The 226830-nt window shown below is 64.0% G+C and carries 219 protein-coding genes and 4 pseudogenes (2 of these 223 running past the window's edge); 116 read left to right on the plus strand and 107 right to left on the minus strand.

Going from position 1 to position 226830, the window contains the following annotated elements:
- The 11 genes from tagH to GV035_RS07300 all read right to left on the minus strand — a co-directional run.
- A protein-coding gene (gene tagH, locus GV035_RS07250) for a type VI secretion system-associated FHA domain protein TagH (RefSeq protein WP_159834283.1) crosses the window boundary here: on the minus strand, positions 1-2367 show its 5' portion. 42 nt of this gene lie to the left of the window's left edge; only the first 2367 of its 2409 coding nucleotides appear in the window; the start codon lies at positions 2365-2367; its stop codon lies off the left edge, out of view.
- Between the two features lie 36 nt (positions 2368-2403).
- Complete coding sequence (locus tag GV035_RS07255) at positions 2404-4410, minus strand: type VI secretion system Vgr family protein (RefSeq protein WP_159834284.1); 2007 nt, start codon at positions 4408-4410, stop codon at positions 2404-2406.
- 21 nt (positions 4411-4431) lie between these two features.
- Positions 4432-4821 (minus strand): DUF4280 domain-containing protein, encoded by a 390-nt coding sequence (locus tag GV035_RS07260; protein ID WP_159834285.1) that lies wholly within the window; start codon positions 4819-4821, stop codon positions 4432-4434.
- A gap of 18 nt (positions 4822-4839) precedes the next feature.
- Complete coding sequence (tssH, locus tag GV035_RS07265; protein WP_159834286.1) at positions 4840-7485, minus strand: type VI secretion system ATPase TssH; 2646 nt, start codon at positions 7483-7485, stop codon at positions 4840-4842.
- Positions 7478-8512: a type VI secretion system baseplate subunit TssG gene (gene tssG / locus GV035_RS07270; protein ID WP_159834287.1), complete on the minus strand. Its 1035-nt coding sequence runs from the start codon at positions 8510-8512 to the stop codon at positions 7478-7480. The genes tssH and tssG overlap by 8 nt, the downstream gene beginning before the upstream one ends.
- Positions 8497-10377 carry a type VI secretion system baseplate subunit TssF gene (gene tssF / locus GV035_RS07275; protein WP_159834288.1) on the minus strand — a complete coding sequence of 627 codons (1881 nt, stop codon included), beginning with the start codon at positions 10375-10377 and terminating at the stop codon, positions 8497-8499. The genes tssG and tssF overlap by 16 nt, the downstream gene beginning before the upstream one ends.
- Complete coding sequence (tssE, locus tag GV035_RS07280) at positions 10374-10922, minus strand: type VI secretion system baseplate subunit TssE (RefSeq protein WP_159834289.1); 549 nt, start codon at positions 10920-10922, stop codon at positions 10374-10376. The genes tssF and tssE overlap by 4 nt, the downstream gene beginning before the upstream one ends.
- A gap of 50 nt (positions 10923-10972) precedes the next feature.
- Positions 10973-12481, minus strand: a complete 1509-nt coding sequence (gene tssC, locus GV035_RS07285; protein WP_201303927.1) for a type VI secretion system contractile sheath large subunit — start codon at positions 12479-12481, stop codon at positions 10973-10975.
- A 4-nt stretch (positions 12482-12485) separates the two neighbouring features.
- Positions 12486-13028: a type VI secretion system contractile sheath small subunit gene (tssB, locus tag GV035_RS07290; RefSeq protein WP_159834290.1), complete on the minus strand. Its 543-nt coding sequence runs from the start codon at positions 13026-13028 to the stop codon at positions 12486-12488.
- A 42-nt stretch (positions 13029-13070) separates the two neighbouring features.
- On the minus strand, positions 13071-14123 hold the full coding sequence (tssA, locus tag GV035_RS07295) for a type VI secretion system protein TssA (protein ID WP_159834291.1): 1053 nt from the start codon (positions 14121-14123) through the stop codon (positions 13071-13073).
- Positions 14124-14186: 63 nt separating this feature from the next.
- Positions 14187-14672, minus strand: coding sequence for an Hcp family type VI secretion system effector (locus GV035_RS07300; RefSeq protein WP_159834292.1), 486 nt, complete (start codon positions 14670-14672; stop codon positions 14187-14189).
- Between the two features lie 480 nt (positions 14673-15152).
- Here GV035_RS07300 and GV035_RS07305 point away from each other — a divergent pair, with 480 nt between their 5' ends.
- Both GV035_RS07305 and GV035_RS07310 read left to right on the plus strand, forming a co-directional pair.
- Positions 15153-15695 carry an RNA polymerase sigma factor gene (locus GV035_RS07305; RefSeq protein WP_159834293.1) on the plus strand — a complete coding sequence of 181 codons (543 nt, stop codon included), beginning with the start codon at positions 15153-15155 and terminating at the stop codon, positions 15693-15695.
- A complete protein-coding gene (locus GV035_RS07310; RefSeq protein ID WP_236572477.1) occupies positions 15692-16576 on the plus strand; it encodes an anti-sigma factor family protein in 885 nt (294 codons plus the stop codon). Before GV035_RS07305 ends, GV035_RS07310 begins: the two co-directional genes overlap by 4 nt.
- A gap of 22 nt (positions 16577-16598) precedes the next feature.
- Here the strand turns inward: GV035_RS07310 and GV035_RS07315 are convergent, their stop codons facing one another.
- The 4 genes from GV035_RS07315 to GV035_RS07330 form a co-directional block, all read right to left on the minus strand.
- Positions 16599-17201 (minus strand): ankyrin repeat domain-containing protein, encoded by a 603-nt coding sequence (locus tag GV035_RS07315; protein ID WP_236572478.1) that lies wholly within the window; start codon positions 17199-17201, stop codon positions 16599-16601.
- A gap of 50 nt (positions 17202-17251) precedes the next feature.
- Positions 17252-17854, minus strand: coding sequence for a c-type cytochrome (locus tag GV035_RS07320; RefSeq protein WP_159835020.1), 603 nt, complete (start codon positions 17852-17854; stop codon positions 17252-17254).
- A gap of 2 nt (positions 17855-17856) precedes the next feature.
- Entirely contained in the window at positions 17857-19560 is a 1704-nt protein-coding gene (locus GV035_RS07325) for a pyrroloquinoline quinone-dependent dehydrogenase (RefSeq protein WP_159835021.1), read from the minus strand.
- Positions 19561-19784: 224 nt separating this feature from the next.
- A complete protein-coding gene (locus tag GV035_RS07330) occupies positions 19785-20105 on the minus strand; it encodes a hypothetical protein (protein ID WP_159834295.1) in 321 nt (106 codons plus the stop codon).
- A gap of 1087 nt (positions 20106-21192) precedes the next feature.
- Between GV035_RS07330 and GV035_RS07335 the strand changes: the two genes are divergently transcribed.
- The 6 genes and pseudogenes from GV035_RS07335 (at position 21193) to GV035_RS29060 (ending at position 26795) form a co-directional block, all read left to right on the plus strand.
- A complete protein-coding gene (locus GV035_RS07335) occupies positions 21193-22992 on the plus strand; it encodes a thiamine pyrophosphate-requiring protein (protein WP_159834296.1) in 1800 nt (599 codons plus the stop codon).
- Between the two features lie 13 nt (positions 22993-23005).
- Positions 23006-23575 (plus strand): annotated as a pseudogene (locus tag GV035_RS07340) (enolase C-terminal domain-like protein); the annotation flags it as partial.
- Positions 23576-23651: 76 nt separating this feature from the next.
- A complete protein-coding gene (locus GV035_RS07345) occupies positions 23652-24161 on the plus strand; it encodes an Hpt domain-containing protein (protein ID WP_236572479.1) in 510 nt (169 codons plus the stop codon).
- 111 nt (positions 24162-24272) lie between these two features.
- Complete coding sequence (locus tag GV035_RS07350) at positions 24273-24800, plus strand: hypothetical protein (protein ID WP_236572480.1); 528 nt, start codon at positions 24273-24275, stop codon at positions 24798-24800.
- Positions 24801-25090: 290 nt separating this feature from the next.
- Positions 25091-25339 (plus strand): hypothetical protein, encoded by a 249-nt coding sequence (locus tag GV035_RS07355; protein WP_159834298.1) that lies wholly within the window; start codon positions 25091-25093, stop codon positions 25337-25339.
- 244 nt (positions 25340-25583) lie between these two features.
- A complete protein-coding gene (locus tag GV035_RS29060; protein ID WP_201303928.1) occupies positions 25584-26795 on the plus strand; it encodes a L,D-transpeptidase in 1212 nt (403 codons plus the stop codon).
- Between the two features lie 27 nt (positions 26796-26822).
- Here the strand turns inward: GV035_RS29060 and GV035_RS07370 are convergent, their stop codons facing one another.
- Positions 26823-27704 (minus strand): DMT family transporter, encoded by an 882-nt coding sequence (locus GV035_RS07370; RefSeq protein WP_159834300.1) that lies wholly within the window; start codon positions 27702-27704, stop codon positions 26823-26825.
- Between the two features lie 264 nt (positions 27705-27968).
- Here GV035_RS07370 and GV035_RS07375 point away from each other — a divergent pair, with 264 nt between their 5' ends.
- The 4 genes and pseudogenes from GV035_RS07375 (at position 27969) to GV035_RS07390 (ending at position 31818) form a co-directional block, all read left to right on the plus strand.
- A complete protein-coding gene (locus GV035_RS07375) occupies positions 27969-28118 on the plus strand; it encodes a hypothetical protein (protein ID WP_159834301.1) in 150 nt (49 codons plus the stop codon).
- Positions 28119-28339 (plus strand): annotated as a pseudogene (locus tag GV035_RS07380) (2-aminoethylphosphonate ABC transporter substrate-binding protein); the annotation flags it as partial.
- Positions 28340-28423: 84 nt separating this feature from the next.
- Entirely contained in the window at positions 28424-29116 is a 693-nt protein-coding gene (locus GV035_RS07385) for an ABC transporter permease subunit (protein ID WP_442859530.1), read from the plus strand.
- Positions 29117-29364: 248 nt separating this feature from the next.
- Positions 29365-31818, plus strand: coding sequence for a glycogen/starch/alpha-glucan phosphorylase (locus GV035_RS07390; protein ID WP_159834302.1), 2454 nt, complete (start codon positions 29365-29367; stop codon positions 31816-31818).
- Between the two features lie 45 nt (positions 31819-31863).
- Here GV035_RS07390 and GV035_RS07395 read toward each other — a convergent pair whose 3' ends face one another.
- On the minus strand, positions 31864-32256 hold the full coding sequence (locus GV035_RS07395) for a DUF6232 family protein (RefSeq protein WP_159834303.1): 393 nt from the start codon (positions 32254-32256) through the stop codon (positions 31864-31866).
- A gap of 416 nt (positions 32257-32672) precedes the next feature.
- On the opposite strand from GV035_RS07395, the gene GV035_RS07400 reads away from it, so the two are divergent.
- The gene (locus GV035_RS07400; RefSeq protein ID WP_236572561.1) at positions 32673-33137 is read left to right on the plus strand and encodes a glycine zipper family protein; all 465 of its coding nucleotides are present in this window, start codon (positions 32673-32675) and stop codon (positions 33135-33137) included.
- A gap of 221 nt (positions 33138-33358) precedes the next feature.
- On the opposite strand, the gene GV035_RS07405 is transcribed toward GV035_RS07400, so the two are convergent.
- The 6 genes from GV035_RS07405 to GV035_RS07430 are packed head-to-tail and all read right to left on the minus strand — an operon-like array spanning position 33359 to position 42895.
- Positions 33359-33943 carry a PqiC family protein gene (locus tag GV035_RS07405; RefSeq protein ID WP_159834305.1) on the minus strand — a complete coding sequence of 195 codons (585 nt, stop codon included), beginning with the start codon at positions 33941-33943 and terminating at the stop codon, positions 33359-33361.
- A complete protein-coding gene (locus tag GV035_RS07410) occupies positions 33943-35544 on the minus strand; it encodes a PqiB family protein (RefSeq protein ID WP_159834306.1) in 1602 nt (533 codons plus the stop codon). The genes GV035_RS07405 and GV035_RS07410 overlap by 1 nt, the downstream gene beginning before the upstream one ends.
- Positions 35541-36836: a paraquat-inducible protein A gene (locus GV035_RS07415; RefSeq protein ID WP_159834307.1), complete on the minus strand. Its 1296-nt coding sequence runs from the start codon at positions 36834-36836 to the stop codon at positions 35541-35543. The genes GV035_RS07410 and GV035_RS07415 overlap by 4 nt, the downstream gene beginning before the upstream one ends.
- Positions 36833-38326: an efflux transporter outer membrane subunit gene (locus tag GV035_RS07420; protein ID WP_159834308.1), complete on the minus strand. Its 1494-nt coding sequence runs from the start codon at positions 38324-38326 to the stop codon at positions 36833-36835. Before GV035_RS07420 ends, GV035_RS07415 begins: the two co-directional genes overlap by 4 nt.
- A gap of 1 nt (position 38327) precedes the next feature.
- Positions 38328-41567 carry an efflux RND transporter permease subunit gene (locus tag GV035_RS07425; RefSeq protein WP_159834309.1) on the minus strand — a complete coding sequence of 1080 codons (3240 nt, stop codon included), beginning with the start codon at positions 41565-41567 and terminating at the stop codon, positions 38328-38330.
- A 44-nt stretch (positions 41568-41611) separates the two neighbouring features.
- Complete coding sequence (locus GV035_RS07430) at positions 41612-42895, minus strand: efflux RND transporter periplasmic adaptor subunit (protein WP_159834310.1); 1284 nt, start codon at positions 42893-42895, stop codon at positions 41612-41614.
- 607 nt (positions 42896-43502) lie between these two features.
- On the opposite strand from GV035_RS07430, the gene GV035_RS07435 reads away from it, so the two are divergent.
- The 4 genes from GV035_RS07435 (at position 43503) to GV035_RS07450 (ending at position 48691) form a co-directional block, all read left to right on the plus strand.
- The gene (locus tag GV035_RS07435) at positions 43503-43796 is read left to right on the plus strand and encodes an ArsR/SmtB family transcription factor (protein WP_159834311.1); all 294 of its coding nucleotides are present in this window, start codon (positions 43503-43505) and stop codon (positions 43794-43796) included.
- A gap of 61 nt (positions 43797-43857) precedes the next feature.
- Positions 43858-44919 (plus strand): alkene reductase, encoded by a 1062-nt coding sequence (locus tag GV035_RS07440; protein ID WP_159834312.1) that lies wholly within the window; start codon positions 43858-43860, stop codon positions 44917-44919.
- A 375-nt stretch (positions 44920-45294) separates the two neighbouring features.
- On the plus strand, positions 45295-46986 hold the full coding sequence (gene aspT / locus GV035_RS07445) for an aspartate-alanine antiporter (RefSeq protein ID WP_159834313.1): 1692 nt from the start codon (positions 45295-45297) through the stop codon (positions 46984-46986).
- A 64-nt stretch (positions 46987-47050) separates the two neighbouring features.
- A complete protein-coding gene (locus GV035_RS07450) occupies positions 47051-48691 on the plus strand; it encodes a bifunctional aspartate transaminase/aspartate 4-decarboxylase (protein WP_159834314.1) in 1641 nt (546 codons plus the stop codon).
- A 55-nt stretch (positions 48692-48746) separates the two neighbouring features.
- Here GV035_RS07450 and GV035_RS07455 read toward each other — a convergent pair whose 3' ends face one another.
- A complete protein-coding gene (locus GV035_RS07455; RefSeq protein ID WP_159834315.1) occupies positions 48747-49940 on the minus strand; it encodes a porin in 1194 nt (397 codons plus the stop codon).
- Positions 49941-50217: 277 nt separating this feature from the next.
- Here GV035_RS07455 and GV035_RS07460 point away from each other — a divergent pair, with 277 nt between their 5' ends.
- Positions 50218-50586, plus strand: a complete 369-nt coding sequence (locus tag GV035_RS07460) for a nuclear transport factor 2 family protein (RefSeq protein WP_159834316.1) — start codon at positions 50218-50220, stop codon at positions 50584-50586.
- A 9-nt stretch (positions 50587-50595) separates the two neighbouring features.
- Here the strand turns inward: GV035_RS07460 and GV035_RS07465 are convergent, their stop codons facing one another.
- From GV035_RS07465 to GV035_RS07475, 3 genes are all read right to left on the minus strand, one after another.
- A complete protein-coding gene (locus GV035_RS07465) occupies positions 50596-51711 on the minus strand; it encodes a succinylglutamate desuccinylase/aspartoacylase family protein (protein WP_159834317.1) in 1116 nt (371 codons plus the stop codon).
- A 240-nt stretch (positions 51712-51951) separates the two neighbouring features.
- Positions 51952-52743 (minus strand): ABC transporter substrate-binding protein, encoded by a 792-nt coding sequence (locus GV035_RS07470; protein WP_159834318.1) that lies wholly within the window; start codon positions 52741-52743, stop codon positions 51952-51954.
- A gap of 4 nt (positions 52744-52747) precedes the next feature.
- Positions 52748-53122, minus strand: a complete 375-nt coding sequence (locus GV035_RS07475; RefSeq protein WP_159834319.1) for a hypothetical protein — start codon at positions 53120-53122, stop codon at positions 52748-52750.
- Positions 53123-53162: 40 nt separating this feature from the next.
- Between GV035_RS07475 and GV035_RS07480 the strand changes: the two genes are divergently transcribed.
- The 7 genes and pseudogenes from GV035_RS07480 (at position 53163) to GV035_RS07510 (ending at position 59521) form a co-directional block, all read left to right on the plus strand.
- Positions 53163-54608 (plus strand): MFS transporter, encoded by a 1446-nt coding sequence (locus tag GV035_RS07480; RefSeq protein WP_159834320.1) that lies wholly within the window; start codon positions 53163-53165, stop codon positions 54606-54608.
- An 87-nt stretch (positions 54609-54695) separates the two neighbouring features.
- Positions 54696-55584 (plus strand): annotated as a pseudogene (locus GV035_RS07485) (ferritin-like domain-containing protein).
- Between the two features lie 776 nt (positions 55585-56360).
- Positions 56361-57761 (plus strand): annotated as a pseudogene (locus GV035_RS07490) (type VI secretion system Vgr family protein); the annotation flags it as partial.
- Positions 57762-58008: 247 nt separating this feature from the next.
- The gene (locus tag GV035_RS29710) at positions 58009-58728 is read left to right on the plus strand and encodes an RHS repeat domain-containing protein (protein WP_159834322.1); all 720 of its coding nucleotides are present in this window, start codon (positions 58009-58011) and stop codon (positions 58726-58728) included.
- Positions 58704-59075, plus strand: coding sequence for an ankyrin repeat domain-containing protein (locus tag GV035_RS07500; RefSeq protein ID WP_159834323.1), 372 nt, complete (start codon positions 58704-58706; stop codon positions 59073-59075). Before GV035_RS29710 ends, GV035_RS07500 begins: the two co-directional genes overlap by 25 nt.
- Before the next feature lie 18 nt (positions 59076-59093).
- A complete protein-coding gene (locus GV035_RS07505) occupies positions 59094-59345 on the plus strand; it encodes a PAAR domain-containing protein (RefSeq protein WP_159834324.1) in 252 nt (83 codons plus the stop codon).
- Positions 59346-59353: 8 nt separating this feature from the next.
- Positions 59354-59521 (plus strand): hypothetical protein, encoded by a 168-nt coding sequence (locus GV035_RS07510; protein ID WP_159834325.1) that lies wholly within the window; start codon positions 59354-59356, stop codon positions 59519-59521.
- Positions 59522-59532: 11 nt separating this feature from the next.
- Here the strand turns inward: GV035_RS07510 and GV035_RS07515 are convergent, their stop codons facing one another.
- Positions 59533-60252, minus strand: a complete 720-nt coding sequence (locus GV035_RS07515; RefSeq protein WP_159834326.1) for a TetR/AcrR family transcriptional regulator — start codon at positions 60250-60252, stop codon at positions 59533-59535.
- 162 nt (positions 60253-60414) lie between these two features.
- Here GV035_RS07515 and GV035_RS07520 point away from each other — a divergent pair, with 162 nt between their 5' ends.
- Genes GV035_RS07520 through GV035_RS07530 form a run of 3 tightly spaced genes read left to right on the plus strand, consistent with a single transcriptional unit; the run spans position 60415 to position 65228 of the window.
- Positions 60415-61596, plus strand: a complete 1182-nt coding sequence (locus GV035_RS07520) for an isovaleryl-CoA dehydrogenase (protein ID WP_159834327.1) — start codon at positions 60415-60417, stop codon at positions 61594-61596.
- An 11-nt stretch (positions 61597-61607) separates the two neighbouring features.
- Positions 61608-63215 (plus strand): carboxyl transferase domain-containing protein, encoded by a 1608-nt coding sequence (locus GV035_RS07525; protein WP_159834328.1) that lies wholly within the window; start codon positions 61608-61610, stop codon positions 63213-63215.
- A gap of 18 nt (positions 63216-63233) precedes the next feature.
- The gene (locus GV035_RS07530; RefSeq protein ID WP_159834329.1) at positions 63234-65228 is read left to right on the plus strand and encodes an acetyl/propionyl/methylcrotonyl-CoA carboxylase subunit alpha; all 1995 of its coding nucleotides are present in this window, start codon (positions 63234-63236) and stop codon (positions 65226-65228) included.
- On the opposite strand, the gene GV035_RS07535 is transcribed toward GV035_RS07530, so the two are convergent.
- A complete protein-coding gene (locus GV035_RS07535) occupies positions 65225-65749 on the minus strand; it encodes an OmpA family protein (protein ID WP_159834330.1) in 525 nt (174 codons plus the stop codon). The two genes, GV035_RS07530 and GV035_RS07535, sit on opposite strands and share 4 nt — an antisense overlap.
- 169 nt (positions 65750-65918) lie before the next feature.
- On the opposite strand from GV035_RS07535, the gene GV035_RS07540 reads away from it, so the two are divergent.
- A complete protein-coding gene (locus GV035_RS07540) occupies positions 65919-67010 on the plus strand; it encodes an AI-2E family transporter (protein WP_159834331.1) in 1092 nt (363 codons plus the stop codon).
- Positions 67011-67026: 16 nt separating this feature from the next.
- Here the strand turns inward: GV035_RS07540 and GV035_RS07545 are convergent, their stop codons facing one another.
- The 3 genes from GV035_RS07545 to pcaH form a co-directional block, all read right to left on the minus strand.
- Positions 67027-67335: a DUF2288 domain-containing protein gene (locus tag GV035_RS07545; protein ID WP_159834332.1), complete on the minus strand. Its 309-nt coding sequence runs from the start codon at positions 67333-67335 to the stop codon at positions 67027-67029.
- 87 nt (positions 67336-67422) lie between these two features.
- Complete coding sequence (gene pcaG / locus GV035_RS07550; protein WP_159834333.1) at positions 67423-68013, minus strand: protocatechuate 3,4-dioxygenase subunit alpha; 591 nt, start codon at positions 68011-68013, stop codon at positions 67423-67425.
- A gap of 2 nt (positions 68014-68015) precedes the next feature.
- Positions 68016-68717, minus strand: a complete 702-nt coding sequence (pcaH, locus tag GV035_RS07555; RefSeq protein ID WP_159834334.1) for a protocatechuate 3,4-dioxygenase subunit beta — start codon at positions 68715-68717, stop codon at positions 68016-68018.
- 112 nt (positions 68718-68829) lie between these two features.
- On the opposite strand from pcaH, the gene pcaQ reads away from it, so the two are divergent.
- Positions 68830-69768, plus strand: a complete 939-nt coding sequence (pcaQ, locus tag GV035_RS07560; RefSeq protein WP_159834335.1) for a pca operon transcription factor PcaQ — start codon at positions 68830-68832, stop codon at positions 69766-69768.
- 189 nt (positions 69769-69957) lie between these two features.
- Entirely contained in the window at positions 69958-70326 is a 369-nt protein-coding gene (locus GV035_RS07565; RefSeq protein WP_159834336.1) for a response regulator, read from the plus strand.
- On the opposite strand, the gene GV035_RS07570 is transcribed toward GV035_RS07565, so the two are convergent.
- Positions 70320-71036, minus strand: coding sequence for a lysophospholipid acyltransferase family protein (locus tag GV035_RS07570; RefSeq protein ID WP_159834337.1), 717 nt, complete (start codon positions 71034-71036; stop codon positions 70320-70322). The two genes, GV035_RS07565 and GV035_RS07570, sit on opposite strands and share 7 nt — an antisense overlap.
- 135 nt (positions 71037-71171) lie before the next feature.
- Between GV035_RS07570 and GV035_RS07575 the strand changes: the two genes are divergently transcribed.
- Entirely contained in the window at positions 71172-72143 is a 972-nt protein-coding gene (locus GV035_RS07575) for an alpha/beta fold hydrolase (protein WP_159834338.1), read from the plus strand.
- 19 nt (positions 72144-72162) lie between these two features.
- On the opposite strand, the gene GV035_RS07580 is transcribed toward GV035_RS07575, so the two are convergent.
- Positions 72163-73416 carry an EAL domain-containing protein gene (locus GV035_RS07580; protein WP_159834339.1) on the minus strand — a complete coding sequence of 418 codons (1254 nt, stop codon included), beginning with the start codon at positions 73414-73416 and terminating at the stop codon, positions 72163-72165.
- A 302-nt stretch (positions 73417-73718) separates the two neighbouring features.
- On the opposite strand from GV035_RS07580, the gene GV035_RS07585 reads away from it, so the two are divergent.
- The 3 genes from GV035_RS07585 to GV035_RS07595 all read left to right on the plus strand — a co-directional run bounded on the left by GV035_RS07585 (position 73719) and on the right by GV035_RS07595 (position 78534).
- A complete protein-coding gene (locus GV035_RS07585; protein WP_159834340.1) occupies positions 73719-74141 on the plus strand; it encodes a hypothetical protein in 423 nt (140 codons plus the stop codon).
- Positions 74142-74615: 474 nt separating this feature from the next.
- Positions 74616-75401 (plus strand): N-acyl amino acid synthase FeeM domain-containing protein, encoded by a 786-nt coding sequence (locus GV035_RS07590; protein WP_159834341.1) that lies wholly within the window; start codon positions 74616-74618, stop codon positions 75399-75401.
- Between the two features lie 163 nt (positions 75402-75564).
- A complete protein-coding gene (locus tag GV035_RS07595; protein ID WP_159834342.1) occupies positions 75565-78534 on the plus strand; it encodes an EAL domain-containing protein in 2970 nt (989 codons plus the stop codon).
- Positions 78535-78560: 26 nt separating this feature from the next.
- On the opposite strand, the gene GV035_RS07600 is transcribed toward GV035_RS07595, so the two are convergent.
- Positions 78561-78770, minus strand: a complete 210-nt coding sequence (locus GV035_RS07600; protein ID WP_159835024.1) for a hypothetical protein — start codon at positions 78768-78770, stop codon at positions 78561-78563.
- 301 nt (positions 78771-79071) lie between these two features.
- On the opposite strand from GV035_RS07600, the gene hutU reads away from it, so the two are divergent.
- Complete coding sequence (gene hutU, locus GV035_RS07605; RefSeq protein WP_159834343.1) at positions 79072-80745, plus strand: urocanate hydratase; 1674 nt, start codon at positions 79072-79074, stop codon at positions 80743-80745.
- The gene (gene hutI, locus GV035_RS07610; protein WP_159834344.1) at positions 80742-81962 is read left to right on the plus strand and encodes an imidazolonepropionase; all 1221 of its coding nucleotides are present in this window, start codon (positions 80742-80744) and stop codon (positions 81960-81962) included. Before hutU ends, hutI begins: the two co-directional genes overlap by 4 nt.
- A gap of 56 nt (positions 81963-82018) precedes the next feature.
- Here the strand turns inward: hutI and GV035_RS07615 are convergent, their stop codons facing one another.
- Positions 82019-82273, minus strand: coding sequence for a GlsB/YeaQ/YmgE family stress response membrane protein (locus GV035_RS07615; RefSeq protein WP_159834345.1), 255 nt, complete (start codon positions 82271-82273; stop codon positions 82019-82021).
- Between the two features lie 217 nt (positions 82274-82490).
- Between GV035_RS07615 and GV035_RS07620 the strand changes: the two genes are divergently transcribed.
- Positions 82491-82979: a hypothetical protein gene (locus tag GV035_RS07620; RefSeq protein ID WP_159834346.1), complete on the plus strand. Its 489-nt coding sequence runs from the start codon at positions 82491-82493 to the stop codon at positions 82977-82979.
- 92 nt (positions 82980-83071) lie between these two features.
- On the opposite strand, the gene GV035_RS07625 is transcribed toward GV035_RS07620, so the two are convergent.
- Positions 83072-84886, minus strand: a complete 1815-nt coding sequence (locus GV035_RS07625; RefSeq protein WP_159834347.1) for an OmpA family protein — start codon at positions 84884-84886, stop codon at positions 83072-83074.
- A 565-nt stretch (positions 84887-85451) separates the two neighbouring features.
- Here GV035_RS07625 and GV035_RS07630 point away from each other — a divergent pair.
- Entirely contained in the window at positions 85452-85748 is a 297-nt protein-coding gene (locus GV035_RS07630; RefSeq protein ID WP_159834348.1) for a YciI-like protein, read from the plus strand.
- Positions 85749-85765: 17 nt separating this feature from the next.
- Here the strand turns inward: GV035_RS07630 and GV035_RS07635 are convergent, their stop codons facing one another.
- Both GV035_RS07635 and GV035_RS07640 read right to left on the minus strand, forming a co-directional pair.
- A complete protein-coding gene (locus GV035_RS07635; protein ID WP_159834349.1) occupies positions 85766-86734 on the minus strand; it encodes a LysR family transcriptional regulator in 969 nt (322 codons plus the stop codon).
- Positions 86735-86892: 158 nt separating this feature from the next.
- Entirely contained in the window at positions 86893-88158 is a 1266-nt protein-coding gene (locus GV035_RS07640; protein WP_159835025.1) for a mechanosensitive ion channel family protein, read from the minus strand.
- Positions 88159-88334: 176 nt separating this feature from the next.
- Between GV035_RS07640 and GV035_RS07645 the strand changes: the two genes are divergently transcribed.
- The 18 genes from GV035_RS07645 to GV035_RS07730 all read left to right on the plus strand — a co-directional run bounded on the left by GV035_RS07645 (position 88335) and on the right by GV035_RS07730 (position 105497).
- Positions 88335-89327: a MurR/RpiR family transcriptional regulator gene (locus tag GV035_RS07645; protein ID WP_159834350.1), complete on the plus strand. Its 993-nt coding sequence runs from the start codon at positions 88335-88337 to the stop codon at positions 89325-89327.
- Entirely contained in the window at positions 89324-90301 is a 978-nt protein-coding gene (locus GV035_RS07650) for an isoaspartyl peptidase/L-asparaginase family protein (RefSeq protein WP_159834351.1), read from the plus strand. The genes GV035_RS07645 and GV035_RS07650 overlap by 4 nt, the downstream gene beginning before the upstream one ends.
- Positions 90298-92199, plus strand: a complete 1902-nt coding sequence (locus GV035_RS07655) for a dipeptide ABC transporter ATP-binding protein (RefSeq protein ID WP_159834352.1) — start codon at positions 90298-90300, stop codon at positions 92197-92199. Before GV035_RS07650 ends, GV035_RS07655 begins: the two co-directional genes overlap by 4 nt.
- Positions 92200-92267: 68 nt before the next feature.
- Positions 92268-93833, plus strand: a complete 1566-nt coding sequence (gene gsiB, locus GV035_RS07660; protein WP_159834353.1) for a glutathione ABC transporter substrate-binding protein GsiB — start codon at positions 92268-92270, stop codon at positions 93831-93833.
- 8 nt (positions 93834-93841) lie between these two features.
- Entirely contained in the window at positions 93842-94762 is a 921-nt protein-coding gene (gene gsiC / locus GV035_RS07665; RefSeq protein ID WP_159834354.1) for a glutathione ABC transporter permease GsiC, read from the plus strand.
- Positions 94763-94769: 7 nt separating this feature from the next.
- A complete protein-coding gene (gene gsiD / locus GV035_RS07670) occupies positions 94770-95660 on the plus strand; it encodes a glutathione ABC transporter permease GsiD (protein WP_159834355.1) in 891 nt (296 codons plus the stop codon).
- Positions 95660-96682 carry a DmpA family aminopeptidase gene (locus GV035_RS07675; RefSeq protein ID WP_159834356.1) on the plus strand — a complete coding sequence of 341 codons (1023 nt, stop codon included), beginning with the start codon at positions 95660-95662 and terminating at the stop codon, positions 96680-96682. Before gsiD ends, GV035_RS07675 begins: the two co-directional genes overlap by 1 nt.
- Positions 96679-97503, plus strand: a complete 825-nt coding sequence (locus GV035_RS07680) for a M55 family metallopeptidase (RefSeq protein ID WP_159834357.1) — start codon at positions 96679-96681, stop codon at positions 97501-97503. The genes GV035_RS07675 and GV035_RS07680 overlap by 4 nt, the downstream gene beginning before the upstream one ends.
- 72 nt (positions 97504-97575) lie before the next feature.
- A complete protein-coding gene (locus tag GV035_RS07685) occupies positions 97576-97794 on the plus strand; it encodes a hypothetical protein (protein ID WP_159834358.1) in 219 nt (72 codons plus the stop codon).
- A gap of 42 nt (positions 97795-97836) precedes the next feature.
- Complete coding sequence (gene crcB / locus GV035_RS07690) at positions 97837-98214, plus strand: fluoride efflux transporter CrcB (RefSeq protein ID WP_159834359.1); 378 nt, start codon at positions 97837-97839, stop codon at positions 98212-98214.
- A gap of 125 nt (positions 98215-98339) precedes the next feature.
- On the plus strand, positions 98340-98813 hold the full coding sequence (locus GV035_RS07695) for a GNAT family N-acetyltransferase (RefSeq protein WP_159834360.1): 474 nt from the start codon (positions 98340-98342) through the stop codon (positions 98811-98813).
- 131 nt (positions 98814-98944) lie between these two features.
- The gene (gene hutH / locus GV035_RS07700) at positions 98945-100501 is read left to right on the plus strand and encodes a histidine ammonia-lyase (RefSeq protein WP_159834361.1); all 1557 of its coding nucleotides are present in this window, start codon (positions 98945-98947) and stop codon (positions 100499-100501) included.
- Positions 100498-101193 carry a histidine utilization repressor gene (gene hutC, locus GV035_RS07705; RefSeq protein WP_159834362.1) on the plus strand — a complete coding sequence of 232 codons (696 nt, stop codon included), beginning with the start codon at positions 100498-100500 and terminating at the stop codon, positions 101191-101193. Before hutH ends, hutC begins: the two co-directional genes overlap by 4 nt.
- Before the next feature lies 1 nt (position 101194).
- Positions 101195-101770, plus strand: a complete 576-nt coding sequence (locus GV035_RS07710) for a HutD/Ves family protein (protein ID WP_159834363.1) — start codon at positions 101195-101197, stop codon at positions 101768-101770.
- A complete protein-coding gene (locus GV035_RS07715; RefSeq protein WP_159834364.1) occupies positions 101767-103146 on the plus strand; it encodes a formimidoylglutamate deiminase in 1380 nt (459 codons plus the stop codon). The genes GV035_RS07710 and GV035_RS07715 overlap by 4 nt, the downstream gene beginning before the upstream one ends.
- Before the next feature lie 24 nt (positions 103147-103170).
- A complete protein-coding gene (hutG, locus tag GV035_RS07720) occupies positions 103171-103983 on the plus strand; it encodes an N-formylglutamate deformylase (RefSeq protein ID WP_159834365.1) in 813 nt (270 codons plus the stop codon).
- A 221-nt stretch (positions 103984-104204) separates the two neighbouring features.
- The gene (locus tag GV035_RS07725; protein WP_201303957.1) at positions 104205-104522 is read left to right on the plus strand and encodes a DUF4148 domain-containing protein; all 318 of its coding nucleotides are present in this window, start codon (positions 104205-104207) and stop codon (positions 104520-104522) included.
- A 207-nt stretch (positions 104523-104729) separates the two neighbouring features.
- The gene (locus GV035_RS07730) at positions 104730-105497 is read left to right on the plus strand and encodes a CDP-diacylglycerol diphosphatase (RefSeq protein WP_236572481.1); all 768 of its coding nucleotides are present in this window, start codon (positions 104730-104732) and stop codon (positions 105495-105497) included.
- A 149-nt stretch (positions 105498-105646) separates the two neighbouring features.
- On the opposite strand, the gene GV035_RS07735 is transcribed toward GV035_RS07730, so the two are convergent.
- Positions 105647-106066: a secondary thiamine-phosphate synthase enzyme YjbQ gene (locus GV035_RS07735; protein ID WP_159834368.1), complete on the minus strand. Its 420-nt coding sequence runs from the start codon at positions 106064-106066 to the stop codon at positions 105647-105649.
- A gap of 101 nt (positions 106067-106167) precedes the next feature.
- Between GV035_RS07735 and GV035_RS07740 the strand changes: the two genes are divergently transcribed.
- From GV035_RS07740 to GV035_RS07750, 3 genes are read left to right on the plus strand one after another with little or no spacing between them, the layout of a single operon-like run.
- Positions 106168-106698: a BON domain-containing protein gene (locus tag GV035_RS07740; protein ID WP_236572482.1), complete on the plus strand. Its 531-nt coding sequence runs from the start codon at positions 106168-106170 to the stop codon at positions 106696-106698.
- Entirely contained in the window at positions 106695-108071 is a 1377-nt protein-coding gene (locus GV035_RS07745) for an NfeD family protein (protein WP_159834369.1), read from the plus strand. Before GV035_RS07740 ends, GV035_RS07745 begins: the two co-directional genes overlap by 4 nt.
- A 14-nt stretch (positions 108072-108085) precedes the next feature.
- A complete protein-coding gene (locus GV035_RS07750; RefSeq protein ID WP_159834370.1) occupies positions 108086-108847 on the plus strand; it encodes a slipin family protein in 762 nt (253 codons plus the stop codon).
- A gap of 4 nt (positions 108848-108851) precedes the next feature.
- Here the strand turns inward: GV035_RS07750 and GV035_RS07755 are convergent, their stop codons facing one another.
- Both GV035_RS07755 and GV035_RS07760 read right to left on the minus strand, forming a co-directional pair.
- Positions 108852-109388, minus strand: a complete 537-nt coding sequence (locus GV035_RS07755) for a carboxymuconolactone decarboxylase family protein (RefSeq protein WP_159834371.1) — start codon at positions 109386-109388, stop codon at positions 108852-108854.
- 116 nt (positions 109389-109504) lie between these two features.
- Entirely contained in the window at positions 109505-110833 is a 1329-nt protein-coding gene (locus GV035_RS07760; protein ID WP_159834372.1) for an aspartate aminotransferase family protein, read from the minus strand.
- A gap of 136 nt (positions 110834-110969) precedes the next feature.
- Here GV035_RS07760 and GV035_RS07765 point away from each other — a divergent pair, with 136 nt between their 5' ends.
- Entirely contained in the window at positions 110970-112376 is a 1407-nt protein-coding gene (locus tag GV035_RS07765; RefSeq protein ID WP_159834373.1) for an aminotransferase-like domain-containing protein, read from the plus strand.
- Here GV035_RS07765 and GV035_RS07770 read toward each other — a convergent pair.
- From GV035_RS07770 to GV035_RS07785, 4 genes are all read right to left on the minus strand, one after another.
- On the minus strand, positions 112373-112690 hold the full coding sequence (locus GV035_RS07770) for a hypothetical protein (RefSeq protein ID WP_159834374.1): 318 nt from the start codon (positions 112688-112690) through the stop codon (positions 112373-112375). The two genes, GV035_RS07765 and GV035_RS07770, sit on opposite strands and share 4 nt — an antisense overlap.
- A 197-nt stretch (positions 112691-112887) precedes the next feature.
- Entirely contained in the window at positions 112888-113667 is a 780-nt protein-coding gene (locus GV035_RS07775) for an ABC transporter substrate-binding protein (protein WP_159834375.1), read from the minus strand.
- Positions 113668-113806: 139 nt separating this feature from the next.
- Positions 113807-114211 carry an Hsp20/alpha crystallin family protein gene (locus tag GV035_RS07780; RefSeq protein ID WP_159834376.1) on the minus strand — a complete coding sequence of 135 codons (405 nt, stop codon included), beginning with the start codon at positions 114209-114211 and terminating at the stop codon, positions 113807-113809.
- 21 nt (positions 114212-114232) lie between these two features.
- Positions 114233-114667: an Hsp20/alpha crystallin family protein gene (locus GV035_RS07785; RefSeq protein WP_159834377.1), complete on the minus strand. Its 435-nt coding sequence runs from the start codon at positions 114665-114667 to the stop codon at positions 114233-114235.
- A gap of 277 nt (positions 114668-114944) precedes the next feature.
- Here GV035_RS07785 and GV035_RS07790 point away from each other — a divergent pair, with 277 nt between their 5' ends.
- From GV035_RS07790 to GV035_RS07800, 3 genes are read left to right on the plus strand one after another with little or no spacing between them, the layout of a single operon-like run.
- Positions 114945-115928 (plus strand): 2-dehydropantoate 2-reductase, encoded by a 984-nt coding sequence (locus tag GV035_RS07790; protein WP_159834378.1) that lies wholly within the window; start codon positions 114945-114947, stop codon positions 115926-115928.
- 19 nt (positions 115929-115947) lie between these two features.
- Entirely contained in the window at positions 115948-116313 is a 366-nt protein-coding gene (locus GV035_RS07795) for a nucleotide pyrophosphohydrolase (RefSeq protein WP_159834379.1), read from the plus strand.
- Between the two features lie 56 nt (positions 116314-116369).
- Positions 116370-117542: an acyl-CoA dehydrogenase family protein gene (locus GV035_RS07800; RefSeq protein ID WP_159834380.1), complete on the plus strand. Its 1173-nt coding sequence runs from the start codon at positions 116370-116372 to the stop codon at positions 117540-117542.
- Positions 117543-117549: 7 nt separating this feature from the next.
- On the opposite strand, the gene GV035_RS07805 is transcribed toward GV035_RS07800, so the two are convergent.
- A complete protein-coding gene (locus GV035_RS07805) occupies positions 117550-117792 on the minus strand; it encodes a DUF4148 domain-containing protein (RefSeq protein WP_159834381.1) in 243 nt (80 codons plus the stop codon).
- 413 nt (positions 117793-118205) lie between these two features.
- Between GV035_RS07805 and GV035_RS07810 the strand changes: the two genes are divergently transcribed.
- Entirely contained in the window at positions 118206-118445 is a 240-nt protein-coding gene (locus GV035_RS07810; protein WP_159834382.1) for a hypothetical protein, read from the plus strand.
- Positions 118446-118564: 119 nt separating this feature from the next.
- Here the strand turns inward: GV035_RS07810 and GV035_RS07815 are convergent, their stop codons facing one another.
- On the minus strand, positions 118565-118774 hold the full coding sequence (locus GV035_RS07815; protein ID WP_159834383.1) for a DUF1059 domain-containing protein: 210 nt from the start codon (positions 118772-118774) through the stop codon (positions 118565-118567).
- A gap of 80 nt (positions 118775-118854) precedes the next feature.
- Between GV035_RS07815 and GV035_RS07820 the strand changes: the two genes are divergently transcribed.
- The gene (locus GV035_RS07820; RefSeq protein WP_236572483.1) at positions 118855-119289 is read left to right on the plus strand and encodes a DUF3293 domain-containing protein; all 435 of its coding nucleotides are present in this window, start codon (positions 118855-118857) and stop codon (positions 119287-119289) included.
- Positions 119290-119309: 20 nt separating this feature from the next.
- A complete protein-coding gene (locus GV035_RS07825) occupies positions 119310-119696 on the plus strand; it encodes a tautomerase family protein (RefSeq protein ID WP_159834385.1) in 387 nt (128 codons plus the stop codon).
- A 221-nt stretch (positions 119697-119917) separates the two neighbouring features.
- Here GV035_RS07825 and GV035_RS07830 read toward each other — a convergent pair whose 3' ends face one another.
- Positions 119918-120424: a M48 metallopeptidase family protein gene (locus tag GV035_RS07830; RefSeq protein WP_159834386.1), complete on the minus strand. Its 507-nt coding sequence runs from the start codon at positions 120422-120424 to the stop codon at positions 119918-119920.
- 231 nt (positions 120425-120655) lie between these two features.
- On the opposite strand from GV035_RS07830, the gene GV035_RS07835 reads away from it, so the two are divergent.
- From GV035_RS07835 to GV035_RS07850, 4 genes are all read left to right on the plus strand, one after another.
- Positions 120656-121162: a metal-dependent hydrolase gene (locus GV035_RS07835; RefSeq protein WP_159834387.1), complete on the plus strand. Its 507-nt coding sequence runs from the start codon at positions 120656-120658 to the stop codon at positions 121160-121162.
- 34 nt (positions 121163-121196) lie between these two features.
- Positions 121197-121691 (plus strand): LEA type 2 family protein, encoded by a 495-nt coding sequence (locus GV035_RS07840; protein WP_236572484.1) that lies wholly within the window; start codon positions 121197-121199, stop codon positions 121689-121691.
- Between the two features lie 84 nt (positions 121692-121775).
- Positions 121776-121991, plus strand: a complete 216-nt coding sequence (locus GV035_RS07845; protein WP_159834388.1) for a hypothetical protein — start codon at positions 121776-121778, stop codon at positions 121989-121991.
- Between the two features lie 519 nt (positions 121992-122510).
- Positions 122511-123896, plus strand: coding sequence for an FAD-binding oxidoreductase (locus tag GV035_RS07850; protein WP_159834389.1), 1386 nt, complete (start codon positions 122511-122513; stop codon positions 123894-123896).
- A 44-nt stretch (positions 123897-123940) separates the two neighbouring features.
- Here the strand turns inward: GV035_RS07850 and GV035_RS07855 are convergent, their stop codons facing one another.
- The 4 genes from GV035_RS07855 to GV035_RS07870 form a co-directional block, all read right to left on the minus strand.
- Positions 123941-124273: a host attachment protein gene (locus GV035_RS07855; RefSeq protein WP_159834390.1), complete on the minus strand. Its 333-nt coding sequence runs from the start codon at positions 124271-124273 to the stop codon at positions 123941-123943.
- A 65-nt stretch (positions 124274-124338) separates the two neighbouring features.
- A complete protein-coding gene (locus GV035_RS07860) occupies positions 124339-125856 on the minus strand; it encodes a succinate CoA transferase (protein WP_159834391.1) in 1518 nt (505 codons plus the stop codon).
- Between the two features lie 336 nt (positions 125857-126192).
- The gene (locus tag GV035_RS07865; protein ID WP_159834392.1) at positions 126193-126375 is read right to left on the minus strand and encodes a hypothetical protein; all 183 of its coding nucleotides are present in this window, start codon (positions 126373-126375) and stop codon (positions 126193-126195) included.
- Positions 126376-126500: 125 nt separating this feature from the next.
- Positions 126501-128597: an FUSC family protein gene (locus tag GV035_RS07870; RefSeq protein WP_236572485.1), complete on the minus strand. Its 2097-nt coding sequence runs from the start codon at positions 128595-128597 to the stop codon at positions 126501-126503.
- 155 nt (positions 128598-128752) lie between these two features.
- On the opposite strand from GV035_RS07870, the gene GV035_RS07875 reads away from it, so the two are divergent.
- Positions 128753-129748 carry a LysR family transcriptional regulator gene (locus GV035_RS07875; RefSeq protein ID WP_159834393.1) on the plus strand — a complete coding sequence of 332 codons (996 nt, stop codon included), beginning with the start codon at positions 128753-128755 and terminating at the stop codon, positions 129746-129748.
- 12 nt (positions 129749-129760) lie between these two features.
- Here GV035_RS07875 and GV035_RS07880 read toward each other — a convergent pair whose 3' ends face one another.
- The gene (locus tag GV035_RS07880) at positions 129761-130447 is read right to left on the minus strand and encodes a Fe2+-dependent dioxygenase (protein ID WP_159834394.1); all 687 of its coding nucleotides are present in this window, start codon (positions 130445-130447) and stop codon (positions 129761-129763) included.
- Positions 130448-130514: 67 nt separating this feature from the next.
- Positions 130515-132758, minus strand: a complete 2244-nt coding sequence (locus GV035_RS07885) for a TonB-dependent receptor (protein ID WP_159834395.1) — start codon at positions 132756-132758, stop codon at positions 130515-130517.
- 370 nt (positions 132759-133128) lie between these two features.
- Here GV035_RS07885 and GV035_RS07890 point away from each other — a divergent pair, with 370 nt between their 5' ends.
- Together GV035_RS07890 and GV035_RS07895 are read left to right on the plus strand one after the other, a co-directional pair.
- The gene (locus GV035_RS07890) at positions 133129-134331 is read left to right on the plus strand and encodes an ammonium transporter (RefSeq protein WP_159834396.1); all 1203 of its coding nucleotides are present in this window, start codon (positions 133129-133131) and stop codon (positions 134329-134331) included.
- Between the two features lie 321 nt (positions 134332-134652).
- Positions 134653-136842, plus strand: a complete 2190-nt coding sequence (locus GV035_RS07895; protein WP_159834397.1) for a hybrid sensor histidine kinase/response regulator — start codon at positions 134653-134655, stop codon at positions 136840-136842.
- A gap of 6 nt (positions 136843-136848) precedes the next feature.
- On the opposite strand, the gene GV035_RS07900 is transcribed toward GV035_RS07895, so the two are convergent.
- The 5 genes from GV035_RS07900 to GV035_RS07915 form a co-directional block, all read right to left on the minus strand.
- Positions 136849-137370, minus strand: a complete 522-nt coding sequence (locus tag GV035_RS07900; protein WP_159834398.1) for a hypothetical protein — start codon at positions 137368-137370, stop codon at positions 136849-136851.
- Positions 137371-138648 carry a PQQ-dependent sugar dehydrogenase gene (locus tag GV035_RS07905; protein ID WP_236572562.1) on the minus strand — a complete coding sequence of 426 codons (1278 nt, stop codon included), beginning with the start codon at positions 138646-138648 and terminating at the stop codon, positions 137371-137373. It lies immediately after the preceding gene.
- Between the two features lie 51 nt (positions 138649-138699).
- Positions 138700-138867, minus strand: coding sequence for a hypothetical protein (locus GV035_RS29065; protein ID WP_201303930.1), 168 nt, complete (start codon positions 138865-138867; stop codon positions 138700-138702).
- Positions 138868-138946: 79 nt separating this feature from the next.
- Positions 138947-139363 carry a DUF3175 domain-containing protein gene (locus GV035_RS07910; protein ID WP_159834399.1) on the minus strand — a complete coding sequence of 139 codons (417 nt, stop codon included), beginning with the start codon at positions 139361-139363 and terminating at the stop codon, positions 138947-138949.
- Between the two features lie 13 nt (positions 139364-139376).
- A complete protein-coding gene (locus tag GV035_RS07915) occupies positions 139377-139994 on the minus strand; it encodes a UdgX family uracil-DNA binding protein (protein WP_159834400.1) in 618 nt (205 codons plus the stop codon).
- Between the two features lie 207 nt (positions 139995-140201).
- On the opposite strand from GV035_RS07915, the gene GV035_RS07920 reads away from it, so the two are divergent.
- On the plus strand, positions 140202-140522 hold the full coding sequence (locus tag GV035_RS07920) for a hypothetical protein (RefSeq protein WP_159834401.1): 321 nt from the start codon (positions 140202-140204) through the stop codon (positions 140520-140522).
- A gap of 81 nt (positions 140523-140603) precedes the next feature.
- Here GV035_RS07920 and pqqA read toward each other — a convergent pair whose 3' ends face one another.
- Entirely contained in the window at positions 140604-140678 is a 75-nt protein-coding gene (gene pqqA, locus GV035_RS29715; RefSeq protein ID WP_008353049.1) for a pyrroloquinoline quinone precursor peptide PqqA, read from the minus strand.
- A 391-nt stretch (positions 140679-141069) separates the two neighbouring features.
- Positions 141070-141303 carry a DUF2795 domain-containing protein gene (locus GV035_RS07930; protein WP_159834402.1) on the minus strand — a complete coding sequence of 78 codons (234 nt, stop codon included), beginning with the start codon at positions 141301-141303 and terminating at the stop codon, positions 141070-141072.
- Positions 141304-141429: 126 nt separating this feature from the next.
- Here GV035_RS07930 and GV035_RS07935 point away from each other — a divergent pair, with 126 nt between their 5' ends.
- On the plus strand, positions 141430-141666 hold the full coding sequence (locus tag GV035_RS07935) for a hypothetical protein (RefSeq protein WP_159834403.1): 237 nt from the start codon (positions 141430-141432) through the stop codon (positions 141664-141666).
- A gap of 14 nt (positions 141667-141680) precedes the next feature.
- Here the strand turns inward: GV035_RS07935 and GV035_RS07940 are convergent, their stop codons facing one another.
- Both GV035_RS07940 and GV035_RS07945 read right to left on the minus strand, forming a co-directional pair.
- A complete protein-coding gene (locus tag GV035_RS07940; protein WP_442859547.1) occupies positions 141681-144449 on the minus strand; it encodes a bifunctional diguanylate cyclase/phosphodiesterase in 2769 nt (922 codons plus the stop codon).
- A 262-nt stretch (positions 144450-144711) separates the two neighbouring features.
- Entirely contained in the window at positions 144712-145710 is a 999-nt protein-coding gene (locus GV035_RS07945; RefSeq protein ID WP_159834405.1) for a GlxA family transcriptional regulator, read from the minus strand.
- A gap of 91 nt (positions 145711-145801) precedes the next feature.
- Between GV035_RS07945 and GV035_RS07950 the strand changes: the two genes are divergently transcribed.
- On the plus strand, positions 145802-146491 hold the full coding sequence (locus GV035_RS07950; RefSeq protein ID WP_159834406.1) for a DJ-1/PfpI family protein: 690 nt from the start codon (positions 145802-145804) through the stop codon (positions 146489-146491).
- A 1-nt stretch (position 146492) separates the two neighbouring features.
- Here the strand turns inward: GV035_RS07950 and GV035_RS07955 are convergent, their stop codons facing one another.
- Complete coding sequence (locus GV035_RS07955; protein WP_159834407.1) at positions 146493-146912, minus strand: GNAT family N-acetyltransferase; 420 nt, start codon at positions 146910-146912, stop codon at positions 146493-146495.
- Position 146913: 1 nt separating this feature from the next.
- Positions 146914-147651: an ABC transporter substrate-binding protein gene (locus GV035_RS07960; RefSeq protein WP_159834408.1), complete on the minus strand. Its 738-nt coding sequence runs from the start codon at positions 147649-147651 to the stop codon at positions 146914-146916.
- Between the two features lie 74 nt (positions 147652-147725).
- Between GV035_RS07960 and GV035_RS07965 the strand changes: the two genes are divergently transcribed.
- On the plus strand, positions 147726-148223 hold the full coding sequence (locus GV035_RS07965) for a cupin domain-containing protein (RefSeq protein ID WP_159834409.1): 498 nt from the start codon (positions 147726-147728) through the stop codon (positions 148221-148223).
- Here GV035_RS07965 and mobB read toward each other — a convergent pair.
- Entirely contained in the window at positions 148220-148744 is a 525-nt protein-coding gene (gene mobB, locus GV035_RS07970) for a molybdopterin-guanine dinucleotide biosynthesis protein B (protein WP_159834410.1), read from the minus strand. The genes GV035_RS07965 and mobB overlap by 4 nt on opposite strands.
- Before the next feature lie 175 nt (positions 148745-148919).
- Between mobB and GV035_RS07975 the strand changes: the two genes are divergently transcribed.
- From GV035_RS07975 to GV035_RS08000, 6 genes are all read left to right on the plus strand, one after another.
- Positions 148920-151445: an adenosylcobalamin-dependent ribonucleoside-diphosphate reductase gene (locus GV035_RS07975; protein WP_159834411.1), complete on the plus strand. Its 2526-nt coding sequence runs from the start codon at positions 148920-148922 to the stop codon at positions 151443-151445.
- A gap of 424 nt (positions 151446-151869) precedes the next feature.
- Positions 151870-152415 carry a fimbrial protein gene (locus tag GV035_RS07980; protein ID WP_159834412.1) on the plus strand — a complete coding sequence of 182 codons (546 nt, stop codon included), beginning with the start codon at positions 151870-151872 and terminating at the stop codon, positions 152413-152415.
- 116 nt (positions 152416-152531) lie between these two features.
- The gene (locus tag GV035_RS07985) at positions 152532-153275 is read left to right on the plus strand and encodes a fimbria/pilus periplasmic chaperone (protein ID WP_159834413.1); all 744 of its coding nucleotides are present in this window, start codon (positions 152532-152534) and stop codon (positions 153273-153275) included.
- A gap of 143 nt (positions 153276-153418) precedes the next feature.
- Complete coding sequence (locus GV035_RS07990) at positions 153419-156010, plus strand: fimbria/pilus outer membrane usher protein (protein ID WP_159834414.1); 2592 nt, start codon at positions 153419-153421, stop codon at positions 156008-156010.
- A gap of 34 nt (positions 156011-156044) precedes the next feature.
- Positions 156045-157127, plus strand: a complete 1083-nt coding sequence (locus tag GV035_RS07995) for a fimbrial protein (RefSeq protein WP_159834415.1) — start codon at positions 156045-156047, stop codon at positions 157125-157127.
- 77 nt (positions 157128-157204) lie between these two features.
- A complete protein-coding gene (locus GV035_RS08000; protein WP_159834416.1) occupies positions 157205-157723 on the plus strand; it encodes a fimbrial protein in 519 nt (172 codons plus the stop codon).
- 179 nt (positions 157724-157902) lie between these two features.
- Here GV035_RS08000 and GV035_RS08005 read toward each other — a convergent pair whose 3' ends face one another.
- On the minus strand, positions 157903-158040 hold the full coding sequence (locus tag GV035_RS08005) for a hypothetical protein (RefSeq protein WP_159834417.1): 138 nt from the start codon (positions 158038-158040) through the stop codon (positions 157903-157905).
- A 653-nt stretch (positions 158041-158693) separates the two neighbouring features.
- Between GV035_RS08005 and GV035_RS08010 the strand changes: the two genes are divergently transcribed.
- The 4 genes from GV035_RS08010 to GV035_RS08025 all read left to right on the plus strand — a co-directional run bounded on the left by GV035_RS08010 (position 158694) and on the right by GV035_RS08025 (position 164383).
- Complete coding sequence (locus GV035_RS08010; RefSeq protein ID WP_201303931.1) at positions 158694-159629, plus strand: hypothetical protein; 936 nt, start codon at positions 158694-158696, stop codon at positions 159627-159629.
- 78 nt (positions 159630-159707) lie between these two features.
- Positions 159708-160937, plus strand: a complete 1230-nt coding sequence (locus tag GV035_RS08015) for an HlyD family secretion protein (RefSeq protein ID WP_159834418.1) — start codon at positions 159708-159710, stop codon at positions 160935-160937.
- Between the two features lies 1 nt (position 160938).
- Positions 160939-163059: a peptidase domain-containing ABC transporter gene (locus tag GV035_RS08020; protein WP_159834419.1), complete on the plus strand. Its 2121-nt coding sequence runs from the start codon at positions 160939-160941 to the stop codon at positions 163057-163059.
- Positions 163052-164383, plus strand: coding sequence for a TolC family outer membrane protein (locus GV035_RS08025; RefSeq protein WP_159834420.1), 1332 nt, complete (start codon positions 163052-163054; stop codon positions 164381-164383). The genes GV035_RS08020 and GV035_RS08025 overlap by 8 nt, the downstream gene beginning before the upstream one ends.
- Before the next feature lie 10 nt (positions 164384-164393).
- Here GV035_RS08025 and GV035_RS08030 read toward each other — a convergent pair whose 3' ends face one another.
- Positions 164394-164978, minus strand: coding sequence for a TetR/AcrR family transcriptional regulator (locus tag GV035_RS08030; RefSeq protein ID WP_159835030.1), 585 nt, complete (start codon positions 164976-164978; stop codon positions 164394-164396).
- Positions 164979-165074: 96 nt separating this feature from the next.
- On the opposite strand from GV035_RS08030, the gene GV035_RS08035 reads away from it, so the two are divergent.
- Entirely contained in the window at positions 165075-165542 is a 468-nt protein-coding gene (locus tag GV035_RS08035; RefSeq protein ID WP_159834421.1) for a nuclear transport factor 2 family protein, read from the plus strand.
- Between the two features lie 21 nt (positions 165543-165563).
- Here GV035_RS08035 and GV035_RS08040 read toward each other — a convergent pair whose 3' ends face one another.
- On the minus strand, positions 165564-166586 hold the full coding sequence (locus tag GV035_RS08040) for a transporter (RefSeq protein WP_159834422.1): 1023 nt from the start codon (positions 166584-166586) through the stop codon (positions 165564-165566).
- 153 nt (positions 166587-166739) lie between these two features.
- Between GV035_RS08040 and GV035_RS08045 the strand changes: the two genes are divergently transcribed.
- The 3 genes from GV035_RS08045 to GV035_RS08055 all read left to right on the plus strand — a co-directional run bounded on the left by GV035_RS08045 (position 166740) and on the right by GV035_RS08055 (position 168247).
- Complete coding sequence (locus GV035_RS08045; RefSeq protein ID WP_236572486.1) at positions 166740-167168, plus strand: hypothetical protein; 429 nt, start codon at positions 166740-166742, stop codon at positions 167166-167168.
- Positions 167169-167242: 74 nt separating this feature from the next.
- The gene (locus tag GV035_RS08050) at positions 167243-167674 is read left to right on the plus strand and encodes a response regulator (protein ID WP_159834423.1); all 432 of its coding nucleotides are present in this window, start codon (positions 167243-167245) and stop codon (positions 167672-167674) included.
- 297 nt (positions 167675-167971) lie between these two features.
- On the plus strand, positions 167972-168247 hold the full coding sequence (locus GV035_RS08055) for a hypothetical protein (RefSeq protein WP_159835032.1): 276 nt from the start codon (positions 167972-167974) through the stop codon (positions 168245-168247).
- Positions 168248-168368: 121 nt separating this feature from the next.
- Here the strand turns inward: GV035_RS08055 and GV035_RS08060 are convergent, their stop codons facing one another.
- Positions 168369-169325: a chemotaxis protein gene (locus GV035_RS08060; protein ID WP_159834424.1), complete on the minus strand. Its 957-nt coding sequence runs from the start codon at positions 169323-169325 to the stop codon at positions 168369-168371.
- Positions 169326-169617: 292 nt separating this feature from the next.
- Here GV035_RS08060 and GV035_RS08065 point away from each other — a divergent pair, with 292 nt between their 5' ends.
- The 5 genes from GV035_RS08065 (at position 169618) to GV035_RS08085 (ending at position 173167) form a co-directional block, all read left to right on the plus strand.
- The gene (locus GV035_RS08065) at positions 169618-170058 is read left to right on the plus strand and encodes a CBS domain-containing protein (RefSeq protein ID WP_159834425.1); all 441 of its coding nucleotides are present in this window, start codon (positions 169618-169620) and stop codon (positions 170056-170058) included.
- Positions 170059-170176: 118 nt separating this feature from the next.
- The gene (locus GV035_RS08070) at positions 170177-171187 is read left to right on the plus strand and encodes a diacylglycerol/lipid kinase family protein (RefSeq protein ID WP_159834426.1); all 1011 of its coding nucleotides are present in this window, start codon (positions 170177-170179) and stop codon (positions 171185-171187) included.
- Complete coding sequence (locus GV035_RS08075) at positions 171184-172026, plus strand: metallophosphoesterase family protein (RefSeq protein ID WP_159834427.1); 843 nt, start codon at positions 171184-171186, stop codon at positions 172024-172026. The genes GV035_RS08070 and GV035_RS08075 overlap by 4 nt, the downstream gene beginning before the upstream one ends.
- A gap of 61 nt (positions 172027-172087) precedes the next feature.
- Positions 172088-172477 carry an MAPEG family protein gene (locus GV035_RS08080; RefSeq protein WP_159834428.1) on the plus strand — a complete coding sequence of 130 codons (390 nt, stop codon included), beginning with the start codon at positions 172088-172090 and terminating at the stop codon, positions 172475-172477.
- 12 nt (positions 172478-172489) lie between these two features.
- Entirely contained in the window at positions 172490-173167 is a 678-nt protein-coding gene (locus tag GV035_RS08085; protein WP_159834429.1) for an alpha/beta hydrolase, read from the plus strand.
- Here the strand turns inward: GV035_RS08085 and GV035_RS08090 are convergent.
- The 8 genes from GV035_RS08090 to cobA form a co-directional block, all read right to left on the minus strand.
- The gene (locus GV035_RS08090; protein ID WP_159834430.1) at positions 173154-175163 is read right to left on the minus strand and encodes an ATP-binding response regulator; all 2010 of its coding nucleotides are present in this window, start codon (positions 175161-175163) and stop codon (positions 173154-173156) included. The two genes, GV035_RS08085 and GV035_RS08090, sit on opposite strands and share 14 nt — an antisense overlap.
- 256 nt (positions 175164-175419) lie before the next feature.
- Positions 175420-175578, minus strand: coding sequence for a hypothetical protein (locus tag GV035_RS08095; RefSeq protein ID WP_159834431.1), 159 nt, complete (start codon positions 175576-175578; stop codon positions 175420-175422).
- 139 nt (positions 175579-175717) lie between these two features.
- Positions 175718-178546 (minus strand): Hsp70 family protein, encoded by a 2829-nt coding sequence (locus GV035_RS08100; RefSeq protein WP_159834432.1) that lies wholly within the window; start codon positions 178544-178546, stop codon positions 175718-175720.
- On the minus strand, positions 178547-180430 hold the full coding sequence (locus GV035_RS08105; RefSeq protein ID WP_159834433.1) for an Hsp70 family protein: 1884 nt from the start codon (positions 180428-180430) through the stop codon (positions 178547-178549).
- Complete coding sequence (locus GV035_RS08110; RefSeq protein WP_159834434.1) at positions 180427-181011, minus strand: DUF2760 domain-containing protein; 585 nt, start codon at positions 181009-181011, stop codon at positions 180427-180429. The genes GV035_RS08105 and GV035_RS08110 overlap by 4 nt, the downstream gene beginning before the upstream one ends.
- Positions 181012-181919: 908 nt before the next feature.
- A complete protein-coding gene (locus tag GV035_RS08115; protein ID WP_159834435.1) occupies positions 181920-183056 on the minus strand; it encodes a CmpA/NrtA family ABC transporter substrate-binding protein in 1137 nt (378 codons plus the stop codon).
- Positions 183057-183075: 19 nt separating this feature from the next.
- A complete protein-coding gene (locus tag GV035_RS08120; RefSeq protein WP_159834436.1) occupies positions 183076-183651 on the minus strand; it encodes an ANTAR domain-containing response regulator in 576 nt (191 codons plus the stop codon).
- Between the two features lie 108 nt (positions 183652-183759).
- A complete protein-coding gene (gene cobA / locus GV035_RS08125; protein ID WP_159834437.1) occupies positions 183760-184530 on the minus strand; it encodes a uroporphyrinogen-III C-methyltransferase in 771 nt (256 codons plus the stop codon).
- A gap of 561 nt (positions 184531-185091) precedes the next feature.
- Here cobA and GV035_RS08130 point away from each other — a divergent pair.
- Genes GV035_RS08130 through GV035_RS08150 form a run of 5 tightly spaced genes read left to right on the plus strand, consistent with a single transcriptional unit; the run spans position 185092 to position 193335 of the window.
- Positions 185092-186417 carry an MFS transporter gene (locus GV035_RS08130; RefSeq protein ID WP_159834438.1) on the plus strand — a complete coding sequence of 442 codons (1326 nt, stop codon included), beginning with the start codon at positions 185092-185094 and terminating at the stop codon, positions 186415-186417.
- A gap of 14 nt (positions 186418-186431) precedes the next feature.
- A complete protein-coding gene (gene nirB, locus GV035_RS08135) occupies positions 186432-188972 on the plus strand; it encodes a nitrite reductase large subunit NirB (protein ID WP_159834439.1) in 2541 nt (846 codons plus the stop codon).
- A gap of 15 nt (positions 188973-188987) precedes the next feature.
- Positions 188988-189332 carry a nitrite reductase small subunit NirD gene (gene nirD / locus GV035_RS08140; protein WP_159834440.1) on the plus strand — a complete coding sequence of 115 codons (345 nt, stop codon included), beginning with the start codon at positions 188988-188990 and terminating at the stop codon, positions 189330-189332.
- Positions 189329-190591, plus strand: a complete 1263-nt coding sequence (locus GV035_RS08145; protein WP_159834441.1) for an NAD(P)/FAD-dependent oxidoreductase — start codon at positions 189329-189331, stop codon at positions 190589-190591. Before nirD ends, GV035_RS08145 begins: the two co-directional genes overlap by 4 nt.
- Positions 190588-193335, plus strand: coding sequence for a nitrate reductase (locus GV035_RS08150; RefSeq protein ID WP_159834442.1), 2748 nt, complete (start codon positions 190588-190590; stop codon positions 193333-193335). The genes GV035_RS08145 and GV035_RS08150 overlap by 4 nt, the downstream gene beginning before the upstream one ends.
- Positions 193336-193348: 13 nt before the next feature.
- Here GV035_RS08150 and GV035_RS08155 read toward each other — a convergent pair whose 3' ends face one another.
- The 7 genes from GV035_RS08155 to GV035_RS08185 form a co-directional block, all read right to left on the minus strand.
- Complete coding sequence (locus GV035_RS08155; RefSeq protein ID WP_236572563.1) at positions 193349-194800, minus strand: heavy metal sensor histidine kinase; 1452 nt, start codon at positions 194798-194800, stop codon at positions 193349-193351.
- 86 nt (positions 194801-194886) lie between these two features.
- Positions 194887-195600: a heavy metal response regulator transcription factor gene (locus GV035_RS08160; RefSeq protein ID WP_159834444.1), complete on the minus strand. Its 714-nt coding sequence runs from the start codon at positions 195598-195600 to the stop codon at positions 194887-194889.
- A gap of 69 nt (positions 195601-195669) precedes the next feature.
- Positions 195670-197121, minus strand: coding sequence for an efflux transporter outer membrane subunit (locus GV035_RS08165; RefSeq protein ID WP_159834445.1), 1452 nt, complete (start codon positions 197119-197121; stop codon positions 195670-195672).
- Complete coding sequence (locus GV035_RS08170) at positions 197118-198383, minus strand: efflux RND transporter periplasmic adaptor subunit (protein WP_159834446.1); 1266 nt, start codon at positions 198381-198383, stop codon at positions 197118-197120. The genes GV035_RS08165 and GV035_RS08170 overlap by 4 nt, the downstream gene beginning before the upstream one ends.
- A gap of 24 nt (positions 198384-198407) precedes the next feature.
- Positions 198408-201584 carry an efflux RND transporter permease subunit gene (locus tag GV035_RS08175; RefSeq protein WP_159834447.1) on the minus strand — a complete coding sequence of 1059 codons (3177 nt, stop codon included), beginning with the start codon at positions 201582-201584 and terminating at the stop codon, positions 198408-198410.
- Positions 201585-201807: 223 nt separating this feature from the next.
- A complete protein-coding gene (locus GV035_RS08180; RefSeq protein WP_159834448.1) occupies positions 201808-202065 on the minus strand; it encodes a DUF4148 domain-containing protein in 258 nt (85 codons plus the stop codon).
- Between the two features lie 149 nt (positions 202066-202214).
- Positions 202215-202505, minus strand: a complete 291-nt coding sequence (locus tag GV035_RS08185; protein ID WP_159834449.1) for a DUF4148 domain-containing protein — start codon at positions 202503-202505, stop codon at positions 202215-202217.
- 257 nt (positions 202506-202762) lie between these two features.
- On the opposite strand from GV035_RS08185, the gene GV035_RS08190 reads away from it, so the two are divergent.
- Positions 202763-204094 carry an Nramp family divalent metal transporter gene (locus GV035_RS08190; protein ID WP_159835033.1) on the plus strand — a complete coding sequence of 444 codons (1332 nt, stop codon included), beginning with the start codon at positions 202763-202765 and terminating at the stop codon, positions 204092-204094.
- Positions 204095-204117: 23 nt separating this feature from the next.
- On the opposite strand, the gene motB is transcribed toward GV035_RS08190, so the two are convergent.
- Entirely contained in the window at positions 204118-205101 is a 984-nt protein-coding gene (gene motB / locus GV035_RS08195; RefSeq protein ID WP_159834450.1) for a flagellar motor protein MotB, read from the minus strand.
- 33 nt (positions 205102-205134) lie between these two features.
- Positions 205135-206004, minus strand: a complete 870-nt coding sequence (motA, locus tag GV035_RS08200; RefSeq protein ID WP_159834451.1) for a flagellar motor stator protein MotA — start codon at positions 206002-206004, stop codon at positions 205135-205137.
- A gap of 235 nt (positions 206005-206239) precedes the next feature.
- On the opposite strand from motA, the gene GV035_RS08205 reads away from it, so the two are divergent.
- Together GV035_RS08205 and GV035_RS08210 are read left to right on the plus strand one after the other, a co-directional pair.
- A complete protein-coding gene (locus GV035_RS08205) occupies positions 206240-207076 on the plus strand; it encodes a helix-turn-helix domain-containing protein (RefSeq protein ID WP_159834452.1) in 837 nt (278 codons plus the stop codon).
- Positions 207077-207200: 124 nt separating this feature from the next.
- Entirely contained in the window at positions 207201-207473 is a 273-nt protein-coding gene (locus tag GV035_RS08210) for a hypothetical protein (RefSeq protein WP_159834453.1), read from the plus strand.
- A gap of 73 nt (positions 207474-207546) precedes the next feature.
- Here the strand turns inward: GV035_RS08210 and GV035_RS08215 are convergent, their stop codons facing one another.
- The 3 genes from GV035_RS08215 to GV035_RS08225 all read right to left on the minus strand — a co-directional run bounded on the left by GV035_RS08215 (position 207547) and on the right by GV035_RS08225 (position 210627).
- Entirely contained in the window at positions 207547-207714 is a 168-nt protein-coding gene (locus GV035_RS08215; RefSeq protein WP_159834454.1) for a hypothetical protein, read from the minus strand.
- A 73-nt stretch (positions 207715-207787) separates the two neighbouring features.
- Complete coding sequence (locus GV035_RS08220) at positions 207788-209221, minus strand: MFS transporter (protein ID WP_159834455.1); 1434 nt, start codon at positions 209219-209221, stop codon at positions 207788-207790.
- Between the two features lie 113 nt (positions 209222-209334).
- Positions 209335-210627, minus strand: a complete 1293-nt coding sequence (locus GV035_RS08225; protein WP_159835034.1) for an MFS transporter — start codon at positions 210625-210627, stop codon at positions 209335-209337.
- Positions 210628-211115: 488 nt separating this feature from the next.
- On the opposite strand from GV035_RS08225, the gene GV035_RS08230 reads away from it, so the two are divergent.
- Complete coding sequence (locus tag GV035_RS08230) at positions 211116-211559, plus strand: response regulator transcription factor (protein ID WP_236572487.1); 444 nt, start codon at positions 211116-211118, stop codon at positions 211557-211559.
- A 35-nt stretch (positions 211560-211594) separates the two neighbouring features.
- Here the strand turns inward: GV035_RS08230 and GV035_RS08235 are convergent, their stop codons facing one another.
- Complete coding sequence (locus GV035_RS08235) at positions 211595-212680, minus strand: tyrosine-type recombinase/integrase (RefSeq protein ID WP_159834456.1); 1086 nt, start codon at positions 212678-212680, stop codon at positions 211595-211597.
- Positions 212681-212686: 6 nt separating this feature from the next.
- On the minus strand, positions 212687-212884 hold the full coding sequence (locus GV035_RS08240) for an excisionase (protein WP_159834457.1): 198 nt from the start codon (positions 212882-212884) through the stop codon (positions 212687-212689).
- Positions 212885-212989: 105 nt separating this feature from the next.
- Between GV035_RS08240 and GV035_RS08245 the strand changes: the two genes are divergently transcribed.
- Positions 212990-213187, plus strand: coding sequence for a hypothetical protein (locus GV035_RS08245; RefSeq protein WP_159834458.1), 198 nt, complete (start codon positions 212990-212992; stop codon positions 213185-213187).
- A 33-nt stretch (positions 213188-213220) separates the two neighbouring features.
- On the opposite strand, the gene GV035_RS08250 is transcribed toward GV035_RS08245, so the two are convergent.
- From GV035_RS08250 to GV035_RS08275, 6 genes are all read right to left on the minus strand, one after another.
- Positions 213221-213520, minus strand: coding sequence for a hypothetical protein (locus tag GV035_RS08250; protein WP_159834459.1), 300 nt, complete (start codon positions 213518-213520; stop codon positions 213221-213223).
- Entirely contained in the window at positions 213517-213780 is a 264-nt protein-coding gene (locus GV035_RS08255; protein ID WP_159834460.1) for a hypothetical protein, read from the minus strand. Before GV035_RS08255 ends, GV035_RS08250 begins: the two co-directional genes overlap by 4 nt.
- Before the next feature lie 254 nt (positions 213781-214034).
- A complete protein-coding gene (locus GV035_RS08260; RefSeq protein WP_159834461.1) occupies positions 214035-214673 on the minus strand; it encodes a hypothetical protein in 639 nt (212 codons plus the stop codon).
- Positions 214630-214854, minus strand: a complete 225-nt coding sequence (locus tag GV035_RS08265) for a hypothetical protein (protein WP_159834462.1) — start codon at positions 214852-214854, stop codon at positions 214630-214632. Before GV035_RS08265 ends, GV035_RS08260 begins: the two co-directional genes overlap by 44 nt.
- A 6-nt stretch (positions 214855-214860) precedes the next feature.
- Positions 214861-215994: a DNA cytosine methyltransferase gene (locus GV035_RS08270; protein WP_442859532.1), complete on the minus strand. Its 1134-nt coding sequence runs from the start codon at positions 215992-215994 to the stop codon at positions 214861-214863.
- The gene (locus tag GV035_RS08275; RefSeq protein WP_159834464.1) at positions 215886-216113 is read right to left on the minus strand and encodes a DUF7446 family protein; all 228 of its coding nucleotides are present in this window, start codon (positions 216111-216113) and stop codon (positions 215886-215888) included. Before GV035_RS08275 ends, GV035_RS08270 begins: the two co-directional genes overlap by 109 nt.
- Positions 216114-216888: 775 nt before the next feature.
- Between GV035_RS08275 and GV035_RS08285 the strand changes: the two genes are divergently transcribed.
- Positions 216889-217179: a hypothetical protein gene (locus GV035_RS08285; RefSeq protein WP_159834466.1), complete on the plus strand. Its 291-nt coding sequence runs from the start codon at positions 216889-216891 to the stop codon at positions 217177-217179.
- A gap of 46 nt (positions 217180-217225) precedes the next feature.
- Here GV035_RS08285 and GV035_RS08290 read toward each other — a convergent pair whose 3' ends face one another.
- The 7 genes from GV035_RS08290 to GV035_RS08320 all read right to left on the minus strand — a co-directional run bounded on the left by GV035_RS08290 (position 217226) and on the right by GV035_RS08320 (position 221188).
- A complete protein-coding gene (locus tag GV035_RS08290; protein ID WP_159834467.1) occupies positions 217226-217408 on the minus strand; it encodes a hypothetical protein in 183 nt (60 codons plus the stop codon).
- Between the two features lie 83 nt (positions 217409-217491).
- A complete protein-coding gene (locus GV035_RS08295) occupies positions 217492-217692 on the minus strand; it encodes a hypothetical protein (protein WP_159834468.1) in 201 nt (66 codons plus the stop codon).
- A 109-nt stretch (positions 217693-217801) separates the two neighbouring features.
- On the minus strand, positions 217802-218011 hold the full coding sequence (locus GV035_RS08300; protein ID WP_159834469.1) for a hypothetical protein: 210 nt from the start codon (positions 218009-218011) through the stop codon (positions 217802-217804).
- A gap of 7 nt (positions 218012-218018) precedes the next feature.
- Positions 218019-218648, minus strand: coding sequence for a lambda exonuclease family protein (locus GV035_RS08305; protein WP_159834470.1), 630 nt, complete (start codon positions 218646-218648; stop codon positions 218019-218021).
- A complete protein-coding gene (locus GV035_RS08310; protein ID WP_201303932.1) occupies positions 218641-219591 on the minus strand; it encodes a RecT family recombinase in 951 nt (316 codons plus the stop codon). The genes GV035_RS08305 and GV035_RS08310 overlap by 8 nt, the downstream gene beginning before the upstream one ends.
- Positions 219592-219630: 39 nt before the next feature.
- Positions 219631-220731 carry a hypothetical protein gene (locus GV035_RS08315; protein ID WP_159834471.1) on the minus strand — a complete coding sequence of 367 codons (1101 nt, stop codon included), beginning with the start codon at positions 220729-220731 and terminating at the stop codon, positions 219631-219633.
- Between the two features lie 115 nt (positions 220732-220846).
- On the minus strand, positions 220847-221188 hold the full coding sequence (locus GV035_RS08320; RefSeq protein ID WP_159834472.1) for a hypothetical protein: 342 nt from the start codon (positions 221186-221188) through the stop codon (positions 220847-220849).
- A gap of 409 nt (positions 221189-221597) precedes the next feature.
- On the opposite strand from GV035_RS08320, the gene GV035_RS08325 reads away from it, so the two are divergent.
- Entirely contained in the window at positions 221598-221798 is a 201-nt protein-coding gene (locus GV035_RS08325) for a hypothetical protein (protein ID WP_159834473.1), read from the plus strand.
- Positions 221799-221846: 48 nt separating this feature from the next.
- On the opposite strand, the gene GV035_RS29400 is transcribed toward GV035_RS08325, so the two are convergent.
- Complete coding sequence (locus GV035_RS29400) at positions 221847-222884, minus strand: S24 family peptidase (protein WP_236572489.1); 1038 nt, start codon at positions 222882-222884, stop codon at positions 221847-221849.
- A gap of 384 nt (positions 222885-223268) precedes the next feature.
- Between GV035_RS29400 and GV035_RS08335 the strand changes: the two genes are divergently transcribed.
- The 7 genes from GV035_RS08335 to GV035_RS08365 form a co-directional block, all read left to right on the plus strand.
- A complete protein-coding gene (locus tag GV035_RS08335; RefSeq protein ID WP_159834474.1) occupies positions 223269-223652 on the plus strand; it encodes an XRE family transcriptional regulator in 384 nt (127 codons plus the stop codon).
- Between the two features lies 1 nt (position 223653).
- Positions 223654-223836 (plus strand): hypothetical protein, encoded by a 183-nt coding sequence (locus tag GV035_RS08340; RefSeq protein WP_159834475.1) that lies wholly within the window; start codon positions 223654-223656, stop codon positions 223834-223836.
- Positions 223837-223948: 112 nt separating this feature from the next.
- Entirely contained in the window at positions 223949-224251 is a 303-nt protein-coding gene (locus GV035_RS08345) for a hypothetical protein (RefSeq protein ID WP_159834476.1), read from the plus strand.
- 2 nt (positions 224252-224253) lie between these two features.
- Entirely contained in the window at positions 224254-224439 is a 186-nt protein-coding gene (locus tag GV035_RS08350; protein ID WP_159834477.1) for a hypothetical protein, read from the plus strand.
- 1 nt (position 224440) lies between these two features.
- Positions 224441-225289 carry a hypothetical protein gene (locus GV035_RS29405; RefSeq protein ID WP_236572490.1) on the plus strand — a complete coding sequence of 283 codons (849 nt, stop codon included), beginning with the start codon at positions 224441-224443 and terminating at the stop codon, positions 225287-225289.
- On the plus strand, positions 225286-226656 hold the full coding sequence (gene dnaB, locus GV035_RS08360) for a replicative DNA helicase (RefSeq protein WP_159834478.1): 1371 nt from the start codon (positions 225286-225288) through the stop codon (positions 226654-226656). The genes GV035_RS29405 and dnaB overlap by 4 nt, the downstream gene beginning before the upstream one ends.
- Before the next feature lie 14 nt (positions 226657-226670).
- A protein-coding gene (locus tag GV035_RS08365; RefSeq protein WP_201303933.1) for a hypothetical protein crosses the window boundary here: on the plus strand, positions 226671-226830 show its 5' portion. It continues 125 nt past the right edge of the window; only the first 160 of its 285 coding nucleotides appear in the window; its start codon is at positions 226671-226673; the stop codon falls past the right edge of the window.

The following is a 226830-nucleotide window of genomic DNA, read 5'->3' on the forward strand; positions in this document are numbered from 1 at the left end:
GCCCGCCTGCCGCTCGTAGGCGTCGTTGAAGGCGTTGCCGCAGAGCGCGTCGAGGTCGTCGGCGCTCGCGCGCACGAGTTCGCGATGCAGCGCGACGAGACGGTCCCACTGCTTCGCCTTGCGGCGGCCGGGGAGCCAGTCGAGCCAGCCGCGCGGCGCGGCGTTTCTCGCGATGGCATCGGGATCGAAGCGGCGCAGCAGATGCTGCATCGCGGCGCGCATCCCTGCGAGAACGGCGAGTTCGTGGCGGCGGATGTCGTCGAAAGCGCCTTCGAGCGCGACTTCGCCCGTGAGATAGCCCGCGCTCGGCCCGCGCAGCATGTGTGACAACGCGCTGTCGCCGTCGGGGAAGAACTTGAGCGGGTTGTTGCCGCGCGGCGCGAGCAGCGTCGTATCGACGCTCATGCCGCGCTTCATCACCGAGCGGGAGAGCATCACATCCACCGTGCCGCGTATGGCGGCGCGCAGCATCGATCCGGCAAAGTGAGCGAATTCGGGCGCGGCGCGCCCGCGCAGGACGCTGGCGTCGGCGCCGAGGCCGTCGAGGAGGGCGGTGAGGGTGAGGTCGGTCGCTGGGTTCGCTGACGTGTTGACGGGAGCGTGAGGTGCGGCGTTTGAGCCGGCGGTGTGGCCTGCGTCGGAGAAAGGCTTTGTGGCGTCCCTGGCCGATGCGCGAGTGAGCGCATTGTTTGCCGCCCTTGTGTTCGCAGTTGCGTCGGCGTGATGAGCGGCAGCAACAGCGAAATGCACCGACGCGTCGGTTGCCGCGTTTTCGCGGGCGCGCGATACGGCGCTCGGCGCGGCGCTGTCCGCCTCGCCGATGAAAGGCTTTGTGGCGAAGCGAGCCGCTGCATTTCCGATGGCGCGCGATGCGGCATTTGAGTCGGCGCTGTCGCCTGCGTTGAAGACAGGCTTCGCGGCGTTCGTGGGCGCTGCGCGAGTTAGCGCATTGTTTGCCACCCATGTGTCCGCGCTTGCGTTGGCGTGATGAGCGCCGTCGAAAGCGAAATGCACCGACGCGCTGGTCCCCGCTTTGTCGCTGGCGCCCGATACGGCGTTTGATTCGGAGCCGCCGCCCGCTTGGAAGACAGGCTTCGCATCGACGCAAGCCGCTGCGTTAGTTGCAGCCCACGTGTTCGCGCTCGGGTTGGCGTGACGAGCGGCGTCGAGAGGAAAGTGCGCTGCGGCGCTTTCCGCCTCGCCAACCGACAGCCTCGCTGCGTCGTCGGCGTTTGCCGGACTTGCCGCGCGAACAGCCGCGTCGCTGGCCCTGACATCCACGACGGCTGCGCCTCCGAACGCGCCTGCCGCGAAGGCCCCATCGCCGAGCGGATCATAGTCGTGCGGGATGCCGCCGCTCGCCGCGACGTCAGGCGCGGATTCCGGCTTGTAAGCAAACTGCTCGGGCGAGACGTGATCGCTGGCCGAACCGGCGAACGGCGCGCGGCCATCGGTCCGTGGCGGCGTGTGTTGATCCGGAAGCGGGCCGCCGAGCGGATCGAAATGCGCGCCCGGCAGCGGTGCTGCGAACAGCACGGCCGCCCGCGCGAGCGGATCGTGAGCGAAGGCAATGCGGCTGTCCCCGAACGCATGCGCCGAAGTCGCGCCGTTCGCGTGTTCGTGCGTAGGCGCAATGCGATTGGCCGCAAGCGGATCGTCCGCGAAGGCGTGCGCCGGACCCGCATCGAAGCCAAGACGCGCATCATCAGCAAGCGGATAAAGAGGCGCCACGTCGCCGCGAGTAAGCGGATCGCGCGACGCAGTCGTGCTTTCTACAATCGCCTCCCCGTTGAAAGTCCGCATCGCCGCGCGACCGTTGCCAGCCAGCGGATCACTCATCGGCGCAAAAAGCGGCTTTTTGGCGAGCGCATAACCGGCCGCAACACCGCGATTAACGTGGCTCTCCGCGGCCCCATCCTCGGCAGGCGCACGCTGCACGAACGCCCGCTCAGACTCAAGCCCGTCTTCCTTCACCCGATACCCGCCCTCGCCCGTCCCCGCATCATGCGCGCGATCCAGCACGCCCAAAGGCGCATCGAACGCGCGGCCGTCATCCAGCGCCGACACTTCGAGCCGATACGCCCCCGCTTCGACGCAATCGCCCCGCGCAAGACGCGCCGTCTGACCGCTCGCGAGCAAGCGGCCATTGAGCCGGCTCGGGTTGCTGCCGAGATCCGCGAAGCGCCAGCCCTCGCCCGTCCAGTCGATGCGCGCCTGCACGCGCGACACCGTCTTCGCCGCGTCAGGCAGCACCATCGTGTTGCCGGGACCGCGCCCGATGGTTCCGCCCGCCGCGTCGAACCGGCAGACGAGCGGCGTATCCGGCGGCTCGCCCCGGACCGTCCTGACTGCGAGCGTGATGTGCATGGCGTCTCCTGCCTGTGCGTGTTGAAGCGGCTGCGCTCATCGGGAACCGTCGTCGGCCTCGCGCGGGTCGGCAGGCGCATCGGGCGATGCGCTCGCCGCGCCCGCCGCCGCGCCCGCGCCGCCGCAGTTGATCTGCACCGTCGCGCCGTCGATCGTGATCGGCCCCGCCGCATTGATCGCGATGCCGGAGGGCCCGAGCACGATCGTGCTGCCGCCCGCCTTGAGCGTGAGCGTCGCGCCCGCTTCGATAGTCACGTTCGCACCGCCCTTGATGTCGACGTTAACACCCACCCCCAACGCAAAATTCCCTGCCGTTTTCATTTGTGTATCGCCGCCGACATCCAGCGAGCACTTGCCGCCGATACGCCCGCTGTGACTGCCCTTCACCGCATCGCTGCGATTGCCGCCGCAGCGCGCGAAGTCGTGGCTTTCGACAATCACATGCCGCTCATTGCCGATGCGCGCGAGCGCGTCGTGCCCGACCCACGTCTCCATGTCGCGCTCGGCGTGAAAGAACATTTGTTCGTTATCCTTCGTATCGTCGAAGCGCATTTCGTTGAAGCCGTTGCCGCCCTTGGTCGAATTGCTTTTGATGGTGGTGCGCGCCATTTTCGACGGAAGCGCGTAGGGCGTCGTCTGCGCGGCGTTGTAGACGCTGCCGATGACGAGCGGCTGATCCGGGTCGCCCTCGATGAAATGCACGAGCACTTCCTGACCGATGCGCGGCAGAAAAAACGCGCCATAGCTCTTGCCGGCCCACGGCTGCGCCACGCGCACCCAGCAGCGTTGCAGCGAATCGCGCGACGCCTCGGTGCCGAACTGCTCCCAGTGAAACTGCACCTTGATGCGGCCGTACTTGTCCGTATGAATTTCTTCCCCGGCCGGACCGACGACGCGTGCCGTTTGCGGTCCCGCGACCGTCGCGCGGCGCGTGATGCGCTCGGGCCGAAAACCCGCATCGCGCGGCAACGCACGGAACGCGCAGTCGAAAACGTCGGCGGCAGCCGCGTTGTCCAGCGTAGAAATATAGTCGTCCGAATTAATCGCGTAATCCGCCGCGACGATCAGATGCTCGCCATTGTGCTGCGCAAGCGGATGGTCGGCCAGCCGGATGAGCCCGCCCGGCCAGATGCCTCGCACCGTGGCGCGGCCACTCACGCAGACATTGGCTGCCTGATGCGCTTCCGCGTGCACGCGGGCATGGCGCTCGGCGTCCTCGGCGCGCGTGTAGCCGACGGCGTGCTCCTGCATCGTGTAGCGCGCGGCATCGAACGGTTCGCTGCGTCTCGCGCGCGCAAAGAGCCCTTGCTGCTCGCTCTGCGACGGCTTCTCGAAGTCGTAGTCGTTCACTTCGGCGATACCCGTCTGCACTTGCGCGCCTGCATGCCACGCGTAAATCCATTCGTGCTCGCGCGGCGCGGTCTTCGCCGGACGAAACGGCAGCGCGCCGTAGTGCGGAATCGCATCGTGGACATGCGGCGAGTCCGTGAGAATCAGCGTGTGCTTGCCGCCGCGATGCTGCACGTAGTAATAGATGCCCTCGCGCTCCGCCAGCCGGCTCACGAAATCGAAGTCTGTTTCGCGGTACTGCGCGCAATGTTCGAGGCTCGGATACGAGGCCGAACACCGGTTCTCGAAGTCGATGTGATAGTCCGACAGCACCTGCGCGATGATGTCCGGTGGCGTCATCTTATGAAAGAAGCGGCAGTGCGATGCGCGCGTGAGGAGCCACAGGCGCGGGCGCACCGTCGCCCGAAAAAGCGCGGGACGGTTGGGCTTTGTGCCCGCGGGCCGCGCCAGTTCGAACGCGGTGACGATGCCATTGAATTCGCGCGTGCCGCCGCCGGGAATCTCGATGGACAACGAGAAGTCCTGGCCGAGCACTTTCGCGATATCGGCATTGGAGTCCTCCGCGAGCAGTTCGACGTCCCATTGCGCGAGGCGGCCGAGGGCTTCATGGCCGCGCATGCGGTAGAACACGAGCGCGTCGGCGCCGAGCGCGGTGGTTACACGGGCAATGCGGTGAGTGTCGGTGAGCGTCATCGGGGGTCTCGTCGAAAGGAGTCAGGGAAGCTCGGTCTTGCGCGTGGCGGGATCGGCCACCTTGACGACGCCGCCCCAGTTGCACGGGCACACCGACACGTTGTCGAGCGATGGCGCATTGCCGATCTGCACGGTGAGCGCGCCCGGCGTCCACGGTTGCGCGGTGGCGGGCACGCACGGCGCGGGCGTCGGCGTGCCGAACGCGGCGGCGGTCGCGGCCTGCACCGCCGGATTCGCGGGCGCGCTGCACATGCCGAACGGCATGATGTTCACAAGCGGAATGTGATCCATGATGGTCGCGGCGGGCGGCCCTTCGCACAGCACGCGGTTGGTCGGCAACACGACGAGCGTCGACGGCGCCATGCCGAACGAACACTGAAGCGTCGCGCCCATGCTGACTTGTTGCGGCATCGCAGGCTCCTTTTGGATTCAGTCGAACGCGTAGGTCAGTTCGCCGTCGCACACGCCGATTTCTACTTTCGCGACGCTGCGGCCATCGGCGAGACGGCTCAGGAACTCGCTGCTCACGCGCGGCAGGACCGTGTTCGTCAGAATGGCGTCGATCATGCGCCCGCCGCTCTGGAGCTCGGTGCAACGGCGCGCGATCTCGCGCGTGACCGCATCGTCATACACGAAGCCGACGCGATACCGCGCCTCGACACGCCGCCCGATGCGCGCGAGTTGCAGACCGATGATCGCGTCGAGCATCGCGTCGTCGAGCGGGTAGTAGGGAATCACCGTGACGCGGCCAAGCAGCGCGGGCGGGAACACGTCGACGAGCGGCGCGCGCAGCGCCTGTGCGATCTCGTCGGGCGGCGGCGCGTCCTGCCGTCCGACGCAAAGCTGCGTGATGATTTCGGTGCCCACGTTCGTGGTGAGCAGGATCAGCGTGTTGCTGAAGTCGATTTCGCGGCCCTCGCCGTCTTCCATGCGGCCCTTGTCGAAGACCTGAAAGAAGAGTTTGTGCACATCCGGATGCGCTTTTTCGAACTCGTCGAGCAAGACGACGCTGTACGGACGCCGCCGCACCGCCTCGGTGAGCACGCCGCCCTCGCCGTATCCGACATAGCCGGGCGGCGAACCCTTGAGCAGCGAAACGGTGTGCGCTTCCTGATACTCGCTCATGTTCACGGTGATGACGTTCTGCTCGCCGCCATAAAGCGATTCCGCGAGCGCGAGCGCCGTTTCCGTCTTGCCGACGCCCGACGTGCCCGCGAGCATGAACACGCCGACCGGCTTCCCCGGATTGTCGAGTCCGGCGCGGGACGTCTGCACACGGCGCGCGATCATCTGCATCGCGTGTTGCTGGCCGACGATGCGCCGATTCAGCGCGGACGCGAGATCGAGCACGCTTCTGACTTCGTCGCGCACCATGCGGCCAACGGGGATGCCGGTCCAGTCCTGCACGACCGACGCGATGGCGTTCGCATCGACGGCGGGCAGCACGAGCGGCGCTTCGCCCTGCTCCGCGACGAGCTGGCTCGTGAGTTCACGCAGACCCGCAAGCGCGTGCGCCGACGAATCGCCGCTTTCGCCGCATTCGCCAATTTCGGCACGCGCCGCGAGAATCCGCGAAACGAGCGCGCGTTCCGCTTCCCAGCGCGCGGTCAGCGTACACAGGCGCGCTTCTTCGCTTGCGAGCCGCGCGGCGACATCGGCGCTGCGTTCCTGCGACTGTTCGGCCGACGTGATGCCGAGCGCCGCCTCGCGCGCCGCGATTTCGCTTTCCAGCCGCCACGCTTCGATGCGGCGCTTCGCATCGTCGATGGCGGGCGGCAGCGCCTGCTGACTCACCGCGACGCGCGCGCAGGCGGTATCGAGCAGGCTCACGGCCTTGTCGGGCAACTGCCGCGCGGGAATGTAGCGATGCGACAGCTTCACGGCCGCCTCCAGCGCCTCGTCGAGCACCTGCACGCCGTGATGCTGCTCCATCTTGCGCGCGAGGCCGCGCATCATCGCGATCGCGTTGGCCTCCGACGGCTCCGGCACCTTCACCGCCTGAAAGCGCCGCGTGAGCGCCGGGTCTTTCTCGATGTGCTTCTTGTATTCCACCCACGTCGTCGCGGCGATCGTGCGCAGTGTGCCGCGAGCGAGCGCGGGCTTGAGCAGATTCGCCGCGTCGCCGGTGCCGGCCGCGCCGCCCGCGCCCACGAGCGTATGCGCTTCGTCGATGAAAAGAATCACGGGCACAGCCGACGCCTGAACTTCGTCGATCACTTGCCGCAGCCGGCTCTCGAACTCGCCCTTGACGCTCGCGCCCGCTTGCAGCAGGCCGATATCGAGCGTGCGCACGACGGCGTTGCCAAGCGCGGGCGGCACCTCCCCCGCGACGATGCGTTGCGCGAAGCCTTCCACGACCGCCGTTTTGCCGACGCCCGCTTCGCCGGTCAGGATCGGGTTGTTCTGCCGACGGCGCATCAAAATATCGATGACCTGTCGGATTTCCGCGTCGCGTCCGACGATCGGGTCGAGCTTGCCTTCGCGCGCCTGCGCGGTCAGATCGACGGTGTAGCGGTCGAGCGCCTCGTGCGCGGTGAGCGGCGCGGCGGTATCGGCTGTATCGGCGGCATGGACGTGCGCCGCCTTTTCGATGCCCGCTTCGGGCGAACCGTCGAGCAGCGTGTGAAAGCGCGCGGAAAGCGCGTCGAAGCCGATCTTCTCGAACTCGCGGGAGAGCGCGAAGAGCGCGTTGCGCAGGTTCGGCGTGCGCAACATGCCGATGACGAGGTGCCCGGTCCGCACGGTCGTCGCGCCGAACATCAGCGAGCCGAACACCCAGCCGCGCTCGACGGCTTCATCGACCTGCGCGGAAATATCTGACACCGAGCTCGCGCCGCGCGGCAGACGGTCGAGCGCGGCGGTCAGGTCGCGGGCCACGCGCGTTTCATCCAGTTCGAACGCGCGCACGAGCCGTTGCAGGTCGGAATCGGGCGCGAGCAGGATCTGATGAACCCAGTGCGCCAGTTCGACATACGGATTGCCGCGCAGCTTGCAGAACGCGGTGCCGTTTTCGATTGCGCGATAGGCGACCGGATGCAGTTTGCCGAACAGGGCTTGACGGCTGATTTCAGTCATGGAGCGTCTCCTCGATGTGGCTCGTGCGCGCATCCCGTGCGATCACGACCCGATGGTTGTCATGGACCGGCGTGCCGCTCGTGAGCCACGTCGTCCAGCCCAGGCGCGCGCCGCCCTTCGGCTGGCTCGCGAGGCGAAGCGCGGGCACGTCGTCGCGTTTCAGATGCAGCGCGAGCTCCCAGTCGAGCGGATCGCGCACGTAGCTGCGCACCCAGTCGCGCAGCTTGCGAAGGCTCGCGCCGCCCGGCAGGAAGCGCACGAAATCGGCGTAGCCGAGCGGCCCGATCACGATGCGGAACTTGTGCTGGCAGTCCCATACGCGCGTGCCGGCCACTGCCGAGACGCCGAGCCGCGCGTCGCCGAGCCGCGTAAGCGAATCGGCGGGCAGCGCGATCCAGTTCCCGCGCCACGGCTCGATGGCGACCGGCACGCCGAAGAAGCGCGCGAGAATCAGCCTCAGCCCGCCCGCGTGACGCGTCGGCGCGGCGAGCACGCCCGCGAAATGGCGGCGCGCGTGGTCCGGCACGGCGTCGCGGTTGTGCATGCCCGGCGCGCCGAAACCGAAGAAACTGCCGACGTAATCCGCGATTCGGTCTTCCTGCGGACGGTCCGCGCTCACGACCGGCTGCGCATCGGCCCAGGCGCGGTAGAAGAGCGAGAGCATCCGGTGATGGAAGACATCGAGAAAGCGCGCGAGCGTCGGGTCGTTCGCGTTGCGCGCGCGTTCGCGGACATACGCGGTGAGATGCGTCGGCAGCGGTCCGTTCGGGCCGAGCAGTCCGAGGAAATTCACCGCGAGGCGCCCAGGCTTGTCGCCTTCGCCTGCCGTGTAGCCGCCGAGCGTCGTCGGATGAAAGATCAGCTCCGGCTCCTGCGAGAGACGCACGGCGTCGTCGCCAGGGCTCGCCGAACGGCCGAGGCGCGCTCGCTCGGCGTGCATCTGTTCGATGAGACGCAGCGCCTGAAAGAAGTCGAAGCGGCGGGCGTCGCGCGTGAGCACGGCGTCGAGATTCAGAGTGCCGGGCATCGTCCGCTCCTGTGCGGCCAGCGCATGATGGAACCGCGTGCAAGCGTCGCGACGGCGGTTTCCGCGAACGAATTGATCGACACGTACTGCGCCATGAACTGCGCGAGCACCGCGCCGAGCAGGAACGCGCTCGCGCCTTCGAACGCGGCGTCGTCGAAATGGAGCGTGACGGCGAGGCCGCGGCCAAACACGATCGGCCCCGGCGACGGCAGGCGGCGCACGACCGGCTCCGACGACACCGAACGCAATCCCTCGATTTGCCGCCGCGCCGCCGCGTCGTCGGCCGGGCAGTAGAGCGCCAGCATCTCGCGCAGCGCCCGCGCGCCCTGCTCGGCGTCGTGATCGACCAGCGACGCATAGTTGAGCGACAGATGATCGAGCAGCCGCCACGCCGCCGGGCCATGCGCGAAGGACGGCAATGGCCGGCTGGGACCGGCGACGCACCGCACCGCCGTCACGGGCGCTTCGGCGTCGAGCGTGAAGTCGGTCGTGCCCGCGCCGAGCGGCATCGACAGCGGCAGGTCGCGGTTCGTGCACCACGCGGTGATGCCGAGCTGGCGCAAGTCGCCGTCGAGCGGCGCGCTCGCTGCATCGACGAGCGCGATGAACGCCTCGCTGCCGAGATAACCGCTGCGCGCGCCGTCGCGCTGCTGGCGCACCGACGTGCGCCGTGCCTCGCGGCGCAGCTGATAGAACGCGCCGCCCTCGCCCGGCGCGTCCAGATCCTTCGCGCAGTAGAACGGTCTGAACTGCCGTTGCGCGTCTGCGCCCGAGCCGTAGCCGGTCACGGTGTCGATCTGGTGAATCTCGTAGTCCATTGGCCGCGTGCGATCGACGACAACGTGATATTCGAAGTCCGTATGCGTGAGCGCGATGCGGTCGGTACGGCGGCGGAACAGGTTGATCGCGGGCGTGCAGTTGAGCGCGAAATGCGAGGCATCGACCGCGCGTTCCAGCGACGCATCGGTTTGATCGAGCAGCACGACGATCTCGACTTCCCGCTCGCGGCAATGGCGCAACGCGTCGCGCAAACCGGCTATCTCGACGAACAGAAAGCGCGGCGCGAAGGCGAAATACTCCTGGAGCAGCCGGTAGCCATCGAACGATTGCTGGCTGACGGGCAGAAGCGCCTCGTCTTCCGCGAACCCGAGCGGGCAGAGCGCGGTCTTCGGCAGGACGGCGAGCGTCGTATCGGCTGCGCCGTTCTTGCCCGGCTGCACGACGGCGACGCCCGCGCAACTCGCAAGCAGCCGCTCGTGGATGCGCAGCGCGAGGCCGTCCGCGCCACGCACGTGCAGCGCGAGACGGTCGAGCGCGAGACGGTCGAAGCCGAGCGCGCCGGTCGCGCGCAGCCGCAGACGCAGCGCGGCTTTGGCGGCGGTCTTCGCGCCCGCCGAACCGCCCTGCGTCACGAACTTCGCCTGCGCGAGTTCGACCGGCCAGAGCGTGACCGCGTGCGCGGTGCGGAACTCGCAGCGCGTCGAGGCCGACGCGTCGAGCATGCTTCGCAGCACGGTATGACGCGGCACCACGACGCCATCGGCACTTGCGGCGAGCTGCGGGTTCGCGTGATCCGCCATCAACTGGACGACGGCCATCGAAGGCGTCGGCGCCAGATAGTGCGGATACGTCATCTCCAGCAGATGCTGCGTGAAGCGCGGAAACTCGGCATCGAGCTTCATCTGCACGCGCGCCGCGAGGAAGCTGAAGCCTTCGAGCAGCCGCTCGACATACGGGTCCGCGCATTCGAGACCGTCGAGCGCGAGCCGCCCCGCGACCTTCGGAAACGCGGCGGCAAACTCGCCGCCCATCTCGCGCAGATGCCGCAACTCCTGGCTGTAGTACTTGAGAAACGCCGGGTTCATGCCTGATTCTCCATGCTCTGTCCGCTTTCGACGTTGCGCGTGGGCGCGGCGTCCGCGATACGCACTTCGCCCGCTTCGAGGTCCAGCTCGGTGCGCAGATGCAGCCGTTCGGGGTACGGCCGCGACCACATCTGCGCTTCGATCTCGAAGCAGATCACATGGCCGCGCGCCGTGTTCTTCGCGTCCTCGATAACGCTCACGCGCACCGATTCGCGTGCGAGCCTCGGCTCGAAGGCCCACAGCGCATCGCGAATCAGGCGCTCGACCGCGCCCGGCGTGAGCGCCGCGACGTTGCATCCCGCGAGGTCCGGCAGCCCGTAGTTGAGCACCGATGTCGCCACGTGCGGAAAACCCGCCGTGTCGATGCAAGCCGGGAGACCGCTCGCATTCAGCAGCCAGCCGATGTCGCGCCGCACGCTCTCGCGCAGCGCCCGCGACGACATCACGCGACGCTCGCGCGGTTCGGTCCGCGCGTGCGGGTCGTGATCGGTGAGGCGGTCGAGCAGCGATGGTTGCAGGCGGTCGCGTGTGGTCGGATCGGACATGTGCGGGTTCCTCTCGGTGCGTTTCGCGGATTGCGCGGTCTTTCCCGGTCTTACGCGGTCTTCGCCGTCGGCAGCTTGGAAACGAGCCGCAGCGAGACCGTCAACCCTTCGAGCTGGTAATGCGGGCGCAGGAAGAACTTCGACGTGTAGTAGCCCGGATTGCCCTCCACTTCCTCGACGACGACCTGCGCATCCGCCAGCGGCTTGCGCGCCTTCGTATCGTCGGAGGAGTGCGCGGGATCGCCATCGACGTATTGCAGAATCCAGTTCTGCAGCCAACGCTCCATGTCGTCGCGTTCGCGGAACGAGCCGAGCTTGTCGCGCACGATGCACTTCAGGTAATGCGCAAAGCGCGAGCACGCGAAGAGATACGGCAGGCGCGCGGCGAGATTGGCGTTCGCAGTGGCGTCGGCGTCTTCGTATTCAGCGGGCTTGTGCAGCGATTGCGCGCCGATGAACGCCGCGAAGTCCGAGTTCTTCTTATGCACGAGCGGCATGAAACCGCTTTTCGCGAGTTCCGCCTCGCGCCGGTCGCTGATCGCGATCTCGGTGGGGCACTTCATGTCGACGCCGCCATCGTCGGTGGGGAACGCATGGACCGGCAGCCCTTCCACCGCGCCGCCCGATTCCACGCCGCGAATGCGCGAGCACCAGCCGTACATCTTGAACGAGCGCGTGATGTTGGCGGCCATCGCATACGATGCGTTCGCCCACACGTAATGGCTGCTGTTCGCGCCAGCGGTGTCTTCCTCGAAGTCGAACGCTTCGACCGGGTCCGTCTTCGCGCCATACGGCGCACGCGCGAGAAAGCGCGGCATGGCAAGACCGATATAGCGCGAATCTTCGGAATCGCGCAGCGAGCGCCACGCGGCATGCTCGGGCGTCTGGAAAATCTTGGTCAGGTCACGCGGATTGGCAAGCTCCTGCCACGAATCCATGAGCAGCGCGGCCGGGTCCGCACCCGCGATGAACGGCGCGTGCGCCGCCGCCGCGATCTTCGCCATCTGCGTGAGCAGGTCCACGTCCGGGCCGCTATGGTCGAAGTAGTAGTCCGCGACCAGCGCGCCATACGGCTCGCCGCCAAACTGGCCGTACTCTTCCTCGTAGAGTTTCTTGAAGAGAGGGCTCTGATCCCACGCGACGCCGCGATACTTCTTAAGCGTCTTGTGCAGCTCGGGCTTCGACATGTTCAGCACGCGAATCTTGAGCGATTCGTCCGTTTCCGTGCTGTTCACGAGGTAATGCAGGCCGCGCCATGCGCTCTCCACTTTCTGGAACGGCTCGCTATGCAGGATCAAATTGATCTGCGCTGTGAGCGCCTGATCGATCTGCGCGATGAGTGCCTCGATGGTCGCGAGCACGTCGCCGGAGATGACTTGCGTATCGCGCAATGCCTGTTCCGCGAGCGTGCGAACCGCGTTCTCGACGGCTTCGCGCGCCCGGTCGGACTTCGGCTTGAACTCCTTTTGCAGAAGCGCCGAGAAGTCGCTGATTTCGGGCGCGGCCTCTGCGTATGCAACATTCGTGGCGGACTGCGGGTGGATGCTGAGATCGTTCATCGCGTCATGCTCCGTGGTTGGGGGCTTCGGTCTGGGATGCAATGTTTTGCGCACCCGGGCGCGGCTCGGCGGACAACGCGCGCATCAGTCCGGGTTCTTCCAGCAGACGCGCGATGAGTGCTTCGGCGCCGGTCTTGCCGTCCATGTATGTGAGCAGGTTCGCCAACTGCGTGCGGGCCTCCAGCAACTGACGCAGCGGCTCGACCTTGCGCGCGATGGCGGCGGGCGTGAAGTCGTCCATCGACTCGAAAGTCAGATCGACGGCCACATTGCCCTCGCCCGTCAGCGTGTTGGGCACCTGAACCGCCACGCGCGGCTTGACCGATCTCAGGCGTTCGTCGAAGTTGTCCACGTCGATTTCCAGGAACTTGCGATCCGCGACGCTTGGCAGCGCCTCGGCCGGCTGGCCGGAGAGATCCGCGAGCACGCCCATGACGAAGGGCAGGTTCACTTTCTTCTCTGAGCCATAGACTTCGACGTCGTATTCGATCTGCACACGCGGCGCACGATTGCGCGCGATGAACTTCTGACTGCTTTCCTTAGCCATGACTCTATTTCCTTCGGATGTCTAATTAGATGGGATGATGACTCATTCGACGCCGCCCAGATGCCGGAACTGATGCGCGCCGTCCGGGGCCACGTCCTCGATGATTTCGATGAAACTTTTGCCGACGAGCCGCCGCGCACGCTGCAACAGCACCGGCAGCGGGCTCGATGGCTCGTACTCCGCGTAGTAGGCGCAGATGGCATCGAGCGTGTCGATCACATCGCTCGCGTTCGCAATGCGCGGGGCCATCGCGATTCCGGGCATGGCAGGCTCACGCGCCGCCGATCCGGAATGGCCGCCCTCTTCACTGCTCACGGTCTCCATCGCACCGCCCCGTTGCATCATCTGTGGATCGAGCGCCTCGACGCGGGCCGCGACGAACTCGTCGATGCGAGCGAGGGGCCTTGCCAGCGCGCCGAAATCCAGCGCCCGCGCCGGCCCCACGCGCTCGGTCAGCAGCGACTCGATCCTCGCGAGCGACGACCTCGCCGACGCCAGCGCATCGCATGTGGCCCGCGCTGCTTCGACGCCGGTCAGCGCGAACGCTGCATCGATGGTCGCCATGCTCGGCATCTCGCTGCCGTCCGCGAGCGGCAACTCGCCTGCCATCACTTCGAGATCGCGCAGCGCGAACCCACGATGACCACGGGGCGCGACGAACGGCACGTCGCGCAATGCGCTCGCGAGCCCCGCGCCATCGAGGAGTCCCGAGAGCGCATTGACTCGCGCGGTCGGGTCGCCATCGGCATCGTCGAGTTGCGGGTGGACGCTCGGCCAGTGCAATTCGAGCAGCCCGTCGATCAGCGCGAGGCCGCGCGCCAGTCCTTCGAAACCCTCACGTGCGGCGCTCGCCCGCGTGTAGTGCACCGCCACCCGCACGTCACGCGTGCGCTGCAAGAGCGCCGTCGAGAGCGAGCGCGCGAGCGCCCAGTCGGGCGGCGTCGCAGCAATCACGACGCCGCCGTACTGCGCATCCGGCTTACCCGCCACCGCCTCTTCGAGCGCACGGAAGTCGGCGCTGTACTCCTCGTCGTCGCCGCTCGGCGCGTGCGGCGTGATGTCGGTCAGCCAGCCGGCGATATCGGCGCGATTCATGTTGATGTCCCGAGGCGTTGAGGGTTACGCGGAGCGCATTGACCGGGCGGCGGCACGGGCGCATCACTCCGACTTGTTTTCGGGGACGTTCCACTTGCCGGTCACGACCCCGCCCTTCTTCGCGCCGTTGTTGTCCTGCGGCTGATATTCGACCTTGAACTTGGCGAAGTTCAGCGAGACGTTGTCCATCGCCTGATCGCCGCCGCCCATGCTGACGGAGTAATTGCTGATCAGCACTTCGTTGAGCGTGACCTTCATGTACTCGACAGGCGCTTTTCCGCCCGCCTTGCGCATGGTCAGCACGACCTCGGGCATGTGCTTGCCTTGACAGCACGCTTGCGCGATCGTCGGCGAGCTCTTGTCGAGATACTTGCTGAACGTGAGGTCCTGCACCGCTGCGGTTCCGGTACCGCCGCCCGTGCCGCTATGCGTGGACCCGTACTGCGCGCAGCCCCACGACCAGCTCATGACTTCGATTTCTTCCGCATGAGCCGAATCCTGCGATTCGCCCTTGATGTCGCCCAGCTTGATGAAAATGTCTGCTGCCATGTCAGTCTCCAGGTGATGAATGTGCGTGTTACGGCACGGTGAATTCGCGTCGTGTGAGCGCGAGATTGGGTCGATTTGAATCTTGCTTCATTCGGATGCCTAACTATGCGACCTGGTTCTCGCCGCACGGCAGAGCACACAATCCGCTCAATCGGCGCGCGGGCGAATGGCGGCGGCCTCGCCGATGACTTGCATGAAGAGTCCCTGCATCGTTGCGCGACAGACTATGCTAGGAAAACGTGCGCGTGCGACACACGCGTTTCGCATGACCGTTCTGTCCGCTTGCCGGGCCTGGTCGAGGAGGGTCGCCATGATCTGTCTCCTATTCGTTCTTTCGAGTGCGCTTCGTTGCGCGAGCAGTGACCCGAAAACAGCCGGACTCGACGGCTTATTCCGCACAAAAAATCGAAAAAAGCGCGGAATAAGCCGGCCGCTCGGGTGTTATCAATCATGAGCGCGCCGATACCAGGAGCTGCCCCGATGAACGACGACGACTTGCCCGCCGTCCTGCCGACACTGCTGCCACGGCTCTGGCGCTTCGCGCTGCGGCTGACGCAGAACCAGCACGACGCCGAAGATCTCGTCCAGCGCGCGTGCGTGCGGGCACTGGAGCGGCGCAATCAGTTGCAGCCGGGCACGTCGACGCTGAGCTGGCTTTTTTCGATCGTCCATTCGACGTGGATGAACGAACTGCGCTCTCGCTCCATCCGCAGCCGAGGCAGCATGGACTGGCAGGACGAAGAAATCGAGTCGCTTGCCGATCCCGGCGGGCGTAACCCGGAAGTCGATCTGATGCATCGGCAGGTATTCAACGCCGTCGAAGCCTTGCCGGAAGCGCAGCGCGTCGTGATGGTGCTGGTGGCGATCGAAGGCTTGAGTTATCGCGAGGCCGCCGACGTGCTGGATGTCCCGATCGGCACGGTCATGAGCCGGCTCTCGCGCGCACGGCTCACGATCGGGCAGCAGTTCGGCGTGCAGGCTCCGGCATCGGCGCAGAAAGGACAAAAGGGAGAATCCTTATGATGAATGTCGACGACACACTGCTGATGGCCTATGTCGACGGGGAACTGGCGCCCGAGCAACGCGCGGAAGTGGAAGCGGCTATCGCGCATTCCGACGATCTCGCAGGCCGGGTGGCTGCGCTTCAGGCGTCGGTGCTTCCGTATCGCGCGGCCTATGAACGCCGTCCGGTGCCGCCGGTGCCGGAGAGCCTCACGCGGCGCATCGACGAACTCGTCAGCGTGACGACCGCGCAAAAGCGCCGCCCCGCGCGGGCGAGCGGCCGTTTTCCGATGCAATGGGCAGCCGCCGCGTTCGTCGCGGGCGCGATCTGCTCGGGCGTGCTGACGGGTTATCTCGGCGGCATGAACCCGCTCAAGCCGGGCGTCGATCCGTGGGTGCGCAGCGTCGCGGACTATCAGGTGCTGTATGGGCGCGATACCGTTGCGAACATTCGCGAAGACAAGGTCAGCACGGAGCAGGTTCTCTCCGACATCCATCAGCGCGATGGCATGCCGGTCAATGTGCCGGACTTGCGGCAGGCGGGCCTGAAGTTCAAGCGCGTGCAGCGGCTGAATTATCACGACCGCCCGCTCATTCAGATGGTCTATCTGCCTGAACGCGGCGATCCTGTCGCGCTTTGCGTGATCGAAGATGCGAAAGGCGATGCGCCGGTGAGCACGCAGCAGGTCGGCGAAATGAAGACCGTGACGTGGCGCGCGAACCGGCTCGCGTATGTGCTGCTCGCGAGGGACACGTCGCTCGATTTGCAGAAGCTCGGGCAAGGCATCGCGAGCGGCAAGGTGGCGGAGTTGTACGGTCAGTCTGCGGAGGAAGCGCCGCGTGCGAGCCGCGCGGCGCCGTGCAACGATGCTGCGCAGAGCTGTCGCGGCACGACCACATGATGCACACGGCGCATGGCGCGTTCTATTGCGCCCTGAGCAACGCCGACACATGCACCGAATGCGTCTCTTCTGCGATATCCAGCGCGTTCTTGCCGCGATCGTCCCGCAGATCGCGATTCGCGCCGCGCGCCAAAAGCATCGACGCGGTCTGCGCCTGATCGTAGCCCGCGGCCCACATGAGCGCCGTCAGATGGTTGTGATAGGCGGCGTTCACATCGACACCCGAATCGAGCAGACGTTGCACGATGGCCGTCTGCCCGCGTCCCGCCGCGTATTCCATCGCCGTCTTGCCGACGCGATCCGTCGCCGCCGTATCGGCATGATGCGCGATGAGAAGCGCCGCGATTTCATCGTTGCCGTCGAAGGCGACGGCCATCATCGGCGTGATGCCTTGCACGTCCGCCTGGCTCACGTTCGCGCCGCGCTCGATCAACATGCGCGCAAGCGGCGTCATTCCGCGCTTGCACGCGCTGATGAGCGGTGTATCGCCGATGCGGTTGCGTGAATCGATGCTCGCGCCCTGATCGAGCGTCTGCGCGACGGCACGCGCATCGCCGTTGCGCATCGCAATGAGCAGACGTTCGTTGAGCGCGTAGGCGTCGTCATCGGCGTGAGCGGACGGCATGAACGCGAGCGCCGCGCACGCCAAAAGAAAGGCTCTTGTCGGTCGCATCATCATTGCAGATTGGCGATGTAATTCGCGAGGTTCTCGATATCCGCGTCGCTCAGGTTCTTTGTCACGCTCGTCATGTTGCCCGCATCGTTCGTGCGTTTTCTCGCGCGGAAATCCTGCAACTGCTTCACGATATACGCATACTGCTGACCAGCCACGCGCGGTATCTCGTTCTGCCCTTTGAAGCCGCCGAGATGACACATGGTGCAGAGCACTTCGTCGGACTTCTTCTTGCCTGCTTCCACTTTCACCGGGTCAGCCTTGAAGTCGGTCGGCGTGAGCGTCTGCGCGGAGAAGTAATCGGCAAGATCGTGCATGTCTTCCGACGATAGATTCGCGGCCATCGGCGACATGCGCGGGTCGCTGCGCCGGCCCGCCTTGAAGTCACGCAATTCGAGGAAGAGGTAGCGCGACGACTGTCCCGCGAGCGATGGATAGTCGCCGCTCGTCGAATTGCCGTTTTGACCATGACACGCCGCGCACACGGCGGCTTTCGCCGCGCCCGCCTGTGCATCGGCATGCGCGAGACAAGGCAGCGAAAACGCCACGCACGCGACGATCGCGGCCGTCATGCGTATCCGCAGAAGCATCATCATCTTGAACATGCTCAAGGCAACGCGAACACGAGCAGACTGTTGCCGCGCTTGAAGTCGAGCTGCGTGTTGCCGCCTGCCGCGACCGCGATGTACTGCTTGCCGTTCACCATGTACGACACTGCCGGCGCGTTCACGCCTGCGCCGCACTGAAACTCCCACAGCTTGCGGCCAGTCGAGGCATCGAACGCGCGGAAGAGACCGTTGCCCTCGCCATTGAAGACGAGTCCGCCCGCCGTTGCGAGCACGCCGCCGATCAATGGCTGATCCGTTTTATATCCCCACGCGATCTTCCCTGTATCGACATTCACCGCCACGAGCCTGCCCCACTGCTGCTCGCCCGGAATGGTCTTGAACGCGCCGCCGAGCCACAGCTTGCCGCCGGGATACGCTGCGTCTTCGACCTGATACGTCATCGGCTGATGCAGGTTGGCCGCATACGCCATGCGCGTTTGCGGATTGAACGCCATGGGCGACCATTCGACACCGCCGTTCGCGCCGGGCAACATGCGCGCACCCGTCGGCGTCGGCAGCGTCCATACGCCCTCTTGCGGAATCATCGCTTCTGAGATGCGGATGATGTGCCCGTCGCGACGATCATGCACGTACACGAAGCCCGTCTTGCCGCCGTGAATGATGGCGGGAATCATCTGCCCGTTCTTGTCCTTCACGTCGATGAGAATGGGCGGGCTGACGGCATCCAGGTCCCACACGTCATGCGCGATGTACTGATAGTGCCACTTGTATTTGCCCGTATCGAGATCGATGGCGACGAGCGAATCGGTATAGAGATTGTCGCCGGGACGAATCGCGCCATAGAGGTCCGGCGAGGGATTGCCCACGACGAAATACACGGTGTGCGTCGCGCGGTCCACCGCGGGCGCCATCCACACGCCGCCGCCGAGCGTCTTCTCGAAGTCACGGCCTTTGTCCGCGAGCGTCTTCTTCTCCGCCGCGATATCGCGCTTCATGTTGCGGCCCACGGCGTCGCTTTCCGCCCAGACGCCTTCGCTGCCGGAATCGGGAATCGTGTAGAAGGTCCACAGCAGTTGGCCGGAATTTGCGTCGAAGGCTTTGACGAAGCCGCGAATGCCGTACTCACCGCCGTTCGTGCCGATCAGCACCTTGCCATCGACGACGACGGGCGCCATCGTTTCCGAATAGCCGTCCTCCGGGTCCGCGATCTGCGATGACCACACGACGTTGCCCGTCTTCGCATCGAGCGCGACGAGCTTGGCGTCGAGCGTGCCCATGTAGAGCCGGTCGCCCGATATCGCGACACCGCGATTATTTGGCCCGCAGCAGAAGGTCGTCACCGGCCCCATCTTGTGCTTGTAATGCCAGAATTCTTTGCCCGTGACGGCGTCGATGGCATAGACGTGGTTATAGGAGGTCGTCAGGAACATGACGCCATTGGACACGATCGGCGCGGTTTCCATCGACTCCATGACGGCTGTCTGGAAGATGAACGCGGGCCTGAGCTTCGCCACGTTGGACCGATTGATCTGACTGGCCGGCGCATAGCGTGTTTCGGAATACGACCCGTTCGAATGCAGCCACGACGCGCTGTCGTTCGCGGCGGCATCGAGTTGCGTCTGCGATACGGGTCGCAAGGCAGCGGGAATGGGCGCAGATTCAGTCGTGTTGGCGTTCTGTATCTCGTCGGCGGCACGCGCCGGAGGCACGGTGAGTGTCCCGCAGCCGATGACCACTGCCATCGAACCAAGCACAACGCGGGAATAGCCTTTCATGACGTCTCCCTATTCGTTTTCGTTCTTCGCGTGTGGGTCGCGTGCGAAATACGTCGTGAACGCCCGAAACCCGGAGAAAGCATAGGCAATTTAACGAGCTACTTCCAGAACGCGATGAAGCGGTTTTTGGTTCAAGCGAATGCCGCGCTTTCGGCTACGCGTTCAAGGCGGTAGATCACTGCAAAGACTTCCTAGTCGGTTCCGGCCTTGGCCTTTCCGCTGGCGCTGCCTTGACTGGTGCCGGGCGTGACGGGCTGTCTGCCGCCCGACGAGCCTTGTGCAGCAGGCCGTGCGCTACCCGATGAAGTGTCGGCGTTGCCGCCCGGCGTGGCCGGCTGCATGCCTCCCGCCGATCCCTGTCCGCTGACGCGACCGCTCGCTTTACCCGTATCCACAGAGGTATTGGCGCCCGGCGCCGAAGACGACGCGTCGCCGGTTCCTGCCGCGTGCGCGAGCCCGAATAGACCGAGCGCGAGCGTGCATAGGCACGCCTTTACCAAGAGCGGTTTCATTGCAGTCTCCCAGCGTGAGTCGGGGCACGCTTTCATTGGCCGAGGCCGTCGATGAGTCGGGTCAAGTATGCATCATTGGCAGCGATGCGAGCTTGGTGTTTCCCCGACTCTTGCAGTCGTCGGCACGGCGTTGCGGCCGTCTATGATCACGCGTCTGAAGAAAACGATGCGCGGTCTTTCTTTTCTCGACAACCGGTGCATACGTAAAGAGCGTCACGTCGTACACTAATCGAATACTCCATACGAAGAGGACATCATGAGTAAAGCACAGGACGCCAAGAAGGCCCAGAAGAAAGCGGCTACCAAAACGCCCAAAGAGAAGAAAGAAGCGAAAAAGCTCAAGAAGGAGGCGTCGAAGCGGCAGTGACGATGTTGTGGGTGCCAGCGGCGTGCGCAGCGACGCTGGTCTACTTTCGCGGCAACGCGACTCCGCATTTCTGAACGACCGTTTCTTAATGTCTGGCGCTGCCCGCTCGGGCTGCGCGAGGGACAGCCATCGCCGCTTTTCGACAGCACGCCTCGCGCTTGAAGTTCGCCTCCTCCGATCGACGCGTCGATTCATGCTTGATCTCGACGCCACGCTCGATACCTAAGACGCACACCTCGGCGGTACGTCATGCACTGACACCCGCTCTGCCTGCCTTAGCCAACCATCAACTTGATGCAACGCTCTGCCCGCCGCGAGAAGCCCCTTGCGCGCTGGCCCGCCTGCTTCTTTGAATCAAAGCATTCACAACTCTTTCATCAACCTTTTGGACCTCTCGGCACAACGGCCCCGCGCCCAATATGTCACGATGTGCCAAATTTTCAACGTTTTGAAAAAGCGCACAACGGCGCGCTTTAACGTTGGCCATCCCCTTCGCGTCATAGACGGAATGACCCGTTCTCATACGCGTCTGACACGCCGCATTGACAGCCGCGTGCGCCTCGCAACCTCGACAAGAGCCAAATAAACCCGCCTTTCAAATGCCTCGCGCCCGACGGCACGTTCGTTGCGTCCTCCTCGACACCAACCCTGTCACTGCGATTTCGCACCGACGAGCTCGGCCAAACGTGACACCGACTGCATCTCTACCCGGAGAATCAAATGACGAGCCCGACGGTGGGTGACTTCCTTGTCGACCGCCTTTACGCCTGGGGCGTGCGCCGAATCTATGGCTATCCCGGCGATGGCATCAACGGTGTGTTCGGCGCGCTCAATCGCGCGAACGGAAAGATCGAATTCATTCAGACGCGTCACGAGGAGATGGCCGCCTTCATGGCCTCCGCGCACGCGAAGTTCACCGGCGAACTGGGCGTGTGCATCGCCACGTCGGGACCGGGCGCGGCGCACTTGCTCACCGGTCTCTACGATGCCCGCATGGATCACATGCCGGTGCTCGCGATCACCGGGCAGCAGGCGCGCGCTTCGCTCGGCGGCCACTATCAACAGGAACTCGACCTCTGTTCGATGTTCAAGGACGTTGCAGGCGCTTTCGTGCAGCAGGCGAGCGTGCCTTCGCAGATTCGTCATCTGGTCGATCGCGCGATCCGCACGGCGCTCGGCGAACGCAAGGTGGCCGCCCTTGTGCTGCCCAATGATTTGCAGGACTTGAAGTACGAGGCGCCGCCGCGCAAACATGGCACAGTGCATTCGGGCGTCGGATACCGCGCGCCGAAGACGGTGCCCTATTCCGACGATCTGCAACGCGCCGCCGATGTCCTCAACGCGGGCAAGAAAGTCGCGATACTCGTCGGCGCGGGCGCGCTGCAAGCCACCGACGAAGTGATCGCTGTCGCGGAAAAACTCGGCGCGGGCGTCGCGAAGGCCCTGCTCGGCAAAGCCGCGCTGCCCGACGATCTGCCTTACGTGACCGGCTCCATCGGTCTGCTCGGCACGGAGCCGAGCTACAAGATGATGATGGAATGCGACACGCTGCTCATGATCGGCTCGGGCTTTCCGTACTCCGAGTTCCTGCCGAAGGAAGGCGCGGCGCGCGGCGTGCAGATCGACATCAAGCCGGACATGCTCTCCATCCGCTATCCGATGGAAGTCAATCTCGTCGGCGATAGCGCCGAAACGCTGCGTGCGCTTCTGCCCTTGCTGCAACAGAACGCCGATCGCGGCTGGCGCGAAGATATCGAAGGCTGGATGGCCGACTGGTGGAAGAAGCTCGAAAAGCGTGCGCTGGAGCCCGCAACCAAGGGCGTGAATCCGCAACGCACGGTGTGGGAACTGTCGCCGCGCGTGCCGGCCAACGCCATCGTGACAAGTGATTCGGGCTCCTGTGCAAATTGGTACGCACGCGACTTGAAGGTCAAGCGCGGCATGATGTGCTCGCTTTCCGGTGGCCTCGCTTCGATGGGCGCCGCGGTTCCGTATGCGATCGCTGCGAAATTCGCGCATCCGGAGCGGCCCGTGATCGCGCTCGTCGGCGATGGCGCCATGCAGATGAACAACATGGCCGAACTCATCACGGTCGCGAAGTACTGGAAAAAGTGGTCCGATCCGCGCTGGATCTGCATGGTGCTGAACAACGAAGACCTGAACCAGGTCACGTGGGAACAGCGCGTGATGAACGGCGACCCGAAGTTCGAAGCATCGCAGGATATTCCGTCGGTGCCGTATCACCGCTTCGCGGAGTTGATCGGCTTGCGCGGCTTATATGTTGACGACGCCGAGCGCATGGCGGCCGTATGGGACGAAGCGTTGGCATCGGACCGGCCTGTCGTGATCGAGGTGAAGGCGGACCCGAACGTGCCGCCGCTGCCGCCGCACATCACGCTGCATCAGGCGAAGGCTTTCGCGACGACGCTTTTCGAAGGCGATCCGAACGAGCGCAGCATCATCGTCGATACGGCGAAGCAGGTGCTGGGCGCCGTGCTTCCGGGGCATAAGGACGAGTAGACGGGGCCGCGCCATGCATCTCACGAAACGCGAAGCGCCGATCGAAGCCGTTCGAGCACGCGCCTACACCATCCCGACCGATCGCCCTGAAGCCGACGGCACGTATGCGTGGAAGTCGACTACGCTCGTCGTCGCCGAGGTCAGCGCCGCGGGCAAGACGGGCATCGGCTACACGTATAACGATGCGAGCGCCGCGCAGCTCGTCGAGGCGACGCTCGCGCCCACGCTCATCGGCGAGGACGCGTGGAACGTCGACGCGCTCTGGCTGCGCATGCAGCAGCGCGTGCGTAACATCGGCCGTTCGGGGCTCGCCGCCACCGCGATTTCCGCGCTGGATTGCGCGTTGTGGGACGTGAAGGCGCGCCTGCTCGACATGCCGCTGGCGCGTTTGCTGGGCGCGATGCGCAGCCACGTTCCGCTATACGGCAGCGGCGGCTTCACAACGTACACCGATGACGAAATCCGCGCGCAACTCGGCGGCTGGGTGCATGAAGACGGATGCCGCTGGGTGAAGATCAAGATCGGCACGGAGCCTTCACGCGATCCGCATCGCGTGGCGGTCGCCCGTGAAGCAATCGGCGATGCAGGATGCGTTGGGGGGTGGGCGGGGGGGGGCGGGTGGGGTGTGCGCGGAGGCGGTTGGAGGAGGGACGGCGGAATTGCCGGGACGTTCTGCGCGGAGTGACGACGGCGCGGGAGTCGTTGAAGCGGCACATGTTGCAGACGTCGAGCAAGCCGGAAACGGCGCGGAACATGCGCGGGCGGAGCAAGCCGGGCAATCGGGGAGCGTCGAAGATTCCGCCGATCGCACCCCCGCCTTCGATCCCGCGACGCTGCTCACATTCGGAGATCAGGCGACGACGCTCATCGAAACGCTGAAGTCCGCCAACGCGCACGATCTCGAAGAGGCGCATGCCGCGATGGACGCCTGCGATCACGATCGCCTGCGCGAGATCGCGCACCGGATGAAGGGCGCGGCGGCGGTCATCGGCGCGGCGCGGTTTACCGAGACGTGCGTCGCACTTCAGCGCGACTGCCAGCGCGCCATCGACGAAGACCGCAATGGCGAGGACGATGCATCCATCGCCGCATCGTTCGCCGCCTTCGAGCATGCTGCCGTGACGCTGGATGCCGCGCTGGACACCGCCGTCGCGCGGCCCGCCGTGTGACGGATGCGCTTCGCGCGCCGCTCGGCGATCGTGTGGTCTAATTGAACCTCCGTTTATCTCAAAAATAGGCGGCCACGCGTTGGCCGCGCGATCAGCTTGCGCCAACGAGGCATGAATCGAAGGGACACACACGCAATCCATGGTCGTTCGCGCCGCCTTGTACGCGCGGTGCTGCGCGTGCTGTTCGCGCTCATCGGAATGGCCGCGATGCTCGCCGCCGACGCCGCCCGCGCGCAGCAACCAGACTGGCTCGATCCGCACGTCACGCAGGCCACCATCGTCGATACGATTTGCGTGCCGGGCTATGTCGATCGCGTGTTGCCGTCCTTCCAGACGCAGATGCGCCAGAAGGAGCGCCTCCTGAAGCAGCGGAGCATCGACGCCTCGTTCGCGTCGGAGTACGCGCTGGATCACCGCATGCCGGTGCTGCTCGGCGGCTCGCCGAATGCGCCCGCGAACCTCGATGTGCGCCGCTGGGAAGGGCGCAACGGACAGCGCCGCAAGGAGCGGCTGGCGGTGTATCTCAAGCGTTGCGTCTGCACCGGCGACATGACGCTCAGGGCCGCGCAGTCGGCCATGGCGGGCGACTGGCCGAATCTTTATCCGAATTTGTCGAGTATGTCGTGTCAGGGGTACTGAGCGTGATGCTGGTCGGGCGGTGCAGCTTCCATCGATGTAATGCGGCGGCGTGGTGTAGGTAAGCGAGGTCCTTGGTCGCGTCGGGGACGGTGGAGCGCGGGTTGCAGATTGGGGCCGCACGGGTCTGATCGCAGACCGTAGACCGCAGCGGATTGCACGCTGCGGACCGCAATAGGGGACGCAAAAGGCAGCACGCAAACCGCAAAACGCAGAACGCAGAACGCAGAACGCAGTACGCGAAACGGCAAATGCAAAACTGCGAATGCAGAACGCCGAATGCAGAACGCCGAATGCAGAACGCCGAATGCAAACGCCGAATGCAGAACGCCGAATGCAAAACGCCGAATGCAAAACGCCGAATGCAAAACGCCGAATGCAAACGCCGTATGCAAACGCCGAATGCAGAACGCCGAATGCAAAACGCCGACGGGCCGCGCGGCATGCTGCCAACCGGGAACGCGGAACCGAAGCGCGAACGGCGAACGACGAAGGCCACACGCCGCGAACGAAAACTAAAAGAGGCGAACCGTGGAGCGTGAACGGCAATCCGCGAAGCGTGAATAGCCACCCGCCACCTGAAGTCCGCCGTTTGCATATCGCGACCCTACCGAATCCGAGTCGCAACCCAACCGGAACAAACCTTGCTGCGCCCATCACAAGGAAGCGAACCTCGCAGCGAAGCCGGTGTCATCATAGGCACCGGCTTTTTTTGTCGTTGCGTGCATGACCTGGAGCGGACGGTGCTGTAAGCCGTCCGTAGTTGAAGCTCAAGCGGATCAATCAATGCAGCAGGAAGGCAACAACGAGACGCCGATCGGCGCACGGATCATCGGCATCGCGGCACTTGCCGCAGCCTTGACTTACACGGCGCAGGCATGTGCAGAACCGGCGTCGTCGGCGTCCTCGGGGACGGTGGTGCAAGGGCGCGTCGCGCCTGCGCCCGTGCCGCCGGCGCCGCCTCTCGCGCGCAGCGCCAGCGCGCCGCAGACCGCGAGCGCGCCCGCCCGCGCACTGCCCGCGATGCCGGTGCCGATGACACCGCAACCGGCGTCGGACGCATCGGCGGTATCGGCGGCATCGGCTGCGAGCGAAGCATCCGCCGCATCCGCCGCATCCGCCGCATCCGCTGCCTCCGCAACCGAAGCAGCCTCCGAAGCCGCCGCCCCCGAGATACCGCTGCCGCCCGAACCACCCGAGCCCAACGTCGCGCAACGCACCGGCCTGCCCGCTGCGGGCGCGTACGCCATGCGTCAGACCTTCGCGAAGGAAGTCGACCGGCGGCTCAACGTGCCGCTCGCCGATCAGCAGGCGTATAGCCGCCTGCTCCAGCATGCGCTCGACGATAGCGGCCACGGCGACCTCGCGAACGAGTTCGTCGTGCTCGTCGACCGCAGCGAGAACGTGCAGGCGCTGTTCGTCTACTTCCGCGCCAAACCGGGCGATGCCTGGTCGATGATCGGTGCATCGCCCGTAGCGACCGGACGCCCCGGCACGTACGACCACTTCCTGACGCCGCTCGGCGTGTTCCAGCACGTGCCGGGCAACATGGATTTTCGCGCGGAAGGCACGGAAAACGAATTCAAAATTCGCGGTTACGGTGCGCGCGACATGCGTATCTACGATTTCGGCTGGGCCGATGGCGAACGCGGCTGGGGCAAGGGCGGCGTCTCACCGATGCGCTTCCAGATGCACGCGACCGACCCCGAGAAACTCGAACCGCTTCTCGGTATGCGGCATTCAAAGGGTTGCGTGCGCATTCCATCGACGCTCAACACGTTCTTCGATCACCACGGCATTCTCGATGCGCAGTACGAAGCGCGCGCGGCCGAAGGCGAATCGATGTGGGTGCTGAAGTCCACGCGGCAGACGACGCCGTGGGCGGGGCATTACCTCGTCGTCGTCGATAGCGGGCGCAAGGCGCGGCCCGCGTGGTCGCCGGGGCCGGGCAAGGCGGCGCGCGCGCGCACGCCAGTGGGCGCGAATTCGGTGGACTAGCCGCGAAATAGCCGTGAACTAGCCGCGCTACTTCGACCGCGCGAGCACCACGCCCGCCAGCGCCACGACGAAGCCCGCGATTTGCACCGCGCCGAGCGTCTCGCCGAACGCGACGTAGCTCATCAGCGCGGCGAGCGGCGGCGCGAGGAAGAGGAGAGCCGTCGCGCGGGACGCATCGCCGCGCCGGACCATCCACACGAGCAGCGTCGTCGCGACGCCCGAGAGCATGACGACGCCCCACGCGATGCACGCCCACGTCGTCATCGACGGAATAAAGCGGTGTTCGCCGAGGGACAGGGCGAGCACCGCCGCCACGATCGCCGCGCCCGCGTTTTGCAGCGCGCTCGCACTGCGGATATCGGCGTTGGCAAGCGACGTCTTCTGATACAGCGTGCCCGCGGTGATCGCGAAAACCGAAACCACCGCGACCGTCACCACGAGCCATTGCGGGGCGGCGTTTGCCGAATGCGGGGCGGACGCGCCGCTCCCCGCGAGCTTCGGCGCCAGCACGAGTGCGACGCCAGCAAGACCCACGAGCAAGCCGCTCCACGATCGCGCCGAGAGCCGCTCGCCGAACACGCGCGCCGCGATGGCCGCCGTCAGGAGCGGCTGAAGCGCGCCCAGGAGCGCCATCACGCCAACGCCGAGACCTTGCGCCACCGCCCAGTAGCCCGCGCCGAGATAGACGCCTTGCAGCAGCGCGCCCGCGAAGAGATGCCGCGCGGCATCGCGTGCATTCGGCCAGCGCACTCGCGCGGCAAGCGCCAGTACGACGAACAGCAGCGCCGTGCCGCAGAAGCGCGCGAGCAGATACAGATTCGGATCGACGTAAGGCGTGATCGCCCGCGCGACGATGAAACCCGTCGACCATAGAAACACGAACACCGGCGCGGTGAGCAAGGAGAGCATGAGGGCGTGCCGTTAATCGAGAACGCAGCAGTATCGGCCCGATTGCGCGTGTAGTCTTGTTCAACCGTGCACTTGGGCGCGCGGCGTCCGTTCAATGGAGCGCCGGACGGAACGCGTTTGGCATCGGCATCCGCACGTGTCCCCCGAAGAACACGGAACCCTCGGCGACGCACACATGACTGCGCCGCGCATTCACGCCGATGTCATGGAGTTCTGCGATGCTTCCGGTCTACCGTTCTTCGTCTTCCAGCCACGAGACCGCCCATGACCCGCGATTCATCCTTCGCGCGCCGGCTGCTGCCCGGCGCGCGCGCATCGATTGCATTCGCTGCACTGGCTTCATTCACGGCGACGCCCGCACTGGCCGCCGACGCGGTTGTCCTCTACACCGCCGACGGCCTCGAAAATCTGTAGAAGGCGAAGGTGCCGGACATCTACGGCATCCCGGCGCGCACCGACGTGCCGCTCGCGGGCAAGAACGGCGAAACGGTCAAGCAGGCCATCTCGGGCGTCAAGCTGACTCCGGTGGACTGGAATCAGGTGATGCCGAAGAAGGCCGGCTAAATCGAGCGATGGAAAAAAAGATCATCGGTAATTCGGGCAAGCAGACCGAAGTCGTGAAGCCGAAGTCGTGAGCACGGTCGCACTGTCGCCGGCGGCGCGGGAAGAAAGCGCGCTCGCGTCCACATCCGGCGTACGCGTCGAGCCTGAGCGTGCGCGTGGCGTCGCACTCGTCGGGCACGATCCTTCCTGACGGCTTCAGCGCGCGCTGGTTTTCGCGGCTCGGATCGAGCGAATTCGACGCGCTCACGACGAGCCTCACGACCGGCTTTGCCGTCGCCGTCCTCGGCACCGCGCTCGGCCTGTGGCTTGCGCTCGCGCTGGAAGGACGCGACCGACGCGGGCTCGGCGCGCTCGTCGATGCAGTCGCGATGGCGGGCAGCGGCGTGCCGAGCGTCGTGCTGGGGCTCGCGGTGCTGATCGCGTATCACAAGCGGCCGGTCGATCTGTCCGGGTCGGCGGCGATCGTCATTCTCGTGCAGCTCGCGCTCGTGCTGCCGTTTTGCTACCGATGCGCGGCGGCTGCGTTGCGTCCGGAGTTGACCACGCTGCGCGAAGCCGCCGCGAGTCTCGGCGCGCCGCCGCGCATGGTGCTGGCCCGCGTCGTGCTGCCGCAACTGCTGCCCGCCGTGCGCGTGAGTCTCGCGCTCGGCTTCGCGCTGTCGCTCGGCGAGCTCGGCGCGACGCTCACCGTGTATCCGCCGGGCTTCGCGACCGTGCCTATCGTCGTGGTCGGGCAGGTCAATCGCGGCTACTATTTGCCTGCATCGGCGCTTTCGCTGATTCTGCTGGCCGTTTCGCTCGCCGCGCTCTTCATGATCGCGGGGCGTGCGCCGCGCCGCGCCGCCTGAATCGTCGTCGAATTCAAAATCATTCGGCATCCAAAATAAATATTACCGAATGCTCTCCGCGAAAACCGGCGGGGAACCTTCGCGCGGCTTGTCATACCAAAAAAAATAAAACTGGCGTAACCTGCTTTTTTCGGGCGACCGCGTCCGCGTGCCTCGCGCGCGGAAATCAGTCGGCCACGCGCAATCGGGCCGAACTCGCGGCGCGCTTTGCGGTCGTTGCATAAGTTGCAAAAACACCGGAGGGTTAGATGACATCCGTCGACCTGGAATTCGACCAGCTCAACAGCACCGTCGACGCGCTGCGGCGCTCCATCTCGAACCGCCTGATGTACGGCGTGGGCAAGGACGCGGCGACCGCCCAGCCGCGCGACTGGCTGCACGCGGCGGAACTCGCCGTGCGCGACCGGCTCGTCGCGCGCTGGATGCGCACGACGCGCCAGCAGTATGAGCAGGACGTGAAACGCGTCTATTACCTGTCGATGGAGTTCCTCATCGGCCGGACCTTCACTAACGCGCTGCTCGCGCTCGGCATTCACGACGAAGTGCGCGACGCGCTCGCGAGTCTCGGCGTCGATCTCGCGACGCTGGAGGATCTGGAACCGGACGCCGCGCTCGGCAACGGCGGTCTCGGGCGGCTCGCGGCGTGTTTCCTGGATTCGATGGCGACCGTGGGCGTGCCGGGCTTCGGCTACGGCATCCGCTATGAATACGGCATGTTCCGGCAGACCATCGTCGATGGCAATCAGGTGGAAATGCCCGATTACTGGCTGCGCGCGGGCAATCCGTGGGAGTTTCCGCGCCCCGAAGTGGTGTACACCGTGCATTTCGGCGGACGGACAGTGCAGCACGACGACCGCATCGACTGGATCGACACCGAGCACGTCAATGCGATGGCGTACGACACGGTGATTCCCGGCTTCGCGACGACCGCGACGAACACGCTGCGCCTGTGGTCCGCGCGCGCGACCGACGAATTCGACCTGTCCGCGTTCAATCAGGGCGACTACCGCCGCGCGGTGGAAGCGAAGAACACGTCCGAGCACGTATCGCGTCTCTTGTATCCCGACGATTCGACGCAGGCCGGCCGCGAGTTGCGCTTGCGGCAGGAATACTTCTTCGTGTCCGCGACGATGCAGGATCTGATTCGCCGCTATCAGCGCACGCACACGCATTTCGGCCGGCTCGCGGAAAAGGTCGCGGTGCATCTGAACGATACGCATCCGGTGCTCGCCATTCCCGAATTGATGCGCCTGCTCGTCGATACGCATCGCGTGCCGTGGGACAAGGCGTGGAAGCTCGTGCAGCAGATGTTCTCCTACACGAATCACACCTTGATGCCCGAGGCGCTCGAAACGTGGGACGTGGAGATGCTCGCGCGGCTGTTGCCGCGGCATCTCGAGATCATCTTCGAGATCAACGCGCAGTTCCTGAAACAGGTTACGGAGAAGTTCGGACGCGACGTCGAACTGATTCGCCGCATCTCGCTCGTGGATGAATTCGGTCAGCGCCGCGTGCGCATGGCGCATCTCGCGATTGTCGCGAGCCAGAAGGTGAACGGCGTCTCGAAGCTGCATTCGCAACTGATGGTGCAGAACATCTTCTCCGACTTCGCGCGCATGTATCCGGACCGCTTCACCAACGTGACGAACGGCATCACGCCGCGACGCTGGCTCGCGCAGGCGAGTCCGTCGCTGTCATCGCTGATCGACCAGCGCATCGGACCGCGCTGGCGCACCGATCTCTTCGAACTCGGACGCCTGCGCGAATGGCGCGACGATCCCGAGTTCCGCAAGGCGTTTCACGATGCCAAGTTCGCCAACAAGCTGCGTCTCGTGGAACGCGCGCGGCGCGAAGCCAACGCGATCATCAATCCCGAGGCGCTCTTCGACTTGCAGGTGAAGCGCATCCACGAATACAAGCGGCAATTGCTGAACATTCTCTATGTGATCGTGCGCTACAACCGCATCCGCGAGAATCCGGAACGCGACTGGACGCCGCGCGTGGTGATGTTCGCGGGCAAGGCGGCGTCGGCCTACAAGATGGCGAAGAACATCATCAAGCTCATCAACGAGGTCGCGCGCAAGGTCAATTCGGACCCGCTCGTGGGCGACCGGCTGAAGATCGGCTTCATTCCGAACTATGGCGTGAGCGTCGCGGAGTTGATCATCCCGGCAGCGGACCTGTCGCAGCAGATTTCGATGGCGGGCACCGAAGCGTCGGGCACGGGCAACATGAAACTGGCGCTCAATGGCGCGCTGACCATCGGCACGCTGGACGGTGCGAACATCGAAATATGCGAAGCCGTCGGGCGCGAGAACATCTTCATCTTCGGCAACACGACGGATGAAATCGAATCGCTGCGCGCGGCGGGGTATCGCCCGCGGCTGATCTATGAGGAGAACGCGGAACTGAAGCTCGCGCTCGACCAGATTCGGCTCGGGCACTTTTCGCCGGACGAGCCGCATCGCTTCTACGACATTTTCCACACGCTCGTGGACTGGGGCGATCACTACATGGTGCTCGCCGACTTCGACAGCTTCGACAAGACGCAGACCGAAGTCGATCTCAAGTTCCGCGACAAGGACGCGTGGACGAGAAGCGCCATCGAGAATGTGGCGGGCATGGGCATCTTTTCATCGGACCGCACGATTGCCGAGTACGCGCGGGAGATCTGGCATGTGGAGCCTTTGAGCTTTACCTAACGCTGGCGATGCGCTGGCCGCGCAAGACGTGCGGCCAGCGTTGCGTCATGCCTGCGGCCGTGCGGCGTGTTTCGTGACCGCCTCACCCACGAGCGCCGCCACGCGGTCCGCGAATTCCTCGTCTTTGGTGATCAGCACTTCGCGCTCGCCATCCGAAGTCGTGACCATGAGCTGGTAAATCACGTCCTGCGTGATCCACGACAAATAACCGACCACGACGATCATCACGCCGAGCACGAGCGCCGCGCCCGAGCCGGTCACGATGCCCGCGCCGAGCGCCACCAGCCCGATCAACGCGATAATGACAGGTAGCGGCTTCTTGCGCTCGATCTTCACGACCCGCGCCGCGCGCAAGTCACGCAGCGGAATCATCTGTCCGGAAGCCGAGAGGCCGGCGCGCGAAAGCGTGACGCCGCGTTCGTTGAAGGGTGTATCCATAGGCTGTTCGATTTTAAATTGACGGCGAAGGAACCGGGCAGATTACCAGACGCCCGTCTTGTGCGATGAAGTCTGAAACGACAGCGATTGTAAGTGGGCGCCGGACTTCGGGCTGTTGAAATCTGTATGGTCCATGAGTTTGCTGTGACGCGATGGCGCTCCCGAAGCTTTGCCGCTTCCAATTATTTCGGGCAACGAAACAAAACGGGTAGAATGGCGCGCGCGTTGTTGGCGCTTCATTCATGCCAGATACGCGCAGGCCGTGCTGCACAAACACCGCTGGACTGCATGGCGCGAAGCGCCTTTAATGGTCGTGTGTCCGCGCGGACGCTGCGGATCATCGAAGCGGGGTTCACTGCATCGCCTATGCAGTGATTAAACGTTAATAAACAGGATAAGGAGTCACCATGAATACAATGAGATGGCGTGCGGTGAGTGCCGTCGTGATCGCCGCGCTGGCACAGCAAGTCGCGGCGCAAAGCAAGCCGATCGCCTATCCGTCGAAGGGGCAAAGCGCGCAGCAACAGCAGCAGGACGACGGCGCGTGCTACAGCTGGGCCAAGAGCAACACGGGCATCGATCCCGCGACGGCGTCCACCGCGCCGTCGCCGCAGTCCGGTCCCGCGGTGGGCGGCGGCGAGCGCGTGGGCGGCGCGGCGCGCGGCGCAGCAGGAGGCGCGGTGATCGGCGCCATCACGGGCGATGCGGGCAAGGGCGCGGCCATCGGCGCGGCGGCCGGCACCATGGCAGGCGGCGCGCGAGCCCGGCAGAACAAGCGCGCGCAGCAAGCGAATGCGCAAGCCCAAAGCCAGGGCGCCGTGGACACTTACTACCGGGCGTGGGCCGCGTGCATGCAGGGTCGCGGCTATTCCATCCAGTAACGTCGGCGGGCCATGGGCGGCATTCCACCATTCGTGGCTGCTGTAGGACGCGAAACTTGAGTTCCGCTATGCAATGCTGGCGCTCGCGCCCGGCATCGTGATCTTCGTGAGCGCGCTCAATTCAATGGCGCAGCGCAGGTCGAAGAAGCGGGACGAATCGAAGCGCGGCACGTGAGCGTTGGACGGAAGAGGGCGGCGCTCATGCGTCGCCCTCTGCCGCATCACGGCCCCGCGTTACGTTCGATCGCCGCCGCGATGTCCCGGCTCACGCTCGCGAGCGCGCGGCTATGCGCGGCTACGAGCGCATCGAAGTCCGGTCCCTTCACCGGTTCGCGCACGACCGAGCGGCCGCTCAGCGCCGTATCGCCGCCGAAGCTGCGCACAGCCCAGCGCGCATCGATCGTCACTGTTTCGCCGGGCATCGATTCAAATTGCTGGATATCGACGCGCACGCGCCAGGCGTTCGGGTCCGCCACCGCACGCGACGCGACCGCGACGCGGTCCGAGCCGAGCAGCAGCGTGAGATCGCCCGCGATGGCATCCGCGATGCTGCTTTTGAGCGGCTCGCCCCAGCGCGCATATTCGTTGAGCGCCACTTCGTTAGCCGAATCGCGCGTGACGATCTGCGGACGATCGACGAGATCCGGCACCGTGACCGGACCCACGATCAGCGGCCGGCTCGGTGCGCCGCTCGTGGCCGCGGTCAGCGACGGCTCCGCGCTCAGCCGGTAAAAGCTCGCACGCGGCGAACTGCAACTGGCGCAGACCGCGACCGAGAAAACGACGCACACGAGAGCTGGCCGCATCACTTCTTGTCCTCCGGCTTGCCGCGCAGCAGGGCTTCGGGATGCTGCTGGAGATAGTCGGCGAGACTGCGGAACGACGCCGCGGTGCGCGCCAGTTCGCGCACCGCTTCGGCCGTGTCCTGCTGCAAACCGGAATCGGGCATGAGTGTCGAATGCGCGGCATCGAGCGCGGCGCGGGCGGCGGCGAGCGTCGTCGCCGCTTGCGGAACGATCTGCGTGTTGAGGTTGCTCATCAGCAAACTCGTGTTGTCGAGCGTGTGCTTCGCGCTTGCCGTGAGCTCCTCGATCGGCAGCTTGTCGATGCGCGTCATGATCCGGTTGATCGAATCCTGCAGCGTGGCGAGGCCGCTTGGCGTGGTGGGCAAAAGCGGCGGCGTGTGGCTCCAGTCGATGCTGGCCTTCGGCGCAGTGGGGAAGAAGTCGAGCGCGACGTACAACTGCCCGGTAAGCAGGCTGCCCGTTCGCAACTGCCCGCGCAGTCCGCGAGCGACGAGCAGTTCAGCCAGCGCCCGCGGGTCGCTCACCATCCGGCCGCCCTTCGTGCCGGTCGCGAAACGCGACGTGAATCGTTCCGGGTAGAGCCTGATTTCGACAGGAATGCTGATTTGCCGCGTTTGCGGATTGAAGCTCGTGTAGATGGCCGATACCTCGCCAATGGTGATGCCGCGGAAATCCACCGGCGCGCCGACCGCGAGCCCGCGCACCGAGCCGTGGAAATCGAACGCGTACGTCTCGACGATGCGCTCCTGTATGCGCAGTGCATCGGCGCGGGTCGCGAACAACGAGAACGTCGTGTTCGCGGGCGCTTCCGCCCAGGAGAGCGATGCGGCGGGCGTCTCGAACGCGAGACCGCCGATCAGCAGCGAGACGAGAGACTGCGTGTTGACCTTGAGCCCGTCGGTGCTGAGCGTCAGGTCGACGCCGCTTGCCTGCCAGAAGCGGGAATCCGCGTTCACGTAGTGGTCGTAGGGCGCGTTCACGAACACGTGCAGCGTGACGCCGCTGCCATCCGGATTCAGTTCGAACGACGTCACCTGGCCCACTTGCAGGCGGCGGAAGTAGACGGGCGCGCCGACATCGATGGAGCCGAGATCCGCGGCTTTCAGGATGAACTGCCGTCCCGGCACGTCGTTCGAGAACACGGGCGGCGTTTCGAGGCCGACGAAATCGCGCCGCTCGCGCTGCGTGCGGCCGATGTCCATGCCGATATACGCCCCGGAAAGCAGCGTGCTGATGCCCGAGACCGAGCCGCCCGCCACGCGCGGCCGCACGACCCAGAAGCGCGTGTCGTCGACGAGCATCTTGCCGGCATCGCGCGTCAGTTCCGCCGTCGCGACCACGCGCGAATAGTCGTTCGACAGGACCACCGACTTCACGAGCCCGATTTCCACGTCCTTGAACTTGATCTTGGTCTTTCCCGCCTCGAGCCCCTCGCCGGTCTTGAAGCTGATGGTGACGGTCGGCCCTTGCGCGAGCACGGCCTGCGCCGCGAGCCAGATGCCGACCGCCACCGCGATCGCCGGCACGATCCACACCCACGGAATGCGCCAGCGCCTTCTGGGCACCACCTCGGCGTCGGGCGTGTCGTCGGGCGTGCTCATCGTGGCTCCTTGCGCGGCGTCGCGGTATCCCAGATCAGGCGCGGATCGAATGACATCGCGGCGAGCATGGTGAGCACGACGACCGCGCCGAATGCAATCGACGCAGGCCCGGCCTCGATGGTCGCGACCGCGCTGAACTGCACGAGCGCGACGAGCACCGCGATGACATAGATATCGAGCATCGACCAGCGGCCGACCAGTTCGACGATCCGGTAGATGCGGGCGCGCTGTTCGTTGCGCCGCGTCATGCGCAGGTTGGCGCTCGCGGCGAGATAGCCGATGGCGAGGATCTTGAGCATCGGCACCGCGATGCTCGCAATGAACACGATGATCGCGAGCGGCCACGATCCCGAGTGCCACAGATAGGCGACGCCGCTCAGGATGGTGTCCTTCTGCGCGCCGAAGAGCGAACTGGTGTTCATGACCGGCAGCGTGTTGGCGGGAATGTAGAGGATCGCCGCCGCGCTCAGATACGCCCACGTGCGCGAGAGGCTCGCAGGCTTGCGCAAATGCACGTGGGCGCCGCAGCGCGGACAGCACAGATGCGCGTGCCGGCGCGCCCCGCGCGTGCAGAGGCCGCACTCGTGGCAGACACAGATGCCGTTCACGGCGGCCGTCGCGCCGTGCAGCGGCGTGTCGGGCGGCATGCCGGGCGGCCCGCCTTCGATGCGCGCCCACATGGCTCGTTCGTCGAACGCGGACGATGCCGCGACCAGCAGCAGCATGAGCGCCGCGAGCGACCACAGCGCCGGGCCCGTCACCACCGAGGCGATGTGCGCGAGCTTCACGACCGCGACCAGGAGGCCCAGCATCAGCACTTCGGTCATGCCCCACTCGCGTGCGACGCGCAGCACGCGGAAGACGGCATCCGCGCGCCAGGGCTTGCGGTTCAGATGCAGCGGCAGCAGCAGCCAGACCATGCCGAGCGCCTGTAGCCCGGGCATGAGAAGCGTCGTGATGAAAACGAGCCCGGCGAGCGGCCACATGCCGTCGCGATACAGCACGCGCGCCGCGCCCATCAGCGTGGTCTGCACGAGCGCGCCGCTCACCGACAGGCCCACGATGGGAAACGCGTTCGAGATGACCCACAGCACGCACGCGGTCAGCGCATACGCGAGCGCGCGGTCGAATCCTGTTCTGCGCCGCCGGTAGAGCACGGCGCCGCATCGGCAGCAGGAGAGGGCACCGCCGGGCGGCACCGCCGCTTCCCGCTGCACGAGATCGCATTCGTGACAGGCGATCAGCGGGCGGGCGTCGCCCGGCGCGGCCAGCTCCGATGACAGCGTGCTCATTGCAGCGCCTGCGCGGCTGTCGCGGCCGGTTTCGGCGTCGCGGCGGATTGGTTTTCGCCCGCCGTCTGCGTGGTCATCTTGTCGGCCTCGACGACCCAGCCGCCGCCCATCACCTTGTACAGCGTGACGAAGCACGTGAGCGCGGCCGCCTGCGTCTGCGTCTGCGCGAGTTGCGCGTCGAAGAGGCTGCGCTCGGCATCGAGCACTTCGATGTAGCTGGTATAGCCGCCCTCGTAGCGCGCCCGCGCAAGCCGCGCGTAGGTGGCGAGCGCCGTGACCTGACGGCCTTGCACTTCGAGTTGCGTATGCAGCTTCTCCGAGGCGATGAGCGCGTCGTCGACTTCCTGGAAAGCCACCTGTATCGCCTTCTGATACGACAGCAGCGCAGCGCGCTGTTGCGCTTCGGCCGTCTGCACCTGACCGGTGATGTTGCCCGCGGTGAAGATGGGCTGCGTCACCGCGCCCGCGAACGACCAGACGCGCGCAGGGCCGGTAAAGAGCGACGAGAACTGGCCGCTCGCGGTGCCGAGCAGGCCGGTGATCGAAATCTGCGGGAAGTACAGCGCACGCGCCGCGCCGATGAGCGCGTTCGCCGCGATCAGATCCTGTTCCGCCTGAAGCAGATCGGGCCTTCGCTCCAGCAAGTCCGAAGGCAGGCCCGCCGGAATCACCGGCGTGGCGAGCGAGCCGAGATCGCGGCCGCGCACGATGGACCGCGGGTTGTCGCCGAGCAGGACCGACAGCGCGTCTTCCTGCTGCGCGATCTGCGTTTCGAGCTGCGGGATCGTCGCGAGCGATGCCTCGTATTCGGACTGGCTCTGCGCCAGTTCCAGCTGCGAGACTTCGCCGCCCTCGAAGCGCAAGGTGAAGACGTGGACCGATTCCGCGCGGCTTTCCGTCGTGGCTTTGGCGATGGCAAGCTGCTGATCGAGGCTGCGCAGATTCAGATACGACGACGCCACCGACGCCACGAGCGACAGGATCGTCGCCCGGCGGGCTTCCTCGCTCGACAGCAGGTTCGCGCGCGCCGCCTCCGTCAGCCTGCGGATGCGGCCGAAAAGATCGATCTCCCACGCCGCCGATACCGAAAGCTCGTAGTCGTTATAAACCGCTCCGACGCCCGGCAGCGTCGGCTGTGGTCCCGCCTGTGAAATGCGCTGCCGTCCCGCCGTCGCGCCCGCCGACACTTGCGGAAAGAGCGCCGAGCGCGTCGTGACGAACTGGCCCATGAACTGTTCGACGCGCGCCGCCGCTATCTTCACGTCCTTGTTGTTCGCGAGCGCGGTCGCGATCAGGTCGTCGAGCACGGGGTCCTGGAACTGCTTCCACCATTCGGTGTTCACGGTATCGGCGACTTCGGCTGCGGGGAAGCGGTACGTCGCGGGCGTTGGCACGGGCTCGCGCGAATAGTTCGGCCCGAGCAGGCAGCCGTTCAGCGACACGACGCCAGCGAGAGCCACGAGCGAAAGAAAGAGCCGGGCGCGCCGCATGTCAGTTCCCCTCGTTCGGAGCGGAGGGCCTCGCGTCGGCGCTGCCGCCGGACGCGCCGTGGGCTTGCGCCACATCGGCGGCGGGCGCCGGCGCGGCCGAAGCCGGCGGGACATGGCCGCTTTTCTTGCTGGAGCGCGAGGACATCGTTTCGAGCACGTAGAAGAACATCGGAATGAAGAACACGGCGATGACCGTCGCGCCCAGCATCCCGCCGATCACGCCCGTGCCGATGGAATGCCGGCTGTTCGCCGATGCGCCCGTCGCGATGGCGAGCGGCACGCAGCCGAGAATGAACGCGAGCGATGTCATGACGATCGGGCGCAGGCGTTCTTCAGCGGCGGTCATCGTGGCATCGAACACGGATTTGCCCGACTCGCGGTTGATCACGGCGAACTCGAAGATGAGAATCGCGTTCTTGGCCGCGAGCGCGACGAGCATCGTGAGGCCGATCTGAAAGTAGACGTCGTTGTTGAGCCCGCGCAGCAAAATGGCGAGCAGCGCGCCGAAGATGGCGAACGGCACGGCCATCAACACGCCGAACGGCAGGCTCCACTTCTCGTATTGCGCGGCGAGGATCAGAAACACCATGACGAGCCCGAACACGAAGACGAGCGTCGACGAACTGCCCGACTGCTTCGCTTCGAACGCCTCGCCGCTCCACGCGATGCCGTATTCGGACGGCAGCGTCGCGGCCACCTCTTCCAGCGCCTGAATCACTTGCCCGGACGCGTAGCCCGGCGCGGCATTGGCCGTGATCTTCACTGCCGGGAAGTTGTTGAACCGCGTGATGAGGTCGGGGCCGGTCACGTAATGCGTGTTGACCACCGCCTTGAGCGGCACCATGTTGCCGTTCTTGCTCCGCACGAAAATCTGCGTGAGGTCTTGAGGCCGCAGACGGTACGAAGGCTCCGCCTGCAGAATCACTTGCCACAGGCGGCTCGAGCGGTTGAACTGCGAGACGTAGAGCGAGCCGAACATTGTCTGCATCGCGCTATAGACGTCTTCGACGGGCACGCCGAGCGTTTCCGCCTTGTCGCGGTCCACGTCGGCGAGCAGTTGTTGCGACGCGGCGTTGAAGGTCGACGTGACGCCGGTGAGCTCGGGCCGGCGCTTGGCCTTGGCCACGAAGTCGTCGACGATTCCGGCGAACTGCGAGATGGGCGCGTCGCCCTTGCTCTGGATCCACATTTCGGTGCCGCCCGTCGTGCCGAGGCCCGGAATGGACGGCGGATTCAGCGGCACGACAATGCCCTCCCTGATCTGCGACAGCGCCTTGTAGGCGTCGACCAGCACGGAGCGCGCGTTCTGCGTGCGGATGTTCGCGGACTTGTACCGCTCATCGAAACTCTTGAAGCCGACAAAGAACGTCGACGCGTTGTTCTTGTTCTGGCTGTCGAGCAGGCTGAAGCCGTCCACCGTCGTGATGCTGCCGACGGCCGGCTGCTTCATGAAGTACTCCGTGACGCGGTCGGAGACTTGCCCCGTCCGATCCAGCGACGCCGCATCCGGCATGATGACCGCGCCCAGCAGATAACCCTGATCTTCCGGCGGCAGGAATGCGGTGGGAATGTCGCGCATCATCACGACAGCCAGCGCGATCATTCCGGCAAAGAGCAGCAAGGCGATGATGAAGCGTTTGATGATGAGCCGCACGACGTGCGTATAGCCCGCCGTCATGCGCACGAATTGCCGGTCGAACCAGCGGAAGAACCCTTTCTTCTCGTGATGCCCGGGCTTCAGCAGCAACGAGGCGAGGGCGGGCGACAAGGTCAGCGCGACAATGCCCGAAATGATGACCGAGATCGCGATGGTGATGGCGAACTGCTTGTACATCTGCCCCGTGATGCCGCCGAGAAACGCCACGGGCACGAACACCGCGCAGAGCACGAGCACGATGGCGACGACGGGACCGGCCACTTCGTCCATCGCGAGTTTCGAAGCCGCTTTCGGATCGAGCTTGTGCACCGTCATGTTGCGCTCGACGTTTTCGATCACGACGATCGCATCGTCCACGACGATACCGATGGCGAGCACCATGCCGAACAAGGTCAGCATGTTGATGGAAAAGCCGAGCGCCGACATGCCCATGAACGTGCCGACGATCGACACCGGCACCGCCAGCACCGGAATGAGCGTAGCGCGCAGGCTTTGCAGGAACACGAACACGACGATCACCACCAGCACGACCGCTTCGAAGAACGTATGGATCACGTCGGAAATCGACGCACGCGTGAACTCGGTCGTGTCCATCGCGATTTCATAGTCGATGCCTTCCGGGAACGACTTCTTCATTTCGGCGAGGCGCGCGCGCACCTGTTTCGACACGTCGAGCGCGTTCGCGCCCGGCTGCTGATACACCGCGAGCACGGTCGCGGATTTGCCCTGAAAGCGGCTGCGAATCGAATAGTCCTTCTGCCCGAGTTCCGCGCGGCCCACGTCCTTCAGCCGCACGATGGCGGCGCCCCCCGACTCCGCGCGAATGATGATGTTCTCGAACTGCGACGGTTCGGTGAGCCGCCCCGAGGTCGTCACCGCGAACGACTGCTCGACGGGCGCACCCGTCGGCGATTGCCCGAGACGCCCCACCGCGAACTGCTGATTCTGGTTCGCGACGGCTGTCTGCACGTCGGCGGCCGTGACCCCGAGTTGCGCCATGCGGTCCGGCTTGAGCCAGATCCGCATGGCGTAGTCCGGCGTGCCGAAGATGCTCGACTGGTTCGCGCCGGAAATGCGCTTCAACGCATCGAGCACGTAGACGTTCGCGTAGTTGGCGATATACGTGGCGTCGTATCGCTCGTCGGGCGAGTAGATCGCGATCACCATCATGAATGCCTGCGACTTCTTCTGCACCTGCACGCCTTGCGCCGTGACCGACTGCGGCAATTGCGGCAGCGCGAGGTTGACGCGGTTCTGCACGTCCACCTGAGCCAGTTCCGGATTCGTGCCGATCTCGAAGTACGCGTTGATGGTGAGGTTGCCCGTCGACGAACTGGACGAGCTCATGTAGATCATCCGGTCGGCGCCGTTGACCTGCTGCTCGATCGGCGCGGCCACGTTGTTCGCGACCACATCGGCGCTCGCGCCCGGATACGTCGCCGAGATGGTGATTTGGGGCGGCGTGATGTCCGGATACTGCGCCGTCGGCAGCGCGAGCATGGCCAGCGCGCCACCCAGCGTGATGACGATGGAAATGACCGAGGCAAAGATCGGGCGGTCAATGCAGAAATGTGAGATGTTCATTGGCCTCTTCCGCGCGACATGCTTCCGATAGTCGGCTGATCACATCACTTCTCGGCGCCGCCGCCTTCGTTCTTCGTCTGGCTGAGCGACGCCTGTGCGCCGGGAGCGGACGTCGCGGCCGGCGCGGTTGCCGGCGCCTGATCCGGCGCCGGTGCGCTCACGACGCGCACTTGCGAATCGGCTCCGACACGCACCGCGCCGTCCACGATGACGCGCTCGCCTGCCTTCAGGCCGCTCGTCACGAACCAGTCGTCGCCATGCCATTCGCCGACTTCGACCACGCGCTGACGCGGCTTGGATTGCCCGTCCAGCACCCAGACGAAATGACTCTTCGCGCCCTGCAATACCGCGCGCTGGGGAACCAGAATGGCGTTGGGCCGCACCGCGCCCGCCACGCGCGCCTTCACGAACTGCCCCGGACGCAGCGTGCCGCGCGGATTCCCGAACACCGCGCGCACGAGGAACGTGCCCGTCTCCGTGCTGAACGCGGGATTCGTGAAGTCGATATGGCCCGTTTGCGGGTAGACAGATCCGTCTGCCTGAATGACGGTCACGTCGAACTTGTTTCCGGCCGGAAAATGCAGTTCGTCCTTGCGTATTTCCTCTCGCCATCTCAGCAACTCGTTCTCCGAGATGCTGAAGTTCACCCACATCGGATCGAGTTGATAGACGTACGTGAGCAGGCCGGACTGCGTCGGTGTCACGTAGCTGCCCTCCTGCACGCGCGCAAAACTCGACAAGCCTTTGAGCGGCGAGCGGATCGTCGTATAGCTCAGGTTGAGTTGCGCGGTCTGCACTTCGCCTTGCGCGGCGATGACGGCGGCCTCGGCCTGCTTCTCGTTGCCGGTGGCATCGTCGAGATCCTTCTTGCTCAACGCGTTCATGGCGGCGAGCGGCACTACGCGCGCGAGATTCTGCTTCGTCACGAAGAGCCGTGCCTGCTGCTGCGAGAGCGCGCCCTTGGCGGTTTGCAGCGCGGCCTCGAAGGGGCGCTTGTCCATGATGAACATCACCTGTCCCGCTTCCACCAGCGCGCCTTCGGTGTACATGCGCTTCTCGAGAAAGCCGTCGACGCGTGCGCGGATTTCGACTTCGCGCGAACTCTGCGTCTGCGCGGTGAACTCGAAATCGACCGGAGTGGACTTCGACGTGACAGTGACGACGGTGACATCGACGGCCGGCCGCGGCGCTTCCGGAGGCGGCTTGTTGCACGCGGCGAGCGAGAGGGCCACGATCGAGACGGAACAATAAGAGCGCAGTGCGAGCATCCCGCGCGGCCATTCGGCGAACCGCCTGCAGTCGAGCATCTGTTTGCACATGAACGCCATGGGCGCCTCCCCCCTGGGATGGCCGATAGTCGGAGAGCGAACGCGCTAACGCGTGCTCGCCACGGCATGCTCGCGCGATGCAATTGGCGACTGCGTGCTGAGCGATGGCGTGCGTCGGAAGCCTTAGCTTTCGAGCGACGTCATCGCTTACAACTAAACGGCCAAGCGACGTCGATGAGCGCGAGCCTGATACTTGTGATGGGTTAGCGGACTCCGATCGTAACGGCGGCGACAGCCGGAAACACCGGCGTTCCTCCGTCATGCGTGACGTTTTCGATGAATCCAGTAATAACCGAAGACGATCCAAAACGCTATAAAAAATTTGGACGAGAATCGCGGGGAAGGGGTGCATCAGCTTGCCCGGCCCTGACGCGCTCTGATGCGTGATTGAATGTAGGGATTACTTATTATCATGCGTCGCGTGTGTGCCGGTTCATGCAACGTCGACGGCGACTGTTTGCATAAATAGCTCCTCGCGTAACTCGAAAGCGCAGTTGAGCCGGCCACTTGCATATCGGGAATCTACGATATATACTTCGCCTCAAGACGATTCGGAACGCACGCTTCTTTGCCGCGTGCGCCGGCCGTCAGACGCACGAGCTACGAAATGGACATCGACGCAATCCACAAGGCCCTCGCCAACCCCCTTCGCCGCGAGATTCTCGAATGGCTGAAGGAGCCAGAGCTGCATTTCCGTGATCAGGAACTGCCGCTGTCGCATGGCGTCTGCGCGGGCCAGATCGATGGGCGCTGCGGCATGTCGCAGTCCACCGTTTCCGCGCATCTTGCAACCCTGCATAAAGCCGGGCTCGTCACGACCAAGCGCGTGGGACAGTGGGTGTTCTTCAAGCGCGACGAAGCGGTGATTCAGGCGTTCCGCGATTCCATCGGGAATCTCTGAACTTCCGGAATCCCTTCGAAGTGACAGTCTCATTTCAATTCAATTAGGATACCTTTCCGTTATGCCGACTCTTTTCGATCCGCTCAAGGTAGGCGCAATCACGCTCAAAAACCGCATCGTCATGGCGCCGCTCACGCGTCAGCGCGCAGGCGTCGAACGCGTGCCGAATGCGCTGATGGCGCAGTATTACGCCGATCGCGCATCGGCCGGTCTCATCCTCAGCGAGGCGACTTCCGTGACGCCGCAGGGCGTCGGTTATGCCGATACGCCGGGCATCTGGTCGGACGAGCAAGTCGAAGGATGGAAGGTCGTCACGCGTGCTGTTCACGAAGCGGGCGGCAAGATTTTCCTCCAGCTGTGGCACGTGGGCCGCATCTCGGACCCCATCTTCCTGAACGGCGAACTGCCGGTTGCGCCGAGCGCAATCGCCGCGAGCGGCCACGTGAGCCTCGTGCGTCCGCAGCGGCCCTACGTTACGCCGCGCGCGCTGGAACTCGATGAAATCGCGGGCGTCCTCGCGGCCTATCGAAGGGGCGCGGAGAACGCGAAGCGCGCGGGCTTCGACGGCGTGGAAGTCCACGGCGCGAACGGTTATCTGCTCGACCAGTTCCTGCAGGACAGCACCAACAAGCGCACCGACGAATACGGCGGCCCGATCGAGAATCGCGCGCGCCTGATGCTCGAAGTGGTCGACGAGTGCATCGCCGTATGGGGCGCGGATCGCGTGGGCGTGCATCTCGCACCGCGTGCCGATTCGCATACCATGGGCGACAGCGACCGCGCGGCCACCTTCGGCTACGTCGCGCGTGAGTTGGGCAAGCGCAAGATCGCGTTCATCGCGGCGCGCGAGGCGGAAGGTGCGGATAGCCTGGGACCGCAATTGAAGAAGGCGTTCGGCGGCGTCTATATCGCTAACGAGAACTTCACCAAGCAGAGCGCCGAGGCAATCATCGGACGTGGCGATGCCGATGCTGTCGCGTGGGGCAAGCCGTTCATCGCGAATCCGGACCTCGTGCGCCGCTTCGAAGTGGACGCGCCGCTCAATCAGCCGGATAGCGCAACGTTCTATGCGCCCGGTCCGAAGGGCTACATCGACTATCCGTTGCTTGAAACGGCGGAGTAAATTTTTTCGCGCTTATACAGAGCGTTATGCATCACACAAACAGCGGCTTCGGCCGCTGTTTTGCTTTTGCACGGTCAATACCGTGCCGACTCACGAAGCTCTGCGTTGCTGCACGCATCGCAATGAAATCGCTTACTCGAACGCACTGCGAAATTATCGATTTAGCGCTCAACCGCTCAGCAAAAATAGTGTATTGGTGCGTTTGACTCTTTGCTGTCCGTGCGCGCTTCACGAAGCGCACGAGCGCCAAACAACGCGACCCGTGCATGCCGCGATTCGTTTCATGAACGATTCAAGACGCCGCTCATTCCATACGTTTGTCCCGTGCCCGTCGGGCATCTCACGGCTGCGGGTCGATCCCGCCAAGGAGCGCATATGTCGTGGCTTACGCAAACGCTGCGCAGTTACCCTGAAATCGCGATCTTTCTTTCGCTAGGCGTCGGGTACTGGGTCGGCGGCAAGTCGTTCAAGGGATTCAGCCTCGGTGCCGTGACTGCGACGCTGCTCGCCGCCATCGCCATCGGGCAACTCGGCATCACAATTTCGTCGAATGTGAAAGCCGTCTTCTTTCTGATGTTTTTGTTCGCGGTCGGCTATGGCGTGGGCCCGCAATTCGTGCGCGGCATCGCGAAAGACGGCTTGCCGCAGGCGCTTTTCTCGGTCATCCAGTGCGTCCTCTGTCTTGCCGCGCCCTATGCAGCGGCGAAAATCGCGGGCTATGACATCGGTTCGGCGGCGGGGCTCTTCGCGGGATCGCAGACCATTTCAGCGTCGATGGGACTCGCCACGGACGCGATCAACCGTCTCGGCCTTCCCGCCACCGAGACCAAAGCGTTGCTCGACGCGATGCCAACGGCCTACGCCGTCACCTACATCTACGGCACGATTGGCTCGGCGCTGATTCTCGCGATGCTTGGACCGAAACTGCTCAACATCGATCTCGTCGCGGCGTGCAAGGAGTACGAGGAGCAGGTCGGGGGGGCGGCCGAACTCGGCGGGCCGGGCACCGGATGGCATCAGTTCGCGCTGCGTGCGTACCGCGTCGCTAACGAGGGACGCGCCGCCGGCATGAGCGTGGCCCAGGCGGAGGCGCTCAGGCCCGCGGGGGCGCGGCTTTTCATCGAACGAATCCGGCGTGACGGCAAGATTCAGGAAGCGAAAGTCGACGACGTGCTCCAGCCGGGCGATATCGTCGCGGTCGTCGGGCGGCGCGAGCATCTCGTCGATCTGCTCGGCGGCACCGCGACCGAAGTCGACGACGCCGAACTGCTGGCCGTGCCCGTGGAAGGCGTCGATGTCTATATCACCAGCAAGAACGTCGAAGGACGCACGCTGGCCGAACTGGGGCAAACGCCGGGCGCGCGCGGCGTGTTCATCCGGCGCATCAAGCGCGGCGCGACCGAAACGCTGATTCCCGTGCTGGCGAGCACCAAGCTCTATCGCGGCGACACGGTGACGCTCGTCGGCCGCACGCAGGATACGACGGCGGTGGCCAACGCAGTCGGCGTCATCGACCGGCCGAGCGACGTGGCGGACATGGCCTTCGTCGGCCTTGCCATCACGCTCGGCGCGCTCATCGGCGCAATCGTGATCCGCTTCGGCGCGATTCCCATCACGTTGTCCACGGCGGGCGGCGCGCTGATCGCGGGCATCGTGTTCGGCTGGCTGCGCGCGATTCATCCGACGTTCGGCCGCATTCCGTCGCCGACCATCTGGTTCATGAATTCAGTAGGACTGAATGTCTTCATCGCCGTGGTCGGCATCTCGGCGGGGCCGGGCTTCGTCGCGGGCTTGCAAAAGCTCGGCGTTAGCCTGTTTTTATGGGGTATTTTCGCATCGTCGGTGCCGCTCATCATCGGCATGTATATCGCGAAGTACGTCTTCAGGTTCCATCCCGCGCTTCTGCTCGGCATCTGCGCGGGCGCGCGCACCACGACAGCGGCGCTCGGCATGATCTGCGATGCAGCCAAGAGCCAGGTGCCGGGTCTCGGCTACACGGTCACGTATGCGGTCGGCAATACGCTGCTCACCATCTGGGGGATGGTCATGGTGATGCTCATGACGTGAAGGCGGACGCTGCGTGTCTCATTGTTTTTTCCCGAACTGATTGCTCATTTCCTGGGGGTGTTGGATGTCAAAGTCCTCGAAGTCCGGTTCCGACGATCGCGCAGCGATGGCCTCGCTCAGCCCGTTCGAGCTCAAGGACGAACTCATCAAGGCAGCGGGCGGCGGCGTGGTGGAGCGTCCCGCGAACGTCGCGATGCTCAACGCCGGCCGCGGCAATCCGAATTTCCTCGCGACTATTCCGCGCCACGGCTTCTGGCAGCTCGGTCTCTTTGCGATGCGCGAATCCGAGCGTTCATTCGCCTACATGCCCGAAGGCATCGGCGGCTTTCCGAAGCACCACGGCCTCGAAGAACGCTTCGAGATTTTCGCGCGTGAGAACAAGGGCACGCCCGGCATCGGCTTTCTGACCGGCGCGGTATCGTACGTGCGGGATCAACTCGGCCTCAACGCGGGCGACTTCCTCTACGAGATGTGCGAAGGCATTCTCGCTTCGAACTATCCGGTGCCGGACCGCATGCTCAAGCTGTCGGAAATCATCGTCGGTCAATACCTGCGGCGCGAGATGATCGGCAAGCATCCTTTCGTCGGCGAGTTCGACATCTTCGCGGTCGAAGGCGGCACGGCCGCGATGACGTACATCTTCAACACGATGCGCGAGAACTTCCTCATCAAGCAAGGGGATACCATCGCGCTCGGCATGCCGATCTTCACGCCGTACATCGAGATTCCGAAGCTCAACGACTACAAGCTCGAAGTCGTGAATCTCAATGCGGACGTGGCGCAAGGCTGGCAGTATTCGAAAGAAGAACTGGACAAGCTGCGCGATCCCAAGATCAAGGCGTTTTTCCTCGTGAATCCGAGCAATCCGCCTTCGGTGAAGATGGACGACGAGAGTCTCGAATACATCGCGGAGATCGTCAAGGAGCGGCCCGATCTGATTCTCCTGACCGACGACGTGTACGGCACCTTCGCCGACGACTTCGTCTCGCTCTTCGCGCTCTGTCCGAAGAACACGATTCTTGTGTACTCCTATTCGAAATACTTCGGCGCGACGGGCTGGCGGCTCGGGACCATTGCCACGCATCACGAGAACGTTTTCGATGAGCAGCTCGCCGCGCTGTCGAAGGAGCAGAAGGCGATCCTGCACGAGCGTTACGAATCGATCACGACGGAGCCCGACAAGCTCAAGTTCATCGACCGGCTGGTGGCCGATAGCCGCACGGTCGCGCTGAATCATACGGCGGGCCTTTCCACGCCGCAGCAGGTGCAGATGGTGCTGTTCTCGCTGTTCTCGCTGATGGACACGCCCGACGCGTACAAGAACGCGCTCAAGCGGCTGATTCGCAATCGCAAGCAGGCGCTTTATCGCGAGATTGGTATTCCGCTGGAGGACGACGACGAGAATCTCGTCGATTACTACACCATTCTCGACATGGAATATCTCGGCGAGCGCATGTATGGGCGCGAGTACGTCGACTGGCTCCTGAAGAACACGAAGCCGACCGAACTGCTCTTCAGGCTTGCGCAGGACGCGCGCGTCGTGCTGCTGCCGGGGCGCGGTTTTGGCACGCAGCATCCGTCAGGACGCGTGTCGCTCGCGAATCTGAACGAAAGCGACTACATGCAGATTGGCCGCGCGATTCGCAAGATGATGGACGAGCACGTCGCGCAGTTCAACGCTCAGAACGGAAAGAAGGGCAAATGAACGACGATCGGGCCGCGCAAGGCGGCCCGATTGTCTACCCGATGAAGCGAGACGCTCAGAACTTGTGACGCATGCCGATGCGAAACGCCAGCTGGTTGTTCTCGCCAAGACCCGACGTGCCGAAGTAGCTCGACGACGAAGAACCGATCGACGCCTGATTCTGCACGCCGTTGTTCGAACCCGACGCCTTCTGATAAACCGCGAGCGCGTACACGTCGGTGCGCTTGCTCAATACGTAGTCGAAGCTCGCGTCGATCTGGTGCCAGTGACCCTTGAGATTGTCGTACAGGTCCATGTAGGTGTAGCCGAGACCCGCCGTCATCGCGGACGTGATCGCGTACTTGCCGCCGATGTCGAACGCGTTGATGCGCGAGCTGGAACCGACGATCGGCTCGAAGCGCGTGTTCGTCCACAGGCCGAAGACCGTCGCCGCGCCGAACGCGTAGTTCGCGCCGACGCCCAACGAACGCAGATCCTTCGCGTTGTTGGTCGTGCCGGTCGTGTTGATGTTGGCGACCGTCGAGCTGAATGCCGGCGTCGCAGCGGTCGGATAGTGGATGTCCGTGTACGCCGCACCGATGCCGAGCGGGCCGGCCTTGTAGTTCAGGCCAAAGCTGTAGGCGCGCGAGGAACCCTGAGTGGTCGTGGTGCCGACCGTGGTGTTGGGCGTGCCCGCGAACGCGCCGGCCGTGTTCGAGAAGCCGTACATCGCGCCGAACGTGAAGCCGTAGAAGCTCGCGCTCGAGAACTTGACCGCGTTGTTGATACGGCTCGACGTCAGCTGGTCGAAGTCGTTCATGTGGTACGCGTAGTTGCCCGCGACGGTCTGGCCGCCGATCGAATAGGCCGAGCCGAGGTAGTCGGTGCTGAAGCTGTACTGGCGGCCGAAGGTCAGCGAGCCGACGTCGTTCTTCGCGATACCCACATACGCCTGACGGCCGAATTCAGCGCCGCCCTGACCGAGCGCGCCCGTGCCGCTGTTGAAGCCGTTTTCCAACGTGAAGATCGCCTTCAGGCCGCCGCCGAGGTCTTCGGCGCCACGCAGGCCGCAACGGCTGGCTTGGGCGACGCCGTCGTCGTACTTGACGAGCGAATTGCCGGCGCGCGTCGTGCTGGTCGAGCTGTTGTTCACATAGCTGATGCCGGCGTCGATGATGCCGTACAACGTCACGCTGCTCTGCGCATGGGCAGACGTGGCGAGGGTGGCGAAAGCGGCGAGGGCGGCGGTTGCCAAGAGATTCTTCTTCAAGACTTGCTCCGTGAGTGGTTCGCGGTGTGTGGTGCGCTGCGAGGGCAGCGCCTGTCTGCGGCGCTCGCGCTCTGCTGGCGCGTGGCGGCGACGGGCGCAAATGTAGCGGCGGCTGAAGAAACAAATGTGACAGGGTTTACCTTGAGCTTGCGTGTCTCGCGCCCGCAACGGGACTAGCGGATAACGCCGATGTATGCCAACGCGCGCACGCGCGGCGCGAGGACAGCCCGCGCGCGGCCGCGCTATGCTGGCGGTTCATCACCGCGAGCGAATGGACATGGACGAACAGGGAATCCGCGCACTGGAGGAACGGCTGAGACAGGCGATGATCGCCTCAGACGTGAATGCGCTCGATGCGCTTCTCGCCGACGATCTCAGCTTCGTCGACGCAACCGGCAAGGTCTGGACGAAGGCCGACGATCTGAACGGGCATCGCTACGGCATGCAGCGTATCGACACGCTGAAGGTCGAAGAGCAGAGCATCCGCGTCTATGGCGCGTTCGCGGTCACGGTGACGCGCGTGGCGATTTCCGGCACGTTCGCCGGCGCGCCCTTCACAGGCAGCCTGCGCTATACGCGAACGTGGGGCGAGACCGCAGGCGCCTGGCGCGTGGTCGCGGCGCAGTGCGGTCTCATGGCTTTCTAGAGCGAACGCTCAGGCCGACAGCAGCGAGCCCGTGCGATACGCCTTCGCGCCCGCGATGCGCGCGACTTCGAGACCCGCCGTCGCGAAACGCGTGATATGCCGCGCGTACATGACGCCCGACGTGCTGCATTTGAGCGTGGTCACGGTGTCGGTCAGCGGATCGACGATATCGGCGATCGCTTCGCCCGCGTCGATGAACGCGCCCACTTGCGCACGAAACACGAGCACGCCCGATGCGGGCGCGACGATCGGCTCGGCGCCCGCGAGCGGCGTCGCGGGGAAAGCGAGCTCGGGCAGCGACGCTTGCGGCGCATCGATCACGCCGCGATGAATCAGGTAGTTGACGATCGCCTGCGCGTCCTTGTCGGCGAGCTCATGCGACACGTCGTGCTGGCTGCGCAATTCCACCGTCACCGAAATGCCGCCGTTCGGAATCGGGAAGCGGTCGCCGTAACGGGCGCGCAAGTCCGACCAGCAGAAGCTGTGAATTTCGTCGAACGGATTGCCGACCGAATTCAGCGCGAGCAGCGACGCCTTCGAGTCCAGATAACGCGCGAGCGGCTCGACTTCCGTCCAGATGTCCGGGTTCGTGTAGAGATGCAGCGCGGCGTCAAGATCGCAGTGCAGATCGAGCACCACGTCCGCGTCGTAAGACAGCTTTTGCAGCGCGAGGCGTTGCGATTCGAGTTCCGTGCGCGGGGTCTGCTCGTCGAGCGCCTCTTTCATCGCGGCGCGCACGGCTGCGCGGTTGGCCTCGGCGTCATTCGACAGACGCGCTTCGATGCGCGGCGCGATCAGCGCGGCGAGATCGTGGAAATTGCGGTTGAAGTTGTGGCCGCTGTTCGTATCGAAACGGCCCAGCAGATTGCCGTGCAGGAACTGGTTCAGGCCGATGGGATTCGGCACCGGCACGATCACCACTTCGCCGCGCAGCTTGCCGGCGGCTTCGAAAGCGGCGAGCAGGCGGCGCAGCTTCCACGCGACCAGCATGCCCGGCAGTTCGTCCGCATGCAGCGACGACTGTATGTAGATTTTCTGTCCGCCATCGGGACCGTAATGAAAACTGGCGATGCTGCGTGAGGTGCCGAGCGTCGGCGAGATGAGCTGGTGAGTTCTGGTCTGCATAGTGTTCGCGCGCACGCGAGTGCGCGAGGTCTTGCCTCGTTGGTTGCTGGACGGCTGAGGCGCCCCGATACGGGGCCTGTGATGCGTGGCGGTGTCTCCGTCCGCCGGCGCGGCCTCAGACGTTCGATCTTAGCCGAAATCGGCGGGACGGGCGGCTGGCCTGTCAACGCGAGCAGGACGGCGCGCAATGAAAAACGGGCTCCGCGGAGCCCGTTCGTTGACTAGCCGATCCCGAAGAAATCAGCCGCCGTACACGTCGAAGTCGAAGTACTTCTTCTCGAGCTTCTTGTACGTGCCGTCCTTGATGATATCGGCGATCGCCTTGTCGATCTTCGCCTTCAGGTCGGTGTCTTCCTTGCGCAGACCGATACCGGCGCCATTGCCGAGGATCTTCGCGTCGACGATATCCTTGCCCGCGAAGTCGAAGCCCGCGCCGCGCGGCGTCTTCAGAAAGCCGATGTCGGCCTGCACCGCGTCTTGCAGCGCGGCGTCCAGACGGCCGGAGGTCAGGTCGGCGTAGACCTGGTCCTGGTTCTGGTACGGCGTGACGGTCACGCCCTTCGGCGCCCAGTACGTCTTGGCGTAGGTTTCCTGAATCGTGCCCTGCTCGACGCCCACGTTCTTGCCCTTCAGGCTCTCGGCCGTCGGCTGAATGCCGCTGCCTTTCTTCGCGACGAGGCGCGTCGGCGTGTTGAAGAGCTTGCTCGAAAACGCGATCTGCTCGGCGCGTTGCGGCGTCATCGACATCGACGAGAGCACGCCGTCGAACTTCTTCGCCTTCAGCGCGGGGATCATGCCGTCGAAATCGTTCTCCACCCACGCGCATTTCGCCTTCAGGCGCGCGCAGATTTCGTTGCCCAGATCGATGTCGAAACCGACCAGCTTGCCATCCGAACCCTTCGATTCGAACGGCGGATAACTTGCATCGACGCCGAAGCGGATCGTCGAATAGTCCTTGGCATGGGCCGTGACGGCGGTGAACGACGTGACGGCGAGAAGGGACATCGACAAGGCGGCAAGCAGTTTCTTCACTGTTTTAACTCCAGAAGGTGGTCAGTTCGGCCCGGAAGGTCTCGTTCCGGTGCCGTCCGGCGCGGCGGGCGGTTGCCCTGAAACAGGCCGGACAGCGGGCATTCCGCGGATCGTGTCGATGCAGAATCGGCAGAAGGTTACCAAGCCAAAATAGTTCGGAACCTAGTGAAACCCCGGATAGCGGTGGATTAGAGCATTTCTTCCTCACGGCGCGCAGGATTATTTCGGCATCGATACGCCAGCGATGGATGCGGCACACGCATTTGCGGCCGCCGAACAGCGGTTTTGCGCCGAAAAGGCGACGCTCGGCACGAATGATCCATCCGGTTAAGATGCGGCCTTTGCGTCGCGCAATCGCCCGGTAAAGCACCGCGCGCATGGCCGGATGCGAGCCACACATGAATCAGGAGACGACACCGATGGCAACCTCACCCGCGGCGCAATCGCGCCGCGCATCCGCCGATACGGCGCCGCCCGCGCTGTCCGCCGGCCTCATTTCCGCGCGCCTCGACCGGCTGCCGGCCACGCGGACGGTGTGGACGCTCGTCGTGCTGCTGAGCCTCGGCTTTTTCTTCGAGCTCTACGATTTGCTGTATTCCGGCTATGTCGCGCCGGGCCTCGTGAGAAGCGGCATCCTGACGCCCGCGACGAACGGCTTTTTCGGCATGACGGGCGTCGCGAGCTTCATCGCTTCGCTGTTCGCGGGGCTCTTTATCGGCACGGTCGCGTGCGGCTGGCTCGCCGACCGCTTCGGCCGTCGCGCGGTGTTCACGTATTCGCTGCTGTGGTACACGGCGGCCAACGTCGTGATGGCGTTCCAGGAGACCGCGACGGGCCTGAACTGCTGGCGCTTCATGGCGGGCGTGGGGATTGGCGTCGAACTCGTGACTATCGGCACGTATATTTCGGAACTCGCGCCGAAGCATATTCGCGGCCGCGCGTTCGCGTGCGAGCAGGCGGTGGGCTTCATGGCGGTCCCGGTCGTCGCGTTTCTCGCGTATCTGCTCGTGCCGCGCGCGCCGTTCGGCATCGACGGCTGGCGCTGGGTCGTCGTGATCGGCGCGCATGGGGCGCTCTTCGTCTGGTGGATTCGCCGCCGTTTGCCCGAAAGCCCGCGCTGGCTCGCGCAGAAAGGCCGTCTGGACGAAGCGGACCGCGTGATGTCCGCGCTCGAAGCGCAGGTCGAGCGCGAATACGGCAAGCCGTTGCCGCCGCCCGCCGAGCCGGAGCCTGTGCGCGACGTGGAGGACACGCAAGGCGGCGCGTTCGCCCGCATGTGGCAGCCGCCATACGGAAAGCGCGCCACGATGATGATCATCTTCAACGTGTTCCAGACCGTCGGTTTCTACGGCTTCGCGAACTGGGTGCCGACGCTCCTCGTCAAGCAGGGCATCACGGTGACGTCGAGCCTGATGTATTCCAGCATCATCGCGATTGCCGCGCCCATCGGGCCGATGATCGGCCTCGCCATTGCCGACAAGATCGAGCGCAAGACCGCGATCGTCGCGATGGCGGCGGCCAATATCGTGTGCGGGCTGCTTTTCAGTCAGTCGTCGAATGCTGCGTTTCTGATTGCGATGGGCGTCGGTCTCACGCTGTCGTCCAACATCATGTCGTACAGCTTCCACGCGTATCAGGCCGAACTATTCCCGACGAGCATCCGGGCGCGCGCCGTCGGTTTTGTCTACTCGTGGAGCCGGTTCTCCGCGATCTTCACGTCGTTCATCATCGCGGGCGTGCTGAAGGGCTTTGGCACGACGGGCGTGTTCGTGTTCATCGCGCTCGCCATGCTGATCGTGATGGCGGCCATCGGACTGATGGGACCGCGCACGCGCGACATGGCGCTGGAGAAGATTTCGCATTGACGCGGAGCGGCGCGCCGATCGCTGCATGTGCGCGTTCTGTATGCCAGAATCCGCAGATCGTTCCGGACAGCCGCCCACTTTTCGAATATGTCCGACACGCTCACACCAGTCGAAGCAGATCATGCGATGCGCAACTGGGTCTATCGAAGGCCGGATCCGGATCGGCTCCGAGATGCACAAGCGCATGTTCTGCGAGATGCTGCTGACGACGCACAATCCGTACAAGCCTGCCGTCATCGAGTGGCCGAAGCTGGACCCGGCGGCGCTCAGGCGCGTCACGTCGCTGCCGATCTGGGATATCGCGGTGCAGACCGAAGGGCGCGCGTCGATTCGCGTGGCGACCTATGCGGCGAGCGTGGCCGACCCGCAACTCGACGAAGCCCTGCGCATGAACGGCGGCGAGGAAGCGCGGCACAAGCTGGTGTTGTCGAAGCTCGTCGCGGCGTATGGCATCGAACTCGCGCCCGAGCCGCCGTATCCCGCGCCCGACGATGCCTTGCGCGCGTGGGTGCTCACAGGCTACAGCGAGTGCATCGCCAGTTTCTTCGCGTTCGGTCTTTTCGTGGCGGCGCGGCAGTCAGGCTATTTCCCCGAGGCGCTCGTCGAGACCTTCGAGCCGGTGATTCAGGAGGAAGCGCGGCACATTCTGTTTTTCGCGAACTGGGTGGCGTGGTATCGGCGCAGCTTGCCGTGGTATCGCAAGCCGGGCTTTCTGCTGAAGACGGCGGGCGTGTGGCTTTCGCTGATCCGCGATCGCATCTCGCTCGCGCGCGGTTTCGACACGAGCGGCGCCGCGCAGGACGCGAATTTCCCCGCGAATGTCGGGGATTCGGTGGCCGGCGATGTGTCGGTGGGCGCGTTGATCGACATGTGTCTCGCGGAAAACGAGCGCCGCATGGCGGGCTACGACGGGCGGCTTCTGCGGCCGACGACCGTGCCGATGCTCGCGCGGCTGGCGCGGCGGTTCGTTAAGTAGGGGAGTGTGCTTGCGACGCGAGCCCGTCCCTGCGTGTCCCGGTGCTTGGTACAGCACGCGAGAATTGCTGCGGCGCCCGCAGCCGGCCTAGATGGAGTCCACGGTCTCCATGCCGTCAGCCGCGCTTTGCATCTGGTAAGCATAACCAATAAATAACTGCCGTTCGACTTCGCTTCTGACGTCGATCAAATATGACGCGCGCGACGAATTTTTGAGAAGAATCACTGGTTACACTTCGGCATCCGTTGACTCATCGGCGTCACGTTTTGTTTAGGCACCGAAGGGATCCGCGGCCGTTCGATGCGTGCAGGCAGCAACTAGTCTGCATAAGCGAGAAGATGTCTGCGTTCGCGCAGCTTCGTCTTTGGATCGCCCGTCGGTTAGGAATCCAAGTAGGCCGGGTGGCGGAGCCTGCGTCAAACGCCTGATCGCGTCGTTTTGCTTGACGGCTGCCCTCATGCAGTTGGACTTCGAAGGCGATTTTCCGCGCCTCACAGGCGCCTAGCCATTGCGGGATTTCGCCTACAGCGCGGCAAGGTCTTCAGCCTCGCGCCGAATGGCGAGCGAACCGCCTGCCAGTTTGCTACCGGCTCGCCGCTGAGGACCTATTCGATCGATGTCCGAAGGCACGGCTCAGCTGCACGTAGCGATTCCCTCGTTGCTCGCTACCTGCTGGCGGATGGTCAGGTGCGGGGCGCTTTGCGGCTCACGCTCCTGCCCGCCAGACGAAATGGCCATTTGAAGAGAAACACCCAGCTTAAGCAAGACAACAAGAAATGTTCAAGTTCGATACCAACCGCACGCTCACCGCGAGCGGCCCGGCGTTGCCGACGCTGCCCACGGGCGAGGATGCGCTGCACCTCGTCGCCATCGAAGGCAACGAGCATCTGTCGAAGATTTATACGTACACGCTCGATTTTTTAACGCCCGCCAATCTGCCGATGCTCAGCGAAGAGGCCGCCAACTTCGATCTGAACGAAATGGTCGGTCAGGAGTTGACCGTCACCGTGCAGCTCGATGGCATGGGCACGGCGAGTCTCGGGTTGGGCAACATCGGCGCGGGCACGCGCGAGATCAGCGGCATCGTGACCGAAGCGCGGTTCGTGGGGCAGCGTAACGGGCAAAGCCGCTATCAAGTCATTGTGCGGCCGTGGGTTCACCTGGCAGATCAGCAGTCCAATTACCGGATTTTCCAGGCGAAGACAGTTGTCGAGATCATCGATGAGGTGCTCTCGGCGTACCTGTACTCGTGGGACAAGCGCCTGAGCGCGCGCTATTCGCCGCTGGAATATCAAGTCCAATATGGTGAAACCGACTTCGCGTTCATTCAGCGCCTGATGCAGGAACACGGCATTTACTGGTTCTTCGAGCACTCGAAGAAGGTGCATCGGATGGTGCTGGTCGATCAACTGGGCGCGCACAAGCCGGTCGACAGCGAGGCGTATCAGACGCTCTCGTACTACCCGCCGGGGCACAAGATCGACCGCGAATATATCGACACGTTCCAGGCCGCCGCGAGCATCCAGTCGGGCAAGTGGACCACCAACGATTTCAACTTCAAGACGCCCAAGGCGAAACTCGCGGCCGACAATGCGCTGCCGCAGGACACGGTACATAACGCGCTCGAACGTTATGAGTGGCCGGGCGATTATCAGGACGTGAGCACCGGCGAGAACGTCGCGCGTTTGCGCATGCAGCAAGTGCGTGCGCAGGGCGAGCGCATGCGCGGCAGCGGCCCGCTGCGGGATGTGGTGTGCGGCACGACCTTCCACCTGCAGGGCTATCCGCAGACCAGGGCGAACCGCGAGTACCTGGTGATCGAGGCGTCGTTCACGGCCAAGGAGCTCGACGAGGCAAGCGGCTCGGGGCAGTTCGACATCCACACATCCTTTCTCGTGCAGCCGGCGACGATCGTCTATCGCCCGGAGCGCGATGTGCCCAAGCCGCGGACCACGGGTCCGCAGACGGCGATCGTGACCGGTCCCGAAGGACACGAGATCTGGACCGACCAGTACGGCCGCGTGAAGCTCAAGTTCCACTGGGACCGCTCGCCCGTGCGCAACCAGAAGTCGTCGTGCTGGGTGCGGGTGTCGTATCCGTGGGCGGGCAACAACTACGGGACGATCGCGGTGCCCCGCGTGGGCTCGGAAGTGATCGTGGATTTCGAGAATGGCGAGCATCGAGCACGACGATGGCACGACCAGCCGCTACGAATACGATGCATTGGGGCGGCGGATGGCGAAGCATCACACGGCGAAGGGTGGCAAGACGCAGACGACGCTATTCGTGTGGGACGGCGACTGGATGGTGCAGGAGATTCGTGTCGGCAGCGGCTTCCAAGATATAAACCCGGTGACGTATGTGGCACACCCAAATCACGCGGGGCCGCTAACAAAGCTCGAGGGCGGTAGGGTCTATCACTACGTGACGGACCATCTGGGCACGCCGCAGGAGCTTTATGACAACCGGCGCCGAGTGGTGTGGGCGGCCGACTTCACTGCCTATGGCAAGATGCGGCGTGTGCTCAAGCAGGAAGTCGACAATCCGATTCGCTTTCCGGGGCAATACTTTGATGCGGAGAGCGGGCTGCACTACAACCGGTTCCGGTATTACGATGCACAGGCAGGGCGGTATGTTAATCAAGATCCGATCGGACTGCTCGGTGGAACGAACACTTACGCCTATGCAGAAAACAGGCCTTCGATAGCGACAGACGCACTTGGTCTTGCTGCTGCCGTTTGGAATGGCGCTCAAATAGGAGCGGAAGTCGGGACTGCCGTCGAGCCCGGGGTGGGGACGGCCATTGGTGGAGTTTTAGGTGGACTGATTGGGCTGGGCGCTCTAGGTGTAATGATGCTTATCCCTTCGTCGTCGTCATCTGACGGAGCACGACAGGCGGAATATGAGCGAGCGAAACGGTTCTGCGATACACCGCCGCCACCTGGTAGCAATGAATGCTCCACACTATCGAAGCAAATTGACCATGCGGAACAGTGCATCGATATGTACGAATCATGGGATCGCAAATGGCTTCCTGGCCGACACGCCGAAAAGCTTTCTACGTGGAACAACCGTTTGCGGAACTTGAAGAGCCAACACAAGAAGGATTGCACCCAAAAATGCCCTCAAAGCTTCAGGCCTTAGAATCCCTCGCGAAAAAGTATGGAGCGCATCCCGAATTCCTCGGGATCCAAATCCTTAGTCCAAATCAACGGGGAGCTGTTGATGACACGCTGTTGCATCTTGCCGCGCGCACCGGTGCGATCGAAGACATTAAAATCTTGATCGAAATCGGCGCAGACATTGATGTTCCAGGTGATCTTGGTAACACTCCCCTTCACCAAGCCGCAATGTCCGGACAGGTTGAAGCGATCAAACTGCTCTTGAAATGTGGTGCAAAGAAGCACCTAAAGAACGAATTCGAGCAGACGCCGCTAGACGTCGCGGTATTAAGTGGTCGGGATGAAATAATCCGAATTTTCAAACTGTGATTTCTATAAGCCTGCAATATGCCGAATTTCATTGCAACTTTGGGCACTCCGACCACTCACGGCGGCGCGGTGACCTCGGCCAGCTCCGTTACGGTGCGTGGCCGCCTCGCCGCTCGCGTCGGTGATTCCGTAACCTGCCCTCTGCATGGCCCGGGCGTTATCACTGACGGCGGGCTCGGCACTATCGAAGGCCGACCAATTGCTCGTCATGGTAGCGGCACGACATGCGGGGCAACGCTCGTCGTCACGGACGGCGGTCCTACAGTCTAATCAAGTGCATGATCGATCGCCTGACGGAACCGAATGGCCTCGTCCGCACAACTGAATACCACCACAACGGTATTGGTGCGGTGGACCGCCTGCTGTATCCACACGGCAACACGCGTCTGACGCATTTCGATGAAAGGCGCAGTGCGAGCGGCATACCGATGAGCGCGAACGCATGACCCGAGTGAGGTTACTCTTTTCCGCTCTCCTCGAACCGCCGCGACGCATCCTCCACATCCTGCCTGAACCGTGCGAGCGCCTCGAGTTGCGCATTCGGCGGTTGCAGCGCGGCCCATAGCACGTCGGCCAGTTCCTCGGCCGTCGTTTCGATCTGAGCCTGACTCAGCCGGCGCTTCGCCAGCGTCGCGTCCCACAGCACATGTTCCATCGGTCCGAAAACGAGCGAGCGCAAAAGACGCAGCGACACGTCCGCGCGTATGTGACCGAGCGCCTGGCCGCGTGCGAGCACGTCCATCAGCGGCGCGGTGTAGCGGCGCTGCAATTCAGTCAGCGTATCCGACAGATCGTGCTGTTTCGTGCGGCCCTCGGACAACACGAGCGAGCATAGGCCGGTGCCGTTCACGAGCATCAGCCGCAAATGCGTCCTCACGATGAACGCGAACTGCTGCCGGATCGAGCCTTCGCGCGGCAGGCCGCTCTCGAACGCATCGATGATTTCGTCGTACCAGTCCGCGATCACGCGCGCACATAAAGCGCGCTTGCCGCTGAAATAGCTGAAGACGGTCGCCTCCGAAATGCCCGCGCGCTGCGCGATTTCCGCGGTGGTGGCCGCGTCGTAGCCTTTTTCGGCGAAAACGTCGCGGCCTGCTTGCAGGATGTCGCGCACGCGTTGCTGGGATTTGACGCTGGCGGGCGTGCGACGGCCGGTGGCGCTGGATTGCGTGGACATGATCGTGCCGAAGATTCACGGAGACAAATGTGAGCGTAGCTCAAAACCCTATTGACGGCTAGCCGAATTGAGCGTGAAATAAGCCACCGTTCGGTGTAATGGCCGTTGTGAGCGAGACTCAGATTCGGCAGGCCGATCCCATTGCATATCGAGGAGACACTCATGAGCACCGTGCCGGGCCTGAACTTCGCGTTGGGCGAAGACATCGACATGCTGCGCGACACGCTCGCCAACTTCGCGTCGAAGGAAATCGCGCCGCGTGCAGCCGAGATCGACCGCACCGATCAGTTCCCGATGGACCTGTGGAAGAAGTTCGGCGACCTGGGCGTGCTCGGCATGACGGTATCCGAGGAATACGGCGGCGCGAACATGGGCTACACCGCGCATATGGTCGCGATGGAAGAGATTTCGCGCGCGTCGGCGTCGGTCGGGCTGTCGTACGGCGCGCATTCCAACCTGTGCGTGAACCAGATCCATCGCAACGGCACGGAAGCGCAGAAGCGCAAGTATCTGCCGAAGCTCGTGTCGGGCGAGCATGTTGGCGCGCTTGCGATGAGCGAGCCCAACGCCGGCTCGGACGTCGTCAGCATGAAGTTGCGCGCCGACGCAAAGGGCGACCACTACGTGCTCAATGGCACGAAGATGTGGATCACCAACGGCCCGGACTGCGACACGCTCGTCGTGTATGCGAAGACGGATATCGAAGCGGGCGCGAAGGGCATCACGGCGTTCATCGTCGAGAAGGGCATGAAGGGCTTCTCCGTGGCGCAGAAGCTGGACAAACTCGGCATGCGCGGCTCACATACGGGCGAGCTCGTGTTCGAGAATGTCGAGGTGCCGAAGGAAAACATGCTCGGTGCGCTGAACGGCGGCGTGAAGGTGCTGATGAGCGGCCTCGACTACGAGCGCGCCGTGCTCGCCGGCGGCCCGACCGGCATCATGCTCGCGTGCATGGATGCGGTCGTGCCGTACATTCACGATCGCAAGCAGTTCGGGCAGGCCATCGGCGAATTTCAGCTGATTCAGGGCAAGGTCGCGGATCTTTATACGACGCTGCAGGCGTGCCGCGCGTATCTGTATGCGGTGGGCCGTCAGCTGGATACGCTCGGCTCGGGCCACGCGCGCGACGTGCGCAAGGACTGCGCGGGCGTCATTCTATATACCGCCGAAAAAGCCACGTGGATGGCCGGCGAAGCGATTCAGATTCTCGGCGGCAACGGCTACATCAACGAATATCCGGTCGGGCGTCTCTGGCGCGATGCGAAGCTCTATGAAATCGGCGCGGGCACGAGCGAGATCCGTCGCATGCTGATCGGGCGCGAACTGTTCGCAGAGACGGCATAAGGGCGCGCGTCATGACCATCATCGAATCGAAACTGAATCCGCGCGGCGAGGATTTCCGCACCAATGCGGCCGCGCTCGAAGCACTCGTCGCGGACCTCAAAGAGAAAGTCGCGAAGATTACCGAAGGCGGCGGGCAGGCGGCGCGCGACCGTCATCTGTCGCGCAACAAGCTGCTGCCGCGCGATCGCATCGCGCAGTTGCTCGATCCCGGCACGCCGTTCCTCGAACTCTCGCAGCTCGCGGCTTACGGCATGTACAACGACGATGCGCCGGGCGCGGGCATCATCACGGGCATTGGGCGCATTGCCGGGCAGGAGTGCGTGATCGTCTGCAACGACGCGACCGTGAAAGGCGGCACGTACTATCCGGTCACGGTGAAGAAGCATCTGCGCGCGCAGGAAATCGCCGAGCAGAACCGCTTGCCGTGCGTGTATCTCGTCGATTCCGGCGGGGCGAACTTGCCGAATCAGGACGACGTGTTTCCCGACCGCGATCACTTCGGCCGCATCTTCTATAACCAGGCGAACATGTCGGCGCAGGGCATCGCGCAGATCGCAGTGGTCATGGGATCGTGCACGGCGGGCGGCGCGTATGTGCCCGCGATGAGCGACGAATCGATCATCGTGAAAGATCAGGGCACCATCTTTCTGGGTGGCCCGCCGCTCGTGAAAGCGGCGACCGGCGAGGAAGTCAGCGCGGAAGACTTAGGCGGCGGCGATGTTCACACGCGGCTCTCGGGCGTCGTCGACCACCTCGCGCAGAACGACGCGCATGCGCTCGGCATCGCGCGCAGCATCGTCGGCAATCTGAATCGCGTGAAACTGCCGACGCTCGCGCTCAAGGAACCGCTGCCGCCGCGTTATGACGCAGAGAGCGTCTACGGCGTGATTCCCGTCGATACGCGCAAGCCTTTCGATGTGCGCGAAGTGATCGCGCGCATCGTCGACGATTCCGCTTTCGACGAGTTCAAGGCGCGCTACGGCACCACGCTCGTCTGCGGCTTCGCGCATATCTGGGGGCATCCGGTCGGCATCGTCGCGAACAACGGCATTCTGTTCAGCGAATCGGCGCTGAAAGGCGCGCATTTCATCGAACTGTGCTGCCAGCGCAAGATTCCGCTCGTGTTCCTGCAGAACATCACGGGCTTCATGGTTGGGCGCAAGTACGAGAACGAAGGCATTGCGCGTAACGGCGCGAAGATGGTCACGGCGGTGGCGACAGCGAAAGTGCCGAAGTTCACGGTCATCATCGGCGGGTCGTTCGGCGCGGGCAACTACGGCATGTGCGGTCGCGCATATTCGCCGCGCTTTCTGTGGATGTGGCCCAACGCGCGCATTTCGGTGATGGGCGGCGAGCAGGCCGCATCGGTGCTTGCGACCGTGCGGCGCGATGGCATCGAAAAGAAGGGCGGCACGTGGTCGAAGGAAGACGAAGAAGCGTTCAAGGCGCCGATACGCGAGCAGTACGAGGTGCAGGGGCATCCGTACTATGCGAGCGCGCGCCTGTGGGACGACGGCGTGATCGATCCGGCGCAGACGCGCGACGTGCTCGGCCTCGGACTCGCCGCGACGATGAACGCGCCCATTGAAGACACGCGCTTCGGCGTGTTCCGGATGTAACCCACGGACCTGATGCCCATGTTCAACAAGATACTGATTGCCAACCGCGGCGAGATTGCGTGCCGCGTCGCGGCGACCGCGAAGCGCCTGAACGTGGCGAGCGTCGCCGTGTATTCGGATGCGGACTCAAAAGCGAAGCACGTCGATGTCTGCGACGAAGCGGTGCACGTCGGCGGCTCGGCTGCATCGGAAAGCTACTTGCGCATCGAGCGCATTGTCGAGGCGGCGAAAGCAACGGGCGCACAAGCCGTTCACCCCGGTTATGGCTTTCTTTCGGAGAACGAATCGTTCGCGAGCGCGTGTGAAGAGGCGGGGATCGTTTTCATCGGACCGCCGGTGGAAGCGATTCGCGCGATGGGCTCGAAAGCCGCCGCGAAGGCGCTGATGCAGTCCGCATCCGTTCCGCTCGTGCCCGGCTATCACGGCGACGATCAGGACGCGGCGCTGCTTCAACGCGAAGCGGACCGCATCGGCTATCCGGTGCTGCTCAAGGCGAGCGCGGGCGGCGGCGGCAAAGGCATGCGCGTGGTCGAGCGTAGCGAGGACTTCATGCAGGCGCTCGCGTCGTGCAAGCGCGAGGCGGCGTCGAGCTTCGGCAACGATCGCGTGCTGATCGAAAAGTATCTGCTGCGTCCGCGACATGTCGAAGTGCAGGTCTTCGCGGACACGCACGGCAACGCGGTGTATCTCTTCGATCGCGATTGCTCCGTGCAGCGGCGTCATCAAAAGGTGCTGGAAGAAGCGCCCGCGCCCGGCCTCTCCGATGAAACGCGCCGCGCAATGGGCGAAGCCGCCGTTGCCGCTGCGCGCGCCGTGAACTATGTCGGCGCGGGCACCGTCGAGTTCATCATGACGCAGGACGGCCAGTTCTACTTCATGGAGATGAACACGCGGCTTCAGGTCGAGCATCCGGTGACGGAAATGGTGACGGGGCTCGATCTGGTCGAATGGCAACTGCGCGTGGCGGCGGGCGAGCCGTTGCCATTGAAGCAGGACGAGCTCCGCGTGAACGGCCACGCGATCGAAGCGCGCATTTACGCGGAAAATCCGTCGCGCGGCTTCTTGCCATCGACGGGCACGCTCAAGCATCTGGCGCTGCCGGAAGCGGTCGAATTCACCATCGATGGCGACGTGCGTATCGACAGCGGCGTGCGTGAAGGCGACGCCATCACGCCGTTCTACGATCCGATGATCGCGAAGCTGATCGTGCATGGCCGCGACCGCCGCGATGCGCTGGCTCGCATGGCCCGCGCGCTCGCACAGTGCGAGATCGTCGGCTTGCAGACGAACGTGGAGTTCCTGCAAAGGATCGTGAAAAGTGAGCCGTTCTCGCAAGGCGAGCTGGATACGGGTCTGATCGAGCGTCATCGCGATACGCTGTTCGCGCCGTCGCCGGTGTCGCGCGGCAAGGCGCTGGCGCTCGCGTGCGCGGCGCTGCTCACGCGCGAGGGCGGCGAAGCGCACGGCCAATCGCCCTGGGATGCGCTCGCGCATTGGCGCATGGCGGGCGGCTACAGTCAGGATCTGAACTGGCGCGCGGTCGACACGGACGAGGCGCTGAAGGTCGTCTTCACGAAGGACCGTGAGAAGCGCCTGCAATGGGACGAGAAAACCGCACGCTTCGACTGGTCGCATCGCGGCGAGACGTCATTCACCGTTCAGCTCGACGATGCGCTCATCAAAGGCCACGTCTTCACGGACGGCGACATCTTCCACGTCTTCTACGAAGGCGCGATGTTCGCGTTCGAGTGGAAGAACCTGATGGCGCACGCTGGCGACGCGGAGCACGAAGGGCGGCTGACCGCGCCGATGCCGGGCAAGGTGATAGCGGTGTTGGTGGAGGCGGGCGCGTTGGTGGAGAAGGGCGCGCCGCTGATCGTGATGGAAGCGATGAAGATGGAACACACGATCGTCGCGCCGTCGGCGGGCAGAATCGGCGAGATTCTCTTCAATGTCGGCGATCAGGTCGCCGACGGTTCCCAACTGCTCGTGCTCGAAGCGCAGCCGGCCTAGCGTTTCTTCTTCGGCGGGCGGCCGAGCAGCGTGTCCTCGCTCTCGGCCCGCACGAGAATCTCGACGCGCCGGTTCATTGCGCGGCCTTGCGGCGTGTCGTTGCTCGCAATGGGGCGCAGATACGCCATGCCTTTCGTCGTGAGGCGCTCGGCCGGCACGCCGCGCGCGATGAGCGCGTGCGCGACCGCTTCGGCGCGCGCTTCGGAGAGGCTCTTGTTGTACGCGAGCGTGCCGTCGTTGTCGGTGTGGCCTTCGATCAGAACGGGCCGCATGCTGCGTTTGAGCACCGTCGCCGCGCGGTCCAGCGCGGGCAGACTGCCGCGGCGAATCTGGACTTCGTCGATATTGAAAAGCGCGACTTCGGGAAGCCGCATCTCCACGCCGCCGTTCACCTGCTGCATGGCGATGCCGTATTGCGCGTTCAGCCGCTCTTCCGTCGAGCGGTCCAGCTTGGTCCCGCAGCCCGTCAACAGCGCGAGCGAAGCACATGCTGCAACCGCCAGTAAGCCTCTGCCGACCATTCCGAGTTCCCGCGTTAATGCCCGAGCCGCGATTATAGGGACGACTGAGCGCGCTTTTGTAAAGAATGTTGAAGCAATCGCTGGCGCGGAGTGGAACGAATCGTGCGCTTACAATGCTCGCGGCTCTATCGCTTTCGCTCATTGTCGATTCCTTCAGAGGCTCCCTTTCATGGCGATTTCTTCGCGCACCGAGAACACGCCCGACGCGGCTGAAGCGGCCGATCGCACGCGCAGGATGCAGCGCGCGGCATCGGCGGTGCTCTATACGGTTCTCGTGCTGGTCGCGGTCTATACCGCGCGCACCTTCATTCCCGCGGTCGTGTGGGCGGTCGTGATCGCCATTGCGCTGTGGCCCGCGCTCGGCTGGCTGGAGCGGCGTCCCGTTTTCCGGCAGCGTCACACGTTGCTCGCGGTGCTGCTGACGCTCGCGGTCGGCTTGCTCTTCGTCGTGCCATTCGCCATTGTCGCGGCGCAGACGGCGGACGAAGCGCATGACATGCTGCAATGGTTCCAAGGAATTCTGCGCACTGGCATTCCGATGCCCGCGTTCATCCAGCGGCTGCCGACCGGCGGCCAGCAGGTCGCGCACTGGTGGCAGGCCAATCTCGCGACGCCGCTTGAATCGTCGCCTGCTGTGAAAAGCCTGCATGGCGCGACGTTCGTGGCGATGACCCGGCATTTCGGCGGGCGCGTCGTGCATGCGTTCGTGATCTTCGGCTTCATGCTGATGACGCTCTTCTTCATCTTTCAGGCGGGCGCGAAGCTCGGCCAGCAACTGATCGCGGGATCCCGGCGCGCGCTGGGCGCGGACGGCGCGGCGCTCATGCAGCGCATGGCCGATTCGGTGCGCAGCACGGTCGTCGGACTCGTGGTCGTGGGGCTGGGCGAGGGCGCGCTGCTCGGGATCGCCTATGCCGTGACGGGCGTGCCGCACGCGACGCTGCTCGGCATGCTGACGGCCGTTGCCGCGATGCTGCCGTTCTGCGCGCCGATCGTCTTTCTCGGCTCGGCGCTGTGGCTGCTCGCGCAAGGCTCGATGGTCGCGGCGGCGGGCGTGGCGATCTTCGGCCTCGTCGTGGTGTTCGTCTCGGAGCATTTCGTGCGGCCGGTGCTGATCGGCGGCTCGACGCGGTTGCCGTTCCTGCTCGTGCTATTCGGCATTCTGGGCGGCGCGGAGACGTTCGGGCTGCTCGGCCTCTTTATCGGCCCGGCGCTGATGACGATTCTCGTCGTGCTCTGGACCGACTGGGTTCGCGCTTGATTCGGTGCGCGCTTGGTCAGTCGCCCCGTTCCTGCACGCACACCCACGGCGACACGACCACGGCCCACAACTCGGGATCGCGTGCGGCGAGATCGGCGGCCGTGTCCGCCTGCACGCGCTCGACGAGTCCGGCTGAGAGCCATTGCGTGACTTGCCGTGTGTCGTCGCTGGCGACCGCTTCGGCGACACTCACGAGATCCAGATCGCGTTTGACCCAGATGAGCACGCCTTTCGCGAAGAAGCGTTCGAGTTCCGACCAGCTGATCTGCGCGGTTTCGGCAAGGAGCTTCACATAGAGCGGGCTGGGAGTGGCGGCGTCGGTCATGGCGGGAAAACGATAGAACTAAAGGCGTCCGACACTATAGCGCAGTGCCGGACGCCTTCTATTGCCGCTTGCGCGGTCAGCAGCGGATCACAGATCGAAGAAGACGGTCTCGTTCGGTCCGCGCAGGTGGATATCGAAACGGTAGATCGTCGACGACGTGCCCGGCTCGCGCTTCGCGATCAGCGTGTGGCGGCGCTCGGCCGGCACGCTTTGCAGCACGGTGTCCTTCGCGTTGGCGTCCGTTTCGTCGTCGAAGTAGATGCGCGTGTACGAGTGCAGCAGCATGCCGCGCATCAGCACGATCACATCGAGGTGCGGCGCGGAGTCGTCGTCGGTCGCGCCGGGCTTCACCGTATCGACGATAAAGCGCAGCTTCGGGTCCGTGCCGGTGCCGACGCGCGCAAAGCCGCGAAAGCCCGACTCACGCGCTTCTTCCACGCTTTGAATGTAGCGGCCGTTCGCGTCGGCCTGCGCGACTTCGATCAGCGCATCTCCAATCGGCTTGCCTTCTGCGTCGAACACGTTGCCGACCACGGCGATATGTTCGCCCGGCACTTCACGGTCCGCCGCCGATGCGGTGAAGAGGCTCTTCAGGTCGAAGTTGTACTGCTCGGGCACGAGGCCGTACGCGAAGTACGGTCCGACGGTCTGCGAGGGCGTTTGCTTGAGGGTCGTCATGGTCACTCCGTCGGGGTCTCGTCCGGGCCGCGCAGCACGATGTCGAATTCGTAGCCGAGCGCGTAGTTTTCCTGCGTCGTGTCGATGGAAAAGCGCGAAACCAGCCGATGCCGCGCGTGTTCCGGGATGCCCTGGAAGATCGGATCGAGTTCGAGCAGCGGGTCGCCCGGGAAGTACATCTGCGTGACGAGGCGCGAACCGAAATATTCGCCGAAAAGCGAGAAGTGAATGTGGTTCGGCCGCCATGCGTTCGGATGGTTGCCCCACGGATACGCGCCCGGCTTGATGGTCATGAAGCGGTAGCGGCCCTGGTCGTCGGTCAGGCAGCGGCCCGCGCCGAGGAAGTTCGGGTCGAGCGGCGCGTCGTGCTGATCCGCCTTGTGGACGTAGCGTCCGGCGGCGTTCGCCTGCCACACTTCGACGAGCGTGTTGCGCACGGGACGCCCGCCTTCGTCGAGCACGCGGCCCGTCACGATGATGCGCTCGCCGAGCGGCTCGCCGTTCTTGGCGGCATTGCGCGTGAGGTCGTTGTCGAAGGTGCCGAGATCGTCCGCGCCGTACACGGGCACGCGGCGATTGCGCAGGTTTTCCTTGAGCGGGATGAGCGGCAGCGAAGGACTGCGCGACACCGACGACCGGTAGCCCGGCGACAGATACGGCGGATGCGATTCCCAGTCGCGCGGCGTGAGAATGGGGGACGTCATGTCACTGTCTCCTGATGATGTGACGTGAATAGGATATTTCTGGCGACTACTTTAACGAACGCACCGAGTTATGGAAAATGACGTTTTGTGCGTCGAACCATAACGGCTCTTCATGGATACGGACTTCACCAACACGCGCGTCAAGTTTCGCCATTTGCAGTGCTTCCTGGCCGTCACGCAGCTCGGCAGCGTGCAGCGCGCGGCCGACAGCCTGTCGATCACGCAGCCGGCCGTGTCGAAGACGATCGGCGAACTCGAATCCATTCTAGGCGTGCGGCTCTTCGAGCGCGGGCGGCGCGGCGCGGTGCCGACGCGCGAGGGGCGGCTTTTCGCGCCGCACGCGAGCGCCTGCGTGGCGTCGCTGCGCGAGGGCGTCGACATGTTGCTGCGCGAGCGCGGCGACGTGCCGGGCGTGGTGTCGATCGGCGTGCTGCCGACCGTGGCGAACGCGCTGCTGCCGCCCGCGTTCGCTGCGTTCCGGCAACAGTGGCCGGCCGTCTCGCTGAGCGTGCAGACGGACTCCAATGCGCCGCTGCTCGACCGTCTGAAGGCGGGCGAACTCGATCTCGTGGTCGGGCGCTTGTCGGAGCCGGAAGCCATGCACGGGCTGTCCTTCGAGCAAATCTACCGGGAGCCGCTCGCGGTGGCCGTGCGGCGCGATCATCCGCTCGCATTCGAGACGCCGCTCACGCCGGCGCTGCTTGCGCGCTTTGCCATCGTCGTGCCGCCGTTCGGCACGCTCATCCGCCAATCCGCCGAAAGCATGCTGACCGCCTTCGGCGCGCACGCGCTCACGGCGCTCGTCGAAACGCTGTCGGTGTCGCTCGGGCGCTCGCTCGCGCTTCACAACGACGCGGTCTGGTTCGTGCCCGCCGGCGCGATCGAGCACGACATCGCGCTCGGCCTGCTGGTAGCGCTGCCGATGCCGTTCGCCGGCACGGACGAGCCCATTGGCCTCATCCGCCGCAACGACGCCGCGCGCACGGCGGTGGAGGAGTCGCTCGTGGACGCCATCCGCGAGGCCGGACGCTCGCGCGCCGCGAGCAAATGACCGACGCGCTCGCGCGGCCCGCTGCTTGCTCAGGCAGCATTTACCGCGCAAGTTTGGCGGGAACAAAATACTATGACGAAAGGGCGGAAATGGCGTGCTCGCGGCATCGAGAGCAAACGTTCACGGTCAACCACTCGTTGCCGCCCGGCCCCGTTCAAGCGTCCAACCCGTGCCCGCACCGTTCGCACCATGAAGACCGTACTTCTCGTCGACGACGATCCGACCACTATCGAAGCCTGGACCCTGTGCATGCAAGGTGAGGATTGCAACGTCTTGTCCGCGTTCGACGGCAACCGGGCGTTATCGATCCTGGGCGAGCAGGCGGTGGATATCGTCGTGTCCGACTGGATGATGCCGGGCTTGGGCGGCGCGCTGCTCTGTCAGACGATGAAGAACGACGCGTCGCTCGCGCACATTCCGTTTCTGATGATTTCGGGGCATCCGAACCCGCCGGCGTTCGTGAGCTACGACGGCTACCTGCGCAAGCCGGTAGACACGGAAACGCTGCTCTCGGCCGTGAACCGGCTGTGCGCCGCGAAGAAGCGGCCGCTCTATTGACGCAGTTCGGCGAGCGCTTCGTCCATTTGCGTCTGCGCGAGCCGGTTCAATTCCTGCGGAATCTCGCAATCCAGCGGCAGCGCCGGCGTGACGATCACGCGAATATGGCCGCCGTGGTCCGGCCAACCCTTCGCGGGCCACACCTTCCCGGCGTCGTGGACGACCGGCACCACCGGCACCTTGGTCGCGCAGGCGAGCCGCACGCCGCCCGACGCGAGTTTGAGCGGCGCATCGTGCGGCACGCGCGTGCCTTCCGGAAAGATGACGACCGCATCGCCCTTTTTGAGCCGCGCGGCGCATTCGCGCGTGACCGCCTGATGCGCCTGCCGGATCGAGCCGCGATCGAGGCTCACCATGTCGAGTCCGCGCAGCACCCAGCCGAAAAACGGAATCTTCATCAGTTCGCGCTTGAACACGAAACTGATGCGGCGCGGAAAGAGCGCCATGAAAGCGAGCGTCTCCCACGTCGATTCGTGCCGGGCGAGGATGATGCACGGTCCGTCCGGCAGATGCTCGAGCCCTTCGACCGAACACGTCACGCCGGCGATGACGCGCATCATCGCGACCATTGCGCGGCACCAGAGCTTCGCGAGCCAGTAGCGCCCGTTGCGGCCGACGAACGGGAAGAGCGGCAGGATCAGGATCGACCAGAGCGTGCCGCTGCCGAGCAGATAGGTAGCGAAGAGCCACTTGACGAGAGTGCGGCGCATCGGGCTTGGCAAGGTATCGGAGTGAAAGGCGGGTAAGGGCAGAAGCATAGCGCATCGCACTTTCGGAAGCTTTCATGCGCCGCGCTGCCGCGGATGCAACAATGGTCGCCGTTCAACACTTTCGGGAAAGACGCGATGGAAGCAGTGCCGGTGAATTTCGACGAGGGCATGCTCGACGTCGGCGACGGACATTCGATCTACTGGCGCGCGCAAGGCCCGCGCGATGCGCCCGCGATGCTCGTCGTGCACGGCGGCCCCGGCGGCGCGATGAACGTGAAATGGGCGGAAGTGCTCGGCGCGCAGGCGTGGCGCGTCGTGTTCTTCGATCAGCGCGGCTGCGGCAAGTCCAAGCCGTTCGGCAAGCTCGAGCACAACGGTATCCACGCGCTCGTCGGCGACATGGAACGGCTGCGCGTCGCGCTCTCCATCGAGCGATGGGCGATCTTCGGCGGTTCATGGGGCACGACGCTCGGCCTCGCATACGGGGTCACGCATCCGGAACGCTGCACGGGCTTTTTGCTGCGTGGCGTGTTTCTCGCGCGCCGGGAGGACATCGACTGGTTCCTGTGGGACGTGCGTCGCGTATTTCCGGAGGCGCACCGCGCATTTCTGGACGCGATCGAAGCCGCCTGCGGCCAGCGCCCGGTGAACGCACCGGAGATCCTGACGCTGACCGAGGCGCCGCTCGCGCGCTTCGACGAGGCCGGCGCGCGGCTCGCGCGAGCCTGGACGCTGTACGAGACGACCCTGTCGGTCGTCAACAAGCCCGCCACCGAGCCCGCCGACGAAGACAAGCGGCCGAGCGCCGAAGCCAACGCCGCCGCGGTTTCGATGGCGCTGCTCGAACGTCACTACATGGCGCACGAGTTGCCGCCCCAGCCGCTGTTGCCGCGGGTCGCGCGCGTCGCGCATCTGCCGTGCCGCATCGTGCACGGGCGCTTCGACATGGTGTGTCCGGCGGATCAGGCGGTCGAACTGGCGGCGCACTGGCCGGGCGCGGAACTGGCCGTCGTGAGCGGCGCGGGACACTGGACTTTCGAGCCCGGCAATGTGACGGCGCTGCGCGCGGGCGCAGAGGCGCTTGCTGAAGCGATCCGCCGCGCGTAACGCCCAAGCGGGTCGGCGGTCAGGGCAGCGGCGTGCGTTCGGTTTCGGCGAGCCGCCGCCAGTCCAGGTCCACGCCCGCGACGACGGTCCGTTCGCCGCGCCGCGTCGCGATGGCGAGCGTGACGCACAGCGACGTGCCCGTCACCGAAAGATACGGCGCGGACGTGATGATCTGCTGCGGCTGCGCGCAGGCATCGACGAAATAGGTGCGGTTGTCCCAGCGGCCGCGCGAGGGGTCCGCGATCGGCGCGAACCGCTCGCTGCGGCGCTTCGCGCAGGCGCCGGGCAGGGCGGGCATGAACTCGCGGCCGGCTTCGTCCAGAAAGAAGCAGCTCACCGTGCTCGGCAGCGACAGAATCTCGGCGCACGCGGACTCGCCGCTCGCGCCGCCCGCGAGACGCCGCGCCGCCTGCGCGAGACCTGCGCGGTACGGCATGAGCAACAGATCACGCGTCAGGCGCTCGCTGCGGCGCGTCTGCGCGAGCGTGTCGAAAGCCTCTTCGATCAGCGCGGTGGCCGCGCCGCCCGGCGCGAGCCCTTCGCACGGCCTGCCGAGCAGATAGCCTTGCACGAAATCGACGTTGGCCCGCGCGGCGAGCAGCAAATCCTCGCGCGTCTCAATGCCTTCGGCCACCACGAACATGCCCGACTGATGCAGCAGATCGACAAGTTTCGGCAGCACCCAATCGCTCAGGTGCGCGCGTTTCGGGCCGCTTTGCACGCGCACGAGACTGCGGTCCAGCTTGACGATGTCCGGGCGCATGGTCAGCAGCCGGTCGACGTTGGAGTGACCCGCGCCGAAGTCATCGACCGCGACGAGAAAGCCTTCCGCGCGAAACGCACGCGTCGCGCCGGCGATGCGTTCGACGTCCGTCCCGCCCGATTCCAGCACTTCGATCACCAGCTGTTCGGGCGCGAGCCCGGCATCGCGCGTGCGGGCCGCGAACTCTCGCGCGTAGCCCGTGTGCGTGAACGTTGCCGGGTTCATGTTGACGAAGAGCCATTGCGCGGCGGGCAGAAAGGCGGCGGCGCTGCGCAGATGCGTGAGATGGCTCTGACGATCCAGCTCGGCGACGGTGCCCGCGACGATCGCGCGGCCGAAGAGATCGAATGGGCCGAGCAGCGGTTCATCGCCGGGCGGCTCGGTGCCGCTTGCTTCCTTCCTCCCGCGCAGGAGCGCCTCGTAGCCGATTTCACGTTGATGCGACAGGCTGAAGATGGGCTGGACGTGCGTCGAGAGCGCGATGCCGTCGACGACTTCGGCGCGTCGCATCAGCAGGCCACGCGTTCGCGCGGCGCGCGGTCGTCACGGAACGCGGACGCAGACATGCACGGGATGGCACACAGATCGGAGAACGGCAGCACGGCGGCGATGCGAACGAGAGATGGGATGAACACGTTATCGGCGGTCGGATGGCGAACTTGAGCGCGCCGTCCGGGGCGCGCGGGAGCCGCTTCCGATTTGCCGGTCCACGTCCCGCGACCTATCTTTGATGGTGCGGTGATACGATCGCGCTGCAACTTACCTGGCGCGCGGCTCGTCGAACGCTGCATTCGAACTTCAGAGAGACATCGATGGCGCAACAGAAAACCAATCCCAAACTCGAGCAGGCGCTGACACGCGGTGATCTCGCCATCCGTCAGGCCAACTCGGGCCGCGCCACCGCGGTGCTGCGCGCGCTCGGCAAGATGATCGTGGAGGCATCGGCGACCATCGGCGTCGAGGCGCACGTCGTCATCCACGATGGCGACAAGATCTACGATCCCGCCGATGGCGTGTGGCCGCAGCAACTGCTCGTCTCGCTCGACGGCCCGGTGGAGGAGAACGATCCGGACGAGATCCGCACCGTCACGCTCCTCGCCGACACGCCGGGCACGGTGTTCCGCTGCGAATGGCAGCGCGCGGACGGCAACCTCGGCCGGCAGGAAGGGCGGCCGCTCGCAATGGTCGCGTTCATCACGGACGTGGATATTCCCTGGCTCGACGAAGAAGACTGACAGCCGCAGTCTTCGTGCGCGAGAAACGCGGATGCCGGCTCCGGCCGCATCCGCGTTTTCTCTTGGCGGCGCGTGTTTAGTGATAGTTGCGAAGCGCAAACGTTTCCGCCGGTGACTTTCTATTTCGCGACTACTTAAGAGTGATGTCTTATTTCGTCATAGACGGCTATTCTTCGAATTGCCTCTCGCGCGGGGTTAAGTCCTGGCCTGCCCTCGTTTGGTTCACCATTTTCGTGCACGGTTATTCCCGTACGGCAGATGCTTATTCGAATGGCGCCGCCTACCGGTAAATAAATCGTTATTAGAAGGTTTCCTCCAGTCATATAGCCCGAATTTTGCTCTCGAACAGCGGCAAGCGCGCACCCCGTTATTTGACTTCGTGAGAGGCTCGACACGCCGCATGAGGGTCCTACCTACCAACCAGCCCTCGTCGCGCGGCACTTCCTAATCGCCGAGAAAATGGGGTTTAACAAAATGGAACGTCTGGATCTTGCCAATCACGCCGCCGTCAACCAAGCAAATCAAATCGACAGCGCGCTTCGCCCGACGCTCACGGTGGTGCCCTCGCTTCAGAAATCCGAGCGCATGCCGTTTACTATTCGTATCGTCCGCGACGAAGAGGGACTGAAAAAAGCCGTGAGCATTCGACGTTCGGCTTACGGACGGCATTTGCCGGAGTTCGCCGAGAGAATGGCCGTCGAGCATTCCGACCGCGATCCGGGCACGGCCGTGCTGCTCGCCGAATCGAAACTCGACGGCGCGCCGCTCGGCACCATGCGCATTCAGACCAACGCGTATGGACCGCTCGCGGTCGAGCAGTCGATCGTGCTGCCGGAGCACCTCGCGACGCGCCGTCTCGCCGAAGCGACGCGGCTGGGTGTCGCGGGCGGCATGGTCGGGCGCGTGGTGAAGGTGGCGCTGTGCAAGGCGTTGTGGATGTTCTGCGAGATGCACGAGATCGACTGGATGGTCATCACCGCGCGTTCGCCGCTCGACCGCGAATACGAGGCGATGCTTTTCCGCGATGTCTTCGGTGTTAACGAATATCTGCCGATGTCGCATGTCGGTGGTTTACCGCACCGAGTGCTGGCGAAAGAAGTGGCTGTCGCGCGGCAGCGTTGGGAAGAAGCGCGTCATCCGTTATTCAACTATATGGTGAACACGCATCACCCGGACATCGATTTGCAATCTGTCGATTTATCTTTTGATTGGGAACCGGTAGGATGCCCGGAGGCACCGTTGATGGCTTACGGCCGTTAATGGCACGGCCGTTTCAGACGTGCACCAAAGAAGGTAAAAAGCAATTAACCGGACCCCGGCGCGGTCCGGTTGGCCAAAAGGCAGCGGTGGCGGATTACCGTCCCGCTGTTCGCCAATGCCAGCGCGGCGGGGCGCTGGCGGCGTGAACGGGGGTTGTCCAGGTATGGCGTCGGTTATTCCAGCTTCCTTATCGAGATTCAAACGAAGCGGTTCGTGGATCGACGACGCGCTGTACGCGGTCGCCGTCTACGCCGTGCCGTTTCTCATCGCGCTCGGCACCATTGCGACGCTTTACTTTCTGCCTCGCCAGTACGAGTCGCGCGGGGCCATTGCGCTTCCACTGCGCGTCCTCGCCGACGAAGGCGATCAACTGCGTCCGGCCGAAGCACTCGCCGCGCTGCGCGGCGCCGCGCCGGTCTCGCGTTACGGCACGCATCTCTCCGAAAAGCCCGTCTGGTTCACGTTCACCGCGCCCAGCATGCCCGACGAGCTGACGACCGCTGTCGAATTACCGTCGCGTCATGCGCAAACGCTTGCCTGCTGGGACGCCGCGACGCTGCGGCCGCTCGGCCGCGCCGACCGCGATTCGGTGAGCGGCCAGATGCATCCGGTGAAGGCGGGCTTCTTTATTCAGGCGGGACGCCTCGCGCAACCCGAAACCATTCTCTGCCGCGGCACGTATTCCGGGCCCGCGCAAATCGACGCGTCCGCGTGGAGTTGGCAAGGGCTGCGCAGTTCCGCGCTCGACTTTCAGGAAAGCTCCGGGCTGATCGCGGGCGGCCTTCTGACGCTCGCCGTCTTCGTCTTCGTCACGGCGCTCATCAATCGCGAGTGGACTTACGTGATCTTCGCGGTATGGCTCGTCGGCAATCTGCGGCTCTGCGCGAACGCGATGGGCTGGGACATGCAGTGGCTCGGCCGCGTGCTGCCGTCGGACTTCATGATGCCGCTGCGGCAGATCACGTTCGCCGCCTACTATCTGCTGACCGCCGCGCTCTTCACGCAATTGTTCCGTCGTGAGCTGCGGGTGGTCGGTTATCGATGGCTGCTGCGGGTCATTCAATACGTGGGCATCGTGCTGCTCGCCGCGGCGCTCGCGCTGCCTTACTCGCTGTTCATCCCGACGCTGTGGATCACGGCGGGCTTCGGCATCGGCGTGCTGGTGTTCTTCCTCGTGCGCCTCGTGTGGATGGCCCGTTCGCGGACCGTGCTGTGGTACGTCGCATCGCTCGCGATCGTGCTTTTCGCCACCTTCTCGGAAGTGCTTGGCGCGGCCTTCGGCCTCAAGGTGCTGCTGGGTGGCGTGAACACGGTCATGGCCGCGCTGTCGTCGAGCATGATGGCGGCGTTCGCCATTGCCGAACAGATGCGCGCCGAGCGCGACTTCCGCCGGCAAGCGCAGATGGAACTGCGCAACACGTACGAAGTCACGCCTATCGGCCTCTTCACGCTCGATGAAAACGGCCACTTCGTGCGCGCCAATCCCGCCTTGCGCGCCATGCTCGATCTGCAAAAGGCCGAATACAAGCTGCGTCACTGGCACGATTACTTCGAGCCGGGCGCGTGGGGCGCGTTGCAGGCGCTGGCGTCGAAGGGCAGCGACGGCGAACTCGAAATGAGCGGTTCCGTCGAACGCGGCACCGGCGAGCGGCGCTACTTGCTGAAAGCCATTCGCTCGAACGGGTGGATCGAAGGTTCGTTGCAGGACACGACCGAACGTTCGAAAGCCGTCGAGCGATTGCGCTTTCTCGCCGAGCACGACCCGCTCACCGGCTCGCTGAACCGCCGCGGCGTGGAAAAGGCCATCGCCGCGCAGAACGAGGAATCGCTGCCGTGGGCGCTGGCGTACGTCGATCTTGACCGCTTCAAGCTCGTCAACGATCTCTTCGGCCACCGCAGCGGCGACGAAGTCTTGCGGCAAGTCGCCGCGCGCACGCGAGCGCATTTCGCGCGCAGCTATCCGGTCGGCCGCATCGGCGGCGACGAGTTCGTGTGCGTGATGAACGACACATCGATCGAGGACGCCATCGCGCAATGCCGCGAGCTCATCTCCATTCTCAGCGACGCGCCGTATCAGGTCGGCAATCGCGCGTTTCAGGTGAAGGCTTCGATCGGGCTCGTGGAATGTTCGCAGGGCGTGCGCGTGCAGGACGCGCTTTCGCATGCCGACCGCGCCTGCCGCGAGGCCAAGAAAGTCGCGCACACGCATCTGGTCACGTATCGCAAGGGCGCAGCGGCGTTCGAGGAGCGCGCGGAGGAGTTGAAGCTCGTCGAAACGCTCGGCCGCAATCGCCTTCCGCCCGGCTTGTTCCTCGTGATGCAGCCGATCATGTCGCTGCGCGCGCCCAACGAGTCGCTCAACTTCGAAGTGCTGCTGCGCATGCGCGCACCCGACGGCACGACGCTGCCGGCTGGCAAGGTTATCGTCGCGGCGGAGGAATCGGGCAATATCGCGGCCATCGACCGCTGGGTGATTACCACGCTGCTCGAATGGATCGAGGCGCATCGCCACGAGTTGAAGAACACGCAGTTCATCTGCGTGAATCTGTCCGGCGGCTCGCTCAACGACGAGCAGTTTATGGAGGACATCTTCGCGCTCTTCGCGCGGCATCAGTCCGTCGTCCATTATCTGTGCCTCGAGATCACCGAGAGCGTCGCCCTGCATGACCTGGAGAACACGCAGCGTTTCATCGCGCGCGTTCACGAAATGGGCGGCAAGATCGCGCTCGATGACTTCGGCGCGGGCTACACGTCGTTCAAGTACCTGAAGTCGCTGTCGGCGGATGCGCTCAAGATCGACGGCGAATTCGTGCGCTCCATGTGCGAGCATCCGGCGGATATCGCGATCGTCGAGGCCATCGTCGCGCTGGCCCGCAATCTCGGCATGCGTAGCGTGGCGGAATGGGTCGAGGACATCGATACGCTGCGCGCGTTGCAGGAAATCGGCGTCGATTACGTGCAGGGCTTCCTCGTCGCGCGGCCGCAGGACAGCTCGGCGATCCTGACGGCGCGTTCGGCCGCGAGTTTCGTGAAGGATCCGGAAGTCGTCAGCTTCGTGCAGTGTTTGTCGGAGCCGGCGCAGGCCATTGCGATCGACTTCGAGCGGCGCACCCGCGCCGTGAACACGCACTGATAATCAGCGCGTTTTGGCGGCCGGCGTCACGCCGCCTTCATCTCATTCAAAATCTTTTCCGCCGCAATGGGAATGCGCGTGTCGTCCCATTGCGCGAGCCATTGCAATTCTTTGCGCGTGAAATAGCCCGCGTGATTTCGAAGCGCATATTGAAGGGCATCGACGACGTGACCGCGAATGATTTGCGGCGCATTATCGTCTGTGACGATTTCGTGAAAAGCTTCGAATGTGCTCATGGTTGCGTCGAATATAAATGAGATTGAAGTGAAGGCATCCAACCATAACCGGCCAAAATGCGCGGACAAAAAGTGGCTATCTAATTCGAAAGCGTCTTGCGATTTCCTCGGTTTCATTCGTAACGCGGGAATCAGCGGTCGTGCGCCGGCACCTAGTGCAAGTTGAGCGACCGCGCCTCTCATGTCTATACAAGACACGTTTCGCCCGCGTACCACGGCATCGGGAATACCCCAATACAACCGAAGTTGTATATACAAGAACATGCGGTGAACCACTCAATGCCCGTGCGCAGGAGCCACCGTGACGTCATCTTCCCGTTTCCGCGATACCCAGATCCGCGCGCCGCGCGGCAGCGAGCTCAACGCCAAAAGCTGGCTGACCGAAGCGCCGCTGCGCATGTTGATGAACAATCTGGACCCGGACGTCGCCGAGAATCCGAACGAACTCGTCGTATACGGCGGCATCGGGCGGGCGGCGCGCGACTGGGCGTGCTACGACAAGATTGTCGAGACGCTCAAGCGCCTGGAAGCCGACGAGACGCTGCTGATTCAATCGGGCAAGCCGGTCGGCGTATTTCGCACGCACGAGAACGCGCCGCGCGTGCTGATCGCGAATTCGAATCTGGTGCCGCACTGGGCGAATTGGGAGCACTTCAACGCGCTCGACGCGAAAGGTCTCGCCATGTACGGCCAGATGACGGCGGGAAGCTGGATCTATATCGGCAGTCAGGGCATCGTGCAGGGCACGTATGAGACGTTCGTCGAAGCCGGGCGGCAGCATTACGGCGGCGATCTCAAGGGGCGCTGGGTGCTCACAGCCGGACTCGGCGGCATGGGCGGCGCGCAGCCGCTCGCCGCGACGCTCGCGGGCGCGTGCTCGCTGACCATCGAATGCCAGCAAAGCCGCATCGACTTTCGCCTGAAAACGCGTTATGTCGATGAACAAGCCAGCGATCTCGACGATGCGCTCGCGCGTATCGCCCGCTACACGTCCGAGGGCCGCGCGGTGTCGGTGGCGTTGTGCGCGAACGCCGCTGACGTGCTGCCCGAACTGGTCCGGCGCGGCGTGCGCCCGGATATGGTCACGGATCAGACGAGCGCCCACGATCCGCTGAACGGCTACTTGCCGCGAGGCTGGACCTGGACGCAGTACCGCGATCGCGCGCAAAGCGATCCGGCGGCGACCGTCAAGGCCGCGAAGCAGTCGATGGCGGAACACGTGCGCGCAATGCTCGCATTCCGCGGACAGGGCGTGCCGACGTTCGACTACGGCAACAACATCCGCCAGATGGCCAAGGACGAAGGCGTCGCGAACGCGTTCGATTTCCCCGGATTCGTGCCCGCGTATATCAGGCCGCTGTTCTGCCGCGGCGTCGGGCCGTTCCGCTGGGCGGCGCTGTCGGGCGATCCCGAGGACATCTACAAGACGGACGCGAAGGTCAAGGAATTGATCGCCGACGACGCGCATCTGCACCGCTGGCTCGACATGGCGCGCGAGCGCATCCGCTTTCAGGGCTTGCCGGCGCGCATCTGCTGGGTCGGACTGGGCCAGCGCGCGAAGCTCGGCCTTGCGTTCAACGAAATGGTGCGCAACGGCGAGCTGTCGGCGCCGGTCGTGATCGGGCGCGATCATCTCGATTCGGGGTCGGTCGCGAGTCCGAATCGCGAGACTGAAGCGATGAAGGACGGCTCCGACGCCGTCTCCGACTGGCCGCTTCTGAACGCGCTGCTGAACACGGCGAGCGGCGCGACGTGGGTGTCGATTCACCACGGCGGGGGCGTCGGGATGGGCTTTTCGCAGCACGCGGGCGTGGTGATCGTCTGCGACGGCAGCCGCGAAGCCGACGCGCGCATCGCTCGCGTGCTGCATAACGATCCGGCAACGGGTGTCATGCGCCACGCGGACGCGGGCTATGACATCGCAATCGACTGCGCGCGCGAGCAAAACCTCGACCTGCCGATGTTCCCGCGATGAGCACGCTCTGGCATCACTGCCATGCGGCAACGATGACAGGCGGCAAGTATTCGGTCATCGAAGACGCGGCGATCGTGACGGACGGCGGGCGCATCGAGTGGATCGGTGCGCGTGCCGACGCGCCGCGCGCGAGCGATTGCGCGCGCGTCGAGCTCGGCGGCGCGTGGGTGACGCCGGGGCTGATCGATTGCCATACGCATCTCGTTTTCGGCGGCGAGCGCAGCGCCGAATTCGAGGCGCGTCTCGAAGGCGCGAGCTACGCGGAAATCGCGGCGCGCGGCGGCGGCATCGCGAGCACGGTCCGGGCGACGCGCGAAGCGAGCGAGGACGCGCTGTTCCACGCGGCGCGGTCCCGCGCGCTGGCCCTCATGCGCGACGGCGTGACGACGCTCGAAGTCAAATCCGGCTACGGTCTCGATCTGGCGAACGAACGCAAGATGCTGCGCGTGGCCCGGCGACTCGCCAGCGCGCTGCCGCTCACCGTGCGCGCGACGTGCCTCGCGGCGCATGCGCTGCCGCCCGAGTATGCGGGGCGGGCGGACGACTACATCGCCTACGTCTGCGAAACCATGCTGCCGGCGCTGGTTGAGGAACATCTCGTCGATGCCGTCGACGCCTTCTGCGAGCAGCTCGCGTTCTCGCCGCAGCAAGTGGAGCGCGTCTTCCGGACGGCGCGTGCGCTCGGCGTGCCGGTGAAGCTGCATGCGGAGCAGTTGTCGTCGCTGCGCGGCGCGACGCTCGCGGCGGGCTATCAGGCGTTATCGGCGGATCATCTTGAATATATGACGGAGGACGACGCCATTGCGATGGCGCGCGCCGGCACCGTCGCCGTGCTGCTGCCCGGCGCGTTTTATATGCTGCGCGAAACGCAAATGCCGCCCGTCGATGCGCTGCGCCGGCACGGCGTGCCGATTGCGCTCGCGAGCGATCTGAACCCGGGCACGTCGCCGGCGCTGTCGCTGCGCATGATGTTGAACATGGGCTGCACGCTTTTTCGGCTGACGCCGGAAGAGGCGCTCGCCGGCGTCACGGTTCACGCGGCGCAGGCACTCGGCCTGAAGGACACGCACGGTTCGCTGGAAGCGGGGAAGACGGCCGATTTCGTGGCCTGGCGAATCAACCGGCCAGCCGAACTCGCGTACTGGCTCGGCGGCGCGCTGCGGAATCGCGTGGTGCGGAACGGCGAGGAGATCGCGTTCGATACGCTGTCCGGATAAGACGACGCCTCGCCGGAATCGACGAGGCGCGCCTTATCGCACGTGACGCAAGCGCGTCAAACGCGGCGCCTGCGGACCATCTCATAAATGAAGAGCAGGATGATCGCGCCGATGACCGAGGCGATCCATCCTGCGGGCTGTCCCGGCTGATACCAGCCGAGCGCCCGGCCCACGTAGCCCGCGATCAGCGATCCAGCAATGCCGAGCACGATGGTCATGATCCAGCCCATGCTGTCGTCGCCCGGCTTGATGGCGCGTGCGATCAGACCGACGACCAGTCCGACGATCAAAGTACCGATGAATGCAAGCATGCGGTTGCTCCTTGACGTGATTTGCTGCGTGTTAGCAGATAGCGTCCGGGCGTTGCCCGGTCTTTCAAAGTAGCACGGCCGGTAGCATTTGAGTATGGCACCGGCCGTTGCGCGCGGCATAGGCCGTTCGGCTAAAGCGGATAGCACGCCGGATGCCACGCATGACGGCGCGGTAGAATTCGTCTCATTGCTTCACGCACGGAAACAGCACTGGACGATGACCGACTCCGCACTCCCTTCCACCGACGACCCACTCCACGAAGACCGGCTCTGGCGCGACGACGGCTGGACCGCTCGCGTCATCAAGAACGAAGATGACGACGGCTGGGCCGTCGAGATGATTCAGGCGGGCGAGGCCGAGCCTGCGCTCGTCGGTCCGTGGACGATGGGCCGCGACAAAAAGAACCCGAAGCCGCTCGACGCGGCCGCGTTTCGCACGCTGGTCAAGACGGCGTCGGAAGTGCTGCGCCGCCATGAGCAGCAGCGTCACGCGATGCTGCACAAGAACGTCACCATCGACGTGCGCGGCGAGGAGATCACGGTCACGCTCGACATCGTTCCCGACGACGACGATCCGTACGCCGATCTGAGGGCGATCGATCCATTCGGCGGCCAACTGGCGCATGTGCGCGTCTCGCCCGCGTTCAAGCTGAACAAGGCGAGCGCGGAGCGGTGGGCCGAGAACGACTTCGCGAAGCCGAACTGAACGGGCGGCGCGCTCGCCGTGCTCGCTGTCAAAAGAAAATGCCATCACGCGAACGTGATGGCATTTCTATTTCGGCGTGAAGCGGACGTTTCTTACTTGACGACGAATTCGATTCGACGATTCGCGAAGCGTCCGCTCGCGGTCGCATTGTCGGCTACGGGATTCGCGTCGCCGTAGCCCGTCGCGGCGAGCGACTGCGGCGGCACGCCGTTCTTGACGAGGAAAGCGCGAACGGCTTGCGCGCGCTCTTTCGACATTTCGAGCTTCGCGGGCGGTGCGCCTACGCCGTCCGAATACCCGGCGATTTCCAGGTTCACCATCGAGCCCTTCGCCGCGCAATTCTTCAGGAGCTGCGCTGTTTCGCCGAGCGTCGCGGCCGCGCCTTCCGGCACCGTGGCGCTCGAACGGCCGAAGTTGACCACTTGCAGGTCCAGCACCGACGTGAGCTTCTGGCCGGAACAGGCGTCGTCGGTGGCGAGGAGCGTCTTCATCGCGCTGCGAAACGACTGCGTGGCGCTCGCCACCGCGCTGTCGACGTCGAACGCGCTGACCTGGAACATGCCGCCGAGCGAGTTCTTCAGGCGGTCGGTCCATCCGAGCTTGGCGTCGGCGGCCGCGCCGCTCAATTCCACTTTCGAGCCGATGAGCTTCGCCTCGGCGCCCGGCACCGCCATGAGCGGCGTCAGCTCTTTCAGTCGCGAGAGCCACGGGGCCGGGGGCGTACCTGCCGCCACCGAGACGTCCGCGCTATAGCCCTTGCCGAAGCGGCGATCGAGCGTCTGAATCAGCTGCTGCTTTTCCGCCTCACTGCCGACGGTCGCCTCAATCGACGGGACGCCTGCCTCGTTGACGGAAAACACCAGTTGCGCGTCCTTCGCTGCCGCAGCCGGCGCGCTGGTTTCGGCGCTGGAACTGGCGATGGCCGACGAAGCAGCGATGGCAGTCGACGCCGTATCGATCGACGCCGCGGCTTGCGAGGCCGGCTGCGCGACGGTCGCCACCGGGGTCGTTTCCGCGTTCGAACTGAGATCGACGCTCGGGTTGTGCGTGAAGCCGCGGTAGTACACGAGCGCGAGAATCGCCGCGAGCACCGCGAAAAGCAGCCAGACCGCCTTATTGGACCGCTTCGGCGCCGGCTTGCGCACCGGAGCGCGCATGGGTGCGGATTTCGTCGCCGTCGGTGCAGGGGGCGGTGCCGGCGGCGCGGGCGGGGGCGGCGGTGCGACCACCGGAGCCGTGTTTCGCGCCAGCGCCGGGGCAGCGTGGCTTACGCCGGCCGCAGCAGGCATGGCGGGTTCATCGCCGAAATCCAGCGTCGATCCGACTGCGTCCAGCCGCGCGCCGATGCTGCTCACGAAACCATCCACGTTGCCCAGGCCGATGGCGCTCGCTGCGTTATGCGTGAGCGATGCGCGCATTTCGCCGATCTGGTCGCGCAGCAAGCCCGGCAACTGCGACAGGTTTGCCTGCGAGAGCAGAAAGTGATGCTTGAGAATGCCGAACATGATGGCCGACAACATGCCCGCGAGCGCGGACGTGGCCTGTACCGGCACGCCCGTCTCGGCCGATACCGCGTCGGTCAGCGCATCGATGCGCTGGCCCGTCGCGCGGGAGGCGAGCAGATGACCGGATGTTTCGAGGTGCTTCAGCCCGGCGGTCGTCGTGATGACGTTTCGCAACTGCTCGCTCACGAAGGCGTTCGCCTCGGGCGACATGATGACGGAATACACGGAACGCGCGCCGTCGGCGAGCGCCGACCGGTCCATGACCGCCGCAACGAGTCCCGGCGCGGTGCGCGCGGCCAGTTGCTGCACGATCTGCGCAGGAATGCCGAACTTCTGCGATAGCTGTTCCGCAATCTCGCTGGAGATCGCGGTGTTGACCGCCTGAACCAGATTGATACTCATCGACTGCCTATCCTTTTCCTGTGACGCCGAGCGCGGGCGCAATGACGTGCGCATTCTATATGTGCAGGTATCCTGAAAAGATGCTGGGATATTTCTTTACATAAGTGCCGCACGCACGCCACTCAATTAAAGATGGCGTTTGCAACGCTTGACAGTTCGTTTTCAGCGCGAACGCGCGGACGAATCCGAAAAAATCCGCGCGAGGCGCGCTTTCGCAAGCTTGAACCAGACCGGTCTCGCGGCGGCAGCGTCGAGGTTGCGCGCGGCGACGGCGACCAGCGACAAAACGGATTGGGCGTGGATGAATCTGCGATACGATGCGTCGAGCGGCGAGGTCCACGCGCAAGAGCGGCAATCGTGCTTCGCGCAGGTGTTGCAGGGAGGTTGATCGCGATACATGAGAGGGTCCTGATTCGAGTACCCGCGCATGATGTGCCATCTTGTAACGATTGACGATCAGACGGTTCTGATTGAATCTCAAATTTGCCCGCAAACGGGGCAGAAAGACATCGGATAGCCGTTCGGCCTATGACGTAAGTGCGAGCACAAGCAAGGAGACATGCACATGCACTATCTGCTGGTTTATCACCTTTGCGCGGACTATCTGGACCGCCGCGCGCAATTTCGCGACGCGCATCTGAAACTGGCGTGGGAAGCAGTCGAGCGCGGCGAAATCGTGCTTGCCGGCGCGCTCGATTCGCCGGCCGATCGCGCGATGCTGCTGTTTCAGGGCGACTCGCCCGCCGCCGCCGAAGCATTCGCGCGCAATGATCCCTATGTGACGAACAAACTCGTCGAACGCTGGGAGGTGCGCAAGTGGAACACGGTAGTCGGCGAAGACGCGGCCACGCCCGTCCGCTAGGTCGGCGGGGCCGGGGCTCAGGCGTCCGCGGTCTCTTCGGGACGCCGCCGCGCCGCGCGATACAGGCTCGTGAGCGTGTCGTTCATCTGTTGCGAACGCTCGAACAATGCCGCGAGCCATTCCACGAAAACCGAGACGCGCGGCGTCGCCTGCCGGCTTTTAAGAAACGCGACCGACACCTTCAGCGGCGGCGACTTCCATTGCGGCAGCACTTCCCGCAACTGCCCGGAGCGCAGATAAGGCTGCGCCGCGATGCGCAGCGGCTGAATCAAGCCGAGCCCTTCGAGCCCGCAGGCGAGGTACGCGTGTTCGTCGGCGACCTGCACGAACCCGCGCATGCTCACGGTGTAGGGCTTGCCGTTCACGTCGAATTCGAAATCCGCGGGACGGCCGCTTTTCTCCGGCACGCAATTCACCGCGACGTGCCGCGCGAGTTCGTCGAGGCTCGCGGGCGTGCCGTGCTTCTCCAGATAAGCGGGACTTGCGCACGTCACCTGGTCGAGCACGCCGAGCCGCCGCGCGATCAATCCCGAATCGGGCAATTCGCCCAACTGGATGCTGCAATCGACGCCTTCGCCGACGAGATCGACGTTGCGAATGCCGATGCCGATCGACAGTTCGATCTGCGGATAACGCGCGTGGAATTCCGGCAGCGCGGGCACGACGATGGACGTCGCGACGGTATCCGGCATCTCGACGCGCAGCCGTCCGCGCAGCCGCTCTTCAACCGCGCCGAAGCCGGATTCCAGTTCGTCGATGTCGGCGAGAATCTGCGCGCAGCGTTCGTAGTAGGCCGCGCCGTCGACGGTCAGGTTCAGGCGCCGTGTCGTGCGTGCGAGCAGTTGCACGCCGACGAGTGCTTCGAGTTGTTGCACGGTCGTCGAGACGCTCGCACGCGGCATGCCGAGCGATTCGGCGGCGCGCGTGAAGCTGTTCGTATCGACGACACGCGTAAAGACACGCATGGCATGGACGCGATCGATCACGTGAATTTTCCTTGTTCCCGATGGAAGGCGATGCGTACGCGCCGGGCAAGCCGAGGACGCATCGGCGAATGGTCACATCGTAAGGACCGGCGCGCGTTGCGTGAATACACAAAACTGGACGATTCTTGCCTGATTCTTCCAGCAGAAAACGCGGCGCCTCAAAGCGTCGGCATTTCGCCGCGCAGGCGTCCCGCGACGCCCGCGAAGTCGGTGCCCGAAGGCGCCTGATACAGCCGCAGACCCATCTCGGGCAGGATCGCGAGCAGATGATCGAAGACGTCGCCCTGAATGCGCTCGTATTGCGTCCATGCAGTCGTCGCGGTGAAACAGTAGACCTCGACCGGAATGCCTTGCGATTCCGGCTCCATCATGCGAACCATGATTGTCATGTCCTGCCGTATCTCCGGATGATGCTGCAGATACGCAAGCGCGTATTCGCGGAACGTGCCGATGTTCGTGAGCCGCCGGCGGTTCGCGGGTTCCGCCGCGAGGTCGCCGAGATTGCGGTTCGCCTGCTCCACTTCCGTCTGCTTCTGCAGCAGGTAATCGTGCAGCAAGCGGAATCGCATCATGCGTTGCGTTTCTTCATCGGTGAGAAAGCGCACGCATTGCGCGTCGATACGCATGGTCCGCTTGATGCGCCGTCCGCCCGATTCGAACATGTGCCGATAGTTGCGATAGCTCTCAGAAAAGAGCTTGTACGTAGGCACCGTCGTGATGGTGTTGTCCCAGTTCTGCACTTTGACCGTATGCAGCGCGATATCCTTCACCGCGCCATCGGCCAACGCTTGCGGCATCTCGATCCAGTCGCCGATGCGCAACATGTCGTTCGACGTGAGCTGCGTGCTCGCGACGAGCGACAACAGCGTGTCCTTGAACACGAGCAGCAGCACGGCGGACAGCGCGCCGAGCCCGGAGAGCATCCAGAGCGGCGAACGGTCGATGAGAATCGACAGCACCAGCACGAAGCAGATCAGCGCGAGCGCGAGCTTGCCGATCTGGATATAGCCCTTGATGGAGCGCGTCTGCGCCTCCTTGCTCGCGGCGTAGACGTCCTGCCACGCCGAAAGCGCGCTGCCGGTCGCGAGAAACACGCAGACCCACGCCGCGCCGTGCGCGAGCCGCGCCACCGCCGTCGCCCACGGCCCGATATGCGGCACTTCGCCGATGCCGATGGCCACGACCGCGAACGGCGCCGCATACCAGAGCCGGTGATACGCGCGATGCCGGAGGAACGCCTGATCCCATGCCACGTGCCCGGCGAGGACGAGCAGCCGATGCGCGACCCGAAGCAGCAGACGCGCGATGACCCATTGCACGAACTCCGCGATGACGAAGAGCGCAACGAGCCCGAGGAGCAGTTGCGCCCACGGCTGCGTCGGAAGATGGCGGGAAAGCGTGTCGGGAAGCCAGTCGAGGTTCATGCGTGGATGAAAGCCGAAGAAGCGATGCGTCCCGTATTGTGCATGAACGCGCACGGCGCGTCGGACGACATTCGCCGCTTATCGGAAACCCCAGTTCGATGAAAATGAATTTTTTTCGGCGATGGTTTTGGGTAAACATACTTTCACCGCGACTTCCGAGCAGCCTGCCGCCGCGTATGTCCCGCCGTCCACCGGTCGAACCGCCCGCGAGTGCCGACGAACTCATTTCGACGCGCATCGCCGCCGCCATGCCGATGCTCACGCCGATCCATCAGCGCATGGGCGCGTTCGTGCTGGCGAACCTGTTCCGCTCGGCGACCATGCGGATCGACGAGCTGGCGGACGCCGTCGGCGCGTCCATCGCGACGGCCAACCGCTTCGCGCGGGCGCTCGGTTTCTCCGGCTATCCCGCGTTCCGGGAGGCGCTCGTGCGCGGTTTCGAGGCGACCATCGCGCCGGTCGAGCGCCTGCGCTCGTCGCGGCAATCGCCTGCGAGCGGAGCCGAAGTCTTCGAGGCGTCGCTGGCTCAGGCGGCGGGGAACGTGCGTCTCGCGCAGACATCGGTCGATAGCGCGAAGGCCGAATCGCTCGTCGACGCCATTCTCGGCGCGCAACGCGTCTTCGTGCTCGGCTACGGCGCAAGCGCGTTTCTAGCGGGTTTGATGGAGCACGGCCTCACGCCGTACTGCGCGAACGTGCAGTCGCTCGCGCTCCACGGCGGGCCGTCGCACGCGGCGCGGCGGCTGTTCACGGCATCGCCCGAAGACGTGCTCATCGCGATTGCCTTTCCGCGCTATGTCGACGACACCATCGCGCTCGCGCGGCAAGCGCAGCAGCGCGGCGTGCGCGTCGTCGCGCTCACGGACAGCGGTGCGTCGCCGCTCGCGTGCATCGCGGACCTCGTGCTCACGATCCGCGCCGAGCGCAGGCTCGCCGCCAATTGCGATACAGCGGTGCTCGCCGTGATCGAGGCACTCTGCGACGCGGTCGCGCACCGCGCAAAACGCTCGGTGGAAGCCGCATCGGGCCTCACCGAATTCGTGCTGCCCTGGCTCGTCGCGCCGCCGATATTGAGCGGAGCGGCGACCGGACCAACGGCCACGCCCGCGCACGCGCCGCGTCGCGCATCCGCCAAGCGACACCCTCACACGGAGCCGCGCGAAACATGAGCGCCATTCCAGTCATCGCCATTCACGGCGGCGCGGGCACGATCCTGCGCTCGGCCATGAGCACCGACGCCGAAGCGCGCTATCACGCGGCGCTCGGCGACATTCTGCGCGCCGGCCAGCGCGTGCTCGCCGACGGCGGCAGCGCGCTCGATGCCGTGACCGAGGCCGTGCGTCTGCTCGAAGACTGTCCGCTCTTCAACGCAGGCCACGGCGCGGTGTTCACGGCGGCAGGCACCCATGAACTCGACGCGTCCATCATGGATGGCGCGACGCTCGACGCCGGCGCGGTCTGCTGCGTGACGCGCGTGAGGAACCCCGTGCTCGCCGCGCGCCGCGTGCTGGACGTGAGCGAGCACGTGATGTTCACCGCTGCGGGCGCGGAGGCGTTCGCAGAGGCGCAGGGACTGGAATTCGTCGATCCGTCGTACTTTCATACCGACGCGCGGTATCAGCAGTGGCTCAGTGCGCGCGGCGCGTCGGGCACGCTGCTGGATCACGACGCCGCGACACGCGTCGCACAAGAGACAGGCGAGGACGATCCGATCGATCCGGCGAAGAAGTTCGGCACGGTCGGCGCGGTCGCGCTGGATGCGCAGGGTCATCTAGCGGCGGCGACATCCACGGGCGGCATGACGAACAAACAGGCGGGCCGCGTCGGCGATGCGCCGTTGATCGGCGCGGGCTGCTACGCGAACGACGCGACGTGCGCTGTGTCGACCACGGGCACCGGCGAAATGTTCATGCGTATGCTCGCGGCGTACGACGTCTCCGCCCAGATGGAGTACCGCGGAATGACGCTCGAGGCCGCAGCGGACGATGTCGTGATGAAGAAGCTGCCGCGTATCGATGGACGCGGCGGCCTGATCGCCGTCGACGCAGCCGGCAACGTCACGCTGCCGTTCAACACCGAAGGCATGTATCGCGGCTTCGCGCGGGTCGGCGAGCAGGCGGTCACGGCCATCTACCGCTCATGAGCGCGGCGCCGACGTTGCCGGACTCGCGCGTGATCGACGTGCGCGACTTGTCCGTCGTTTTTCGCTCGCGTTCGCGCACGGTGGAAGCCGTGCGCAACATCGCGTTCACGGTGGATCGCGGCGAGACGCTCGCGATCGTTGGCGAATCGGGCTCGGGCAAGTCCGTGACGTCGCTCGCGCTGATGCGGCTGGTCGAGCATGGCGGCGGCGTCATTGCATCGGGCAGCATCGCGTTCCGGCGGCGCAACGGGCGCGTGTTGGACCTCGCGCGCGCGTCGTCGGCGACCATGCGCGGCGTGCGCGGCGCGGACATCGCCATGATCTTTCAGGAGCCGATGACATCGCTCAATCCGGTATTCACCGTGGGCGATCAGATCGCGGAAGCGATCGCGCTGCATCAGAACAAGAACCGTTCCGAGTCGCGCGCCGAAGCATTGCGCCTGCTCGACCTCGTGCGGATTCCCGAATCGCGCCGCGTGTTCGCGCGCTATCCGCATCAATTGTCGGGCGGCATGCGCCAGCGCGTGATGATTGCAATGGCGCTTTCCTGCAAGCCCGCGCTCCTCATCGCCGATGAACCGACCACCGCGCTCGACGTGACCATTCAGGCGCAGATTCTGCAACTCGTGCGCGGCTTACAGGACGAAATGAACATGGCGGTGATCTTCATCACGCATGACATGGGGGTCGTGGCGGAAGTAGCGGACCGCGTGCTGGTGATGTATCGCGGCGAGAAAGTGGAAGAGGGCCGATCCGACGCATTGTTTGGTACGCCGAAGCATGTCTACACGAAAGCTTTGCTCGCTGCCGTGCCGACGCTCGGCGCGATGCGCGGCACGGACCGGCCCGCGAAGTTCCCGATTCTCGAAGTCGAGCCGGTAGACGTGGCGCCCGACGACGCGAGCGCGCTGCGGCCATCGGCGGCAGTGGAGCATGAAGTCCAGCCCGCCGTCGATGAAACCAGCCAGCCGATTCTGCGCGTGCGCGATCTCGTCACGCGCTTTCCCGTCAGAAGCGGCCTCTTCGGGCGCATGACGGCGGCGGTGCATGCGGTCGAACGCGTGAGCTTCGATTTGCGTCGAGGCGAAACGCTCGCGCTCGTCGGCGAATCGGGCTGCGGAAAATCGACGACGGGGCGCTCGCTGTTGCGGCTTGTCGAAAGCCAGAGCGGTTCCATCGAATTCGACGGACGCGACATCAGCGCGCTGCAAGGCCCCGAATTGCAGGCGCTGCGCCGCAATATCCAGTTCATTTTTCAGGACCCGTTCGCCTCGCTGAATCCGCGTCTCACGGTCGGCTTCTCGGTGATGGAGCCCCTGCTCGTGCATGGCGTCGCGAGCGGCAAGGAGGCGCAGGCGCGCGTCGACTGGCTGCTGGAGCGCGTGGGCTTGCCGCCCGAAGCGGCGCAGCGTTATCCGCATGAATTCTCGGGCGGGCAGCGCCAGCGCATCGCCATTGCACGGGCGCTCGCGCTCAATCCGAAAGCCGTGATCGCCGATGAATCCGTCTCCGCGCTCGACGTTTCCGTGCGCGCGCAGATCGTCAATCTGATGCTCGATTTGCAGCGCGAACTCGGCGTGGCCTATCTTTTCATTTCGCATGACATGGCGGTGGTGGAGCGCGTGAGCCATCGCGTCGCCGTGATGTATCTCGGGCAAATCGTCGAAATCGGGCCGCGCGCCGCAGTGTTCGAAGCGCCGCGTCATCCGTACACGAGGAAGTTGATGAGCGCGGTGCCCGTCGCCGATCCCGCGCGCCGTCACGCGAAACGCATGCTGGCCGCCGATGAGATTCCCAGCCCGATTCGTCCGCTCGGCGACGAACCGGTGGTCGCGAAGCTCGTCGCGGTCGGTCCCGGCCATTACGTCGCCGAGCATCATGTCGGCGGCGCTTATTAGCGTGAGCCGGTGAGCGGATGCAGAAACACATCGCAGTGAACCATAACGTCAAGCCAAGGAGTCCCACGATGCCGTCCTCTCGTCCTTCACCGTTGCGCGCGCTCATAACGGCCGGTGCGTTCACCGGATTCGCTGCATTCGCCGCGCTCGGTCCCGTGTCCGCGCATGCGCAAAGCACCGCTGTGATGGCGGTCGCCTCGACCTTCACGACGCTCGATCCCTACGATGCCAACGACACGCTCTCGCAAGCCGTCGCCAAGTCGTTTTATCAGGGACTATTCGGCTTCGACAAGGACATGAAGATTCAGCCCGTGCTCGCGACGAGCTTCGAGGCGAGCCCCGACGCGAAGGTCTACACGATTCATCTGCGCCAGGGCGTGAAGTTCCACGACGGCACCGACTTCAACGCCGAAGCCGTGAAAGCGGTGTTCGACCGCGTGACCGACCCGGCGAACAAGCTGAAGCGCTACAACCTGTTCAACAAGATCGACAAGACCGAAGTGGTCGATCCGTACACGGTGAAGGTGACGCTCAAGATTCCGTTCTCTGCGTTCATCAACGTGCTTGCGCATCCATCGGCGGTCATGATCTCGCCGACCGCGCTCAAGAAGTACGGCAAGGACATTGCGTTTCATCCGGTGGGCACGGGACCGTTCGAATTCGTCGAATGGAAACAGACCGACGACCTGAAAGTGAAGAAGTTCGCGGGCTACTGGAAGAAGGGCTATCCGAAGATCGACATGATCGACTGGAAGCCGGTCGTCGATAACAACACGCGCGCCGCGCTCATGCAAACGGGCGAAGCGGACTTCGCGTTTCAGGTTCCGTTCGAGCAGGCGGCGACCCTCAAGTCGAGCCCGAAGGTGGATCTGATCGCAGCGCCTTCCATCATCCAGCGTTACATCAGCATGAACATGCTGCAGAAGCCCTTCGATAATGCGAAGGTGCGCGAGGCGCTCAACTACGCGATCAACAAAGAGGCGCTCGTGAAGGTCGCATTCGCGGGCTATGCGGTGCCGGCCGAAGGGGTCGTGCCGCCGGGCGTGGACTATGCGACGAAGACCGGCCCGTGGAAATACGATCCCGCGAAGGCCCGCGAACTGTTGAAGGAAGCTGGCTATCCGAACGGTTTCGAAACCACGCTCTGGTCCGGCTACAACTACACGACCGCGCAGAAGATCATCCAGTTCGTGCAGCAGCAACTGGCGCAAGTGGGCGTGAAGGCGTCGGTGGAGGCGCTCGAAGCCGGGCAGCGTGTGCAGCGCGTGGACAGCGCACCCGATCCTGCGACGGCTCCGGTGCGCATGTATTACATCGGCTGGTCGTCCTCGACGGGCGAAGCGGACTGGGCCATCTCGCCGTTGCTGTCGAGCGCATCGTTCCCGCCGAAGCTCGCGAACACGGCGTACTACAAGAACGATAACGTCGATGCCGATCTGCAAAAGGCGCTCGCCACCACGGACCGCAACGAGAAGGCCGCGCTCTATGCCGACGCGCAAAAGCGCATCTGGGCCGATGCGCCGTGGATTTTCCTCGTCACCGAAAAGGTCGTGTATGCGCGCAGCAAGCGGCTATCCGGCGCGTACGTGATGCCCGACGGCTCGTTCAATTTCGACGAGATCGCCATCAAGTAAGGGCCACGATGCTCAACTTCCTTGCCAAACGCCTGCTCGGGCTGCTGCCGACGCTTTTCATCGTCGCGGTGCTGGTCTTCATGTTCGTGCATCTGTTGCCGGGCGACCCGGCGCGGCTCGCGGCCGGTGCCGAGGCGGACGAAGCAACGGTGGCGCTCGTGCGCGCGGACCTGGGCCTCGACAAGCCGCTGCCGCAACAACTGGTGAGCTTCTTCGGCAAGGTCGTGCACTTCGACTTCGGCAGGTCCACGCGAAGCAAGCGCCCCGTGAGCACGGAAATCGCGGAGCGTTTCATGCCGACTCTGTGGCTCACGCTCGCAAGCATGGTGTGGGCGGTCGTGTTCGGCATGAGCATCGGCATCGTGTCGGCGGTGTGGCGCAATCAGTGGCCCGACCGGCTCGGCATGACGCTCGCCGTGTCGGGCATTTCGTTTCCGGCGTTCGCGCTCGGCATGCTGTTGATGGAGATCTTCTCGGTGAAGCTGGGCTGGCTGCCCATCGTCGGCGATGGCACGTGGCAAAGCTACGTGCTTCCATCGCTCACGCTCGGCGCGGCGGTGGCCGCCGTGATGGCGCGCTTCACGCGCGCTTCGTTCGTCGAAGTGCTCGGCGAGGACTTCGTGCGAACCGCACGCGCGAAGGGCGTGCATGAGCCGATCGTCATCGTGAAGCACTGTCTGCGTAACGCGATGATTCCCGTCGTCACGATGATGGGCCTTCAGTTCGGCTTCCTGCTCGGCGGATCCATCGTGGTGGAGAAAGTGTTCAACTGGCCGGGCCTTGGCCGCTTGCTCGTCGATGCCGTCGAAATGCGCGACTATCCGGTGATTCAGGCGGAAGTGCTGTTGTTCTCGCTGGAGTTCATCGTCATCAATCTGGTGGTGGACGTGCTGTACGCGGTCATCAACCCGACTATCCGCTTCAAATGAGGACGGCATGAGCGTAACCGTGCAAACCGCTCAGGACGGGCGGCAGACTGTCCGCACGCCGTGGACCGAGTTCTGGCGCAAGTTCAGGCAACAGCATGTCGCGATGATCGCGGCGGTGTTCGTGCTGCTGCTCATCGTGATCGCGATCATCGCGCCATACATTGCGCCTTACGATCCCGAGAACTACTTCGACTACGACGCGCTCAACGCGGGCCCGTCGGCGGCGCACTGGTTCGGCGTCGATTCGCTCGGGCGCGATATTCTCAGCCGCATTCTCGTCGGCAGCCGTATATCGCTGTCGGCCGGGCTGCTGTCGGTCGTGATCGGCGCGGTGATCGGCACATTCTTCGGCTTGCTCGCGGGCTATTACGAAGGATGGTGGGACCGCATCGTGATGCGTATCTCCGACGTGCTGTTCGCGTTTCCGGGCATTCTGCTCGCGATCGGCGTGGTCGCGATTCTCGGCAACGGCATGGTGAACGTGGTCTGCGCGGTGGCTATTTTCAGCGTTCCCGCGTTCGCGCGGCTCGTGCGCGGCAACACGCTCGCGCTCAAGCATCTGACCTATATCGAGGCGGCGCGCAGCATCGGCGCGTCGGATTGGACGATCATCGTGCGGCATATTCTTCCGGGCACGATTTCATCGGTGGTCGTGTACTTCACGATGCGCATCGGCACGTCGATCATCACGGCGGCGAGCCTCTCGTTTCTTGGCCTCGGCGCGCAGCCACCGACGCCGGAGTGGGGCGCGATGCTCAACGAAGCGCGCGCCGACATGGCCGTGGCGCCGCACGTCGCCATTTTTCCGAGCCTCGCGATCTTTCTCACGGTGCTCGCGTTCAATCTGCTCGGCGACGGCTTGCGCGATGCGCTCGATCCCAAACTGGACCGGCCGTGATGAAAGCACCGCACATCGGCACATTGCAAGCGGGCGCGCGCGGAACGATAGCGGATGTCGCGAGCGTAACCGTCGGACATTGCACGCTCGATGACGGCGACGTGCAAACCGGCGTCACGGTCGTGCGTCCGCACGGCGGCGATGTGTATCGGAAGAAAGTGCCCGCCGCCGCGTGTGTCATCAACGGTTTCGGCAAGAGTGTCGGACTCGTGCAAGTCGATGAACTCGGCGTGCTGGAAACGCCGATTGCGCTGACGAACACCTTCGGCGTCGGTGCCGTTGCATCGGGACAGATTCGTTCGGCGTGCGAAATAAATGAGGGCATAGGACGTGACTGGCCGAGCGTCAACCCGCTTGTGTTCGAGTGTAACGACGGCTATCTGAACGACTTGCAGGCATTCGCCGTCGAAGAAGCGCACTATCGCGAAGCACTTTCCGGATGCTCGAAAGACTTCGCGCGCGGCGCGGTCGGCGCGGGGCGGGGCATGTCGTGTTTCGAGCTGAAAGGCGGCATCGGATCGGCGTCGCGGATCCTGGATATGGGCGCTCATGCTTATGCAATCGGCGCGCTCGTGCTCGCCAACTTCGGGCGCTTGCCGCAACTGACGATAGCGGGCGAGGCTGTCGGCCTCGCGCTGCACGCGGCCACGCAAGGGCAGATGAAGCCGGAACAAGGCAGCATCATCATGCTGCTCGCGACCGATGCGCCGCTCGATTCGCGGCAGTTGCGACGCCTCGCGATGCGCGCCGCAGCCGGGCTGGCGCGCACTGGCTCCGTCTATGGCCACGGAAGCGGCGATATCGCGCTCGCGTTCTCGACGGACTACACCGTCCCGCACGACGCCGCGTTCATCGCGCTGCCGCCCTTGCTTCCCGACGCGCGCCTCGATCCGCTATTTCAGGCGGCTGCCGACAGCATCGAACAGGCCATTCTCGATGCGCTTTTCAGCGCAGAGACCGTGACCGGCCGCGACGGTCATCAGCGACTGTCTCTCACGGACGCATTGAAAATCAAACCATGAAAGTGCTGATTTCGACCGATATCGAAGGCATTGCGGGCGTGTTCCACCCGGAGCAAACGCGGCCGGGCAATGCGGAATACGAGCAGGCGCGGCGCTGGATGACGCACGAGGCAAACGCGGCGGCCGAGGGCGCGTTCGAAGGCGGCGCGTCGCAAGTATGGGTCAACGATTCGCACGGCGGCTTTCGCAATCTGCTGCCCGATGTCTTCGATGCACGCGTGCAACTGGTGCTCGGCAAGCCGCGCACGTTCGGCATGATGGCGGGCCTCGAAGCATCGCCCGATCTGGTGTTCATGGTCGGCTATCATGCGCGCGCGCAGAGCCGCGGCATTCTCGCGCATACGATCAACAGCACGGCGTTCGCGCGCGTGATGCTCGACGGCACGGAAGTCGGCGAAGCGGCGCTCTACGGCAGGCTGGCGGAAGAACGCGGCGCCCGCATTGCGCTGCTGACAGGCGATGACGTCTTCGGCGCCGAGACGCTGCCGTCATTTCCGGGCGCGCGCTTCGTCTGCGTGAAGACGGCGCACGGCTATTCGAGCGGCGTCACGCACACGCCCGCTGCCGCATGCGAAGCGATCCGGCGCGCGGCGCAAGAGGTCATCGAAAGCGCAGTGCCCGACAGATCAGGCACGCGCCACGCGTCGGCAAACATCCGCTGCGAACTGCGCGTGCAGACGAGCGCGCTCGCCGATCTCTTCTGCCAGTGGCCATCGCTCGAACGCACCGACGCGGTCACGCTGGCCTTCGATGCGCCCAGCGCCGAGCACGTTGTTCGCACGCTCAATTGCCTTTCGGCAATGTCATTCATGTTGCGGTGAGCGCCGGAACTATCGTTAGAATGGAGCCCTTGAGCAGGAAAGCTCCATTCAACGGCTCGGCAGGCGAAGTTCATGCATGACGTAAGGCTCGCACACAACGACGATACCGCGCTCGATCCCGCTGATCCGGCGCTCGTCATGCGCGGATCATTGTTCATTGACGGTCACGAGGCAGGCTGCTGGGAAGCGCGGCGCGACGGCACGTGGACGGCGCATCTGCGGCACACGCCGGGGTGGATCGTCGAAGCGAGCCGGGCGGCGCTGATCGAACGGCTCGCTCGCGGGGCGTAGCGTCAGCCTGTCGCGCTTTCATCAAGATAACTGAACAACAATATGTACCTGTCGATCATCGCGGTAGGGCTCGGCGGCGGCCTCGGCTCGCTGCTCCGCTGGGCGCTCGGTTTGCGCCTCAACGCCGTCTTTCCGAATCTTCCGCTCGGCACCTTCGCGGCCAATGTCATCGCGGGCTACATCATTGGCGTGGCCGTTGCGTTTTTTGCGCGTGTGCCGGACGTTTCCGTCGAATGGCGGCTCTTCGTGATTACCGGCTTGATGGGCGGGCTGTCCACGTTCTCGTCGTTCTCGGCGGAAGTCGTCGCGCATCTTCAGCAAGGGCGGCTCGGCTGGGCGCTCGCTGAAATCGCGCTGCACGTCGGGGCATCGCTTTTGATGACCGGGCTCGGCATCGCGACCGTGACCGTCGCGAGTTGATGTTCGAGCACGTTCCGATTTTGTCCTGCGCCCGTTTTTTACAGTTTTCCCCGGCGTTTCCGACGCCCGACACTTCGCCGCTCGCTCAGCGGCTTTATTTTTATTGCAACAAAGAAGGTGAAGACATGCCCGAGTTCCCGCTTATCGAAATCAGACCGTACCGGGCGAGTGATCTCGACGGCGTGATCGACCTGTTTCTGCGCGCCGTGCGCGAAACGGCATCGGTCGATTACAACGAGAAGCAGATCGACGTGTGGGCGCAGGCCGATCCCGACGAATGGGCGGTGGCCCGCGCAAGCCGCCCGACATGGGTGGCGTTCACCGGCGGGCAGCTCGCCGGTTTCGCCGATCTGGAGCGAAACGGCCTGATCGACATGATGTTCGTTCATCCAGACCACCAGCGCAAAGGCGTGGCGACCGCGCTGCTCGCGCGCATCGAGGCCGAGGCGGACGAGGCGGGCATGCAGGTGCTGCACACGTACGCGAGCGCAACAGGCAGGCCGTTCTTCGAATACTGCGGCTTCACGATGCTGCTGGCCCGCGCGGTCGTGGTGCGCGGGCAGCGGTTCGTGCAGTTCGTAATGGAAAAAGTGCTGTGAGCGTCGCGCGGTCTGTATAGACAAGCACACAAACATCCGGGATTTCGTCTCAGTGGAATCCCGGATAGCCCCTTGTTTCGCCGTTTATGCCCGTTTAGACTGAAGTCTGACTTGTATAGACAGGATGAAACATGATTACGCTGACGCCCGGAAAACTCACGCTGCCGCAACTGCGCCGCATTGCGCGCGGCTCGGATTCGCTGCGGCTCGACCCCGCGAGCTTCGACGCCATCGACGCGAGCGCCCGCGCGGTCGCGGCCATCGCCGCGAAGGGCGATCCGGCGTACGGCATCAACACGGGCTTCGGGCGGCTCGCGAACACGCACATTCCCGCCGACCAGCTCGAACTGTTGCAGCGCAATCTCGTGCTGTCGCACGCGGTGGGCGTTGGCGAGCCGATGTCGCGCCCGGTCGTGCGGCTGCTGATGGCGCTCAAGCTGTCCAGCCTCGGGCGCGGGCATTCGGGCATCCGCCGGGAAGTCATCGACGCGCTCATCACGCTCTTCAACGCGGACGTGCTGCCGATCATTCCGGTCAAGGGCTCGGTCGGCGCATCCGGCGATCTTTCCCCGCTCGCGCATATGTCGACGGTGCTGCTCGGCATCGGCGAAGTGACGATTCGCGGCGAACGCGCGGGCGCGCTCGACGGTCTCGCTGTCGCCGGCCTCAAGCCGATGACGCTGCAGGCGAAGGAAGGGCTCGCGCTACTCAACGGCACGCAGGCGTCGGCGGCGCTGGCGCTGTATCACCTCTTCGCCATCGAAGACCTGTTCCGCACCGGACTCGTCGCGGGCGCGCTTTCGGTCGATGCGGCCGCGGGCTCCGTCGTGCCGTTCGATGCGCGCATCCACGAACTGCGCGGACATCGCGGGCAGATCGACGCGGCGGCCGCTTATCGCGCGCTGCTCGCGGGCTCGGGCATCAATCTGTCCCACGCGGATTGCGAGAAGGTGCAGGATCCGTACAGCCTGCGCTGCCAGCCGCAAGTAATGGGCGCGTGCCTCGATCAGATGCGCCACGCCGCCGACGTGCTGCTGATCGAAGCGAACGCCGTCTCCGACAATCCGCTGATCTTCCCGGATACCGGAGAAGTGCTGTCGGGCGGCAATTTCCACGCTGAACCCGTTGCTTTCGCCGCCGACAATCTCGCGCTCGCCGCCGCTGAAATCGGCGCGCTGGCCGAGCGGCGCATCGCGCTTCTGATCGACGCCACGCTGTCCGGCCTGCCGCCGTTCCTCGTGCGCGACGGCGGCGTCAACTCGGGCTTCATGATCGCGCATGTGACGGCAGCGGCGCTCGCCTCCGAGAACAAGACGCTGGCGCACCCCGCTTCGGTCGATTCGCTGCCCACTTCCGCGAACCAGGAAGATCACGTTTCGATGGCCACGTTCGCCGCCCGCAAGCTCGGCGATATCGCGAGCAACACGGCCAATATCCTTGCCATCGAACTGCTCGCGGCGGCGCAGGGCGTCGATCTGCGCGCGCCGCACAAGACGAGCGCGCCGCTCATCGAAGTGATGAACACGCTGCGCGCGCACGTCCCGCATTACGACCTGGACCGCTACTTCGCGCCGGATATCGCGGCCATCGCCAAGCTGGTCGAACAAGGCATGGTCGCGCGGCACAGCCCGTTCGCGTTCGCGTCGGAGGCGTCGGAGGCGGCGGAGAAAGCGGAAGCGAGCGCATGAGCACGCCCGCGTATCAGGAGATCAAGGACTACATCCTGCAGCGCATTCACATCGGCGAGTGGCGCGAGGGCGATCAGGTGCCGTCCGAAAACGAGCTGGCGCGCGAGTTCAAGGTCGCGCGCATGACCGTGAACCGCGCGCTGCGCGAACTGACGGCCGAACAGGTGCTCACGCGCGTGCAGGGCGCGGGAACGTTCGTCGCAGAGCCGAAGTACGCGTCGACGCTCGTCGAGATTCGCAGCATTTCGGACGAAATCGCTGCGCGCGGCCATGCGTATCGCGCGCAGGTGCTGCATCTGGGCGCATCCATCGTCGATGAGGCGCTCGCCGCCGAAATGCAGCTTGCGCTCGGCAGTCCGGTGTTTCATTCGCGCGTGCTGCACTTCGAAAACGACGAGCCGGTGCAGATCGAAGAGCGTTACGTGAATCCGGCGCTCGCGCCGGAATACGCGCGACAGGACTTCACGACGATCACGCCGAACCAGTACCTCATGATCGCCGCGCCGCTTCAGCGCGTGGAGTACCGGATCGAGGCGTCGGTGCCGTCGCCTGAAATCCGCGATGCGCTCGCGATGGGCGAGCACGAGCCCTGTCTGCTGCTGCATCGGCGCACGTGGTCGCGGGATGCGGTCGCGTCGGTCGCGAATCTCTGGCATCCGGGCGACCGTTATCAATTTACCGGGCACTTCTGACGTGACGATCATTCCGGCGGCTTCGCTCATCGCCGTGCCGTGGAAGAACGGCGGCGGCATCACGCGCGAAATCGCGGCGGGGCCGCCCGGCGCGTCGCTCGATGCGTTCGCGTGGCGGCTGTCGATCGCGGATGTATCGTCGGACGGCGCGTTTTCGGTTTTTCCCGGCGTCGATCGCGCGCTCGTGCTGCTCGACGGCGCGGGCATGAGGCTCTCGGACCAGAGCGGGCGCGAGCATCGGCTCGACGAACCGCTCGCGATGGCGCAATTCGCGGGCGAGACGCCGATTCACGCGAGTCTCATCGACGGACCGACGCGCGATTTCAACGTGATGGTGCGGCGCGATGCGGCGCGCATGTCCGTAAGCGTTCGGCGCGCGGGGCGTCATGAACTGGCGCAGCAGCAAGAACTGATGTTCGCCTACTGCGCGAGCGGCAGCCTGAGCGTCGCTTGCGTCGATGGCAGGCACGCGGTGCTGTATCCGGGCGATACCGTCCGCATCGAGCGGCCCTGCACCATCGAAGCCGCAGGCGATGCCGCGTGGCTCTGCATCGGCATCGAGGAGACACGAGCTTGAACCTCTTTTTCGCGGACCACGCGCGCTTGCCGGACGGCTGGCGGCGCAACGTGCTGTTCGAATGGAACGACGACGGCGCGCTGACGAGGGTCGAGCCGGACAGCGCGCATCCCGCTGGCGCGCAGCGCGCGCACGGGCCGGTGCTGCCGGGCATGCCGAACCTGCATTCGCACGCGTTCCAGCGCGCGATGGCCGGCCTCACCGAATACCGCGCGAGCGCCGCCGATACGTTCTGGAGCTGGCGCGACCTGATGTACCGCTTCGCCGCGAAAATCGAGCCGCAGATGCTCGCCGACATCGCGCACTGGCTGTACATCGAGATGCTGAAGGCGGGCTACACGTCCGTCTGCGAGTTTCACTACGTGCATCACGCGCAGGACGGCTCGCCGTATGCGAACCGCGCGGAACTCGCCGAGCGCGTGGTGGATGCGGCCGAGCGCGCGGGCATCGGCATGACGATGCTGCCGGTGCTCTACCAATACAGCGGCTTCGGTCAGGCCGTGCCGCGCGACGATCAGCGCCGCTTTCTGAACACGCCCGACAGCCTGCTCGACATGCTCGACGCGCTCGCCCGCGCGCGGCCCGAGAACGGCGCGCGGCGCTACGGCGTCGCGCCGCATTCGCTGCGGGCGGTTTCCGGCGAGTCGCTGGCGGCGCTGCTCGAAGGGTTCGATGCCCGGTTCCCGCACGGGCCGGTGCACATTCACGTCGCGGAGCAGCTTGCCGAAGTCGATGCGTGCGTCGCCGCCACGGGCCAGCGGCCGGTGCAATGGCTGCTGAATCGCTTCGACGTGGATGCGCGCTGGTGCCTCGTCCACGCCACGCACATGGACGCCAGCGAATTCCGGAAGCTTGCCGCGAGCCGCGTGGTCGCGGGGCTTTGTCTGACGACGGAAGCGAATCTGGGCGACGGCTTCTTTCCGGCGCGCGATTATCTGGATGCGGGCGGCAGAATCGGCATCGGCTCGGATAGTCATGTGGGCGTGGATTGGCGCTCGGAACTGCGGCTGCTCGAATATGGCGAGCGTTTGCGGCGTCGCGAGCGCAACGTGCTGGCGTCGGCGGACGCGATGCGCCCAGCCGACCGTCTGTTCGACGCGGCTCTCGACGGCGGCGCGAGCGCGACCGGGCGGCGCGTCGGTGCGCTCGCGCCGGGCATGCGCGCGGACTGGATCGTGCTGGATGAAGCGCATCCGGGCATCGGCGGTCTGTCCTGCGACGCGTGGCTGTCGAGCGCGGTTTTTTGCGAGCATGGCAACACGCCGATTCGCGATGTGTTCGTCGGCGGCCAAAAGGTCGTGGACGACCGCCGCCACGCCGACGAAGAGCGAGCCTTGCCGCGTTACCGCGCGGCGCTCGGCCAACTGCTCGCGTAACGTAACACTCTCGGGGCCGCAGATATGGATGCCACTCACGATTGCTCGATTTACACGCTGGAACGCGGCAGCGCGCCGCTGCTGATATCGATTCCGCATCGGGGCACGCGCATTCCGGCGGCGCTCGTCGAAGAGATGACGCCGGTCGCGCTGCGCGTGGACGACTGCGACTGGCATCTGGAGCGGCTCTATGCGTTCGCGCGAGAGATGGGCGCGTCGATTCTGCTGCCGGAATACGCCCGCTATGTGATCGACCTGAACCGTCCGCCCGACGACGCGAATCTGTATCCCGGCCGCGACACGACCGGCCTGTGTCCCGTCGATACATTCGAGAAGGAGCCGCTTTACCGGCCGGGGCACGCGCCGTCGCGCGAGCAGATCGACGCGCGTCGCGCGCTGTACTGGCAGCCGTACCACGACGCGCTCGCCGGCGAACTCGCCGCCCTGCGCGAAGCGCATGGCCACGCGCTGCTGTGGGAGGCGCACTCGATCCGCTCGGTCGTGCCGCGCTTCTTCGAAGGCCGCTTGCCCGACTTCAACTTCGGCACGGCGGACGGCGCATCAGCGGCGGCGGGGCTGGCCGAGCGGCTCGCGGAAACCGTGACGCGCGACGGGCGCTACACGAGCGTTGCCAATGGCCGTTTCAAGGGCGGCTACATCACGCGGCGTTACGGCGACCCGGCGAGCGGCATCCACGCGGTGCAGCTCGAACTGACGCAGGTGACGTATATGGAGGAAGCGTCGCCCTATGCCTACGATGAAACCCGCGCGAGCGCCGTGCAGCCGCTGCTGCGCGAATTGGTGACTGCGGCACTGGACTATATCGAGAGGCGTTGAATCGTCGGGCGGCTGTTGGATGAATCGAGCAGTCGCGCGGCAAACGCCGTCCATCGCCCCTTCGATTGTTGCTCTTTGAACAAATATCTTTCGTGAGAATCGGGGTTTCCCCTAGGTCGCCGTCCTCCTACACTTGTCTCAAGCGAAAGGAAATCAGAAAACGCTTAAAAAGCTTTCGGTTTCCGATCGATCTCAAAACAAGATTATTGGAGGTCATCATGATCAAGGCATTCGTTCCGGCACTCGTCATCGCTTCGGCTCTGGCTGCTCCGACTTTCGCATTCGCGCAAAGCAACGCGCCTGTGACGCGCGCTCAAGTCCGCGCCGAACTGGTTCAACTGGAAAAGGCTGGCTACAACCCGTCCCAAGACCGCGTGGACTATCCGCAGAACCTGCAAGCCGCTCAAGCGCGCGTGAACGCTGACCAGGGCACGGTCGCCGCGACGTCGTACGGTCCCGCGACCGCCGGTACGGCACAATCGGGCGCACGCTCGGCAGTGTCGATGTCCGATCGTAGCTCGGTCTACTTCGGCCACTAAGCCGGTTTGTGCTGGCCGCTGCCGCTTCAATGAGCGGCGGCAAGAATCAGGTGCAGTGCGAGAAGAGCAGTAAGCAGTAGAGCAAGAAAGAAGCGCCGGCAGCGTTGATCGCGGCCGGCGCTTTTTTGTACTATCGACCCGTTTCGAAATTCACGGGCTTGCAAGCATAATCCGGCACGCTTTGTTCTTTCTCCCCGGATTGTGCCGATGCAGACCCTCACGAAACTTTTTCTAACCGCCGCCGTCACGCTCGCCGTCGCGTGGTCGCCGGCGCGCGCGGGCAATTCCGACGCGCTCTGGCAAATCGTCCACGACCGCTGCTTGCCCGCCGCCGATGGCGCGCCCATCGAGCAGCAATGCGCCGAGGTGAACCGCGCGGGCGGCTATGCGGTGCTGAAGGATATCGTCGGCGTCGCGCAATATCTGCTGATTCCGACGGCACGTGTGACCGGCATCGAGAGTCCCGTGCTGCTCGAACCGGATACGCCGAACTACTGGCGCGAGGCATGGAATGCGCGCCATTACGTCGACGACGCGCTGCGCCGCCGCTTGCCGCGCGACGAAATGTCGCTCGCGGTCAACTCGGCGAGCGGACGCACGCAGAATCAACTGCATATCCATATCGACTGTCTGGCCGATGACGTGGCGCAGGCGCTGCGCGAAGCGGGACCGGGCATCGGAACCGAATGGGCGCCGCTGCCGTCGCGTCTTCTCGGACATCGGTATCGGGCGTTGCGGATCGACGACGCGGACCTGTCGCGCACCGATCCGTTCAGGCTGCTGGCCGCCACCGTCGCACAGGAAGGCGGCTCGATGGGCGATCAGACCTTGCTGCTCGTCGGCGCGCACCGCAGCGACGGCGCGCCCGCGTTCTTTCTGCTCAACGACCACGTAGGGCCGGGCGACGCGGCGTCGTCGGAAGAATTGCAGGATCACACGTGCGCGCTGGGCGGACGCACCGTCGTGAAACCTTGACCGCGCTGCGTACCGCATCGTCCGGGCCGATGGATGCGGGCGATTTCCACGTCGCGGTGCTTTCGACGCCCAATAGCACGCTGTCCGTCTGACGGAAGATCGCCGCGGCAGCGGATGCACGATCAGCGTGCCGCGCCCGCACAAGTAGGCTACTCGCCGATAAGATGCAACACGAGTTCCCGATGATGCGGCGTCGCCCGGTGCTCGAATACATAGATGCCCTGCCACGTGCCGAGCACCATGCGGCCGGCTTCGACCGGAATCGAAAGCTGCACGGTCGTGAGCGCCGTGCGCAGATGCGCGGGCATGTCGTCGGGGCCTTCGGCGTCGTGGATATAGCGCCCCGGCGCTTCGGGCGCGACGGATTCGAAGTACCGTTCCAGGTCGGCGCGCACGTCCGGGTCGGCGTTTTCCTGAATCAGAAGCGACGCGGACGTATGCCGGCAAAACACCGTCAAAAGGCCCGTGCGAATGTCCTGCAAGTCGATCCAGCGGTCGATGTCGCGCGTGACTTCATGCAGGCCGCGCGAGCCGGTTGCGAGCGTCAAATGGTGGAGTGCCTGTTTCATGTCGTTCTCGGTCCGAAGGAAAGTGCCTGTTCCAGTGTAACGGCTGGTTCGCACGTTGATGGACTATGCTGGGCGCGTGCCGTTCACACTGTCGGACGATCATGCGCAAACGAAGCCCCACCGCGTTGCTCGGAGCACTCATACTGTTCCATGCGCTCGCCGTCCGCGCCGACGAGCCGCTCGCCAATCGCGGCAACGACCCGTTTCTCCACGTATCGAATGCAATCGCCGATTGCCCCGCGCCGCGCGGCCCGTTCGAGACGGAACAAGAGTGGCTCGACGAAGCGCACTACCGCATCGAGCGCGGCAACAGTTGCTGGATCGCGGGCCGCTGCCGTCTGCCGAACAGCTACGACTACGACCGCGAGATCGCCGAAAGCGTCACGCGCCGCCTGAACGCGCTGAACGCTTCCCTGCAATGGCGCGACAAGACGAGTCTGTGGCTCACGTTGCAGCGCCGCTTCGTTTATGTCGATGGCTGCGTGTCGCCCGACTTCGACCGCGCGCGCTTCGTCGCGGACTTGAGCGAGACGGCCGATGTCGAGAAGATCATCGACCGCACGACGGTTGTTTCGCCTAAGCTGAAAGCGAGACCCTGCGCGACGCCGGCCGCAGCCGGCGATTGCCGATGACAACGCATCTTGCTGACTGGCTTCTACCGTTCGTCCGGCGCCTGTTCGTGCTGCTGGCGTTCGCCGCGATTCCGCCGTGCGCCGCTGCCGCCGCGCCGGTCGTCGTGATTCCGCTGACCGGCGCGGTCGGCCCGGCGAGCGCGGATTTCGTCGTGCGATCGCTCGCCCGCGCCGCCGACGAGCACGCGCAACTCGCCGTCCTTCGCATCGACACGCCCGGCGGCCTCGACCTTTCCATGCGCTCCATCATTCAGGCGATCCTCGCTTCGCCGGTGCCGGTGGCCGCGTTCATCGCGCCGAGCGGCGCGCGGGCGGCGAGCGCGGGCACCTACATCGTGTACGCGAGCCACATCGCCGCGATGGCGCCCGGCACCAACCTCGGCGCGGCCACGCCGATCCAGATCGGCGCCGGTGGACCGGAGCGCGCGGCGTCGGGCGCATCGGAGGGGGCATCGACGGAAATGCGCAAGCAGGTCCAGGACGCCGCCGCTTATATCCGCGGTCTCGCGCAACTGCGCGGGCGCAACGAGCAGTGGGCCGAACGCGCGGTGCGCGAGGCCGTCGCGCTCTCGGCAAACGAGGCGCTCGCGCAGAAGGTGATCGATCTCACCGCCACGGACATCCCCGATCTGCTCGCGAAACTCGACGGCCGCCGCGTGCGTACGGCGCACGGCGAACGCGTGCTCGCGACGCGGCAGGCGAGCGTCGTCGTGTTGCAGCCCGACTGGCGCAGCCGCTTTCTCGCGACGATCACCGACCCGAGCGTCGCGCTCATATTGATGATGATCGGCATGTACGGGCTCTTCTTCGAGTTCGCGAATCCGGGCTTCGTGCTGCCGGGCGTCGCGGGCGCGATTTGCTTGCTGGTCGGCCTGTTCGCGCTGCAATTGCTGCCGGTGAGCTACGTGGGACTCGGCTTGCTGGTGCTCGGCATCGGCTGTCTCGTCGCGGAGGCGTTTTTGCCGACGTTCGGCACGCTCGGCGTCGGCGGCATCGTGGCGTTCGCGATCGGCGCGCTGATGCTCGTGGACACCGACGTGCCGGGCTTCGGCATTCCGTTCGGTCTCGTCGCGGCGCTTGCGCTCGTTTCGGCGCTCTTCGTGTTCGCGGTGTCGGGGCTCGCGCTGAAAGCGCGCAGGCGGCCCGTCGTCGCCGGTGGCGAGGCGATGCTCGGCAGCATCGGCGTGATGCTGGAGCGCGGCGAGACTCGCGACGCAAGCGGCTGGGCGCGCGTGCACGGCGAACGCTGGCGCGTGCAGAGCGCGTCGCCCGATGCGCTGCCGGCGCAAGGCGCGCGCGTGCGCGTGACCGCGCGCCACGGACTCACGCTGATCGTCGAGCCGTTCGACGATCCACATCGCAAGGCACCTTGAACGAGGCTAAAGACATGGGGCTCACTTTCGGTTTCGGCGGCATCATTCTCGCGCTCATCATTTTTCTGGTCGCGTCGGCGGTGCGTATTTTTCGCGAGTACGAGCGCGGCGTCGTGTTCATGCTCGGGCGTTTCTGGAAGGTGAAGGGGCCGGGGCTCGTGCTCATCATTCCGGTCGTGCAGCAGGTCGTGCGGATGGACCTACGCACCGTGGTCTTCGACGTGCCGCCGCAAGACGTCATCACGCGCGACAACGTCTCGGTGAAGGTGAATGCGGTCGTGTACTTTCGCGTGGTCGATCCGGAGAAAGCCGTGATTCAGGTCGCGCGCTATTTCGACGCGACAAGCCAGCTTTCGCAGACGACACTGCGCGCGATTCTCGGCAAGCACGAACTCGACGAACTGTTGTCCGAGCGCGAGCGCCTGAACAGCGACATCCAGCGCGTGCTCGACGCGCAGACGGACGTGTGGGGCATCAAGGTATCGAACGTGGAGATCAAGGACGTCGATATCAACGAAACGATGATCCGCGCGATCGCCCGTCAGGCCGAAGCCGAGCGCGAGCGCCGCGCGAAGATCATTCATGCGGAAGGCGAATTGCAGGCATCGGAGAAGCTGTTGCAGGCGGCGCAGATGCTGGCGCAGGCGCCGCAAGCCATGCAGTTGCGCTATCTGCAAACGCTGACGACGATCGCGAGCGACAAGAACTCGACGATCGTCTTTCCGGTTCCGATCGATCTCGTGAGCGCGGTGATCGACCGGTTCACGAAGACCTAGAACGCTAGGCGAGAGCCGGGAAATCGAGCGTCGTATCGTTCACGCGGTTGACGAGGTTCGTGAAGTTGATCACGCTCATCGCGAACAGCGTGTCGATGACTTGCGCCTCCGAATAGCCCGCTTCGCGCACATCGGCGAGCACGCGGGCATCCACCGTGCCGCGCGAGTCCGAGACTTGCCGCACGAAGCGCACGAGCGCGTCGCGCTTCGCGTTGCCGGTCGCGTCGCCCGCGCGGATCTGCTGCGTCTCGTCCTGCGTGAGTCCGGCCATCTTGCCGACCACCGTATGCGCGGCGGCACAGTAGTCACAACCCGCCAGTTCGCTAACGGCGAGCTTGATGGTTTCGACATCCGCCTTGTCGAGGCTGCTCTTCGCGAGCACGGCATCATTCGACAATGTCGCGCCGAGCGCCGCCGGGCTATGCGTGCCGATGGCCGCATACGCGTTCGGCACGCGGCCCGCGGCCTTCTTGATGGCGGCGAAGATTTCGGCGGTCTTGCCGGTGGCTTCGTTGACGTTGACTTGGGAAAGACGTGACATGGTGTGCTCCGGTTTCGGTTGGTGAGCCATCTGAATGGCGTGAGTCAACTTTAGGCCGGGGCAGGGCTGCTGTGAATGCGCGCGCGTCTCATTGGAGCGCGCGATCGTCTCATGTTTTATTGCACGGTCGCCAGCACTTCTCTTACCGTCGCGAAGATGCGGTCGATCTGATCGTCCTCGATGATGAGCGGCGGCGAGAACGCGAGGATGTCGCCCGTGTAGCGCACGAGCACGCCCGCCTCGAAGCACTTCACGAACGCTTCGTAGGCCCGCGCGCCGGGCGCGCCGTCGCGTGGCTCCAGTTCGATGCCCGCGACGAGCCCGAGATTGCGAATGTCCTTCACGTGCGGCGCATCGCGCAGCGCGTGAGCCGGGTTTTCGAACTTCGCGGCCTTCGACGCCGCGCGATCGAACAGCTTGTCGCGCACATAAAGGTCGAGCGTGGCGATGGCCGCAGCGGTTGCCGCCGGATGCGCGGAGTACGTGTAACCGTGAAAGAGTTCGATGGCGTTGGCCGCGCCTGCATCGATGATCGTGTCGTGCACCTTGCGCTGCGCCGCGACCGCGCCCATCGGAATGGCGGCGTTGTTGATCGCCTTGGCCATCGTGATGAGGTCGGGCGTCACGCCGAAGAATTCGCTGGCCGTCGCCTTGCCGAGACGCCCGAAGCCGGTGATGACTTCGTCGAAAATCAGCAGAATGCCGTGCTTCGTGCAGATCTCGCGCAGCTTTTGCAGATAGCCTTGCGGCGGAATCAGCACGCCCGTGGAGCCCGCGACCGGCTCGACGATCACCGCTGCAATCGTCGATGCATCATGCAGCGCGACGATGCGCTCCAGTTCGTCCGCGAGATGCGCGCCCCACGCCGGCTGGCCCTTCGAAAACGCGTTGTGCGCGAGATCGTGCGTATGCGGCAGATGATCGACCGATGGCAGCAGCGCGCCCGAGAACGTCTTGCGGTTCGGCGCGATGCCGCCCACCGAGATACCGCCGAAGCCCACGCCATGATAGCCGCGCTCGCGTCCAATCAGACGCGTGCGCTGGCCTTCGCCGCGCGCGCGATGGTAGGCAATCGCGATCTTCAGCGCCGTATCGACCGACTCCGAGCCCGAGTTCGTGAAGAAGATGCGGTCGAGCCCTTCGGGCATCAGCGCGGCGACTTTCTTCGCGGCTTCGAAGGCGAGCGGGTGAGCCATCTGAAACGTCGGCGCGAAATCCAGCGTGCCGAGCGCCTTCTGCACGGCCTCGACAATTTCCTCGCGGCAATGGCCGGCGTTCACGCACCACAGGCCCGCGCACGCGTCGAGCACGTCGCGGCCATCGGTCGACCGGTAGTACATGCCTTTCGCGCTTTCCAGCAGGCGCGGCGCGGCCTTGAACTGGCGATTTGCGGTGAAGGGCATCCAGAAAGACGACAGGTCGTCGATGACGGGGCGGGCATTCATGGCTAAGTCTCCTCGGAAGAACGGTCACTGTATGCCGATGCAAAACTGCGCGGCATAGACAGTTGCTTCACTGCGTTGTCGACTGTGCTGGCAAAATGGGGCGAACTGTGCTGGCAGGCATCGCCTGACGATTCTGATGATAGAACTCAAACTGGAGCGCGGCTCGCGGCAGGCGCCGACGCTCGTCGAGCAGCTCGTGCGGGCGTTTTCGTCGGCGATCGAGGCGGACACGTTGCGCGCCGGCGCCTTGCTGCCCTCGGTGCGGCGGCTCGCCGAAAGCGAGCGCCTGAGCACGTTCACCGTGACGGAAGCCTATGGCCGGCTCGTGTCGATGGGGCTCGTCACGGCGCGTCGCGGCTCGGGGTATCGCGTGGCCGCGCGGGGCACTCGGGAACAGGCGCGGGCGGTCGAATGGCAGCCGCCGAGCCTCACGGCGACATGGCTGCTCTCCGACGTGTTCGCGGATCATTCGGTGCCGATCAAGTCCGGCTGCGGCTGGCTGCCGAACGAATGGGTCAACGAAAGCGGCCTGCACCACGCATTGCGCGCGGTCAGCCGCGTGCCGGCGGCGCGCATCGCGGATTACGGGCATCCGTACGGCTTCGCGCCGCTGCGAGAGCGCATTGCGGAGCAACTGGATCGTCACGGCTTGCCAGTCGATGCCGCATCCAACGTGCTGTTGACGAGCGGCGCGACGCAGGCGCTGGATCTGATCGTGCGGACGCTGCTGCGTCCGGGCGATGGCGTGGTCGTCGAAGATCCCGGCTACTGCAATCTGCTGCAGATTCTCAGGCTCGCCGGGCTGACGGTGCATGGCGTGCCGCGCACCGCCGCGGGCATCGATACCGACGTGTTCGAGCGCATCGTGACGGAGCATCGTCCGAAGGCCGTCTTTCTCAACACGACGCTTCAGAACCCGACCGGCGCGACCTTCGGAATGGCGTCGGCGTTTCGTCTGATGCAGATTGCCGAGCGGCATGGCCTGTGGGTCGTGGAAGACGATGTGAACCGCGAGCTTGCGCCGCCCGGCGCGCCGTTGCTCGCGGCACTGGAAGGACTGAGCCGCGTGGTGTATGTCGGCGGTTTTGCGAAGACCATCACGCCGTCGCTGCGCTGCGGCTATGTCGTCGCCGAGCGCGAGGTGTTGCGGGAACTGGCGCGCACGAAGATGGCGGTGGGCCTCACATCGTCGGAGGCGACGGAGCGCATCGTCGAAAAAGTGCTGACGGAAGGGCGCTATGCGCGGCACGTCGAATTTGTGGTGGACAAACTGAAGGACGCGCACGCGCGCGTCGAACAACGCATGGATGCGCTCGGCGCTGACGTGCTCCTTCGGCCGCGTGCGGGGCTTTTCGTGTGGGCGCGGCTGCCGATCGATCCATCGCAGGCGAGCGATGTCGCGACGCGTGCGCTGGAGCACGGCATCTGGCTCGCGCCAGGCTCGTACTTTCGTCCCGGCGATGCGCCGAGCGCGTGGTTTCGCTTCAACGTGCCGTATTCGCTCGACGACGCGCTCTGGACGTTCCTCGACGAGTCGCTCTAGCGGCTCAAGGATTCACGCGGACTCGCGCTCAGCCGATGCAGGTGCGTGCGCTGACGCGCCGCGCTCTTGCTGCGATCACGCGAAGCCGCGAGATGCGCCTGCAACCGCTCGCAGACATCTTTTCTGCGCACCGGATTGAGCGGATCACACAGACGAATGGTCAACGTGGCCGCTCTTGCGTGCAGCGGCACGAGCGTGTCGGGTTCCGGCGCTTCCCAGAGCACGACGGTATGCGTGCCGTCCGAGACTTGCACGATCTGAAAGTGCGCGAGATCGATCTTGCTAAGTTCATGTGGTTCGATCGAATGATGCATGATGCCCCCGGTAACAGTCTCTTCATGCATTGCCGGGCATGCAAACACTATGCCGACGCATCGAGCGGTCCGCTTCCCGCATGGCGGCGGCCTGCGTGTAACTTTCAGCGTGGAATGCGTGAAAAAAGGCATCGGCGCGCCCAACGCCTGTGTTGGCGCGGGCCGTACACTGCGCCCGCGCCGTCTGTTTCCTAAGCTTATTCGCCGTAAATGTCGAAGTCGAAATACTTCTGCTCGATGCGCTTATAGGTGCCGTCCTTGATCATCGCGGCAATCGCGCCATCGAGCTTCTCTTTCAGATCGGTGTCCTCCTTGCGAAGACCGATTGCCGTTCCCGGGCCGAAGATCGCGCTGTCCTCCAGCGCGGGACCGGCGAAAGCGAAGGGCTTGCCGCGCGGCGTGTCGAGAAAGCCGCGTTCGGCCTGCACCGCGTTTTGCAGCGATGCGTCCAGACGCCCGGCAAGCAGGTCCGCATAGACCTGGTCCTGGTCCGCATACGAGACGACCGTTACGCCTTTCGCGCCCCAATGCGCCTTCGCATATGTCTCCTGCATCGAGCCTTGTTCGACGCCGACCGATTTGCCCGCGAGCGAATCCGCTGTCGGTTGAATCTTCGAATCGCGCTTGGCGACGAGCCGCGTGGGAACGTGAAAGAGCTTGCTGGAAAACGCGATCTGCTTGACGCGCGCCGGCGTCATGGACATGGTGGACAGCACGCCGTCGAACTTGCGCGCCTTCAGGCCCGGAATCATGCCGTCGAACGCGTTTTCGACCCATACGCATTTCGCGTCGAGACGGCGGCACAGTTCATTGCCGACGTCGATGTCGAAGCCGACCAGCTGGCCGTCGGGCGCTTTCGACTCAAAGGGTGGATAGCTGGCGTCGACGCCAAAGCGGATAGTGGACCAGTCTTTCGCATGTGCGCCGATGGATACGGCCAGCGTGGCACTCAACAACACCGTCAACAGCGTCTTCACGTTCGTCCCTTCTTAGCGATGAGTTGGAATGGTTCTCGGACTGCCGCGAAGATTATAGAGGCGCTTTGGAGGCGCTAAAAAAATGGCCGCGGAATTCGCGGCCATCGGCTCGAGCAGGGTATTGCTGCGAAGAAATCGCTTAGCTCGCACGCACTTCGATACGCCGCGGACGCGCTTCTTCACGACGCGGAATGGTCAGCTTGAGCACGCCGTTCGTCAGATTGGCGTCGATCTTCGTGGTGTCGAAGTCGTCGCTGACCGTGAATGCGCGGGCGAAACGCGGCGCGCGTACTTCGGCGTGATGCACGCGCAAGCCGGCTTGCGCGGTGACGACCGCTTCGGCTTCGATAAAAAGCCGCGCGTCATGCACCTTCACGTCGAGCTTTTCGCGCGGCACGCCGGGCAGATCCGCCCACAGCGTGATGCCGTGGCTGTCTTCGACGATATCGACCGCGGGCGTGATGCTCGCGCGGCGCACGTTGTCTTCGTTCTTGCGCGTCACGTCGCCTTCGTTGCGTTGCGCCAGTTGAGTGGTGTCGTTCATCGTGAGCTCCCGAATGCTGAGTTACTGAATGGCGATAGCGCGCGGCTTGGACGCTTCGCGCTTGCCGACCGTGATGGATAGCGTGCCGTTCTCATAACGAGCCTGCACCTTGTCGATATCCGCGTTCTGCGGCAGTTCGATCACGCGGCGGAAGCTGCCGGTGAAACGCTCCTTCGCATAGGAGCGCGCGCCTTCGGTCAGCGTTTCGCCCTTGCGCTCGCCGCTGATCGTGAGTGTGCCTTTGTCGACGGTGACATCGAGCGATGCGGGATCGACGCCCGGCGCGAACGCGACGATCTCCACGGCCTCGTCCGTGCTGCCGATATTCAATTGCGGAAACACGTCCGCGCGGCTGGTGCGGATGCTCGACGGAAGATTGCCGAACAGCGTCGACATTTGCCGCTGCATGCGGTCGAACTCCGCGAACACGTCGCCGCTAAAGTAGAAGTCACTCATGATCCAGTCTCCGATAATGCGGCCGCATCAGGGCCGGCACAGTGCGTTGATCGATGTGGGCGGCGCGTGGCTGCGTCGCTGCCCTTGCATCGAAAAATAGGAGCGGGGACTCCGTTTTCAATAAGCCGGAGCACATTTTCCGGCGAATTTTTTATTCGTTTGGCGGCTCTTGAAGTGCGCTGGCCGACTCATAATTTGGACCGTTTGAGCGCCCGCCGCCAAGATTGCCATCCGCTCTTACAATGGGCGGTCCATGGAGCGTGGCGGAGACGACAAGATGAAGGTATGCATTTACGGCGCGGGCGCAATCGGCGGCTGGATGGGCGTCAAGCTCGCGCAAGCGGGCTGCGATGTCAGCGTGGTCGCGCGCGGCGCGACGCTCGACGCGCTCACCATGCGCGGCTTGCAGCTCGTCGAGAAGGATGCGACGCACGAGGTGCAGGTCCGCGCGAGTGCCGCGCCTGAGGCCTTAGGTCAGCAGGATCTGGTCGTGGTCGCCGTCAAGGCGCCGGCGATGGAATCCGTCGCCGCGCATATCGCGCCGCTCTTGAGCGCACGGACCACCGTGCTTACCGCGATGAACGGCGTGCCGTGGTGGTTCTGCGAGGGCTTGAGCGATGCGTTCGCCGGCAAGCGGCTTTCTTCGGTGGACCCGCAAGGTGCCATCGCCGCCGCGGTACCGAGCGCGCAGACGGTCGGCTGCGTGGTGCATGCGAGTTGTTTCGTGGAAGCGCCGGGCGTCATCCGGCATCATCAGGGCAACGGCCTGATTGTCGGCGAGGCGAGCGGCAAGCCGAGTGCGCGCGTCGACTCGCTCGTATCGCTCTTTGCGCGGGCAGGCTTCAACGCTTCCGCTTCGCCGCAGATTCAGCGCGACGTGTGGTTCAAGCTCTGGGGCAACATGACGATGAACCCGATCAGCGCGATCACCGGCGCGACCACCGACCGCATTCTCGGCGACGAACTCGTGCGCGGATTCGTCACGCGCATCATGCTCGAAGCCAAGGAGATCGGCGCGCGCTTCGGCATTCCGATCGATCAGGAGCCCGCCGACCGTCACGCGGTCACGGCGAAGCTCGGCGCGATGAAGACGTCGATGCTGCAGGACGTGGAAGCGCGCAAGGCGGTCGAACTCGATGCGCTCGTCGCGTCGGTGCGCGAACTCGGCGCGATGACCGGCGTGCCGACGCCTTTCACCGACGCGTTGCTCGGCCTCGCGCGCCTGCATGCGCGCACACTCGGCCTTTATCCGGCGCAATGAGTCATGAGTTGAGGACGCGATGAAAGAATCCCCGAGCGAACTCGTCGCCATGCGCGACATGCTGCGCGAGTTCGTACATGAACGCGACTGGCGCCGCTTCCACGCGCCCAAGAATCTCGCGGCGGCGCTAAGCGTCGAAGCAAGCGAGTTGCTGGAGCCGTTCACGTGGCTTCAGACCGGCGACAAAGCCGAACTCGACGACGCGAAGCTCAGAGCCATACGTCACGAAATGGCGGACGTGCTCGCTTATCTCGTGATGCTCGCGGACGCGCTCGATGTCGATCTGCATCAGGCTTTACTCGAGAAGATGGCGCTCAATCGCGCGAAGTATCCGGCGCACAAGGTTCGCGGCGATGCGCGCAAATACAGCGAATACGATGAATGACGAATGCGGCTGGCACGGCTAAGCTCGCATGATTCACTGACAACCGAGGATCGCCGATGGACTTTTCGCTTTCGCCGGAGTTGACCGACTTGCAGGCGCGCGTGCGCGCGTTCATCGCAGAGGACATCGTGCCGATGGAGCGCGATCCGCGCTGCACGCCGCATGGACCGAACGAGGCGTTGCGCGCCGAACTGGTCGCGAAGGGCCGCAAGGTGGGCTTGCTGTCGAGCCACGTGTCGCCGGAGTTCGGCGGGCTCGGGCTCGGTCATGTCGCGAAGGCCATCCTGTTCGAGGAAGCGGGCTACTCGCCGCTCGGCCCGGTCGCGCTCAATATCGCCGCGCCGGACGAAGGCAACATGCATCTGCTCGAAGCGATCGCGACGCCCGAGCAGAAAGAACGCTGGCTGCGTCCGCTCGCGGCGGGCGAGATCCGCTCCTGCTTCTGCATGACGGAGCCGCCGCCGGGCGCGGGCGCGGACCCGTCGATGCTCGAGACCACCGCGACCCGCGAGGGCGACGAATACGTGATCCACGGCCGCAAGTGGTTCATCACGGGCGCTGAGGGCGCGGCGGTCGCGATCATCATGGCGAAGTTCGCGGACGGCCCGGCTACGATGTTTCTCGCGGACATGTCGAGCCCGGGCATCGTGATCGAACGGTCGATGGATTCGCTCGATACCTGCTTTCCCGGCGGCCACGGCGTCGTGCGTTTCGACGGACTGCGCGTGCCGGCGTTGAGCGTGCTCGGAGAACCGGGCGAAGGTTTTCGCTATGCGCAAGTGCGTTTGTCGCCCGCGCGTCTCACGCATTGCATGCGCTGGCTCGGCGCGGCCCGCCGCGCTCACGACGTGGCCAGCGACTATGCGCGGCGTCGTCAGGCGTTCGGCAAGGCGCTAGGCGAACACGAAGGCGTCGGCTTCATGCTGGCGGACAACGAGATGGACCTGCATGTGACGAGGCTCGCGATCTGGCATTGCGCGTGGGTGCTCGATCAGGGCGTGCTCGGCAAGCACGAGTCGAGCATCGCGAAAGTGGTGTCGTCGGAGGCGCTGTGGCGCGTGGTCGATCGCTCCGTGCAGGTGCTGGGCGGGCAGGGCGTCACGCACGAAACCGTCGTCGCGCGCATCTTCGCGGACATGCGCGCGTTCCGGATCTATGACGGCCCGTCGGAGGTGCACCGATGGAGCATTGCGCGACGCATCCTGCGCGGGCCCAAGCCGGCCGCGTGACCGCGCGCTATTGCGTCATCGGCGGACCGTCGGCTCGCCGTTGCGCGACGATGCGGCCAGCGCGCATGGCGTTCTCGGGATAATGAATCCAGTCGTTAGGATCGTAACCCGCAGCGAGCCATGCGCGAAGATCGTAACGGACCTGCTCGCGCGTCTTGGGCGCGGACGGATCGTCGGCGAGCGGCTGCGCGAGTGCAGACGCGGCCCAGCACGCCGCCAGCGCGCCAAGCATGAATCGGGATGCTTTCATTAGTTCCCCTTGCGCCGCTTATGACGGCTTACCCATTCTAGGACACAACGCGCGATCTCACCGGCGCACGCTGAGGTGATGTTTTCGACACCCGCCGCCGCTCGAGGGGCAATATGCAGCGCGCTCGTTATGCAAGTAGCCGCGTGCATCTTTGCGCTAAATGCTGCCATCTATGTCCCAATTAGCGGGCAGCGTTTCATGCAACGCCATGACTCGGGGAAAGCCCGTGTTGCATTGCAGCATCGCATTGAGTATGCTGTCCTGAGCGTGCGCTTAGCACCTTCGATATTCAAGCCATACCTGCCCGAACCGTTTCGCGTGTGGGCAACGCAAAGAGAAGCGCCCGACATCAAGGGCGTTCGTCTAGGCAAGGCAGCAAGCCTTACGGACGTCAACTTGGAGGAGTCGCATTGATGGACCTGACCAGATCGCCAAAGCCGACGCTGCATGTCTTCCAGCAGGAAGGCGGGTGGCATTGGGGTATCACCGTTGAGCGCGCGGCAGGCGGCGGCATGAAAGTGGTCGCCTATAGCGACGAAGGCTTCGACTCGAAAGAAGAAGCCCGCGAGGACGGCGAGCACGTGCTGCGCTCGGAAGACTGGCACTCGCGTCAACGTTTCAGCCGCAGCGAGCGGCGCACCGGCTGCGCCTGAAAAACGGCGCGTTGCTGTTCTTCGCGGTTTCCGCTTCTTTCTCTCCAAACGACAAAACTCCCCTCAGCCCCGCGTGCCAGGCAACGCGTGGCTTGTCACGCCAACAACTGCTCCGCTTCTTATGCGGCCGGCTTTTCGAGCGGCGGCGTGCCGTCGTGGAAAAACTTCTTGAGTTCCGTTCTTAGCTCCGGCGAATCCTGATGCTGATGCACGCTCACCGCATGCTGGACGGCGGCTTGCATCAATTCGTCTTCGGAGTCGGCGGCCAGCGCGACCGTGCAGTTGCTGTCGCTCGAGCACTCGCGGCAATCGATGTACTTGCGTGTCATGGCGTCCTCCTTGCGTGAGGCGCTGTTTGAAGTATAGGTCGGTTTGCATGTCCGGACGCGCTCGGGTAACGTCCGTGCTTATGGACCATCCTTCGCTTTCCGACGCCATTCTTTCGGCGTATCGCGCCGCTCTCTACCGGATACACGGCGAGCCGGCCATCGATATGATGATCGGCGAAGAAAACGGCGCCGTCGCCGCGCTGCTGGCGCGTCACGGCGTGTCGAGCGCCGTGTTCGTGACCGCGTTCAATCCGTTCGGGCGCGAACTCAGCGCAGAGCAAAATGCCGCGCGCCAGCACATGCTCGAAGCGCGCATCGCGCAGTCGGGTTTGACTGCGTTACCCGGGGAAGGGCGCGATCCGAAAGGCATATGGACCGCCGAAGCAAGTTTTCTCGTGCTCGGCGCAGACACGCATGACGCCGACGATTTCATGCTCGCGTTCGAACAAAACGCCGTGGTCGTCGTGATGAGCGACGGCTTGCCGCAATTGCGCGTGCATCCGCGATACCGGTGAATCTCTGAAGGAGCTTGGCTATGCCGTTCGTCCGAATCGACTTGATGCAGGGAAAGGACGCCGCCTATCGCGCGACGATTGGCGATGTCGTGTACGACGCCATGCGCGCGACGCTCGACGTGCCCGAGAATGACCGCTTTCAGATCGTCGGCGAGCATGGCGCGTCGGATTTCATCGTCGATCGCGGCTATCTCGGCATTGACCGCACCGACGATTGCATCGTGATTCAGATCACGCTCAACGAAGGACGCGACGTGGAGAAGAAGCGCGCGTTCTACAAGGCTGTCGCCGATGGTCTGCACGAGCGCCTAAAAGTGCGTCGCGAAGATGTTTTCATCAGTCTGATCGAAGTGAAAAAGGAAAACTGGTCGTTCGGCAACGGCGAAGCGCAATACGCTCCCCGCTAAGATGCGCCCGCCGACGCGCGGCTGTGGCTCGTGGGTTCGACTGACGCGAGTCGCAGGCGACCGTTCTGCGTGCTGCGGACGAGCGAGCGATCGACGCCATGATGGCCCGCGATTTCCGATGTCCGATGCTGCAAACGGGTTTCGCTCAGTCTCGCTGGCAGCGCCTGACGGCTACGCGACGGCACTTGCCCGGTCCTAAGATCAACAGTCGAACACAACCGTCAAACCGCTTGACCACGCACCAGATCGCGATGCGTGAGATAGAGGCGCAGATCGAATTCGATCTGATGGTAGCCCGGCTGCATCAGCTCGCAGAGGCGATAGAACGCCTTGTTGTGATCGCTCTCCTTGAGGTGTGCGAGTTCGTGCACGACGATCATCCGCAGAAATTCGGGCGCCGTATCTTTGAAAAGCGACGCGATGCGGATCTCCTTCTTCGCCTTGAGCTTGCCGCCCTGCACCCGCGAGATGGCGGTATGCAGGCCGAGCGCGTGGCGCAGCACGTCGAGCTTGCTGTCGTAGCAGACTTTGTCGATGCCCGGCGCGACGCGCAGAAACTCATTCTTCAGATCGGCGCAGTACTGATACAGCGCGCGGTCCGACTGGACGGCGTGCTTGTGAGGATATCGTGCGTCGAGATAGGGCCCGAGCTGTTGCTGGGCAATGAGTCGGCGCACCTTGTCCTGTAGCGCGTTGGGGTAGGCGCTCAGGTATTTCAGGTGTTGCATGACGGCTGATGAGATAGATGGCCTTTGCAGCATGCGTCCACGCGCGCCGGTTGTCGCGCGCAACGGTTCCAGCAACCATTTTAGTCATAGACGCGCGACCTCGCCGACGATGCGCGCAAAGGGTGCCCCAACGCACGCAATTGCGTAAGTTTCTGTATCGCCACGCACACTGAAGCATGCGCCGTGCGAACATGCGCGCTTTCTTAAGCAAGCGGTTCAAGGCAGGTTCACATGGCATCGAGCAAGGCCCATCATGCGACGGGATGGGCAGCGGGAATCATCGCGGCGGCGCTCGTCAGCAAGGCGGCAGGCGTCGATTACCTTTCCTGCGTGTTGGCCGTCTTAGGCGGCGTGGTCGGCGCGACCGCGCCGGACTGGCTCGAAGTCGCGTGGTGGACCAGAAAGCGCAGGTTGTGGATCACGCATCGCACGCTCACGCATTGGGGCGTCGGCTGGGCCGCGCTTCTGGCGTTGTCATGGCATCTGCTCGGACGACACCCCGCCGTGCCGTTAGCATTCGGCTTCGCGTGCGGTGGCATCATGCATCTGCTGGCGGACTGGCCGAACCCGCTCGGCGTGCCGTGGATCGGCGCACGCCATTCGCTCAGGCTCTGGACAAGCGGACATTGCGACTTGATCGTCGTCGGCGCGGCGTGGATTGCGGCACTTTACGTCGCCGATGGCGTCTGGTTTCATCATGAGTATGGCCGCATGTTGCTTGGCCTCTTGCACGCCTGATCCTCGAATAATTCACGCTTTACGGACTTTGCCCATGCCAATGAATCTCGCGCAAAATCGCCTTTTTCTTGCTTTCTTCATGCTTGCCACGCTGTTGTTGGGCGGCTGCGCCAGCTTCATGAACCGCGATGCGTTGCGCGTGAATGTGGCGGGCATCGAGCCGCTCGAAGGGCAGGGGCTGGAGATGCGCTTCGCCGTGAAGCTGCGCGTGCAGAATCCTAACGACACGCCCATCGATTTCGACGGTGTCGCGCTCGATCTCGATGTGAACGGCCGCGCCTTTGCCAGCGGCGTGAGCCCGCAGCGCGGGTCGGTGCCGCGTTTCGGCGAAGTGGTCGTGTCGGTGCCGGTGACGGTATCGGCGTGGTCGGTCGCGCGGCAAGCGTTGGGCTTTGCGAGCGGCGACGCGGTCACCAAGGTCTCTTATGTTGCGCGCGGCAGGCTTGCAGGCGGACCGTTCGGCGGGGCGCGTTTCTCCGACCAGGGCACCATCGACTTCCCGAGCGGAAGCGGCGCTTTCGGCTACTAGATTTTTTGTCGCGCAAACTCTGCGCAATCACGAGCGCCCGCAGGCGCTCGCTCACATCAACGGCTCGTCAATCCACGCAAGTTAATGCGTGATGTGCAGGCCGTTTGCCTCATCGTGGCGGAATTCGGCGTGCCCGTTGCCCGGCGCTGCGTCGCGACGGGCGATCACTTCCTGGCGCTTGTGTTCGTCGCGAGCCTGGCGCGCTTCGCGTTCGTTGCGGGCATCGCGTTCGTGCGCCTCATCGACGCGCTCGCGATGCTCTTTGCGTTCGAGACGTTCGTGACGCTCGGCTTCGTGTGACTTGGCGTATGCACCCGCCGAAAGGCAGGCAATGAGAGCGGCAGCAAACAGCTTTTTCATTTCAAACATCCTTCATGTGGACATGCAGACCGGATGATCTGCAATGGCCAACAAACGCTCGCACTCGCCACGCGTTGACCTCTGTTGCTCTGGTGTAAGGACATTCAACAATGTTTGCCAGATCGGCGCTAAGTGATGCGCCTATGTAAGCATTGCGTCCCAAGCGGCAATTAAGTAAGGGATACGAATCAATTAAGGAAGCGCTGCACGTATGAAGAGCGTTTCCGGGTAACTTTGTCCGATGCATGCTAAATGTTGTGCGCGAATTGCTGTCCGGCGTCTTTACATTCCGTAATCGCAAGTCTTTAATCAACAGGCGGACGCGCTTTCCGCATCGCAATCCGCTTGCTCATCACGGCTTATGCGCCGATATCGCGCCTAGCGGAATTCTTGCGCTTTCACGTTCCGGATGGCAGGTCGGGCACGTCGCGGCGCGCTTCTCATGCAGCGAGGTCTTCTATGATCAACATTCCGGTCGAGACAATCGATACGCTTAAAACCGCCGTGCGTGGCAAAGTCATTGCGCCCACGGATTCCGAATACGACGAAGCGCGGAAGGTATGGAACGCGACTATCGACAGGCGGCCGGCGCTGATCGTGCGTTGCGCGGGAACGGCTGACGTCATCGCGGCGCTCGGCTTCGCACGCGAGCACGGCATGCTCCTTTCGATACGCGGCGGCGCGCACAATATCGCGGGCAGTGCCGTGAGCGACGACGCATTGATGATCGATCTCTCGGCGATGAAGTCCGTGCGTATCGATCCGCAGGCGAAGCGTGCGTACGTCGAACCCGGCGCACTGCTTTCGGACTTCGATCACGAGGCACAAGCCTTCGGTCTGGCCACACCGCTCGGCATCAATTCGACGACCGGCGTCGCGGGCCTCACGCTAGGCGGCGGCTTCGGCTGGATCAGCCGCAAATACGGCGTGACGGTGGACAATCTCGTCGCGGCCGACATCGTGACGGCAGACGGCAAGCTTCGCCGCGTAAGCGCCGAATCGGAGCCTGAGCTTTTCTGGGCATTGCGCGGCGGCGGAGGCAACTTCGGCGTCGTGACGCTGTTCGAGTTCCGTTTGCACGAAGTCGGGCCGCAGGTGTATGGCGGACTCGTCGTTTATCCCCTCGAACAGGCGGATCAGGTCTTGCCGAAATATCGCGCGTTCATGGCGGACGCACCCGACGAATCGACGGTCTGGGCCGTCATGCGCCTTGCGCCGCCGTTGCCGTTCCTGCCGCCGGACGTACACGGCAAGCCAGTCATTGCGCTGGCGTGCTGCTATATCGGCGAGATGGAGAACGGTGCCAAGGCGCTGCAAGCGGTGCGTGAGTTCGGCACGCCGTATGGCGAGCACGTCGGCCCGATGCCCTTCACCGCATGGCAGAAGGCATTCGATCCATTGCTCACGCCGGGCGCGCGCAATTACTGGAAGTCGCATAACTTTTCTGCGCTCGACGACGAGACATTGCGCATTCTCACGGACGCAGTGAAGGCGTTGCCCTCGCCGCATTGCGAGATCTTTATCGGCGCCATGGCTGGTCAAACCAATCGCATTCCCGCCGATGCCACCGCTTACGCGAATCGCGATTCAGCGTTCACCATCAACATACACGGCCGCTGGACGGAAGCCGCGGATGACGAGCGATGCACGCAATGGGCGCGCGACATGTTCGCCGCGTTGACGCCGCATGCCTTGGGCAGCGTCTACGTGAACTTCCTGACGGGCGATGAAGGCGATCGCGTGAAAGCGGCTTATGGACCGAACTACGAGCGGCTTGCGCAAGTCAAGCGCCGTTACGATCCCGAGAACGTGTTCCGCAGCAATCAGAACATCGGGCCAGCGTAATGTCATGAGTGGCGCGCGCCGCGATACGATGCGGCGCGCGTTGCTCAAGACCGTTCGACCACACGCTGGGCGCTGCGGGCGTCGGTGTCGCGTTCCTCGTAGACCAGCTCACGTGTTTCGCTGCTCAGACACTCGCGCAAAACGCCGAGAAACTTCGGGTCCACGGCAAGACGCAATCGATCGAAGCGATGTTGCCGCCTGCTTTGCTCAAGGAAGGCCGCAATGACTTGTGCGAAGCTCTCGCGGCTTTTCTCGCTGTCCGGTGTATCCGCGTTCCTGATGTCCTCGACCTGCTGAAGATCGACCTTGAGTCCCCGGGTTTCGAAGACGCGGGCGCGTTGGCCGTCGGCGGCGAGAACCCACGTGATGGCGGTCATGATGCTTCCTCCTGTTCGCTCAGCCCCGAGCGACGTCCGCGCCATTGTGCTCCGATTCGCAGGGATCAACAGCCCGCCGTGCTGTCGCGTTGCAGCATGGAGCCAGTCTGTGCAAAGCGTTCATGCAGCGCGAACGCCCGGTCCAGACAGTGCGGCGTGTGCCCGCCACGCGCTGCTGCGTCGCGGTAGTAGTCGCGTAAGTAATCGCGATAAAGCGGATGCGCGCACTTGTCAATCACGGTCAATGCACGCTCACGAGGCGCAAGGCCGGTCAAATTGGCGAGGCCGCGCTCGGTCACGATCACATCCACGTCGTGCTCGTTGTGATCGCAATGCGGCACCATCGGCACGATGCTGGAAACGCAGCCATTCTTTGCAATAGATTTCGTTGCAAACACGGCATACGACGCATTGCGTGCGAAGTCGCCTGAGCCGCCTATGCCGTTCATCATGTGCGTGCCGCCCACGTGCGTGGAATTCACGTTGCCGTAAATGTCGGCTTCCAGCGCGGTATTGATCGCGACGAGTCCGAGGCGGCGAATGACTTCAGGATGATTGCTTACTTCTTGCGGGCGCAGCACGAGCCGGTCGCGATAGCGGTCGAGATCCTTCAAAACCTGCGCCTGACGCTGGGCCGACAGCGTCATTGACGCGCCCGAGGCGAATGCGAGCTTGCCCGCATCGAAGAGATCGAAGGTCGAATCTTGCAGCACTTCTGAGTAGAGCGTGAGTGCTTCGAAAGGCGATGCGGCGAAGCCGGACAAAACGGCATTCGCAATGGTGCCGATGCCCGCTTGCAACGGCGGCAATGTCTTAGACAGACGCCCGCGCGACACTTCGTGCTGAAAGAATTCGATCAGATGACCGGCGATCATCGCCGTTTCTTCATCGGCGGGGAGTACGGTCGAGGGGCTGTCGGGCTGATCCGTCACGACGATGGCCGCGATCTTCTCGATTGGAATGTCGATACATGTCGTGCCAACACGATCGCGCGGGTGAACGAGCGGCAGCGGCGCGCGAAATGGGCGCGGCGCGGGCGACCAGATGTCGTGCAGTCCCTCTAGCGAGAGCGGCTGCGCGAGATTGATCTCGACGATGACCTTCTGCGCAAGCATCGCAAACGTTGCTGAATTGCCGACGGATGTGGTCGGCACAATGCCGCCGGTTTCGGTGATCGCGACGGCCTCGATGATGGCAATATCCAGCGTGCCGATGCGGTGATCGCGCAATAGTTCGACGGTTTCGGAGAGATGCTGATCGACGAACATCACTTCTCCGCAGTTGATGGCGCGCCGCAATGTGCTATCGACCTGAAACGGCAAGCGGCGCTCCAGTGCGCCTGCTTCCGTGAGAATGCGGTCGATGTCATTGCCAAGCGATGCGCCCGTCATGAGCGTGATGCGCAGCGGATCGTTTTCCTCGCGCGCCCGGCGCGCGATTTCGAGTGGCACCGCCTTCGCATCGCCCGCGCGGGTGAAGCCGCTTGTCCCCACGTGCATGCCGTTGCGCACGAGCTGCGCTGCATCGGCTGCAGAGGTGATCTTTGCGCGTAGCGCGGCACAACGGATACGGTCTTCGAACATCAATATCTCCACGAACACTGAATGAATCATGCGCTCGCATGTGCCCTTATCTCGATCGATGATCCATGCGCGAATAAAGCAAGCACGTTGACTGGACGTGGGGCTGTCGGCGGCGCGGGGATCGAATGAGTCTTGATGACTTGCGTATCGCGGCCATGCGCGATGATCGGATAGGGCTGCTGAGACTTGCGAGCGACGCCGCGATTATAGGTATTGCCTGACGCTTTCATAGCCGTGCGTGACCGCACGGCAATTCAGGATGCGATTCTTTTGCGCTTTGTCTAATTCCGGCGCGATTTACAGGCCGACGCAGCCGGATTCAGACGTTCCACCGCTTTAGCTGCCGCCGAAAAAAACGGTGCAATAGCTGGCCGGCCCGACGCATTGCTGCGTCTGATTCGACGGCTGGCTCGACGTCTGATTTGCGCTACTGCCAGCAGCAGGCGCGGACGTTTGTGCCATCGCGAGCGAAGCGCCCGAGAACATGATTGCAGCAATGACGAACTTCAGTGACTTCATCGAACTCTCCTTGAACAAGACCGCCGGCACTGATCGGCTCGGCATGAAGACACTTTAGGCTGCGCGCCCGGCGCGATAAATCGTCGCGCACGGAAGGCACATTTCCATGCAAAGGAAAGATCGGCTTAGAGAGAAGCATCGAAGGGCGCATCCGGATCGATAAGCGCACTGCGAATGAAATGCAGGCACGCGAGCATGCGTTGCACATCGCGCTGATACTCGCTGCTGTCTTCGCTCGACGCCTTTGCGCATGCGAGAAGGGCTTCTGCGACGAAGATCGACCGCACGACCGAGTTGATTGCGCGCCGAAGCGACGCACTAGAGGGCAGCCGAAAAAGCATGGCGATGTCGCGAAGCATGCGCGCCAAGGACGACGCCCACATGAGTCGAACCGCCGCTTCCTTCAAGTCGAGTGCCGCGTTTAGCACGCGCACGTCGATCATCGCCTGTCCCACTTCCAGCGTGACGAACATCCAGGCCAGAGCGCGACGATGCCCTCGCGATGACTGAGTCGAAAGGGCTAACAGTTGAGACATCAGGTCGTGCGTGCCTGAATGAAAGCGATCGCTCAGGCGAACGAGCGGTCCTTCACACGCGAGCGCGGCCTGAGCGCGCAACGCGGCGAGTGTTTTGCCGACGAGCCACCGCGTACGGGGCGGCACAACAATGGCGCACGCCATCGACGTGACGAGCATCGACACGAGAATCGCGATGCCATTGTTCAAAAGCGAAGCCGGGTCATACACGATGACGTTATCGGGCGCTGCAAGCAGGCAAAAGAAGACGCAAAAGCCGACGCCATAACCCGAGCTCGAACGGCGCATGGCTATGAAGGCGCCTATGGCAAGCGGTGGCGAGAGCACCGCGCATAGCAGCGGGAAGCCGTCTATCGCGGGATAGACGTGGCAGAGGAAGAAATAGCCGATGAACATCGCGACTGCCGTTCCCGCAGCCATCTCGGCGACGAACCGCGCTGGCCGCGCCGATGCCGACGATAGCCCACAGGCCAGCGTTGCGCCGATGAGCGCGAAGCCGCCGCTCGGCCACGCTGTGACGATCCAGAAAGCCGCGACCGCCGCCATGACCATCGCGGTGCGCGCGAACGTCGCGGCGACCACGAAGCGGTTCGTTCTGGCCACGTAGTGCGCGGCGGGCGTGTCGTCGGCTCGGCCTGCGGATAATGCCGCACGCAGGTCCGCTATGCGATTCATATCGCTGATCAATCGGTCGAGAAGCTCGGCGCAGGTGACGATGTCAAGCTGCGATGCGTCTCCCAAGCGTTCCGGCAATGACGTTCTGAAGCGTATCAACGCGTCTCTGTCGCATTTCGGCGAATCAAAGAGATCCGCGAACTCAATCAGGCAACGCGCGAGGGAGGAGGACAACAGGCTGGTGGGCAGCCGCTTTATCGATTGATCGAGCGCATGCAGGCGCGCACAGGCATTCATGAACGCGTTGTTCAACTGCGAGAGCAGCATGGGCCGAGAACGCAGCGCATGGTTTTCATAGGCCGCCAAACGGCGCGTCGCTTCGAAGCCGACGATATCCGCGACAAGTTCCGCGTAGTGCCGCTCACGCGCGCTTCGCCTGAGCCCGCCGCGTAGTAACTTGACTGCAAGTGCCTTGAAGCGAGCCTCGCGCTCCGCAAGCGTCGCGTCGAGGTTTGCACTCGCATGGCGTGGAAAGAGCAAGGCACTGACGACGCCCGAGCAGACGATGCCGAGCATGACTTCCGCGCCGCGCGTGAGCGTCGCAAGCAGAAGCTGACCGGGCGCCGTGACGAGCGGCACGCCGATCAGTGCAGCGGTATAGCCGGCCAGCACGCAGCCGTACCAACGAAACTGGCGATACCGCACCGCTAATGCCGTGCAAGCGGCAACCCATATCGTCAACGCAATGGCGTATAACTCGGCTTGCTGTATGAAGATGGCGCCCAGCACGAGCGCGGCGAGCATACCGAGCATCGTTCCGGCAAAGCGATACACGCCCTTGGCGAGCACCATGCCGGAGAACGGCTGCATGAGGACGAAGGTGGTCGTCATCGCAATGCGCGGTTGGGGCAACTCCAGGCGCATGGCGAGGCCCATCGCGAGAAACGCGGCAAGCAGCGTCTTCAATAGATGCAGCCATTGCACGCCGTCCGTTGCAAGCCAGTCTCGCCAGCCGTCGATGAATTCCCGCGCGAAGGCGGCGCTCGCGCGCGGCCGATCCATGAACGACATGTGTGCCCAGTGGCTTCTTCGTGAAGGCGCCGATTCTAGACAGCGTGACTGTGCGGATTAATGAGGGAATCAGGGAACATTCTTTCCAGAAACAATAACAATCGCTTCTGCTATTCAGCGGACAATAACGACCTTCAGGCAATTGTGACGTCTTGATGGACACCCTACAAAACATGCGGGTATTTGCCCGTGTGATTGAAGCCGGCAGCTTCACGGCCGCTGCGCAATCGATGAACTCGACGACTGGCGCGATGTCGCGCGCCGTATCCGAACTCGAAGCGCACTTACGCACCCGCCTCATGAATCGTTCGACGCGGCGCCTCGCGCTGACATCAGCAGGCGAGCGTTATTTGAAGCGCGTCTTGCAGATTCTCGCGGAGATCGACGGAGCCGAAGAAGAAGCGAGTTGCGCGCACGAGCACCCGTCCGGGACGCTGCGCATGTTCAGCTTCGCGAGCGTAGGGCAGCACTATATTCTTCCCGCCATCGCGCAATATCGCGCGCTTTACCCGGACGTCAAGGTTGAATTGACGCTGTCGCAGCGCATGCCTGATCTCTTCGAAGGCAGCAGCGACGTCGCAGTCGTCTCGGCAGGCGCGCTGTCGGATTCAGAAGTGATTTCGCACCGGCTGGGCACGACCTTCAGCATTCTGTGCGCGTCGCCCGACTATATTCGTGCGCGCGGCGCACCTGTGCAGCCTGCGGACCTCGCGGACCACGATTGCCTCACATTGCAAACGCCGGCATTTCCTGCGCGCGAATGGACGCTCGAAGGCCCGCAAGGCCGCGAGACCTTGCAGATCAGCGGGCCGGTGCAGGTGAATATCGCGGAGTCGCTTGCGGTGGCGATACGCGAGGGCATGGGCATCGGCATGCTGCCGCTCTATGCCGCAATTGATGGCTTGCGCAACGGTTCGCTGGTGCGCGTGCTGCCGCAGCATACGTTACAGCGCACGAATCTCTATGCGCTCTATGCGTCGCGTAAGTTTATCGATGCAAAGACGCGTACCTGGGTCGAATTCCTGCGTGCGCATCTTCCCGGCGTGATCGCTCGCGATGAAGCGGCGCTTGCCGGGATCGGACAGAGTGATGCGGCAAACGGCATGGCTTTACCGGTGACTAAAGCGCAGAGCGCGCGCGAGAGCCACTAGGCACGAGCTTTCTCAGGTTTCGCTCCACATGCGCAGCAGGTTGTGATAGCACCCGACGAGCGAGCGTTTCGCGGCTTCGTCGCCGTTCGTCGCATTGAGACGCTGTATCGAGTTGTCGAGATCGAATAGCAGCGCACGTTGGGCATCGTCGCGCACGAGGCTTTGTGCCCAGAAGAAGCTGGACACGCGTGCGCCACGCGTCACGGGCCGCACTTGATGCAGGCTCGTCGCGGGATACACGATGGCGTGTCCCGCTGGCAGCTTCACTTCTTGCACGCCATATGTATCTTCGATCACGAGTTCTCCGCCGTCGTAGTCTTCAGGGCGCGAAAGAAAAAGCGTGATCGATACATCGGTACGCACTCGCGCGCCATGACCGGGGACGATGCGAATCGCGCCATCGACGTGACTGCCGAAATGCATGCCGCCTTCATAGCGATTGAAAAGCGGCGGATACACGCGGTTAGGCAGCACTGCGCTAATGAAGAGCGGATGACGTTCGAGCGCACCGACGATCACATCGCCCAATTCTCGGGAAATGGCGGAGCCTTCCGCAATCTGTTGATTGCGCTTGACGGGCGCGCCTTGGTAGCCCGCCGTGGCGCGGCCATCGACCCATGAGTCGGTGGCGGCTTCGAGGCGCGAGCGCATCGCGGCGGCGTCTTCGGCGCTCAGCACGCCCGGTATCGAGAGGATCATTGCCTAAGTTCGTGAAGATAGCTGCACGCGCTGCGCAAAGCGGCGCGCGCATCAGACTAAAGGTGCATCAACGGAAGCGGTAATTCAGCGTCGCAAGGAACGTGCGGCCAAGACCCGGCACCGCGCGTCCGCCATCGGACGGGATCAGTGCATCGTAGTACTTCTTGTCCGTCAGATTCAGCACGTTCAATTGAATATCGTAGCGCTTCTGATGATACGCGGCCATCACGTCCCAGCGCGTATAGCCGCCGACCTGCACGAGGTTGTTGTTGGCCGCATATCGCGAGGACACGTACGAAGGCCCGCCACCGAACTCCCAGTTGGGTGTCACGTTATACGTGGACCACAGCGTCAGCATGTTATGCGGCGTATTGGCGAGCGTGTTGCCTGTGGTGCCGTCGAGCGCCTTTTGCACGGTGCCATCCATATAGGTGTAACCGCCGAACACCTGCCATCTGTTCGTGATGTGACCGGCAACGCCGAGCTGATAACCCCGCACACGCACATCGCCATCGAGTGTGTATTCGCCCGTGGAAATCTGCGTGCGCGCGTTCGTCTTCTCGATGTTGAAGAGCGATTGCGTGACAGAAAGCCCGCCATTCAACAGGTCCCACTTCGAGCCGATCTCGTACGAGCGATTCTTCTCGGGCGGGGTGTTCTGCTGATTGTTGGTGAGCGTAAGCGCCTCGAGCGACGGATTAAACGACGTGCCATACGACACGTAATACGACTGCCATTCGGTCGGTTGCCATACGATGCCGGTTCGCACGCTCGTGAAGTAATTCGTTTGCGTGGCATAGCCGGGCGCGTTGATCGAGTTATGGATCGATGCTTCATAGCGATCGCAGCGCACACCGCCGATCCATTTCCAGTGCTCGCCGATCGAGATGGTGTCGTTGAGATACAGTCCGATGCCGTTTGCGCTCGACTCCGCGAGATTGGTGGCCACCTCGCGATAATTCGAGGGACGCGTCGTATAAGTCGGATCGACGAGCGGCACGATGGCGAGCGTATTGGATGGCAGGCCCGGCGTGGTCGCCGTGAAACTCTGGTTGCTGTATGTCTCGTGGCTCAGATCGACGCCCACCAGCATGTCATGCTTGAGAAAGCCCGTGGCGAACTTGCCTTCGAAATCGGTCGTGTTATAGACCGAGTGGTCGTTGATATTGCGGTCTTTGCCTTGAAGCGGAACGTAAAGCGAAGAGAGCGGCAGCGTCGTGTAATTTCCGTTTGTCAATGCAGTGGATGTGCCGAGCGGGCCTGTTAGCACAGCGGCTGCGTTGGTCGCGCGAGCTTCCGTGCTGTAATGGCTGAATTGCGTCTGATTGCGCAACGTGAAGACCTCGTTGAAGCGATGCTCTACGCGCGCATTGAGCGTTTGCACGTCCTGAATCGTGCGGTCGTCGGTGAAGCCATAAAAGGTCTTCGTATCGACCGGCGCGGGATGTCCGTTGAGCGGCGGAATGCCGTAGTCCGGCTGATCGCGGTTGTGCTGAATCAGTGCCGAGAGCGTCACTTGCGTCGGCGTGCCGATGCCGAATTTCACTTCGGGCGCGACGCCATAGTCCTTGCTCTTCATCTGATCGCGCGTCGAGCCCAGATCCTGCGCGAACGCGTTGATGCGAAACGCGGAAGTCTCTGTCATCGGCTGATCGATGTCGACCGTCGTTCGATAGCGGTCGTGCGTGCCCGCTTGCACGGATACATCGGCGCGGGGCTTGAGATCCGGCTGCTTGCTCACCTGATTGATGACGCCGCCTGTCGAACCTCGCCCGAAGTACAGCGACGACGGCCCGTACAGCACATCGATGGACTCGAGGTTGAACGTATCGCGATAGTACTGGCCACGGTCGCGAAAGCCGTCGAGATAGATATCGGTGCGCGCGGTAAAGCCGCGCAGATTGATGTTATTGCCGATCTGGCCGCCCTCCGCCGCGCCGAGCGTCACGCCGGGCACGTTGCGCAAAGCGTCGGAGAACGAGCTGACCGCTTGCGATTGCAGCACGGCTTTCGGTACGACGACGACTGCCTGGGGAATGTCGCGCAGCGCGGCCGGCACCTTCGCGCCGACGCTCGATACTTCTGGCTGAAAGTTGCGCGAGGCATCGCTTTGTCCCGTGACCTTCACAGCGGGCAGGGTGGTGGTTTCTTTCGGCGCAGCCGAATCTGCAACCGCGCTCGTGCCCGTGTTTGCGGCGGCAGAAGATGCAGCTTGCGTGCCTTGCGCTGTCGCTTGCGCGTGCAGCGGCGCGGCCATCGGCACGGCGGCAATCGTAACCAGAGCCGCGGCAAGCGGCGTTTTCCTGAGCATCTCGTTCCCCGTTATCTTGTTAGTCGATTCCGAACGGCATCCCGGCGCGTTGCTCGCCGCAAACTGTTGCCGTCTTTGTTAAATGCGAATCAGTATCATTACATAACGTGACGGGCTTTTGTAAGTAGCCTTGGAAGCTAGCGGGCTTAGCGGTTTGCATGCGGCATGCACCATTCGGTGCGCAAAATGCACGCTTCGAGTGCAACAAGAGCCACGCGCACCAACGTAGCGCCGCAACGCGTCCCCGTTGGCGAATTGCCGCACCGTCGCTAGGCAGCCAGAGCGCGCCGCGCACAAAGATGAATACAAAATGCTCCACGATGGCCTGGAACTTGCACTTCTCGCCGTTTTTTCTGAGACGGCAGTCGACATGCAGGCACTTCAATCCGGTACCGATACTTTGTTTTTGCTGCTAGGCGCCGCCATGGTGCTTGCCATGCACGCAGGCTTCGCGTTTCTGGAATTGGGAACCGTCAGGCGAGAGAATCAGGTCAACGCGCTCGTCAAGATCCTTGTGGACTTCGCCGTGTCCACGCTGGCGTACTTCTTCGTCGGCTACAACATCGCGTATGGCGTGCAGTTCATGCACGGGGCCGACGTGCTCGCTCAGCACAACGGCTACGCGCTCGTGCGCTTCTTCTTCCTGTTGACTTTCGCGGCGGCCGTCCCGGCGATCGTGTCGGGCGGCATCGCGGAACGGTCGAAATTCAACCCGCAGTTGTTCGCGACGTGCGTCATCGTTGGTTTCGTTTATCCGCTGCTCGAAGGCATCGCGTGGAACGAGCGGTTTGGCATTCAGGCGTGGCTCACGCAGACGTTCGGTGCGCCGTTTCACGACTTCGCCGGTTCGGTCGTCGTGCATGCATTCGGCGGCTGGGTCGCGTTGCCGGCAGTGATATTGCTCGGGCCGCGCCACGGCCGCTATCACAAGGATGGACGCATCGCTGCGCACCCGCCGTCGAGCATTCCGTTCCTGGCACTCGGCGCATGGGTGCTCGCGGTCGGCTGGTTCGGCTTCAACGTAATGAGTGCGCAGACTGTCGACAAAATCAGCGGTCTCGTCGCCGTGAATTCACTCATGGCGATGGTCGGCGGTACGATCGCCGCGTGGGTCGCGGGCCGCAACGATCCCGGCTTCGCGTACAACGGTCCGCTGGCGGGGCTGGTCGCGGTATGCGCGGGCTCCGACGTGATGCATCCGCTCGGCGCGCTGATCGTCGGGGCAGTTGCAGGCGTTCTCTTCGTGCAGATGTTCACCTGCGTGCAGAACCGCTGGCGCATCGACGACGTACTGGGCGTCTGGCCGTTGCATGGCCTGTGCGGCGCGTGGGGCGGCATTGCGGCGGGCGTCTTCGGGCAGAAGACGTTCGGCGGCATCGGCGGCCTGTCGATGTGGTCGCAGTGTATCGGCACCATCGGCGCAGTCTTGCTCGCGCTCGCGGGCGGCACGGCGGTGTACGGCGTCATCAAGATGACGGTGGGGCTGCGGCTGGACCGCGAGGACGAATTCAACGGCGCGGATCTCGCGATTCATCGAATCTCGTCGACGCCGGACCGTGAAATGGCGGGCTGATACGCAAGCCGTCGTCCGGCCCCGGGGGCGCCGAATTGAATGCAAGATGCCGCCCCGTGGCATCTTGCATGCCGTCGGCCAAGGCGGACGCGTGGCCGACACATGCCAATAGAAGAGTCCGGGCATGCGCTTCGCTGAACCCGACCGCTCGGGCCATCACCAATAGCGATCACCCGATCCGCGCAACGCGACGCGCGCTTTGCCTGATTGACGTCGAACCCTCGATTGACGAGAATCGCGCACCGGTCACGGTCGGCTCGCTATGCCGATGCGCGCTCGCCGGTTACGATATACCGGCCGACTTCCTCCAAGGCCGAAAGCTTGAACCCCACAGAAACCGGGACATTCGATTTGCCGCTACCGTCGCGCAACTTCTCGTTGACGCGACGTGTGCTGTTGCTCGTTCTGGCCGCTTCAATTGCGATTCCGCTTGTCTGTCTCGGCATCTACGGTTATTACGACTATCAGCGGCGCTTTGCCGATGCCGGCGAGTTGACCGAGCGGCTCGCGCGCGTGGCGAACGAACACGCGCTCAAGGTGCTGGATCTCAATCAGCAACTGGAAACGCGTGTCGTCGACATGCTGGGCGACAGTGACGACGCAAGCATCAAGAGTCGCGAGGAAGCGTTGCATCGCGCCCTCGACGACATGAGCGGCACGCTCGCACAGGTCGCAGCGATTTCCGCTTTCGGCGCAAACGGCGCGCTGCTCGTGAACAGCCGCTGGTATCCCTCTCCGCAGGTGTCGATCGCCGAGCGCGATGACTTTCTTTCCGCACGCGCCGTCGCGCCCGTCGCCTATTTTTCTCTGCCGTTGCGCGGCAAGGTCGCTCAATCGGACGTGTTCACGACGACCATGGGCCGCATCAGCCGCAACGGGCAGTTCCTCGGCGTCGTGTCGATCGCATTGAAGCGCGACTACTTCATCGACTTCTATCGCGAGATCGCCGCTGGCGACAACGCGCTCGTCATCGGTTTATATCGGCGCGACGGCGGCATTCTCGTGCGCTATCCGCCGAACCCGGACTCGTCGCAAGTCGCGAACAATACGCCGTTCGCCGAGGCATTCCGGAACAATGAACTCTTCGGGCGCATACGCATGACATCGACAGTCGATCATGTCGAGCGCGTCTTTGCATATCGGCGCGTCGGGGACTTTCCGCTCTATGTCGCGACCGGTTATGCCACGTCGGTCGTGCGGGCGCGCTGGCGGCAGAACCTCGCGCTGGTCGCGGCGATAGCGGCATTGCCATGCATTGCCGTATGGCTTCTGATCGGCTTCTCCATTCGCCGCCTCGATGAAGAGCGTGCCGCGTGGGAACGCTGGCAAGCAGAGATCGCGACGAGACTTTCGATCGAAGCATCGAGCCGTCAATTGCGGCGCATGGGCGCGCTCGGCAATCTCGTCGCGAACGTCGCGCATGATTTCAATAACCTGCTGATGGTCGTGTCGTCGAACATGGCGCTTGCGCGGCGCAAGCATTTCAACGATGTCGAAAGCGAGGTGCTCGCAGTCGAACGCGCGACGGCCGGCGCCGAGTCGCTGGCGCGGCGGCTGATGAGCGTCGCGCGCAAGCATCCGCTCAAGCAGGAAGTCATCGACCCGGCCGCGTGGATCAGAAGCATGCTTGAGATCGTGAAGCGTGCGGTGCATCCATCGGTGTCGTTGACGGTCGAGTTTTCAGCGGACGTGTGGCCCGTCATCGCCGATCCAGTCGAGCTCGAACTGGCGCTCGTCAATATCGTCGCGAACGCGAGCGAGGCGATGCCGCATGGCGGGCGCATCGTGATTCGCTGTCAGAACGCGCGGCTGCGGGGCGCGGAAACCGATCTGCCCGATGGCGAATACGTGCTCATCTCCGTGACGGATAACGGTGAAGGCATGACCGAAGCGGTGCTTCGCCGCGCATTCGAACCGCTATTCACGACGAAAGTGCGTGGCGCGGGCACGGGCCTCGGGCTCTCACAAGTGCTGGCCGCCTGCGAACAGGCGGGGGGCACCGCGCGCATCACGAGCGTGCCCGGCGCGGGCACCACGGTGAGACTCTATTTGCCGAGGCATCACGGCCCCGTCACGGTTGCTGCGCCGCCGCCCGTCGTGGAGAAAGCGCCTTTCAAACCGCCTCAGGTTTCGAACGATGAACATCCGTTGCGAGCCATGTCGGTGCTGCTCGTCGAAGACAACGCCGATGTCGCCGCGGGCGTCATGGCCGTGCTCGAAGTCTTCGGTTGCACGGTGCATCACGAAGCGAGCGCGGATGCGGCATTCGCACTCATGGGCGAGGGTTACAGCTTCGATCTCGTTCTCTCGGACGTGCAGATGCCCGGCAACATGAACGGCATCGATCTCGCCGAACAGATCATGAAGCGGTTGCCTTCGCAAAAGCTCGTGCTCATGACGGGCTATGCCGACGACATCGAACGCGCGAAGCATCTCGGCGTGCCGATCCTTGCCAAGCCTTTCGATATGGACGATCTGCGCGATGTCATCGCGGACCGTGTGCCGCACTGAGCCGACTTATTTATGCGTCGGCATCGGGCGTGCGCCGACCAGAGGATTGAACGACCTGCGCTTGCCCGTCGTTGCTTCGTCGGCGTCGTCGTTGTCGTCGTTGTCGTCGGCTTTGGCATCGGCTTTCGCGCGACGCGCAGTGGTGCGCTTGCCGCCGAGTTGATCGAGCAGGTCCTCGTCGTCGGCGGCTTCTTCGTCTGTTTCACCGTGGTTTGGCGCGGCTGCTTGTCCTGCGCCTGCAAGATGCTCCATAACGGATAAAAAGTCCTTCTGCGCCGACCTCAACGCGCGTCCCGGCATCATGATGAGCACGACTGCTTCCTGCACGGTGTGGTCATCGACGGTATGCAGCGCGCCCGCTTCAGTCCAGTCGATGCCGCTGTCCGCGTACGCCGCGATCACATGTTGAAGCACGGCGGGCGAGAGCACGCCGGCATCGTATAAGCCGACGATCTGCCGCTCGGCAAGTGCGAAGAGACGGGTGGCCGGGGCGGGATTCGCCCTTGATCTGGGCTTGCGGGCGGCCATTTATTTCGATGCGGGCGCGACCCGCCAAACGGTATTACCGACATCGTCCGCGACCAGCAAGCCGCCCGTATGATCCACGGCGACACCGACGGGACGCCCTAACGCATGTCCATCCGACGAAAGAAATCCGGTGAGGATATCTTCGGGCGGACCGGAAGGCTTGCCATCCACGAACGGCACGAATATGACCTTGTAGCCGCTTCTCGGCTTGCGATTCCAGGACCCGTGCTGACCAATGAACGCACCGTTCCAGTAGTGCTGCGGAAAGGCTTTCGCATCATAGAAGGTCAGGCCGAGCGAGGCTGTATGCGCGCCGAGCGCATAGTCGGGGACGATGGCCGAGTCCACGAGGTCAGCACGTTGCGGCTTGACGCGATCGTCTACATGCTGACCGTAATAGCTATAAGGCCAGCCATAGAATGCACCGTCCTTTACCGCCGTCATATAGTCGGGAACCAGTTCGTTGCCGAGTTCATCGCGTTCATTTACAGCCGTCCATAACGCGCCGGATTGCGGCTGCCATGACAGTCCGTTAGGATTCCGAAGTCCCGTTGCATAAAGGCGCGTCTGTCTCGTGGCGATGTCCACTTCCATGATCGCCGCGCGCCCGTTCTCAGCCTCGATGCCGTTCTCCGCCGCGTTGCTGTTGGAGCCGATCGTCACGTACAGCTGCTTGCCGTCCGGGCTCGCGATGATGTTCTTGGTCCAGTGATGATTGATCGAACCTGCCGGCAGATCGATGAATTTCTCTCCCGGCGAATCGATCTTCGTTTCGCCTGCGTGATACCTGAAACGCAGCACGGCATCGGTATCGGCGACATAAAGATCGTCTCCTACCAGCGCCATGCCGAAGGGCGAATGAAGATGGTCGATGAATACGGTACGCGTTTCAGCCACACCGTCTCCGTCGGCATCACGCAGCAAGACGATGCGATCCGGGCTGGGCACACCCGCGCCTGCGCGTTTCATCACCTTCTTCATGATGGCGCCCTTGATGCCCGCATTCTCGTCATGCTCGGCCGGTGCGTTGCTCTCCGCAACGAGCACGTCTCCGTTAGGCAGCGTCGTCAGCCATCGCGGATGGTCGAGGCCGGACGCGAATGCAGTCACGTCGAAGCCTGCGGGCGACAGCGGCTTCTGGCCTTGCGACCACGATTTCGCGGGTGCGATGTTCACCGTCGGCAATAAGGCACGGCGCGGCGCCGGAAGTTCGGGATCGGGTCCGAAGCCAGCGGGATAGGTTTGCGCGAGCGCGATGCTGGACCACGCGGTCAGCATCGCGACAAGCGTCATGCGCAGGCGCTTACGCGCGTCGGGAAAGGCCATCCATCAGCCTCCGCCGATGCCCTGCACGATCTTTCCCGTGCCTTCGCAAGTCGGACAATCGGCGCCGTCGCGCTCGCCCGTGCCGTTGCAGTCCGGACAGATGTCTTCGCCGGTGCCCGGTGCGCCCGGTTCGGCTTCGTCGCCCGGACTAAGAGGAGGTTCTTGCGCCATGACTGTCTCCCTAGTTGATGTGCCTTCGCTGGAGCAAGGACTATTCCCCAACTCGATCGCTCGCGGCCGGCGTTCGACTTCACGGCTTGCGGCCGAATGCTTCCCTTAAGTGCTTCTTGGCCCGCTCCAACGTATTTCGTCGCGTCTTCGGCAGATTGCGGCCGGCGCGATTGATGTAGAAATTGAGCATCGACATCGCCGATTGAAACGGCGTGCCCTTGCGCCGCGTGCTTTCCGTCGACGAGCGCTTAAGCGATTGTGCGATTTCCTCTGCATTGCCAGTCTTGAAGATGTCGCGCTGAATATCCATTGCGTCGCTCGTTTCCATCACATGATGCGACCAGCGGTGCGTGGAATTCGCGGACGTCGTCGACTTGCTCGCGTTCTTCTTGCGATCGCTGGCAAGCGCATGGCGTTGCCGCGTACTGGTGCTCTTGCCTGAGCGCGTCTTGCCGGTGCCTGTGCCGGTCTTCTTGCTCTTGCATTGCGCGGGCATGGCGGTTCCTCTTTCAGCGTGTATGTTTCATCAGCCGATGCGCTTCACGCAAGGCATCGACGATTGCCTGATAGGCCGCATGGCGGGTCTCTGGGTCGGGCGCACGCAATACATAAGACGGGTGATAGGTCGCGACGATGGCGCGTCCCTCGTGCTCGATCGCATGTCCCATCGACGCTTGCAACTTGGCCTTGGAGTCGCGCAGCACCGACTTGAGCGCGGTCGCGCCCAATGCCACGATCACCTTTGGATCGATATCGGCGGTCTCACGATCCATCCAGTAATGACATGCGTCGATTTCGCGCTGCGCAGGCGTTTTATGCATGCGCCGCTTGCCTCGCGGTTCCCATTTGAAGTGCTTGACCGCGTTAGTCACATAGACTTCCTTGCGCGCGACGCCGGCTTCTTCGAGGGCGCGATCCAGCATGGCGCCTGCCGGACCGACGAACGGTTTGCCTTGCAGATCTTCCTGATCGCCCGGTTGTTCGCCGACGATCATCAACGGTGCATGACGCGGACCCGCGCCGGGGACGGCTTGCGTGGCGTCCTTGTATAACGCGCAGCGATGACAGACGTCGAGCGTGTCGGGCGTTTGATCGGGTTCTACACCGGGTTGCGGAGTCGTGACCATGGGTGTTCGAGTCAGGCCATTGCGTTTTAGTGCAACGCACTCGTTGACAATGAGTGTGCCTTTGGCGCACCCGCGCGCGAGGCGTCACGCTGAATCATAGACATTGCGCGCTCCGACGACGTTGAAGAGTGCGCAGCAATTAGTGAGCCGCAACGCTGAGGAATGCGCCTTGCTCCAACGGATATACCCAAGCAAAGGAGGCCAACGATGAGCAATGACGATCGTCTGGAAGGACCCGGCAGCACCGATAAGCCGCTCGGCGACGCGGGCAGCGGTGCGAGCGGAGGCGGTTCCTTCGGCAATCAACCGGGACCGGGTGCCGCGACAGGCGGCGATCCGCATCAAGGCGTGCGTCAGCCGAATGCGGGCGAAGTGGAACCGGAAAATCGTCGACTGGAACAGCAGCCGCATCAGACTGCCGAAGTGCCGCTCGGCTCAGGTGATCGACCGGAGCCGGCAGGAAAGGGCGGGCAAGTGAGCGACGCAGCGGCGTCACCCGGTCAGAACGTGCCGCCTCGCGGTAACTGAGACTAGAGCGCCAGGCACAAAAGCAAAGCGGCTGCGATGAGCGGCCGCTTTGCCTTCTTGCGGTCTTGCCGATGAGCCGATTTAGCGCGTGGCAATGTACATCGTGATTTCAAAGCCAAAGCGCATATCGGTGAAGCTAGGGGTTTCCCACTTCATAGAGCCTCCTTGTGCATTGAGCGGCCTGACGGATGCCGAGCCGTTGCGCGGTTGTGTTCATGAGCGCGTTGAGTTCGGCGCTCCAATCAACGCTCTTTCATCCTAGCGCGACTTTGCCGTTTGCATGATTGGAAATTGCCTCGGCATCCATTTAATTTATTTATAGCGGCCTTGGGCGGTTTCCCGAATCGTCAGGGTTCGTACTTATTTTGTCAGGGTCGGTTGCTTCGTCACGTTCCATCATTTCGCCGGGACGAGGGATAACCTTATCGACATCCTCGGGCCGGATATTGTTCAGTTCATTGCCGCCGGGTGCATGCGGCTTGTCGTGTGTGTCGGGCGTTTGGGGCGCCTTCGGGGTCTCTGCCATTACATTGCCTCGTACGAATAGTCATTCGGCGCGCGCCGCTTCACGCAGCACGGCGGCGTCACTGTCATAGTTGCGATCGGCTAGCTTTCTGAGCACGGCCAGCACTTCGCCGTCCGCGCCGTTGCTTTTCGCCAGCGCCATCAGCTTTTCCTTGTGCATCGGATATTCAGCGCCCTTAAGCGCACGCGCGATTGCATCCGGACCCGGTTCGTCCAGGTGCCGTTGATTCTGCGACTGCGCGGGATGTTGAGACATAGCGCCTCCTTTCGAGTTGACGTTCGGCTATAAAAGGCAGCAACGCGCATACCCGTCTGCCGGGCGCGATTGATGCTGCGTCGATGCTGCACGATTCGCAATCACCGCGAAAAGGAGGACACGCGCATGGCTATTTCCGCGGAGCGACTCTCCGATACCGAGATCAAGGTCGACGAGACCGTCTATACATTCGATGGCAAGGACGCGGCTGACGCGTTCCAGCAGTGCCTGGGGAGCGACACGCTCGATACCTGCACGCGCCACCACGCGCCCGTTTCGACGCGCGCCGCAACGACGGGAAGCGATCTGGCCGAGGGCGAGCCGGGCAGCATCATTTCGCCGTCGCTGGGCGGCATGCCCTGATCGGGAGGACGCGATTACAACAGCGCATGAGTTGTCGGGCGCGGCGCGAGAGACTCACGCGTCAGGGCTTCCAGCGGCAATGGCTTGTCGAACAGATAGCCCTGCGCCTGCGCCGCGCCCATGTCGCGCAGCACGGCGAGCGTTGCCGCGTCTTCGACGCCTTCCGCGACGAGCGTGAGATCGAGCGACTCAGCCATACGCACGATTGCCCGCACGATAGCGCGACTGCGCGGGCTGCGCGTCAGTTCGAGAATGAACGACTTGTCGATCTTGAGACCGCTGAACTGATACTGGTGCACATAGCTCAACGACGAAAAGCCCGAGCCGAAATCGTCGAGCACCACGGACATGCCGTTATCCGCGAGCCGCTGCATCGTGCGTCGTGCGAGATCCGGTTCGGCGACGAGCGCGCCTTCGGTCAGTTCGAGGCACACGCGCGAAGGCGACACGCGATAGCGCCGCAAGAGCGCGAGTACGTCGTCCGCGAATTCGGGGCGCGTCATGCTATAGCTCGAACAGTTCACATGCACCGGCGGCCAGTGCACGAAACGCTCATTCGAGAGAATCGCCGCGACGCGTTCGAGCATGTAGAGATCGAGCCGGCCGATGAGCCTCAGTCCTTCCACCGCAGGCAGAAATTCCGCCGGCCCGACGATGCGCCCGTCGGCCTGCCGCCAGCGTATCAGCGCCTCCAGCGCCACCACTTCGCCGCTTTTCACGTCGACGATCGGCTGAAAGTAGGGCAGCAGTTCATCGTCGCGTTTCATTGCGTTGCGCAGGGCGCCTTCGCGTTCAACCTGGTCGGACACTTGCCGGCGCAATTCCTGATTGAACACGACAAAGCTGTCACGTCCCGCGTTTTTCACCCGATACATCGCGGTATCGGCATCGCGCAGAAGATCGGCGGGCTCGGTATGAAACTGACTGTCCGCGCTCACGATGCCGATACTGCACGACGAGAACACGACGTGCTCTTCGATATGGAACGGAAGATCGAAGGCCGCGAGTATGCGCTTCGCGATGGAAACCGCATCCTGCACGAGCGCGTTCGGCGAGAGAATGGCGAACTCGTCGCCGCCAAGACGCGCGAGCAGATCCGACGCGCGCAAGCAGGCACGCAAACGCGCAGCCGCCTGCACGAGCAGCATGTCGCCGAAATGATGACCGAGGCTGTCGTTCACCACCTTGAAGCGGTCCAGATCGATGAACATCGCCGACAGGTCATGGCCGCGCGTTGCATAGTCGTTCCACGCGCTTTGCAGCCGCTGCATCAGATGACTTCGGTTAGGCAGCCCCGTCAGCGCGTCATGCGAATTTTCATAGACGAGGCGCGCGTTCACTTCGTCGAGTTCGCGCGTGCGTGCCTGCACGCGCGCTTCGAGTTCGAGATTCGCGGCGTGTAACGCTTCGGCATCGCGGCGCCGCGAAAGCGCCGTGTCGATATGGCGCGAGACGAAGGTGAGCAGTTCCTGATCGCGCAGCGAATAACGCACGAGCGGCGAATAGCTTTGCACGGCAAGCACGCCGCGCACGACGTCGCCGTCGAAGAGCGGAATGCCGAGCCACGAGCGCAAACGCACGCAATCGTTCTCCGTTTCGATCGCCCCTTCGTTGATGAGGCGCACGGCTTCGTCATGATCGATCAGGCGCGGACGGCGCTCGCGAAGCACGAATTCGGTCAGCCCGCGCCGGCCGTTTCGCGGGTCAGGGCGCTCGGGTGTAATCTCGTCCACGTAATAAGGAAACGACACTTCGTCGGTGTTTTGCCCGACCAGCGCGATATAAAAATTTCGCGCATAGAGCAGCTCGCCGACGATTCCATGCAGACTGCGAAAGAATTCCATCGTGTCGCCCGGCCGGCTCGACAGCTCCGCGATTTGATAGAGCGCCGCCTGCAAATGCTCGGACCGCTCGCGCTCTGCAATGCCATGACGCAACGCGGCATTCAGTTGCGAGAGTTCGGATGTGCGCCGCGCGACCTTTTCTTCGAGATCCGCGCGATGCAGGATGCGGTCGAGCGCCATCGCGACGTGCCGCGCGACCACCAGAAACAGCGCGCGCTCCTCCGCCCGGTAGATGCGCGACACGTCGTAGACCTGCATCGCGAGCATGCCGAAGACCTCGTCGGATGCGTTCTTCAGCGGCGCGCCCATCCAGAACTCGGGGCGGTCGCCCAGGCAGTAGAAGCGGCCTTCGCGCTCCGCCGCGGTGATGTCAGCCGTGGTCACGAAGAGCGGTTTGCCGCTCGTCAGCACGCGTCCGGTCATCGAGAGACGGTCGGGATCGAGAATGTCGAAATTGTCGGCTTCGACCACGTCGGCATCGATCACATCGACGTAATACGGGTACGTGATCTTGCCGGTCTTGCGGTCGTACAGCGCGAGGTAGAAGTTCTCCGCGTCGATCAGCGTGCCGAGGCGCTCGTGCACGCAGCGCAGAAACTCGGCGCGGTCCGGCACCGAGCTCGCCAGATACGCGATCTCGTACAGCACGCGTTGCGTGAGTTGCGCGCGGGCGAGGGCATTGGCCTGCACGCGCTCGCCCAGACGCCGCGCGAGTTCCGCGAGATGCGGGTCGTCGCGTTGCGCAAGCGGCGCGAGCAGCCAGCCGAGCACGCCTTCGCCACGGCCCGTCGGCCAGCGGTGCCAGCCATGCGCGGCGCACAAGCCGTCGAGACGCTCCTCGGGGATGCTGTGCGGCCACACGAGCGGCGCATCGCCCCGCCGCGCCAGATGCAACTGCTCACCCGCGCGATACCACGCCCACGCCTGCCCGCAGCCCATCGCGGCGGCGTCGCGCAGCAGCGTCTCGATCGAGTCGGCATCGGTCACGTCGGTTCCGGGCGCGCCCGCCGTCGAAACGGGCGGCGCGTTGTACGCGGAAAACACACTCATCGGCGCTCCAGGCCATTTGGGTCTTGTCGACCGCCTCGCCGGCGGTCCGCTCTTTTTGAGCATTCGCTCTTACCGGGCTAACGGCAGCCAGCTTACAGGCTTGAGCTTTGCCGAAGAATATCGTGCGCCGTAGCGTTCGCGACACAGCCGATCAGCCCGCGGACGCGCCGCTTGCGGCGAAGCGTTCGCGGTACGCCTGCGGCGACACGCCGAGCGAGCGCAGAAAGCCGCGCCGCATGGTTTCCTCGGTGCCGAAGCCGCAGCGGGCGGCCACGCGCTTGACGGGCAGCGCGGTATCGCCGAGCAGACGCCGGGCGGCTTCCAGCCGCAGCCGCTCGATGGAGCGCGCGGGCGTCATGCCGGTCTGCGCGCGGTAATGGCGCACGAAGCTGCGCTCGCTCATGCCGACGCGTGCCGCCAGCGTCGCCACCGAAAGATCGGCGGCCAGATTTTCGGCGATCCACGCGTGCAGTTCGCCGAAACCGTCGCCGGATTTTTGCAGCGAGAGCGCGGCGCTGAACTGCGCCTGCCCGCCCGGACGCTTCAGAAACACGACCAGATGACGCGCGACGTCGAGCGCGAGCGCGCGGCCGAGATCGTCCTCGACGAGCGCGAGGGCCAGATCGATGCCCGCCGTCACGCCCGCCGACGTCCAGACGGCGCCGTCGCGGATGAAGATGGGATCGGACTCCACGCGCACGGCCGGAAAGCGCGCGGCAAGCTCCGCGCAGCGGGTCCAGTGCGTGACGGCCCGGCGCTCGTGCAAGAGACCCGCCGCCGCGAGCAGAAACGCGCCGGTACACACGGAGGCCGTGCGGCGCGCGTGCTTCGCGCGCTCGCGAAGCCAGTCGACGAGCGTTCTGTCGCGCACCGCGCCATGCACGCCCCAGCCGCCCGCGACGATCAGCGTGTCGCACGGCGCGTCCGCCGCCGGCAGCGGATGGCCGACGAGCCCGAGGCCGGCGGAAGCCGTCGCTGTCGCGCCGGCCATGACGACCCGCGCGCGATACGGCTGCGGCAGGCCCGCCGCGACGGCCAGTTCGTTCGCCGACGCGAAGACCTGCAAGGGCCCGGCGACATCGAGCAATTGCACGTCGGGGAAGGCGAGAACATCGACGTCGCGCGGGGTGGGATCGGCGGAACGGGTCATGGTGGCGGAAAACGTGGGCTGGCTGTCGATTTCGCCATAGCGTAGCCGCGTAGCATGGGTTCGTCCACTTACATCGACCAAGGAGAAAGCGATGACCTTGCACATCGGCCTCTTGCTGTTTCCGGGCGTGCAGCAACTCGACATGACCGGGCCCTACGACGTGTTCGCGCACATGCCCGGCGCACAGGTTCACCTGATCTGGAAGACGCGCGAGCCGGTGCTGTCGACGGCGGGCATGGTCCTCACGCCCGACACGACATTCGACGACTGCCCCGTGCTCGACGTGCTGTGCGTGCCCGGCGGCGCGGGCGTCGGCGCGCTGATGGAAGATGACGAGACGCTCGCGTTTTTGCGCCGGCAAGCGTCGGGCGCGCGCTATGTGACGTCGGTGTGCACGGGCGCGCTCGTGCTCGGCGCGGCCGGACTATTACGCGGCAAACGCGCGACGACGCATTGGGCGTATCACGCGCTGCTCGCCGATCTCGGCGCGATTCCCGAGCGCGGGCGCGTCGTGCGCGACGGCAACGTGCTGACGGGCGGCGGCATCACGGCGGGCATCGACTTCGCGTTGACGCTCGCGGCGGAACTCATCGGCGAAGCGGGCGCGCAGGCCATTCAACTCGCGATGGAATATGCGCCCGCGCCGCCTTTCGATGCAGGCGATCCCGACCGCGCGAGCGCCGACGTGCTGCGCATGGTGCAGCAGCACGAGGCGGCGTCGCTTGCGGCGCGGCGTGAAATCACGGCGCGCGTCGCGCAACGGCTCGCGACGAACGCGTGAATCAGAAGTGCTTTTGCATGAAATAACGCGAGCGTTCGCCGTGAAAGCCGGCAAGCTCGCCGAAGGTCTGATAGCCGCAGCGCGCGTAAAGATCGCGCGCCTGCGGATTGAGCGTATCGAGCCAGGCGGCGCGGCAGCCGCGCTTTATGGCTTCCGCTTCCGCCGCTTCGAGGGCGCGTTGGGCGAGACCGCGACCGCGTGCGTCTTCGCGTATCCATAGCCATTTGACGAAGAGCCAGTTCCACGCGGTAAAGCCCGCGAGTCCGCCGACAAAGGCGTCGTCCACGTACATCGACACGGACAGATCGCGGTGTCCGCTCGGCCCGAGCTGCGCCGCATTGAACGCGGCGAGCCCGCCCGCGACTTCGTCCTCGAAGGATTCGTCGATCCAGTCGGTGACGGACACGGTCACGTCGCTCATATCAGACGTCCGCAGCCGGCGCGACCGATGCGCCCTTGGTCCCGTGCCGCGCGAGCGCGTCTGCAACAAAGCCCGAACCCTTCACGTCCTCGACGAATTCGCGCAGCACAGTGGCGGCCGCTTCGCCGCGCGATTTCGGCAAGCCCATTGCCTGCTGAATGACCATGAAGCGTTCGTTCAGGAGCCGCAGGCCCGGCGTGCGCGCGGCATCGGCTTCGAGTTGCTGCTTGACGCCTGCGGCCACTTCCAGCGCGTCGCGCATGAACGTTTCGACGACCGCTTGCGACGACGCCGCCCGCACGATCTGCGCGTGCCTGATCTCGCGCGTGAGAAAGAGGTCATACGCGCTGCCCTTGCCAACCACGATGCGATTGCCCGACCGATCCACTTCGTCATTACGCGTGAGCGGCGAGTCGTTGCGCACCAGATAGAAGCCTTCGATCAGCACATAAGGCGCGGTGAACGCGATGCTCGCGCCGCGCGTCGGATCGATCGCGAAGAAGCCGATGTCCGCCGCTTCGTTGGTCACGGCCTCGACTGATTTCGCTGCGGTGTCGAACGCGGTAAAGGCCACGTCGACGTTGAGCCGCGACGCCAGTTCGCGCGCGAGATCGACCGACACGCCGCCGGGCTCACCTTGCGAATCGCGGTGCGCGAGAATGGGATTGCCCAGATTGAGGGATGCGCGCAGCACGCCGGTCGGTGCGATGGCTTGCAGCACGGTCGAAGAAAGAGTCATGGCTTCGTGCGCCTCATGATGCGTGAGCATGCAGAATACGCGAATCGTGACCACGCTTGCAAAGGACAATCGCCATGCCCGAACCGCTCGACGCCCAAGCCCTTATCACGCGCCTCGGCCTGCAGCCGCATCCCGAAGGCGGTTACTTTCGTGAGACGTATCGTGCGAGTCAGCGTGTGACGCGCGAGGGCGCGAACGAACCGCGTTCGGCATCGACCGCGATCTACTATCTGCTGTGCGAGGGCGCGCATTCGGCGTGGCATCGCATTCGCTCGGATGAGGTCTGGCACTTTCATGCGGGCGATCCGCTTCTCGTGCATGTGCTCGACGCGCATGGCGTGCTGACCACGCATAAGCTTGGCAATATGCTTCTGACTGAAGACGCGGTGTTTCAGGCCGTCGTAAACGCGGGCGACTGGTTCGCGGCGCAATGCAGCGCGGCATCGGGCGCGTCGCTCGTCGGTTGCACGGTCGCGCCGGGCTTCGAGTTCAGTGAGTTCGAACTGGCGAATTGCGATGAACTCAAGGCGCGCTATCCGCAGCATCGCGAGTTGATCGAACGGCTCGCCTAGCGACGCGATGCCATGCCGAGCGTCGCGCACATGAATGCGCCAATGCGCTCAATGTCGTCGAGCGCAAGCACCGGCAAGGCGGTATCAATAGCGGCAGCGTCGTCCGTGGCGATCGCGAGAATGTCTGCGTCGCTCATGTAAAGCGGTTCCTTGCCCGTCGACGGCCGCACGACCTCGAGCCGTGGCATGGCTTCGCGCGTGAAGCCTTCGACGATCACGAAGTCCGCGTGCGAAAGACGCGCGGCGAGCACGGCAAGCGGCGGCTCCGGTTCATCGTTCAGTTCGTGCAAGATGGCATAGCGATACGGCGACGCGATCAGCACCTCTCCCGCGCCCGCGCGACGAAAGCGCGCACTGTCCTTGCCCGGCGGCTCGAGTTCGATGGAATGGTGACTATGCTTGATGACGTTGACCGTCAGTCCTTGCGCGCGAAACCACGGCAGCAAGGCTTCGATCAACGTGGTCTTGCCCTGGCCCGAGCGGCCCGAGATGCCGAAGAGCGGCGGGTGCGGCGAATTCATGCAATGGTTATGCCGTTGTCTGAGCGAATGAGTCCGGCAAGTGTAGCGGCTTCCGTGGCGAGCAAGGGCAAATCGCGCTATCGTCAGGCATCGTGCTTGCACTCATCGCGCCGCATCCACGCCGCGCCAGCAAGCGAATCGTGTCGAGCATCAGCGCATTTCACAGGATCAGGACATGGCCGAAGACACCCCCAGCACCGCTCTTGCTCCGCAGCAATTTTCCATCGACGTCATGCTCGAAAAGTACGCCAAAGGCGACGAGACGCGCGTCGACGATATCTATCGACGCGTGGCGCGCGGTGTCGCGCTCGCGGAGCCGCCCGAGCAGCGCGCGAAAGTCGAAGCGGAGTTCGTCGACAACTTCAAGCGCGGCGCGCTGGGCGCGGGCCGCATCATGAGTGCGGCGGGCGCGGGCATCGATGCCACGCTCATCAACTGCTTCGTGCAGCCCGTCGGCGATGCGATACAAGGCATCGACGACAACGGCTTGCCTGGCATCTATGTCGCGCTGTTGCAGGCCGCTGAGACCATGCGGCGAGGCGGCGGCGTGGGGTATAACTTTTCGGCAATCCGTCCGCGCGGCGCGCGCGTGCATTCGACAGGATCGGCGGCATCGGGACCATGCAGTTACATGGACGTGTTCGATGCCTCGTGCCGCACCGTGGAAAGCGCGGGCTCGCGTCGCGGCGCGCAGATGGGCATTCTCGACTGCACGCATCCCGACTTGCTCGAGTTCATCGCGGCCAAGCACACGAAAGGGCGGTGGAACAACTTCAACGTATCGGTCGCGGTGACGGACGAATTCATGCAAGCCGTCGCCGACGATGCCGTCTGGCAGCTCGTCCATAAGGCGGAGCCGTCGCCGGCACAACGGGCATCGGCAGATATCCGCCAACGCGACGACGGCTTGTGGGTCTATCGCGAAGTACAAGCGCGTGAGGTCTGGAACACGATCATGCGTTCTACTTACGATGTCGCAGAACCGGGCGTCGTCTTCATTTCGCGCATGAACGACGACAACAACCTGCGCGCACTGGAAGCGATTCGCGCGACCAATCCCTGCGGCGAACAGCCGTTGCCCGCGTATGGCTGCTGCAACCTCGGGCCGCTCAATCTCACGCGCTTCGTCTCTGATCCGTTCGCGCAGATGCGCGGCGGCGCACCGCGCTTCGACTGGGACGGCCTCGCGCGGACCACGCGCACTCAAGTGCGCTTTCTCGACGACGTGCTCGACGTGACGCTGTGGCCGCTGCCGGAACAGGCGCGCGAAGCGCAAGCGAAGCGCCGCATCGGCGTGGGCTTCACAGGTCTCGGCGATACGCTCGTCATGCTCGGCTTGCGATACGACGCGCAGGAAGGGCGCGACTTTGCGGCGCGTGTCGCGCGCACCATGCGCGACGAGGCGTATCGCGCGTCCGTGGAACTGGCGCGCGAACGCGGCGCTTTCCCGCTGTTCGACGCGCGGCGCTATCTGGAGCAAGGCACGTTCGCATCCCGTCTGCCCGACGACATCACGAGCGCCATTCAGGCGCATGGCATTCGCAACAGCCATCTGCTGTCCATCGCGCCGACAGGCACGGTGAGTCTCGCGTTCGCCGACAATGCATCGAACGGCATCGAGCCCGCGTTTTCGTGGACGTATCAGCGCACCAAGCGCATGGCGGACGGCTCGCGTCAGAGCTTCGCGGTGGAGGACCATGCCTATCGTCTGTATCGCGAGATGGGCGGGGACGTCAACGCGCTGCCCGATTACTTCGTGAGCGCGCTCGACATGTCCGCGCACGATCACCTCGAAATGATGGCGGCGGTGCAGCCTTTCGTGGATACGTCCATCTCGAAGACAGTGAACGTGCCGGCCGACTATCCGTTCGACAAGTTTCAGGACCTCTACTTCGAAGCATGGCGGCGCGGCCTCAAGGGGCTCGCCACGTATCGGCCCAACGATACGCTCGGCGCGGTGCTGTCCGTCACGCCGCAGGAGACGCCGAGCGATTCGCCCGATCCCGAACTGGACCTCGACCCCTTGCGCATTGCGATCGATCATCGGCCGCGCGGTGAATTGCCCGCGATCATCGAGAAGGTCGAGTATCTGACGCAGGCGGGAAAGAAGTCGCTCTATCTCGCGGTGTCGTTCATCGAAGTGACGGGGCGCATCGCGGGCGAGGACGTGACCATCGAGCGTCCAATTGAATTCTTCATTCCGACCGGACAAAGCGACGAATCGCAGCAATGGATCACGGCGACCATGCGTTCGCTTTCGCTCGCGGCGCGCGGCGGCTTCGCGGCGCGGACCTTGCAGGACATGCGCAAGGTGTCGTGGGACCGGGGACAGGTGCGGCTCGGCGATGTCGAGCGGCTCGACGGTCATCGCAGTCCGCGCTGGCACGATTCCGAAGTCGCGGCGCTGGCGTACGCGATCCAGCAGATTCTCCATCGACGCGGCTTTCTCGATGCAGAGGGCAACCAGATGCCCTCGCGCGTGCTGGCGCGCAAGCGCGGCGAGGCGGCATTGCCTGTGCGCGCCTTGCAGCCTGCCGACGAACAAGACACGCATGACGACGTGTCGCAAGCGCCCGTCGATCCGCATGGACTCGCGCAGATGCACGGACGCAAGTGCGCGACGTGCGGCGCAAACGCCGTGATCCGCAAGGATGGGTGCGACTTCTGCACCGCGTGTGGGGAGATTGGCGCGTGCGGTTGATGCGCTGATCGGATTTTGAATTCAAAGCGCCGTTCGCGCGCCGTTGAACCACGCCGCGCTTCACTCAGGTCAGTGGCGAGCCTTCTCGACTCCCGCTGACCGTTTCTCTTCTTCCTCCGAACGCAACGCTGCTTCCGCACAGGCGAAGCGCGGCACCTGTCGCGTGCTGTCAGTTATTAAAGACGACTTACGAATTAAGAATTCTCGGGATGCTTTTCGAGTTCGGTTGATTGAAAATTCCGCCCGGTGCTTCAACTGCATAGGCTAAACATAAACCGAGGGCCGAACCGTCCCACTGCTCAGGCAGTGGCGGCCGTGGGCGAATGCACCTGTCCGGCGTCAAGGTGAGAGTCCGCTGCTGCTGTATCACCGCAGCGCCGCTCTAATTTGGAACCGATTTTTTTACTTGCATGGAGTTTTGAAAATGAAGAAGTCCGTATTTTCGGCTTTGATCGCTGGCCTGTTGAGCATTGCTGCGGGCGGCGCGTTCGCATCAGACGGAACCATCACGTTCAACGGCGCGCTCACCGCCAGCACGTGCACGATCAACGGCAACGGGACGTCGTCGAAGGACTTCACCGTCACGCTGCCGACCGTGTCCACCTCGACGCTGACCGCGTCCGGCCAGACCGCAGGCGCGACTTCGTACAACATCGCGCTCAGCGCATGCGCCCCGGTGACGACCACGAGCAAGGCAGCGGTGTTCTACGAAGCAGGCTCGACGGTCGATCCGGCCGACGGCCGTCTGATCGTTGCCACCGGCGGCGCGCAAAACGTCAAGCTGGAACTGCTGAATCAAGACCAGACGCCGATCAAGGCGGGCTATTCGCGCGACCTGCAAAACTCGAAGCCGGCCGACATCTCGTCGGGCGCGGCGACGCTGAACTATGAGGTCCGCTACTACGCAACCGGCGCGACGTCGGCGGGTGCGGCGAACTCGTCGGTCGTGTACAGCATCGACTACCAATAACCGGGTGTCGTGTCAGCGGAACGTTCGCTTATTTTACGTGTGAACGTTCCGGTGCAAGGGCGGGCTCGCGCCCGCCTCTCCTTGATATTGCTTCGCCTGGGCGCTTCTCCGTCACTATGAAACTGTTTAGCCGACTCGCATCCGTTGCGGTGCTTCTTGCCGTGATTCAGGGCTTTGGCCCACAGGCCCGTGCTTCGGTGGTCATCGCCGGCACACGCGTCGTGTACAACCAGAGCGATTCAGAAGTCACCGTCAAGCTCACCAACAACGGCAAGCTTCCCGGTCTCACGAAGGTCTGGATCGACAAGGGCGATGCGGACGCCAAGCCGGATACGATCGACGTGCCTTTCACGATCAACCCGCCAATGATGCGTATCGATCCGGGCAAGTCGCAGACACTGCGCATCATGTCGACTGGCGAGCCCCTGCCGGGAGATGCCGAATCCGTGCTTTACCTGAACGTGCTGGAAGTGCCGCCGAAGCCGACAGGCGACGAAGCGAGCGCCAATCAGCTGCAACTCGCCTTCCGTACGCGCATCAAGTTTTTCTATCGCCCGACGAGCCTGAAGGGCCAGGCGAGCGACGCGCCCGAAGCCATCGTGTGGCATCTGAAGCGTGAAGGTGGCAAGAACTTGCTCGTGGCCGATAACCCTACGCAGTACCACGTGTCCTTCGACCGCGTGCAACTGACGGATGGCGCGCACACGGCGCAATTTACTGATGGCGGCATGGTCGGACCCGGCGAGAGCAAGGCGTTCCCGTTGAAGGGCGAACTTCCCGCTGCCGGCGCGAAGGTTCGCTATACGGCGATCAACGATTACGGCGGACCGCAGACCGGCGACGCCACGCTCGCCCCCTGATGCGGCGTCGCGAACCGGCTCGAGCCGGCTGCCCGACGCCAGCGCGGCACAGCGCCGCACAATGACCCCGTGAAGATGCACTAGCGCGCATGCCCCCGTGGCATGCGGCGGGATGGCTTTGCTCGCCTATTTCGGATAACTGAATGAAAACGCACACCTGCAGCGCCCACTTGTCCGGCGCGCGATTAAGACCTGTCACGCTGTTCACGCTTCAGGCTTTGGCCGCGATGGGTGTCAGCGCGCACGCCTGGGCGGATGCCTCGCCTCAGCCCGCAGCCGTGGAGTTCAACGAGCAGTTTCTCGATTCGAGCGGTAGCCAGAAGCTGGACATCTCACGCTTCAACAACGGACAGCCGGTCTTGCCGGGCACCTATCGCGCCGATACCTACGTCAACAACGTCTGGCGCGGCAAGTTCAGCGTGGACGTGCGCGACTCCACGGCGCATCCTGGCGTCGTTCAGCCGTGCGTGACCGCCGACCTGCTCGAAGGCTTCGGCGTCGATCTGCGCAAGCTGTCGCCGGAATCCGCCGCGAAGCTCGAGGCGGCCGGAAGCGCGTGTCTGACACTGCCTGAGCTGATTCCCGGCGCGATCGCCACGTTCGACGGCGGCGAGCAGCGTCTCGACGTGAGCGTGCCGCAAATCGCGATGAACAGCAGGGCGCGCGGCTATGTGGATCCGAAGTACTGGGACGACGGGATCACCGCCGGAACATTGCAGTACAACGCGAACGCGTACCACAGTTCCGCGGGCGGCTTCAACAACGATTCGGAATACCTCGGCCTGATCGGCGGCATCAACGTCGGCCCGTGGCGTTTCCGCTATCAGGGCAACGTCACGCACAACAACGTCAGCGGCTCGCATTATCAGAGCGTGCAGACGTATGCGCAGCGTGCGTTCAAGGACATCAAGAGTCAACTGACGGTCGGCGACACCTTCACCGACGGCGCGCTGTTCGACAGCTTCGGGCTGCGCGGCGCCTCGCTCGGCACCGACGACCGCATGTTTCCCGAGTCGCAACGCGGCTATGCGCCGGTGGTGCACGGCATCGCCAACAGCAATGCGCGCGTGCAGGTCCGGCAGAACGGGAACATCATCTACGAGACGACGGTCGCGCCCGGCGCGTTCGAAATCGACGACCTGTACCCGACAGGTTACGGCGGCAACCTCGATGTGATCATCACCGAGGCCGACGGCACGCAGCACATCTCGACGGTGCCTTACGCTGCGGCGGTCAGTGCGCTGCGGCCGGGCGTCACGCGTTATAGCGCGAGCATCGGTGCGTATCGCGATCCGAACGTCAATATTCATCCGTTCGTGTCGCAGTTCACGTTGCAGCGCGGCATCAGCAATCTGGTGACGCTCTACGGCGGCGTGAGCGCGGCGGACATGTACTTCTCCACGATGATCGGCACGGCGCTCAACACGGGCGTCGGCGCATTCGGTCTCGATGTCACGCAGGCGATCGCCAGCTTCAAGGGCTACGGCACGCGCAACGGGGCGAGCGTGCGAATCAGCTATTCGCGCCTGTTCGAGCCGACGAACACGAACATCGCCATTGCAGCATACCGCTATTCGACGAGCGGCTTCTTCGCGCTGCCCGACGCCGTGATGATGCGTCAGCTGAACGAGGAGCATCAGCCCGGTCTCATGAGCGCGCTGCAAAAGTCGCGTGTTCAGTTCACGTTGAACCAGAGCATCGGCGAGGGCGCACAGTACGGCTCCCTCTATGCGATGGGCTCCTTCCAGACGTACTGGAACCGGTCCAATCACGATACGCAACTGCAGATCGGCTACACCAACAGCTGGAAGCGCATGACGTATGGCGCGTCGTTCGTGCGGCAATTCCAGGTGAACACGAACCGGTGGGACAACCGCATCATGCTGAACCTGTCCATCCCGCTTGGATTCGGGGCGCACGCGCCGCAGTCGACGACCAACTTCCAGCACGACACCGCCGACGGCAGTTCGAGCATCCAGCAATCGGTCACGGGTACGCTCGGCGTCGATAACGCATTCAGCTACGGGATCAACGCGAATTTGAACGACGGCGGCAGGAACGCCAGCAATTCCGCGAGCGCCGGCGGCAACATCGGATACGTGGCACCTTTCGCGATGCTCAACGCGAATGCGAGCACGGGCCGCAACTTCTCGCAAGTCGGCGCGGGCATGTCGGGCGGCGTGGTGGCATGGCGCGACGGCGTCGCGTTCACCCCGAACATGGGCGATACGGTCGCCGTTGTCGAAGCGAGCGACGCGGCCGGCGCGCGCCTCGCCAACGGCACGGGCTTGCGCGTGGACCGTTGGGGACATGCCGTCGTATCCGGCATGCAGCCGTATTCGAACAACGACATCGAACTGGACCCGAAAGGCTTGCCGATCAACATCGCGATGAAGTCCACGGTCCAGCGCACGGCGCCGACAGCCGGTGCGGTGGTGCGCCTCAAGTTCGAGACGGAGAACATGGGCAAGCCGGCGGTCATGCGGATTTCGCAACCGGATGGCAAGCCCTTGCCGTTCGGCTCCGAAGTGTACGACGCCGAAAACCGCAGCGTCGGCACGGTGGCGCAGGGTAGCCGCATCATCGCGACCGGTCTGAAGGCCGATGCTGGCACGCTGAACGTGAAGTGGGGCGAAGCGCCCGAGCAGCGTTGCGCGGTGCGTTATCAATTGCCGGCGGTGACGGATGCCTCCAAGCCGAACTCGATCAGCATTTCGGACGCTGTCTGTCAGTGAGTGCCATTAAGCTTAAATTAGTCAGGAAGCCAAAATGAAAAACATGGATCGGCTCGCAGCCAGGCTGCTGCGATGGATGTTGTGCTGGATCGCTGCGCTCGCGTTCGTGCCGTCGTCTGCATGGGCCACCGCAAGCTGCACGGTCAACTACAGTTCGTTCACGCTGACGTTGCCGCCATCGGTAGCCGTCGCGCGTGACTTACCAAACGGATCGATTCTGACAGCATGGTCGCTGTCGCCCTCGAAGAACGACTATTGGACCTGCATCGTCACGGGGCAAGTCTATACGGGAACGGACTTCGAAACGGCGGGCGTCACGACGGGCGGGGCGACCGTGTACACGGCCAATTATCAGGGCGTCGATTTCGAGGTGTATCCGACCAACGTGCCGGGCGTGGGCATCGCGATGGGCGGTTATGTCATTCCGAACAGCCTGCCCGCCGGGCCGCGCACGTTCTCCAAGCTCGGCCGTCAGTGGAATAACAACGGCACGATCTACAACGGCGGACAGTTGATCGTCGCGCTGGTCAAGATTGGCGACATCACGCCGGGAACGGCGACGGGCATGGTCGCGCAGGCGTTCTCTTGGCAGACGCTCACGCCGCCGCCAGCGGGCGACGTGCCGTCGGCGGGCGTCATCAACTTCTATATCACGCCGGTTGTCATCACGGTGCTGACGTGCCAGACGCCCGATGTCACGGTGCCCATGGGCATTCAGGGACCGGCGGACCTGCCGAGTATCGGCCCCGCGCCAAGCAAGGTTTCATCGTTCAATCTGAGTCTGAACAACTGTCCGGGCGGGACGGTCGTGAGCGGAACATCGGCAGGGCAGATACACAGCATCCAGTACAGGATCGATCCGTCGAGCGGGCTGATTGCCGGCTATAGCAATGTCGCTGCGTTGAGCGGGTCGCCGACTGCGGCAGGCGTCGGCATCCAGCTCTACGACAACACGGGCGCGGTGTTTCCGTACAGCACGTATATGACGCTGAACGGTTTCGACAGCATGAACGGAGGCAATTACACGATACCGATGCAAGCGCGCTACTACCGCACCGGCACGCTCAGCGCGGGCCCCGCGAACTCGACGATGACGATGACCGTGCTGTACCAGTGACCCGGTCGGCGGCGACGTGAGCGGTACGCCCATGTCGCCATCGAGCGGCCAGCAACAGAGATCAAGGAGAAGCAAACATGAACAGACTGAAAATTGGACTCGTCGCGCTCGGGCTCACAAGCGCAGCGTCGGCGTTCGCGGCTGACGCGACGTTGACCTTCACCGGCACTATCATCCTGCCGACCTGTACTGTCGACTCGAGCTCGGTCAATCAAACGATTGCACTCGGGACCGCGAGAACCACGGACTTCACCGCGGTAGGCAGCACGCAGAACCCGAAGCCGTTCAACATCAACCTGACCAATTGCGCGGCCAACACGAACGTTGCCATGACGGTCAACGGAACGGCGGGTACCGTGCAAAGCGTGCTCGCGAATACGGGCACGGCAGCCCAGGTTGGCGTGCAGTTGTTGAAAGCCGTCAATGCCGGCGATACAACGGGCACACCCATCACGCTCAATGCGTCTTTGAACATAGGAACCGTCGATGCCACCAACGCCTTGACTATCCCGATGGTGGCACAGTTCTATCGGTTGGGAACCATGACGGGCGGGACGGTATCATCGACGGCGACGGTGAACTTCGCCTATAACTGATCGGCAGGAATGCAGAATATCCGCGCAACCCCGTATAGTCGTATGCAGGGTCCGCGTGGAAAATTGGGTCGCGTGGTGCACGAACAACGCATCAACAACGCATCAACAGCGCCACGCGTCCCTTGTTTGTTGAAACCTAGAGAAACTGAAATGCAAAGAATCGACCGAAACGCCCTGGCTCAAGCTGAACTCGCAGGCGGCACCGCGAAGGCCTCGAGCTCCTCGTCTTCGTCCACGAACGTCACGATCTCCATTGCGGGGGCGCCGAGCGGCTCGGGCGGCTCGGGCGGCTCGAACAATTCGAACGACAAAGCCACGCTCGCACTCTCCGTCAGCAGGCGCTAATTCGGGCGTTGGCGAAGCAAGGCCATCCTCGTTGAGGGTGGCCTTTTTGTTTGGCGATTGCGGCTGGCTGCATGTGCCATTCGCTCTCCGAATTACTGCCACACGACAAGCATATGTTGATTCTGCTTGCGAATACGGTTGTATATCGCGCTAAATCGCTTACAAGCAGATTAATAGATTGCCACTTTTATGCAAATCGTTGGCAGGCATTGCCTGTTGTGAGTCTTTCGGAGTTTTCGCAGTTTACCGGCATGCGCGAACTATCTAAGATCGCACCTTCAGGATAATTAAGTATTTCCTGATGAAGCCCTGACATGGAAGGGCCGATTGTCGAGTGGGCCGATTCGTAGTCGGTTCTACTCATATTCCGTAATTTGCAGGAGGAAGTGAAAATGCAGAAAATCGAACGTAACGCATTGGGTCAAGCTTCGTTGGCTGGCGGCTGCCATAAGGCGAGCAGCAAGTCGTCGGCGAATACGACGGTCGTTATTTACATCCAAGGTAAGTAACGCGCTTCGGTTCGCATAATCGGCTGTTTCTCGCCGGCACCATTGCTCGCGAGCGAAAGCCAGGGCGGGCGGGGCCGCGGACCCGCCCCCCGCTGCGATTTTAGAAAGAGTTCGTCATGCCTGCGTTGCGTCCCGCGCTGAAGAAATGGCTTGCGCTGCGAAAGCATCGCATGCAGCGTTGTATCGTCGGCCGAATCCCAATGGCGTCCGTGGAAAAGGTCGCGCATGTGCTGTGGATCGTGCGCAGCGCATTCGACGCAAATGCGCGTGCGAATGGCGAGATTCGGGCTGAAATCGGCCGGGACGTGCTGCATTTGCCAAAGGGTCGCGCGGGTCGAGCATGCTCTGGCGCGCAAGTGGAGAAATTGATCGACCAGCGGATTTACTTTGGCCGGGATATTCGCAAGACCGAAGCGTGGGCGGATCTCGACGAAATCGCCAAGATTCTCGTGGCCGTTGTGAAGAAGCTGAAACAGGAAGCGCCCGCACGGCCGGTATTCATCTCGCCGTTCCATTTCGTATCTCAATACGCGAACATTTATATCGTCGAGCGCATGGCGGCATTGCTCGGCTTGCAGTCGATGTCCGTGGTGTCCGGCGTGCCGCGCAATCAATACGGCGACGACCACGCGCTGATTCCCGGCATCAAAGTCCTCTACACCTATGGCGACGCGAACCGCAACGGACTGGGCGTACGCGTGGCGCGCTCGCTGAAACGCGACGGCGTGGCGGTCCTCTTTAGCGACGTCCCGCCGTTCACCATGCACCGTTACCCGATGGAGACGGTGGAAGTCACCATGTTCGGCAAGAGCGCCCGACTCCATAACGGCGTCTTTCGAATGGGTGAGAGCTTCGGCGCGGTGCTGCTGCCGTTCTATCTGCGCTTTTCGCGTGGCCGTTTCGAAGCGCGGCTCTTCGACGCGCTTCCGCTCAACGAGCCCGAATCGCCGCAGCGGTTGGCCGCTTATATCGAGACTGCGCTCAACGACAACTACGAGCAGTGGCTTCCGGCCGGACATCCCGCCATGTATGCCTTTGCTCCGTCACGCTAGGACACTACAGCGCATTGTTGGCGCGCGTTTGAAGTTGCGACGTCCCGAAGTGCACCGCGTCATTCCAGGCAATCACTCATGCAACCGACCGATATCCCTCAATTCAAAGACGTGCCGTGGCGCTGGATAGCCTATGCGACATCGGTGTTCACCGTCGTGGCGATCGCCTTCGGTTTCGTGCATGAAATCGAACTGAAGCAGGACGTCACCGGCGAAGTCGTTTCCGCATCCGAAGTCAAAATCCAGGGCTTGGCGGGGCTCGTCTCGGCGATTTACGCGCGGCCTTCGGAACATGTCGAGCCGGGTACACCGCTCTTTCGTCTCCAACGCGACTTCTCGCTGACTACCGATGGTCTGCGCCGGCAAGTCTTCGACGAAAAGATGCGCGACGACCAGATTCACTCAATCGACGAGCAGTACAGCGAGCGTCGCGTTCAGTTGAATGCGCAACGCGAGACGGCGCGTCTGACGGAAGCCAGCAAGCGCGCGGAATTGGGCTCGCTCGACGCACAGATCGCGCAGAACGCGCAACTCGTCGGCGAATTCGAGCAGCGGCTTGCGCGGCTCAGCTCCGTGTCGGACTACGTGACGGCCGACAAGCTGGAACAGGCGCGGGCGGACGTACATCAAGGCAAGGTGACGGTCGCGCAGAGCGTCGCGCGCAGGCAGCAACTGGCCGGTGAAGTGAGCGCATCGAGCAGCAGTCAGACTGACCTCGAAGCCCAGCTGCGCGAACTCGACGCACGTCATGCGCGCGATGTACAGGATGTCCGCGCACGTTTCGAGCGTGAGCGGCAGGACGCGACGGTGTCAGCGCCCAAAGGCGGCACCGTGACGTTCTCCGGTTTGGTGGCGGGCCGGATGCTTGCTGCGGGCGATGTCGCGATGGTGATTTCGACGAAGGACAGTGGCCCGCTGCGCGCGGCACTGAGCATTCCGTCGCGGCGGCGCGGCTTCGTGCGCGAAGGCCAGATCGTGCGCCTCAAGTTCGATGCCTTTCCGTACGCGAAGTTCGGGACGTACGAGGCGCGCATCGATTCCATTTCCGGCACGACGGTGCTGCCCGCGAGTCCGGTCGCGCCGCCCGGCACGCCCGGCGCCCCTGATCCGTCCGAGCAGACCTCAACCACCAAGGAGTCCGATGGAGATTACCTGGCGTGGGCCACGCTGCGCGGCAACACGTTCGATTTCGAGGGTCAGCACTTCAAGATTCTTCCGGGCATGCGGGCGACGGCGAGCATCGTCGTCGAGCGCCGGACGATTGCCGAGTGGGTCCTCGGGCCGCTGTTCAGAATGCTAAGAGGTTGATGTGCGCGTTATCTATCAGAATGAAGTCGCCGAATGCGGTTACGCGTGTCTCGCGATGGTGCTGTCTCATCTCGGCCGCGCGACCGATGTCCGCGAGTTGTCAGCGTACAAGCCGATCTCGGCGAACGGTCTCTCGTTGATGGACCTGTACGACGTCGCCATCGATTTCGGGCTTGCGGTGCAGGCGTACCGGTTCGACGCATCGGACCTGTCGGCCGTCAAGAAGGGCTCGATCCTCCATTTCGGCGGCGCTCACTTCGTCGTCTTCGAGAAGGCGGGGCACGGCTATGTCCGCGTGATCGATCCGGCAACGGGTCGCCGGCGCGTTTCGATGGACACGTTCCGCTCCGCCGTCTCGGGCTTCCTGCTCGAATTCGCGCCGACGCCGCAGATGCCGCGCATCCGCGCGAAGTCGCGCGTGCCGGCGGCGCTCAAGCGCGTGCGCGCGCTCAGTCCGCAGATGAGGGCGCAGATCGGCAAGATCGCGTTCGTCGCGCTCGGCAGCCAGTTCGCCATCCTGGCGGCGCCTTATTTCGGCAATCTCGTGCTCGACTACGTGGTTGCAGCGGACAACCGCAATCTGCTCAACGTGCTCGTCGCCACCTTCGCCAGCATCTTCCTGCTGGGGGCGCTCAGCGAATTCGTTCAGAAGTACCTGACCGAGCTGCTTTACAACATCACGCAGATCAATTCCACCGAGGGCTTGCTCGGGCATTTGCTGCGCAATCCGATGTCGTGGTTCGAAAAGCGCCACGTCGGCGATGTCTTCGCGCGCGTGAAAGCGCAGGACGAAATCAGCGTGTTCACCACGCGCACGACGGTGTCGCTCATCATCGACCTGACGGTCGGGGCCATCGCGCTCGTGCTGATGCTCATACAGAGCCGCCAGTTGGCGGGCGTGGCGTTGCTGATCTTCGCGGCGTACGTCGCGCTGGCGCTCAGCATGTTCGCCGCGATGCGCGACAACCATGCGCTCGTGCTGGAAACATCCGCGCGTTGCGATGACTCGCTCATCGAAACCATTCGCGCCGCCTCGCTGCTGAAGCTGGCGCAAGGCGAGACGCGGCGCACCGCCATCTACATGACGATTTACAAGGCGTATGCCGCGGCGCTTCTCAAGAGCAGCCGTCTCGCCTGCACCCGCGACGGCTTGCTGAAGCTCGTGACTTACGCGGATACCATCGTCATCACCTGGCTTGCCGCGCGGCTGATGCTCGGCGGCAAGGTGTCGGTCGGCGTGTTCTATTCGTTCCTGATCTACAAGTCGCTCATGTCCGAACGGCTCGCGAGCGGGATCAACGCCACGTTCCAGTACTTCATGCTGAGCGTGCCGACCGCGCGTGTCGACGATATCGTGGAGAGCGAGAACGAGCGTTACACGCCGCTCGCCGATACGCAGCGCGCAACGGAAGTGCGGTCGTTCGAGCAAATCGACGTGCGCGACGTGACGTTCAGCTATGGCGTTTCCGATGAGCCGGTCCTGAAGAATGCGAGCTTGCGTATTCGCCGTGGCGACAAGATCGCCATTACGGGGCCTTCCGGCAGCGGCAAGTCCACATTGTTCAAGCTGCTGTCGGCGGCCGAGCCGCTTCGCGACGGGCATATCGCGTTGAATGGCATCGCATGGCCGAATCTCACCGTCGATGAAATCCGCCGTCATCAGGCGCATATGCGGCAGGGCGACATCATTCTGCACGGCTCGATTGCGGATAACGTGACGCTGTTTGCCGCGCAGACGGACGAAGACCGCATTCATAAGCTGCTGGCCGACGTCGGCCTTCTCGACGACATCATGCGTTTGCCGATGCGTACGCGCACCGTCATCAGCGACACCATCGCGAATATCTCGGCCGGTCAGCGCCAGCGGCTCTTGCTTGCACGTGCGCTGTATCAGCAGCGCGAATTGTTGCTGCTCGACGAACCGACGTCGAATCTCGATCCCGCGTCGGTGCGGCGTATCGCGTCGCTGCTGCGCAATCTCGATCGCACGGTGGTGGTGATCACGCATGACATGTCGCTGGCATCGGCATTCGATACGCGCTATCGGTTCGATGCCGGGGCGCTGTTGCCCGAACGCGATGCAACAAGCAACACCCTGCCGGACGAAACGCTCCATGCTTAATCGACGCATTTCGTTATGCGCGCTCGCGTGCGCGCTCGTGTTCGTCGATGCCGCGCACGCGGACGACCTCGTCGGCATCGTCCAACAGGCGCTCGATCACGACGCGGAGCTCGGTCAGGCACGGGCCGCGTACGAGGCCGCGAAGCAGGCGATTCCGATTGCACGCGCTGCGCTGCTGCCGCAGATCGCGGGCGGCTGGGGGCGCTCGTACAACCGCATCGACATGGATGGCTTTCCGCGCCAGAAGTATTGGCAGAACGGCTGGATGGTGACCATGGCGCAGCCGCTGTTCGACTGGAGCAAGTGGACCGCTTACCGGCAGGCGGATTTCGTCGTGGCGCAGGGCGCGGTCGACTTCGCGGGCGCGCAGCAGGCGTCGATTCTGCGGGCCGTGCGCGCCTATTTCGATGAACTCGCCGCCGAAGACGAAGTGAAGCGCGCGGCCGACTATCTCTCGGCCATCGACGCGCAACTGGAGCAGGTGCGTCGCAAACGGGCAGCAGGCGAGGTGACGCTGATCGACCAGCGCGAAGCCGACACCGCCCGCGAGCAGGCGCAGTTGCAGCAGGCCGATGCACAGGAGGAACTGAGCGTGAAGCGCCGCGCGTTGCAGCAAGTCACTGGCCGGCCGTTCGCTGCGCTGGCCTCGTTGCCGCCCGGCACGGGGTTGCCCACGCTCGCCGAAGGCGAGGAAACGTGGGTCGAGCAGGCTAAGTCGCGCGGCTATGATGTGCAATCCAAACAACTCGGCTGGGAAGTCGCCAAGTTCGATTCGACCAAGGCTCGCGCGGCGAACTATCCGGTCGTCAGCGTGACCGGCAGTTACACGCCGGCGGGCGCGGCGTCCGGCTATTCGCGGCCCACCACGACGACAACCGGCATGCTGCAGATTCAGATTCCGCTCTTCTCCGGTGGCGAGCTTCAGGCGCGCGTGAAGCAGTCGCTTGCGCTCGAAGACAAAGCCAAGGAGAGCTACGAGCTGGCGTCGAATCAGGCGGAAGCATCCGCTCGCAACAACTTTGCGAAGTATGTGCGGGAACGTCAGCGGACCGACGCGCTCACGCATCTGGTGCAAAGCTCGCGCGATACGCTGAACGCCACCGAGGTCGGTTTCAAGGTAGGAAGCCGCACGGGCAACGACGTGCTGCGCGCCATCGATGCGCTGTACACGGCCCGCCGCGATCTGCTGCGCTCGCGTTACGCGGCAGTCGTCGCGTTTCTGCAATTGAAAGCGGATGTCGCCACCTTGAGCACCGACGATATCGCCGACATGAACAGTAAGCTCTGCTGCGCGTTGCAGACATCGAGCGCCGACGCGCGCTAGGCGGCGCGCATTATTCGGCGCTCGTCGCTGCGCGCTTCACCGCGCGAACCACGCGGGCGAGGGCCTTTAATGAATCGGCGGGGGCGTCGGCGAACTGCGCCGCCACGATTGCACCATCCACCGCCAACGCGAGCGCCTGCGCATCGGCCTTCGCGGTGCGCGACGGCGGCATCAGCCCGCGAATGGCGGCGGTCATCTCCCGCTTGTGCCGCCGCGCGATCTCGACGGCCTGCGGCAGCGTACCGCCGACTTCCACGACTGAATTGATGAATGCGCAACCCCGGTACGTGTCGCCGCCGAACCATTCGGCGAGCGCGGGAACGAGCGCGGACAGTGTGCCGCCATGCCGCGAGAGCGCATCGCGGAACCACGTCATCCAGTTGTCGTGCCGATACTCCAGGAACGCGACGATCAGATCGTCCTTGCTCGGAAAATAGCGATAGAACGTCTTCTTCGCGACGCCGGATTCCGCGATCACGCGATCGATTCCGGTCGCGCGGATACCGTCGCGGTAAAAGAGGTCGTGCGCGGTACGCAGGATACGCGCATCCGGCGCAAGCTCGGCGATGTCGGCAGGAGAGGCGTTCAAGTTCATCATGCAGCCGATTGTAGACAGGTTCGTCTACCTGCGCTAGAGTGCCCTTCAGGTAGACAATCCTGTCTACCGCGTGCAGCGTCATCCGGACATGTCATGGAAACAAGACCGCCCGTTCCGCCGTTCGACGCAGAAACTGCCGCGCTCAAGGTTCGTCTCGCCGAAGACGGCTGGAACACGCGCGACCCAAAGCGCGTTGCGCTGGCTTATACCGAGGACACGCGCTGGCGCAACCGTGCGGAGTTCGTCAATGGACGCGAGCAAGTCGAGGCTTTTCTGCAGCGCAAGTGGGTGCGTGAACTGGACTATCGGCTGATCAAGGAATTGTGGGCGTTCACCGGAAACCGTATTGCCGTGCGCTTCGCGTATGAATGGCATGACGATTCGGGTAACTGGCACCGCAGTTACGGCAACGAGAACTGGCAGTTCAACGAAGCGGGACTCATGACGCATCGGCATGCGTCGATCAACGATCTGCCGATCAAGGAATCCGAGCGCAAATATCACTGGCCGCTTGGCCGACGTCCCGACGATCACCCGGGCTTGAGCGATCTCGGCCTGTAGCAGCCGGTCGCGCAAAGGCGCTCACATGTCGCGCCGCCGGCGAAACGCCCACCATCCGGCGAGCACGGTAAAGCTCGCGACGATCACGACCAGCAGCCAGAAGCCGTGATGATTCTCCGCAAGCGGTATGCCGCCGACATTCATGCCGAAGAATCCGGCGACGATGTTAATCGGCAACGCGAGCACGGTCACGAGCGTCAGCGTGAAAAGCGTGCGGTTGCTTTGCTCGTCCATGCGCGTCGCGATTTCTTCCTGCAACAGCTTGATGCGCTCGACGAGTCCCGCGAGGTCGTTGAGCACGAGCGAAAACTCCTCGGTGGCGTCGCGCAAGTCCTGGATGTCTTGCGCATGAAGCCAGCGCGGCGGGCGCGCGAGCAGGCGGAACACTGAACCGGGTTCCGGCGCGAGCAGCCGTTGCAGCCTCACGAGCACGCGCCGTTGCGCGCCGAGATCGGAGCGCGTGGTGGACGAATGCGTCGAAAGAAAGCGATCCTCGATGCCGTCCACTTCCGCGCTCGTACGCCGCACGATCTGCACGAGCAGGTCCGCCTGATCGCGCAGCAGGTGCGCGAGCAACTCTGCCGGCGCGCGGAACACTTCGCCGCGCCGCACCGACTCGCGCAGCGAATCGATGGAGCGCAGCGGCTTCATGCGCGCCGTGACCAGCAGCTTCTGGTGCGTGTAGACCCACAGCGTCGCGATCTCCGAGGGCGTCAGCTCGAAATTGAACATCACGTCGTTGATGACCGCGAGAAGCGCGCCCTCCTGATGCTCGATGCGCGTCGAGTGCGATCCTTCATGCAGCGTGTCGAAGAATGAGTCGGGCAGGCCGAGCCGCGTCTTCATCCATCGTTCGCACGCGCTGTTCGCCAGATCGAAGTGCAGCCATAGGAACTCCTTGGTCGTGTCGTCGCGGGCGAGCCAGTCGCTCGCCGCATCCGAATCGATCGGCTCGCCGGGCTGATCGACGCGGAAGCGGAAGCCGCAGACAAGGCCGGTGAAGTCGGAGCCGTAGAGCGGTCTTTGCGGGATGGCGGGGTTCATGCGGACGTTGGGTGGCGGTCGAAGACGGGCGGCGTGCTTTGTCAGGCGCTAGTGTGCCACCGGTCAGGGTTCGGCAAGCGGCTCTTTGCCGCGTGACGCCGCGCGAAATAATCGTCGGGATTCATGGCGCGGAATGTAAGAATGATTGTCATATTGACGGCGTATGATGGCCGGATACGCGACGATCCACGCCGGTCCGGCGGGCACCGTCTGTCTAACCTGGGGAGAAGGGCTGTGGATGATGACCGTGACGATATGGACAGCGCGACGCAAACCACCGCGGCGGGGCTGATACGCCTCGCAACGGTGATTTCGGCTTTGGCGCGCGACGGCGCGGTGGACACGCGCTTCGGCGCCAAGCTCTTTAAGCGGCTCGACAAGGAAGCGCGGCGCGTGGCGGCCGGCGGCGAGCTGGCCTGCGAGGAAGCCGACCGCGATGCGCTCTTCGCCGCGCTCGGCGAACTCGACGTCGCCCTGCGGCAGCGCGACGCCGCCTCGCTTGTTCAGGCTAACGCGCGCCTGCGTGAGAGCGAAGAGGGCGCCGCTAAACGCCGCAAGGGAAAGCGCGAAACGAGCGCGTAAGCGGGTGCCTGAGCGGGCATCCGAGCGGGCGCGGATCGTGCGAGAGGGCGGGCAGATGAATTCATCGACTCGTCATGCCTGTGAACTTGCACTCCCCCCGATGCGCCCTGTGGACCAATCGCAGTATCGACGTCGATCTCCCGTGCTGGCGGATTCTCGTCGTCGATGACAATGCCTCCAGTGCCGAGGCGCTTGCCGCGGCGCTCGCCGCCGACGGATTCGAAACGCGGATCGCCCTCTCGGGCGTCGACGCGCTCCATGCCGTGGACGGTTGGGTACCGCACATCGTCATTCTCGATATCAGCATGCCGGAGCACGACGGCTTCGCTACTGCGCGGGTTTTGCGGCGCATCGCCCGCACGCGCGACGCGGGGATCGTCGCGTTTACCGCGCTCGGCGAGGAACTCGTGCGTACTCAGGGCCTGCACGCAGGCTTTGACGGGTACTGCCAGAAAGGCAATTCGCCCGCCACGCTGGTTCATCTGATGCAGCGGCTCGTCCACTGATAGCGCCCAGAATCGGTGCTTTTGCGGCCCGATCGGCGGAATAATTGTTCCGTCCCCGAAGAACAACGTGGCGCTGCGGAGCCCTCGTTCAAGCCTTACACAGCAAGGCCGCCCAGCGTATTCGCACACCCGTACGGCCAGCGATTGTTGGCGCTGCGTGAATACTCTATTGAAATATATCGGGATAAAAAAACGATAGTAGGGGTATACACTGCATTCCATCGACGTAGCAGACAGTTTCTCGCAAGACCGCTGCGGCGCTTTCTGATTGAACGTCAACCGTCTTTGGAGCTCACCATGAAACGCAATCTTCTCGCTACCCTGCTTATCGCCGCTTCCGCCACCATCGCTGCGCCCGCTTTCGCAAGCGGCTACGGCCCGGCTCCGTTCTATCGCCCGGCTGTCGGCGCACCGACGTCGCAACAAGGCCCGAGCGCACAAGCCATCGCTGCCGATGAGCACGCACACGGCGCCGATGCCAACGCCTTCGGCGGCTCGCGTGATTCGCTGGCTCAATCCGGCGCACGTACCCAAGCAGCAAACAGCACCAACTCGGTCTTCTTCGGCCACTAATCGAACGGTCTCGCCGGCTTACCCGCCGGCTTGCAGGACTGAAGCGACTCATTCGGCGCCCGGCGCGGCAGACTCACAAGGTCTGCACGCTCCGGGCGCCGATGCTTTTGCGGCACGCCGTTCAGGCGTTGACGATCGCGCCGCGCATCACGTTGGCGAGTTCGGATGCCTCGAACTTAGAGACATACGCGTTCGCGCCGACCTTGCGCACATGCTGCTCGTTCGCCGATCCCGACAGCGACGAGTGAATCACCACCGGGATATGCTGCAAACCGCTGTCGGCCTTGATGCGGCGCGTGAGCGTGAAACCGTCCATCTCGGGCATTTCGAGGTCGGTCAGCACGAGCGCGATTTCGTCGGAGACTTCGGTGCCGTGCTTGTGCGCCTTGCGCAGCGCCGCTTCGAGCACGTCCCACGCTTCCTGGCCGGTCTTCGTCATGACGAACGGCACGCCCATCGCGGTCAGGCTCTGCTCGATCAGCGCCCGCGCGACGCCCGAATCGTCCGCCGCCAGCACGCGTGCGCCCGGCTTCAGTTGCAGACGGCCGGTGCGCGCCTCCGTGATGTCCGATTCCTGTCCCGGCAGCACGTCCCGCACGATGCGCTCGACGTCCAGCACTTGCGCGAGCCGCGATCCGTCGACGTTGCCGTCGAGCCGCGCGAAGCTCGTCACCGTGCGCCCGCTCGAATGCGATTCCGCCGACAACACCTGATTCCACTCCAGCCGCACGATGTCGTCGACTTCCTCGACCGCGAAGCCCTGCGTCGTGCGCGCGAACTCGGTGACGAGCAGAATCTTCGGCCCGTTCTTCGGGCGGCAACCGGTGATGCGCGCGAGGTCGATCACCGGAATGATCTGCCCGCGAATATCCGCGACGCCGAGAATCTCGTCGCTCGAACCGGCGACGGCGGTGATCGTCGGCATCGCGAGAATCTCGCGCACCTTGAATACGTTGATGCCGTAAAGCTCGCGCTGCTCCGACTCCGGCGCTTCGCCCAGCCTGAAGAGAAGCAACTCGAACATGTTGTTGCCGGCGAGCCGCACGCGCTGCTCGATATCCTGTTGTGAATTGCTCACATCTTCTCCGTGTATTGTTGGCGCTGAGCCGCGTATTCTTCGCGAACGACAGATTTCCCGCGCGATGCCTGATTAGCGGCATGAATCGGCGAAACTGAAGGCAGGGAAAGCAGAGGCGCGGCGCCGTGCGTGTCCTATACTCTTTCGCGAATGGTCGGGTTAATGCCGATGAAGGCATCGGGCGGAAGCCTTACGCTCGATACAGCGCAGCAACGTGTTCCGGATACAACGCAGCGCGCTCGCCGGCCACACGCGGACGGCGAACGGCGCGCAAGCCAGACGGAGGCGGTCGATGGCAACAGTCGCAAAGGTTCTGAGCTCGAAACCCGAACAGACGGTCTACACGATCGCGGACACGTCGCCGGTCTTCGACGCCATTAAGATGATGGCCGACAAGCACATCGGCGCGGTGATCGTCACGCGCGGCGACGAAATCGTCGGCATCATGACCGAGCGCGACTACGCGCGCAAAGTCGTGCTCATGGACCGCTCGTCGAAAGACACGCCGGTGCGCGACATCATGACCTCGCACGTGCGCTACGTGCGGCCCGACCAGACCACCGACGACTGCATGGCGCTCATGACCGAGAAGCGCATGCGCCATTTGCCGGTGATCGACGACGGCAAGCTCGTCGGCATGATTTCCATCGGCGATCTGGTGAAGAACATCATCTCCGAGCAGCAGTTCACCATTCAGCAGCTCGAGTACTACATTCGCGGCGAGCACACGTAAGCGTCCGGCAGGGCGCGCCCGCGTTGTAAGGCTTTCGTTATAATCGGCACGGCTCGCCGGCCGCGTCCACGCGTATCGGCGCACGCAATCATGCGACGAACCGCGAGGAGCGCAGCCGATGACCGTGTCCGCAGCCCTGGCCGATGCATCGGCCGCCGCCAACGCGAGCGCGCCCGACGCGCCGTTTTTCATCGTGATGAACGCCGGTTCCGGCCGCAGGCAGGCGGACGAAACACGCTTGACGCTGGCGCGCGAGTTTGGCGCGGCGGGGCGGCGCTTCGAATTGCGCGTGGTCGACAATCCCCGGCGTCTTGCCGCCGCCGCACGCGAAGCCGCTGAGCACGCCCGCGCGCAAGGCGGCGTGCTCGTCGGCGCGGGCGGCGACGGCACGCTCTGCACGGTGGCGGAAGCGGCGCTGAATGCGGGCGTGCCGTTCGGCGTGCTGCCGCGCGGCACCTTCAATTATTTCAGCCGCGATCACGGCATTCCCGCCGATCTCGACGCCTCCACGAAACTGCTCCTCGACGCACGCGCGTATCCGGTGCAGGTCGGCTACGTGAACGACCGCATGTTCATCGTCAACGCGAGCCTCGGGCTGTATCCGAAGCTGCTGGAAGACCGCGAAGCATATAAGCGGCAATTCGGCCGCAGCCGCCTGGTCGCGCTCGGGTCCGCGCTCTTCACGCTGTTGCGGCGGCATCGCCGCTTGCATCTGCATATCGAGCACGAAGGACGCACGCGCGAGGTGCGTTCATCGACGCTCTTCGTCGGCAATAACCGGCTCCAGCTCGAACAGGTCGGCATGGCCGAAGCCCGCGCAGTGGAACAGGGCTTGCTCGTCGCCATTACGCCGCGACCCATCGGGCGGCTCGCGCATCTGCTGCTTTCGCTGCGCGGCGCGGCGGGGCGTCTTGCCGATTCGGATCACATCGAGAGCTTCACGTTCGACCGGATCACGGTGACGCGGCCCTCGCGCGGAGTGCGCCCGAGAGCCCGCCGCCGCCGCGTGAAAGTCGCCGCCGACGGCGAAATCGCCTGGCTCGACATGCCACTAGAATTTCGCGTGTCGGACCGTCCGCTCCTGTTGCTCAAGCCCGAACCCGCCGTGGCCGAAGCGAATCGCTCATGACCGTATTGCTGCACCTTTCCGATCCGCACTTCGGCACCGAGCGCCCCAAAGTCGTCGCGGCGCTCTTGCATCTTGCCGAGGCCGTGTCGCCCGACGTCGTGATCCTGTCCGGCGACATCACGCAGCGCGCGCGCCGGTATCAGTTCGACGAGGCGCGCGCCTTCATGAACACGTTCGGCGCGACGCCCGCCGTGGTCGTGCCGGGCAATCACGATATTCCGCTCTACGATGTGTTCACGCGGCTCGTTCGCCCGTATGCGAATCATCAGCGGGCGTTCGGCGCGGAACTGGAGCCGTCGTTCGAATCGCGCGATGTGCTCGTGCTCGGCGTCAACACGACGCGGCCGTATCGTCACAAGGACGGCGAAGTGTCGATGCCGCAGATCCGGCGCATCGCTTCGCGGCTGGAGGCGGCGAGCGAGACGCAGTTGCGCGTCGTGGTGACGCATCAGCCGGTCGCGGTCTCGCGGGCGCACGACGAAAAGAACCTGCTGCACGGCCGCGAACGCGCGGTGCCGCGCTGGGCGCGGGCGGGCGCGGACCTGATTCTCGGCGGGCATATTCATCTGCCGTACGTGCTGCCGCTGCACGACACGTTCGCGGACCTGCCGCGTCGCGCGTGGGCGGTGCAGGCGGGCACGGCGCTGTCGTCGCGCACGCGGGCGAGCATCGGCAATTCGGTAAACGTGATCCGCTACGCGTACGACGCGGCCGGGCGGCGGGCGCTCGTCGAACGCTGGGACTATGCCGAGACGAGCGGGCGTTTCGAACAGGTGGCGCGCCACGAACTCGCGCTCGACGGCATGCCGCAGGCTGCGGCGGTGACATCGGCGGCATGACGGGCGAACGACGCGCCGAGCCTGCGCATGAAACAATAGACGCCGCCCAACAGGAGACGCCATGAGTTTCGAACTGACGATGCTGGCCTGGACACTCGTGCTCGCGCTGGTGCAAGTGCTGCTGCCCGCGCTGTTGCGCAATCGCGAGACCGGAGTCAAGTACAACACCGGCCCGCGCGACGGCCCCTCGCCGCCGCCCGGCAAGCTCACCGCGCGTCTGATGCGCGCGCAGTCGAACCTCTTCGAGACGCTGCCGGTCTTCGCGGTGGCCGTGCTGATCGTCCACGTGACTGGGCGCGAGAACCCACTCACGCACTACGGCGCGCTTGCTTACTTCGTCGCCCGCGTGGTCTATGTGCCGCTGTATGCGGCCGGCGTACCGTTCCTTCGCTCGCTGGCGTGGCTGGTTTCCGTCGTCGGCATCGTGCAGATACTCGTCCCCATCATCTAGAGAGAAGTGCTCATGAGCGATTCACCGTCGACTGTCGAAATCGAAACCGCGCCGAATCCCGAATTCGCCGTCATCCTGATGCACGGCCTGGGCGCCGACGCCAACGACTTCGTGCCGCTCGTGCCCGAACTGCGTCTCGCCGATGCGCCCGCCGTGCGCTTCGTCTTCCCGAACGCGCCGGGGATTCCGGTGACGGCGAACAACGGCTACGTGATGCGCGCGTGGTACGACATTTTGTCGTTCGAGGGCATCAACCGGAAGGTGGACGAAGCGGGCATCGAGGCGTCCGTCGAGCGCGTGCGCGCGTTGATCGCGGAACAGAACGCGCGCGGCATTCCGTCCGAGCGCATTTTTGTCGCGGGATTCTCGCAGGGCGGCGCGATGACGTATCACGCCGGACTCACGCATCCGGAGAAACTCGCGGGACTGATCGTGCTGTCGGGCTACATCCCGTCGCAAGGTCTGATCGATGCCTCGATCAGCGAAGCCAACCGCGCCGCGCCGGTCTTCGCCGCGCACGGCAGCTTCGACGACGTGCTCGACGTGCGTCTCGGCGAGGAAGCGTGCGAGTTCGCACGCGGCCACGGTTGCGCCGTGGACTGGCACGCGTATCCGATGGCGCACACGGTCTGCATGGAAGAAGTCGAGGCGTTGCGCGCCTGGTTCGCGGCGCGGCTCACTGGCCGCTGAACGCATCCGCCGCGATCATCGACACCATGCCGCGACGCAGCTCCGCCGGGCTCACCGGCTTGCTCAGCACGTCGTGGTCGCACGCGAGCGGCACGATGGTCGCCGCCGGCTCGCCCGTGACGACGAGGCAAGGGCACGCGCGCCCGAGCTTGCGCGCGCCGAGCATGGCGACTTCGCGGGCTGTCTTGGCATCGCCCAGCCGGTAATCGGTGATGATGAGATCGGGGAAGCGTTCGATGGTCGCGAGCATCGCCTCGTATTCCTCGAACGTCGCCGCCGAGTCGTAGAGCACGCCCCATTGCGAGAGCAGCGCCTCGGTGGATGCGCGCACGAGACCGTCGTCCTCCACGAGCAGGACATAGCGGCCGTCTAGCTGCGCGGCTTCGTCGGATTCGGAGCACGCCGGCACGCGCGCCGAGGGCTGATCCGGCGACGGCCCGCACAACGGAATGTCCACCGAAAAGCGCGAGCCGCGCCCTTCGGCGGATTTCAGTTCGATGCGGTGTTCATCGAGCATCGAAATGACCGCATTCACGATGGACAGGCCCAGCCCCAGCCCCTTGTCGCGGTCCTGCTCCGGGTTGTCGACCTGGAAAAACGGCTGGAAGATGGCGTCGAAGTAATCGGCCGGTATGCCGATGCCGTTGTCGAGCACGTCGATACGCGCCCGCGTCGGCGAGCGCACCACGCCGACGATCACCGTCGGCTTCGCGCGCTTGGCGGTGTCCGCGTACTTGATGCCGTTCGACACGAGATTCGCCACCGCGCGACCGAGCCAATGGGCGTCGCTGCGCACGCACACCAGATCGTTCTTCGGCAGCCGCAGCCGCAGTTCCACGCCACGGCTGCGGGCGAACGGGCGCAACTGCTCGGCCGCTTCCTCGATGATCGCGCGGACATCGAAGACGTGATAGCGCGGCACCACGCGCCCCGATTCCAGCCGCGACAAATCCAGCACCGCGTTCAGGAGACGCGCGAGTATCACCGACGAGCGCCCGCATTCGTTGATGAGCCGCTCCGCCTGAGCGAACTCCTCGTTGCGAATGGCTTCGGCGGCGGCTTGCAGGAACAGATTGAGCGCGTGCATCGGCTGCCGCAGATCGTGCGTCGCGGCGGCCAGAAAATTCGACTTCTCGCGGCTCGCGGTCTGCGCGGCGATCATCTGCTGTTCGCGCAACGCGAGCAGCGCGTGGGTCTTCGTCTCCTGATCTTTCTTCGAAATCTCCAGTTCGCGGTTCTTGCGTTCCAGCGAGCCGTTCGCGGCGCGCAGTTCGTCGTTGAGCGACGCGAGCGCGCGTTCAGCCAGATAGCGTTCGCGCGACACGCGCTCCGCGTGCGCACAGACGCCGTGCCCGACGATCACCACGTTGAACATATAGAAGAGCCCCGCGAAGAAATCTTCCGCATTCAGCAGCCCGACGGTGATCTGCATGAAGACGACGGCGGCCATCGTGATGACGCCGACCATCAGCGCGACGCGCGAGCGCAGGTAGAAGAAGCTGAACTGGAAGAAAAGCGCGAGGTACAGGCCGATGAAGTACTGCGTGTAGTTGTACGGCGCGGGCGTGATCGCGACCATCGTCAGGATCAGGCATAACAAGCCGTAGATGCCGGTGAGGATAACCCGGTGCGCCATCGCGTGCGAGCGGAACGACGGCCGCAGCACGAGAAAGCCGACGCAGATCAGAAGCGCGACGCCCGCGAAGCGCAGCGCCAGAATGTCCGCGAGGCGCACGTTGAGCGCCTTGTTGCCGCGCACGAAGCTGAAGTCCCACCACAGAAAGCACGTCCAGATGACGAGCGCAAGCAGCGCCGACGCGCGCCGGAACGCGCAGAATCGTTGGCTGTGGTCCTCCAGGAATTGCGCTTCGAGCGCGGCATCGGAGAACGGCGCCGGAATCGACAGATTGCGCACGAGGCTCGCGCCGGCTTCGCGCGCGGCGGCGGTCAGGATTCCATCTGCGCGCACCGGGGCGGCGCGTGGCGGGACGGCCATCGTCGGGATCTCGAAAGAGCGGTGCAAGGGAGATTAACTACTTTAGGCTACCGCTGCTATGTGGCAACGGCTTTTTGCGCGATGAACCGCTGCGTGCGGCAAAAAATGCGTTTTTGGCGGATCGGGCGGTGTGAGCCGATGTAGGCGAGCAGGAACGCGAACGGCGAGCGGATCGATCCTGCCAGCCGCTCGCCGTTTCGAAGGACAGCCACAACCGATGCCCCGCGCGCCTGCAAGCGCGGTCAGCAACCGCTCGTCAGGATTTCGGTTTGGCCTTCGTGGTGCGCTTGCCGACGCTCATTTCCTTCGCGCCCGCGGTCTTCGCGGTGGACGCCTTGGTGCCGGCGGTTTTCTTGCGGCTCGACATTTCCGTGTCGGCGGGGTGGCTCGCCTGAGCCTTACGCGGGGATGGCATGATGGACCTCCTTCAGTGAGTGTCGAAGCGACACACTGATAACCATAGGTCGCGGCCCGCCGCTATTCAAGCGATCGACCTTCGGCGCGCGGGAACGCTTCTGAGAGCGAACCATCTGCACGTGGCGCTTCGGCTTCGTTCAGCCGATCAGCTTCAGTCCCGCCGGCAGCGTTTCGCCGAACACGCGGCCTTCGTCGGCACGATCGAGCGCGACGGTCTCGCGCACCATCGCGATCCATGATTGCGCGGCGCCCATCGTCGTGAGCCTTTCGATGACGGCGGCGCGCACGTCTTCCGCGACATCGCGCGAGCGGTCGCCGGTCATGCGCGCGATCTGCACCGCCGCGAACGCCGCAGGTTCGACCTTCTTCCAGTCGAGCGCGAGGATCGCATCGAGCCACAGCGCGGCGACGTCCGGCGGCACGACGCCGTGCGCGCTCCCGTAGAACGGCTGCCGCGCGCCGATGCGCCCGACCGCCCACCAGCTTTGCAGGTTCTCCGAAGGCTTCTTCAGGCGCGTGAGCAGCCACTCGCCGACTTCGATCTTGCGCTCCACCGGCACGCGTTCGAGCGATGCCGCGAGCCGCACCATGTCTTCATAACCCGCCCGGGCCGCGCCCGCTGCGCGACGGTAACGGCTCGTGCCGGGCGGCTGGAGCACGAAGGCCATGTCGTCGAGCAGGCGCAGTTGCGCGGCTTCATCGAGACCGCCCGCCGCGCGCCGCCATAGCGTCCACCATTCGGACCAGATCTGGTTCTCGTTGACGTACTGAATACCCTGATCGAAGAGTGTCCACAATTGCTCGACGCGCCATTCGTCGAGCGGATGCCCGAAGCCCGGACGCACCGCGTAGCCCGCGAGATTGAGCCACAGTCGTTCGTGGTCCGCGCTTCGCCGCCGCTTCTTCGCGCGGTCCCACAGGGCGCCGAAGAGTTCGCGCAAGAGCGCAATGTCCCACGTGTCGCGCGGACCGAGCGCCTGTTCGAGCTGCGCGCGCAGCCGCTTCACTTCCTTCGGTCCGACGTCCTGCGCCCGCGTGCCGAAAGTGCGGTCGATCAGTTCGATGGCCTTCGGCAGCGCCGGATGCGTCTCTACGACGGTGCCATCGCCCTTCGGTTCGTCGCGGCGTAGCTGAAATTCGAGCAGCCAGCGTTGCGCGGGATCGTCCGTGGCGATGCAGTGCATTTCCAGCGTGCCCACTTCCGTGAGCGATGTCGTGAGCTGCACCGGCGTCTCGCTCGGCTTGCCGGCGTTCGCCTGGCCGCGCGGATCGACGACCGTGGCGATCGGCGGCAAGCGCACGAAATCGCCCGCCGAGGCGCTCACATTGGCAATGTCGCCCGCCCGGTACGCGGTATCGGCAACAGACGAGACGAGGTGAAAGCGCACCGGCGCGCCCAGTCGCAGCGCGAAGGTGCGATCAGCGAGATGGATCGCCTGGCCTTCTTCCGTGCCGCGCGGCAGGACGCAGACGCCGCGCGAGGCGTCGCCGTCGTCGTCGAGCAGCAGAAAATAGCTGCGCGCCGAGCCGCCGCCGATCTTCGGCGCGTGACCCGCGCGCGCGAGCGCATAGGCGACCGCGCCGCGTGCGACGGCCACATCGGGGTCGTCGTTGGCGAGCACGTGCACCGGCGCGCCGCGCCAGTGGCCGAGCGTATCGGCGACGCGGCGCGCGAGCGGCGCCGCGCGAAAGACGCCGCCATTCAGCAGTAGCGTGTCGGGAACGGGAAGCGCGCCGGCCGGCATGTCTTCGCCCAACGCTTCGCGCGCTGGCGTCGCATGCTGGGCGAGGAACGCGGCGACGTGGCGCGTGATCGCCGGATCGCTCGCATAGGGCAGCCCGAATTCGACGATGCCGCCGCGCGTGCGCCCGGGCCGCTGGTCCTCCGACACGAGCGGAAAGAAGCCCTCGACGATGATCCGTTCGATCTCGTCGCGCGTCACCTCCGCCGAGCGCGCGCCGCCGATCAGCTTCGATCCCGCGCCGAGCAGCGTGATCGACGCGGACGCGGGCGCGTTCTCGCCGAGCAAGTGTTCCTTGGCGGCGCGGCACCGCTCGACCAGTTGCGACAGCCGCGCTGCCGACAGCCGCCCGTCGCCGCCCGCGAGCGGCTTCTCGACGAGATGCGCGAGCGCGAGGTCCATGTTGTCGCCGCCGAGCATCAGGTGATTGCCGACGCCGATGCGCGTGAGACGCGGTTCTGCGCCGTCGCTGGCTTCGACCTGAATCAGCGTGAGGTCGGTCGTGCCGCCGCCGACGTCGCAGATCAGCACGAGGCGCGTGTGCGCGAGCTCGTCGCCGAGTGTTTCGCGGTGATGAAACAGCCAGTCGTAGAACGCGGCCTGCGGTTCTTCGAGGAGCCGCAGTGCGTGAAGGCCCGCCATGCGCGCCGCTTCGACCGTGAGGGCGCGCGCGCCTTCATCGAAGGAGGCGGGCACGGTCAGCACGAGATCCTGCGCTTCGAGCGGCGCGTCGGGGAACTGCTGGTTCCACGCGGCGCGCACGTGCGCGAGATAGCTCGCGCTCGCGGCGACGGGCGAGATTTTGGCGACGTCGTCGCTCGCGCCCCACGGCAGAATGGGCGCGACGCGATCCACCGAAGCGTGCGAGAGCCAGCTTTTCGCGCTCGACACGAGCCGCCCCGGCACCTGCGCGCCGAGCGTCCGGGCGAGGCGGCCGATGACCGCGGGCGGCTCGGCTGCCGATGCATCGCGCGCGGGCTGAGCAGCCGGCGACCACGGCAACTGCAAGTCGCCCGGCGCGAGTTCGCCCGGCGCGGGGTGATACCGCAGCGATGGCAGCAGCGGCTGCGCGGCCACTTCGCCGGGACCGACGAGCTGCTCGACCGGAAACACGCGGATATCGTTCGAGCCGGCCTCGGCATAGGCGACGACGGTATTGCTCGTCCCCAGATCGATGCCCACGCGATACCGCGCGCTCGATGGCTTTTTCTTGCGCGCCGGCACTTACACGCCCGCGCCGTGATCCGCGTTTGCCGTGCCGCGCACGTCGAACTCGACCTTCCAGCGTTCCGGCGAGCCGCGCGGGACCGCTTCGAGCTCCAGCGTGCCGGCTTCCGTCACGCGTGCGTGCAGCTTGACCGGCACGACTTCGCCGGGCGTGCGTCCTTCGGACGGCAGCGATGCCTCGATCTCTTCGAGTTCCTGCAATTCGTCCGGTTGCCAGTAATCGAGCAGCGTGCCGACCTGATCCTGCCTGCGCACCGACGAGCCGAAAAAGCGGAAATGCACCGGCTCGCCGACGACGAGCCCGAACTCCTGCGCGGGCAGCGCCGCGTCGGTGCCTTCCTCCATGCCGAACGGCGCGACGCACAGCGCGGACACGGGCGGCTCCAGTCCGGGCACGGCGGGCATCGCCGATTCGACCGCCACGTAATACGCCCGCGCCGTGCCGCCGCGAATCCGCACGCCCTTGCCGCGGCGCACGTAGCCGTAGTACGCCGCGCCTCGTGCAACCGCCAGGTCGAGATCCGCGCCTTCGAGCAGCCGCGCGGGCGGCGCATTTTCGGCGGAGAGCCAGGCGTTGAGCGTCGTCATCACGCGCTCGACCAGCAAGTGCGACTTGAACACGCCGCCGTTGAACAGGACGGCGGTCGGGTGCAGCAGCGTCGCGCCGGGCGGCACGTCGTGCTGGATGCCTTCGACTTCGGCGAGCGCGTTCACTTGCCGGCCGAGAAACGCGGCCAGATGACGCGTGACGGCGGCATCCTGCGCATACGGAAGGCCGAGTTGCGTGAGACCGACGCGGGCGCGCGTCACCGGCCGGGCGGACGCATCGACTTGCGGGAAGAAGCCTTCCAGCAGAATCTGCGTCAGTTCGGCGCGCGTGAGTTCGGTGCGCAGCGATCCGCCGATCAGCTTCGAGCCGCGGCTCGGCACGACGAGCGGCACGGTGTCGGTGTCGGGATCGGAAAGCAGCGTCTCCTTGGCCGAGCGGCACGCGTAGGTGAGCGCGCGCAACTGCCACGGATCGGGCTGCGAGCCTTGCGTCGCCAGCTTGCGCGCGACGACGTGCGCCAGCGCGAGGTCCATGTTGTCGCCGCCGAGCAGGATGTGCTCGCCGACCGCCACGCGATGCAGTTCCAGATTGCCTTCGCGCTCGACCACCGCGATCAGCGACAGGTCGGTCGTGCCGCCGCCGACATCGACGACGAGAATCACGTCGCCCACCTTGACCTGTTTGCGCCAGCCGCCGCCCGATTTCTGAATCCAGCTATAGAGCGCCGCCTGCGGTTCTTCGAGCAGTGTCATGCGCGCGTAGCCCGCTGCGGCGGCCGCTTCGGCCGTGAGTTCGCGGGCGGCGGGATCGAACGAGGCGGGGATCGTCACGGTGACGTCCTGCTGATCGAACGGAGCGTCCGGATGCGCGTGGTTCCACGCTTCACGCAGATGCGTCAGGTAACGCACGGAGCTTTCCAGCGGCGACACGCGCTCGACTTCCTCGGGCGCGTCGGCGGGCAGAATCGCGGCGCGCCGGTCCACGCCGGGATGACACAGCCAGCTTTTCGCGCTCGATACGAGCCGAATGGGCGTGCCGGCGCCACGGCTGCGCGCCAGTTCGCCGACGATGAAGGGCCGCTCCTGCGTCCACGGCAGCGTCAGGTCGCCGGGCGCGAGTTCGTTCGGATGCGGCAAGTACAGAAACGACGGCAGCAGGTCGCGATCTTCGGCGGCGCCGGGCGCGGTCAACTGCGCGATGGACAGCACGCCCTGCGCGGTCTTTTCGCCGTCGCTCGCGGACAGGTCCACGTACGACAGCGCGCAATGCGTCGTGCCGAGATCGACGCCGATCGAATAGCGCGGCGTGTGTTGCGGGTTGAAGTCGTTCATAGCTCCACCTCCGCCGGGGCGACGATGCTCGCGTCGTGCGTCTCGGCCAGCTTCGGCAGGCGCGTTTGCTCGACCTTCCATCCGCGATGGCTGATGCTGCCGTTGAACGGAGGCTTGCCGACGACGTTGCCCGTAAGACGCACGGCGCTGGCGTCGAAGCCGTCCGGCAGGGTGATCCGGCTGCCTTCGGCTTCGCTGCGAACCGGCTTGATCGTGAAGTGCTCGCGCAGCACGGCACGGCAGCCGTCGTGCACGAGGCGGGCGGCCGCGCCGATATCGGCGTCGCTGTAATTGGCGACGTCCTCTTCGACGAAATCGATGAAGCGCGCATCGCGTTGCAGCAGACCGAGCAACTGCAGCGCGGCGACCGGGCTCGCTTCCTTGAGCGGAGAGGACGCGGGTGCTGCCGGCGCTGCCGGCGCGACGGGCGCTGCGGCTGTTGCGGGCGTTGTCATGGGCGTTTCGGGCGCTTCGCGCAGACGCTGCACGCGGCCGGCGAATGCGCTGTTGCCGAGAATGCCGAAAAACGTGCCGAAGGCAATCGACAGCCTGCCGAAAAAGGACGGATTCATGTCGGTCATAGATGATGCTCCTGTAGGCCGCGTCCGAAGGACGACCTCATCCTCGGGCGGCGCGGGTGGCCGAATTGGGTGGCTAACCGGCCGGGAAGCGCCGGTTGCCGAAGATCCTGCGTGGCGCGCGTCGCATCGCGCGCCGGTGAGAGGGGCACAGAGGCGCAGGGGCGCTTCGTGCCGTATCCCGTTATTGTCCATGAAGTTGGGGACGGCGCGGGAAAACATCCTTGCGGGCGGTTTCCTCTTTGAGGCGTCGGTATTAGCGCGGCGCTCATTCTCGCCATTTGCGCGGGCAAGTCAAGGCGGCTCTACCGTATTGCAAGGGGCGGGCAGCAAGGCGCCGGGCGCGGGCCGCAAGGCGCGGGCCGCAAATCGTCGCGGCGCATTGACGACAGAGAAGCGGCCGCTGATAGTTCTTATCGCGCGTAAGGGCATGATCCGCGCGCGGCAGTGGAGTGCGACGCCGCGCCGATGTCATCGGCACAGGCGGGGCTCGCGCAAGGCAGGGGATAACCGGCTGACGGTGAGCGCGGACAACGCATGCGAAAGGCGATGCCCGAAGCGCGCCGACGAATCGTCATGCGCGCAAGGGACACTCGCGCGCGAGGCAGAGGAGAACCGGCTGACGGTCAGCGCGGACAACGCCATCCGAAATGCGATGCCTGCAGCGCGCCGACGAATCGTCATGCGCGGAAGCGATAACTTGCGCGCGAGGCAGTGCAGGATCGGCTGACGGCCAGCGCGGACAAACCATCCGAAAGGCGATGCCCACAGCGCGCCGGCTAATTTCATTGCGCGCAAATAGTCGGCGACGGGGAAGCTCCCGCACGCGCGTCCATCGACCGGACCGGTCCGCTCCCGCCTTCGTGCGACCGGCGTGCCGACTGCGCCAACTCGGGCGTCGCCACGCCGCTTCACGCTGTAGTAGAGAACCCCGCCAGATACGCCACCGGATCGCCGCCATCCCACACGCGGCCGTCGCAGAACGTCGCGCTTTGCAGTTCCGCTGGCAGTGGCACACCAGCGGCGCGCGCTGCCTCGCGATACAGCGCCGTCTGATTCACGGCTTGGGCAATGCCTGCAGCATCGCACTCGGCGGCGAGCATGCCCCATCGCCGGTATTGCATGATGAACCACACGCCGTCGGATGCGCGCGGATAGTTGACCGCGCCGTCGTCGAAAAAGCGCACCGGCGCGATGCCGTCCGGCGAGCCGAGCCGCGCTTCGATCAACTCGCGCGGCACGCCGAGCAGGTCGGACGACGCCAGCGCGTGCGCAATTTCCACGCGATGCTCGCGCGTGTCCACCCAGGCGCACGCGTCGAGCATCGTGCGTACGAGCGCCCGCGCGGTATTCGGATACAGCGCGACGAAATCTCGCCGGCAGGCAAGCACTTTCTCCGGATGATCCGGCCAGATTTCGCTCGTCTGGACGACTATGCGCCCTTCGCCGCGTGCTTCGGCCACCGCATGCCACGGTTCGCCCGCGCAGAAGCCGTCGAGCGTGCCCTCGGCCAGCGCCTCGGCCATGCGCGGCGGCGGAATCACGACGCTGCGCACGTCGCGCAGGGGATGCACGCCGTTCGCCGCGAGCCAGTAGTAGAGCCACATGGCATGCGTGCCGGTCGGGAACGTCTGCGCGATGACGGGCGTGCGCCCGAGCGACGCCAGCGCGTCGTTCACGCGAGCGCCTTCGCGAATGGCATCGGCGATCGGTTTGGAGAGCGTGATCGCCTGTCCGTTTCGATTGAGCACCATCAGCACGGCCATGTCCGCCTGCGGCCCGCCGATGCCGAGCTGCACGCCATACACGAGCCCGTAGAGCGCGTGCGCGGCGTCGATTTCGCCCGACAGCAGCGTGTCGCGCACAGCCGCCCACGACGGCTGCCGGCACAGCTCGATCTCGATGCCGTGCCGCGTTCCCATCTCGCGCAGGGCGGCGGCGGCGAGCGGCGCGGCGTCGCTGAGCGCGACAAAGCCGAGACGCAGATGCGTGCGCTCGGGCGCGATCGTGGCAAACGAGTCGGATGAAGCAGATGCGGGCGAATTCATGATTGATATGGAGTACTGGCTAACCGAGCAGGTCGGCCACGGAAAGAAGCTGACGCGCGATGTCGGCGACCTTCATGCCCTGATCCATCGCGCGCTTACGAAGCGTGGCGTAGGCATCGTTTTCCGACATGCCGCGCCGTTCCATCAACAAGCGTTTCGCGCGGTCGATCACCTTGCGCTCCGCGAGTTCGCTTTCAACCTGTTCGAGCCGCTGCCGCAATTGCGCTTCGTGAGCGAAGCGCGCGAGCGCGACTTCGATGATCGGCGCAAGGCGTTCCGGCGCGAGGCCCTCCACCGAATACGCCGTCACGCCCGCGCCGACGGCCGCGCGGATGAACTGCTGGTCCGCGTCGTTGCTGAACATGAGCACGGGACGTGGCGCGGCGCGGTTCATCACGGCGAGTTGTTCGAGCGTGTCGCGCGAAGGCGAGTCGGTGTCGATGATGACGACATCCGGCTTCTGACTCTCGACGGCCGCATGGAGCTTGGCCGGCGCGGCGGCTTCGGCGAGCATCTCATAGCCCATGCGCGCGAGTTGTTCGCGAAGATCGCCGATGGGTTTGTCGGTGTCGGTGACGAGTAGTACGCGCAGCATCGGTTGGGCGTTGAGCGGTGTATCGAACTATCGGTGGAATCGGCTCTAACGCACGGCGCAGCGAGCGAAAACCTGGCCGAATGGCATTGGCCGCATCACGGGCAGCACTCAAGCGGCGTGAGCAGTACCGGCTTGCTGACGCGCGGCGAACGAGACCGCTTCGCCAATCGCTCCGCCCACGAAGATCACTGCCGGACTGCCGAGCCCGGCTTCGGCGGCATCGTTCGCGAGGCGATCGAGCGTGGTGACGAGCCGCTTCTCATCGGGCGAACCTGCGTGCTGCACGACCGCCGCCGGAGTGCTCGCGGGCAGCGCGTCGAGCAGCGACGCCGCGATGTTCGCGATGCGGCTCATCCCCATGTAGATGGCGAGCGTCATGCCGGTTGCCGCGAGCGCGCGCCAATCCGGCTGACTGTGATCCTGCATGTGCGCGGTGACGAAGGTCACGCCCTGACAATGATCGCGATGCGTGAGCGAGATGCCGAGACTCGCCGCCGCCGCGAAGCCCGACGATACGCCGTTGACGATGTCGACCGCGATACCCGCGCCCCGCAATGCCGCGAGTTCTTCGCCCGCGCGGCCGAAGAGCAGCGCATCGCCGCCTTTCGCGCGCACCACATGCAGGCCCTTTCTCGCGTAACGCTGCATGAGGCGCTGAATGAACGCTTGCGGCGTGGACTTGCAGCCGCCGCGCTTGCCCACGCAAATGACGCGAGCGTGCGGTGCCAGCGTGACGATGTCCTGGTTCGCGAGATCGTCGAGCAGCAGGATATCCGCCGTGGCGAGTACTCGGGCGGCGCGGATCGTCAGCAGATCCAGATCGCCGGGGCCTGCGCTCAACAGCGTGACTTTGCCGGGCTTCTTGGCGTTGATGCTCATGTTCGGTCCTGTATCGCGTGTAGCGGGGTATCGGCGCGGCGAACGCAGCAAGCGTCCGCTCGTGTCGGGCACGAGGGACGCCATTGTCCGTGGTTCGCAGTCGGTTCGTTCGATGCAGCCAACAGCGCCGTTGCCGTTGCGCTCCTTCAAATGCAATAAGCGGGCCATCGCGGTCGCGTCTGCATTTCCAATGCCGTTCATCGCGAATGAGCACACGGTACCGCGCGCTAACCGCATCGTATAAAGCGACGAGGCCATCGCGCTTCGCACGCGATGAGTGCTGCGTCGCACCATCGCTGTGCCGGCCTGCATCGAAATGCGACGCGCCGTGGATGCACGCAAGCGGTGCGCGCCTCGCGCAAAGCCTTACGCCGCAAGCCAAGGCACGCGATGCCACGCGCATGGCATAGCCCTTGCCTTTACTGTCGCAACGGATCAACGGCGATCCGTCCTGAACACAGCGCCCGGCGGATCAAAGCCCACGCGGGCACGGACAACGGCGTCCCCTGCATCAGGCCATCGGCCTGCTGCGCGGGACGCCTTTCTTTTTGCGGAAAGACGATGGATAAAGCCACCCGGATCGATCTCTTCAGCTTGCGCACGGCGCCGATGCGCGCTTTCCATCTCACGTGGATGGCGTTCTTCGTGTGCTTCTTCGCGTGGTTCGCGTGCGCGCCGCTCATGCCGCTCATCAAGCGCGAATACGGGCTCAACGCGGACCAGATCGCCAACATCAACATCGCGGCGGTCGCGGTGACGATACTCGTGCGGCTCGTGGTCGGCCCGATGTGCGATCGCTTCGGTCCGCGCAAGGTCTATAGCGCGCTGCTGCTCGTGGGCGCGGTGCCCGTGATCGGCGCGGCGCTTTCGACGGGCTATGACAGCTTTCTGTGGTGCCGCCTCGCGATCGGCGCGATCGGCGCGAGCTTCGTCATCACGCAGTACCACACGTCGGTGATGTTCGCGCCCAACGTCGTCGGCACGGCGAACGCGACGACCGCGGGCTGGGGCAACGCCGGCGCGGGCGCGGCGCAAGCCATCGTGCCCTTGCTCGTCGCGGCCGCTATTGCATTGGGCGCGGGCGAGGCATCGGCATGGCGTATCGCGCTGATCGTGCCGGGCGTCGTGATGCCCGTAATGGCCTTCTTCTACTGGCGTTATACGCAGGACTGCCCGCAAGGCGACTTCGCGCAATTGCGGCGCGCGGGCATCGCCATCGACGGCGGCAAGAAGGGCGGCTGGCAAAGCTTTGTCACCGCATGCGCGAACTATCGCGTGTGGATGCTCTTCGTGACGTACGGCGCGTGCTTCGGCGTCGAAGTCTTCATTCACAACATCGCGGCGGTCTATTACGTCGATCACTTTGGTCTTTCGCTCGGTCAAGCGGGTTTGGCGGCGGGCAGCTTCGGCCTGCTTGCCTTGTTCGCCCGCGCACTCGGCGGCTGGCTCTCCGATAAAGCCGCCGCGCGACGCGGCCTCGATATTCGCGCGACGCTGCTTTTCGTGCTGATCGCGGGCGAGGGCATCGGTCTTTATGCCTTCGCGCATGCAGACAGCATCGCGCTCGCTCTCATCGCGATGATCGCGTTCGGTCTCTTCACGCACATGGCCTGCGGCGCGACGTATGCACTGGTGCCGTTCATCGATCGCAAGGCGCTCGGCGGCGTGGCGGGCGTGATCGGCGCGGGCGGCAATGCGGGCGCGGTGGCCGCGGGCTTCCTGATGAAGGGCGTGGGCAACGTGCAGCAGACGCTGTCGCTGCTCGGCGTGCTCGTCGCGGGCACGGCGCTGTGCGCCATCGCCGTGCGCTTTTCTCCCGAGCACAAGGCCCGCGAAGCCGCGCTGCGTGAAAGCGCGCTCGCAGTCAATAACGGCGTTGCACACTGAGGAAGGGTCCTGTCATGAAGATCGTTGTCATCGGCCACGGCATGGTCGGCCACAAATTCCTCGAATGTCTCGCTGAAAGCGGCAATGACGCATTCCAGGTGACGGTGCTCTGCGAAGAACCACGCGCGGCTTATGACCGCGTGCATCTGTCGGCGTTCTTCACGGGCAAGTCGGCGGACGATCTTTCGCTCGTGAAAGAAGGCTTTTTCGAGCATTCGGGCTATGCGCTCAAGCTCAACGCGAGGGCCGTCGCGATCGACCGCGACGCGCGCACCGTCATGACATCGACCGGTGAAACGCTGGCTTACGACAAGCTCGTGATTGCGACCGGCTCCTACCCGTTTGTCCCGCCCGTGGAAGGTAAGGACCGCGAAGGATGTTTCGTCTATCGCACGATCGAGGACCTGCAAGCGATGCAGGCTTTCGGTGCGCGCGCGAAGACGGGCACGGTCGTCGGCGGCGGACTGCTCGGGCTGGAAGCGGCGAAGGCGCTGCGTGACATGGGACTGCAGACGCATGTGGTCGAATTCGCGCCGCGCCTGATGGCTGTGCAAGTGGACGACGGCGGCGGCCGCGTGCTGCGAAGCAAGATCGAGGCGCTCGGCGTGACGGTGCATACGAACCGCAATACGCTCGCCATCGTCGATGGCGAAGGCGCGGTGAACCGCATGACCTTCGCGGACGGCCAGCATCTCGACACGGACATGATCGTGTTCTCGGCGGGCATTCGTCCGCGCGACGATATCGCGCGTTCGGCCGGGCTGGAAGTGGGCCCGCGCGGCGGTGTCGTGATCGACGACACCTGCCGCACGAGCGACGAGCATGTCTATGCAATCGGTGAATGCGCGTTGTGGAACGGGCAAGCGTTCGGCCTCGTCGCGCCGGGCTACGACATGGCGCGTATCGTCGCTAAGCAGTTGCAGGGCGAGCAAGCGTCGTTCACGGGCGCCGACATGAGCACCAAGCTCAAGCTGATGGGCGTGGACGTCGCGAGTATCGGCGATGCCCACGGCAAGACGCCCGGCAGCCGCTCTTATCAGTTCAGCGACGAACGCAAGCAGGTGTATAAAAAGCTGGTCGTATCCGATTGCGGAAAATATCTGCTAGGCGGCGTGATGGTCGGCGATGCCGCCGAATACGGCACGCTCTTGCAACTGATGCTCAACAAGATGGAGCTTCCCGAAGCACCTGAATTTCTCATTCTTCCTCAAGCAGACGGCAAGGCCAAGCCCGCGCTCGGCGTCGAAGCATTGCCGGATGCCGCGCAGATCTGCTCGTGCAACAACGTGAGCAAGGCCGAAATCTGCGCGGCGGTGTGCGCGGGCGCGACGAGCATCGGCGCAATGAAGAGCGCATGCAAAGCGGGCGCATCATGCGGCGGCTGCGTGCCGCTCGTCACGCAGGTGATGAAGTCGGAGATGAGTCGTCAGGGCCTTGCGGTGAACAACCATCTCTGCGAGCACTTCCCTTATTCGCGGCAAGAGCTGTATCACATCGCGCGTGTGGAAGGGCATCGCACGTTCGCGTCCTTGCTCGCGAAGCATGGCAAGGGACTGGGCTGCGATATCTGCAAGCCCGTGGTCGCGAGCGTTCTCGCTTCGTGCTGGAACGAATTTGTGCTGAAGAAAGAGCACGCGAGCCTGCAGGATTCCAACGACTATTACCTTGCCAACATCCAGCGCGATGGCACGTATTCGGTCGTGCCGCGCATGGCGGGCGGCGAAGTCACGCCCGATGGCCTCATCGCAGTCGGGCAGATCGCCAAGAAATACGGCCTCTACACGAAGATCACGGGCGGACAGCGCGTTGATATGTTTGGCGCGCGCGTCGAGCAGTTGCCGCTCATCTGGGAAGAGCTGATTGCCGCCGGCTTCGAATCGGGCCATGCGTATGGCAAGGCGCTACGCACGGTGAAGTCGTGCGTCGGTTCGACGTGGTGCCGTTACGGTGTCGGCGATTCCGTGGGTCTCGCGGTACAGCTCGAAAATCGCTATAAGGGCCTGCGCACCCCGCACAAGATCAAGTTCGGCGTATCGGGCTGCACACGGGAATGCGCCGAAGCACAAGGCAAGGACATCGGCGTCATCGCGACGGAGAAGGGCTGGAACCTGTACGTCTGCGGCAACGGCGGCATGAAGCCGCGTCACGCGGAACTGCTCGCGTCCGATCTCGATCAGGCGACGCTCGTGCGTTACATCGATCGCTTCCTGATGTTTTACGTGCGCACGGCAGATCGCCTGCAGCGCACGAGCGTGTGGCGCGACAACCTCGAAGGCGGGCTCGACTATCTGGTCGATGTCGTCGTCAACGACAAGCTCGATATCGCGGATGAACTCGAAGCCGAGATGCAACTCGTCGTGGACACGTATGAAGACGAGTGGAAAAAGGCCGTCACCGACCCCGAAACCCGCAAGCGTTTCCGTCATTTCGTGAACAGCGACAAGCGCGACGAGAACGTGACGTTCGTGGAAGAGCGCGGCCAGATCCGGCCCGCGACGCCGGACGAACGCAAGACGAAGCGCATCGATATTCCCGTGGTTGTCGAAACCGTCTGAGACCAGGAGCACATCATGAACGACCGCATCGAACCGGACTGGACCCTCGTTTGCGAACTGAACGATATCGTGCCCGACACGGGCGTCTGTGCGCTCGTCAACGGCGCGCAGGTTGCCGTGTTTCACGTCGCGGCGGAATCGAACGCCGTGTACGCAATCGACAACTTCGATCCGCATTCGCAGGCCGCCGTGCTGTCGCGCGGCATCGTCGGCAGTCTGGGCGAACGCATCGTCGTGGCCTCGCCGATTTATAAGCAGCACTTCGATTTGCGCACGGGCGAATGTCTGGAAGCGCCGGAGCGTTCGGTGAACGCGTATCGCGCGCGTGTCGCGGGCGGCAAGGTCTGGATCGCGGCATGAGGACCGAATATGCGGTTGCGGCTGCGGCCGGCGCGGGGCGCATCGGGAAGCCAAGGCTCGTGGTGATCGGCAACGGCATGGCTGGTATGCGTACCGTCGAGGAGTTGCTGAAGATCGCGCCCGAACTCTATGACATTACCGTGTTCGGGGCCGAACCTCACGGCAACTACAACCGCATCCTGCTCTCGCCGGTGCTCGCCGGCGAGAAGAGCATGGACGACATCGTCATCAACACGCGCGACTGGTACGACGCGAACGGTATCACGCTGCATGCGGGCGATGCGGTCGTCCAGATCGATCGTGCGCGCCGTATCGTGCGCTCGGAGAAGGGGCGCGAGGCGCGGTACGATCGCTTGCTGATCGCGACCGGTTCGACGCCTTTCGTGATTCCCGTTCCCGGCTGCGATCTGCCCGGCGTCATCGCATTCCGAGATATTCATGATGTCGAAACGATGATGCAAGCCGCACGCGATCATCGTCATGCGGTGATCATCGGCGGCGGACTGCTCGGACTCGAAGCGGCCAACGGATTGCAGAGGCAGGGCATGTCCGTGACCGTCGTGCACGCGAGCGCCAGTTTGATGGACCGGCAACTGGACGCGAGCGCCTCCGCATTGCTCAAGCGTTCGCTCGAAGCAAAGGGACTGCGCTTTGCGATGGCCGCGCAGACCACGGAGATCGTCGGCGAGGATCGCGTGCGCGCCGTGCGCTTCGCAGACGGCACGCAGATCGACGCGGACCTGGTCGTGATGACAGCGGGTGTGCGCCCGAATATCGCGCTGGCGCAGGCTTCGGGTCTGCACTGTGAGCGCGCCATTGTCGTCGACGACACGTTGCAGACTTTCGATCCGCGCGTGTATGCCGTGGGCGAATGCGTGCAGCATCGCTCGGCCACATTCGGTCTCGTCGCGCCGATCTGGGATCAGGCGCGCGTGGCCGGCGCGCATCTCGCGGGGGCGGGGCATTCGCGTTACGTGCAGCGCGCGACGGCGACCAAGCTGAAAGTGACCGGCGTGGAGCTGTATTCCGCAGGCGATCTTTTGGGCGGCGAGGGCAGCGAAGACCTCGTGCTGCGAGATGCGCGCCGCGGCGTCTACAAGCGGCTGGTACTGCAAGCGGGCCGCGTGATCGGCACGGTGCTGTATGGCGATGTGAAGGACGGCGGCTGGTACTTCGATCTGATTCAGAACCGCACCGATGTCTCGCATCTTCGCGACCGTTTATTGTTCGGCAAGACGCTGTGCGAAGGGGCTGTATGAATAGCATCGATATCGTTCCTATCGCGCCCGTCAAGCCGGCCAGCACGCGCACAACGTGCCCCTATTGCGGCGTCGGCTGCGGCGTCGTGGCGACACCGCGCACGCCTGTCGACGTTGATATTGCGGGCGACGAAACGCATCCGTCGAACTTCGGCCGTCTGTGCGTGAAGGGATCCGCGCTCGGCGATACCGTCGGACTCGAAGGGCGTCTGCTGAATCCGAAGCTGCGCGACAAGGCGACAGGCACGCTCAGCGACGTGTCGTGGGCCGATGCGCTCGGCACGGTAGCGAGCGGCTTCGCGCGCATCATCGCGGAACACGGGCCGGATGCCGTCGCGTTCTACGTGTCGGGGCAACTGCTGACCGAGGACTACTACGTCGCCAACAAGCTCATGAAGGGCTATATCGGCAGCGCGAATATCGATACGAATTCGCGGCTGTGCATGTCGTCGTCGGTGGCGGGGCACAAGCGCGCATTCGGCGAAGACCTCGTGCCGATGAACTACGAAGACCTCGAACTCGCGGACGTGATCGTGCTGGTCGGATCGAACACCGCGTGGTGTCATCCGATCCTCTTTCAGCGCATGATGAAGGTGAAGGACGCGCGGCCGGATGTGAAGATCGTCGTGATCGATCCGCGCTACACCGCGACGTGCGAGATGGCGGATTTGCATCTTCCGTTGAAGCCTGGCAGCGACGTGCGGCTCTTCGATGGCCTCCTCGCGTTTCTCGCCGGGCAGGGTGCAACGGATGCCGCGTTCGTTGATGCCCATACGGACGGCTACGATGCGGCGCTGTCGGCAGCCGGGCCCGCGGACATCGCGCATGTGGCGAAAGACTGCAAGCTCGACGCGCACGATCTCACGACCTTCTATCGACTCTTCGCGCGCACGGAGCGCGTGGTCACGGTGTATTCGCAAGGCGTGAATCAGTCGAGCGCGGGGACCGACAAGGTCAACAGTATCATCAACTGTCATCTGGCGACGGGCCGTATCGGTAAGCCGGGAATGGGGCCGTTTTCGTTCACGGGCCAGCCGAATGCAATGGGCGGCCGCGAAGTAGGCGGTCTTGCCAATACGCTTGCTGCCCACCTGGAACTCGATAGTGAATTGCACCGTGACATGGTGCAGGCATTCTGGTCGTCGCCGCGCGTGGCGGAGCGCGGTGGCCTGAAGGCCGTCGAACTCTTCGATGCGATCGAAGCAGGCCGCGTGAAGGCCGTATGGATCATGGGCACGAATCCGGTCGTGAGTCTGCCCGACGGAGACCGCGCGAAGCGGGCGCTCGACAGATGCGAGTGGGTCGTCGTATCGGACATCATGGAGAAGACCGACACCAATGCCTTCGCGCATGTGCTGTTGCCCGCGCTCGGTTGGGGCGAGAAGGAGGGCACCGTGACGAATTCGGAGCGGCGCATCTCGCGTCAGCGGGCGTTCCTGCCCGCGCCGGGACAAGCGCGCGCCGACTGGCGCATCATCTGCGATGTGGCGCAGCGCATGGGCTTCGATGGCTTCGACTTCACCGCACCGCATGAGATTTTCGATGAACACGCGCGTCTTTCATCGCATCGCAATGATGCTCGAGACGGTGCGTATCGCGCATTCGATATCGGCGGGCTGAGCGGCCTGACACGCGAGCAATACGATGCACTGGAGCCCGTGCAATGGCCGTTGCGTGCGAACGAAGGTTCGAACAATACGCGGCTATTCGAAACGGGGCGCTTCAGTCATGCGGACAGTCGTGCGCGGTTCATCGCGACGCCGCCACGCGCTCCGGTCAACGCACCGGATAGCGACTATCCGCTTGTGCTCAACACCGGACGCGTTCGCGACCAGTGGCACACGATGACGCGCACAGGCCGGTCCGCGAAACTCGCGGGGCATGTCAGCGAGTCGTTCATCGACATGCATCCGCAAGATGCGCTCGCGTGCGGCGTGCGTGAGGGCGAGTTGGCGCGTATCACCAGTCGTTGGGGCGCCATGATCGCTCGCGTACAACATGGCGGCGGCATGCAGCGCGGCAGCGTGTTCGTGCCGATTCACTGGAGCGATCAGACGGCATCGGACGCGCGCGTCGGCGCGGTCGTGAATCCCGTGGTCGATCCGGTTTCCGGCGAGCCCGAGTTCAAGCACACGCCCGTGGCCGTCGAGAAATTCCATGTGACGTGGCACGGCTTCTCGTTGTCGCGCAACGCGCCTGTGCTAGATGCGGTCACGCACTGGACCCGTGTTCATGGTGATCGCTTCGTGCGCTACGAACTCGCGGGCCGCAATCGTTTCGGTGCGTCGCATGACGATCATCACGATTGGGCGCGTGCGCTCTTTCGAATCGACGATCCGCACGCGGACTGGATCGAATACGAGGACAAGAGCGCGGGCGTCTATCGCGCGGCGCATGTGGTGGATGATCGCATCGAGAGTTGCGTGTTCATCTCCGAGCGCCCGGATCTGCCGGCGCGTGCGTGGCTTGCGACGCTCTTCGACAAGGAGCGTCTGAGCGATGAAGATCGCGCGAGCCTTCTGCTCGGTCAGGCAATCGGCAAGGGCGAGGACACAGGGCCTACGGTCTGCTCGTGCTTCGGCGTGGGACGCAATACCATCTGCCACGCGATTCGCGAGAAGGGGCTCAAAACAGCGGCGGAAGTCACCTCATGCGTGAAGGCGGGCGGCAATTGCGGATCATGCGTGCCGGAACTGAAGAAGCTGATCGTGGAGACGGAGATGGCACGCCTGAGCGTCGAATAAAGCCTGCGTCGTTCTATCCGGCGGGCCGCACGCCGATCTTTCGTTCGCTTGCCTGCGATGACTTCGCCGCTTGGTTCTTCTCGACCGCAGGCGCGGTCGTCGGCATGCGGACATCCTGCACCGGCCGATGCTCGTTGCCAAAGCGCGCAACCGAGAACGCGAACGTATTGATGCCGTTCTCGCTCGTTGCGGACACCGTGCCGCGATGCATCTCCGCGACCGCTTTCACAATGGCGAGCCCGAGCCCGTGATTCTCGCGGCTATTCGTACGCGAACTTTCCGCGCGATAGAAGCGGTCGAACAGATGTTCCATGATGTGCGGCGCAATCGGCTCGCCGGGATTCGCGACCGCGATACGCACGCGGCCATGCTCGCGCGTGATCGAAACCGATATGGTCGCGCCCGGCGCGCAATGCTGGATCGCGTTCATGACGAGATTGGACAGCGCGCGCCCGAATAGCGACGTGTTGACGAAGGCACGCGCATCTCCGCTCGATACCGCGCGCACTTGCGCCTCTTCGAGCGGAATCTCGAGGAAGTCCAGCGTGCGGTGGACTTCCGCGGCAAGCGACACTTCCACGAGACCCGTTGCGCGTTCGCCTTGATCGGCGCGCGCAAGAAAGAGCATGTCGTTGATGATCGCGCGCACGCGTTCGAACTCTTCGAGATTCGACTGCAACGTGTGACGCAATTCTTCGATAGGACGGTCCCGCGTCAATGCCACTTCCGTTTGACCGATGAGAATGGTGACAGGCGTGCGCAATTCGTGCGCGACATCCGCGTTGAAGGCTTCGAGACGCCCGTAAGCATGATCGAGCCGTTCGAGCGCACCGTTGAACGACTTCGCGAGGTCTTCGAGTTCGAATGGCAGCGAACGCGTGTTGAGCCGTTGCGAGCGATTGTTCGGGCTCACGCTCTGCGCATCGCGTGTGAGCCGCGTGAGCGGTGCGAGGCCGAGCCGCGCGACGGAGTAACTCAGGAACAACACGGCGACGGTCGCGAGCGCCGTCAACGCGGCGAGCGCGACGCCGAATACGCGCATCGTGCGGACGTTCGGCGAGCAATCCACCGCGACGAAGAGTTGCAGCGGCGGACGGTCGGCGTTCGGCGGAATCGTGAGCGTGGTCATCAGCATGTCGTACGCGCGGCCTTCGGGCTTGTAGCGCACATAGCCGCCCAGCACGCGTTTAACCACACGGCCCGCTGGCGGCGCGCCGTAGCTGAAGCGTGGGTCGTTGCTCGTCACCGCGAAGCGCGTGGAGCCATCGCGCGGCGTGATATCCGCGAGCTTCTCCTTGGCGATCTTCCACTTGTCCGCATTCGATACATGCGTGACGATGAGCCGCGCGATTTCGGCGCGATTATCGAGCGAATCTCGCAAGTGCTGTTCGAGCTGCACGCGAAGCACGAGAAAAAGCCCCGAGCCTACCAGCGAGAACACCGACAGCGCGACGAGCGCGAACATCACGGCAAGGCGCCGCGCGATGGAACGCTGCGAACGTTGAACACCCTGCGCGTGCCGACTGTCGTGCGATGCTGCCCACGGAACGTTCATGATGGCCTCGCGTCTTCCCTCGTGTCACGTGCATCGCGCGGCTCGCGCACTTCGAGCACGTAGCCCATGCCGCGCACCGTATGCAGCAGCTTCGTGCGAAACGGCCCGTCCAGTTTCGCGCGCAAGCGTTTGATCGCGGTCTCGACCACGTTCGTATGGCTTTCGAAATCCACTTCCCATACGAGCTCGGTGATCGCCGTCTTCGACAGGATATCGCCGTGACGTCGAGCGAGCACGCTCAATAACTGGAATTCCTTGGCGGTCAGGTCGAGTCGCACGCCGTCGCGTGTCGCGCGGCGTCCGATCAGATCGACATACAGGTCTCCGACCGAAATCAGCGTGGATTCCTGGGCGCGCGTGCGCCGTGCGAGCGCATGCAGCCGCTCGACCAGTTCGAGAAAGGAAAAGGGCTTGGTGAGATAGTCGTCCGCGCCTTCGCGCAGACCGCGAACGCGGTCATTGATGTGATCGCGTGCGGTCAGCATGATGACCGGCGTCGACTTCTGCATGCGCAGCGCCTTGAGCACGGCGAAGCCATCGCGGCGTGGCAGCATCACGTCCAGCACGATCACGTCGTAGTCGTATTCGACGGCGAGATGCGTGCCTTCTTCGCCATCCATCGCGATATCGACGACCCAGCCCTGCTCGGTCAGGCCCGAGCGCAGGTAATCGACGACCTTGTGTTCGTCTTCCACTATCAGGACTTTCATGCCTGCACCTGTGCGTTCAGTGTGTACTTATCGTGTCGACGTTCCGACACTATACGAGGCCGCCATGTTTCACTTCGCCTGGGCGTCCGCGACGTTCTGTTCCTGCGCCGGCTGATCCGCGTCCCATCCGCCGCCCAATGCCTTCACGAGCGCGACCGATACCGTATGCTGCTGGCCGCGAATCTGCACGTCCTGCCGCTCGCTCGTGAGCAACTGCTGCTGCGCCGTGATGACATCCAGATACGCAACGAGGCCGCCGGAATAACGGTCGTTCGCAAGCGACAGCAGACGCTGTGCGTCCATCACAGCCGCGTGTGATTGCCTGGCCGCGCCATCGAGCACGGACAGCCCGACGATGCCGTCCTGCACTTGCTGAAACGCATTGAGCACGGTCTGACGATAATTCGCTTCCGTTGCGCGATACCCCTCGCTTGCGAATGCGACGGCCGCCGAGCGACGGCCGCCATCGAACACGACCTGGCTCGCCATCGTGCCGATGGTCCACAAGAGGCTCGGCGCGGAGAACAGGCTCGACAGTGCAGTACTTTCCCAGCCGATGCTGCCGTTCAACGTAAGGCTCGGAAAGAACGCGGCCTTCGCCACGCCGATCTGCGCATTGGCCGCGGCCATCGCCCGTTCGGCGGAAGCGACATCGGGTCTGCGCTGCAAGACGTCGCTCGGAAGGCCGAGCGGAATCGGCGGAATGGGGCGTTCATCGACCGCGGCCGCAATCGAGAATTGTGGCGCGGGCGTGCCGACGAGCGCGGCGATCGCATGTTCGTATTGCGCGCGCTGATTGAGCAGCAGTTGCGCCTGCACGCGCGTGGAATCGAGCTGCGATTGCTGTTGCAGAACGTCGAGGCCCGACACCGCGCCGAGACTGTGCTGCGTGTTCACGTAGTCGAGCGCCTTCTGCTGCAACTGCACCGAGCGATTCAGCACGTCGAGTTCCGCATCGAGCTCGCGCATCGAGAAGTAATCGCCTGCGAGTTCGGTGGTCAGCACGAGGCGGGCGTTCGCGAGATCGTCGCGTGTCTGGTCTTCCGATGCCTGCGCGCTTTCCACTTCGCGGCGAATGCGGCCGAAGAGATCGAGGTCGTAATTGACGGTGGGCGCGAGCTTCAGATCGCTCTGCACCGTCGACATGTTCGGCGTGGTGTAGTTGTTCACCGGGCGATTGCGCGAGGTCCGCGTGCGCGCCGCCTGCGCGCCGAGGTCCACTTCGGGCAGCGCAAGCGATGAGGTTTGCGCGAGCGTCGCGCGTGCCTGCTCGTAATGCGCGCTCGCGGCGGCCAGCGTCTGGTTCTGCGCGAGAGCTTGCGATTCGAGCCCGTTAAGGATGTCGTCGTCGAAGCCGCGCCACCAGTCGAGCGCGAGCGGTGCGTGCGAAGGCTCGGCCACGCGCCAGTACGAGTCCGTCTTCCACGTGGGCGGTGTCTCTGCGACGGGCCGCTGATAATCGGGGCCGACGGTGCAGGCCGCGAGCATCGACAGCAAAGCAACGGATGCCATGCGTCTCATGATGCGGCCTTCTTGTCGCCGGCTTCTTGCTGGGGTTGCTGTTGTTGCTGATGCTGCTGACCTTGCTGAGGCGCGATGACGACGTGATCGCCGTCCGCCACCGAATCGCTCGGATTGACGATGATCTTGTCGTTCGCTTCGATGCCGCTCTCGATTTCCAGCGTCTGACCGTTGTCCTGCGCGATCACGATCTTGTGCAGATGCACGTGACCGCTCGAATCGACGACGGCAAGCCGCGGACCTTCCGCGCGAAACAGCAGCGCATTACCCGGAACGATCAGACGCGCATGGGCGACGGACGGCACCGCGACCTGCACATACGCCCCCGGACGCAGACGTCCATCCGCATTGGGCAGCGTCACTTCGATCTGCAGCGAACGCGTGGGCACGTCGATCGCGCCGGAGATATGCGTGATCTTGCCGTGAAACTGCTGCCCCGGCAGCTCGGCCTGCGTGACGACGACCTGTTGGCCGACCGATACGTTCTGCGCATACGCCTGCGGCAGTTGTACATAGACGCGCAACGGATCGGACTGCGCGAGCGCGAAGAGCGCGCGGCTTGCGCCGCTGCCTGCGTCGATGAGATCGCCGACATCGACATTCCGTTGCGTGACGACGCCCGCGAACGGCGCCACGATACGCTTAAACGATTCGAGCTGACGCAGGCGCTTCACGTTCGCGTCGGCGGCGGCGAGATTCGCGACGTCCTGGTTATACGTGCTCTGGCGTTCATCGAGTTCCTGTTGCGAAACGGCATCGCGTTGGCGCAATTGCTGCCAGCGTTCGAGCGATGTTTTGGCCAACCCGAGACTCGATGCGGTCTGATCGCGCTGCGCGACGGCTTGCGCGAGTTCCTGATCGATCTCGGGCGTATCGAGATCGGCGAGCAACTGTCCCTGCTTCACGCGCGCGCCGATATCGACATACCAGTGCAGCAGATAACCCGTTGCACGCGCGTAGATCGGTGACTCGACGAAGCCGCGCAATGTCCCCGGCAACGTGGTCTCGCCGCTGCCGTCCGTCTGCGTCGGCGAAGCGACGTTGACGTATTGCCGGGCGTTTTGCTGCGTGCGCGTGGCGACAGACCGGCTATGCACGAGGTCGCTGACGACGGTGCGCGCCGCGCCTATCGCAAGCAATGCGAGCACAATGACGATTGCAATCTTCGCGCGTTTCCATTCGAGGTTGCGCGGCGGCAGCGCCGGGCCTTCGTTGGGATCGCGTGCAGGAATGGCCAGCGATGCGTGGTTCTTTTCAGTCATGTTCGGCTTCGGGCGTGGTGCGGTTCAATGTTGATCGTCATGCTGCGCCAGGTCTTTTCGCCGTGCCCGGCGTGCGAGCCGCGAATGAATGCCCGCGAAAACGAGCGGCACGAAAAAGAGTGTCGATACCGTTGCGAACAGCAGTCCGCCGATGACCGCACGGCCGAGCGGCGCGTTCTGCTCCGCGCCTTCGCCGAGGCCGAGCGCCATTGGGACCATGCCGATGATCATCGCGAAGGCGGTCATCAACACGGGACGGATGCGGCTCGCGCCGGCTTCGAGTGCGGCGGTGAGCGGCGGTGCGCCGGCCGTGAGGCGCTGCCGCGCGAAGGACACCATCAGGATACTGTTGGCGGTCGCGACGCCCATCGTCATGATCGCGCCGGTCAGCGCGGGCACGGAGAGATGCGTGCCCGTGAGAAACAGCATCCAGATGATGCCCGCGAGCGCCGCCGGCAATGCGCTCACAATGATGAGCGGATCGACCCATGACTGGAAGTTCACGACGATCAGCAGATACACGAGCACGATCGCCATCGCGACGCCGATGCCCAGGCCGAAGAACGACGTGCGCATGGTTTCCACTTGTCCACGCACCGCGATCTGGCTTCCGCGTGGCAGCGTGCCGCGCGCTTGCTCGACGAGTTGATTGACGCGTCGCGCGACGCTGCCGAGATCGCGTCCTTCGACGCTCACGAAGATATCGATGACCGGACGTATGTTGTAGTGCGAGATGACCGCGAACTGACTGTGCGGCGACAGGCGCACGAGGTTGCCGAGCAGTTGCGTCGGTCCCGTGTTCGATGCCGATACGGGCGTACGCATCAGTTCATCGATCGACGACACCTGATACTGCGGCGTCTGCACCGCCATGTTGTATTCGACGCCGTTGCGCGGATTGAACCAGAAGCCCGGCGATGTCTGTGAACTGCCTGACAGCGAAATCAGCACGTTCTGCGCGACATTGCTCGCGGAAAGATTGAGCTGCTGCAAGCGCGTGCGGTCCATCTGCAAATTGAGCGCGGGCTGGTCGAGCTTTTGCTGGATATGCGTATCCACGTTGCCGGGAATCATGCGTATCTGCTTCATCAACTCGGTCGCCACCTGAAAGTTGCCTTGCTGGTTTTGCCCCTGAATCTGCACGTCGATGGCGGCGGGCAAACCGAAGTTCAGGATCTGCGTGACGATATCCGCCGGCTGAAAGAAGAATTCGACGCCCGGAAAAAGACGTGGCAGCAAGGCACGCAAGCGGTCGATGTAGTCCTGCGTCGGCGCATGATCGGGCTTGAGCGCGACCTGTATCTCGCCGTCCAGCGTGCCGATGGTGCCCGCGTTGCTATACGACAGGTTGATGCCGCTATAAGGAAGGCCGAGGTTATCGAGGATGGTGGCGAGCTCGTCTTGCGGCACCACTTGGCGGACGACTTTCTCCACTTCATCCGCGAGACGCGCTGTTTCCTCGATACGCGTGCCGGTCGGTGCGCGCATGTGCATGCGGATATCGCCTGCATCGACACTCGGGAAAAAGTCTTCGCCAAGCACGAACACGAGGCCCGCCGACAGCAGACAAAAGCCCAGAAAGAGCGAGCCGAACATCCGCCGCCGCACAAGCAGGCTGCTCAGAATGACGATGTAGGCCGCGCGCATCCGCTCGAAGCCGTGATCGAAACGGCGATGCAGCCGCATGAAGAGATTCGGCCGGGCCTTCGCATCCGGTGCGTGCGCGTGACCCATCAGCAGCATGGCAAGCGTCGGCACAAGCGTGCGCGACAGCACGTACGACGCCAGCATCGCGAAGACCACGGCTTCCGCGAGCGGCACGAACAGATAGCGCGCGACGCCGGTGAGAAAGAACATCGGCACGAACACGATGCAGATACATAGCGTGGAAACGAGCGCAGGCACGGCGATTTCGCCCGCGCCTTCGAGAATCGCTTCGTGCAGGTCGGTGCCCAGATGCAGGTGGCGCTCGATGTTCTCGATGGTCACGGTCGCGTCGTCGACCAGAATGCCGACAGCAAGCGCCAGGCCGCCCAGCGTCATGATGTTGATGGTTTGCCCGAGCGCGTGCAGTGCGATCAGCGACGAGAGAATCGACAGGGGAATCGAGATCGCGATGATGCATGTGCTGCGCCAGTTGCCGAGAAAGAGCAGGATCATCGCGGCGGTGAGCGCGGCGGCGATCAATGCTTCACGCACCACGCCCTGCACGGCGGCCTTCACGAAGACGGACTGGTCGAACAGCGCGTTGATCTTGAGATCTTCGGGCAGCGCGGCGCGTGCTTGCGGCAAGAGGCCATGCAACGTATTGACGATCGCAAGCGTGGACGCATTGCCGTTCTTGAGCACGGAGATGAGCACGCCGCGTCGTCCGTCCTGCCGCACGATGTTCGTCTGCGGCGAGGAGCCGTCGCGCACGTGAGCCACTTCGCGCAGGTACGTGGTCGCGCCGTTCAACGTGCGTACCGGAATGTCGTTCAGGCCCGCGACGGTCGTCGGCGAGCCGTTCATGTTGATCGTGTATTCCCTCGGGCCGATCTTGGCTGTCCCGGTCGGCAGGATCAGGTTCTGCGCGTTGACCGCGCTCACGACATCGGCCGGCGTGAGGCCCTTGGCAAGCAGTGCGCGCGTATCCAGATCGACCGAAATGAGGCGCGTCCTGCCGCCATACGGATACGGCACGGCCGCGCCCGGAATCGTCACCAATTGCGGACGCAGAAAGTTGAGCGCAGTGTCGTTCAGTTCCTGCTCCGACTGCTTGGGACTCGAGAGCCCCAACTGAATCACCGGAATGCTCGACGCCGAATAGCTGATGACGAGCGGCGGCGTCGCGCCCGGCGGCATCTGCTTGAGTTGCGCCTGTTCGACGGCCACGGTCTGCGCAATCGCCGTCTGAATGTTGGCGGTCGGCTGAAGGAACAGCTTGATGATCGCGATGCCGGGAAGCGACTGCGACTCGATGTGCTCGATGTTATTGACGGTCGTCGTCAGACTGCGTTCGTTGACGGACGTGATGCGATTGGCGATGTCCTGCGACGACAAGCCCGTATAGGTCCAGATGATGCTGACCACCGGAATGTCGATCTCGGGAAGCACGTCCACCGGCGTCGTCAGAAGGACGAAGGGCGTGGCCAGCACGATCATGATGGCCATGACGATGAACGTATAAGGGCGCTTCAGCGCAACGTTGACGATCCACATTGAGTCGTTAGAAGAGTGCGAGGGAAGGGCGCCGTGGCCGTGCTTCTAAGCACGTTGCGTTCAGTGCCGCTATGGTAGTGTCCGCGCACCAACGAGACAATGACGCGAAAATGGCGGTTTCGTCAGGTAAGGCTATTTGAAAGCAAACGTTCGGGCGTTGCTTCCAATCGTATGATGAAGCCGAGCGACCGCATTGCGTGATCGCTCGATGACGGCTCGAAGTTCACTGGCCGTTCGTGTCGCTGGGCAGCGCCCGCGGCGAAGCGGAGCGATAGACGCTCGCGCCCGTATAGATGCCTTCGCGCTGGTCGAGGAAACTGCCGGGATAACGTTGATCGTCGACGCCGGGATAGTAGCCGGATCGTTCCGCTCGGATCAGATCGTCGCGGACCTGCTGACGGGTCAAACCGTTCGGCTGTGCGGCGGCGGCGAGCGGCGAGAGCGCGAACACGACAAGGGCAATGCGCGTGACTGACTTCATGGCGAACTCCTCATGCGGATGGACGGACGCAACGTAGAGGCGCGTTCACGGCAAGCGCAGCCGTGGACGGTCCATTGTAAGCACGGGCGTGCGCGAGGAATTCGCCTTTTCGCGGCGGTTTTATCGAAGGCTGTACATAAACACGCGCTTTATTGCGGCGTCTGTCCTGACGGCATGTTCGACGTCGTATGGCCCGAAGCCGACGTGCCGTCCGGCGATGCGCCATAGGCCGTGCCCGAATGCACGCGCGCTTCGGCGGCCTGGATGTCGTTGGGATAGAACGCATCGCGTGCGGACGGCTGATAACCGGCCTGTTCGACTTGCTGAAGGTCCTGCTTGACCTGATCGCGCGTCAAGCCTTCCTGGGCCAGCGCAGCGAGGGGCGATGCGAGGGGCGATGCGATAAGCGCGGCTGCAACAATGCGCGTGACGAGTTTCATGGCGAACTCCTGATACGGGTGAACGGCGATCGCGGCATGCGGTCGGTGACGGACGAAAGCCGACATAGCGCCTTTCGCCAGGACTGAATTCTATTTGTCGTACCGTGACGAGATGCTGGCGGCCACATGACGTTCTGGTCAGCGGCGCCGGTGTGTCGGCTGTCTGAAAGACGGCGCAGCCAGTGATAGACTCGCCTCGCGCAACGCCGGCGAAGAACTCCACGCCGCACTTCTTCATCGCAACGGGAACCGATCAATTGCCGTTCAAGCTGCCGACCACCGCCACCGCTCCGTTCTGTCCATCGGAAGTCAAGGGCTCGGTCGTCGTCGCGCCGGGTACGCCGCTCTGGAAAAAGCTGCTGCAATTCGCGGGGCCTGGACTGCTCATCTCCATCGGCTACATGGACCCCGGCAATTGGGCGACCGACATTGAAGCGGGCTCGCGCTATGGCTATGGTTTGTTATTCGTCGTCGTGTTGTCGAGTATCGCGGCGATGGTGCTGCAATGCCTGTCGATGCGCCTTGGCATCGTCACGGGCCGCGACCTCGCGCAGTTATCGCGCGAGCGTTATGCGAAGCCCATCGCTAATGCGCAGTGGATGCTCGCGGAGTTGTCGATCATCGCGTGCGATCTCGCCGAAGTGCTCGGCGGCGCACTGGCCTTTCATCTGCTTTTCGGCTGCTCGCTGATGTGGGGCGTGATCTTCACGGCGTTCGACACGCTCATCGTGCTGGGGCTGAAGGGCAAGAACTTCCGCGATCTCGAAGCGATCATGCTTGGACTCATCGCGACCATCGGCGTGGGATACATCGTGGAGTTGGCGCTCGTCAAACCGCACTGGCCGTCCGTCGCGGCGGGACTCGTGCCTTCGTTCAGCGTGCTGTCCGAGCGCGAACCGCTCTATCTCGCCATCGGAATTCTCGGCGCAACCGTGATGCCGCATAACCTGTATCTGCATTCGTCCATCGTGCAGACGCGCGTCATCAGCCGCGAGCACAAAGACCTTGCGTCGTCGATCCGGCTTTCGCGGCTCGATACCATCGCGTCTTTGGTGCTTGCGCTTCTGATCAACGCCGCGATTCTGATTCTCGCGGCTTCCGCGTTTCATGCGACCGGCCACACGCAAGTGACTGAAATCGAAGACGCGTACAAGCTGCTTGCGCCCATCGTCGGTAGCGGGCTTGCCGCGATTCTGTTCGCCGTGACGCTGTTCGCTTCCGGTCAGAGCTCGACCTTCACGGGGACCATTGCAGGGCAGGTCATCATGGAAGGCTTTCTGCGGCTGAAGATTCCGTGTTATCAGCGGCGCTTCATCACGCGGGCGCTTGCACTCGTGCCCGCGCTGATCGGTGTCTATGTGATGGGCAACGGCGCGGTCGGCAAGCTGCTTGTCGCAAGCCAGGTCGTGTTGAGCCTGCAATTGCCGTTCGCGCTGTATCCGCTGATCCGCATGACGAGCGATCGCGCGCTCATGGGCAGCTTCGGGAACGCCGCGCATACGAAGGTCATCGCGTGGCTGCTGTTCGTCGTGATCAGCGCCGCGAACATCTGGCTCGTCGTGCAGACCGCGACGGAATGGTTCGCGTAAGCGCCACGGCTTACGCGAACCGCTTACTTGACGACTGCGACCGGCGTATTCGATCTCGCCGCGACAGCAGCGGGAACCGCGGCGTCGGCGGGCAGCGCCTGATCGACCGTCGTGCGTCCGCCATCGCGGAAGAACGCGAGTTCCGCCGCCTTGTTCAGCACCAGGATGCTGATACGCCGGTTCGTCGGCTCGTCGATGACGTCCTTGTTGAGCGGCAGGACGTCGGCCAGGCCGCGCACTTGCAGCACCTTGCCTTCGTTCATGCCGCCTGCGACCAGCGCGCGCCGTGCCGCGTTCGCACGCTCGCCCGACAGCTCCCAGTTCGAATAGCCTTTCTGATTGCCGGAGTAGGGCACGGCATCCGTATGGCCCGCAATCGACACGCGATTGTCCACGTCGTTGAGCGATGCACCGATGTTCGACAGAATCGTCGTCACGTAGCCTTCGAGCTTCGAGCTGCCCGTCGCGAACATCGGGCGCTTGAGCGAATCGACGATCTCGATACGCAAGCCTTCGCTCGTGATCGCTATGCGAATCTGATCCTTGAACGCGCGCAAGGCGGGCGTGTTCTCGATCAGCGCGGTCAGCTTCTGCTTCAGTTGTTGCAGGCGCTGCATGTCGTCGGCCGCGACGGCCGCGCGCGCGATGGAAGGCGGCACGGGTTGCGTCTGGCTCTTGTTGGCTTCGCCCGGACGCGAGCTCGACAAATCCTTGCCGCCGCCGTTGATGACGCTCGTGTGCGCGGACGCGCCGCCTTCATTGCCGAATAGCGCGGAAAGCGGCGTGTTGAAGTATTGCTCGATGCCTTCCTTGTCGTACTTCGACGTGGAGCCGAGCAGCCACATCAAGAGGAAGAACGCCATCATCGCGGTCACGAAGTCCGCATACGCGATCTTCCACGCGCCGCCATGATGGCCGCCGTGGCCGCCGCCCTTCTTCTTGCGACGCACGACGATAGTGGGCGCGAGCACGGATTGCAACGGGTCGCGCGACGGTCTCTCAGCCATGAACGATGTTCCTTATGTCTTTGCGCAAGCGGGTCAGGCCGACTTCGGCGACTTGGTGGCGCGCACGGCGTCGTCCAGTTCCTTGAAGCTCGGACGGTCCGCGGTGAAGAGCACCTTGCGGCCGAACTCGACGGCGACCGTCGGCGCGTAGCCGTTCATCGAAGCGAGCAGCACGGACTTCACGCACTGAAACGGCTTGGCTTCGGCTGCGCCCTTTGCGTTGAGCAAGTCGGCGACCGGGCCGATGAAGCCGTACGCGAGCAGAATGCCGAGGAACGTGCCGACCAGCGCGCCCGCGATCATCTCGCCGAGCACAGCGGGCGCGGCGCCGACAGAGCCCATCGTATGCACCACGCCCATCACCGCGGCGACGATGCCGAACGCGGGCAAGCCATCGGCCATCTTCTGAATGGCGTTCGCGGCCACCGCGCTTTCCGAGTGATGCGTCTCGAGTTCCTCGTCCATCAAGTCCTGCAATTCAAGCGCGTTCACGTTGCCCGCCGACATCATGCGCAGATAATCGACGATGAAGTCGAGCAGGTGATGATCCGCCATCACGTGTTCGTACTTCTGAAAGACGGGGCTGGACTCGGGCGCGTCGACGTCGGCTTCGAGCGCCATCATTCCTTCCTTGCGGGCCTTTTGCAGCAGTTCGTAGAGCAGCGCGATCAGCGAGAGGTATTTCTCTTTGCTATACCCGCCACCTTTGAAGATCTTCGGCAGTGCCTGCAAGGTTTTCTTGAGCGTGGACGTCGGGTTCGACACGACGAACGCGCCGATGGCCGCGCCAAAAATACACAGCAACTCAAAAGGCTGAACGAGGGCCGCCAAATGACCGCCGACCCCCATGAAGCTCCCGATAACGGAGCCGATGACGACCACCCATCCGATAACGACAAACATGATTTCTCCGCAAATGTCCGGGCGTTGCGAGCCGTGCGCGCTCGTCAACGAAACACGCACGGCTCGCAATGCATTGTCTGCATGCTGCTGGGCTTTTTAACGGCGCGGTACACGCCGACATTTAGGGTGGCTCACGCAAACATTTCAGCCCGCTATTGCGCGAGGTAAAAGTTACGCGCCTGCTTTACGTGGAAGGTAATGGATTGCTGCTACGCGCTTCGTCTAACATCGGCGCATGGACACGACACTGACAGAAACCGCGCGGCGCGCGCCTGACATCACGCCTGCGACCGTCGGCGCACTGCTGCGCGAATGGCGTCAGCGCCGGCGCATGAGTCAGCTCGATCTCGCTTGTATAGCGGACGTTTCGACGCGGCACTTGAGCTTTGTCGAATCGGGGCGCTCGGTGCCGAGCCGCGACATGCTGATCCGCCTGGCCGAGCAGTTGCAGGTGCCCTTGCGCGAGCGCAACGCGCTCTTTCTCGCGGCGGGCTATGCGCCGCTGTATCGCGAGCGCGCGCTCGCCGACCCGCAGCTCGAATCCGCGCGGCGCGCGGTGGAACTCGTGCTGAAGGGCCACGAGCCGTATCCGGCGCTGGCGGTGGATCGCCACTGGACGATGATCGCGGCGAACGCGGCGCTGCAACCGCTCGTCGCATCGGCGGATGCGTCGCTGCTTGCGCCGCCGGTCAACGTGCTGCGCCTGTCGATGCATCCGCGAGGGCTCGCGAGCGTCATCGAGAACTGGCACGCGTGGCGCGCGCATCTGCTGGCGCGTCTGCGTCGCCAGATCGACGTGTCCGGCGATGCAACGCTCATCGCGCTGCTCGACGAACTCGCGGATTATCCCGCGCCGCCGCACGCCGGAAGCGCCGAGCGCGGCGAGACCGATCCCGTGCTCGTGCCGCTGCGCTTGCGCACCGGGCTCGGCGTGCTGTCGCTCTTTAGCACGACCACGGTGTTCGGCACGCCGGTCGACATCACGCTGTCCGAACTCGCCATCGAAGCGTTTTTCCCCGCCGACGACGCCACCGCGCGCATACTGCATCAGGCGCGCGACGTGCGTGGCTGATACCGGCGCGCGGAACCTGCCGCTGCCGCGCGAATCAATGAAGAAGGGAGCGGCGCACGCGACCCCGTGCGCTTCGTGTCGGTGCGCTTGCGTCAGTTTTGTTCAACCAACGCAGAAGGCAGCCATGATTCAGACATTCGAACAAGTGATCGGCGGCGAGCGCATGCAGTTTTGCGCGAGCATCGCGGAAGGCGGCGGGCCGCAGCGCGTCATCATCAGCCGGGCGGATTCGGCGGAATCGCTCGTGATCGTCGAGGCCGATGGCATCATCGGCACGATCCGGGCGGAAGTGGAAGCGCCGGACACATTCGTCGCGGACGCCGTGCGCAAGGCGCAGCAGGAAGCGTTGATCGAGCGGGCGCTCGAAACCGGCGTCGTGCAGACGACGAGCCTTTAGCTTTCTTTCATAGCGATGCCCGCGCGCCCGGGAGGCCGCGCGGGCATTTGCGTCATACGTGCATCGGATAGGTCTACAAACGCGGTTCGCCGTTCTTCGGGTCGGCCGGAACCAGCGGCGTCGCCGAATCGGGGCCGTCCGGCATGTCCGGATCGTCGGGATTCGGCGCGGCGTCCGGATCGAGCAACTTGTCCGGGTCCGGTTCGACGGTTTCCTCGGGGGCGTGTGACATATTCGACATGATGCGTCTCTCCTGAAGGTGGCTTCGCCCAGTTCGCAACCTGCGTTCCCGGCTTCGACACGCGGTCACACCGTTACTCTGCCGCGCGTCGCGCTCGCTGCGTGGCGTCCGCGCCCTCCGGCGCCGCCCTCTTTCTCACGCCGCGCGCGACCATCGCCGCGCACGCCAATATCGCCGCCGAAATTGCCGCCGACCAGCGCACGGCATCGACAATCTGCGCCGATGCCGCGCTTGCGCCGTGGCCCGCGAACGCGCCGAACGCGGCCACGCCGATCGCGCCGGCAGCTTGCCGAGCCGTGTTCAGCACCGCGGACGCCGTGCCCGCGCGCCGCTGGCCGACCGTGCCGAGCAGCGCGGTCGTCATCGCGGGGACGGCCACGCCCATGCCGGACGGGATCAGCAGGAACGGAAGCAGCAGAACGAGCGTCGGCGTGTGAGCATCGACGAATACGAGCGCCGCGAAGCCGGCGGCGTCGAGCAGCGCGCCCGCGATCATCGGGCCGCGCGAACCGAAGCGCGCCACGACGGGACCGCTCGCGAGGTTCGAGACGAGAAAGCCGCCCGTGAGCGGCAGAAATGCGAGCCCGGTCTGCAAAGGCGTGCGGCCGAGCACGCGCTGCAAATAAAGACTGAGCACGAACACGATTCCATAGTAGGTGAAGTTCACGCCGATGCCGAACAGCACCGCCGCGCTGAACGTGCGCTCGCCGAGAAGCGCCAGCGGCAGCATCGGCGCGCGGCTTTTTCGTTCGACCGCGATGAACGAGCCCGCCGCCGCCAGCGCGATCACAAACGCGCCGATCACGAACGGATGCAGCAGCCCGAGCGGCCGCGCTTCGATGACCGCGCCGACCAGCGTCGTCAGCGCCACGATGGCGAGCGCCTGTCCGCTCAGGTCGATGCCGTCGCCGCGCCCGTGCGATGGCGTCTTCTCGACCCACACGAGCGTCGCCGCGATGCCGGCCGCGCAAATCGGCAGATTCACCCAGAAGATGCTGCGCCAGCCGAACGCCGCGATCAGCAGTCCGCCGACGATTGGCCCCGCCGCGATCGACACCGCGCCCGCCGCCGTCCACAAGCCGACGGCGCGCGCCCGCACGCGCGGGTCGTGGCCGCACGCGGCGTTCAGCAGCGCGAGCGAATTCGGCAGCATCGCCGCCGCGCCGACGCCCTGACATGCCCGTGCCGCGATGAGCTGCGCCACGTCGCGCGAAAAGGCGCAGGCGAGCGACGCGAGCGCGAACAGAGCAAGGCCGCCGACGAAGAGACGCCGCGCGCCGAGCCGGTCGCCGAGCGATCCGGCGGACAGCATGAGCGCGGCAAACGCGAGCGCGTAGGCGTCCACGGTCCATTGCAGGCTCGCGACGCTCGCGCCGAGATCGTGTCCGATGCTCGCCAGCGCGACGTTGACGATCGAGACATCGAGTTGCGACACGACGAAGCCGACGCTCGTCGCCGCGACGACGCATATCTGGCGGGAAGAGAGTGTGGACTTCATGCCGCTCATCGTAGGCGCATGCCGCGCGCGATGTTTCGGCATCGCCTGAAATGAAAATGGCGCACCGCCGGAGCGTGCGCCATGACTCGTCAGGACTCGCCAGGACGAAGTGGTTTCCGGCTTCAGCGCGCGTCCTTGATGAAAAGCGCAGTCACCGCGCCGACGACGCACAGCGCGCCGACGTACAGCGCGGGCGCGGTCGGGCTCGACTTCATCATCAGCGAGACGACGATCGGCGTGAGCCCGCCGAACACCGCGTACGCGACGTTGTACGAAAACGAGATGCCCGAGAAGCGCACGGCGGGCGGAAACGACTTGACCATCACGAACGGAATCGCGCCGATCACGCCGACGGTCAGGCCCGTGAACGCGTACCACGGCAGCAGCATCGAGGCATCGGCGGCGACTTGCTGGAACAGCGCGTAGTACGAGCCCGCCAGCAAGAACGCGCCGATGAAGAGCGTCTTGCCCGCGCCGATGCGCCCCGCAATCGTGCCCGCCAGCACGCAGCCGACCGTGAGGCAGAGCGTCGCGGCGCAGTTCGCGATCAGCACCGTCGCCGGCGCGATATGGAACTGCTTTTGCAGCAGCGTCGGCGTCATTAGGATCACGACGACGATCGCGGCGGAGAGCATCCACGTGAGCAGCATCGACACGATGACCGCGCGGCCGTGGTCGCGCAGCACGGCCTTCAGCGGGAGTTCTGCCGCGAGCGACTTGCGCTTCTGGAGTTCGGCGAAGACCGGCGTTTCATGCAGCCAGCGGCGCAGATAGACGGAGCAGAGCCCGAACAGGCCGCCGAGCAGAAACGGCAAACGCCACGCGAAGCCGGCGACCTCGACCGGAGAAAAGGTCTTGTTGATGGCCGTGGCGATCAGCGAGCCGAGCAGAATGCCCGCCGTCAGGCCCGCCGTGAGCGTGCCGCACGCATAGCCGATGTGACGGCCCGGCACGTGTTCCGAGACGAACACCCACGCGCCCGGCACCTCGCCGCCGACCGCCGCGCCTTGCATCACGCGAAAAACGAGCAGCAGGACCGGCGCCATCAGACCGATGGACGCATACGTGGGCAAGAGGCCCATCAGGAGCGTCGGCACGGACATCAGCAGGACGGAAAGCGTGAACATGCGTTTGCGTCCGAGCAGATCGCCGAAATGCGCCATCACGATTCCGCCGAGCGGCCGCGCCAGATAACCGGCGGCGAAGATGCCGAAAGTCTGCAATTGCCGCAGCCAGTCAGGAATGCTCGCCGGAAAGAACAGTTGGCCGATGACCGGCGCAAAGAACACGAAGATGATGAAGTCGTAGAACTCCAGCGCGCCGCCCAGCGCGGCGAGCGCGAGCGTCTTGTAATCGCCGCGCGTGAGGGCGCGGCCGGCGGCGTGCGACGCGCCGTCGAAAGGTGTTGCCTGCATCGAATGAGAACCCGTAATGAGAAAAGCCACGCGTGCGATCGAGCGACGCATGGAAGTAGGCGATGCCCTGCGGGATGTCGGACGCGCCGGGTGAGCGCGAAACGGGAATGACTGCGGCGCGGCGCGAAGCCGGCGCGCGCCACCGCGCTGCGCATGCCGGCGGACAGCCGCGTCGCAGCTTGCTGTCACGCCGTCTCTGTAAGGCGGCGGAAGCGGGGACTTTCGGCTCGATGTAAGCCGAAGGCGGCATGTTACAGGATGTAAGTCGCCGCTACACAAAAATTAACATTCGATTGTCGCGCGCTCGCGCCACGGACCACGAACGGCGTTACATGCGTTGACATTTCGGACGAGTCCGATGGGAAAGGCTTGGCGCGCTGACCAGAATGCGTGCCTGTATTTGCCGTCTCTTTTTGTAACGAGACGCCCGGGGAGATGCCGCGAAGAGTGGCATCGGCCCAGTCCTCAGACTCATCAGGCTTGACACTATGCGCGTCGCCGTTTTGCAGACCGACCCAAGTTATCGAAATCTCATTGCCGACGTCGTCAAACGACTCGGACACACCGTTGTCACATTCGGCGACGGTTTGCTGCTCTCGAAGGCGCTGTCGCGCTCGACAGTCGATCTTCTGATCCTCGACTGGAATTCGACGGGCCTCTGCGGCCTCGACCTTCTGAAATCCGTGCGCTCCAGCTTCGGCGAGCGCGTTCCGGTCATGTTCGCCACGGCGGACGGCGCGGAGCATAACGTCGTGTGCGCGCTGACGGCGGGCGCGGACGACTTCGTGATTTATCCCATCCGCCCGGGCGAATTCGGCGCGCGTGTCGAAGCGTTGCTGCGCCGCGCGTATCCCGCGACGTCCAGCGCGTGCCTCGAAATCGGGCCGTATCGCTTCGATTGCGACCGCCGGCCCGAAACCCTTGCTGAATAAGGCGCGTTTGAAATTTGTTCAAAATTCGTTCAAAACTAGGCGACGTTTATCCGAACTTTGACAGGCTCTAAACCGCGAGAATCCGCGTAGAGCGCGGCGGTGGCATCCGACTTGTGACCGAGCAGAGCCTTGGTGTCGATGCCCCCTTGCTCGATGTAGAGCCGCTTCGCCAAGCTGCGCAACTCATGGAACGTCGGCGCTGCTTCGTCGGTGATCCCGGCAAGCTTGCGCGCCTCCCGGAACTTGTCGGAGATCGTCTTCGTCTTCACCTTCGAGCCTTTCGGCGCTGCGTTGTTGTTCCGCGTGTGATGAATGAGGTACTTGCTGACGACGCCCGTCGCCCGGCACCGCGCGATCACATCGGCGAGCGACATGCCGACGACGTTCAAACGCAGCTCCAGCGGAATGGCGATGCGCGCGCCGGTCTTGCCGCGTTCGAGCACTGCGTATCCGTCCACGTTGAACGATCGCTCCCACTTTGCGATCGTCGATAAATCCTGACCGGACACGATCGCGAGCAGCATCGCGTTCTGAAGCCACGGCGCCACCTCCGGCGCTTTCTCGAACGTCGCGTTGAAGTCGTCCAACGTCATCCTCCGGCGGCGAACAGTCAGCTTCGCGCGCTCCGTATCTTCAGCCGGATTCTCATTCATCCATCCGAGCGCCTTGCCGCGGCGGCAGATCATCTTCAGACGTGTGCGCACCTGCACCGCCCAGTTCGACTTTCCTTCGTCGATGATCTTCTCGAGCATCGTCGCGATGTGCTTGGTCGTGAGATCCATGCACGGGATCGCGCCGAGCTCCTTCTCGATCACCCGGTCACGGTACTTGTACGCATCGAGCGTCGACTTCTTCCGGCCGCCGTCCGGCATCTTCTTGATGAGATCGGTCACAGTCTCGCGCGGCTGAGCGAGGCGGTCGGCCAGCGACCGCGTGAGCTTGCTGTTCTCAACGACCACATTCGCTTCGTGCGCTTCGTGGATCGCCTGAGCAAGCGAGATCCGGCCAAGCACGTGCGTCTTTCCGTCGCGAGGATCGCGCCACACGTAATAGCCAGGGCGCGGCTCGTGCATGTTGTCCGGCCAATTGGCGCGGCGGCGGATACGGGGGCGAGCTGCCATGTTCTGTTATCTCGGAATACGTGAGGCCAGCGATGGCCGAACTTGTCTGTCTTGAAACGTCGCGTTCTCGTCGACGTAATACGCTCGCCCGACCTTCATCGGGGGTGGATAAATCTTTCCGTCCCGGATCCACAATCTTGCAGTTCGGATCGCGGGCGTCGGTTCAAACTGTCGCTTAAGCCATTCGTCAAGTCTGACTTTCATTTTTGTTCTCCGCCCAGATACGCGCGCGAGACGCGCATGAATTCTTCAATCTGATGCTGCACTTCTATCCCTAAAGTTCTTGTCGCTAGGGTCGATAACGCGGGCATGAACAAAATCCAAGCCCAAACCCTTCTCGAATTCGCCGACGCTTCTGCGATGGCGGACGTTGCCACCAAGTTCGGCTTCTATGACCCGGACAGCGAAGAACACGGCGACGTGTACTGGCGCACCTTCATTCACAAGGTCGCCGAGAAAGCGCCGGATTGGAAACTGCCTGATCTGATGGCGCTTGCTCATTCCTAAGTCCGCACTTCGCGTCGGGCTAGAATCGCTGGGCTAACTCTCTTCGCTTTGCAGGAGCGCGCGGATCGCCTCGGCGCATTTCTCCGCGCCATCCGATTCACCTTGCACGTAATCGCTGGCGCGGCCGTCTTCCGATCCGCTGTACGGCGCTCTCCCTTTGTAGAGATTCCATCGGTCGACAGACACGCCATCGCATACCGCCGCCGCTCGATCCAGCACTGCGCGCTCGACGGCGCGACCAATGATGAGCGCCTCTCTGCGCCACCGTTCAACGCCGGCGCGGTCGAAGTCGCAAACGGCGGCGATCGTCGTCAGGATCTCTTCGTCGGTCACTTCGCTTTCTCCTGCGCGGCGATTGCGGCGTCGATGTATTTGTCTAGATCAGCCTTGAACTGCGCGGCGTCGTTGGCCGTCGAACTCCAGCACATGCGCTTGATGTCGCTCCAGTCTTGCAGTGTTGCAATCCACCGATACCGCGCCGCGTCCCGCGCATCGCTCGACGGCGCAGCAAATACCGGCGTTGTCGCGAACATAGGGCGCGCGTCCGGGTACAGGGTCGCCACGCCGGTGCGGTGGCCGATCCATTTCCGCATTCACATATCCAAGCGGTGGCGCATCGCTCGACGGCGCATCGCTCGACGGCGCAGCAGGCGATGCTTGCCCCGAACGAACGCCAGCATTGAACGCCCGACGCGCATAGGCGTTTGGAGATTCGCGGGAATCCGCCATCGTCTTTCGGTCCCATTCGTCGAACGTCATGCTTCCCTCCATGCGTTCCCGCAGACCATACATACCCACCATCCGCCGTCGTGCTCGGTGAGCATCAGACTTCCGCATCGGCTACACATCACGTTTTCTCCTGCGCGGCGATTGCGGCGAGCACGTCCTGCACGCAGCCCTCGAAGGCTTTATTCGTTCCGTCATCTATCGTCCAATTGTCGAGCGCCTCACGGACGGCTTTCTCAATCCGCTGCGCATCGCTCGACGGCGCAGCAGGCGATGCTTGCCCCGAACTGGCTTCTACCGGCGATCGCAGATAAAGCGCGCGCTGGCCTTCGTCGCTCAACGGGTCAGCCTCTGCGCTCGGGGTGGCGTTGCCTGTCCATCCTTCTTGCCGTTTCCGCTTGTACTCCTCCATCGTCATAGGCTCTGCGCTCGGGGTGGCGGGGGCATTCAAAGCAGCCCGAGCTTGCCACGCGGCCCATGCTTTTTTGTCATCCTCGAATAGTCCGCTCGGCGCATTCAGACGCGGCTTGCGGCTCACATGCTCGACGTGCCATGCTTCGAACTGCTCCCGCTCTGCGCTCAGGTCGAGAGCGGAGGATGCGAGAAGCGACTCGGCCTTCTCGATGGCGTCAAGCGCATCTTCGAGCGCGCTGTTGTATCCGAAGCGGTGGACCGAATCGGGTTCGTCGCTCGGCCCGATCTCGTCGGCCGGGTTCTTAAGAAATAGCGCCTTGATTGCTTCTTTGATTTTCTCGCTCATGTTCTCTCGCAATAACAGTCTGTCCAATCATCACGCTGCACCGCTCGCCTGTTACATACGCCATCGCCTCGACGAAGGAGACTGATGCGCGATGGATAAGTGGTGTCGTCGCGGTCTGCGCTTTGCCGAGCGCGTCGAGGGAATCGAGCAGCGCGCGGTAGGCGGGGTGGTGGCGGATCATTCCGAGTCACCGAGATAGCAGGGTGAATGCTGCCGCAGCCACTCGCGGTACTTGGCCGTTTCCAAGGGCTCTAATGCGGTGTGCCCGATTGGCCATCCCATCAACCACTCGACCCATTCCGGGTTCAACTGGCCACCGTCCGAAGCCATAACCGCGTGATCGATTCGGTCGTTTGCTCGGCTCTTGCCTGACTTGCGCATGAGCGCCGCCGGCGACGATCCTTTGCTCGCGCTCGCGCACGGCGTCGGCCACATGTTCTTGCGGGCCATCATCGCCAAGGTCGGGCGCTCCGCAGCTCCGGCGCTCGGACTCTTGTTGATCCGGCCGCTGCCCGCGTCGATCGCGCAGGGCGTCGGATACATCCGTGACGAGACCGCCTCGATCAGTGTTCCACCCTCCCGGCCCTTGCGAGGCGTGATACGACCTCCCTTGTCCGCAAGGCTCGCTGTCGGCGTAGGCCAGAGCTTTACTTCCGCGCTCAGCTTCGGCTCGCCGCGGCTGTTCGACTTGCCGGCCGTCCGCTCGATTGCATCGTCCGCTACGGGCGTTTGCCAGAATCCAGATCCGCTCTCGGAGATGGGGAGCGCCGGTATCGGCCGCAGAAACGACTCCCCATTCCGCATCGAACCCCATCGCGGCCAAGTCTCCGAGAACTCGTCCGAGTCCCCGAGAAGTGAGCATTGGGCTGTTTTCCACTTCAACTCGGATGGGCTGTATCTCGCGAATGATCCGAGCCATTTGGGTCCATAGGCCGCTTCGCTCGCCGTCGATTCCTTCGCCCGCGCCGGCCGCGCTGATGTCTTGGCACGGAAATCCGCCCGCAACGACGTCAACAATGCCGCACCAAGGTCTTCCGTCAAAGGTGCGCACGTCATCCCAAATCGGGAAAGCGGGAAACGTTCCGTCGTTCTGTCGTGCCACAAGCACGGCTTGGGCGTAGTGCTCCCATTCGACGGCGCAGACGCATCGATTCCCTCGAAGCTGGCCGGCAAGAATGCCTCCACCAGCGCCCGCGAATAGATGAAGCTCATTCACTCTGCCTCCGGCGTGATGCGCACGCGGTAGCGCCCTTCGTCGAGCGTCACGATGATTTCCAGGTCGTTCTGAGCGACTAGGTGAGCGACGGCACCGTTGATGCACTGAGCAGTCACGTCTTGCTTCTGCGTCGCGACGCGGCCATGGGCGTCGGCGCGCGACTTGCCGATGAAGATGCGGTTCGTCAGCGGCGACATCCACATTCCGAGCTTCGATGTGCTCATTTCATCCCTCGTTATTCATTGCGGCGCTGGTATGAGCGCCGCGGTTTGGTTCATTCGGGCAGCCGACCGGTTTTCCGTACGTGCAACCGATATAGCGCGTATAGTGGGCTCACATGCCACTCAAGGTGTGCAAAGGGAGTGAGCATGGAAAGCCAGTCTTGTGTGCCCTATCGCGGGTACACGATCGACGTGCGCGTCGTTTCTAGCAAGTCACCTTCGCTTCACGGCCAGCAGGTCGGATACGCTGTCTCTTGGACAATTCTTTCCTTCGACTCTGGCGCTGCGCCAGTTGTTAGCCTTCCCGAGCAACTCAACTTCCTGACGCCCGACGACGGATTCAGATATGCGGAACGGCAAGCGAAGAGGTTTATCGATGGGTGCGCCAACGATTGAAAGTGCTGATGCAGCGCCAGCGTGAACCGCGCACAATAAATGTCTCGTTTCGTTCGGCTACCGATGGAATTCGCCATGTCGCGCTTGATTAAGGTTGGAAATCATGAGTACCACGTCGTGGTACATCCGCTTGTTGCTGGCGGCTTCGCCTTCACTGTTGTCGACATAGATCTGACAGGGCCCAAAATCACCGAGGCCCGTCACGACAGCGCAGTCATGTTCCCTACCGAAGAAGACGCGTACAGCCGCGGCTCAGCCTACGCACGTCGGCGCGCCAGGCTGTATAGACGTTGACTTCTCGCTGCAGCGGTGCGGCCCAACCGATGGAACCTCCCGTCCAAGTGTCGTAGCAGTTCCCATCACTAAGCTAGGACGTTCCTTCATGAATGCACCACCTCTACTACCTGTGCTGCGCTTGGAAGGGGATCTCTTCTTCAATCAGCGAATCGCCAGAAAGACCTTTCGAATTCAAGTTACACACGAATGCTTGGCCGACATTTTTGGTTCGGATGGCTCTCTCGCAGGTGACAACCGAGCGCTTCTCGTCAATCTCCAGCGGATAGTCTCAATGGCAACCCGGAAAGTAATGACGGGCATGAATTCGCCCGTCAAGGTTCTTCGTGCCGACTTCAGGACGTATTCTGCGGTCGGGGGCGATTCGTCCTTCGTCTGAGATAGGGTGCGAATCGCGAATGGGCGAGCAGCATCAGCCGCTTTCATCACTGGGCAGTCGGGGATTGCGCGGGTTCATCGTCACGTACCGGCACCGGCCACTGAATGCCGCGCTTAGCCTCATGAATTGCGTCCATCGACCGCTTCGCCTTCTTCGCGCCATGGATGAAGACGCACACGAGCGTTGCGAAGAAGACCCAGATGAGGATGATCGGGAGGTAGTAGGACATGTGGAGTTCCCTCGGGGATGCGGTGGCCTGATGCGTGATTTGTGCGCGCCGGTTGGCCCGGCGTCGGTGAGACTCTTCGGGAGCTACTTGCTGCCGACGTTCATATAGGCGAACTGGCGGGCGACGCTGCCGGGCACCCAGTACTTGCCGATTTCGACCTTCGGAACCGTCAAGCCGAGCACCTGACGCTGGCGCTGCCGGAGAATCGCGCGGCGCTCTTCGATCGTCAGCGCGCCGTTGGTGTCAATGTGTCGGAGGTCCGTGTTTCGTGCGGGCGTTTTCATAGCAGGATGTTCTGTGAGAGAGCGACGAGCAGCGTCGTCGCGATGCCTACGATGGAAAGGACGAGAACGGCGCTGTGAAGCGCCGCTGCGTCGCTGATGTCTGCTGTGTTCATGCTGTGGCTCTTTCTCGTTCGATTGCCGCCTCGACAGCACCGCGGCGCACGCGCAGGTGAACCGTGCACTGGTCGCCGATAAGGTCACTGGCGACTTGAGCGAGCGCATCAGCGACTGCGCTCAAGTGCTCCAGAGTCGGCTGGTTGGTCTGGACCAGTGCGTGCGCCTTCTCAAGCAGCGCGCGCTTGTTTGCGATCTCGCTCATGTCGTCCTCACGCGGCCCGGCGGTTCAATTCGGCGATCATCTGCTCGGCCTCCGCATTGAATTGGAGGAGACCGGGCAGGAGGATCTGTTCGATGTAAGCGTCGTCGCGCTCAATGCGCTGGTGGTAGAGGCGGAAGCGTTCGGAGACGCGGGGGTCGTAGCTGATGAACATCCAGTACTTGCGGCCGGTGACCATCATGCAGCCCTGCACCTGCGGCTTGTGCTCTTCAGGCATGCCGTGGAGCAGGGTGTTGATGTGGACCGCCTCGTCCATCGGGCACTTCGATTCGTACCCGCCGTCGGTGCCGATCAGACCGTCGGGGCTCGCGCCGATGAACGGATAGTCCGGATGCAGCGTGAACTCGGCGGGCATCACGATGTGTCCTGTCTCCAGCTCGAACGCCTCTTTCGCGAACGCCTCGACTTCCGTCCCCCAGCGCAGCGCGTGGCCATCGATGGAGTGCTTCGGCGTCTCGGCGAGCCGCTCGAAGACGATCTCGCGCATGTACTTGTCGCGCGCGGCGGTCGGCTTGCCGGCCTTCGTCAGGCTGATGACGTCGACGAAGCGCGAGGCGGTCAGGCGGCCCGCGCGCTGCGCGCGCCACTCGTCGGATCGTTGTTCGACGACTTCACTCATGGCTGCCTCCTTCGTTCGGGGTAACGTCTTCGGCGCCGGCCATTGCCTTCAGGCGGTTGAGTTCTGCCGCTCCGATCGCTTTACGGTCTGCTGCGCTCAGCGAGTCGCCGTTCGCCAGCTTTCCGCCGGCCCATGCTTTCGCGAGAGCTTCCTGACCGCCTTCCTTCGCGACGAATTCCAGTTCGCTGATGAGCACGTCGTGCCGCTCGGTGCGTTGCCCGGTTGGACGCGCGGCTGCGGCGACTTCGCTCGGCGTGGCCTTCGGCGTGATGTCCTTCATAGACGGCTGGCCTTCGAACTCATCAGGCGTGTAGACACCGAGAATCACGTCCGGCGTGTAGAGGCGGGCCCAGCGTTTGATCGCGAGATACGCGAGCTGCTGGCGCGGATCGTCGGCCCAGAGAGGCGAGTTCCGCACGCGGGCTTGCGCGAGGAGAAGGTCGAGAACGCGCGGTTCCTCTTCACCCTTAAGCGTCGCCCACACACGCACACCGAGGCCGTCTTCGTCTGCCATCGACCAACCAGGCACGCGGTATTCCGACTTCTTTCCGTCCTTGTCGCTGGTCCGGATGTTGAATTTGCCGATGACCTTCGTCCAGTCTCCGTACCAGCCGTAGTGGATGCGATCACGCGTCGGCGCCAGTGAGGTGATAACCGCGTTCACCAGCTGCGCCTCATAGCCGATCTGGTTGTTCACGAAGTGGGTCTTCTGTGCCACCGCGTACGGGTTCATCTTCCACTGCATGGCTTGCAGCACGACTGCGGCACAGTCGGCGGTGTTGCCGCGCAGGTGCTGCGGGATTGTCGACTTGCCGCTCGACATCATTTCGGCGAACTTCATCACCGAGTCCATGACTGCGGTGTCGAGCATCAGCGCGGTCGTGCTCATCGGAACGTTGGATCCGGAGTACTCGGCGAGGGCGGTTTCATTCTGGTCAGACATGATTTCTCCTTCCCCCAGACTCTGCGGGGCTTGATGGATTTAGGCGGGGGACGTTTCGGTGGTGAGGTTCAGGAGCCAGCGGAAGACATGCTTGCGCTCCACGTCGTAGTGCGCGGCAAGCACGTCGACGATGTCGTCCGCGCTTGGACCGTTCTCGACGAACTGCTCGTGCTCCCGGCGCTTCTGCTCGGCTATCTTCGCGTCCTTCTCGGCGCGGATGCGATCGGCTTCCTTGCGCGCCGCTTCCTCTTCAGCCCGGCGCTTCGCAGACGCTTCCTCTTCCTGCCGGCGACGCTCGGCCGCCAGTTCTGCCTGCTGCCGCGCGATCTCGTCGCGCTGCGCCTGCATCTCGGCTTCGTGCGCCTCGCGCTCGGCACGCAGCTTTGCTTCTGCCGCGGCGCGTTCGGCGCGCAACCTGGCTTCCTCTGCCTCGCGTTCGGCGCGCGCTTTGCGCTCGGCCTCTGCACGCTCAGCCGCCGCTTGGCGCTCGCGCTCTTCCTGCTCGGCACGGAGGCGGGCGAGTTCTGCGCGCTCCGCTTCGATGCTCGCCTGCTCGGCTTCCTTGGCGAGCGCGTCGGCGTGCCGCTCGCGCAGCCACTTGATAGTCTGGTACTGCTTGGCCTGTGCCTCGCCGGTGAACTCACCGAATTCGTCGATGGAGATGACCATCTGGTCGACGCGCTCGACATGTTCGGCGATTTCCGCCGATGACTTGTTCGCCGCCGCCATCGCATCGAGCATGAAGGCCTCGATGCGCGCCTTGATCGACGCGATCCGCCGCTCCTCCGCCTCTCTGGCTGCGCGCTTCTCGGCTTCGCGCTCCGCATCCCACGCGTCACGCAGCGACTGCAACCGTGCTTCCTCGGCCTCGGTGATGGTCACCAGCCGCTTCTGCTCTTCGATGACCGCCTTTGAGAACGCCGTCGCATCCTCGCGCGCTGCCTTGCCCGCCTTCTCGATCTCGACGCGCGCGGTCTTCAGCACCATGTAGGCGAAATGGCACTGAGTTCTGGCGTCTGCGTTCTTGATCTCGACGATCGATGCGGACTGCGTGACCAGCTCGCGCAGCTTCTTCTCATGCTCCGGCGCGCTAAGCGCGACTGCTGCGCGCTCAACCACCGTCAGTTGCGTTGCTTCCATCGTTATCTCCAGCCCCAGACTCGGCAGGGCGTTAGGGTTAAGTACTCCTACGCACAAAGGACTGAAAAATAGACGCTTCGAAAACGTCCATCAGTCAGTGCTCTGTCGCTGCGCTTCAGATCACTCGCGACTCCGTCGTCGCGATCTCGATGCTGTCGCACAGCAGGGCCGCTTGCACCATGGCCTTCAATTCGGTGGCGAACGGCAATTCGTCCGACATCGTCAGGTAGTGCAGCCGCCCGATCTCGCGCGGCAGCGTCGAGATCCGCTCCAGCGCGAGGATGAAGTCGCTCGTGCTCATGCTTGCGATCCGTTTCTGGTAAATCTCGTCGGCCCGCTTGTTGACGTACTCTTGGCGGCGCTCTTGCTCCGCCTCGTCGCGGTCGAACATCGCTAGATCGCGGTCAATCGCAAAGTCAGCCATTCTTGTTGCAAGGAAAGGCGTCACTGCTCTCATGTCTTTGCTCCTTTGTCTTAGCGGTGCGTCGTCTTCTAACGGCGCACTGGTAAAACAGTTCAATCCGCGCGGCGTTCTATAGCTGCATCTGGCAGCCAGGCACCGCGCGGATAGGCGTCGATCTTGTTGTGTCCGGGGTAACGCGTTGCGCCCGGTGCCTAGCCACTCCCGTTAGGAAGTCATCGGCATGTACGGCCTTTCGGCCGGTTCTATCGCTTGACAGGTTGTTAAGGAGCGTCGCCCTTGTAGGCGGTGCGCGGTTCGGTCAGCGCATGGAGGCATTAAACACTATGTTTAAACAACTGTCAAACATTTTGTTTAAGGGCGCTTCGTAGGATGTTTAAATTGCGGATCGTCGCGAGGAGCCTTCGGAATCGGCCTAAACTTCGTAGGGACAATCGGAGGGTTTATGACACCGGGCGACGTCATCACGATCTTTGAGCGGCTGAACGTCGAGGGAAGGGCGGACGTGCCGCTGGATGAAACGGTGGCTGGATTCGCGGCTTGGCTAGCCGGCGCGTGGGACTATCTCCCCGACGACGACATCGCGCTGCTGACGTCGGTCGGCGCCACGCTGTGGAGGGAAGGGCTCGCCGGGTGGCAGAAATGAAAAAGCCCCGCGCGGGCGGGGCCTCAGTCCTTTTGTTGCGGTACTAACTCACTCAGGCCGCCAGCTCGACGGGCGGCAGATCGCGCGGACGAAATGGATCTTCTCAATCTCATCGTCCGCCAAGGCAATCGGCTTGTGCGCGTCGTTCGCGGAGATCAGGTGGGTCCGGCCGGCACGCTTGTACAGGAACTCCTTCACCATCACTCGTCCGTCCTTGGACTTCACGAGCACTTCATCGCCCGGCTCTATTGGCTGGTTCGGCTCGATCACTACAAACTCACCGGCCTTGATTCTGGGGCGCATCGAGTCGCCCTCGCACTTCAGCGCGTACGCGTTCGGATCTTGTGTCGGAAAGTCGATGTAACCGTCGCCATGGCCGACCGGAAACTCAAGGTCTGCCCAATGCCCGTTATCACCTAGCTGCGCCCTACCCACCACGGGAATTGCTCTCCACTTCGTTATTGGAATAGGGCGAAACTCGTCGGTGAACCTGACCGTAATTCCAGGGTCGCCCTTGCCCTTGGTCAGCCACACCGCATTAACGCCGTAGGTGTTCTGGATGGATACCGCTTGGGCAAGAGTGATTTCTGGCCCTTCGCCTTCCATCCACTTGGAAGCGGCATCAATTCCGACGCCAGCGACAGATGCAATCTCCGAGCTGGTCAGCCCTTTGTCGTGTAGCGCAGCCCGCAGGCGCTGCGACGATGTCATCGTGCTCGCGTCGTTACCAGAGGCCATCGTACGCGTGTCAGCAGACGCCGAATCTGCGATTTCGCCAAGTTTTTGTTCGCTATTCGGCGAATTGACTTCGACCGCTGGTGGGTTGCTCTCCAGCAGCATGGGGGGCTGGCCTGTCATGACCCACGTCGCACTGCATCCGATCTTGTCCTGGGCGTCCAGGAGCCCTGCCGCGGAGATGCCGCGCCGCTCCCAATTGTTAACTGCCTGTGGAGAGACGTTGAGGAGGCGCGCGAGCTCAGTTGGCGTCGTCACGCCGTGCAACAGGCGGGCCGCTTCATATAGTCGAGTCATGGTTTCGTGCATAGCCCGAATGTTCGCCGAATTAAACACTTTGTTGTTCAACATAGTGTTTGCTTTTTTTCTAAACATAGTGTTTAATACGGCATGGACACGAAACCCAACATCACTGCCGACCGAAAGCTCATCGAATCCCTCGGTGGGTCTGCCCAGGTTGCGAAGACTCTCAACTTCGGCCCCGGAGGGGTTCAGCGCGTCGATAACTGGAAGCGCAGGGGGATTCCCGCAGCAGTCAAGCTGGACTGGCCGCATATCTTCTTGAGACGCCGCGCTGGTCCTTAGGGGTTTCCTTCCGGCTCTCATCATTGAGCGCACCCGCTTCTGGGTAAGTTTCATCGTTTTAGGGGTCTTCGAGACCCCTAAATTTGGCAACACGGGCAACCAGTAATCCAAGCAGTAACCCGATTGTATTTTTCTAAGTGGAAGGAACTGATGCAGACACAACAAACGCCGCACAAGGCCGCTGCTCAAGCACTTCAGCGCGACGTCGTTTCGGATGCGCCGCGCTTTCTGCCTGATGACCTGATCGCCCAGTGCGGATCTTTCCGTGATGCGGTGTGGCTCGCCTGGGAAAACCGGTCGATCCGCGGCATGACGAAAAGGACGCTCGCGGAAGTGTGTGGGCTCTACGCCCCGCACGTCACGAACTTCGTGAACGCGCAGGGGTTCGACTCGAAGGGCAAGAAGCGGGCGGATTTGCCGGCCGAAAAGGTCGACGAGTTCGAGCGTGTAGTAGGCAACCGGGCCATCAGCCAGTGGTTGGCTGACCGGGCCGAGTTGACCATTTTGGAGAGGATGATCGCCAACAAGAGGTGACATGACAGACGAGGAAGCGGTTGCAAAGGTAGACGGGGCCATTAAAGCAGCACAAAAACGAGTCGGTAACGACCAGAAGTTGATTCGGGAGGATCTGAGGCAGCAACGGTTGACTGATCCGAGCCTGTTTGAAGCATTCAAGCAGATCGGGCAGTTGATGCAACAGACGCAGCAAGGGCATTAAACGACGCGCCGGCCAACCGCCGGCGCTCGCGAAGTTGGATGAATCGACACAGAAGCAGGTTTCACGGGAAGCCTCCTTCTGTTCCGATTTAGTACTCCTCAGGGGAGCCAACATGAACCAAGAGATTTACAGCGCACGCTCAGGGCGCCGTGTTGCCGACACGCAGCACGAAGCATTCCACTCGCTGACCGTCAAGCAGCTCTGCCACACCCAGCAGATGGTGATGGACTGCTTCGATGGCAGCGAGACCCTTCTCACGCGCGAGCAGATCTCCGCGCAAACCAACCTGAAGCTGTCCAGCGTGTGCGGCCGAGTGCGCGCTCTCATCGATGCCGGTCGCCTGCAAGTCCGTGGCTCCGTGCGTGATCTGCACACGGGCAAGCGTCAGGAACTTCTCGGCCTCCCGAAGGCGTAACCATGACATCGACCAATCTCGACGCGGCGCGCGAGGCTCGCATCAATGAGCTCTGCCACCGCATGACCATGAGCGACGCACGCGACGTCCGCGTTTGGCTGTGCGCCGAGCTGAAGCGCGAGATGAAGGCGCTCAATGACGAGCGTCTGGCGCGTCTGAATGATGCTTTGCTGACCGCCGAGGCCTGAAATGGATTGGTTCCGTTGGTGGCACGGCACGGTCACAGACCCGAAGTTTCAGTGGGTCTCGCGTCGGAGTGGTCAGCCTCTCCCGACCGTGATCGCTGTTTGGGCGGCTCTGCTCGAGTGCGGCAGCAATGCAACGCAATGCAACGCAGATGCAACGCGCGGCAACGTTGCATCGTTCGAGTGCAACGACTACGACGTTCTGTTCGGCCTCGATGACGGTTGCGTGCAGAAAGTTTGGGACGCGATGGTCGAGAAAAAGCTGATTGTCGACGGTCGCATTGCTGGCTGGGAGAACCGTCAGCCGAAGCGTGAGGATTCCGGCAACCCTAGTACTGGCGCGCTCTCCAGCACGGAACGCAGCCGTCTTCATCGTGAACGAAAGAAACACGGCGAAACGATCGGGGACGACATGCAACGCGATGCAACGCAATGCAACGACAGAGAAGAGGAGATTAGAGAACAGATAAACCATAGCAACACTGACGTGTTGCTTGTCGCCAGCCCGGCTGACGACCTGTCCTCGCAGCGCTTGAAGTCGCCCAAGGCTGTCTGCCCGCATCAGGAAATCATCGCGCTTTACCACGAGCTTCTGCCTGCTAGCCCGATGATCCGTGATTGGACCGCTGCGCGCGCTGAACACCTTCGCTGCCGCTGGAACGAAGACCCGAAGCGCCAGACCCTCGAGTGGTGGCGCCGATTCTTCGGCTACATCGGCAAGTCCGAATTCCTGACTGGCCGCGCAACGTCCGGCGACCGTAAGCCGTTCACGCCGGGACTGGACTGGATTTGCAAGGCTGAGAACTTCGCGAAGATCCGCGAAGGCCGTTTCCACGACGCGGAGGCCGCATGAGCGCCAACGACATTCAGCGGGCCGTCCCGCATAGCATCGAGCACGAGCAAAGCGTTATCGGCGCGCTGATGATCGACAACGACGCCATCGATCGCATGGGCGATCTGCGTGCCGAGCATTTCTACCGCGGCGATCACCGCGCGATCTTTTCGCAGATCGTGAAGATGATCGAGTCGGGCGTCGGCGCTGACGTGATCACCGTTTTTGAGCGGCTGAATGCCGAAGGACGCGCGGCAGACGTCGGCGGCCTGAAGTACCTGAACGACCTGGCTCAATCGACGCCGAGCTCGGCAAACATCGCGCGCTACGCCGAGATCGTCCGCGACCGTGCGCAGAAGCGCGGCCTGCTGTCCGTGGCGTCCGAGATTCAGCATTCAGTCGGCGCGACGCCCGACAGCGCCGGCGTACTGATCGACCGCGCGGCAGCCAAGCTCGAAGCACTCGGCGAGGCGACCATCAAGCGCGAGCCGAAGCTGGCGGCGCAAGGTCTCGTCGACCACATCAGCGCGCTGGAGCGCCGTTCGACGGGCACCGACCGTGTGATTTCGACGGGCCTTGACGACATCGACCGCCAACTCAACGGTGGCCTGCGCCCGGGCTGGCTGGTCATCCTCGCCGCGCGCCCCGGCATGGGCAAGACGGCACTCGCGCTGAACATCGCGACGCACGTGGCCATCGACCACAGCGCGCTCTTCCTGTCGATGGAAATGCCCGAGTCGGAGATCCACGACCGGAACATCGCGTCGCTCGGCCGCGTGCCGCTCGACACCGTGATGCAGGCGCCGGAAGACGACAACGAGTTCTGGAACCGCGTCACGGCCGCGACGATGAAGATCAAGGATCTGAATCTCTACATCGACGACCAGGCGGCTCTTCGCATGCTGGATGTGCGCTCCAAGGCGCGCCTCGTGAAGCGCAAGGTCGGGCTCGACGTGATCATCGTCGACTACCTGCAGCTGATGACCGGCGACGGCGCGAACCGCAACGCAGAGATCGAAGGCATTTCTCGCGGCCTGAAGGCGCTGGCGAAGGAACTGAACGTCGCGATCATCGCGCTCGCGCAGCTCAACCGGAAGGTCGAGGAGCGAAGCAATCGCCAGCCGATGCTCTCCGACCTGCGCGACTCTGGCTCGATCGAGCAAGACGCCGACGCGGTGCTTTTCATCCACCGCGAGGACATCTCGAATCCGGACTGTGGCGAGCAGTTTCATGGATTCGCGCAACTACGCGTCGCTAAGTTCCGCCACGGCCGGACTGGAGACATCCCGCTGACGTATCGCGGCGAGTTCATGCGGTTCGAAAACCACTCCGGCGCGTGGCCGACCGCAACCGTTTCGAAGGGATCACGCACGAGGGGCTTTGATTGAGACGAGCAGCAAGAGTGGACGCGAACCAGCCCGAGATCGTCGCGGCACTTCGCAAGGTGGGGGCGAGCGTCACGCCAATTCACGCAGTAGGACAAGGATGCCCGGACCTGCTAGTCGGGTTCAGAGGCAGGACGCTGGTGCTGGAAGTCAAGGACGGGTCCAAACCGCCGAGTG

This window comes from Burkholderia sp. 8Y (assembly GCF_902506145.1).
Classification (GTDB): domain Bacteria; phylum Pseudomonadota; class Gammaproteobacteria; order Burkholderiales; family Burkholderiaceae; genus Caballeronia.

Bases quoted from the DNA above. Each gene is read 5' to 3' on its own strand.
- GV035_RS08180 (WP_159834448.1), bottom strand. From the start codon at position 202,065: ATGAAGTCAGTCACGCGCATTGCCCTTGTCGTGTTCGCGCTCTCGCCG.
- GV035_RS07460 (WP_159834316.1), top strand. From the start codon at position 50,218: ATGGACGAACAGGGAATCCGCGCACTGGAGGAACGGCTGAGACAGGCG.
- GV035_RS08050 (WP_159834423.1), top strand. From the start codon at position 167,243: ATGCCTGTGAACTTGCACTCCCCCCGATGCGCCCTGTGGACCAATCGC.
- GV035_RS07415 (WP_159834307.1), bottom strand. From the start codon at position 36,836: ATGAGCACGCTGTCATCGGAGCTGGCCGCGCCGGGCGACGCCCGCCCG.
- GV035_RS07310 (WP_236572477.1), top strand. From the start codon at position 15,692: ATGATGAATGTCGACGACACACTGCTGATGGCCTATGTCGACGGGGAA.
- cobA (WP_159834437.1), bottom strand. From the start codon at position 184,530: ATGAGCATCAACGCCAAGAAGCCCGGCAAAGTCACGCTGTTGAGCGCA.
- GV035_RS07575 (WP_159834338.1), top strand. From the start codon at position 71,172: ATGGAAGCAGTGCCGGTGAATTTCGACGAGGGCATGCTCGACGTCGGC.
- GV035_RS07535 (WP_159834330.1), bottom strand. From the start codon at position 65,749: ATGGTCGGCAGAGGCTTACTGGCGGTTGCAGCATGTGCTTCGCTCGCG.
- hutG (WP_159834365.1), top strand. From the start codon at position 103,171: ATGGATGCCACTCACGATTGCTCGATTTACACGCTGGAACGCGGCAGC.
- GV035_RS07350 (WP_236572480.1), top strand. From the start codon at position 24,273: ATGAATCGAAGGGACACACACGCAATCCATGGTCGTTCGCGCCGCCTT.
- pcaQ (WP_159834335.1), top strand. From the start codon at position 68,830: ATGGATACGGACTTCACCAACACGCGCGTCAAGTTTCGCCATTTGCAG.
- hutI (WP_159834344.1), top strand. From the start codon at position 80,742: ATGAGCACGCTCTGGCATCACTGCCATGCGGCAACGATGACAGGCGGC.
- pcaG (WP_159834333.1), bottom strand. From the start codon at position 68,013: ATGACGACCCTCAAGCAAACGCCCTCGCAGACCGTCGGACCGTACTTC.
- GV035_RS07965 (WP_159834409.1), top strand. From the start codon at position 147,726: ATGCCCGAACCGCTCGACGCCCAAGCCCTTATCACGCGCCTCGGCCTG.
- GV035_RS07805 (WP_159834381.1), bottom strand. From the start codon at position 117,792: ATGAAAGCATCCCGATTCATGCTTGGCGCGCTGGCGGCGTGCTGGGCC.
- GV035_RS08340 (WP_159834475.1), top strand. From the start codon at position 223,654: ATGACAGACGAGGAAGCGGTTGCAAAGGTAGACGGGGCCATTAAAGCA.
- GV035_RS07845 (WP_159834388.1), top strand. From the start codon at position 121,776: ATGCGTGATGTGCAGGCCGTTTGCCTCATCGTGGCGGAATTCGGCGTG.
- GV035_RS08010 (WP_201303931.1), top strand. From the start codon at position 158,694: ATGCCTGCGTTGCGTCCCGCGCTGAAGAAATGGCTTGCGCTGCGAAAG.
- GV035_RS07840 (WP_236572484.1), top strand. From the start codon at position 121,197: ATGCCAATGAATCTCGCGCAAAATCGCCTTTTTCTTGCTTTCTTCATG.
- GV035_RS08290 (WP_159834467.1), bottom strand. From the start codon at position 217,408: ATGTCCTACTACCTCCCGATCATCCTCATCTGGGTCTTCTTCGCAACG.
- GV035_RS08240 (WP_159834457.1), bottom strand. From the start codon at position 212,884: ATGAAAGTCAGACTTGACGAATGGCTTAAGCGACAGTTTGAACCGACG.
- GV035_RS08230 (WP_236572487.1), top strand. From the start codon at position 211,116: ATGCGCGTCGCCGTTTTGCAGACCGACCCAAGTTATCGAAATCTCATT.
- tssG (WP_159834287.1), bottom strand. From the start codon at position 8,512: ATGCCCGGCACTCTGAATCTCGACGCCGTGCTCACGCGCGACGCCCGC.
- GV035_RS07530 (WP_159834329.1), top strand. From the start codon at position 63,234: ATGTTCAACAAGATACTGATTGCCAACCGCGGCGAGATTGCGTGCCGC.
- GV035_RS07935 (WP_159834403.1), top strand. From the start codon at position 141,430: ATGGCTATTTCCGCGGAGCGACTCTCCGATACCGAGATCAAGGTCGAC.
- GV035_RS07335 (WP_159834296.1), top strand. From the start codon at position 21,193: ATGACGAGCCCGACGGTGGGTGACTTCCTTGTCGACCGCCTTTACGCC.
- GV035_RS08110 (WP_159834434.1), bottom strand. From the start codon at position 181,011: ATGACCGACATGAATCCGTCCTTTTTCGGCAGGCTGTCGATTGCCTTC.
- GV035_RS07905 (WP_236572562.1), bottom strand. From the start codon at position 138,648: ATGCTGACCGCGTGGTCCAGCATCGCGCTCGCGCAAACCTATCCCGCT.
- GV035_RS07930 (WP_159834402.1), bottom strand. From the start codon at position 141,303: ATGTCTCAACATCCCGCGCAGTCGCAGAATCAACGGCACCTGGACGAA.
- GV035_RS07400 (WP_236572561.1), top strand. From the start codon at position 32,673: ATGAGATGGCGTGCGGTGAGTGCCGTCGTGATCGCCGCGCTGGCACAG.
- GV035_RS08025 (WP_159834420.1), top strand. From the start codon at position 163,052: ATGCTTAATCGACGCATTTCGTTATGCGCGCTCGCGTGCGCGCTCGTG.
- GV035_RS08040 (WP_159834422.1), bottom strand. From the start codon at position 166,586: ATGAACCCCGCCATCCCGCAAAGACCGCTCTACGGCTCCGACTTCACC.
- GV035_RS07675 (WP_159834356.1), top strand. From the start codon at position 95,660: ATGAAAGCACCGCACATCGGCACATTGCAAGCGGGCGCGCGCGGAACG.
- pcaH (WP_159834334.1), bottom strand. From the start codon at position 68,717: ATGACGTCCCCCATTCTCACGCCGCGCGACTGGGAATCGCATCCGCCG.
- GV035_RS07620 (WP_159834346.1), top strand. From the start codon at position 82,491: ATGACCGACTCCGCACTCCCTTCCACCGACGACCCACTCCACGAAGAC.
- GV035_RS07915 (WP_159834400.1), bottom strand. From the start codon at position 139,994: ATGGTCACGACTCCGCAACCCGGTGTAGAACCCGATCAAACGCCCGAC.
- GV035_RS08145 (WP_159834441.1), top strand. From the start codon at position 189,329: ATGAGGACCGAATATGCGGTTGCGGCTGCGGCCGGCGCGGGGCGCATC.
- nirB (WP_159834439.1), top strand. From the start codon at position 186,432: ATGAAGATCGTTGTCATCGGCCACGGCATGGTCGGCCACAAATTCCTC.
- aspT (WP_159834313.1), top strand. From the start codon at position 45,295: ATGTCGTGGCTTACGCAAACGCTGCGCAGTTACCCTGAAATCGCGATC.
- GV035_RS07405 (WP_159834305.1), bottom strand. From the start codon at position 33,943: ATGCGGCCAGCTCTCGTGTGCGTCGTTTTCTCGGTCGCGGTCTGCGCC.
- GV035_RS08155 (WP_236572563.1), bottom strand. From the start codon at position 194,800: ATGTTCGCGCTCGTCGCGCTGTCGGTGTTCTCGCTGGTAGGCTCGGGG.
- GV035_RS08300 (WP_159834469.1), bottom strand. From the start codon at position 218,011: ATGAGCGAGATCGCAAACAAGCGCGCGCTGCTTGAGAAGGCGCACGCA.
- GV035_RS07650 (WP_159834351.1), top strand. From the start codon at position 89,324: ATGAGCGCCATTCCAGTCATCGCCATTCACGGCGGCGCGGGCACGATC.
- GV035_RS07525 (WP_159834328.1), top strand. From the start codon at position 61,608: ATGACCATCATCGAATCGAAACTGAATCCGCGCGGCGAGGATTTCCGC.
- GV035_RS08070 (WP_159834426.1), top strand. From the start codon at position 170,177: ATGACCGTGTCCGCAGCCCTGGCCGATGCATCGGCCGCCGCCAACGCG.
- GV035_RS07735 (WP_159834368.1), bottom strand. From the start codon at position 106,066: ATGAAACAGGCACTCCACCATTTGACGCTCGCAACCGGCTCGCGCGGC.
- GV035_RS07810 (WP_159834382.1), top strand. From the start codon at position 118,206: ATGGACCTGACCAGATCGCCAAAGCCGACGCTGCATGTCTTCCAGCAG.
- GV035_RS07790 (WP_159834378.1), top strand. From the start codon at position 114,945: ATGAAGGTATGCATTTACGGCGCGGGCGCAATCGGCGGCTGGATGGGC.
- GV035_RS08305 (WP_159834470.1), bottom strand. From the start codon at position 218,648: ATGAGTGAAGTCGTCGAACAACGATCCGACGAGTGGCGCGCGCAGCGC.
- GV035_RS29405 (WP_236572490.1), top strand. From the start codon at position 224,441: ATGGATTGGTTCCGTTGGTGGCACGGCACGGTCACAGACCCGAAGTTT.
- GV035_RS07655 (WP_159834352.1), top strand. From the start codon at position 90,298: ATGAGCGCGGCGCCGACGTTGCCGGACTCGCGCGTGATCGACGTGCGC.
- GV035_RS07585 (WP_159834340.1), top strand. From the start codon at position 73,719: ATGGCGCAACAGAAAACCAATCCCAAACTCGAGCAGGCGCTGACACGC.
- GV035_RS07835 (WP_159834387.1), top strand. From the start codon at position 120,656: ATGGCATCGAGCAAGGCCCATCATGCGACGGGATGGGCAGCGGGAATC.
- GV035_RS08350 (WP_159834477.1), top strand. From the start codon at position 224,254: ATGACATCGACCAATCTCGACGCGGCGCGCGAGGCTCGCATCAATGAG.
- GV035_RS07370 (WP_159834300.1), bottom strand. From the start codon at position 27,704: ATGCTCTCCTTGCTCACCGCGCCGGTGTTCGTGTTTCTATGGTCGACG.
- GV035_RS07985 (WP_159834413.1), top strand. From the start codon at position 152,532: ATGAAACTGTTTAGCCGACTCGCATCCGTTGCGGTGCTTCTTGCCGTG.
- GV035_RS07375 (WP_159834301.1), top strand. From the start codon at position 27,969: ATGACCCGCGATTCATCCTTCGCGCGCCGGCTGCTGCCCGGCGCGCGC.
- GV035_RS08325 (WP_159834473.1), top strand. From the start codon at position 221,598: ATGACACCGGGCGACGTCATCACGATCTTTGAGCGGCTGAACGTCGAG.
- GV035_RS08075 (WP_159834427.1), top strand. From the start codon at position 171,184: ATGACCGTATTGCTGCACCTTTCCGATCCGCACTTCGGCACCGAGCGC.
- GV035_RS08115 (WP_159834435.1), bottom strand. From the start codon at position 183,056: ATGAATTCGCCCGCATCTGCTTCATCCGACTCGTTTGCCACGATCGCG.
- GV035_RS08345 (WP_159834476.1), top strand. From the start codon at position 223,949: ATGAACCAAGAGATTTACAGCGCACGCTCAGGGCGCCGTGTTGCCGAC.
- GV035_RS08295 (WP_159834468.1), bottom strand. From the start codon at position 217,692: ATGAAAACGCCCGCACGAAACACGGACCTCCGACACATTGACACCAAC.
- GV035_RS07825 (WP_159834385.1), top strand. From the start codon at position 119,310: ATGCCGTTCGTCCGAATCGACTTGATGCAGGGAAAGGACGCCGCCTAT.
- GV035_RS07540 (WP_159834331.1), top strand. From the start codon at position 65,919: ATGGCGATTTCTTCGCGCACCGAGAACACGCCCGACGCGGCTGAAGCG.
- GV035_RS08175 (WP_159834447.1), bottom strand. From the start codon at position 201,584: ATGTGGATCGTCAACGTTGCGCTGAAGCGCCCTTATACGTTCATCGTC.
- mobB (WP_159834410.1), bottom strand. From the start codon at position 148,744: ATGAATTCGCCGCACCCGCCGCTCTTCGGCATCTCGGGCCGCTCGGGC.
- GV035_RS07595 (WP_159834342.1), top strand. From the start codon at position 75,565: ATGGCGTCGGTTATTCCAGCTTCCTTATCGAGATTCAAACGAAGCGGT.
- hutH (WP_159834361.1), top strand. From the start codon at position 98,945: ATGATTACGCTGACGCCCGGAAAACTCACGCTGCCGCAACTGCGCCGC.
- GV035_RS08150 (WP_159834442.1), top strand. From the start codon at position 190,588: ATGAATAGCATCGATATCGTTCCTATCGCGCCCGTCAAGCCGGCCAGC.
- GV035_RS07730 (WP_236572481.1), top strand. From the start codon at position 104,730: ATGCAGACCCTCACGAAACTTTTTCTAACCGCCGCCGTCACGCTCGCC.
- GV035_RS08015 (WP_159834418.1), top strand. From the start codon at position 159,708: ATGCAACCGACCGATATCCCTCAATTCAAAGACGTGCCGTGGCGCTGG.
- GV035_RS08215 (WP_159834454.1), bottom strand. From the start codon at position 207,714: ATGTCGAATATGTCACACGCCCCCGAGGAAACCGTCGAACCGGACCCG.
- GV035_RS08185 (WP_159834449.1), bottom strand. From the start codon at position 202,505: ATGAAACTCGTCACGCGCATTGTTGCAGCCGCGCTTATCGCATCGCCC.
- motB (WP_159834450.1), bottom strand. From the start codon at position 205,101: ATGGCTGAGAGACCGTCGCGCGACCCGTTGCAATCCGTGCTCGCGCCC.
- GV035_RS08335 (WP_159834474.1), top strand. From the start codon at position 223,269: ATGCAGACACAACAAACGCCGCACAAGGCCGCTGCTCAAGCACTTCAG.
- GV035_RS08000 (WP_159834416.1), top strand. From the start codon at position 157,205: ATGAACAGACTGAAAATTGGACTCGTCGCGCTCGGGCTCACAAGCGCA.
- GV035_RS08245 (WP_159834458.1), top strand. From the start codon at position 212,990: ATGAACAAAATCCAAGCCCAAACCCTTCTCGAATTCGCCGACGCTTCT.
- GV035_RS07475 (WP_159834319.1), bottom strand. From the start codon at position 53,122: ATGCGCGCGGTGCTTTACCGGGCGATTGCGCGACGCAAAGGCCGCATC.
- GV035_RS07630 (WP_159834348.1), top strand. From the start codon at position 85,452: ATGCACTATCTGCTGGTTTATCACCTTTGCGCGGACTATCTGGACCGC.
- GV035_RS07565 (WP_159834336.1), top strand. From the start codon at position 69,958: ATGAAGACCGTACTTCTCGTCGACGACGATCCGACCACTATCGAAGCC.
- GV035_RS07545 (WP_159834332.1), bottom strand. From the start codon at position 67,335: ATGACCGACGCCGCCACTCCCAGCCCGCTCTATGTGAAGCTCCTTGCC.
- GV035_RS08160 (WP_159834444.1), bottom strand. From the start codon at position 195,600: ATGAAAGTCCTGATAGTGGAAGACGAACACAAGGTCGTCGATTACCTG.
- GV035_RS07940 (WP_442859547.1), bottom strand. From the start codon at position 144,449: ATGGGCTGCGGGCAGGCGTGGGCGTGGTATCGCGCGGGTGAGCAGTTG.
- crcB (WP_159834359.1), top strand. From the start codon at position 97,837: ATGTACCTGTCGATCATCGCGGTAGGGCTCGGCGGCGGCCTCGGCTCG.
- tssB (WP_159834290.1), bottom strand. From the start codon at position 13,028: ATGGCTAAGGAAAGCAGTCAGAAGTTCATCGCGCGCAATCGTGCGCCG.
- gsiD (WP_159834355.1), top strand. From the start codon at position 94,770: ATGAGCGTAACCGTGCAAACCGCTCAGGACGGGCGGCAGACTGTCCGC.
- GV035_RS08165 (WP_159834445.1), bottom strand. From the start codon at position 197,121: ATGAGACGCATGGCATCCGTTGCTTTGCTGTCGATGCTCGCGGCCTGC.
- GV035_RS08255 (WP_159834460.1), bottom strand. From the start codon at position 213,780: ATGCGGAAATGGATCGGCCACCGCACCGGCGTGGCGACCCTGTACCCG.
- GV035_RS07440 (WP_159834312.1), top strand. From the start codon at position 43,858: ATGCCGACTCTTTTCGATCCGCTCAAGGTAGGCGCAATCACGCTCAAA.
- GV035_RS08310 (WP_201303932.1), bottom strand. From the start codon at position 219,591: ATGTCTGACCAGAATGAAACCGCCCTCGCCGAGTACTCCGGATCCAAC.
- GV035_RS07800 (WP_159834380.1), top strand. From the start codon at position 116,370: ATGGACTTTTCGCTTTCGCCGGAGTTGACCGACTTGCAGGCGCGCGTG.
- GV035_RS07885 (WP_159834395.1), bottom strand. From the start codon at position 132,758: ATGCTCAGGAAAACGCCGCTTGCCGCGGCTCTGGTTACGATTGCCGCC.
- GV035_RS07590 (WP_159834341.1), top strand. From the start codon at position 74,616: ATGGAACGTCTGGATCTTGCCAATCACGCCGCCGTCAACCAAGCAAAT.
- GV035_RS07615 (WP_159834345.1), bottom strand. From the start codon at position 82,273: ATGCTTGCATTCATCGGTACTTTGATCGTCGGACTGGTCGTCGGTCTG.
- GV035_RS08225 (WP_159835034.1), bottom strand. From the start codon at position 210,627: ATGCAGGCAACACCTTTCGACGGCGCGTCGCACGCCGCCGGCCGCGCC.
- GV035_RS07410 (WP_159834306.1), bottom strand. From the start codon at position 35,544: ATGAGCACGCCCGACGACACGCCCGACGCCGAGGTGGTGCCCAGAAGG.
- GV035_RS07920 (WP_159834401.1), top strand. From the start codon at position 140,202: ATGAGCAATGACGATCGTCTGGAAGGACCCGGCAGCACCGATAAGCCG.
- GV035_RS07955 (WP_159834407.1), bottom strand. From the start codon at position 146,912: ATGAGCGACGTGACCGTGTCCGTCACCGACTGGATCGACGAATCCTTC.
- GV035_RS08035 (WP_159834421.1), top strand. From the start codon at position 165,075: ATGGAAACAAGACCGCCCGTTCCGCCGTTCGACGCAGAAACTGCCGCG.
- GV035_RS07500 (WP_159834323.1), top strand. From the start codon at position 58,704: ATGCCCTCAAAGCTTCAGGCCTTAGAATCCCTCGCGAAAAAGTATGGA.
- GV035_RS08105 (WP_159834433.1), bottom strand. From the start codon at position 180,430: ATGAACGACTTCAACCCGCAACACACGCCGCGCTATTCGATCGGCGTC.
- GV035_RS08030 (WP_159835030.1), bottom strand. From the start codon at position 164,978: ATGAACTTGAACGCCTCTCCTGCCGACATCGCCGAGCTTGCGCCGGAT.
- GV035_RS07640 (WP_159835025.1), bottom strand. From the start codon at position 88,158: ATGAACCTCGACTGGCTTCCCGACACGCTTTCCCGCCATCTTCCGACG.
- GV035_RS07510 (WP_159834325.1), top strand. From the start codon at position 59,354: ATGATCGATCGCCTGACGGAACCGAATGGCCTCGTCCGCACAACTGAA.
- GV035_RS08090 (WP_159834430.1), bottom strand. From the start codon at position 175,163: ATGGCCGTCCCGCCACGCGCCGCCCCGGTGCGCGCAGATGGAATCCTG.
- GV035_RS08120 (WP_159834436.1), bottom strand. From the start codon at position 183,651: ATGCTGCGCGTACTACTCGTCACCGACACCGACAAACCCATCGGCGAT.
- GV035_RS08130 (WP_159834438.1), top strand. From the start codon at position 185,092: ATGGATAAAGCCACCCGGATCGATCTCTTCAGCTTGCGCACGGCGCCG.
- GV035_RS07355 (WP_159834298.1), top strand. From the start codon at position 25,091: ATGCAGAACGCCGAATGCAAACGCCGAATGCAGAACGCCGAATGCAAA.
- GV035_RS07860 (WP_159834391.1), bottom strand. From the start codon at position 125,856: ATGTTCGAAGACCGTATCCGTTGTGCCGCGCTACGCGCAAAGATCACC.
- nirD (WP_159834440.1), top strand. From the start codon at position 188,988: ATGAACGACCGCATCGAACCGGACTGGACCCTCGTTTGCGAACTGAAC.
- GV035_RS07880 (WP_159834394.1), bottom strand. From the start codon at position 130,447: ATGATCCTCTCGATACCGGGCGTGCTGAGCGCCGAAGACGCCGCCGCG.
- GV035_RS07855 (WP_159834390.1), bottom strand. From the start codon at position 124,273: ATGACCGCCATCACGTGGGTTCTCGCCGCCGACGGCCAACGCGCCCGC.
- GV035_RS07450 (WP_159834314.1), top strand. From the start codon at position 47,051: ATGTCAAAGTCCTCGAAGTCCGGTTCCGACGATCGCGCAGCGATGGCC.
- GV035_RS07570 (WP_159834337.1), bottom strand. From the start codon at position 71,036: ATGCGCCGCACTCTCGTCAAGTGGCTCTTCGCTACCTATCTGCTCGGC.
- tssC (WP_201303927.1), bottom strand. From the start codon at position 12,481: ATGAACGATCTCAGCATCCACCCGCAGTCCGCCACGAATGTTGCATAC.
- GV035_RS07960 (WP_159834408.1), bottom strand. From the start codon at position 147,651: ATGACTCTTTCTTCGACCGTGCTGCAAGCCATCGCACCGACCGGCGTG.
- GV035_RS07435 (WP_159834311.1), top strand. From the start codon at position 43,503: ATGGACATCGACGCAATCCACAAGGCCCTCGCCAACCCCCTTCGCCGC.
- GV035_RS07890 (WP_159834396.1), top strand. From the start codon at position 133,129: ATGCAGGCACTTCAATCCGGTACCGATACTTTGTTTTTGCTGCTAGGC.
- GV035_RS07765 (WP_159834373.1), top strand. From the start codon at position 110,970: ATGATAGAACTCAAACTGGAGCGCGGCTCGCGGCAGGCGCCGACGCTC.
- GV035_RS07515 (WP_159834326.1), bottom strand. From the start codon at position 60,252: ATGTCCACGCAATCCAGCGCCACCGGCCGTCGCACGCCCGCCAGCGTC.
- GV035_RS07305 (WP_159834293.1), top strand. From the start codon at position 15,153: ATGAACGACGACGACTTGCCCGCCGTCCTGCCGACACTGCTGCCACGG.
- GV035_RS07315 (WP_236572478.1), bottom strand. From the start codon at position 17,201: ATGCCGTCCGCTCACGCCGATGACGACGCCTACGCGCTCAACGAACGT.
- GV035_RS07740 (WP_236572482.1), top strand. From the start codon at position 106,168: ATGCGCAAACGAAGCCCCACCGCGTTGCTCGGAGCACTCATACTGTTC.
- GV035_RS07865 (WP_159834392.1), bottom strand. From the start codon at position 126,375: ATGAAGTCACTGAAGTTCGTCATTGCTGCAATCATGTTCTCGGGCGCT.
- GV035_RS07255 (WP_159834284.1), bottom strand. From the start codon at position 4,410: ATGACGCTCACCGACACTCACCGCATTGCCCGTGTAACCACCGCGCTC.
- GV035_RS07910 (WP_159834399.1), bottom strand. From the start codon at position 139,363: ATGCCCGCGCAATGCAAGAGCAAGAAGACCGGCACAGGCACCGGCAAG.
- GV035_RS07300 (WP_159834292.1), bottom strand. From the start codon at position 14,672: ATGGCAGCAGACATTTTCATCAAGCTGGGCGACATCAAGGGCGAATCG.
- GV035_RS07815 (WP_159834383.1), bottom strand. From the start codon at position 118,774: ATGACACGCAAGTACATCGATTGCCGCGAGTGCTCGAGCGACAGCAAC.
- GV035_RS07875 (WP_159834393.1), top strand. From the start codon at position 128,753: ATGGACACCCTACAAAACATGCGGGTATTTGCCCGTGTGATTGAAGCC.
- GV035_RS08085 (WP_159834429.1), top strand. From the start codon at position 172,490: ATGAGCGATTCACCGTCGACTGTCGAAATCGAAACCGCGCCGAATCCC.
- GV035_RS07870 (WP_236572485.1), bottom strand. From the start codon at position 128,597: ATGTCGTTCATGGATCGGCCGCGCGCGAGCGCCGCCTTCGCGCGGGAA.
- GV035_RS07425 (WP_159834309.1), bottom strand. From the start codon at position 41,567: ATGAACATCTCACATTTCTGCATTGACCGCCCGATCTTTGCCTCGGTC.
- GV035_RS07480 (WP_159834320.1), top strand. From the start codon at position 53,163: ATGGCAACCTCACCCGCGGCGCAATCGCGCCGCGCATCCGCCGATACG.
- GV035_RS07625 (WP_159834347.1), bottom strand. From the start codon at position 84,886: ATGAGTATCAATCTGGTTCAGGCGGTCAACACCGCGATCTCCAGCGAG.
- GV035_RS07750 (WP_159834370.1), top strand. From the start codon at position 108,086: ATGGGGCTCACTTTCGGTTTCGGCGGCATCATTCTCGCGCTCATCATT.
- GV035_RS07695 (WP_159834360.1), top strand. From the start codon at position 98,340: ATGCCCGAGTTCCCGCTTATCGAAATCAGACCGTACCGGGCGAGTGAT.
- GV035_RS08265 (WP_159834462.1), bottom strand. From the start codon at position 214,854: ATGATCCGCCACCACCCCGCCTACCGCGCGCTGCTCGATTCCCTCGAC.
- GV035_RS07745 (WP_159834369.1), top strand. From the start codon at position 106,695: ATGACAACGCATCTTGCTGACTGGCTTCTACCGTTCGTCCGGCGCCTG.
- gsiB (WP_159834353.1), top strand. From the start codon at position 92,268: ATGCCGTCCTCTCGTCCTTCACCGTTGCGCGCGCTCATAACGGCCGGT.
- GV035_RS08285 (WP_159834466.1), top strand. From the start codon at position 216,889: ATGAATGCACCACCTCTACTACCTGTGCTGCGCTTGGAAGGGGATCTC.
- GV035_RS07995 (WP_159834415.1), top strand. From the start codon at position 156,045: ATGAAAAACATGGATCGGCTCGCAGCCAGGCTGCTGCGATGGATGTTG.
- GV035_RS29060 (WP_201303928.1), top strand. From the start codon at position 25,584: ATGCAGCAGGAAGGCAACAACGAGACGCCGATCGGCGCACGGATCATC.
- GV035_RS08235 (WP_159834456.1), bottom strand. From the start codon at position 212,680: ATGGCAGCTCGCCCCCGTATCCGCCGCCGCGCCAATTGGCCGGACAAC.
- GV035_RS07320 (WP_159835020.1), bottom strand. From the start codon at position 17,854: ATGTTCAAGATGATGATGCTTCTGCGGATACGCATGACGGCCGCGATC.
- GV035_RS07325 (WP_159835021.1), bottom strand. From the start codon at position 19,560: ATGGCAGTGGTCATCGGCTGCGGGACACTCACCGTGCCTCCGGCGCGT.
- GV035_RS07950 (WP_159834406.1), top strand. From the start codon at position 145,802: ATGACCTTGCACATCGGCCTCTTGCTGTTTCCGGGCGTGCAGCAACTC.
- GV035_RS07680 (WP_159834357.1), top strand. From the start codon at position 96,679: ATGAAAGTGCTGATTTCGACCGATATCGAAGGCATTGCGGGCGTGTTC.
- GV035_RS08065 (WP_159834425.1), top strand. From the start codon at position 169,618: ATGGCAACAGTCGCAAAGGTTCTGAGCTCGAAACCCGAACAGACGGTC.
- GV035_RS07780 (WP_159834376.1), bottom strand. From the start codon at position 114,211: ATGAACGACACCACTCAACTGGCGCAACGCAACGAAGGCGACGTGACG.
- dnaB (WP_159834478.1), top strand. From the start codon at position 225,286: ATGAGCGCCAACGACATTCAGCGGGCCGTCCCGCATAGCATCGAGCAC.
- GV035_RS07990 (WP_159834414.1), top strand. From the start codon at position 153,419: ATGAAAACGCACACCTGCAGCGCCCACTTGTCCGGCGCGCGATTAAGA.
- GV035_RS07980 (WP_159834412.1), top strand. From the start codon at position 151,870: ATGAAGAAGTCCGTATTTTCGGCTTTGATCGCTGGCCTGTTGAGCATT.
- GV035_RS07770 (WP_159834374.1), bottom strand. From the start codon at position 112,690: ATGCATCATTCGATCGAACCACATGAACTTAGCAAGATCGATCTCGCG.
- GV035_RS08260 (WP_159834461.1), bottom strand. From the start codon at position 214,673: ATGAGCGAGAAAATCAAAGAAGCAATCAAGGCGCTATTTCTTAAGAAC.
- GV035_RS08205 (WP_159834452.1), top strand. From the start codon at position 206,240: ATGGACACGACACTGACAGAAACCGCGCGGCGCGCGCCTGACATCACG.
- gsiC (WP_159834354.1), top strand. From the start codon at position 93,842: ATGCTCAACTTCCTTGCCAAACGCCTGCTCGGGCTGCTGCCGACGCTT.
- GV035_RS07330 (WP_159834295.1), bottom strand. From the start codon at position 20,105: ATGAAACCGCTCTTGGTAAAGGCGTGCCTATGCACGCTCGCGCTCGGT.
- tssF (WP_159834288.1), bottom strand. From the start codon at position 10,377: ATGAACCCGGCGTTTCTCAAGTACTACAGCCAGGAGTTGCGGCATCTG.
- GV035_RS07820 (WP_236572483.1), top strand. From the start codon at position 118,855: ATGGACCATCCTTCGCTTTCCGACGCCATTCTTTCGGCGTATCGCGCC.
- GV035_RS07505 (WP_159834324.1), top strand. From the start codon at position 59,094: ATGCCGAATTTCATTGCAACTTTGGGCACTCCGACCACTCACGGCGGC.
- GV035_RS08275 (WP_159834464.1), bottom strand. From the start codon at position 216,113: ATGAGCACATCGAAGCTCGGAATGTGGATGTCGCCGCTGACGAACCGC.
- GV035_RS07755 (WP_159834371.1), bottom strand. From the start codon at position 109,388: ATGTCACGTCTTTCCCAAGTCAACGTCAACGAAGCCACCGGCAAGACC.
- GV035_RS07465 (WP_159834317.1), bottom strand. From the start codon at position 51,711: ATGCAGACCAGAACTCACCAGCTCATCTCGCCGACGCTCGGCACCTCA.
- GV035_RS07645 (WP_159834350.1), top strand. From the start codon at position 88,335: ATGTCCCGCCGTCCACCGGTCGAACCGCCCGCGAGTGCCGACGAACTC.
- GV035_RS08220 (WP_159834455.1), bottom strand. From the start codon at position 209,221: ATGAGCGGCATGAAGTCCACACTCTCTTCCCGCCAGATATGCGTCGTC.
- GV035_RS07945 (WP_159834405.1), bottom strand. From the start codon at position 145,710: ATGACCCGTTCCGCCGATCCCACCCCGCGCGACGTCGATGTTCTCGCC.
- GV035_RS07420 (WP_159834308.1), bottom strand. From the start codon at position 38,326: ATGCGGCGCGCCCGGCTCTTTCTTTCGCTCGTGGCTCTCGCTGGCGTC.
- GV035_RS07600 (WP_159835024.1), bottom strand. From the start codon at position 78,770: ATGAGCACATTCGAAGCTTTTCACGAAATCGTCACAGACGATAATGCG.
- GV035_RS07900 (WP_159834398.1), bottom strand. From the start codon at position 137,370: ATGGCCGCCCGCAAGCCCAGATCAAGGGCGAATCCCGCCCCGGCCACC.
- GV035_RS07390 (WP_159834302.1), top strand. From the start codon at position 29,365: ATGACATCCGTCGACCTGGAATTCGACCAGCTCAACAGCACCGTCGAC.
- GV035_RS07975 (WP_159834411.1), top strand. From the start codon at position 148,920: ATGGCCGAAGACACCCCCAGCACCGCTCTTGCTCCGCAGCAATTTTCC.
- GV035_RS08055 (WP_159835032.1), top strand. From the start codon at position 167,972: ATGAAACGCAATCTTCTCGCTACCCTGCTTATCGCCGCTTCCGCCACC.
- GV035_RS07395 (WP_159834303.1), bottom strand. From the start codon at position 32,256: ATGGATACACCCTTCAACGAACGCGGCGTCACGCTTTCGCGCGCCGGC.
- GV035_RS08095 (WP_159834431.1), bottom strand. From the start codon at position 175,578: ATGCCATCCCCGCGTAAGGCTCAGGCGAGCCACCCCGCCGACACGGAA.
- hutC (WP_159834362.1), top strand. From the start codon at position 100,498: ATGAGCACGCCCGCGTATCAGGAGATCAAGGACTACATCCTGCAGCGC.
- GV035_RS08315 (WP_159834471.1), bottom strand. From the start codon at position 220,731: ATGGAAGCAACGCAACTGACGGTGGTTGAGCGCGCAGCAGTCGCGCTT.
- GV035_RS07685 (WP_159834358.1), top strand. From the start codon at position 97,576: ATGCATGACGTAAGGCTCGCACACAACGACGATACCGCGCTCGATCCC.
- GV035_RS08170 (WP_159834446.1), bottom strand. From the start codon at position 198,383: ATGACTGAAAAGAACCACGCATCGCTGGCCATTCCTGCACGCGATCCC.
- GV035_RS07795 (WP_159834379.1), top strand. From the start codon at position 115,948: ATGAAAGAATCCCCGAGCGAACTCGTCGCCATGCGCGACATGCTGCGC.
- GV035_RS29400 (WP_236572489.1), bottom strand. From the start codon at position 222,884: ATGTTGAACAACAAAGTGTTTAATTCGGCGAACATTCGGGCTATGCAC.
- GV035_RS07830 (WP_159834386.1), bottom strand. From the start codon at position 120,424: ATGCAACACCTGAAATACCTGAGCGCCTACCCCAACGCGCTACAGGAC.
- tssE (WP_159834289.1), bottom strand. From the start codon at position 10,922: ATGTCCGATCCGACCACACGCGACCGCCTGCAACCATCGCTGCTCGAC.
- GV035_RS07850 (WP_159834389.1), top strand. From the start codon at position 122,511: ATGATCAACATTCCGGTCGAGACAATCGATACGCTTAAAACCGCCGTG.
- GV035_RS07520 (WP_159834327.1), top strand. From the start codon at position 60,415: ATGAGCACCGTGCCGGGCCTGAACTTCGCGTTGGGCGAAGACATCGAC.
- GV035_RS07785 (WP_159834377.1), bottom strand. From the start codon at position 114,667: ATGAGTGACTTCTACTTTAGCGGCGACGTGTTCGCGGAGTTCGACCGC.
- GV035_RS07260 (WP_159834285.1), bottom strand. From the start codon at position 4,821: ATGCCGCAACAAGTCAGCATGGGCGCGACGCTTCAGTGTTCGTTCGGC.
- GV035_RS07760 (WP_159834372.1), bottom strand. From the start codon at position 110,833: ATGAATGCCCGCCCCGTCATCGACGACCTGTCGTCTTTCTGGATGCCC.
- GV035_RS07580 (WP_159834339.1), bottom strand. From the start codon at position 73,416: ATGCGACGCGCCGAAGTCGTCGACGGCATCGCGCTCTCGACGCACGTC.
- tssH (WP_159834286.1), bottom strand. From the start codon at position 7,485: ATGACTGAAATCAGCCGTCAAGCCCTGTTCGGCAAACTGCATCCGGTC.
- motA (WP_159834451.1), bottom strand. From the start codon at position 206,004: ATGTTTGTCGTTATCGGATGGGTGGTCGTCATCGGCTCCGTTATCGGG.
- GV035_RS07430 (WP_159834310.1), bottom strand. From the start codon at position 42,895: ATGGCGTTCATGTGCAAACAGATGCTCGACTGCAGGCGGTTCGCCGAA.
- GV035_RS08320 (WP_159834472.1), bottom strand. From the start codon at position 221,188: ATGAGAGCAGTGACGCCTTTCCTTGCAACAAGAATGGCTGACTTTGCG.
- GV035_RS08080 (WP_159834428.1), top strand. From the start codon at position 172,088: ATGAGTTTCGAACTGACGATGCTGGCCTGGACACTCGTGCTCGCGCTG.
- tssA (WP_159834291.1), bottom strand. From the start codon at position 14,123: ATGAATCGCGCCGATATCGCCGGCTGGCTGACCGACATCACGCCGCAC.
- GV035_RS08210 (WP_159834453.1), top strand. From the start codon at position 207,201: ATGATTCAGACATTCGAACAAGTGATCGGCGGCGAGCGCATGCAGTTT.
- GV035_RS29065 (WP_201303930.1), bottom strand. From the start codon at position 138,867: ATGGCGCAAGAACCTCCTCTTAGTCCGGGCGACGAAGCCGAACCGGGC.